The sequence below is a fragment of the Actinomycetospora soli genome (assembly GCF_021026295.1).
Lineage (GTDB): Bacteria > Actinomycetota > Actinomycetes > Mycobacteriales > Pseudonocardiaceae > Actinomycetospora > Actinomycetospora soli.
In genome coordinates this window covers 54880-282101 of sequence record NZ_JAJNDA010000002.1, presented here as the reverse complement: position 1 = coordinate 282101, position 227222 = coordinate 54880, and the positions used below count along the sequence as shown (strand labels likewise).

Genomic DNA, 227222 nt, shown 5'->3' with positions numbered 1-227222 from the left:
CGTCGCCGATCTTGTCGAACCACTCGTCGATGAGCGGCAGCTCCTCGCGCCACTCGTCGAGGTCGACGCGCAGCGACGCCTCGATGTCCTCGAGCGGCTCGGAGAGACCCTCGAGGTCGAGCTGGTCGGCCGTCGGCACGTGGCCGATCGCCGTCTCGGTGGCCGCCGCCGTGCCCTCGAGCCGCTGGATGATCCACTTCAGGACGCGGCTGTTCTCGCCGAACCCGGGCCACAGGAAGCGGTTGTCCTCGCCCCGGCGGAACCAGTTGACGTAGAAGATCTTCGGCAGCTTGGTGGCGTCGGCGCTCTTGCCCACGTTCACCCAGTGCTGGAAGTAGTCGCCGACGTTGTAGCCGAGGAACGGCAGCATGGCCATCGGGTCGCGGCGGACCTGGCCCTTGCCGCCCTTGGCCGCGGCGGTCATCTCGCTGGACATCGTGGCGCCCATGAAGGTGCCGTGCTGCCAGTCGAACGACTCGGTGACCAGCGGGATCGTCGTCTTGCGGCGCCCGCCGAACAGGATCGCCGAGATCGGCACGCCCTGCGGGTCGTCCCACTCCGAGGCGACGACGGGGCACTGCGAGATCGGCACGGTGTAGCGCGAGTTCGGGTGCGCGGCCGGCTTGGCCGAGCCCGGGGTCCAGTCGTCGCCGGTCCAGCCGGTGAGGTGCTGGGGGTCGCCCTCCAGGCCCTCCCACCAGACGTCGCCGTCGTCGGTCAGCGCGACGTTGGTGAACAGCGCGTTCCCGTGCTCGATGGTGCGCATCGCGTTCGGGTTGGTGTTCCAGTTCGTGCCCGGCGCGACGCCGAAGAAGCCGAACTCGGGGTTGACCGCGTAGAGGCGGCCGTCCTCGCCGAAGCGCATCCAGGCGATGTCGTCGCCGACGGTCTCGGCGCGCCACCCCGGGACGGTGGGCTGGAGCATCGCGAGGTTCGTCTTGCCGCAGGCCGAGGGGAACGCGGCCGCGACGTAGTAGGCCTTGTCCTCCGGGCTGATCAGCTTGAGGATCAGCATGTGCTCGGCGAGCCAGCCCTCGTCGCGCGCCATCACCGAGGCGATGCGCAGCGCGTAGCACTTCTTGCCCAGCAGGGCGTTGCCGCCGTAGCCGGAGCCGAAGCTCCAGATCTCCCGGGTGTCCGGGAAGTGGCTGATGTACTTGGTCTCGTTGCAGGGCCACTGCACGTCGGCCTGGCCCGGCTCGAGCGGCGCGCCGAGGGAGTGCAGCGCCGGCACCCACTCGGTGTCGCCCTCCTCGAGGCGCGCCTGCACCTCGGCGCCCATGCGCGTCATGATGTGCATGGAGACCACGACGTAGGGGCTGTCGGAGATCTCGACGCCCAGCTTCGGCTGCTCGGCGTTCGTCGGGCCCATGCAGAACGGGATGACGAACATCGTCCGACCACGCATGCACCCGCGGTACAGCTCGGTCATGGTGGCCTTCATCTCGGCCGGGTCCATCCAGTTGTTCGTGACCCCGGCGTCCTTGGGGTCGGCCGAACAGATGAAGGTGCGCTCCTCGACCCGCGCGACGTCATCGGGGTCGGACGCGGCGTGGAAGGAGTTCGGCTTCTTCTCCGGGTCGAGTCGGGTGAAGGTGCCCGCCTCCACGAGCTCGTCGGTGAGGCGCTTCCACTCCTCCGGCGAACCGTCGCACCACACCACCCGGTCGGGCGTGGTGAGCTCGGCGACCTCGGCCACCCACTCCAGCACCTCGCGGCGCTGCAGCGGCGGGTTGTCGAGCCCAGGGATGGTCGGTGCGGCCGTCATGCGTCGTGTCACTCCTCGTTCGCCGGTCACTGTCGAGCGACGACCAGAGGTCGTCACGCAACGGAGCCACGGCCTGAGTGCACCGGCGTGCGGGCAATCGAGCGGCCGGTACACATCGCCGTGTGGCCCCGTCGGAGTACAACGACGTTAACGACAGATGCTGCACACGGAACCGCCGAGGGGTGTTCGAGACACCACTTCCACGATCAAGCTGAACGATTCAGGCTCGCAGGGCCCTGACCAGCGCCGGAAGCGCCTCACCGAGAGGTGACACCAGTCGCACCGCCGCCAGATCGTCCGCGCGGCTCGGTCCGCCGGTGACGATCGCGACCGGCGTCCCCGCCCGGGTGGCGGCCCGGGCGAACCGCAGGCCCGACATCACGGCCAGTGACGAACCCAGGACCACCAGGGACCGCGCCCGCGCGACCTCCGCGAAGCAGCGCTCCACCCGCGGCCGCGGCACGGACTCGCCGAAGAACACCACGTCCGGCTTGAGCGGGCCCTCCCCGCACACCGGGCAGTCGATCATCGTGAAGGCGTCCACGAGCTCGTCGGGCAGCTCGACGTCGCCGTCCGGGTTGACCTGCGCGTCGCGCAGGCCGGACACGGCGACGTCGAACTCCCGGTTCACGACGGCGAGGCGGGCCTGGACGTCGGCCCGGTCCAGCTCCGCGCGGCACGCCAGGCAGACGACCCGTGCGAGCGCGCCGTGCAGTTCGACGACGTCCCGGGCGCCCCCGGCCTGGTGCAGGCCGTCGACGTTCTGGGTGATGACGCTCCCGACGAGCCCGCACCGCTGCAGCGCGGCCACCGCCTCGTGGGCCGGGTTGGGGCGGGCCCGCTCGATCTGCGGCCACCCGACGTGGCTGCGGGCCCAGTAGCGGTGGCGTGCGGCGGGGTCGTGGACGAACGCCTCGTAGGTCATGGGCGTGTGCCTGCGGGCCGCGCTCGAGGGGCCGCGGTAGTCCGGGATGCCCGAGTCGGTGGACATCCCGGCGCCGGAGAGCACGCAGACCCCGCCGGCGCCGACGAGCGCCGCGAGGTCGTTGAGGTCGCCGCGGAGCGGGACCTCGGCGTCCCACGTCTCCTGCAGCACCGATCCCGGATAGCGCATGACGACCTTGCCCACGGGATCCATGGTGCCCGCGCCGGGGCGCGCGCGTCGGGTCAGGCGAGCCCGGAGCGCGGGCGGGCGGCCACGCGCAGGACCGCCACGATCAGCGCGCCGATGACGAGCCAGGCGATCGCGGGGATGCCGTAGGAGAGCAGCACCTGCGCGGTCTCGTTCCCGACCACGAACAGGTTCGCGAGACCCAGGGTCAGCGAGTCGGCGGCCGACGCGATGAACTGCGTCAGCCCGTTGTCGGGGTTGGCGCCGAGGATCTCCAGCACGATGTGCACGACGAGGATCGCGGCGAAGAGCCCGGTGATCAGGCGGACGAGGCCACCCACGAGGCCCAGGACGCCACGGACCGCGCCCGTGACGGGGTTGCCGGAGCGGGGACGGCGGTCGAGGTCGGCCATACCGGGGGGTGCCCGTTCGACGGCCACGGTGTGCACCCGTCCCGTCACGACTCGGTCACGGCGAGGAGCCCGGAGGAGCCCGTGTGCACCGTCCGGGGCAGTGGCTACTCCGTCCTGTGCCCACGAACCCGGCCCTCCCCGCCCGCCACCGCTCCGTCTGGCTCGACCGCGAGCTGCCGTCCCACCCCCCGCTGCGCGGCGAGCTCCGCGTCGACGTCGCCGTGGTCGGCGGCGGCATCACCGGCCTGACGACGGCCGTGGCCCTGCACCGGGCGGGCTGCTCGGTGGCGGTGCTGGAGGCCCGGCACCTCGGCGCGGTGGCCAGCGGCAACACCACGGCCAAGGTGTCGGTGCTGCAGGGCACCCGCGCCTCGACGCTCGCGCAGCGCCACCCCCGGGACGTCGTCGACGCCTACGTCGCCGCGCACCGCGCCGGCCTCGACTGGCTGGCCGACCGCGCGGAGGGCGTCGACTGCGGCTTCGAGCGGGCCCCCGCGGTCACCTTCTCGACGGCGGGTCGGGACTCCGCCGGCGCCCGCGCCGTCCGCGCCGAGGCGGACGCCCTGCGCGCGGCCGGCCTGCCCGCCACCCTGGACGCCGACCTCGACCTGCCGTTCGGGGTCTCCGAGGCGGTCACCCTCGCCGACCAGGTCCAGTTCGACCCGGTGCCCTACCTGCACGACCTCGCCCGCGAGCTCGTCGACGCCGGGCACCCGGTCCACGAGGGCACCCGGGTCCGCTCGGTCTCGCTGGGCGCCTCGTTCCCGCTGGGTCCGGCTCCGCTGCGCTCCGTGTCCCGTGGGCCGACGCCGGAGCTCCGCACCGACCACGGTCGCGTCCTCGCCGACCGCGTCGTGCTCGCGACAGGCATCCCGGTGCTCGACCGCGGCCTCTACTTCGCCCGTGTCGAGCCCGCCCGCTCCTACGCGCAGGCGGCGCGCGTGCGCGACCCCGAGGGCCTGCCGTCCGGCATGTACCTGTCGGCCGACTCCCCGACGGTGTCGATCCGCACGGTCGTCGTCGACGGCGAGCGGCTCCTGCAGACCGGCGGCTTCGGTCACCGGGTGGGCACCGACACCCCGATGTCGCACCACGAGCGCGATCTCGCGGACTGGACCGCGCAGCACTGGCCCCTCGACGCGATCACCCACCGGTGGTCGGCGCAGGACTACGAGCCCGAGGACGGCCTGCCGTTCGTCGGCCCGATGCCGCTGCAGCCCCGGGTGCTCGTGGCCACCGGGTTCGCGAAGTGGGGCATGACCGGCGGCACCGCGGCCGGGCTGGCGCTCGCCGACCACCTCGTCGGCCGCGACAACCCCTGGGCGCCGACCTTCGCCGCGGACCGCGTCCCCCGGTTGCGCTCGGCGCCGCAGCTCGCGCGGGCCAACGGGCAGGTCGCCCGCTACCTGGCGACGGGCTGGGCGAAGCCCGACCTGCCGTCGCGGACGCCCCTCGCGGAGGGGGAGGGCCGGGTCGAGACCACCCGCCGCGGCAAGGTCGGCCGGTGCCGGGTCGGCGGCGTCGAGCACGAGGTCGGCGCCGTGTGTCCGCACCTCGGCGGCGTTCTCGCCTGGAACGACGCGGCCGCGAGCTGGGACTGCCCGCTGCACGGATCGCGCTTCGCCCCGGACGGCGCCGTGCTCGAGGGGCCGGTCACCGAGGGCCTCGGCGCCCCGCCCGGACTGACGCGGGTGATCGCGCCGCGGTCGTGATCAGGAGGCCTGCGACAGGCGGGCTCAGCCCGGGCTGCAGAAGCGGCCCTTGGCGTCACGCCACCGCCCGTTCTTGTCCTTCTTCACACACAGCCCTGCACCGCCGGACGACGAGGCGGCCGGTGCAGGCGCCGCCTTCGCCGGTGCCGGCTTGGACGCCGGCTTGGGCGCGGGCTTCGGTGCCGGCCTGGGCCTGGGCTTGGGCTTCGGGGTTCCGACGGCAGGTCGCGCTGCGGCTGCCGCAGCGGTCGTCGAGGGCGGCGGCGCGACCGGCGCCGCGGTGACCGGCGCCGGTGCTGCCACCAGCGGCGCGACCGGTGCCGGCGGGACGACGACCGGGACCGGGGGTGCTGCGGGCGCCGTGCTCGCGACCGGCGACGGAGCTGGCGCGGCATCGGTGCGGGGCGGCTGCGGACCGACCATCAGGCCGATGACGACGAGGAGGACGAAGAGCCCGGCGATGCTGCCGAGTCCGATCAGGACGCCACGCTTGATCCGCTTGCCGAGAGACCGGCGAGGCGGCTGCACGGGCAGTTCCACCGTCGGTGCGTCGCCCGGGTCGGCCCCCCACGCGTACGGCCCCGGCGTGCTCGTGTGCGTGTCCACTGGATGTCCCCCGACTCCCGATGCAGTTGCCGCAGGTGTCGTCGTCCGAGGCCGGATCGTTACCGGCCCTTGACCCACGGTCGGGGTCGGCGAGACCGCAGGGAGTCGGTCGTGATCAGGAGGCCTGCGACACCGAGGACATGTTGAAGTCCGGGATCCGCAGCGGCGGCATCGCGACGCGCGTGAACCAGTCCTTCCACTCGCGCGGCAGCGTCCGCTCGGTGGCCCCGGCCTCGGCGGTGCGCCGCACGAGGTCGAGCGGGGACTCGTTGAACCGGAAGTTGTTCACCTCGCCGACCACCTCGCCGTCCTCGACGAGGTACACGCCGTCGCGGGTCAGGCCGGTGAGCAGCATCGTCTCCGGGTCGACCTCGCGCATGTACCAGAGGCAGGTCAGCAGCAGGCCGCGCCGCGTGCCCGCCACCAGGTCGGTCAGCGACGCGTCCGACCCGCCGGTGAGCAGGAGGTTGTCCGACGGCGGGGCGAATCGGGTGCCGAACTCGGCGGCGGCCGCCCGCGGGTAGGCCAGCTCGCCCACCGTGCCGTTGCGCAGCCACTCCACGCGCCGCGTGCTCGCGCCGTTGTCGAACACCGACACCTCGTCGCCGGAGGCCGTGGTGGCGAGCACCGGCTCGTAGCGCAGCGTCGGGAAGCCCGGCGCGTCCGGGTCGCCGGCCAGGGTCAGCGGCAGGTCGGTCAGCTGCTCGCCGACCCGGGTGCCGCCGGCGCGCGACAGGGCGCTGCGTCCTTCCTGCGCGGGCCGCCCGCCCATCGACCACGCCAGGTAGATCATGAAGTCGCTGACCGCCGACGGCGGCAGGATCGTCTCGTAGCGTCCCGGCTCCAGCGCGACCCGACGGCGCCCCCACGCGAGCCGCCCGCGCAGGTCGCCGAGGATCGCGGGCAGGTCGACGTCGGTGAAGTCGCGCGTCGAGGTCCCGCCCCACACCGAGCTGCCCGCGTCCTTGAGGTTGACCTCGACGGCCCCGGACGGTTCGACCCACCGGCGCCGGACCCCGGCGGAGGTGGCGAGCCAGGTGGTGGTGACGTGGTGGTCGGCGAACCCCGCGCTGCGGTCGGTCGCGAAGGAGTCCCCGAGGGCGGCGGCGAGGTCGGAGAAGACGCCGATCGAGGTCTCGGCCGCCGGCTCGTCGAGGGCGTCGCCGGGTCCGGTCGGCGGGGGGAGCTCCGCGGCGTCGCGGGACGCCCCGGAGTCCTCCGCGGCCCGCACGGCGGCGCGCACCGCGTCGGTGAGCCGGGCGTCGGCCTCGGCGCCGCCCGCGAGCAGCGAGTCGGGCGCCGACACCCGCACCACGCCGGCGCCCGTGCCGCCGCCCGCGAGCGGGACGAGCAGCACCAGGCCGAGCGTGCGGTCGGTGGTGGCCCCGTTCGTCGTCATGGTGGAGTTCGCCCAGCGCAGCACCACCTCGCCGGTCTCGCGCAGGATCACCGCGACGCCCGCGTCGGGGCGGATGCGGGCCGCCGTCTCCAGGGCCCGGTCGACGAGGCTCATCGGCCACCCTCGCTCGCGGTGTTGAGGACGTTGACGCCACGGAAGAGCGCGGACGGGCAGCCGTGGCTCACCGGCGCGACCTGCCCGGGCTGGGCCTTGCCGCAGGTGAACGCACCGCCGAGCCGCCAGGTGGCGGGACCGCCGACGGCCTCCAGTGCGCCCCAGAAGTCCGTGGTGGTGGCCTGGTAGGCCACGTCGCGGACCTGTCCGGCCAGCTCGCCCGCCCGGATCCGGTAGAAGCGCTGCCCGGTGAACTGGAAGTTGTAGCGCTGCATGTCGATCGACCAGGACCGGTCGCCCACGACGTAGATCCCGTCCTCGACGCCCGCGATCAGGTCGGCGGTGCTCACCTCGGTCGCCGCCGGCGCGACCGACACGTTCGCCATCCGCTGCAGCGGCACGTGCTCGGCGGAGTCGGCGTACGCACAGCCGTTGGACCGCTCGAGCCCGAGGCGCGGCGCGAAGGAGCGGTCGACCTGGTAGCCGACGAGGACGCCGTCGCGGATCAGGTCGAACTCGCTCGTCGCGACCCCGTCGTCGTCCCAGCCGACCGACGCGAGACCGTGCGGCACCGTCCGGTCGCCCGTGACCTGGAGGACCTCGCTGCCGTAGCGCAGCGTGCCCAGCAGGTCGGGGGTGGCGAAGCTGGTCCCCGCGTAGTTGGCCTCGTAGCCGATGGCGCGGTCGTACTCCGTGGCGTGCCCGATCGACTCGTGGATCACGAGCCACAGGTTGGTGGGGTCGATGACGAGGTCGGTGGGACCCGCGACGACCCCGGGCGCGCGCAGCTTCTCCGCCAGCAGCTCCGGGAGCTCGGCCAGCTCCGCGTGCCAGTCCCAGCCCGTGCCGGTGAGGTACTCCCAGCCGCGCCCGACCGGCGGGGCGACCGTGCGCAGTGACTCGAAGCCGCCCGCGTCCCGGTCGACCGCGGTGACGCTCACGCCGGGGTCGACCCGCACCCGTTGCTGTGTGGTGACGGTGCCGGCGAGGTCGGCGTAGAAGGTCTGCTCCTTGACCTCCAGGCAGCTCGCCTCGACGTGGTCGACGCCCGGGGCGGCGAGCAGCGTCGACGAGCGCTGGGCGAGCAGCCCGATGCGCTCGGCCTCGTCGACCTCGAACGGATCGATCGCGTACTCCGACACCCACGTGACGTCGTGGTGCACCGGCTCCGGGGCCAGTTCCACGGACTCGCGCGCGACCGCGGCGAGCGTCGACGCGACCTCCAGGGCCCGCCGTGCCGTGGCGGCGGCGGTGGTCGGGGTGACGTCGACGTGGGCGGCGAACCCCCAGACCCCGCGACGCAGGACGCGGACGGCGAGGCCCACGCGGTCGGTGTCCGACGAGCTCACCACCCGGGCGTCGCGCAGCTCCAGGGCCCGGCTGCGCAGCCGGTGCACGCGGACGTCGGCGTGCTCGACCCCGGCGTCCCGCGCCACCTGCAGAGCGGCGTCCGCGACCCCGCGCAGCGGCAGGGCGAGGAAGTCCGGGTCGACGGGGCGGACACCGGTGCTCACGTCCGGGACGGTAGCGGCCCGGACCGACACCCTCCGTCCGTCCCCCGTCCTACCCGCGCACCCACGCCCCCGTCCGCGGGTCGATCGACGGCGGTGGCGGCGGCGGGGCGCCCCACGGGCGCTCCTCGACGTCGCCGTGCCGGGTGGTGACGACGCCCTCGGGCCCGACGCGCGTGACGACGTCGGCGTGCCCGTCGCGGTCGAGGTCGGTGGCGAGGACCAGCCCGTCCCCCCACGGGGCGACGGTGGTGTCGGCGACCCCGTCGGCGTCCGAGTCGACGGTGGGCGCGGCGAGCTCGGGGGCCCCGGCCAGCAGGTCCCCGGTGGTCAGGGACGGGGCGGGCGGCGGGTGCGGGAACACCGCCGGCCCGGGTGACGCGACCTCGTCCTCGGTCATGGCCCGTGACGGTAGGCGGCCGCCGCGGCCGGTGGGGGCGGTTCGGGAGAAGCCGGGTGGTCCGACCCCGTCCGGATCGCGGCCGCCAGGCGGTCGAGCACCGCCTCCGCCCGCGCCGTCGCCGCGGCGCGCGCCGCGTACCGGGGGTCGGTGGGCCCGGGTGCGAGCCGCTGCGCGCGCTCGTCGAGGGCCCGGTCGAGCGCCAGGGTGATCTCCCGGTCGGCGACGATGAGGGCCTCGGACAGCACCCGCTCGAGGTCGGTCCGCGCCTGACCGAGGGCCTCGGCCAGCCACGCACGGGCGTGCGCCCGGTCCGCCGCCCGGCGGCGCACCCGGGCCAGCCAGCCCGCCGCGCCGAGCCCGAGGCCGACCGACACCGGGACGAGCGCCGCCCCGACGACCGGCGCCACGGGCACCGCGAGCAGCGGCAGCAGCGCCAGCCGGGAGAGGCCGAGCCCGCCGCTGGCCCCGGCGACCACGAGCACCCGGTCGGCGGGTCGCGCCGGGGCCGCGGGCAGGTCCGCGCGCGGCACCGGGGCGGGGATGCGCAGCTCGGCGAGGTCCGCGGGCGGCAGCAGGTCGGCCAGGGTCGTGACGACGAGGTCGCGCAGCCGGTCCCCGAGGGCCGCGACGACCGCGGCCGCCTCGTCCTCGAGGTCGCGGGCCAGGTCGGTGGCCACGGCGGCCAGGTCCCGCCGCGAGGCGTGGTCGATCCGGTCCCGGTGGGCGGCCGCGAGGGCGCGCACCCGCCGACCGAGGTCGTCGACGACCGCCACCCGCGCTGCGGCGATCTCCGCGCGCCACCGGACGTGGTGCTCCCGCCGGGCCGCGCCGACGACGGCTCCCGGGCCGGGTCCGGGTCCGGGAGGCGCGTGGGCCGGTAGCGAGCGCGCGGCGGTCACGGCCGCCCGCAGCGCGTTCGCCTCGTCGAGCATCCGGCGCCGGCGCGCGACGAGGCCGTGCAGGTGCTGCTGGAGCGGGGCGACGCCGGACCGCCGTCGGAGGGGTTCGCCGGCGGTACCCGTCCCGCGCGCCGCGTCGGCGAGCACGGTCGAGACCGGGAACCACGGCGCGCCGGCCAGGCGCGGGACGTGCTCGGCGACGAGGTCCCGGTCGGCGTCGAGCACCGTGCGCCAGCCGCGGTGCGCCTCCGTCCCGACCACGGCGAACCCGACCGCCTCGACCGCGCCGGCCACGTCGGCGACGCGGTCGAGCTCGTGCCGGTCGAGCGGGGCCCCGGCGCCGAGGACGACCAGCAGCGCGGACGCGCCGCCGGTCGCCCACCCGCCGTCGGGACGGGGCGGGAGCAGGAGGTCGAGCTCCTCGAGCAGCGGCACGTCGAGGGTGTCCGGTCCGAGCCGGGTCACCTGCGCGTCGAGCGCGCCCGCCCCGAGGTCGACCAGCGCCGCGGCGAGGGCCCGCCGACCACGGCCGGGCGCGCCGACCAGGGCGACCGCCGGGCGCGTGTCCGGGCCGGTCGGACCCGTCGTCGGGACGCCGGTCCCCACGAGCAGCCGGTCCAGCTCGCGCCGCGCCGCGGCCACCTCCTCGGGCAGCGTCGCCCAGGGCCCGCTCATCGGGTGAGGTCGGCCCACAGCCGCGCCCAGCCGCGGTGCACCGCCTCGGCGACGTCGGCCCGGGCCGGCGGGGTGCCCCAGGTCGCGTACCCCCGCCAGGCGGCGGCCCGGCGGGCGGCGTGCCCGGCCAGCTCGCCCGGTGTGGTCCCGAGGTGGCGGGCGAGGTCGGGCGGCGGGTCGGCGAGCAGCGCGAGCTCCCCGGCGAGGTCGACGGGCAGCGGCAGGGCGCCGCCCGCGTGCCGGGCGGCCGCCTCGACGAGGGTGAGGTCGAGCTGGACGGGACGGGCCCGCAGGTCCTCCAGCAGGTCGGTGAGCAGCACGAGGTCCTGGTCCGCGGCCGACCGGACGGGAGCGGTGCCGCCGCGGCGGTCGGCGCGCACGGCGGCGCGTTCGGCGGCGGCGAGGGCCGCGACCCGGCGTTCGGCGGCGACCGAGGCGAGCAGGTCGGCCCGGCCGCGCACCTCGGTGCGCAGGCGCCCGACCACCCGGTCCAGCCCCGAGGCGGCGAGCAGGGCGGCGCAGACGTCCCCGACCCCCGCGTCGGGCCGGTCCCGCAGCAGCGCCAGGGCGAGCCCGACGCCGCGGCGGTCGAGGAGGTCGAGCAGGCGGGCGCGCGCCCCCGGGTCCACGGGGAGGGCGGCCGTGGTGAACAGCTCGGGGTCGGCCAGGGCGGCGTCGGTCGCGGGGTCGGCGGCGAGCGTGCGGAGGGCGGCCAGGTCGGCGGTGCGGAGAGCGCCGGTGACGGCCGTCTCGGCGAGCAGGCCCACGACGGGCGTCACGGGGCCGACCTGCGCGGCGAGTCGTCCGGACAGCGTCGCGGCCGTCGCCGCCGCGTCCGCCTCCGTCCCCACGGTGTCGGCGCGCCCCAGCACCGCGACCACCCCGGCCGGTCCGTGCCGCGCGGCGTCGGCGAGGCCCGCGATCTCGTCGGGGCGGGCGGCGGCCGGCAGTACGACCAGGGCGGCCTCGGCCGCGTCGGCGGCACCGCGGGCCGGCCCGCGCGGCCGCCGGGCGGACCCGGTGCCCGGGGTGTCGACGACCGTCAGCCCGTCGAGCGCCTCGCTCGTCAGCGACACCAGCAGGTGGTCGACGTCCGCGGGGTCGACCCCGAGCCGGTCCCCGACCGCGGCCGGCACCCGACCGCCCTCGGCGAGCGGCAGGGGGCGGCGCGTGCCATCGGCGAGCACCACGTCGAGGCGGTCGACCGGGCCGCGCACGTACCGGGCGGTCAGCCGGGTGCACTCGCCCGCGCCGGTCGGCGCCACCCGGCGTCCGACCAGGGCGTTGACCAGGGTGGACTTCCCCGAGGACACCGGCCCCGTGACCACGATCGCGGGCGTGGCGACGGCCCGGGCCGCCACCGAGTCCAGCGCGTCCGCGATCGGGAGCGCGGCCGCGGGCGAGACCGCGCGGCACCGCCGCGCCGTGTCCTGCGCCCACCGTCCCACGAGGCGCAGGGTAGGCAGGCCGGACCGACCGTGGGGGCGGATCCGGAGACCTCACCCGCCACATCCGTCCCGGTGTCCCACGCGCGTCGGGTTTCGCCCGCTCCCCGTTCAGGGGATGGTGTATCTCGACCGGGGCACCCCGGGCCATCGACACGGAAGGGCTGCGCCGTGGCCTCGAGCGCCGACACCGGCACCTACCTCCTCGTCGTGACCGTCGGCACGATCCTCGCCGTCGTCGTCGGCATGGTCCTGCAGCGATCGGGACTCGGATTCCTGCGCGAGGTGTTCGACGACCGGGACGCGGCCCAGTCCGTGAGTCGCCTGCTCACCGTCGCCTACTACCTCGTCGCCGTCGGCTTCATCGCCCTCATGTCGACCTGGGATCCCTTCGAGATCGAGGGGACCGTGCAGTACGTCGTGACGAAGATCGGGTCGATGCTGGTCTTCCTCGGCATCCTGCACGTGGTGACGCTCGCGATCCTGGCGCGCATCCGGAACAACAACCGGGTCCAGCAGATGGCCGCCAACCTGCGCGGCGGCAACCGGCGCCCGCGCGACAACCGGGGTCCGACGCAGGCCATCGAGTCCAACGGGTCCTGAGGGCGACCCCCGCGGGGTGCCACTGCGCCGTCCGTCCGTGCCCGATGTGAGGATCGACCCCGTGCCAGCAGGAGACGTCGCGGGACTCGACGCGCGACGCGGGATCGTCAGCTTCGCCGACCGCGGGGGCCGGGTCACACCCGGCCAGCAGCGGGCGTGGGACCGCGCGTGGCCGCTCTACGGGCGGGAGCTGTCCGCCCTCGGTGACGTCCTCGACGACGCCGGGCACCTCGACGCCGCACGCTGGTTCGGCCGGTCCGCTCCGCTGCGGCTCGAGATCGGGTCGGGGATGGGCGAGACGACGGCGGCCCTCGCGGCGGCCGAGCCCGACGCCGACCACGTCGCGGTGGAGGTCTACCCGCCCGGCCTGGCCCAGCTGCTGATGCGCATCGAGGCCGCGGAGCTGGAGAACCTCCGGCTGCTGCGCGGTGACGCGGTGGTCGTGCTGCGCGACCACGTCGCGCCCGACGCGCTGGACAACCTGCGCGTCTACTACCCCGACCCCTGGCCGAAGCGGCGCCACCACAAGCGCCGGCTGATCCAGCCGTCGACCGTCGCGCTGATGGCGTCCCGGCTGCGGCCGGGCGCCACCCTGCACCTCGCCACGGACGTCGCCGACTACGCGGAGTGGATGCTCGAGGTCACCGACGCCGAGCCGACGCTGGAGAACCCCCACGGCGGGTACGCCCCGCGGCCCGACTGGCGGCCCCGGACGAAGTTCGAGACCCGCGCCGAACGCGAGGGCCGGCCGAGCCGTGACCTGCTGCTCGTGCGCACGGGTGGTCCCGCGTGATCATCCGGTTCGACGACGACGGGAGACGCTCGCGCGAGGAGCGCAGCGACGGGGGAACGCGACGGACGCGTCGGCGGCGGGCCGTTAGAGTCGACAACGTGTCACCCTCCCCCGCGCCCTCCCCGGCCGACCTCGCGCACGCGACGGGCCCGGTGACGCTGGCGGGCGGGAGCCACCCGGACGCGGACGTCGACGCCGACGTGCCCCCGCCGCCGGCCCGGACGCTGCTCGTCTGGGACGCCCCGAACATGGACATGAGCCTCGGCTCGCTGCTCGGCGCCCGACCGACCTCGGCGTTCCGCCCGCGGTTCGACGCGGTCGGCCGGTGGCTGCTCGGCCTCGCGGGGCCCGAGGGCCTGGCCGAGGCGACGGTGTTCACCAACGTCGTGCCCGGGTCCACGGAGATCGTGCGGCCCTGGGTCGAGGCGCTGCGCAACGTCGGGTTCGCGGTCTTCGCCAAGCCGAAGACGGCCGAGGACTCCGACGTCGACGACGACATGCTCGCCCACATCCAGGCGCGTCACGCCGAGGGCGGTCTCGAGCACGTGGTGGTGGCCTCCGGGGACGGGCGGGCCTTCCGCGAGCCGCTCGAGGCCCTCGTCGAGCAGGGCATCCGGGTCACCGTGATCGGTTTCCGGGAGTACGCCGCGTTCGCGGTGGCGTCGGAGATCCTCGCGTTCCTCGACCTCGAGGAGATCGAGGGCGTCTTCCGGGAGCCCCTGCCGCGGGTCAGCCTCGACACGCTGCCCCCCGGTGGTGCCTGGCTGCAGCCGCTCCGGTCGCTGCGGTCGCTGCTCGACCGGTAGGCCCCACCTCCTGTGGCAGGAAAGCGTCGTTGCTGTCATCCAGTGGCAGGAACGCCGCATCGTCGACGCGGCCGGGGAGGGATCCGTGGACCTGCCCGAGCACTGGGGCACGACGCCTGACGAGCGGGCCCGCCGCACGCCGGCCGACGACCTCGTCGCCGCGCCCTCCGCCCGTTGGACCCGCGGCGCCACCAGCACCGCCGACCCGGCCACGCTCTGGCGGTGGCTCGGCCAGCTCACGGTCGCGCCCTACAGCTACGACCTGGTCGACAACCTGGGTCGCCGCAGCCCCCGCACGCTGACGCCGGGCGCCGACGACCTGCAGGTCGGTCAACGGCTGCTGATGATCTTCGTGATCGACTCGTTCGTCGCCGGCGAGCACCTGACGATCCGGCGCCGGTCGACGCGCGGCCCGGTGGGCGAGTTCGCGGTCACCTACGCCGTGCACCCCGACCCGGCCGGCTCCCGGCTGACCGCCACCGTCGTGCTCGACCGCACCGGAGCGGTCGTCGGGAAGGCGCTGGCGTGGGGGGACCTGGTGATGATGCGCCGCCAGCTGACCCTTCTGTGCGCGCTCGCGGCGGGCTGATCAGACTGGACGCATGACCGCGCGCCGTCTCGCCGCCCCGCTCGTCCTGACCTGTGACGGGCCGCCGGTGCCGCTGCGGGACGCGGTGGTGGACGTCGACGAGGCCGGGCGGATCGCCTTCGTCGGGCCGGCCGCGCAGGCCCCGGCGACCGACGCGCCGACGACGCACTGCACCGGTCTGCTCATGCCGGGTCTGGTCAACACGCACGCGCACACGCCGCTGGCGCTGCTGCGCGGGATGGGCGGGGACCTGCCGCTGATGCGCTGGCTCACCGAGGTGGTCTGGCCGGCCGAGGCGCGGCTGGACGCAGCGGACGTCCGCACCGGCATGCTCGCGGGCGGCGCGGAGATGCTGCGGGCCGGCGTCACCACCTCGACCGAGATGTACTTCTGGGCCGAGACGGTGGTCGAGGCCGTGCTCGAACTCGGCTCCCGCGTCGTCATGACGCCGGGGATCATCACCGCGCCCGGGATGGACCGGTTGGGCACGTGGGAGGAGATGCGCGACGGCGTCTCGCGCTGGATCGACGCCGACGGTCTGCGGTTCGGGCCGGGCGAGCGCGTCGAGCTCGGGTACGGCGCGCACTCGGCGTACACGCTGTCCACGGAGGCGGTCGCGACGACGGCCGCGGCGGCCCGCGAGCGCGGGGCGCTGCTGCACATCCACGTCGCGGAGGCGGTCGGGGAGGACGACGAGGTCCGCGCGGTCTACGGCTCCGTGCCGGCCATGCTCGAGACGACCGGCAGCCTGGGCGGTCGCGTGCTCGCGGCGCACTCGATCCAGATGTCCGACCAGGACCTGGAGATCTTCGCCCGGCACGACGTGGCCGTGGCCCACTGTCCGGGGTCGAACGCGAAGCTCGCCGCCGGGGTGGCGCGGGTCGGGGAGATGCTGACGGCGGGCCTGCGGGTCGGGCTCGGCACCGACTCACCGGCCTCGAACGACGACCTCGACCTGTGGGAGGAGCAGCGTCTCGCCTCCCTGTTCGCCCGCCAGCGGCACGCCGACGCGACCGCGCTGACCGCCGCCGACGTGCTGCTGCTCGCGACGGCGGGCGGTGCCGACGCGCTGGGCCGCGACGACCTCGGGCGGCTGCGCCCCGGAGCCTGGGGCGACGTGGTGCACGTCGACCTCGACGACCCGGCGTTCGTCGACCCCGACGACCCGGCGCAGCTCGTGTCGAACCTGGTCTGGTCGGCGGGGTCGCGCTCGGTGCGCGACGTGTGGGTCGCGGGCGACGCGGTGCTCGCCGACGGGACACCGGTCCGCGTCGACCCGGCGGAGATCCTCGGCGCAGCCCGGGCGGCCGGGCGGCGGATCAAGGGCTGAGGGGTTCCACCCACACCGTCCGGACGGTGCGCCAGGTCACCTCGCGTGGCAATCTCGCGCGCATGAGTGGCGAGTACCGCGAGGCCTACGACCGCAGCATGACCGACCCCGACGGCTTCTGGCGCGAGGCCGCGGCACTCATCGACTGGTACACCGAGCCCGAGACGATCATGGACGCCTCGGCGCTGCCGTTCTCGCGGTGGTTCGTCGGCGGCGAGCTGAACACCTGCCACAACGCGCTGGACCGGCACGTCGACGCGGGTCGCGGCGACCAGGTCGCGCTGATCCACGACTCGCCGGTGACCGACTCGCAGCAGCGGTTCACCTACACCGAGCTGCGCGACCTCGTCGCCCGGTTCGCGGGCGTGCTGCGCTCGGTGGGCGTCGGCAAGGGCGACCGGGTGATCATCTACATGCCGATGGTGCCCGAGGCCGCCGTCGCGATGCTCGCCTGCGCGCGGCTCGGCGCGGTGCACAGCGTGGTGTTCGGCGGGTTCGCCGCCCGCGAGCTCGCGGTCCGCATCGACGACGCGAAGCCCTCGGCGATCGTGTCGGCGTCCTGCGGCATCGAGGGCAAGCGCGTCGTCGAGTACAAGCCGCTGCTGGACAAGGCCATCGAGCTGGCCGAGCACGACCCCGGCCGCTCCGTCGTGCTCCAGCGCCCGCAGTACGAGGCCCCGATGACCGAGCGGGACCTCGACTGGGCCGAGGCGATGGCCGACGCCGAGCCCACGGAGTGCGTGCCGGTCGCGGCCACCGACCCGCTCTACGTGCTCTACACCTCCGGGACCACCGGCAAGCCCAAGGGCGTGCAGCGCGACAACGGCGGGCACGCGGTGGCGCTGCGCTGGTCGCTGCCGGCGATCTACGACGTCGGGCCGGGCGAGGTCATGTTCACCGCCTCCGACGTCGGGTGGGTCGTCGGGCACTCCTACATCGTCTACGCGCCGCTGCTGACCGGGGCGACGACGGTGCTCTACGAGGGCAAGCCGATCGGCACCCCGGACGCGGGCGCCTTCTGGCGGGTCATCCAGGACCACCAGGTCAAGGCCCTGTTCACCGCACCGACGGCGTTCCGCGGCATCAAGAAGGAGGACCCCGACGCGGTCCTCCTGCGCGACTACGACATCTCCTCGCTGCAGACCCTCTTCCTCGCAGGCGAGCGCCTCGACCCGGAGACGTGGACGTGGGCGTCGGAGACGCTCGGCGTCCCCGTCGTCGACCACTGGTGGCAGACCGAGACCGGCTGGCCGATCGCGGCGAACCTGCGGGGGCTCGAGCCGATGGAGCTCAAGGCCGGCTCGCCGTCGGTCCCGGTCCCCGGCTACCAGGTCGACGTGCTCGACGTCGACGGCACGGAGCTGCCGCGCGGGGAGGAGGGCGCCATCGTGATCAAGCTGCCGATGCCGCCGGGCTGCCTGCAGACGTTGTGGGAGGACGACGAGCGGTTCCGCGAGTCGTACATGTCGCGCTACGAGGGCTACTACCTCACCGGCGACGGCGGCTACGTGGACGCCGACGGCTACGTGTTCGTCATGGGCCGCACCGACGACGTCATCAACGTCGCCGGCCACCGCCTGTCGACCGGCTCGATGGAGGAGGTCCTCGCCGGGCACCCCGACGTCGCCGAGTGCGCCGTGATCGGCGTCCACGACGCGATGAAGGGCCAGGTCCCGCGCGGCTTCGTCGTGCTCAAGGCGGGCGTGACCCGCGGGGAGGACGAGATCGCGCCGGAGCTCGTGGCCCTGGTGCGCAGCGAGGTGGGTGCGGTCGCGTCGTTCAAGAACGTGGCCGTGGTGCCGGCGCTGCCGAAGACCCGGTCGGGGAAGGTGCTGCGCAAGACGATGCGCCAGATCGCCGACGGCCAGGACGCCATGGTGCCCTCGACCATCGACGACGCGTCCGTGCTCGACACCCTGCGTCCGGTGCTGCAGAAGGGTCCGCAGGCGGGCGGCTGAGGCGCCTTCTCCCGCGTGAGGGGAACCCTCATGCCACAAGAGCGCTCGAATATTCCCCTCACACCGTGCGGGCTGATCGTGAGGGGAGGATCCGGGCGCTCTATCGGTGCGAGGGTTCCCCTCACGCGGTGGGGGTGCGGGCGGCGGGCCGCTACTCGCCCTCGGGGAAGTCCGCGCCGCGGGCGACCTGCTCCCACGCGGCCGCCTCGTCGATGCGCTGTTGCCAGAGCCTCGGCGCGAGGTCGGCGGCGGCGTGGCCGAGCAGCAGGCGCAGCGGCGGCTCGTCGGACGCGACGACCTGCCGCATGGCCTCGGCCGCCCGGCGCGGGTCACCGGGCTGGGTGAAGGCGCCGCGGCCGTCCATGGCCTCCCGACGGGCGCGCAGGACGTCGTCGTACTCCGGCATCGGCTCGGCCCGCACCATCGACCCGCCGTTCCAGTCGGTGCGGAACGGGCCCGGCTCGATGATCGTGACGCGGACGCCGAAGCCCGCGACCTCCTGCGCCAGGGACTCGCTCATCCCCTCCAGGCCCCACTTCGTCGCGTGGTAGAGCCCGGTGTTGGGGAACGCGCCGACGCCGCCCATCGACGAGATCGGCAGGATGTGCCCCGACCCCTGGGCGCGCATGGTCGGCAGCACCGCCTGCATCGACCACAGGGCGCCGAACAGGTTCACCTCGACCTGGTCGCGCGCCTGCTCCTCCGACACCTCCTCGACGCCGCCGCCGAGCCCGTAGCCCGCGTTGGCGACCAGCACGTCGATCCGCCCGACCTGCTCGGCCGCCTCGCGCACCACGCGGACCGTGCCGTCCCGGTTGGTGACGTCGAGGTCCTTCGCCACGAGCCGGTCACCGTGGGCGCCGCGCAGGTCGTCCAGCGTGGACGCCTTCCGCGCGGTCGCGACCACGGTGTCGCCCGCCTCGAGACAGACCTCGACCAGGGCCCGGCCGAGGCCGCGGGAGGCGCCGGTCACGAGCCATACTCGTTCGCTCATGCAACCGGTCTACCCCCGCGGCCCTCAGCAACACCGCGACGAGGGGTTCGCCTCCTGCGCGTCGACCTTCGCCCGCCAGAACTCGCGCTCGCCCATCGGCGGGTGGGTGTGCCCGCGCCGGTGGTGCGACTCCAGGTAGCGCTCGTAGGCGTCGGCGCCGATCACGCCCCGCCACCAGCGCACGAGGGCCCGCATCAGTGGCCGCCCCGCGACGGCGGGCCGACCTCGGCGAGCCAGCGGGCCTCCAGCTCCTTCTCCGCGGGCTGCGGCACCAACCCGGACGGCGCGTAGAGCTTCGAGGGCACCGGCTCGTCCTCGAGGCTGGGCCGCCCACCCGCCCGCAGCGAGCCGACCGCCGCGATGGCCGCGGTCACGATCACCACCAGCGCCAGCACGAGGAACAGGATCGACAGCGAGCCCTGGATGAAGGTGTTCCGGACGACGGCCTCCATGGCCTCGGGCGTGCGCGCCGCGCCCATGCTCGTCCGCCCCGCCGCGAGGGCCTCCCGGTACGCGTTGTGCTGGGCCCAGTAACCGACGGCCGGTACCGACGAGAAGATCTTGTAGAGCGAGGCCGTGACCGTGATGACGGTGACCGCCACGAGCGGCACCAGCACGATCCACAGCGTCCCGATCGTCCCGCGCCGCGCGACGATCGCGAGACACACCGCGAGCGCGATCGCGGCGAGGAGCTGGTTCGCGATGCCGAACAGCGGGAAGAGCGTGTTGATCCCACCGAGCGGATCCGTGACACCCATGATCAGGATGCCGCCCCAGGCCCCGCACATGACGAGGGTGCCGATCCAGACCCCGGGCCGCCACGACATGTCCTTGAACTTCGGGACGAAGCTGCCCACCGCGTCCTGGAGCATGAAGCGCGCCACCCGCGTCCCGGCGTCCACCGCGGTGAGGATGAACAGCGCCTCGAACATGATCGCGAAGTGGTACCAGAAGCTCATCAACGCGGCGCCGCCGAACAGGCCCGACAGGATGTTGGCGAGGCCGAGCGCCAGGGTGGGCGCCCCGCCGGTCCGCGAGACGATCGTCTGCTCACCGACCGACTGCGCGGTGCCCGCGAGCAGTTCGGGGCTGACGTTCACGCCGGCGAGGCCGAGCGAGTTGACGAACATCGCGGCCGAGTCGACCGCGCCGCCCGTCATCGCCGCGGGGGAGTTCATCGCGAAGTAGATGCCGCGGTCGATCGACACCGCCGCGACCAGCGCCATGATCGCCACGAACGACTCCATCAGCATGCCGCCGTAGCCGATGAAGCGCGTCTGGCGCTCCTTCTCCAGCAGCTTCGGCGTGGTGCCCGAGGAGATCAGCGCGTGGAAGCCCGAGAGGGCGCCGCAGGCGATCGTCACGAAGAGGAAGGGGAACAGCGGACCCGGCACGACCGGACCCCCCGCCGGGTTCCCGGCGAACTCGCTGACCGCCGGGGCCATGACGTCCGGCCGGACCACGACGACCGCCACGGCGAGCAGCACGATCGTGCCGATCTTCATGAACGTCGAGAGGTAGTCGCGTGGCGCGAGCAGCATCCACACCGGCAGGATCGCGGCGATGACGCCGTAGACGACGACGCCCCAGGCGAGCGTGGTGCGGTCGAACGTGAAGAACTCCGCGGCACCGCTCTCCGAGATCCAGCCGCCCGCCACGATCGCGAGCAGCAGCAGCGCGACGCCGATGACCGAGACCTCGCCGACCTTGCCCGGCCGCAGGTAGCGCAGGTAGAAGCCCATGAACAGCGCGATCGGGATCGTCATCGCCACGGAGAACACGCCCCAGGGGCTCTCGCCGAGCGCCTGCACGACGACGAGCGCGAGCACCGCGATCAGGATGATCATGATCGCGAGCGTGGCCAGGACGGCCGCCGCCCCGCCCACCCGGCCGAGCTCGTCGCGCGCCATGCCGGCCAGCGACCGGCCGCCGCGCCGCATCGAGAAGAACAGCACCAGGTAGTCCTGCACGGCGCCCGCCAGGACGACCCCGACGATGATCCAGATCGTGCCGGGCAGGTAGCCCATCTGCGCCGCGAGGACGGGCCCGACCAGCGGCCCGGCGCCGGCGATGGCGGCGAAGTGGTGCCCGTAGAGGACCCGGCGGTCGGTCGGCAGGTAGTCCTGCCCGTTCTCCGAGTGCTCGGCCGGCGTGGCCCGCCGGTCGTCGGGCCGGAGCAGCGTCCGCTCGATGTAGCTCGAGTAGAAGCGGTAGGCGATGAGATAGGTGGCGACGGCCGCGAACACGAACCAGATCGCGTTGACGGTCTCCCCGCGGACGAGGGCGAGCATCACCCAGCCCAGGCCGCCCACCAGCGCGATCGCCGTCCACACCGCGATCCGCAGCGGCGTCCACCGACGGCGCTGCTCCTCGAGCACCTCGTCGTCCACCGCAGCGGGCGGATGCTCGGCGACGGAGCCCGCCGCCGAACCGCCCGAAGACACCGTCGTCATGTCGCCCTCCTCGGCCCGAACCGGACAGAGGGAACATACGGGGCGACACCGACAGTGTCAGCGACCTAACCGGCGCGACCGAGCCCGTCGTCGGGCAGCTTGGCCCCGCCGTAGCCGATGTAGTTGCCGGAGGAGTTGCGCAGCCCGCCCTCCGACACGGCGTCGAGGCCGTGGTTGGCGATCATCGTGCGGATGCCCGCGGTGATGTTGGCGACCGGGTCGTAGATGCCCTTGTCGGCCAGGGACGGCAGCACCGCGTTGCGGAAGGTCGTGTCGATGAGCTGCATCAGGCCCTTCGACGGGGTCCCCGCCGCAGCGTTCGAGTCCCAGTTGTTGATCGCGCGCGGGTTGCCCGTGGACTCCCGCATGATGATCTGCTTGACGCCCGGGGCGAGCTTCTGCGGCAGGCCCAGCAGCCCGAGGGCCTTCGCGATCTGACCGTTCAGGGTGTCGTCGTTGCCGGCGGAGTAGGGACGGCCGAACTCCACCGGGCCGTTCTCCCGGGCCACCGACATCGCCTTCTGCAGATCGTCGGGGCCGGTGTCGGCGGCCTTCGCGGCGGCGTCGAGGTCGGCGGTGGACATCGCCACGGTGGTGACGTCGCTGATCGCCGAGGTCGCGCTGGCGGCGGGCCGGGCCGTGGGTCCCTGCTGGGACGCCAGCGCCATCTGCGCCGCGGACAGCGAGGCCGTCCCGGGGTCGGCGTCGGCGGTGTGGGTGGTGTCGAACGTCTGCACGGCCGGGACGACCGCCCCGGCGGCCACCGCCGCCACGAGGATCTTCCCGGAGGTCGCACCGGACAGGGTCCGTGCGGGACGCGGCCGGGCGGGCGCCGGCGCGGGGGCCCAGACGGTCGCGCGTGCGGCCATCGGGCGCATCGGGGCGGGAGCGACGAAGGCGGGGGTGAGAGCGGGGGTGTGGCCGAGGCCGGGGCGGGTAGCCCGGTGGCCGGAGGCCGGTTGCCCGTGTCGCGCCACGTGTTCGCCCTTCGCCGCAGGGATCTCGCACGACGAGGCCGCCGGGGAGCGATGGCATCGGCGTGATGCCGTGACCTCGTCGTGATCTGGACCGCCGGAACATAGCGGGGTCCGGGCCGGCGTGGGCCGGGTGGGTGTCCTCCCCGGCGCGTCGGCGTCCTTCCCGACGGCGGGTGCGTCGACAAACGTGCCCACGTCGCGGTTCGCGTCCTCGATCGTGTCCACGACGCGGCGCCGACCGGCCGTCACCACCGGGTCGGACGGTCGGGGACGGCCGACGGCGAGCGGGCCACCGGACGAACGGTCGACGAGCGGCGGGCGGGCGACCTTCCGGCGAGTCGAGGGGGCGTCTCGGCGTGCCCCGGCGCGTCCGGGGGTGTCGCCCGCGCATCCGGCGCAGTCGGCTCAGGAACCCTTCAGGCCGAGGAGGTCGGCCAGCGCGTCGAGGGCGCGGTCGCCCTCCGCCTGCGCCGCGGCCGAGACCGAGCCCAGCCCGAAGAAGCCGTGCACCAGGCCGTCGCCCCGCAGCAGGCGGACCGGGACCCCGGCGGCGGCCATCGCCTCGGCGTGCGCGACGCCCTCGTCCCGGAGCGGGTCGAACTCCGCGACGGCGACGACGGCGGGTGCGAGGTCGCCGAGCTCGCCCAGCCGGGCCGCCTCGCCGAGGTTGACCGTGGGATCGGCGTGCGTCCCGGGATCGGGCAGGTAGCGGGCGTAGAACCACCGCATGTCGTCCGCCGTCAGGAACGGGCCGCCCGCATTCGCGGCGACGCTCGGGTGCGACATCGTCGGGTCGAGCCCCGGGTAGAGCAGCAGCTGACCGTCGAGGCGGGGTCCCCAGTCGCGGGCCAGCAGGGCGAGCCCCGCGGCGAGGCCGGCGCCGGCCGAGTCGCCGCCGACGACCAGGCGGCCGCCGACGTGGGTGGCCGCCCAGCGCAGCGCGGTGTGCGCGTCCTGCAGCGGCGCCGGGTGCGGGTGCTCCGGGGCGAGCCGGTAGTCGACCGACACCACGCGGGCGCCCAGGTGACGGCAGACGCGGCGGGCGGAGGCGTCGCCGGTGTCCAGGTCCCCGACCACCCAGCCCCCGCCGTGCAGCCACACGACGGTGACGCCGCTCGGCTGCTCGGGCTCGTAGACCCGGACGACGACGTCGGTGTCGGTCGTCGGGTCGGTGACGACGTCGTCGTGCACCCCCGCGACGGGCAGGTCGGCCGAGCCCCGCCGCAGCAGGGACAGCTCGCGGTAGTTCCGACGGGCCTCGTCGGGCGTCCCCCGCGTGATCGGCAGCCATCCGTCCGCCTCGAGCTTCGAGATGCCGGCCGCGAGTTCGGGGTCGAGGGCGCTCACGGCCCGACCCTGGCACGAACGACGACGGCCCGCCTCCGGATGACCGGACGACGGGCCGCTGACCTGCGATGATGCTCGTGGAGCGAGTGACGGGAATCGAACCCGCGTTCTCAGCTTGGGAAGCTGATGTTCTACCATTGAACTACACTCGCCTGCTGCGATCATCACGATACACCGGCTCCCGCCGCCGCCCGGCAGGCACCCTCCGGAGCCACGAACGGCTCGTGCGCACCGCAACCACACCGGTGTAACTCACTCGGATCACGCTGTGGTCTCGGTCCGGTTGCGGCCGAACCGGTGACGCAGCGTGGATCCGATTGCGCCCAAGCGGTAGTCCTGCAGCACTCGTCTGTCGTGCTGAGACGGTTTGGTGTGTGCTGTCCACGTGGTGGAGAGCGGAGGACCGTGGGGAGGTGCCCATGACGCTCGGTGATCACATGGACCTGGATCTCGCGTCGGAGCTACCCGAACTCCTGATCGTCGTCGCCTCGACGGACGACGCCCGGGCGCTGGCGCCGCTGGGCCGTCCGGGTGCCGACGAGGGTGACGAGCCCGTCCGGCCCGTCCTCGTCGCGACCGGCGTGGACCCCCTCGGGGTCGATGCCGTCCTCGACGAGCTGGACGCCCCCGCGGGCCGGCTGCTGCTGCTCGACGGTCCGTCCGACGGCTGGGCCGAGGAGGCGGCGCGCCTGATCGTGCGCCTGGACGCCCTCATCACCGGCGAGCCGCCGGCCGGTGTCGTGGTCCGCGGCGGCTCGGAGGCCGCACTGGCCGCGGCGCGCTGCGCCGTCGGCATCGGGGTGCCGCTCCTGCACCTGCCCGTCCCGCCCACCGACGCCCGGACGGCCGCGACCGCCGCCATGGTCGCCGAGCTCGCGGCCTGGCAGACCTCGCCCGACGGCGGGCAGCCGTACCCGACCGAGATCGACCTCCTGGTGCACCGCCGGCTCACGCCCGCGCCACCCCGCCCGCGCCACGCGAGCGACCCGAACGTCGTCCGGATGCCGGCGTCGCGCGGCCCGCGCAACTCCCTCTCCGCCTGACGGTTCCGCGGCGGACACTGCGCCGAACGGTGCAATATCCTGCTCTCTGAGCACGGATCCACTCGGCCTCGGCCCGCAAAGCTGTGACCGATACCCGGAACCGGCTAACGTCATGCCGCCGGTGGGGGATGTCCTCCAGAGAGCACGCTCGTCGGAGGCTCCCGACGGGACTCCCCGGGGGACATCGGGCCAGGAGGGTGTGCGGGTGAGACGAGCACCGAGGTTGACCACCGAGGTCCAGCGCCTCGGCGTCACGGTGTCGGTCGCCGCGCTGGTGATCGTGCTCCTGGTCGTGTTCCGGGTGCTCTACAGCGCCGCGGTCACCTCCCCGGCCGAGGACCGACTGCAGGCCGGACTCCTCGCCGTCGAGGACTCGCACCAGGCGATGCTGTCCATGGACTCCGCGCTGCGGGGCTACCTCGCGACGGGTGACCGCTTCTTCTCCGACGAGGCGACCAAGACGAGCCCCGACCTCGCGGCCGCCGACACGCAGATGGTGAACCTGCTCGAGGAGCCGGCGCTGCGCCAGAGCGTCCTGCAGCTCCTGCTCGCCCAGCAGCGCTGGCGCACCGAGTGGGCCGACCGGGCGCGGCAGGTGCCGCCGCCGGGCGGAGTCGAGGCCTTCCTGCTCCAGGGCAAGGCGATCTTCGACAACTACCAGGGCCGCAAGGACGACACCCGTGCGGCGACCCTGGTGGCCATCGAGGACAACCAGCGCATGTCCACGGTGATGCAGTGGTCGGTCGGCGTCCTGCTGGTCCTCGTCGGGCTCGGCACGCTCGTCGTCGCGCTGCGTGGCCGTCGTCGGCTGGAGCGACACGTCGTCGCCCCCGTCGACGGTCTCCTCGCCTCGGTCCGGGGGATCTCCGAGGGGCGCCTCCACCCGCCGGAACCCGTCGCCGGCTCCGCGGAACTGGTGGCCCTGCGTGACGGACTCGCGGACATGACCGTGGCCCTGCGCCACCAGCGCGAGGAGTCCTTGGCGCAGGCCGAGCGGCTGCAGGCCCAGACCGACCGCCTGCGCACCATCCTGATCATGACCCGCGAGATCGCGGGGTCGCTCAACACCCGCTACGTCGTCGACTCCACGGTGCAGGCCGCGGTCGCGGTCACCGAGGGTCGCGTGCTCCTGTGGCTGCTCGACGAGGACGGGTCCGGCCTGGAGCTCGCCTACGACTCCGAGCGCGGTGCGGTCCCCCCGCTCGAGCGCCAGTGCAGTCTCGGCGTGGGTGTGGTCGGCCGGTCCGCCCGCTACGGGCAGATCTCGCGCGGGGACCCCGACACCGACGACGAGGCCGCGGTCGCCGTGCCCCTGGTGGTCGGCGCGCGGGTGATCGGCGTCCTGGAGTGCTTCGACGGGAGCGAGGGCGAGGTCGACGGCCAGTCGCTCTCGGCGGTGGAGATGCTCGCGACCCTCGCCGGGTCGGCCATCGAGGCCAGCCGGCTGCACGCCGCCACCGAGCGGCTCTCCCAGTTCGACCCGCTCACCCAGCTCGCGAACCGCCGACGGCTCGGTGCCGACCTCGACACCGCCGTCGCCAACGCGAAGCGGCACGGGCAGGCGATGTCGGTGATCATGCTCGACCTCGACCACTTCAAGGAGCTCAACGACCGCTACGGCCACCAGCAGGGGGACGTCGTCCTCCAGGAGGTCGCGAGCACGCTGCGGGCGTCCATGCGCGAGGGCGAGACCGCCTACCGGTACGGGGGCGAGGAGTTCGCCATCCTCATCACCCACGGCGACACCGAGGACGCCGCCGCCCTCGCCGAGCGGCTGCGGGAGCGGGTGGAGGCCGACTTCAAGCGCGGCGGCCGCCAGCTCGTCACGGCCTCGTTCGGCATCGCGACGCTGCCCCACCACGCCGGCGACGGCGAGGGACTGGTCTCCGAGGCCGACCGGGCGCTGTACTCCGCCAAGAACTCCGGCCGGAACCGGGTGCACCGTGCGGGGCAGCTCGTCGGCTGAGTCCGGTCACGGATCGGACGTCGTCCGCGCCGCGGCCACGGAGGTCACGTCCAGGCAGGCTCCGGACCCGGCCGACCTGCCCGGTGCGCACCGCGCGGGAGCGTCCTACGACAGGCCCTTGCGGAAGTTGACGTAGGAGCGCGACGGCGTCGGCCCGCGCTGGTCCTGGTAGCGCGACCCGTAGATCGCCGAGCCGTACGGGTGCTCCGAGGGCGACGACAGGCGGAACAGGCAGAGCTGCCCGACCTTCATGCCCGGCCAGAGTCGGATCGGCAGGTTCGCGACGTTCGACAGCTCCAGCGTCACGTGCCCGGAGAAGCCGGGGTCGATGAAGCCGGCCGTGGAGTGGGTCAACAGGCCCAGGCGGCCGAGACTGCTCTTCCCCTCCAATCGCCCGGCCACGTCGTCGGGTAACGAGATGACCTCGTAGGTGGAGCCGAGCACGAACTCACCCGGGTGCAGGACGAACGCCTCGTCCTCCGGCGGCTCGACCATGCGCGTCAGGTCGTCCTGCTGCAGCGCCGGGTCGATGTGGGTGTAGGCGTGGTTGTTGAAGGTCCGGAAGTGTCGGTCCAACCGCAGGTCCACGCTCGAGGGCTGCAGCAGCGTCTCGTCGAACGGGTCGAGCGCGACGCGTCCCGCGGCGATCTCGGCGCGGATGTCGCGGTCGGAGAGCAGCACCGGTGCACTCTATCGGCGCAACCCGACACGCCGGGCCGGGCCACCCGTCGTCGGCCATGGCGAAGATCGCGACGAGCCGAGCGATGTGCTCGCTGAGCGAGCAGATCGCTCCGCAGAACAGGATCTTGCCCGTCGCCGCCGGAACGAACGAAGGGGCCCTCCGGTCGACCTGCTCGACCGGAGGGCCCCTTCGTTCGGGACCGGGGAGGGCTACTCCGCCGGGTTCTGCACGTTCGCCGAGGTGGCGGTGGTGGCCGGGTCGGACTCGCCCGGCTTGTCGCCGTCCGCCGGCTGCCCGCGCTTCACCGCGGCCAGGAGCATCTGCGAGACGTCCATGACCTCGGTGCCGACCGCCTTCGCCTCGCTCTGGCGCTCGGTGAGGCCGTCGGTGAGCATCACGCGGCAGAAGGGGCAGCCCGACGCGATGACGTCCGGCTCGACGGAGATGGCCTCGTCGACGCGCTCCATGTTGATGCGCTTGCCGATGTTCTCCTCCATCCACATGCGCGCACCACCGGCACCGCAGCACAGCGCCCGGTCGGCGTGGCGCGGCATCTCCTTGAGCACCGCGCCCGCGGCCTCCACCAGCTCACGCGGCGGGGTGTAGACCTCGTTGTGCCGACCCAGGTAGCAGGGGTCGTGGTAGGTCACCGTCTTCGGACCGTGCCCGTTCGAGGACCCGTTCGAGGACCCGTTCGTGGAGACGACCTCGGCGGCCGGGGCCGCCTGGTCCTCCGGGTGGCCGTTGACCGAGTGCCCGTTCGCGGTCACGAGCCCGCGCTCGGTGCCGTCGGCCTGCGGGCCCTTGTACTGCAGGTTGGTCGACGGGTTGATGTCGAGCTTGGCCTGCGGCACCGGCGAGGACTCCGGCGCGACCGGGATCAGCTTCTTCTCCCGCACCAGCTGGTTGAGCAGCTGGGTGTGGTGGACGACCTCGTAGTGGCCGTCGAGCTGCGGGTACTCGCGCCCGAGCGTGTTCATGCAGTGCGGGCAGGTCGTGACGATCTTGCGGGTGCCGGGCTCGCGACCCTCGAAGACCGTGTCGAGCATCTCCTTGGTCTGCATCGCCATCATCTGGAAGAGGAACTCGTTGCCCGAGCGCCGCGCCGGGTCACCGGTGCAGCTCTCCTCCTTGCCGAGCACGGTGTAGTTCACGCCCGCGATGTGCAGCAGCTCGGCGGTGGCCCGCACGGTCTTCTTCGCGTTGTCGTCGAAGGCGCCGGCGCAGCCGATGAAGAACAGGTACTCGGTCTCCGGGGACAGCTCGCCGTCGAACTCGGGCACCGCGAAGGGGAGGTCCTTCGCCCAGTCCATGCGGTTGGAGTTGTTCTGGCCCCAGGGGTTGCCCTTGTTCTCCAGGTTGCGGAACAGGACGCCGAGCTCACCGGGGAACTCGGACTCGATCATCACCTGGTTGCGGCGCATGTCGACGATGTGGTCGACGTGCTCGATGTCCACCGGGCACTGCTCGACGCAGGCGCCGCAGGTGGTGCAGGACCAGAGGACCTCGGGGTCGATGACGCCGAGCTGCTGGGCGGTGCCGACCAGCGGGCGCGCGGCCTGGATGTCGTCGGTCCCGGTGTGGCGCTCGTAGCCCGACTCCGGCACGCCGTGGCCGCCGTGCTCGTTCTTGGCGAGGCCCGCGTCCCAGTCGATGCCCCCGCCGTCGGGCATGTCCTTGCCGCCGATCATGTACGGCGCCTTCGCGAGCATGTGGTCGCGCAGGTCCATGATCAGCAGCTTCGGCGACAGCGGCTTGCCGGTGTTCCACGCGGGGCACTGCGACTGGCAGCGACCGCACTCGGTGCACGTCTCGAAGTCGAGCATGCCCTTCCACGTGAAGTCCTCGATCTTGCCGCGACCGAACGAGGCCTCTTCGGGCGGGTCCTCGAAGTCGATCGGCTTGCCGTCGTACTCGATCGGCTGCAGCGGGCCGAGGGCCTTCGGCAGCCGCTTGGCGGCGACGTTGATCGGGGCGATGAAGATGTGGAGGTGCTTGGAGTAGAGCACCTGCACGAGGAAGACCAGCGCCACGCCGATGTGCAGCAGCAGGAAGATCGTCTCGAGGACGAACAGCGTTGTCGGGGAGAGGCCGGTGAACAGCTGGCCCACCGCGATCGAGACCCAGGCACCCGACTCGTAGGGCAGGTTGCCGGCGGCCGAGGACGTCCCGCGGAAGGCGAACAGCGTCCAGATCACGTTGAAGATCAGGAAGAGCACGATCCACGCGCCGGACGTGTGCGAGCCGTAGAAACGCGAGGACCGCTGCTTGCGCTCCGGGTCCTGCTGCACGCGCATGATGCCGAAGGTGATGATCGAGAGCAGGACCATCACGGCGATGAAGTCCTGGAGGAAGCCCAGGATCGGCGAGCGCCCGATCAGCGGGATGTGGAAGTCCTCGACGAACAGCGCGCCGTAGGCCTCGATGTAGACCGTCAACAGGATGACGAAGCCCCACATCGTGAAGAGGTGGGCCAGGCCGGGGATCGACCAGCGCAGCAGTTTGCGCTGACCCGCGACCTCCACGATCTGGGTGCGCAGGCGGGCGCCGAGGCCCTCGGAGCGCTTGGCGTCGGGCTGCCCGGACTTGATGAGGGTGTAGAGCCACCACGCCCGGCGGGCGGCGATCACCCCCACGGCCAGGGTCAGGGCGAGACCCAGGATCAGACGGACGAGCACGGTGAGACCTCCCCGCGGACCGCTGCGTCTCGGCGCAGGATCCGTCACGTTCAGGCGGGCCTGCGGACGCGCTGCGTGGTGGTCGCGCCGCCTACCCGGATCAAGGGGGACTGTAACGGCTGGTGCCGACACCCGGCCCGACGAGCCGGGTGACGTTCTACTCACCGGTAACCGGACGGACCCGACGTCACTCTCCGGTGGGGTGACGCGACACGCGCGACGCCCGTGCGAGCGATCATCCCCCCGTTGTCCGCACGGGCACGCCACGATGGCCTACGACGTCGGAGGACGCCGGTGACACCCACGGCGCAGCGTGGTCGCGGTACGGCACCACCGGGGGTACCGACCCGTGCGCCCGCCGTGTTTACTCAACCGGTCGAGACCGGCCGACCCCGAACCAGCACGCCACCGTCCGGGAGGACCTCCGCATGACCCTCACGATCCTGGGTTCGCACCTCCTCGACACCCAGATCACGGCACAGGGTCTGGGCACCAACGGTCTGCAGGGGTGGATCCGCGACAACATCGTCCCGCTGCTGCTGCTCGGGATCGCCGTGATCATGCTCTGGATCGGCGGCCGCGGGGACAACGCGGGGGTGGCGCGGCGCGGCGTCGGCCTGCTCGTGGGCCTGGTGGCCCTCGGCATCGCGGTCTCCGGCAACGGCCCGGCGGTCGGGCAGTTCCTGGCCCAGCTGATCACGGGGTAACGGGTGCAGATCCGCACCGACGACGACGTGTACCGGGTCGACGCCGTCTGGCTCGGTCCCCCACGGGCGACCTTCCCCTGGCGCGCCCGCTACTCGAGCTACGGCGTCGGCCTGATCGTCATGATCGTCGTGATGTTCGTGCAGCGACGGCTCGGAATCCAGCTCGGCTTCTTCTCCGTGGCCTGGGCGCTGCTCATCACGGTCGTGGTGGTGCGGTTCGTCAGCAAGCGGATCAACGAGGACCGGCCGCTCCTGGAGTGGCTCACGCTCTTCTGGCACGAGGTGCGCGGGCCCCGACGCCGCACGCGCGGGGCGGGCAGCACCGTCAGCGCCGGGCACGTCGCGATCGAGCCCGTCCGGCCGCGCGCGGCGCTGCCGCCGGGACGGATCGACCCGCACGCGGCGATGGCCGTGCGCGAGGACGCCCCGCCGGCGCGTCCCGCCCGCCGTCCCGCCCGCCCGAAGAAGCGGACCAGACGGTCCTGGACCACCCGGGGCGGCGTCGCCGCCCCCACCCGGCGCCCCACGCCGGCGGGCACGGCGGCCGCCCCGGACACCGACCCGGACGGCGTCGTGCGGGTCCGGGCGCGCCGGGCGGACCGGCCGCGTCGCGACCCGTCGTCGGGAATGCCACGGCGGTACGGGCCGGCCGCGACCGGGAGCACGGACGGGGAGGGCGACGGTGCGCCGGGGAGGTCCTGACGGCGGGTGGGGCCGCCGCGCGCCCTGGCCCGAGGCCCGCGAGTCCGGTCCCGAACCCGCCCCCGACGCCGGGTGGGGCACGTTCCCGGGGGGCTTCCCGGCCACCCCGGCCGAGGTCGTGCCCGTCGACCGCGACGACCTCGCGCCGACCGACGACCGCCCGGACGACCGCCCGCTCGACCCCGACCGCATCGAGCGGCCCGAGCAGGACCGGGAGACGCCGGCGGAGGGCCTGCGCCGCCCCCGGCCCCGGACGACGACGGCCCGCCGCCGCGGCCGGTCCCTGGCGGGCGCCTCGGCCGCGCCCGGGTACCGCTCCGCGATCGCCCTGCGCTCGATCGACGGCAACATCGCGCGCACCGGCTCGACGGTCACCGCGTGGTACCGGCTGGCCGCGCAGCCCTGGAGCTTCCGCTCCGACCCGCAGCGCGAGTCGCTCATCCGCCGCATCGCCACGCAGCTCGGCGAGCTGCAGGGCCGCTGGGTGCACCTGCGGGTCACGAGCCGGCCGTTCCCCGTCGCGCGGTGGGCGGAGGCGTTCGACCGCAACTCGCCGGGCCGGCTGCCCGACGTGCCCGGGGCGCTGTCCTGGGAGGAGTTCGTCACCGGCGAGCAGCACCACCTGATGGGCCTGTCGATGGCCGACAAGGAGGTGTTCCTCGGCGTCGAGGTCTCGGGCCGCTCGGTGGTCGACCGGTGGCTGGAGACGGCGGCCCCGGTCCTGCACCGGGTGCTGCCGAGCGCGGCGAACGCCGAGCTCACGGCGCTGGAGACCGAGATCGCCCACGTCGACGCCCTGGTCGGCGGGCCGGGACTCGACGGCGTGCCGTGCACCGCGGAGGACATGGCCTGGCTGATGCACCGCTCGTGCGCGCTCGGGCTGCCGGCGCCGCAGCACGTCAGCGCGGAGCCCGGCACGGCCTGGGAGACCGAGGACCTCGCCGCGTTCACCGACGGCGTGTCCATGCACCAGGAGCCCTACGCCCCGACGGTGCAGGTCGAGGGGCGGCAGGGGCTGCACCCGGTGTCGCGGCACGTCGCCGTGCTCTCGGTCGGGCTGATGGACTCGCTGCGCATCCCCGAGGCCGACGACCCCTGGATGCAGCGCAGCGACCGGCTCCCGTTCCCGGTCGAGTGGTCGGCGCGGATCTACGTCCGCCGCCCCGAGGAGGTCTCGGGGGAGCTGCAGCGCCAGATGGGCAAGGTGCGCAGCCAGATCCGGCACTACACGCACGACCACGACCTGGACCCGCCGATGTCGCTGGAGCGCCAGGCCGACCGGGTGCTGCAGATCGAGGACGAGCTCTCCGGCGGGCTGACCCAGCTCAACACCCGGGTCTACGGCTGGTGGCGGGTCGCCGTGGCCGGTCGCGACGAGGCCGAGACCCTGACCCGCGCCCAGCAGCTGCTCGACCTCTACCGCCCGCGGGTCGCCCTCGAGCACCCCGAGGCCCAGTACGCCTACGCCCGGGAGTTCATCCCCGGCGAGCCGCTCGCGTCCACCGCCTACCGGCGGCGCGGCTCCGTCACCTGGGTCGCGGCGGGGGTCCCCGCCGCCTCGGCCAGCGTCGGCGACCGGCGCGGGGTGCTGCTCGGCGAGACCTGCACCGCGACCCGTCGTCCGGTGGCCTGGGACCCGTGGATGGCGCAGGAGGTCCGCCGCGCGTCCGGGCTCACCGCGGTGGTCGGCGGCCTGGGCTCCGGGAAGTCGTTCCTCACCGGGCTGATGGTCTACAAGACGCTGCGCGCCGGGGCGCGGTGGACGGTGCTCGACCCGTCGGGTCCGCTCGCGGCCCTGACCCGGGTGCCGGAGCTGGCGCCGTTCTCCCGCCACATCCACCTGCTCGGCGCCGATCCCGGCATCCTCAACCCGTACCGCGTCGTCGCCGAGCCCCGCCGCGAGCACTTCCTCGACGAGGACGACCCCGAGAAGGCGTGGCGCCGCGAGCGCTCGCTCGCCGCCGCCACCCGGCGTCGGCTGGTGCTCGACGTGCTCACCGGGCTGCTGCCCTACGACGTGGCGCGGCTCCCGCACACCCGGATCGTGCTGCTGCGCGCGGTCCGCGAGGTGGGCGGCGGGCAGCACCGGGACCCGGGCCAGGTCATCGCCACGCTGCGCCGCCACGCGCGGGAGGGCGAGGAGCACGCCGACGTCGTCGCCGACTTCCTCGAGGAGCGGCGCGAGCTGCCGCAGGCCGCGCTGCTGTTCCCGGAGCGCACGCTCGACCCGGAGGACCCGCGCGGTCCGGACGAGAGCCCCGTCGGCGACCCGGGGGTGCTCGACGAGGACTACCGCCTCACCGTCCTGACGATGCAGGGGATGTCGCTGCCCCGTCCCGGCAGCCCGCGGGAGGAGTGGACCGACGGGGAGTCGCTCGCGGTCGAGCTGCTCAACCTCGCGTCGTGGCTCACGCAGCGCACCGTCTACACCGCCGACCGCGACCTGCGGAAGGGCGTGGCCCTCGACGAGACGCACTTCCTGTCGCAGATCCCCACCGGCAAGGTGCTCATCGACCGCCTCGCCCGCGACTCGCGCAAGTTCAACGTCCGCGCGCTGTTCGCGTCGCAGCTCGCCGGCGACCTGCTCCGCGTGCCGGGGTTCGCCTCCCTCGTGGACGCCGTGTTCGTCGGCCGGACGGACGACGCCGAGGCCCAGGCGGAGGCGCTGCGGCTGCTCCGGGTGCCCACCGACGTCGGGTACGAGGAGATGCTCGGGACGCTCTCGCCGCGCCCGACGGCCGCCGCGCAGGACGACCGTCCGGACGACACCCCGCGCCAGTTCGTCTTCTCCGACGGCCACGGCGGGGTCGAGAAGATCCGCGTCGACCTCGAGGGCGAGCACCTCGGTCACCTGCGCACCGCGCTCGACACCAACCCGAACGCCCAGCGCGCCCACCTGCCGCCGGCGCCGGCCGCCGACGCCCCCCGCGCGCGGCTCCCCGTCGACGACGGCCCGCGCCCGGCGCCGCCGCCGGAGCCGGACCCCGACGCTCCCGACGACCCCGACGCTCCCGGGGCGGAGGACGGCGTGCCCGCGGCGCGCTCGTCCGGGTGGGGTGGCGACGGGTGAGCGGTGCCGTCCTCGTCCTCGGCATCATCGCCGTGGCCCTCGTCCTCGGCTGGCGGCGGGCCCGGGTGCCCGGCCGGGAGGACGTCACGACGCCGGGTCGTGCCCGGCGGGGGCGGCTGCGCTCGGTCCTCGTCGTGGGCGCGCTCGTCGCCGGGCTCGCGGTCGTCGGGGGGACGGCGTCGGCGCAGGCGTTCGACTGCAAGGCGCCGCCCGACCCGGACCGGCCCGGCACCGGCCTCGTCGGCTCGCTCGACCCGGCCCCGATCGGGGTCGGCGTGCCCGGGTCGGTGTACGACGAGGTCGGCTACGCGGGCCAGGTCTGGTGGACCTACGACCTCGGCTGCGGCCCCGGCGGCGCGCGCGACCCGGCGGCGGCGACCGACACGTGGCTGGGCAACCAGGTCTTCAACGTCGCGAAGCTCGTCGTCGGCGGCGTGAACTGGGCGCACTACCTCATCGCCCGCGGCTCGAGCCTGCTCACGCCGCTCGACCAGGTCATCCAGACCGGCACCCGCGCGATGTACGAGGCGGTCTTCACGACGTGGGTCGGGGTCGCGCTGGCGGCGCTCGCCGCGATCCTCCTGCTGCTCGCGATGCGCGGCGAGCTGTCCCAGCAGGCGCGCCGCGGCTTCGTGGCGGTGCTCGCGCTCGGGCTCGCGGCCGGGGCGTACGCGGCGCCGATCCAGTGGTCCCGCGCGCTCGACGGCGTGCTGCTCGACGGGGTCACGGCGATGCAGCAGGGCTTCCTGCGCCAGGTCGGCGTCGGCGACCAGAACACGCTGCCGACGGTGCTCTCCGACCAGATCGTGTACTCGAACTGGCTGCGCGGCGAGTTCGGGTCCGCCGACGTGCCGCAGGCCCGTGACCTCGGGCGACCGCTGCTGAACGCGCAGACCTTCTCCAAGGTGGAGGTCGCCACCGGCCAGGACGGGCAGGCCCAGGCGGACGCGAAGAAGCAGCAGTTCACCGACGTCGCGAACCGGGTCGGGGACCGCTACTCCTACTTCCAGGGCCGGTCCGGCTCGCGGGTCGGCGCCGGCGTGCTGGCGCTGGTCCAGGCCGCGTGCATCGGCCTGTTCCAGCTCATGAGCAAGGTCCTGATCCTCGTCTCGATGCTCATGATCCGGCTGCTGGTGATGGTCGCGCCGGCGTTGGCCGTGGTGGCCCTGCTGCGCCCGGAGGTGCTGCCCGCGATGCTGCGGGTGGGCGGGGCGGCCCTGGTCAACACGTTGCTCGTCGGCGCCCTGGCCGGGCTGCACTCGCTGATGGTCATCTCCCTCTTCCGGCCCGGCAGCGGGGTCGACACGTGGCTCGCCCTGCTGGTCACCGGCGTCGTCACGGTCATCCTCTGGGCGGTGTCGCGGCCCTTCCGGCGCCTGACGTCGATGGTGTCGCTGACCCGCGAACAGGTCGGCGGGTTCCTGCCGGCGACCGGGAGCGGCGCGATCGGGCGGGCCCTCGGCCGGCTCGGCGGGTCGGACGGGCGCGAGAACTCCTGGTGGGGCGAGCGGGCCGAGCGGCACGGGCAGGGGATGCGGATCCGCCCGGAGGAGACCGACCCGGTCACCGAGCGCGCGGCCCGGACCCGCACCGTGCACGTGGAGTCGGAGGTCGTGCGGCCCGACCCGGCGTCCGGGACGCCGCGCCGCGAGATCGACGCGGCCCGCCCGGCGCTGCCCGCGGGCGCGCCGCGGATCGTGGAGGTCGACGGCGCGCCGGCCCAGCGGATCTACCGGCCGTCCGCGCGCCGCCCGGGCGCGGGGGGCGGGAGCGGACCCGTCGTCGAGGGCCGGGTGCTGGAGAGCCGCGTCGAGGGCCGGGCGACCCCCGAGCCGCGGGGCGACGGGGGGTAGCGCGCCGTGCCGATCCGGACCCGGCGCGGCCGCTCGGGGGCCTACCGCGCCCTGTGGGAGTGGCCGCTGCACAGCCCGGCGCGGCTGGCGCTGGTGCTGGCCGTCGCCGCCGTGCTCGTCGTCGGTGTCACGGCGCTGTCGGGGTGGCTGTCCCCGCGTCCGTCGGGCTCCGGCACCGCACTCGGGCCCGTGCCCGAGGCGCCGACCGTGACCGTCGGGCCGCCCGCGTCCGCGCCGCCGGAGCTCACCCCGACCACGCTGCCGTTGTCCGCGGCGCCCCCGGCCGCGCTCGGCGTCGCGCAGCGGTGGGTGACCGCGTGGGCGGACCACCCGCCGGGGACCACGTCGGCGCAGTGGAGCGACCGGCTGCGGCCGTACACGACCGACGAGTACCTGCCGACGCTCGCCGAGGTCGACCCCGCCAACGTGCCCGGCACGCGGGTCACCGGCCCGCCCCGGGCGGTCGAGGTGCGACCGGACTCCCTGCGCGTCGAGGTGCCGACCGACGCCGTGACCCTGCAACTGCTCCTGGTGCGGACGGGGCCGGGCGACTGGCGGGTGTCCGGCTACGACCGGGCGGGCTGACGTGACGACGCTCCTCCGCCCACCCGACCAGGGCGGCCCGCCGCGGCTCCCGCGACTGCCGGTCCGCCTGCGCTTCCTGCGCCTGCTGATCCCGGTGGGCGTGCTCGCAGTGGGCCTCGTCGTCGTGCTGATGATGGGGCTGCTCGTCGTCGGGCAGTTCACCGGCGGCGGGGACCCGGAGGCGGCCGGCACCTGCGACGCCGGGGCGGGGCGGGCCGCCCGGGGCGTCCCGCGCACCGGGGCGGACCTCGACCAGATCCAGCGCGACACCGCGGGGACGATCATCGGGGTCGCCAAGGGGATGCAGGCGCCGCCGCGCGCCTGGGTGGTGGCGCTGGCGACCGCGATGCAGGAGTCGCAGATGGGGGTCGTCGGCATCGACGTCGCCGTCGACCACGACTCGCTCGGCGTGTTCCAGCAGCGCCCGAGCCAGGGCTGGGGCACCCCAGCGCAGGTCCGCGACCCGGTGTACGCCACCCGGACCTTCCTCACCCGCCTGCTCGCGGTGCCGGGCTGGGCCGACATGCCGGTGACGCGGGCCGCGCAGATCGTGCAGCGCTCGGCGTTCCCGAACGCCTACGCCAAGTGGGAGCCGCTGGCCGCGTCCCTGGTCAGCGACCTGGCCGGTGTGCAGGGTGCGATCCGGCCGTGCGCCGAGGGCCCGACGGCGGGGGTCGCGACGGCCCTCCCGCCGGGGGTGGCGCGGACCGCCATCGAGTTCGCGACCCGCGAGACCGGCAAGCCCTACGTCTGGGGCGCGACCGGCCCGTCGAGCTACGACTGCTCCGGGCTCATGCTCCGGGCGTTCCAGGCGGCCGGCATCGTGCTGCCGCGGGTCTCGCGGGACCAGTACGGGGCGGGTGCGCACGTGCCGGTGGCGCAGGCGCAGCCCGGTGACCTCCTGTTCTGGGCCTACGACACCTCGGACCCGGACTCCATCCACCACGTCGCCCTCTACCTCGGCGACGGGAAGATGATGGAGGCCCAGCAGACGGGCGTGCCGCTCGGCACCCGCTCGGTGAGCTGGTCGGAGAAGGGCCTGGTTCCGCTGGCCACGCGACCGGGTACGGCGCCACGGGCATGAGTTGAGCCGACCGGGAACAAGTCCCGTGACCGGTTCGTTGCCCCGGACGAGAGCAAGTTGAGCGCCGAGGACTCATCCCCGGGTCGCCGAGGGCGACGGGGGTCGGTAGACTTGAGCGCGACGGGCTCACGGACAGCAGACGAGCTCCTGGAAGGAGTCAACAGACATGGCGCGAGCGGTCGGCATCGACCTCGGCACCACCAACTCCGTGGTCGCGGTCCTCGAGGGTGGCGAGCCCACGGTCATCGCCAACTCCGAGGGCAGCCGGACCACCCCGTCGGTGGTCGCCTTCGCCCGCAACGGCGACGTCCTCGTCGGACAGTCGGCCAAGAACCAGGCCGTCACCAACGTCGACCGCACGATCCGGTCGGTCAAGCGGCACATGGGGACCGACTGGACCACCGAGATCGACGGCAAGAAGTACACCGCGCAGGAGATCAGCGCCCGCACGCTGATGAAGCTCAAGCGCGACGCCGAGTCCTACCTCGGCGAGGAGGTCACCGACGCGGTGATCACCGTCCCCGCCTACTTCGAGGACGCGCAGCGCCAGGCCACCAAGGAGGCCGGCCAGATCGCGGGCCTCAACGTGCTCCGCATCGTCAACGAGCCGACCGCGGCCGCCCTCGCCTACGGGCTGGAGAAGGGCTCGGACGAGCAGACGATCCTGGTCTTCGACCTCGGCGGCGGCACGTTCGACGTCTCGCTGCTCGACATCGGCGACGGTGTGGTCGAGGTGCGCGCCACGAACGGCGACAACAACCTCGGCGGCGACGACTGGGACGAGCGGATCATCAGCTGGCTCGTCGACAAGTTCAAGAGCTCGCAGGGCATCGACCTGTCCAAGGACAAGATGGCGATGCAGCGACTCCGCGAGGCCGCCGAGAAGGCGAAGATCGAGCTGTCCAGCTCGTCCTCGACCAGCATCAACCTGCCCTACATCACGGTCGACGCCGACAAGAACCCGCTGTTCCTCGACGAGACGCTCTCGCGCTCGGAGTTCCAGCGGATCACCTCCGACCTCCTGGACCGCTGCCGTCAGCCGTTCAACCAGGTCGTGAAGGACGCCGGCATCTCGATCGGGCAGATCAGCCACGTCGTCATGGTCGGTGGCTCGACCCGCATGCCCGCCGTCACCGAGCTCGTCAAGGAGCTCACCGGCGGCAAGGACCCCAACAAGGGCGTGAACCCGGACGAGGTCGTCGCCGTGGGCGCCACGCTGCAGGCGGGCGTGCTGCGCGGTGACGTCAAGGACGTCCTGCTGCTCGACGTCACGCCGCTGTCCCTCGGCATCGAGACCAAGGGCGGCGTCATGACCAAGCTGATCGAGAAGAACACCACCATCCCGACCAAGAAGTCGGAGGTGTTCACCACGGCCGAGAACAACCAGCCGTCGGTGCAGATCCAGGTGTTCCAGGGCGAGCGCGAGATCGCGGCCTACAACAAGAAGCTCGGCATGTTCGAGCTGACCGGGCTGCCCCCGGCCCCGCAGGGCGTGCCGCAGATCGAGGTCACCTTCGACATCGACGCCAACGGCATCGTCAACGTGTCCGCGGTCGACAAGGGCACCGGCAAGTCGCAGGCCATGACGATCACCGGCGGGTCGGCCCTCTCCAAGGACGAGATCGACCGCATGGTCTCCGACGCGGAGGCGCACGCCGACGAGGACCGCAAGCGTCGTGAGGCCGCCGAGACCCGCAACCAGGCGGAGTCGCTGGTCCACCAGACCGAGAAGGTCCTCGCCGAGAACGGCGACAAGGTCCCGGCCGAGACCAAGGACAAGGTCCAGGGCTCGCTCGACGACCTGAAGAAGGCCCTCGAGGGCGACGACACCGAGACCATCAAGTCTGCGGTGGAGAAGCTCGCCACCGACTCCCAGGAGCTCGGCCAGGCGATCTACGCCCAGTCGCAGTCCGAGGGCGGCGCCGCGGGCGCGGCCGGCGGTGCGGCGGGGGCCGGTGCCGCGGGCGGCTCGGCCGACGACGACGTCGTCGACGCCGAGATCGTCGACGACGACAAGAAGTAAGTCCGACAGACCGACGACGGGTACCGCGCCCGGCCCGCGTGGCCGGGCGCGGTGGACTCCAGGAGGAGGCCATCGTGCAGGACCCGACGGACGTCCGTGAGGACGTGTCGGTGGAGGACCACCAGGAGGAGTTCGGGGCGGGCTCGGACGGCCCCGGCGGCAACCCCGTGTCGCCGGCCGAGGGCGTCGAGATCCCGGACGCGGCCGTGGGCGGCACGCCCACCTCGGCCGACGGGGCCGCCGACGCCGCCGACGGCGTCGCGACCGACCCCGAGCTGAACCGGCTGCGCACCGACCTCGAGGAGCGCACCGAGGACCTCAAGCGGCTCTCGGCGGAGTACGCCAACTACCGCCGGCGTGTGGAGCGCGACCGCGAGGCCACCGTGAACGGCGCGAAGGCCCAGGTGGCCGGGGAGCTGCTGACGGTGCTCGACGACGTCGAGCGGGCACGGCAGCACGGCGACCTCACCGGGGCGTTCAAGGTCGTGGCCGACCGGCTGACCGAGACGCTCAACCGGAGCGGGCTCGCCGGCTTCGGCGAGGTCGGCGACGCGTTCGACCCCTCGGTGCACGAGGCCGTCGCCAGCGCGACGTCCGCCGAGGTCGACGGGCCGACCGTCACCACGGTGATGCGTCGGGGCTACCGCTTCGGGGAGAAGGTGCTGCGGCCCGCGATGGTCGAGGTCACCGACCACGACCCGGACGCGGTGCCGGCGGACAGCGGAACCGGTGGTTCCGGCTCCGCCTGACCATGCAGCAGAGTAGGCACGTCCCGGCCGACGCCGGGTTCACGGGAGGAGGGATGGACCGTTGAGCAATCGCGACTGGCTCGAGAAGGACTTCTACCGTGAGCTCGGCGTCGCGAAGGACGCCTCGGCCGACGAGATCAAGAAGGCCTACCGCAAGATCGCGCGGGAGAACCACCCCGACGCGAAGCCCGGGGACACCCGGGCCGAGGCGAAGTTCAAGGCGGCCGGCGAGGCCTACGGCGTCCTGTCCGACGCGACGAAGCGCAAGGAGTACGACGAGGCCCGCACGCTGTTCGCGGGCGGGCGCTTCGGCGGCTTCGGCGGCGGCGGCGGCCGGTCCGCGGGCGGCGGCCAGGGCGGTGGCTTCGAGGACCTCTTCGGCGGCGCCGGCCGTGGTGGCGGCGGGGGTGCCGGTGGGCTGGGCGACCTGCTCGGCGGCATCTTCGGCGGCATGGGCGGGATGGGTGGCGGCACCGCCACCGATCCCACCGGCGGCATGGGCGGCGGCAGGATGGGCGGCTTCGGCGGCGTGCCCCGCCAGCGTCGCGGCGCCGACGTGGAGACCGAGGTCCGCATCGACTTCGCCGAGGCCGTGAACGGCGCGACGCTGCCGCTGCGGCTCACCTCGCCGATGACCTGCGGGACCTGCGACGGGTCCGGCGCCAAGCCCGGCACCACGCCCCGCACCTGTACCCGCTGCGGCGGCGCCGGTCTGGTGTCGCGCAGCCAGGGCGCCTTCGCCTTCAGCGAGCCGTGCCCCGACTGCCGGGGCACCGGGCACCTCGTGGACGACCCGTGCCCCGAGTGCGGCGGCGACGGCGTCAGCTCCCGCCCGCGCACCCTGACGATCCGGGTGCCCGCCGGCGTCGAGGACGGCCAGCGCATCCGGCTCGCCGGCAAGGGGCAGCCCGGCCCGGCGGGCGGACCGTCCGGTGACCTCTACGTCATCGTGCACGTCAGTGCCGACGCCGTGTTCGGCCGTTCGGCCAAGAACCCCGACGACCTGACCCTCTCGCTGCCCGTGACCTATCCGGAGCTGGTCCGGGGCGCCACCGTCACCGTGCCGACCCTCGAGGGCCGGATCTCGCTGAAGGTGCCGCCGGGCAGCTCGGCCGGGCGCACGCTGCGCGTCCGCGGGCGTGGGGTCAAGCGCAAGGACCGCACCGGCGACCTGCTGGTCACCCTCGAGCTGGCGGTGCCCGCCCGGTTGTCGGGCGAGGCCAGCGAGGCCCTCGACGCGTACGCGCGCGCCACCGCCGACCACGATCCGCGCGCCCACCTCACCGAGCGGGCCGACCGCACCCACGCGGACAAGGAAGCGGCGTCATGACCGGCGGGGACACGGGCTCCGCGGGTGCCCGTCGTGCCCCGCGCGCCGACTCCGCGATCCCCGGACTCCCGCCGTGGGCCGACGAGGACACCCCGGTCTTCGTCATCTCGATCGCCGCCGAGTTCTCCGGCATGCACGCCCAGACGCTGCGGTCCTACGACCGGATCGGCCTGGTCAGCCCGGGCCGCGCCAGCGGGGGCGGGCGGCGCTACTCGGTCCGCGACATCGCGTTGCTGCGCGAGGTGCAGCGGCTCTCCCAGGAGGAGGGCGTCAACCTCGCCGGCATCAAGCGGATCATCGAGCTCGAGCGCGAGGTGGACCAGCTCACCGACCGGCTCGCCGAGGTCACCGACGAGCTCGCCCGCAGCCAGACCCGGCTGCAGGCCCTGGCCGAGCAGGCCGGGCGCTCGGGGGACCTCCTGCCGGTGCGCCGGACGCAGTCGGTCGTGGTGTGGCAGCCCGCCCAGCAGCGCCGCCGGCCGGCGCCGGACGACCCGGGCCAGGAGTGACGGCGGGCGCGCTCAGCCCTCGTCGTCGGTGAAGGGGTCGTAGTGGATGCGGTCGAGGGGCGTGCCGTCGACCAGCAGCGCGGCCGTGGTCGCCCGGATCATCGCCGGCGACCCGGCCACCACCACGTCGTGGTCCAGCCACGGACCCGACCGGCTCACCGCCTCGACGACGGTGCCCGGCGCCAGCTCGGTGTCGAGCGGGTCCGACTCGCACGCCCCGACGACCGCGAGCCACGGCTCGCCGACGGCGAGGTCGGCGAAGCGGTCCAGCGTGTGGAGGTCCTCCGGCGTCCGACCGCCGACCACGACGGTGGTGGGCCGGACGTCGACCCCGGCCGCGGCCTGACCGACGAGCTCCTCGCAGAGCGCCAGGGCCACCGAGGCGCCGGTGCCGCCCACGACGAGCAGGAGCTCCCGCTCCGCGCCGGGGTCGACGACGACGCCGCCCTCGGCGGGGCCGATGCGCCACCGCTCGCCCACGCGGCTGTGCGCCACGAGCGAGCGGCTGACCCACCCGCCGTCGACGGCCCGCACGTGGAACTCGAGGCGTCCGTCCGCCCGGGGCGCCCCGGCCGGCGTCAGGTGCCGCCACATCCGCGGCCGCTGCGGGACCTCGACCGTGACCGACTGCCCCGGCCGGAAGTCCACCCGCACGTCCGGCTCGACCTCGACCACGGCCAGGTCCCAGCTCAGGCGGCGGTGGGTGACCACCGTGGCGCCGACGACGCCCGGCAGGGCGGCGACCGCCACCCGGGCGGGACGGGCGGCCAGCGAGAAGGCGCGGACCCACGCGGCGTCCGCGTCGGGTGCCCAGGCGTCGCCGGCGAAGCGCCGGACCGCGCCCACCAGGGCGACACCGAGCGGCTCGTCGGCGCCGGCGTCGAGGCCGAGGGCGCGCAGCTCGCGTGCCAGCGGCGGGATCGCGGTGGCGAGCTCGGCGGGCCGGTCGACGGCGGACATCGCGGCGATGGTGGTGCGCAGCAGACGGCGGGCCGCGGGGTCGGCCTGGGCGGGGAAGTGGCCGCGCAGGGCGGGGGCCAGGCTGAAGAGCAGGGCGCCGAACCAGTGGGCGACCTCGGCCTCGGCGTCCGCGAGCCGCGCCCAGGCGGTGCGGACGGCCTCGGCGGCGCGGACGACGGTCAGGTCGGTGGTCGTCGTGGCGGTCCCGACGGCGGGTCCGGCGCCGGTCCCGACGGCGGGTGCGGCGGGCGGCGCGGCCGGGTGCGCGGCCGGGCTCGGCGAGCCGGGGGGTGGCACCGTGACGGGGGCGACCAGCGCCGTGGTGGCCGTGGAAGCCGTGGAAGCCGTGGTGGCCGTGGGCGCGATCGCGGGGATGACCGAGGTGGCCGCCGTCGCGGTGGCGGGGCGCGCGGCGGTCCGGACGAGGCGCAGCGTCCGGACGGGGCGGCGCGGGGCTTCGGGCGGGTGCGCGACGGCGGGCAGGGACCCGTCGTCGGGACCGCCACCGTGTCCCGCTGGGCCGATCGGCTCGGCCGGTTCCGCCGACATGCCGACTCCCTCCTCGCCCCCGGCGAGGTCCCGTCCCTCGCCCGAGTCGAGAGCATCATGACAGAGCGTGCCGAGACACGGCGAACTGGCGCCGTTTCGTCACTGTGGGCGACATCGGCGAGGACGAACACGACAGGAATCCGCAGAGTTGAGCGGAATAGACTCAAGTTCGCGTAGGTTGGAACCAGCGAGCGTCACCACGACCACCCTCAGCCCGAAAGGCCAGCCCCGATGGACTTCTCGCCGACGACCCGGACCCAGCAGGCGGTGTCCGCCGCGGTCCGCGCCGCCACCGCGTCCGGTCACCCCCAGGTGTCGCCGGCGCACCTCCTCGTCGCCCTGCTCGACCAGACCGACGGCATCACGCTGCCGCTGCTGCGCGCCGTCTCCGCCGACCCCGACGCCGTGCGTGCGGAGGCCGACCGACTGATCGCGTCGATGCCGAGCGCGACCGGGTCGAACGTCGCCGCCCCGCAGTTCGACGGTGACTCGGCCCGCGTGCTCGCCCACGCCCAGCAGCTCGCGGCCGACATCGGCGACGAGTACGTCTCCACCGAGCACCTGCTCGTCGGGCTGGCCGCGGCCGGTGGCCGCACCGCGCAGATCCTCACCCGCCACGGGGCCACGCCGGAGGCCCTGCAGGAGGCGTTCAGCAAGGTCCGCGGCTCCGCCCGGATCACCTCGCCCGACCCGGAGGGCACCTTCCAGGCCCTCGAGAAGTACGGGCAGGACCTCACCGAGCGCGCCCGCTCCGGCAGGCTCGACCCCGTCGTCGGCCGCGACGCCGAGATCCGCCGGGTCGTGCAGGTCCTCTCGCGTCGGACGAAGAACAACCCGGTGCTGATCGGCGAGCCGGGCGTGGGCAAGACCGCGATCGTCGAGGGCCTCGCCCAGCGGATCGTCGCCGGGGACGTGCCGGAGTCGCTGCGCGACAAGCGCGTCGTCGCGCTCGACCTCGGCTCGATGGTCGCGGGGGCCAAGTACCGCGGCGAGTTCGAGGAGCGGCTCAAGGCCGTGCTCGGCGAGATCACCGACTCGGCGGGCCAGGTCATCACCTTCATCGACGAGCTGCACACCATCGTCGGTGCCGGCGCCACGGGCGAGTCCGCCATGGACGCGGGCAACATGATCAAGCCGATGCTGGCCCGTGGTGAGCTCCGCATGGTCGGGGCGACCACGCTCGACGAGTACCGCAAGCACATCGAGTCCGACCCGGCGCTGGAGCGCCGCTTCCAGCAGGTCCTCGTCGGGGAGCCCTCCGTGGAGGACACGGTCGGCATCCTGCGCGGGCTCAAGGAGCGCTACGAGGTGCACCACGGCGTGCGGATCACCGATGCGGCCCTCGTCGCCGCCGCGGCGCTGTCCGACCGCTACATCACCGCGCGGTTCCTGCCCGACAAGGCCATCGACCTCGTCGACGAGGCCGCCTCGCACCTGCGGATGGAGATCGACTCCCGCCCGGTGGAGATCGACGAGGTGGAGCGCTCCGTGCGCCGCCTCGAGATCGAGGAGATGGCGCTGGCGAAGGAGTCCGACGCGGCGTCGGCCGAGCGGCTCACCGCCCTGCGCGCCGAGCTCGCCGAGAAGCGCGAGGAGCTGTCGGCGCTCACCGCCCGCTGGCAGGGCGAGAAGGAGTCGATCAACTCGGCGCGTGACCTCAAGGAGCAGCTCGAGGCGCTGCGGGGGGAGTCCGACCGCGCCGAGCGCGACGGGGACTACGCCCGGGTCGCCGAGCTGCGCTACGGCCGCATCCCGGAGCTGGAGCGCGAGCTCGCCGCCGCCGACGAGGCGTCCGCGGCCGCCGGTCCGGTCATGCTCAAGGAGGAGGTCGGCCCGGACGACGTGGCCGACGTCGTCTCCGCCTGGACCGGCATCCCCGCCGGGCGGCTGCTCGAGGGCGAGACCCAGAAGCTGCTGCGCATGGAGGACGAGCTCGGCCGCCGGGTGATCGGCCAGTCCGAAGCGGTGCGGGCCGTGTCCGACGCCGTGCGCCGCACCCGGGCGGGGATCTCCGACCCCGATAGCCCGACCGGTTCCTTCCTCTTCCTCGGCCCCACGGGCGTCGGCAAGACGGAGCTGGCGAAGGCGCTCGCCGCGTTCCTGTTCGACGACGAGCGGGCCATGATCCGCATCGACATGAGCGAGTACGGCGAGAAGCACTCGGTCGCCCGGCTCGTCGGGGCGCCCCCCGGCTACGTCGGCTACGACCAGGGCGGCCAGCTCACCGAGGCCGTGCGACGCCGGCCGTACGCGGTGGTGCTGCTCGACGAGGTGGAGAAGGCCCACCCGGACGTCTTCGACGTGCTGCTCCAGGTGCTCGACGACGGGCGGCTGACCGACGGCCAGGGCCGCACGGTCGACTTCCGCAACACGATCCTGGTGCTGACCTCCAACCTCGGGTCGGCCGCGCTCATGGACACCTCGCTCGACGACGCCGGTCGGCGCGACAAGGTCATGGACGTGGTGCGGCGCTCGTTCAAGCCGGAGTTCCTCAACCGGCTCGACGACGTCGTGGTCTTCCACGCCCTGTCGACCGAGGAACTCACCTCGATCGTCGACATCCAGATCGCGCGGCTCGCCTCGCGGCTGGCCGGACGCCGGCTCTCGCTGGAGGTGTCGGACGCCGCGAAGGAGTGGCTGGCGCTACAGGGCTTCGACCCGCTCTACGGGGCGCGGCCGCTGCGCCGGCTGGTGCAGTCCGCGATCGGCGACCAGCTCGCCCGCGAGCTGCTGGGCGGCGAGGTCCGGGAGGGCGACTCCGTGCGGGTCGACCTGGACAAGGACGCCGACCAGGGGCTCGGGGCGCTGACGGTGTCGCGCGGCTGATCCGCCGTCCGGCCCGCACCTGAGCGAAGGGTCCCCTCGGTCGGGTAGACGGGCGAGGGGCGCCCCCCGCCAACCCGACCCTCGTTGAACGAAGGGCCCCTCCGGTCGCATAGATCGACCGGAGGGGCCCTTCGTTCGTGTCGGGGCGGGGTCAGGCCGCGACCGGCTCGTCGTCCCGCACCGTCTCCCGCTCGGTCGAGGCGATCGGCGGCACGGCCCGCAGCACCCGGACCGCGACGACCGCGAGCACGGCGAAGACCGTCGCCCCCACCCCGGCGGTCGTCGCGAGCCCCGTCGTGAACGCGGTCTGCGCGGCCGCGAGGACCCCGGGGTCACCGGTCCGGGCCGCCCCCTCGATGCTCTGCCGGGCGGCGTCGGCCGTCGGGGTCGAGGTCGTGCCGGGCAGGGTCAGCGTCGAGCGGTAGACGACCGCGGCCAGGCTGCCGAGCGTCGCGACGCCCAGCGCGATCCCCATCTCCCCGCTGGTCTCCGACAGCGCGCCCGCCGATCCCGCCTTCTCCGGGGGCACCGACCCGACCACGAGGTCGGTGCCCAGCGCCGCCGGGGCGGCGACCCCCATCGAGGTGAGCAGGAACGCCCCGACCAGCAGCCACGGCGAGCTGTCGGCCGCGAGCCCGGTGAGCACCGTCAGGCCGAGGGCGCCGAGCAGGAGACCGCCCGCGATCACGTGGGCCGGGCGGAACCGGCCGGCGAAGCGCGGGGCGGCGAGCGTCGCGACGATCATCGCCAGCTGCAGCGGAGCCAGGACGAGTCCGGCCTCGAGCACCGACAGCCCGGCGACGAGCTGGAACCACTGCGTGGCGAGCAGGAACGTGCCCGCCATGACGACGCCGCCCGCGAGGTTCAGCCCGAGCGCGCCGGCGACCGCGCGGCGGCGGAACAGGCGCAGGTCGAGCAGGGGGTCGTCGAGGCGCAGCTGTCGGCGGACGAACACCACGCCGACGACGAGGCCGACCCCGAGGGCGACGAGCCCGGCGGCGTGCGGACCCGCCGTCGCGAACTCCTTGAGGGCGTAGACGACGGGCAGGACGGTGGCGAGGGAGAGGGCGACGCTGGCCAGGTCGAGGCGCCCGGCCACCTCGTCGCGGGCCTCGGGCAGCAGCAGCGGACCCGCGATCAGCAGCACGACCATCACCGGTACGCCGAGCAGGAACGCGGCACCCCACCAGAACGCCTCGAGGAGCAGGCCGCCCGCGAGCGGCCCGACGGTCATGCCGCCCATGAAGCAGCTCATCCAGATCGAGATCGCCGTGGCCCGGGCGCGGGGGTCGGGGAACATCGAGCTGATCAGGGCGAGCGTCGAGGGCATCAACGTCGCGCCGGCGACGCCGAGCACGGCGCGGGCCGCGATCAGGGTGGCGGCGGAGTCGGCGAACGCCGCCACGACCGACGCGACCGCGAACGCCGCGCCCCCGACGAGCAGCAGCCGACGACGACCGATGCGGTCGCCGAGGGTGCCCATCGTGACGAGGAACCCGGCGATCATGAAGCCGTAGACGTCCATGGCCCAGAGCTGCTCGGTGGGGCCGAGGTCGAGGTCCGCGCTCATCGCCGGCAGGGCGAGGTAGAGCACGCTCATGTCGAGCGACAGCAGCAGGGTCGGCAGGGCCAGGACGGCGAGGCCGGTCCACGCGCAGCGATCGGTCATGGTCCTGAAAACTAACAGATAAGTTGTGATTCAGGAATTAGGTCGATGAGAGGGCCCTCATCGCGGTCTCCCGGGCGCCTCACCGCCGGCTCCGAGAGTGGTTCACGACGGCGGGCGAGGTGCCCGCCACGACCACCCGGGAGACCATCGTGACCCGCACCCGACTGCTCGTCCTCGGCCTCGCCGCCTCCGGCGTCGTCCTGCTCTCCGGCTGCAGCGGCGGCGACGACCTGCCGCTCCCGGCGGGGGTCGCCGTGCCGGGGGTGACCGAGGCGTCCCAGAACCAGCCGATCGTCCCGCCCGCGCCGGCGCCGGTCGGTGACGACGACGCCGACGACCGCTGGGACGACGACCGCGACGACCTGGATGACCGCGACGACCTGGATGACCGCGACGACCTGGATGACCGCGACGACCTGGATGACCGCGACGACCTGGACGACCTGGACGACTGACCCCGGCCACCTTGTCGTGGTCCCCCGCCGGCCCATCCCTGCCTTGTCGCGGGGAATCACCACGACAAGGCGGCGGGCGCGGGCAGGGGGACCACGACAAGGCGGCGGGCGCGGGCAGGGAGACCACGACAGGGCGCCGGGAGGCAGGGCGCGGACGGCCGCCGCGCCCGGGCCACGTGTGGCGCTCGCCGACGATGTGGCGTTCCTGCCACTGGATGACAGCAACGACGCTTTCCTGCCACAGGGGCGGCGGGCCACAGGGGCGGCGGGCCACAGAGGTGGCGGGCCACAGGGGCGGCCGGGCCGCAGGGGCCGCCTCAGACCAGCCGGTACCCCATCCCGCGCACGGTGGCGATGCGCTCGACCCCGATCTTGCGGCGCAGGTAGCGGACGTAGACGTCGACGACGTTGGACCCCGGGTCGAAGTCGTAGCCCCACACCCGGGAGAGCAGCTGCTCGCGGGAGAGCACCTGCCCGGGGTGGCGCAGGAACGTCTCGGCCAGCACGTACTCGCGGGCCGAGAGGTCGACGACCACCCCGTCCACCGTCGCCTGCCGGGTCCGCACGTCGAGCGACAGCGACCCGTGCCGCAGCACGGTCACCTCCGGCGAGGTGTCGGCGAGCCGCCGGCGGACGCGGGCGAGCAGTTCCTCGAACCGGAACGGCTTGGCCATGTAGTCGTCCGCGCCGCCCTCGAGGCCCGCGACGGTGTCGGTGATCGAGTCGCGGGCCGTCAGCACGATCACCGGCAGCCGCGACCCCGACCCGCGCAGCTCCGCGAGCACCGCGAACCCGTCCATGCCGGGCAGCCCGATGTCGAGCACGAGGAGGTCGAAGTGCCCGGAGAGCGCCTGGTCGCGGGCGGACGGGCCGTCGCCGACGGTGGTGGTCGCGAACCCGGCGCCGCGCAGGCCCTTCTCGACGAACGACGCGATGCGCGGCTCGTCCTCGGCGATCAGGATGCTGCTCACGACGCCCGCCACGGGACGACGACGGTGAAGGTCGCGCCCGGCCCGCTCTCGCCGGGACGCCCGCCGCCGATCCCGTCCGACAGCTCCACCCGGCCGCTGTGCGCCGCGGCGATGGCGCCGACGACGGCGAGCCCGAGCCCGGCGCCGTCGGTGCGGCGCGTCCCGGACCCGCGGGCGAAGCGGCCGAAGATGCGGTCCCGGTCGGCCGGCGCGACCCCCGGGCCGGTGTCCGACACCCGCAGCCGCAGCACCCCGCCCTCCATCGACGCGCCCAGCACGATGCGGTCGGCGGGCACGGTGTGCGCCACCGCGTTGTCGGCGAGCGCGAGCAGGGCCTGCGTGATCCGCTGCGCGTCGAGGGCGGCGACCAGTCCGTCGACCGACGCCACGACGCCCCAGCTCCGGTCGCCGAGCCCGCGGGCCTTCGCGAGCGTCTCCTCGACCAGCACGCCGACGTCGGTCGGTGCCGGCCGAACGAACGTCGGCTGTTCGGCCTTTGCCAGCACGAGGAGGTCGGCGACGATGCGGTTCATCCGCTCCAGCTCGTCGTCGACCAGCGCGACCGCCTCGCGGACGTCGTCCGGGTCGGACGCGTCGAGGACCTCCAGGTGGCCCCGGACGATCGTGATCGGCGTGCGCAGCTCGTGCCCGGCGTCGTCGACGAAGCGCCGCTGCTCGGCGGCACCGGCCTCGAGCCGGTCGAGCATCGCGTTCACGGCACCCACCAGGTCCCCCATCTCGTCGCGGCCCGTCTCGATCCGGATGCGGGCGGACAGGTCGGTCTCGGTGATCGCCCGCGCGGTGCGGGCGACGGAGCGCACCGGCGCCAGGATGCGGCCGGCCACGAACCACGCCCCGCCCGCGGCGAGCAGGGCGGTGACCGCACCGACGCCCACCATGAGCAGCGCGGCGTCGTCGGCGGCCTCCCGTTCCTGGTCGGCGAAGTAGGCCGCCACGAGCACGCCGCGGCCCGGCGCGCCCGCCAGGCTCACCGGCACCGCGAGGTAGCGCACCTCGCCCGCCGCGCTCGCGTACTGCCCGGACGTCGGTGCGTCGACCGACCCGACGAGCCGGGTGAACGCGGGGTCGGCGGAGAGCAGCACCGGGCTCGCCTGGCGGCTCTGGAACCGGAACACGCCGTCGACGTAGCCCAGGAACTTCTCGTTCGGCCGGGCGAGGTTGTAGGTGATGGCGGTCTGCAGGACGGCGTCGACCGTGCCGAAGGGCGTTCCCGACGACGGGTCGCGGCCGGAGGCCGTCAGCCCCGTGAACTCGTCGATCTCGGTCCGCAGCGCCGCGTCCATCCGGGCGTCGGTCTCGCGCACCGACAGCCGCCAGGTCACCACCGTGACGACGGCGAGGCTCGCCAGCACCACGAGCAGCACCCAGGCGACGATCCGCAGCCGTGCGGAGAGCCGACCGCCCCGCGGCTCAGTTGTCGTCGTCGGGTCCGTCGTCCGGCCCGTCGTCGGGTCCGTCGTCATCCTGGTCCTGCCCGGCCGGCGGCGGGGCGACCGTGCCGTCGTCGTCGTCCCCGTCGTCCGCCGGTGCTCCCGGGACCGCGGAGGGCACCGACACCGGGGCGGGCAGGGTCGGGGCGCCCGCGGTGTCGCAGGCGGCGAGACCGGTCAGGGCCACGAGCAGGGCGGCGGCGGCGAGGCGGGATCGGGTCACGACGACGAGCCTCGGCGCCGTGGGTGAGGCCCCGATGACGCGCCGATGAGAGGACTCTCATCCGGCCTCGCGGACCTGCCCGCCCTCGACGTGCCAGCGCCGCGTGGTGCGCACCGTGTCGAGCATCCGACGGTCGTGGGTGACCAGCAGGACCGTGCCCGTGAACGAGTCGAGCGCGGACTCCAGCTGCTCGATCGCGGGCAGGTCGAGGTGGTTGGTCGGCTCGTCGAGGACCAGCAGGTTCACCCCGCGCGCCTGCAGCAGGGCCAGCGCCGCGCGGGTGCGCTCGCCGGGGGACAGGGAGTCGGCGGGCCGGTGCACGTGCTCGGCGCCGAGCCCGAACTTGGCGAGCAGCGTCCGGACCTCCGCGGTCGGCCACCGGTCGACCTCCGGCTCCCGCGAGAACGCGTCCAGCAGCGTCCGCTCGCCGGCGAACAGGCCGCGGGCCTGGTCCACCTCCCCGACCACCACCCCCGAGCCCAACTGCGCCGACCCGGCGTCGGGAAGGACCCTGCCGAGCAGCAGGCCGAGCAGCGTGGTCTTCCCGGCCCCGTTGGCGCCGGTGACGGCGACGCGGTCGGCGTAGTCGAGCTGCAGCGTCACGGGGCCGAGGGTGAAGCCGCCCCGGCGGACGACGGCGTCGTGCAGGGAGGCGACGACCGTGCCGGAGCGGGGCGCGGTGGCGATCGCCATGCGCAGCTCCCACTCCTTGCGCGGCTCCTCGACCACCTCCAGGCGCTCGATCCGCCGCTGCGACTGCGCGACCTTCGAGGCCTGCTTCTCCGTCGACTCCGCGCGGACCTTGCGCGCGTTCTTGTCGTTGTCGGACTTCCCGGCGCCCTTGCGGCGGGCGTTGCGGACGCCGTGCTCGAGCCAGTTGCGCTGGGTCTGCATGCGGCTCTCGAGGGCGGAGCGCTTGTCGGCGTACTCCTCGTAGGCCTCGCGGGCGTGCCGCCGGGCCACCGCACGCTCGGCGAGGTAGGCCTCGTAGCCGCCGCCGTAGAAGGCGACCTGCCGCTGGGCGAGGTCGAGCTCCAGCACGCCGGTGACGGTGCGGGCGAGGAACTCGCGGTCGTGGCTGACCACCACCGTCGGCGCGCGCAGGTCGCGGACGAACCGCTCCAGCCGGTCCAGGCCCGCGAGGTCGAGGTCGTTGGTGGGCTCGTCGAGCAGGAAGACGTCGAAGCGCGCGAGCAGCAGGGCCGCGAGGTTCACCCGGGCGGCCTGGCCGCCGGACAGCGCCGTCATCTCCGCGTCGAGCCCGAGACCCAGCCCCAGGTCGGCCGCCACCTCGGGGATGCGGTCGGTGAGGTCGGCGCCCCCGAGGTCGAGCCACCGCTCGAGGGCGACCGAGTAGCGCTCGCCGTCGTCGCCGCTCTCCAGCAGCGCGGTCGCCGCGTCCAGCTCGGCCTGCGCGTCGGCGACCCCGGTCCGGCGCGCGAGGAACCCCTCGATCGTCTCGCCCGGCCGCCGGGACGGCTCCTGCGGCAGGTGCCCGACGGTGGCCGTGGGCGGCGCGAGCTCGACGCCGCCGGTGTCCGGCTTCTCCAGTCCCGCGAGGATGCGCAGGAAGGTGGACTTGCCGGCGCCGTTCGCGCCGACGAGCCCGATCACGTCGCCCGGGGCGACGGTGAGGTCGGCCCCGGCGAACACCGTGCGGGCGCCGTGGACGGCGGAGACGTCGCGGGCGACGAGGGTGGCCTGCACGACCCGAGCGTAGTGCTCGAGCGGAAAAGCATGGTCACTCCGAGTGTCCTCCCCCATCGGGGTGGGGCGCGGGCCTACGCTCGGTGGGTGCCTGCCTGGATCTGGTTCGTCGTGGCGCTCGTCGCCGCAGCCGGCGGTGCGCTGCTGCTCTGGTACGACCGTGCGCGTCCGGACCGCCGGGGCAACGACCGGCGGGAGTGGGCGGCGTCGAAGGGCTGGGAGTTCACCGACGCGCTGTCCTCGCCGCCGCACGCCTGGCGCTACGGGACGCTGCGCGGTGACGGCCCCCGGCAGGCGTACGACGTGGCGACCGGTGCGGTCCCCGGCCCGGGTGGCCGCCGCCTCGGCTGCATCTTCGACCAGGAGCAGGACGGCCGGACGATCGGCACGATCGCCGCGGTGCGCGGCACCGTCGCGGTGCCGGTGGCCCTGGAGCTGCGGCTGCCCGAGTCGCCGCGGCCGGACGACGACGAGCTCGACAACCTCGGGCAGGTCGGCCGCCGCTACGCCTTCGTGTCGAACGCGCTCGAGGGACGGCGGCTGCTGACCCGCCAGGTCACCGACGCCGCCGACCGGGTCGGCGCCGACGTGCCGCTGGTGTGGGCCGAGGACACCTGGGTGCTCGCCTCGATCGACCCCGAGGCCGACCCGGACCGCGTCGAGGGGCTCATCGAGTCGCTCGTGGAGGTCTCGGCCGCGATCAAGGAGGCCGTCGAGGGCGGGCCCGGCGCCGGCGCGGAGCCGCGCGGCGACGACGCGCCCACGTCCGTCGTCGGGAAGCGGGAGCCGGAACGGGCGGTGCCGCCGGTCGGCAGCCCGGCCGACGAGTCCCGCACCGAGACCGTGGAGCGCGAGGACCGGGACGACCGGGACGACCGGGACGACCGGGACGACGACGCCCCGACCACGGTGGTCGACCGCCGCGACCGCGACCGCGACCGGCGCGACGAGGACGACGCACCGACGACGACCGTCGGCCGTCCGGCCGGTTCCGGAGCGGCGGCGAAGGCCCGGACCGACAGGCACGACCAGGACGACGACGACTTCGACGACGAGTTCGAGGCGTTCGCCTCCGGCGACGAGGACACGAGCCCGTACCGCGCCGCCGAGGGCGAACGCGGCCGTCCGACGCACCGTGACCGGCCCGCCGACATCCCCTACGACCTCGAGAGCGACGACCCCGAGCCCGACCCGCCGCGGTCGGACGGCCCGCGCTCGTCCCAGGGCAGCACCTGGCGCAGCGGGAAGTTCCGGGGCCGGTGACGCGGACCGCGCTGGTCACGGGGGCCAGCTCCGGACTGGGCACCGAGTTCGCCGTCCAGCTCTCCGCGGCCGGCTACGCGCTCGTGCTGGTCGCGCGGGACGATGTCCGGCTGCGCGCCCTGGCCGACCGGCTCGGGAACGCGGAGGTGCTGGTCGCCGACCTGGCCGACCCGGAGGCCCGCCGTGCCGTCGAGGCGCGGCTCGCCGACGAGGACCGTCCGGTGGACCTGCTCGTCAACAACGCGGGCTACGGGACGGCGGGCGAGTTCGTCGAGACCGACCTCGACGTGCTCGCGGCCAACCACGAGGTCAACGTGACCACCGTGCTGCGCCTGACCCGTGTCGCGCTGCCCGGCATGATCGCCCGGGGCCGCGGCGGGGTCCTGAACGTGTCCAGCGTCGCGGGCTTCCTGCCCGGTCGCGGCTCGGTCTACGGCGCGGGCAAGGCCTACGTGACGATGCTGTCGCAGAACCTCGCGGGCGTCCTCGCCGGCACCGGGGTGCACGTGATGGCGCTGTGCCCCGGGTTCGTGAAGACCGAGTTCCACCAGCGCTTCGGGCAGGCCCGCACCGGCCCGGCGTTCGCGTGGATGGACGCCGACGACGTCGTGTCGACCGCGCTGGCCGACTTCGAGCGCGGCCGTCCGGTGTCGGTGCCGCACCCGCTCTACAAGGCGATCGTGCTCGCCTCCCGGCTCGCGCCGCCACGCCTCGTGCACGCGCTGGCCCGTCGGAGTGCCTCGGGCCGCGGGTGAGGCCGGACGAAACGGACGATTACGACGCTCCGTCACCGGAGCGTTGACCGTGTGTCCGGCGGTGGTCACGATGGAGTCCATGAGCTGCGGGTCTCCACGGTGACGCCCCGGGTGTCGGTGGTGATCCCGCTCTACCAGAAGGAGCGGTACATCGGCCGCACGCTGGCGAGCGTGCTCGCCCAGACCTTCGAGGACTACGAGGTGGTCGTCCTCGACAACGCCTGCACCGACGGGTCGGCGGACGTCGTGCGGAGCGTCACCGACCCGCGGGTGCGGCTGGAGCGCAACCCCGAGACGATCCCCGCGCCGCAGAACTTCCGGCGGGCCGTGGAGCTCTCCCGGGCGCCGCTGGTGAAGGTGCTGAGCGCGGACGACCTGATCTACCCGACGGCGCTCGCGGAGCAGGTCCCGGTGCTCGACGACGACCCCGGTCTCCCGCTGGTCTCCTGCCGCCACGACCTGGTGGACGACGACGACCACGTGCTGTCCCGCGACCGGGCCCTGCGCAGCCGGGACCTGCTGGGCCGGCAGGACACCACCACGGTGATCCGCCGGATCGTGCGCCACCGCGGCAGTCCGCTCGGGGTGCCCGGCAACATGCTGTTCCGCCGCACGGCCTACGACGCGGCGGGCGGTTTCCCCGACAACCCGTACGCGCTGGACATCGGGCTCGCGGCCCGGCTCGTCGAGCACGGCGGGTTCTTCGGGATGCCCCGCACGCTCTCGGCGTTCCGGCTCGCGACGGGGTCGGTGACCTCGAGCGCGTTCCGCCGCAACATCGCCCTGCAGCACCAGTTCCTGCGCGAGCTGCGGGAGCGTCACCGCGACGTGGTCCGCCGCCGCGACGTCGTGGCCGGTCTGCTGCGGGAGCCGCTCACCACCGCCCGGCAACGTCTCATGGCCGCCGCCTCCACCGACCCGTCGAGCCGTCGGCACCGATGGCTGCGCGCGACGGTCGACCCGCGGGCGTCCGTCCGGTCCTGACCCGGGCCGTCGTCACAATGGGCCCATGCCCTCGCCGCACGCACCCCTGCCCGGAGCCCCCGCGGAACGCGCCGTCGCCGTCGTCGGCGGCGGCCCCGACGTGGACCGGGCGGCCCGCGACCGGCTCGCGGCCCTGGCCCGCGAGCTCGCCGTGGTGCACGGCCGCGTCACGCTGTCCTCCGGCCGCGAGGCGGACTACTACGTGGACATGCGGCGGATCAGCCTCCACCACGAGGCGGCGCCGCTGATCGGGCGGCTGCTGCGGGAGATGACCGCCGACTGGTCCTACGACGCCGCCGGCGGGCTGACCATGGGCGCCGACCCGGTCGGCGCGGCGATCATGCACGCCCCGGGTCGTCCGGTGGACGCGTTCGTGGTGCGCAAGGAGGCCAAGGGCCACGGCATGCAGCGACGGGTGGAGGGACCCGACGTCGCCGGGCGGCGGGTGCTCGTCGTGGAGGACACCTCCACCACGGGCGGCAGCCCGGTCACCGCGCTCGACGCGCTGCGCGAGGCGGGCGCCGAGGTGGTGGGGGTCGCGACGATCGTCGACCGCGCCACCGGCGCCGCCGAGGTCATCGAGGAGCGGGGGGTGCCCTACCGGGCGCTGCTCGGGCTCGACGACCTGGGCCTGGGGTGACCGGCGACCCCGACGACGGGCCCGGCCCCACCGAATGGACGACGGCGCCCGAGGTGGGGGTCGGCCCGTGGGACGGGCCCTGGCCGACCGACCCGCGCTACGACCCGGAGCTGCTCGCCGGGGGCGACCGGCGCAACGTCGTCGACCGGTACCGCTACTGGCGCCGGGAGGCGATCGTCGCCGACCTCGACACCCGGCGGCACCCGTTCCACGTCGCCATCGAGAACCTCCGCCACGACGCGAACATCGGGACGATCGTGCGCACGGCGAACGCGTTCCTGGCCGCGGAGGTGCACGTCGTGGGCCGGCGGCGCTGGAACCGCCGCGGCGCGATGGTCACCGACCGGTACCAGCACGTCCGGCACCACCCCGGCGTGGTCGAGCTCGTCGCGTGGGCGCGCGAGGTCGGCCTGGCCGTCGTCGCGGTGGACAACGGGCCGGGCGCCGCGCCCCTGGAGACCACGGTGCTGCCGCGGGCCTGCGTGCTGCTGTTCGGCCAGGAGGGCCCGGGCCTGACGCCGGAGGCGACGGCCGGTGCCGACCTCGTCGTGTCGATCGCCCAGTTCGGCTCGACCCGATCGATCAACGCGGGGGTCGCCGCCGGGATCGCCATGCACGCCTGGGTCCGGGAGCACGCGGCTCCCTGACCTCAGGCGTTCGGGCGCCGGATCTGCTGGGTGGGGGCGTCGGCCTCGTTGGCGCCGTCGAGGGTCTGCTCGGCGAGCCCGGACGCGCCGAGCTTCTTCTCCCGCCGCGCCTGGACGACCTCCACCAGGATCGGCAGGATCGAGACGACCACGACGAGGATCAGCATCAGCTCGATGTTGTTCTTGACGAACTCGAACTGGCCGAGCGCGGCGCCGAGCAGCGTCACGCCGGCGGCCCAGAGCACGGCGCCGATCGCCGAGAAGGTCATGAAGCGCTTCGCGTCCATCCGGCCCACGCCGGCCATGACCGTGATGAAGGTGCGCACGATCGGCACGAAGCGGCCGAGCACGATGGCCCGGTTGCCGTACTTGTCGAAGAACTTCTGCGTCCGCTCGACGTTCTCGCGCTTGAACAGCTTCGAGTCCGGCTTGTCGAAGATGGCCGGGCCGGCCTTGCGGCCGATCCCGTAGCCCACGACGTTGCCCGCGAAGGCCGCGACCACCAGGACGATGCACACGAGCCACAGCGGGGTCTCGATCAGCCCCGTGGTGGCCGCGAGGCCGGTGATGAACAGCAGCGAGTCACCCGGCAGGAAGAACCCGATCAGCAGTCCGCACTCCGCGAACAGGATCAGGGCCACGCCCAGCAGGGCCCACGGGCCCAGGCTGGAGATGATGTACTGCGGGTCCAGCCACTGCGGGCCCAGGGCCACGACCGTCGTCGCATCGGCGAGCGTCACGCCTCGTCACGGTACTGGCCGGGCGTGGGTGTCCGGTGTGTGCCTCCGTCGAAGCGCCCGTCGGTGTCCCGGGCGGTCACCCGGCGTCAGGCCGGCAGCAGCAGCGAGAGCACGCCGATCGCGGCGCCGACGGTGCCGCCGGCCAGCAGGGACACCAGCCCCCACCAGGCGACGGTCCCCTTCGTCCACGTCCCCGGACCCTCCACGGGGGCGACCGCCCGCGGGGGGTACGCCGGCCCCGCCGTGTACGGACCGTAGGCGGGGACGGGTCCCGACGGCGGGCCCTGCCGCGGCCCGCCGGGCGGGGGACCGGGGTGGGCGGCGAGCGGCCGGCCCGGCGGCGGTGCGGCGACCCCGCTCGTGCGGGGCGCGGGGACGTCGGCGCGCACCGTGCTCGGCCCGGTGCCGGACGCGGGGGCGTCGGGCCTGCGCCGGCCGAGCGGACGGAACCGCCGCGGCCGGGCCGGGGCGGCGCTCGCGGGCGCCGTGGCGGGCGGGTCGGACGGCGGGACCGCACGCGGGGTCGACACGCCGCCCGCCGCGTGGGCCCGCAGCGCCTCGGACAGCAGTCGCTCGTCATCCATCGCGGGCGATGGTAACCAGGTCGACCCGCGCTGCCCCAGGGGTCGGCCGGGCGTGGTCCGGACGGCCGGACGGGTGCGTGCGACGGGTGGCGGGCCGCCGGACGGGCCTACGGCGTGCCGCCCACGATCTTCGAGATGGCGTCGAGGCCGCGGCTGGCGGTCGACTTCACGGTGCCCCGGCTGATGCCCGTGGCCTCGGCGATCTCAGCCTCCGAGAGCCCGCCGTAGTAGCGCAGCACGAGCACCTCGCGCTGGCGGCGCGGGAGCTGGGAGAGCGCGGAGACCACGGCCTGGTGCTCGGCGGAGAGCATCGCCAGCGACTCGGCGGACCGGGCGTCGGCGGTGTGCGGAGGGGTGTACTCGCGGGCGGTGCGGCGACGGCGCAGGACCGACCGCGAGCCGTTGACCACGGCGGTGCGCAGGTAGCCCAGGGCGGCGTTCTCGTCGCGCAGCCGCGACCAGTGCCGGTGCAACCCGGTGAACGCCTCCTGCACCACGTCCTCCGCGGTGGCCGGGTCGTCCACGAGCAGGATCGCGAGCCGCACGAAGCGCATGCGGTGCTCGCGGTAGAGGTCCTCGAGGGTGCGCGGGCCGTCCGGCGAGGGCTGCGGGGGCCCCGCGGGCGGCGGCCCCGCCGGGAGACCACCGGGGGGCGCGGGCGGGCCGGCCGGGCCGGGCGCGGGGCGGCCGGCGCCGGGGTGCATCGGCGGCCGGTTCGGGGCCGGGTGGGGCGGCGCACCGTTCGTTCCGCGGGCAGGAGGTGCGGCCGGGTGCACCACCGAGGCCTCGGCCCCGGTCATGGCGTCGAGCGCGCGCAGGCTGCCCAGCGTGCGTTCGATCGCGCTCTCGACCGGCTCGACCACGGCTCCGACGATAGACCAGGCCCCCGACACCTCTCCGTCCTGCCGGGTGATGAAACGGGAGATCACGACCGCTTGTCGCCGGGCACCGCCGAACGGGGGAGATCGGTCACGTCGTCGCTCGTCGCGGGCCGCAGCGGACACCCACTCGGCACGGGCATACTGCGGCCGCCGGGGACGGCAGCGCAGCCAACACAGTCACGCAGGGAGCCACCTCATGCCGATCGCGACCCCCGAGGTCTACAACGAGATGCTCGACCGGGCGAAGGCGAACCGCTTCGCCTACCCGGCCATCAACTGCACCTCGTCGGAGACGATCAACGCCGCGCTGCGCGGGTTCGCCGAGGCCGAGAGCGACGGCATCATCCAGTTCTCCACCGGCGGCTCGGAGTTCGGCTCCGGGCAGGCCGTGAAGGACATGGTGGTCGGGTCGAGCGCGCTGGCCGAGTTCGCGCACGTCGTCGCCGAGAAGTACTCGATCAACGTCGCGCTGCACACCGACCACTGCCCGAAGGACAAGCTGGACGGCTTCGTCCGCCCGCTGATCGACATCTCCCAGGAGCGGGTGAACTCCGGGCGCGCCCCGCTGTTCCAGTCGCACATGTGGGACGGCTCCGCGGTGGAGCTGCACGAGAACCTCGAGATCGCCCAGGAACTGCTGGAGAAGGCCGCGAAGGCCCACATCATCCTGGAGATCGAGATCGGCGTGGTCGGCGGCGAGGAGGACGGCGTCGCCAACGACATCAACGACAAGCTCTACACCGCCCCCGGCGACTACGAGCACACCGTCGACGCCCTCGGCGCCGGCGAGAAGGGTCGCTACCTGCTCGCGGCGACCTTCGGCAACGTCCACGGCGTCTACAAGCCGGGCAACGTCAAGCTCCGCCCCGAGGTCCTCAAGGAGGGCCAGCAGGTCGCGGCCCGCAAGCTCGGCCTGCCCGAGGACTCGAAGCCGTTCGACCTCGTCTTCCACGGCGGCTCGGGCTCGCTGCTCGAGGAGATCCACGAGGCGCTGGACTACGGCGTGGTGAAGATGAACGTCGACACCGACACCCAGTACGCGTTCACCCGGCCCATCGCCGGCCACATGTTCTCGAACTACGAGGGCGTGCTGAAGGTCGACGGCGAGGTCGGCGACAAGAAGGTCTACGACCCCCGCTCGTACCTCAAGGCGGCCGAGGGCGGCATGGCCGCGCGCGTCGTCCAGGCGTGCGAGAACCTGCGCTCCACGGGGCAGTCGCTGGCGAAGTAGCGCCCCCTCCCTCGTGGCAGGAAAGCGTCGTCGCCCTCACCCAGTGGCAGGAACGCCGCTTCCTGACGGCGGGTCGGGGCCGGCCGGGCGGGACCGGGGAGAATCGGGGTCATGACGATCCCGACCGGTCCCTCCGCCGGGCACGGCCACAACCTGCTCGGGCCCCAGCCCACCTACCTGCCGGCCGACCCGGGGCCGAACGACCGCCTCGCCGCCGGCGAGGACCCGGCCGCCGTCGCCGCGGACCACCCGACGTCGAGCGCGGCGTGGGCGACGCTGGCCGAGCAGGCGCTGGACGGCGGGCGGACGATCGCGGCCTACGCCTACGCGCGCACCGGCTACCACCGCGGCCTCGACCAGCTGCGCCGCAACGGCTGGAAGGGCTTCGGCCCCGTGCCGTGGGACCACCAGCCGAACCAGGGCTTCCTGCGCGCCGTGGCCGTGCTCGCCAAGGCGTCCGCCACGATCGGCGAGGCCGACGAGGCCGCGCGCTGCCGGGACCTGCTCGACGACTGCGACCCCGGGGCCGCGCCGGCCCTCGGCGTGGTCTGAGGACCCGCTGGTCCGGACGAACGGGTCGTTCGTGCACCCCCACGCCACGAACGACCCGGTCGTCCGGTCCGGGACGACGTCATGAGCAGATTCGGCACGTTTCTCGACACACGGCGGCGACGGTTCCGCGAGTCGGCGTGGCCGGTGCTGCAGTGCGCGCTGGCGGCGGGCGCGGCGTTCGCGATCGCGCAGCAGGTGTTCGGCCACCCCGTGCCGTTCTTCGCGCCGATCGCGTGCGTGCTGGTCCTCGGGATCTCGCTGACCAACCGGCTCCGGCGCAGCATCGAGCTCGCGGTCGGCGTGAGCGTCGGCGTCGGGGTGGGCGACGCGATCGTGCTGGTCATCGGCTCGGGCTGGTGGCAGATCGCCGTCGTCGTCGCCCTGGCCCTGCTCGTGGCGCTGCTGTTCGACGTCGGCGCGCTCCTGCTCAACCAGGCCGCCGTGTCGGCCGTGCTGGTGGCCACGCTGCAGCCGCCCGGCACGTCGGCCGCGTTCTCGCGCTGGGTGGACACGCTCATCGGGGCGGCGCTCGGGCTCCTCGTCGCGGCTGTCCTGCCGTCGAACCCGCTCACCGCGGCGCGACGGACCGTGGACACGCTGCTCGCCGAGCTCTCCGAGGCCCTGCGCGGGGCGGCGGAGAGCCTCGACGCCTCCGACCCCGAGACCGGCACCCGCGTCCTGGAGCGGATCCGCGCGAGCCAGCGCGCCGTCGACGCGTTCGACAGCGCGGTCGACGCCGGCCTGGAGATCACCGCGATCGCCCCCGGCCGGCGTCGTCACCGGGGCGAGCTGTCGCGGCTGCGGGCCGCGACCGGGCCGCTCGACCTCGCGGTGCGCAACGCCCGCGTCCTCGTCCGCCGGGCGGTGTCGTCGGAGACCGACGACGAGACCGTCGGCCCGGACGTCGCGCCGGTCCTGCGCGAGCTGGCGGACGCGGTCGACCTGCTCCGCGTCGACCTGGCGGGCGGGCACCGGCTGGACGGGGCGGAGTCGGCGGTGCTCGACGTCGCGGCACGGCTGCCCCGGCGCGGTGGCGGGTTCTCCGCGGACGTCGTCGTGGCGCAGATGCGCTCGATCGTCACCGACCTGCTGTGCGCCGTGGGGATGGACCGCGACGCGGCCCGCTCGGCGGCGTCGGCGAGTCGCCGCTGAGCGTGTCGACCTGCTGACGTCGGGCGTCAGCGGTGGGCCACGGCTGACACCCGGCCCGTGCACACGTGCGCCGTGGCGACCTGCTGACGCCGGACGTCAGCGGTGGGCCACGGCTGACACCGGGGTGGGCTACGACGCCTTCGGCAGCGGCCGGTCGGTCACCTCGGCAGGCACGACGTCGACGACCAGCGGTTCCGGGACCGCCTGCAGGTGACGCTGAGCGACCGTCCGCGACGCGGGCGCCTCGAGGCGCAGCGGCGGGCGGACGGTGCGGCGGCGCGTCGGGACGTCGAGCACGCGGGACTCGAATCGCTCCATGAGCACGGTCGCGATCAACAGGACCAGGGGGATGAGGACCGCGACCAGCATGAACAGACCTTACCCGCGTCGCGCGGAGCCTGAACCTGATCGTTTCCAGGTCGGTCCGAACGTCGCATCGACCGTTACGGCAGGTGTGGTAGCGGTCACCTCCGCTGTCCGCCGATGACGACGGACGTTTCCCGGACGTTCACCCACGGTCACGAGCGCACGAGGTGCCAGTCCGCGGTGTGCCGGTACCAGGAGCGTCGTTCGAGGGGCTTCGGGTCGTCCACGCCGTCCCGGCTCGCGGCCGCGACGGTGCCCGGGCGGATGCCCACCGTGGCCGCCCGGCCGAACGTCGTGTGCTCACGTGCACGCAGGAAGCGGCGGCGCCCGCGGAGGGTCACGGCCACGCCCCCGCCGCCGGGCCCGAGCCCGCCGCGGGTGTCGGCCTGCGGGTCCGGGCGCACGACGAGCCCGTCCGCCTCGCCGCGGACGAGTTCGTGCTCGTCGCAGAACGACACCCCGGAGAACGGGCCCACCCGGTGGACGCCCGCGATCACGCTCCCGCGGTCGTCGCGGACGAGCGGGGCGGACGTCGCCGCCCCGTCGAGCGCGAGCGTCAGCGCGGCGTCCGGATCCGTCGGCAGGCCCCAGACGGCGGCCGCCTCCGACGACGGGTCGGTCGGGACGAACCCGACCGCGAGCTCCAGGCGCTCACGGCGCAGCAGGCGCACGACGACGGCGGCGAGCGCCGCGTCGGAGCCGGCGACGACGAGGCGGGTGGCGTCGTCGAGCAGCGGGTCCACCTCGGCGCGGGTGGGGATCGCGGAACAGGCGACCGCACCCGTCGTCGGGACGGCCCGGGCCGAGTCACCGCAGGTCAGCAGCACCGTTCCCGGCGGGGGTGCGTCTCGGGTGGACAACGACGACTACCCTTCCGGTGCACGGGGCGGACTCGTGCGCGAGAACAGCACGCGACCCGAGGGAGTCTCACATGCCCGCGATCGTCCTCATCGGTGCCCAGTGGGGTGACGAGGGCAAGGGCAAGGCGACGGACATCCTCGGCGGTGAGGTCGACTGGGTCGTCCGCTACCAGGGTGGCAACAACGCCGGCCACACCGTGGTGCTCCCCGACGGCCAGAAGTTCGCACTGCACCTCATCCCGAGCGGGATCCTGACGCCGGGCGTCACCAACGTCATCGGCAACGGCGTCGTCGTCGACCCGGCCGTGCTGCTCGAGGAGCTCGCCGGGCTCGAGGCCACGGGCGTCGACACCACGAACCTGCTGATCAGCGCGGATGCGCACCTGATCATGCCGTACCACGTGGCGATGGACAAAGTCACCGAGCGCTTCCTCGGCAAGTCCAAGATCGGGACGACAGGTCGCGGGATCGGCCCGGCCTACCAGGACAAGGTCGCCCGCGTCGGCGTGCGCGTGCAGGACCTGCTCGACGAGAAGATCCTCCGCCAGAAGGTCGAGGCGGCGCTGGACCTGAAGAACCAGGTCCTGGTCAAGGTCTACAACCGGCGCGCGCTCGACCCCGACGAGGTCGCCGACCAGGTGCTCGCCTGGTCCGAGGGCTTCGCGCACCGCATCGCCGACACCCGTCTCGCGCTGAACCAGGCGCTCGAGGCCGGCGAGACGGTGCTGCTGGAGGGCTCGCAGGGGACGCTGCTCGACGTCGACCACGGCACCTATCCGTACGTGACCTCGTCGAACCCGACGGCGGGCGGCGCGTCGGCCGGCTCCGGGATCGGCCCGACGCGCATCGACCGCGTCATCGGGATCCTCAAGGCGTACACGACCCGCGTCGGCTCGGGCCCGTTCCCGAGCGAGCTCTTCGACGCCGACGGCGAGTACCTGCGCAAGCAGGGCGGCGAGTTCGGCGTGACGACGGGTCGCTCCCGCCGCTGCGGCTGGTTCGACGCCGTGATCGCGCGGTACGCGACCCGGGTCAACGGCCTCACCGACATCTTCCTGACGAAGCTCGACGTCCTGTCGAGCCTGCCCGAGGTCCCGATCTGCGTCGCCTACGAGATCGACGGCAAGCGCGTCGAGGACATGCCGATGACGCAGTCCGACCTGCACCACGCGAAGCCGGTCTACGAGCGGATGCCGGGCTGGTTCGAGGACATCTCGGCGTGCCGCGACTTCGACGACCTGCCGCAGGCCGCGCGGGACTACGTGGAGCGGATCGAGGAGCTCTCGCTGGCGCCGGTGTCGGCGATCGGGGTCGGCCCCGGCCGCGACGAGACCATCACGCGACGGACGTCGGTGGTGTGACGAGCTCACGTAACCTGGACGGGTGGGCGCCTGTGAACACCTCATCGCTTCGAAGGACGTCGACGCGCCGGTGCCGCAGGTCGAACGGGGCACCCCCGGCCTGATCTGCCCCGACTGCCGCGAGGCGGGCTACGAGGTGTGGGCCCACCTGCGCATGTGCCTGACCTGCGGGCACGTCGGGTGCTGCGACTCGAGCCCCCACCGGCACGCCTCGAACCACTTCACCGACACCGGGCACGCGGTGATGGAGTCGTTCGAGCCGGGCGAGTCGTGGCGCTGGTGCTACCTGGACCGGCGGCTGCTGCCCTAGGTGGCCTGCGGCCCCGTGAGTAGTTGTGACGGCGATAGCCGTCAGAAGTACTCACGGGCGCGGAGCGCACCTATCGCCCGATCGGACTAGCCGCGTCCTGCCTACCCGTGGGTATACGGGCCCGCTCGGACCCGAGGGTGGTCCGGCGGAGGGGCACGGGGATGAGCGGCAGCGGGCTGTACGGCAGTGACCTGAGCGGGGGGAACACCCGGCGTGCGGCGACCGCCGAGCTCATCGGGACGTTCCTGCTGGTGTTCGCCGGGACCGCCGTCGCGGTGACCGCGGCGACCGGCCGGACGATCGCCGGACAGCCCGCGAACTCGCTCGCGGTGGCCCTCGCGTTCGGCCTCGTGCTGGTCGCCCTCGTGTCGGCGCTCGGCCACGTGAGCGGCGCCCACCTCAACCCGGCGGTGACGGTCGCCCTGGCCCTCACCCGCAAGTTCCCCTGGCGGACGGTCCCGGCCTACGTCGTCGCCCAGCTCGTCGGGGCCGTCCTGGCGGCGCTCGTCGTGTGGGCGGTGTTCGGCTCCGCGGCCCGGGACCAGGCCTCGCTCGGTGCGACCGTTCCCGCAGCGGGTGCGAGCGTCTGGCAGGTCCTGCTCGTCGAGGTCGCGATCACCTTCCTGCTCATGTTCGTGATCATCTCGGTGGCCACCGACGACCGCGTCGCGCCCGCCGCCGTCGGTCCGGCCGTCGGATTCGCCCTCGCCGCGGCCGTGCTCATCGGCGGCCCGGTGTCCGGTGGCGCCGTCAATCCCGCCCGCGCGCTCGGCCCGATGCTGGTCTCCGGCAGCCTCGACGCGTGGTGGGCCTACCTCGTCGGCCCGCTCGTCGGGGCGGCGGTCGCCGCGGTCGTCTACGACCGCTTCCTCGCCCGGGCCAGCGCGCCCGAGCCCGAGGCGACCGCCCACGTCGTCGGGAAGAGCTAGGCAGGTGGCCGGCGGCCCCGTGAGTACTTGTGACGGTGATACCCGTCAGAAGTACTCACGGGGCGAAGCCACCCCACGCCGCGATCGCCGTGTCGGGGTTGTCGCTGAAGAGCCCCTCGATCCCGAGCGCGCGGTACTGCGCGTACTCGCCGAAGGCGTCGCCGTAGGTCGACCGCTCGGGGTTCGGGCGCTGCAGCGGCGGCGGGAGGAACTCGTTCTCGTTGCGGAACGTGTAGGGCATCGTCCTCAGACCTGCGGCCCGGGCGTCGCCGGCGAGCGTCGTCGGCGCCCCGGTCGGCGGGATCACCCGTTCCTTGGACGGGCCGATCCACGTCGCGTAGGTGGCGACCTCCTGCAACCCGCGGGCGGTGACGAGGTCGTCGAAGGTGCGGGGGTCGCGGGCGGCGACGAAGTCGGCGGGGGCCTTGCCGGTCGAGTCGACCAGCTGCAGCAGCGGGCAGCCGATCTGGCCCTTGAGCGCCTTGAGGTTCGCGACCTCGAAGGACTGCACGATCACCTGCGGGTCCTGGGCCAGGTTCCGTCGCCGCAGGACGTCGACGAACACCGGCTCGATCGGCAGCCCGACCGACGCGTGCCAGGTCGAGTGCTTGATCTCCGGCAGCACGCCGACCCGCCGCCCGAGCTCCTGCGACAGCCCCGCGAGCAGGTCGAGCACCTCGTCGAGGGTGAGGATCGGGGCGCGGCCGTCGTACAGCGTGTTGTGCGGACGGGTCGCCGGGATGCGTTCGACGGCGCGGAGGGTCTTGAGCTCGGCGAGGGTGAAGTCGGTGGTGAACCAGCCGTCGTAGGACGTCCCGTCGATCACCACGGTCCGGCGCCGCGACGCGAACTCGGGGCGGCGGGCCACGTCGGTGGTGCCGCCGATCTCCGGCTCGTGGCGGGCGACGAGCTGCCGGTCGCGCGTCGAGCACAGGTCCACGTCCACCGCGTCGGCGCCCATCCGCGCGGCGAGCGAGTACGACGAGGCGGTGTGCTCCGGGCGGTACCCGGACGCCCCGCGGTGCCCGACGATCGTGACCTGCCCGCGGCCCGGCACGGGCTGTCCCGGTGCGGGCGAGGCGGCCGGGGCGGGACCCGTGGCGGCCGCCGGGGCGGCGGGGGCGGAGTCGGAGCACGCGGCGAGACCGGCGGTCGCGGCGAGGCCACCCGCGGCGGCGAGCGCGGCGCGTCGGGAGAGGGACATGCGCGGCATGCTGTCCCGACGGCGGGTCGCGGCGCCACCGGACGCGGGTGAACAGCGGGTGCGCGCGGGCACCCCGTAGGGTCCGGGCCGTGCGAGTCCTGGTCATCGGGTCCGGCGCCCGCGAACACGCCCTGCTGCTCGCCCTGGCGGCCGACCCCGCGGTGACCGCGCTCGCCGCCGCCCCCGGCAACGCCGGCACGGCAGCCGTGGCCGAGCACCCCGGCCTGGCCGACCCGTCGTCGGGAACGGCCGTGGTGGACCTGGCGCGGCGCTGGCGCGCCGACCTCGTCGTGATCGGTCCCGAGGCACCGTTGGTGGCCGGCGTCGGCGACGCGCTGCGCGAGGCGGGCATCCCGTGCTTCGGGCCGTCCGCGGCCGCGGCGCGGATCGAGGGGTCGAAGGCGTTCGCCAAGGACGTGATGACCGCGGCGCACGTGCCGACCGCGTCGTCCGAGGTCGTCGACACCCCGGCGCGGCTGGACGCGGCGCTGGCGCGCTTCGAGCCGCCGTGGGTGGTCAAGGACGACGGGCTCGCGGCGGGCAAGGGCGTGCTCGTCACCGTCGACTACGACGACGCCCGCGCGCACGCCATGACGGTGCTCGAGGCGGGCCACCCGGTGCTGCTGGAGTCCTACCTCGACGGTCCCGAGGTGTCGCTGTTCTGTTGCGTCGACGGCACCGACGTGGTGCCGCTCGTCCCGGCGCAGGACTCGAAGCGGCTCGGCGACGGCGACGTCGGGCCGAACACCGGCGGGATGGGCGCCTACGCCCCGCTGCCGTGGGCGCCGTCCGGGCTGGTGCGGGACGTGGTGACGACAATCGTGCGGCCCGTCGCGCAGGAGATGGCCCGCCGCGGGACACCGTTCTCCGGGCTGCTGTACGCGGGGCTGGCGCTGACCTCGTCGGGCCCGCAGGTGGTGGAGTTCAACTGCCGCTTCGGTGACCCGGAGACCCAGGCGGTGCTGGCGCTGCTGCGGTCGTCGCTGTCGTCGTTGCTGCTCGCGACGGCGACCGGTCGGCTGGGCGAGGAGCCCGCCCCGACCTGGGCGGACGGCTCGGCGGTGACGGTGGTGGTCGCGGCCGAGGGCTACCCGGGCGCGGTGCGCACGGGCGAGGTGATCACCGGCGCCGACGGCGACGGGGTGCTGCACGCCGGGACCCGCCGTCGGGACGACGGGGCCGTGGTGTCGTCGGGCGGGCGGGTCCTGTCCGTCGTGGGCACCGGGGAGTCGCTGGAGGACGCCCGCGCCGACGCCTACCGGCGGATCGACGGCATCAAGCTCCCGGGCGCGCACTGGCGGACCGACATCGGGCTCGCGGCCGTCGAGGGCCGGGTCGCGGCGCCCTGATCCCTCCCCCTCTGTGGCAGGAAAGCGTCGTTGCTGTCATCCAGTGGCAGGGACGCCGCATTGTCGGGACCGGGTCCTCCGGGATCCCCGGAACCGCCACCACGTGGTGCGGGGCGGACCTACGCTGCTGCGCATGCCCGACGTCGTCTACGGCACCGCCGCGATCGAGCAGGCACGCGCCGAGGTGGCCGCGCACGCCCGCCGCGTCCCCGCGCTCGCGGACCTGCTGGGGCCGGCGGGGCAGTCGGCCGGGGTCGTCGGGCTGGACTCCGCGGCGCTGCTGGCCGGGGCGCTGGCCGACTGCCGCGCGGCCCTCGAGACCGAGCTGACCGCGGGCGGCGCCCGGCTCGACGAGACCGACCGCGCCCTCGACGCGACGCTGCGCGCCATGCAGTCCGCCGACACCGGCACCGCCTCGTCGCTGGGCGCCCGCCCCTTCGCCTCGGGCGCACGGGGCTTCGCCTCGCTCGGGTAGGGCGCGGTGGCCGGCTGGGGATACGACGTGGTGGGGGCGCTGGACGCCACCCCCGGCACCGAGGAGCTCCGGGCGGTCGCGGCGCGCGTCGAGCGGGTCGACACCGGGGCGCTCGCCGACCTCGCCCGCCGCTACGCCTCGGTGGCCGACGGGATGGACACCTCGGCCCGCGCGGTCGCCGACCGCGGCGAGGGCGTCGGCCGCGCCTGGCAGGGGCCGGGCGCCGACGCCTTCGCCCGCTACGCCGCGGACTTCGCCCGCGCGGGGACGGGCACCGGGGACACCGCCCGTCGCATCCAGGGCGAGCTCGCCGGGCTCGGCCGCACCCTCGCCGCGCTGCGCGAGGAGGTCGCCGGGCACGTGTCCGACGCGCTCGACCTCGCCCGCGCCCGTCCCGAGCAGGTCCGCACCGCCGTCGCGACCCCGACGGCCCGCGCGCAGGCAGCCCTCGACCGCGCCGAGGAGGAGGTCGCCGACTGCGCCCGCCGCCTCCGCGACCTCGCCGACGGCTTCACCGGCTTCTCCCGCCTCCGCTCGCCCGACGGCGGCGTCATGTCCGCATCCGGTGCGACCTCCCGTTGGACCGACCGGCAGGGCGCCGTCATCGGCGCCGACGAGCCGGTCCGGGAGGCTCGCATTCCCGACGGCGGGTCGGGCGGGTCGGGTCGTGGGACCGGTGACGACGGCACCGGTTCTGCGGACAGCTCCGGCAGCGACGGCGGTAGCGACCGCGGCTCCCGCGCGGATGCGGCCGACCCCGGCAACGTGGGTCGGTACGACACCGGCGCCGACGCGAGCGACGCGGACGCCGGCAACGCCGACGACGGCAACACCGACGGCGACGGCGACGGCGTTGGGAGCAGCGGTGACGCGAACGGTGCAGACGTGAGCGACGACGATGCCGGCCGCGGCGAGGCGGACCAGGCCGACGACAAGGCAGACCCGGCCGAGGACAAGGCCGACCAGGCCGACGACCAGGCCGACGACCAGGCCGACGACCAGGCCGACGACGAGGCCGACGACGAGGCCGAGGACCAGGCCGACCAGGCCGACGACCAGGCCGACGACCAGGCCGACCCGGACGGCGCGACCGGCACCGACCCGTCGTCCGGGAAGGGCGGCGTGCAGGACTGGATCCGGCAGGCGACCGCGATCCTGGCCGAGAACGGGGCCGACCCGGACAAGATGAAGGCCGACGACATCGCGACGATCATCGAGCACGAGTCCGGCGGCGACCCGGACGCGGTGAACAACTGGGACTCGAACGCCGCGAAGGGCACCCCGTCGAAGGGCCTCATGCAGACGATCGGCCCGACCTTCGAGGCGAACAAGCTGCCGGGCCACGACGACATCACCGATCCGGTCGACAACATCATCGCCGCCGTCCGGTACGCCATCCGGCGCTACGGATCGGTCAGCGAGGTCCCGGGCGTGGAGGCGGTGGCCCGCGGCGACTCGTACGTCGGGTACTGATGATGCGTGACGACGATGCGCCGCCCCTCCACCCGGGCCCAGGTCCCGCCGTTCCACGTCATGGACGTCTGGGCGGCGGCCGCGATCCGGGCCCGCACCCACGGTGACCTGGTCAACCTCTCCGCCGGGCAGCCCTCGACGCCCGCGCCGGTCGACGTCCGCCAGGCCGCGACCGACGCGCTCGCCACCCAGGTGCTCGGCTACTCGGGCTCGTTGGGGGTCACCGAGCTGCGCGAGGCGATCGCCGCGCACCACCGGAACCGCTACGGCGACGAGCACGTCACCGCCGACGACGTCGTCGTCACCACCGGCGGCTCCGGCGGCTTCCTGCTCAGCTTCATGGCCGCGTTCGACGCCGGCGACACGGTCGTCCTCGCCCGCCCCGGCTACCCCTGCTACCGCAACATCCTCGCCAGCCTGGGCTGCGACGTCGTCGAACTGCCCGCCGGCCCCGAGACCCGCTTCCAACCCAGCGTCGCGATGCTCGAGGAGCTGCCCGAGCCCCCGGCCGGGCTGATCGTCGCCAGCCCCGCCAACCCCACCGGCTCGGTGATCGAGCCCGACGAGCTCGCCGCCCTCGCCCGCTGGTGCGACGAGCACGGCACCCAGCTGATCAGCGACGAGATCTACCACGGCATCGAGTACGAGACCGGCCCCGCGACGGCGTCGGCGTGGAGCACCAGCCACGAGGCGGTCGTCGTCACCAGCTTCTCGAAGTACTGGTCGATGACCGGCTGGCGCCTGGGCTGGCTGCTCGTGCCCGAGCGGCTGCGCCGCGCCGTCGACGTCATTTCCGGCAACTTCACCGTCTGCGCCCCGGTCCCCGCCCAGATGGCCGCCCTGCACGCCTTCACCGAGGCCGCCTACGCCGAGGCCGACGCCCACGTCGACCGCTACGCCATCAACCGCCAACTGCTGCTCGAGGGCCTGCCGCAGATCGGGATCACCCGCCTCGCCCCCGCCGACGGCGCCTTCTACGTCTATGCCGACATCGGGCACCTCACCGACGACACCCTCGCCTTCGGGCAGCGCATCCTCGCCGAGACCGGTGTCGCGGTGGCCCCGGGCGTCGACTTCGACCCCGTCGACGGACACACCTGGATCCGGTTCTCCTTCGCCGGCGCCACCGACGACGTCCGCGAGGCCCTCGACCGCCTCGGCCGCTGGATCCCCACGCTGTAGGGCCCGTTCCCGACGGCGGGTCGTTCCCCGGTCGGAGTCGTGGTCACGGCGGTCCCGCGCTGACTACGCTGCGCCGATGCCGGAGGAGTCCGACGAGCCGCGCGTCGAGGCCTGGGAGCGCCGTACCGACCTGCCCCTGACGGTGGTCGGGCTGACCTACCTCGCCGTCTACGCGGTGCAGGTCCTGGCGTTTCGCGGCCCCGACCCGGAGTGGTTCGCGCTCGACGTCGTGCTCTGGTTGATCTGGGGCCTGTTCGTCGTCGACTTCGGCGGCCGCCTCGTGCTCGCGCGGCGCAAGTGGCGGTTCGTCGCCCACCACCCGTTCGACCTGCTCGTCGTCGTGGCGCCGTTCTTCCGCTTCCTGCGCCTGCTGCGGCTGGTGACCGTGGTGACCTCGCTGGCCCGCGTGCTGCGCGACGACTTCCGTGGCCGGGTCGCGGCCTACCTGACGGTGTCGACGTCGCTCGTCGGGTTCGTGGCCGCCCTCGCGGTGTACGAGGCCGAGCGCGACGCCCCGGACGCCTCGATCACCGGCTTCGGCGAGGCCGCCTGGTGGGTGCTCACCACGATCACGACCGTCGGCTACGGCGACCGCTACCCCGTCACCACCGAGGGCCGCCTCGTCGCGGCCGGGCTCATGCTGGGCGGCATCGCGATCCTCGGCACGGTCACCGCAGCCATCGCGACCTGGTTCCTCGAGCAGATCGGGGCGCGGGACGTGGCCGAGGCCCTGCACCCGGACGAGCCCAGCGAGACGGAACTGCTGCTCGCCGAGATCCGGGCCCTCCGGTCCCGGTTGGACGCGCTCGAGGGCACCTCCGGTGCAAGCAAAGCGTCACTGCTGGCACTGGACGCCCGGAACGCCACACCCTCGGAGTGATCAGGCCGGGACCGGCAGCGCCGCGGTCCGTTCGAGCACCGTCGCGACGTCGTCGGCCGAGACGTCCCGGTGGGTCACGAACCGCACGCCGGGCCCGAACGGCACCGCCGCCACGCCCGCCTCCGCCAGCGTCCCGACGACGGGTCCGGGCTCGGCCGTCGTCACGAGGACGATGTTGGTGTCGGGTGTCGACACCGGCCAGCCCTGCTCGCGCAGGCCGTCCGCGAGGCGGGCGGCGTGCTCGTGGTCGGCGCGCAGCGCGTCCAGCTGGTCCAGCGCGACGAGCCCGGCCGCCCCGACCACACCGCCCTGCCGGATGCCGCCGCCGAGCATCTTGCGCAACCGCCAGGCCGCCGACACGAACTCCGCCGACCCGCCGACGACCGACCCCATGGGCGCGCCGAGGCCCTTCGACAGGCACACGCTGACCGTGTCGACGCCCTCGACCAGCGTCGACGGCGCCACGTCGAGCGCGACGGCCGCGTGCCAGAGCCGTGCCCCGTCGAGGTGGATCCGCAGTCCGACCGAGCGCGCGGCCTCCACGAGCGCGACGTGCTCCCCGACCGGGGTCACCGCCCCGCCCGCCGCGTTGTGGGTGTTCTCCAGGCACAGCAGCCGCGACCGCAGGCCGAAGTACGGACCCGCGTGACCCGCCGTCGTGACGACGTCCTCGGGGCTCGGCCGGCCGGGCCCGGACGACCAGGGCAGCGGCGACGGCAGCCCGCCGGCCAGCCAGGCCGAGGTGCCGAGCTCCGCCTCGAGGACGTGCGCGCCGACCGGCGCGAGGAAGCGGTCCCCGCGCTCGAGGTGCCACATCAGCGCGATGGTGTTCGCCATGCAGCCCGTGGGCGTCCACAGCGCCGCCTCGACACCCAGGGTCGACGCCACCCGGGACTGCAGCGCGGCGAGGGTGGGGTCGCCGTCGAGCACGTCGTCGCCGACGTCGGCGCCCGCCATCGCCTCCCGCATCGCGGGGGACGGCTTGGTCACGGTGTCGGAGCGCAGGTCGAGCACGTATCTATCCTCAATCATGTGTCATCCCCCGTCGCTTCGCTCGCCCCGAGTGCGATCCCGAACGTGCTCGCCGCCCGCTACGCCTCGCCCGCCCTGCGCGACCTGTGGTCGCCCGAGCGCAAGGTCGTCCTCGAGCGGGAGCTGTGGCTGGCGGTGCTGACCGCCCAGCGCGACCTCGGGATCGACGTGCCCGAGGGCGTGCTCGACGACTACCGCCGGGTCCTGGACTCGGTCGACCTCGACTCGATCGCCGCCCGCGAGCGTACGACCCGCCACGACGTGAAGGCCCGCATCGAGGAGTTCGACGACCTCGCCGGCCACCAGCACGTGCACAAGGGCATGACGAGCCGGGACCTCACGGAGAACGTCGAGCAGCTCCAGATCCGGGACTCGCTGCGGCTGGTGGCCGACAAGACGGTCGCGGTGCTCGCGCGGCTCGCCCGCCGGGCCACCGAGTACTCGGACACGGTCATGGCCGGGCGCAGCCACAACGTCGCCGCGCAGGCCACCACGCTGGGCAAGCGGTTCGCCTCGGCCGCCGACGAGACCCTCGTCGCGTACCGGCGGGTCACCGAGCTGATCGAGCGCTACCCGCTGCGCGGGATCAAGGGCCCGGTCGGCACCGCGCAGGACATGCTCGGGCTCCTCGACGGCGACGCCACGAAGCTGGCGGATCTCGAGCAGCGCGTCGCCCGCCACCTCGGGTTCTCCGAGGTCCTGACGAGCGTCGGCCAGGTCTACCCCCGCTCGCTCGACCACGACGTGCTCTCCGCGCTCGTCCAGCTCGCGGCCGGTCCGTCGTCGTTCGCGACGACGATCCGGCTGATGGCCGGGCAGGAGCTCGTCACCGAGGGCTTCCAGGCGGGCCAGGTGGGCTCGAGCGCGATGCCGCACAAGATGAACACCCGGTCCTGCGAGCGCATCAACGGCTTCGCGATCGTGCTGCGCGGCAACGCCTCGATGGTCGCCGAGCTCGCGGGCCACCAGTGGAACGAGGGTGACGTCTCCGACTCGGTGGTCCGCCGGGTCGCCCTGCCCGACGCCTTCTTCGCGATCGACGGCCTGCTGGAGACCTTCCTGACGGTGCTCGACGAGTTCGGCGCCTACCCGGCGGTCATCGCCCGCGAGCTGGACCGCTACCTGCCCTTCCTCGCGACGACGGCGGTGCTCATGGCGGCCGTCCGGGCCGGCGTCGGCCGCGAGACCGGGCACGAGATCGTCGGGGAGCACGCCCGTGCGGTCGCCCTGGACATGCGCGAGCGCGGCATCGAGGGCAACGACCTGCTGCCGCGGCTCGCGGCCGACTCCCGGCTCGGGGTGTCCCTCGCCGACCTCGAGACGGCCGTGGCCGACCCGTCCGCCTTCGTCGGCGCGGCCGGCGCCCAGGTCGCGGCGATCGCGGAGCAGGTCGGCGGCATCGTCGCGAAGTTCCCCGAGGCGGCGGCGTACGCGCCGGGCAGCATCCTCTAGCGTCTCCGGCCGTGGTGACCCTGGCGGACTACACGCACCTCGCGTCCGGGAAGGTGCGTGACCTCTACGCGGTCGACGACGAGACGTTGCTGCTCGTCGCGTCCGACCGGATCTCCGCCTACGACCACGTGCTGTCCACCCCGATCCCGGACAAGGGGCGCGTCCTCACGGCGCTCTCGGTGTTCTGGTTCGGCCTGCTCGGCGGGGCCGACGCCGCCGCCCCGCCGGTCGCCCACCACCTCGTCGCCGCCCGCGACGAGCGGATTCCCGACGAGGTCCGGGGCCGGGCGCTGCTCGTGCGTCGCCTCGAGATGGTGCCCGTGGAGTGCGTGGCCCGCGGCTACCTCGCGGGCTCCGGCACGGTCGACTACCGGGCCACCGGCGCGGTGTGCGGCGTGCCGCTGCCGGACGGGCTGACCGAGGCCTCGATGCTCCCGACGCCGATCTTCACCCCGGCGACGAAGGCCGAGGTGGGCGAGCACGACGAGAACGTCAGCTTCGAGTACGTGGCCGAGCAGGTCGGGGCCGACCTCGCGGGCGCGCTGCGGGACGCCACGCTCGCGGTCTACGCGCGCGGCTCGGCGTACGCGGCGAGCCGCGGGATCATCCTCGCCGACACGAAGCTGGAGTTCGGGCGCGACTCCTCCGGCGCCCTCGTCCTCGGCGACGAGGTGCTCACCCCCGACTCGTCGCGGTTCTGGCCGGCCGACGCCTACGAGCCCGGACACCCGCAGGCGTCGTTCGACAAGCAGTACGTGCGCGACTGGCTGACCTCGCCGGAGTCCGGCTGGGACCGCCACTCCGGCGAGGAGCCGCCGCCGCTGCCGGAGAAGGTCGTCGAGGCCACCCGCGACCGGTACGTCGAGGCGTACACCCGGATCACCGGCCAGCAGTGGCCCCCGGCTCTTTGAGCGACCGGCACACCGCGTTCACCTGCTCGGCACGTCGGTCGGGCTTGATGGTGGGGTGCAGCGACTCCTGGTCTCCGTCACCGGCCTCGCGCCCGGTGCCCCGCTCGCCGCGGCCGTCGCCCTCTGCGACGCCCTCGACGCCCGCCGGGTCCCGCTGACGCTGCTGGTCGGGCCCCGCCCGCACCCCGAGGTGGCCACGTTCGCCGCCGCGCGGCGCCGGGCCGGGGACGCCGTCCTGCTGCACGGCTTCCGCTCGGTGCACGACGACGCCCGCCCCTACCGTCGCCTGCCCGTCCTCGAGGCGCGGCTGCGCCTGGCCGGGGCCGCGCGGTCCGCCGAGGCGCTGGGTCTGCCGGTGGACGGCTTCGCCGCGCCGGGCTGGACCGTGTCGGCCGGGACCCGGGTGGCCCTCGCCGAGGCCGGCCTCGACCTGCTCGTGGACGACACCGGGGTCCACCGCCCGGGCCTCCCGACGGCAGGTCTCGCCGGTCCCGTCGTCGAGCCCGGCCGCCCCGCAGCGGCGGGGTGGCGGTCGCGGCTGGCCCGCACCCGGCGTCCGGCCGTGGCTGCGGAGCTGCTCCACCTCACCGTCGACGCCGGGGGCCGGACGGCGCAGCCGCTGCTCGACGCGGTCGACGCGGCCCTGGCCGACGGCGCCCTGCCCGTGTCGGCCGTCGACGCCGTCGGGCGTCGCCGGACCCGTCGTCCGGCGGACGGCTCGGTCGACCCCGAGCTGTGGTCGACGACCGCCTAGGTGGCTTCGCCGTGTGAGCACTTCCCGTGGCTCGCGCCACGGAAGGTGCTCACATGCGCCCCGCTCACCCGCTGTGGTCCACTTCACGGCGTGACGATCGAGATGGACCCCGAGGTGGCGGCCGCGATGGCCCCGATCGCAGCCGCGGCGGCCAACCAGACACCCCCGCCCGTCGGTGACTGGCAGACCCGCCGGGCCGCGGTCGACGAACTCCTCGGCGCCTACACCGGCGCGTGGGAGCCCCCGGAGGACGTCACCGTCACCGAGCTCGAGGCGCCCGCGGCCGACGGCACGCCCATCGGGATGCGGCTCTACCGCCGTGCGGGCGACCAGCCCGGCTCGCTCGCCGTGTACGTCCACGGCGGCGGCATGTTCCTGTGCTCGATCGACACGCACGACCCCGTCTGCCGCGCGTACACCCATCTCTCCGGGGTGCCGCTGCTCTCGGTCGACTTCCGCTTCGCGCCCGAGCACCCGTACCCGACCTCGGTCGAGGACGTGTACGCCGCGCTCGTCTGGGCGGCCCAGCACGCCGACGAGCTGGGCGTCGACCCGGCGCGGATCGCGATCATGGGCGACTCCGCCGGCGGCGGGATGGCGGCCGGCGTCGCTCTCATGGCCCGCGACCGCGGCGCGCCCGCCCTCGCGGCGCAGATCCTCGTCTACCCGATGCTCGACGACCGGACCACGACGCCCGACCCGGAGATCGAGCCGTACGCGATGTGGTCCACCGACGACAACATCACCGGGTGGGGCTGCCTGCTCGGCGCCGCCGCGGGCGGCCCGGACGTCCCGGCCTACGCGGCGCCCTCCCGCGCGACCGACCTCGGCGGCCTGCCGCCGGCGTTCATCGACGTCGGGCAGCTCGACATCTTCCGCAACGAGGACGTCGACTACGCCGCGCGTCTTGCCCGGGCGGGCGTCGGCGTGGAGCTGCAGCTCCACCCCGGCGTCCCGCACGCCTTCGAGGTGTTCGCCCCGCGGGCCGCCGTGTCGCAGCGGGCGATGGCGGCCCGGGTGCGCGCCCTGCGGTCGGTCTAGAAGCTCGCGGCCACCCCGCGGGCGAGGACGCGCACGTCGGTCGCCGACGGGGAGAGCTGGTCGAACAGGCCGTAGTGCAGGTCGGGGTTCGCGAGCACGGCCTCGTGGATGGGCACCGCGACCGGCGGGGCGACCGCGCGCAGGTAGTCCACGGCGTCCGCCACCTTGAGCCACGGCGCCCCGGTCGGCAGGAGCAGCACGTCCACGCCGTCCGGGGCGGGCACGTAGGCGTCGCCGGGGTGCAGCACCGTGCCGCCCTCGGCCCGCAGCACGTACCCGTTGTTCGGGATCACGGGGATGTCCGGGTGGATCACGGCGTGCTCGCCCCGCTCCGCCCCGACGACCTCGATCGACGTGCCCGCGACCGTGAAGGTCTCGCCGGGCTCGCGGCGGGTGTGGTCGATGCCGCGCTCGCGCAGCACGTCCGCGGTGCCGTTGTCGACGATCAGCTCGGCGTCCGGGTTCTGCGCGAGCAGCGCGGGGAGCTTCTCCACGTCGAGGTGATCGACGTGCTGATGGGTGACGAGGATCGCGTCGAGCCCCTCGAGCGTCTGCCAGCCCTCCGAGAAGACCCCGGGATCGAGCAGGACCCGCGCGGATCCGGTGTCGACGACGACGCAGGCGTGCCCGAGGTGGACGAGTTCGGTGGCGGTCACGACAGCGGACTTCCCCCGGGGCCGCCGCGAGCAACCCGCTACCCTGACGGGGTGGCACGAGTGATCGTCGACGTCCTGCCGAAAGCCGAGATCCTCGACCCCCAGGGCCAGGCCGTGGCCCGCGCGATGGGCCGCCTCGGGGTGTCGGGGGTCGCCGACGTCCGTCAGGGCAAGCACTTCGTGCTCGAGGTGGACGACTCGGTGGACGACGCCGAGCTGGAGCGCATCGCCGAGTCGCTGCTGGCGAACCCGGTGATGGAGGAGTGGGTCGTGCGACGGGAGAACACGCAGCCGTGAGTGCGCGCATCGGGGTCATCACCTTCCCCGGCACCCTCGACGACGTCGACGCCGCGCGGGCGGTGCGCTACGCGGGCGCCGAGGCGGTCGGGCTGTGGCACCGGGACACGGACCTGCAGTCGGTGGACGCGGTCGTCGTGCCCGGCGGCTTCTCCTACGGCGACTACCTGCGGGCCGGCGCCATCGCCGCGCAGTCACCCGTGATGGGCCCGGTGGTCGAGGCGGCCCGCCGCGGCATGCCGGTGCTGGGCATCTGCAACGGTTTCCAGATCCTCTGCGAGGCGGGTCTGCTCCCCGGCGCGCTCGTGCGCAACACGGGCCTGCGCTTCATCTGCCGCGAGATCCGCCTGCGGGTGGAGAACGCGGACACCGCCTGGACGGCCGGCTTCGAGCCGGGCGCGGCCATCACCGTGCCGCTCAAGTCGGGCGAGGGGCGGTTCGTCGCCGACGAGGCGACGCTCGACCGGCTGGAGGGGGAGGGCCGGGTCGTGTTCCGCTACGCGGAGCCCGCCCCGAACGGCGCGCTGCGCGACATCGCCGGCATCTGCTCCACCGACGGTCGCGTCGTGGGACTCATGCCCCACCCCGAGCACGCCATCGACCCGCTGACGGGCCCCGGCGTCGACGGGCTCGGCCTGTTCACCTCGGTCCTCGGCCGCCTCACGGCAGCAGCGTGACCCGGAGCTCCCACAGGTCGGCGTAGACCATCAGCATCCGGCCGCCGAGGTGCAGGACCAGGCCCCGCATCTCGTCCGGACGCTCGACGTGAGAGACCACGCGGTCGACGTCCTCGAGCGCGTCGCCGACGACCTCGTCGAACGGGGCGAGCCGGCCCACCGGCATCCCCTCGTCGGTGTCGAAGGGCGCGGGGAGGACGGGCACCACGGTGTCGCCCCGCGAGCCGGGCGCGACGGCCAGGACGGTGTGCTCGCCCTCGGCGCCCTCGAAGACGAACTCGAGCATGCCCTGCGACGGGTCGACGTACCGGGCGACCCCGGCGGGGACGCGTCCCTCCACGTCGAGCCGGTGCCGGCGGACCGCGACGAGTTCACGGTCCAGCACCAGCGACAGGGCGGAGAGCGGGTCGGTGCGCGGGGCGTCCGCCACCGCGGTGGCGGGTACGGGCGCGGCCGGTGCGAGGGTGTCCGTGGACACCGGCGCGACCCACTGCGCACGCACGGCGGCGGCCCGCTGTGCGGAAGCACTCACGGATGCTGCGGTCATGGGCACATCATGGACGGGGGGTCCGACAGTCACGGGAATTGCGCGACACGCCACGCGGCGAACTCGCCGAGACGTCGTAGTCGGGCCGTGAGCGGCCACCCGAACGACGGACACGCGGAGCGACCGAGATGTGCGGTCGGTGACGCACGACGAGTGACGGGTCGAACAGTCTTTGATCTTCCATCAGTCGTTCGGCGTGTTTCCTTCACCGGACCAGTGGGCACCGCCACGCTCGCGGCGGCGGGACACGCGCGTCAGTAGTGTTCTCCGTGTGACTGTGCAGGACCAGGCCACCGGTACTCCGCCCCTCGACACGGTCGCGAACGCCGCCGCGACCCCGGAGCACGAGCAGCCCTGGGCCGCGCTCGGGCTGCGCGACGAGGAGTACGCGCGGATCCGGGAGATCCTCGGCCGCCGCCCCACCGACGCCGAGCTCGCCATGTACTCGGTGATGTGGTCGGAGCACTGCTCCTACAAGTCCTCGAAGGTCCACCTGCGCCGCTTCGGCGAGACCACGACCGACGAGATGCGCCGCCACCTGCTCGCGGGCATCGGCGAGAACGCGGGCGTGATCGACGTCGGCGACGGCTGGGCGGTCACCTTCAAGATCGAGTCGCACAACCACCCGTCGTACGTCGAGCCCCACCAGGGCGCCGCGACCGGCGTCGGCGGCATCGTCCGCGACATCATGGCCATGGGCGCGCGCCCGGTCGCCGTCATGGACGGGCTGCGGGTCGGCCCGCTCGACGCGCCCGACACGGCCCGCGTGCTCCCCGGTGTCGTCTCCGGGGTCGGCTTCTACGGCAACTGCCTCGGCCTGCCCAACCTCGGCGGCGAGGTCGTCTTCGACCCCACCTACGCCGGGAACCCGCTGGTCAACGCGCTCTGCGTCGGCGTCCTGCGCACCGAGGACCTGCACCTGGCCTTCGCCTCCGGCGTCGGCAACAAGATCGTGCTCTTCGGCGCGCGGACCGGGCTCGACGGCATCGGCGGCGTCTCCGTCCTCGCCTCGGAGACCTTCGGCGAGGGAACGGGCCGCAAGAAGCTCCCGAGCGTCCAGGTCGGCGACCCCTTCGCCGAGAAGGTGCTCATCGAGTGCTGCCTCGAGCTCTACGCCGCGGGGCTCGTCGTCGGGATCCAGGACCTCGGGGGCGCCGGCCTGTCCTGCGCCACGAGCGAGCTGGCGAGCGCGGGCGACGGTGGGATGGAGATCGACCTCGACCAGGTGCACCTGCGGGCCGAGGGCATGACCCCCGCCGAGATCCTCTCCTCGGAGTCCCAGGAGCGGATGTGCGCGGTCGTCACGCCGGAGAACGTCGAGGCGTTCCTGGCCGTCTGCGAGCGCTGGGACGTCACCGCCCGGGTGATCGGCGAGGTCACCGACGGCGAGAACCTGCGCATCCACGCGGGCGGCGAGGTCGTCGTCGACGTCCCGCCGCGCACGGTCGCCCACGACGGCCCGGTCTACTCCCGTCCCTTCGCCCGCCCCGCCGCGCAGGACGAGCTCCAGGCGTCCACGACGGCGGGTCTGGCCCGTCCGGGCACGCCGGCCGAGCTCGCCGAGCAGGTCGTGCGGCTCGCGTCGTCCCCGCAGCTCGCCTCCCGCGCGTGGGTCACCGAGCAGTACGACCGCTACGTCCGCGGCAACACCGCCGCGGCGACCCCCGCGGACGCCGGGGTGCTGCGGATCGACGAGTCGAGCGACCGCGGGATCGCGCTCGCCATCGACTGCAACGCCCGCTTCTGCCTGCTCGACCCGCGGGAGGGTGCCCGCCTCGCGCTCGCCGAGTCGGTCCGCAACGTCGCGGCGTCCGGGGCCCGACCGGTCGCGGTCTCCGACTGCCTGAACTTCGGCTCGCCGGAGGACCCGGCCGTCATGTGGCAGTTCGCCGAGGCGGTCGACGGCCTCGCGCAGGCGTGCGCCGAGCTCGGCATCCCCGTCACCGGCGGCAACGTCAGCTTCTACAACCAGACCGCGACGACGGCCATCCTCCCGACCCCCGTCGTCGGCGTCCTCGGCCTCGTCGACGACGTCCACCGGGCCGTGCCGCACGGCTTCGGCGCCCCGGGCGACGCGGTGTGGCTGCTCGGCGAGACCGCCGACGAGCTCGACGGTTCCGCCTGGGCCGGCGTGGTGCACGAGCACCTCGGCGGCCGTCCCCCGCGCTGCGACCTCGCCGCCGAGGCGCGCCTGGCCGGGGTCATGGCCGACGGTGCCGCCCGGGGCCTGTTCTCCGGCGCCCACGACCTCTCCGACGGCGGGCTCGCCCACGCGCTCGTGGAGTGCGCGGTCGACTCCCGCGTCGGCGCCGCCGTGACCCTGCCGCCCGGCGAGCTCGACCCGGCCGCCGCCCTGTTCTCCGAGTCGGCCGCCCGCATGCTCGTCTCGGTCCCGGCCGCCGCCGAGGCCGACCTCGCCCGGCTCTGCGTCGAGGTCGGACAGCCCGCGGCCCGGCTCGGCGAGGTCGGTGGGGACGCGCTCGCCATCGACGGGGTCGACCCGCTCGACGTGGCCGAGCTGGTCATCGCGCACGCCTCGACGCTGCCGTCGGTGCTGGACGCCTGAGCCGGCCCCCCCACCCCGCTGCCGACGCATTGCTGGCACCCCGCAGGGACCAGGGACTACGACGACGGCAGCGCCGCCACCCACGCCGCGGCGTGCCGGGCGTAGCCGAGCCGGTTCGGGTGGGCGAGGTCCGGCCCGAACTGCCACGGCCACATCCGGTGCGTGGCGGCCTCGAGGGCGACGGGCCGCAGGTGCGGGTGTTCGGCCAGGACCTCGCGGGCCACGGCGGCGAGCCCGGTCCCGGCCCGGCGCACCGGCCCGCGCTGCAGATCCGGCACGTCGGCGACGAGCGACCCGGCCGGCAGGGCCGCGCACAGGGCGCCGAAGGTCTCCCGGTACCGCTCCGGCGACACCCCCTGCGCGGCGTCGTTGGTCCCGATGCCGAGCGCCACCAGGTCGGCGGGCGGCATCTCCGGCAGCTGGTCGCGCAGGACGTCCGCCGCGGTCGCGCCGACCACCCCGAGGACGACCACCCGCACCCGCCGTCCGGAACGCTCCTCCCACGCCGCCGCCAGCCGGCCCGCCCACGACGACGACGGGTCGACCGAGCCCATCCCCTGCGACAGCGAGTCCCCGAGCGCGACGAGCGTGAGCGTCCCGGGCGAGCGGCGGCGTCGACGCCAGTAGGCGGCGTGGTCGGCCTCCATCGTCTGCGCCGCGGCGAGGCCCCGTCCCCAGGCCGCGAGCACCGCGAGTCCCAGGACGCCGAGCCCCCGGCGGACGATCCGGACCCCGCTGCACCCCGTCCCCGGCCGCCTCACGTCGCCTAGATTCACACACACCATGCCGAGTCGCCGTCCGCCCGAGCCCGCCGAGGTCCGCGCCGCCCTGCTCGCCGTCGCCCCGTGGGTCGACGACGACGCCGACCTCCCGCCGCGACCGGACCGCGCGGCCGCCGTGCGGATGTCACTCGCTGCGCTCGAACAGGTGGCGCCGGGGCGCAGCGTGGAAGTGCGCGTACCGCCATTCGGAGCAGTACACTGCATCGATGGGCCCCGTCACACCCGTGGCACTCCCCCCAACGTGGTGGAGACCGATGCGCGGACGTGGTGTGCCCTCGCGCTCGGTCGGCTCGACTTCGACGCGGCCGTCGCCTCCGGTGCCGTGTCGGCCTCCGGGCACCGGGCCGGGCAGGTGGCCGCGTGGCTGCCGCTGGTCGCTCCGGGTTGATCCCACCGTCCGGGTGGCCGAGGCCGTCCGCGGGCGTGCCGGGGTCCGTATGCTCGCCTCGACGGAGGATGGTGACGCCGTGACGCGAGCGGACTGGGCCGACCCCGGCATCGCGCGCGTCCCGGACACGGCGGGGCGCCGTGACTGAGATCCGCGCCCACTCCGTCGACCCGCTCGTCGTCCACACCCTCGCGCGCGAGTGGGCGGTCGAGGTCGAGGGCACCAGCTACGTGCCGATGGGTTCCGACGAGCTCGTCGAGTACCTCACCGAGATCAGCGCCGACCTCGTCGCGGCGCTCCGCGCCCGCCCGGCCCGCACCGCCGCCGGGCACGAGGCGGGTCGCCGCCTGGTGCAGGCGCACTTCACCGGCCCCTCGACGGTCGAGCGCACCCTGATGCTGCTCGGCCGGCGGCTGCCCGAGCTGCTCGGGGAGGACCTGCGCGACGACGTCCTCGCCCTCGTCGGCGCGCTCGCCGCCGGGTACGCCACGACGCTGCGCGACCGCACGCTCGACGAGCAGGAGGCGATCCGCCGCGCGGTGATCGTCGCCCGGCACCAGACCGAGCAGGCGCTGCACGCGAGCGAGGCCCGGTTCCGGGCCATGTTCTACGAGGCCGCGATCGGCATCGGCCTGGGCGACATGCAGGGCCGGATCGTCGAGGTGAACCCGGCGCTGACGCAGATGTTCGGCTACACCGCGCAGGAGATGCGCCGCCGCACGGTCGGCGAGCTGGCCCACCCGGAGGACCTGCCGTCGGTCTGGGTGCTCTACGAGCGGCTGCTCGCGGGCGAGCTGGACAACTTCTGCATCGAGAAGCGGTTCTACCGCAAGGACGGCGAGGAGATCATCTGCAACCTGACGCTCTCGCTGGTCCGCGACGAGCGGGGACGGCCCTCGTACCAGGTCGCCATGCTCGAGGACGTCACCGAGCGGCACGCGTTGCAGTCCCACCTGGAGTACCAGGCCTTCCACGACACCCTCACCACGCTGCCCAACCGCGCCCTGTTCGCCGAGCGGGTCGAGCACATCTTCTCGACGACGGGCCCGGGCTCGGCCCGGCGCGTCGGGCTCTGCTTCCTCGACCTCGACGGGTTCAAGGCGGTCAACGACTCCCTCGGCCACGACGTCGGCGACCTCATGCTGCAGGAGGTCGCCCAGCGGCTCGCCGACCAGGCCACCGACGGCGAGCTCGTCGCCCGGATGGGCGGCGACGAGTTCGTGGTGCTCGTCGAGAACTCCCGCGGGGTCGACCAGCTGGTCGCCCTCGCCGAACGCATCCTCGCCGCGCTGGCCGAGCCGCTGGAACTGGCGGGCCAGGAGCTCGCCGTCTCCGCGAGCATCGGCATCGTCGAGCGCCCGGTGGTGGGCGGTGACCCCTCGGAGCTGATGCGGGCCGCCGACATCACCCTGTACTCCGCGAAGGCCGACGGCCGGGGCCGCTGGGCCCTGCACGACCCCAGCCGCGACGAGGCCGAGATCACCCGGTTCGCGCTCTCGGCGGCGATGCCCGCGGCGATCGAGCGCGAGGAGTTCTTCGTGCTCTACCAGCCGCTGGTCGCGATGGGCGACCACGGCATGCGCGGGGTCGAGGCGCTCGTGCGCTGGCACCACCCGCGGCTCGGGGTGCTCGGCCCCGGACGGTTCATCGGTCTCGCCGAGGAGACCGGCGCCATCGTGCCGCTCGGGCACTGGGTGCTCGCCCGCGCCTGCCGCGACGCGCGCCGCTGGTACGACGAGTTCGGCGAGGACGCGCCCTTCGTCTCGGTCAACGTCGCGCCGCGCCAGCTGCACGAGCCGTCGCTGCTCGCCGACGTCGAGCAGGTGCTCGCCGAGACCGGCCTCCCGCCCCGCCTGCTGCAGATCGAGCTCACCGAACGCGCCCTCACCACCGACGAGGGGGCGCCGCTCAAGGCGCTCGACGGTCTGCGCGAGCTCGGGGTGCGGATCGCGATCGACGACTTCGGCACCGGCTACTCCAACCTCTCCTACCTGCGCACGCTGCCCGTCGACGTGATCAAGCTCGACGGCTCGTTCGGCGAGCGGCTGCGCGACGAGGAGGTCACCGACACCGTCGACGAGCGGATCGTCGGGACGTTGGTCGACCTCGGGCACGCGCTCGGGATGACGGTGTGCGCCGAGGGCGTCGAGACCGGGGCGCAGGCCGACCGGCTGCGCCGCCTGGGGTGCGACGAGGGCCAGGGCTGGCACTTCGCCGCCGCGCTGCCGCGCGAGGACATCCGCGACGTGCTCCACCGGCCGGACGCCCGGTCGTGGCCCGGGCCCGGGGACCCGATCGGCGGACGGGTCACGTCGTCCCTTTCGTGAGGTTCGGGGGCCTCCGGGGCGCCCAGGTGTTGCCAGCGCGACTCCGCAGGGAGCCCTGACACACGTACCCTGGGCGCTGCGCCCCGCCCCCGTCTCGAGGAGCCCCTCGGTGGTCGAAGCCGATCCCGGTCCGTCGGCACCCACATCCCCCCAGGACGACGTCCCCCACGAGGAGTGCGGGGTCTTCGGTGTCTGGGCCCCGGGCGAGGAGGTCGCGAAGCTGACCTACTTCGGCCTGTTCGCCCTTCAGCACCGCGGCCAGGAGGCGGCCGGCATCGCCGTCTCCGACGGCCGCCAGATCGTCGTCTTCAAGGACCTGGGGCTGGTCAGCCAGGTCTTCGACGAGCAGACGCTCTCCTCGCTGCGCGGACACATGGCCGTGGGCCACACGCGCTACTCGACCACCGGCTCGTCGACCTGGGAGAACGCCCAGCCGACCTTCCGGACGACGAGCGCGGGCACCGGGATCGCGCTCGGCCACAACGGCAACCTGGTCAACACCGCGGAGCTCGTCGCGCGCCGCGCCGAGGCGTCGTCCTCGCGCAGCCGCGTCACCGCCACCACCGACTCCGACGTCGTGACCGGCCTGCTCGCCGAGTCCGCCACCGACCTCGGCGTCGAGGAGGCGGCCCTGCGCCTGCTGCCCGACCTGCGCGGCGCCTTCAGCCTCGCCTTCTGCGACGAGACGACGCTCTACGCCGCCCGCGACCGGCACGGCGTGCGCCCGCTGGTGCTCGGCCGCCTCGACCGCGGCTGGGTGGTCGCCTCCGAGACCGCCGCCCTGGACATCGTCGGCGCCTCGTTCGTGCGCGAGGTCGAGCCCGGTGAGCTGATCGCGATCGACGCCGACGGGCTGCGGTCCTCGCGCTTCGCGGCGCCCGAGCCCAAGGGCTGCATCTTCGAGTACGTCTACCTCGCCCGGCCCGACACCTCGATCGCCGGCCGCGGCGTGCACTCCACCCGCGTCGAGATCGGTCGCAAGCTGGCCAAGGAGCACCCGGCCGAGGCCGACCTCGTCATCCCGGTCCCGGAGTCCGGTACCCCGGCGGCGGTCGGCTACGCCGAGGCCTCGGGCATCCCCTACGGCATGGGCCTGGTCAAGAACGCCTACGTGGGCCGGACGTTCATCCAGCCCTCGCAGACGATCCGCCAGCTCGGCATCCGGCTGAAGCTGAACCCGCTGCGCGAGGTCATCCGGGGCAAGCGCCTCGTGGTGGTCGACGACTCGATCGTCCGCGGCAACACGCAGCGGTCCCTGGTGCGCATGCTCCGCGAGGCCGGTGCCGTCGAGGTGCACGTCCGGATCGCGTCGCCGCCCGTGCGCTGGCCCTGCTTCTACGGCATCGACTTCGCCTCGCGGGCCGAGCTGATCGCCAACGGCCTGGACAACGAGGGCATCCGGCGCTCCGTGGGCGCCGACAGCCTCGGCTACATCTCCTCGGAGGGCCTCATCGCGGCCACCGAGCAGCCCCGCTCCCGGCTGTGCACCGCGTGCTTCTCCGGCGAGTACCCGATCCCCCTGCCCGAGGAGGCCATGGTGGGCAAGCACCTGCTCGAGGACGTCGCGGGCACCGCCTGCGGCGACCCGGGCAACGTCGTCCACCAGAACGGCACCCGCGCGGGGGTCCCGGTACCGATCCCGGCGTCGCGCACCACCCCGGGCTACGGCGCCGAGGACGCCCTCTCGCGCCCGTGAGCGGGACCGTGAACGGTGGCGGGAGCAGCTACGCCGAGGCGGGCGTCGACGTCGCCGCCGGCGAGCGCGCCGTCGACCTGATCAAGCCGCTGGCCGCCGCCACCCGCCGGCCCGAGGTGCGGGGCGGGATCGGCGGCTTCGCCGGGCTGTTCGCGCTGAAGACCGGCAAGTACACCGAGCCGCTGCTGGCCGCGTCCACCGACGGCGTCGGCACGAAGATCGCGGTCGCGCAGGCCGCCGACAAGCACGACACCGTCGGTCTGGACCTCGTCGCGATGGTCGTGGACGACCTCGTGGTCTGCGGGGCCGAGCCGCTCTTCCTCCAGGACTACCTGGCGATCGGGAAGGTCGACCCCGCCAAGGTCGCGGCCATCGTCTCCGGCATCGCGGAGGGCTGCCGCATCGCCGGCTGCGCCCTGCTCGGCGGCGAGACCGCGGAGCACCCCGGCGTGATGGAGCCGCACCACTACGACCTGTCGGCCACCGGCGTCGGGGTCGTCGAGGCCGACCGCGTCCTCGGCCCGGAGCGGGTGCGCGCGGGGGACCAGGTCATCGCCATGGCCTCGTCCGGGCTGCACTCCAACGGCTACTCGCTCGCCCGCCGGGTGCTGCTCGACATCGGCCGGATGTCGCTCGACGGCCACGTCGAGGAGTTCGGCCACACGCTCGGCGAGGAACTCCTCGTGCCCACCCGCATCTACGCGCGGGACTGCCTGGCGCTCGCCGCGGAGACCGACGTGCGCACGTTCGCCCACATCACGGGCGGCGGGCTGACGGCCAACCTCGCGCGCGTCATCCCGAAGGGGCTGCACGCCGACCTCGACCGCACCACGTGGAACCCGGCACCGGTGTTCAAACTGATCGCCGGCCGGGGACGGGTGGAGCGCGCCGAGATGGAGGCGACGTTCAACATGGGCGTCGGGATGGTGGCGATCGTGCCGCCCGACGACGTCGACCGTGCCCTCGCCGTCCTCACCGCCAAGCACGTGCCGGCGTGGGTGCTGGGCGAGATCGTCCGGGGCGAGATCCCGGGCGCGACGCTCTACGGGGACCACCCGCGCTTCTGAGGGAACCCGTTGAGGGTCACGTCACGCAGCGTCCGGGTGACCCGGAGCTGACCGGTGTGGTCCTCGCGGTACGGCGTCCACGTGCAGACGACCGACACCGGTCCGGACGACGGGTCCGCACCGGACCCGTCGTCGGGACGGGGGTCAGTCGCTCTTCAGCTCGCTGTGGAGCTTGAGCACCCGCTGGCCGTCGTCCTGCTTCAGCACGTAGGCCGGGTTGTCCTCCGTGCCGTTGCGCGTCTGCTTCTTGCCGTCGATCTGACGCTCGACGCGCTCCGCGTGCACCTCGTCGACCTGGGCCTCACCTTCACCGTTGCCCCAGTTCCACTTCACCTGGTCGCCCTTGCTGAAGGCCTTCGTCATCGCACTCTCCCCTCCGCATCGGGACACACGGCATCGCGTCCCGTCGCCGTCCCACGACGGGGGCGGCTCGACGGGGCGGGATGCCCCCGAGGCGGAGCGGTGAAGCGCGGGGAGGAAGACCCGTCCGAGGTGTCAGCGCTCGTCGTAGCTGTACTCGGAGTAGCGGGAGTCCACTTGGTCGTCCTCGTCGACGGTGTGCCGCGAGAACGGGTCCCCGCTGGCCAACTCCCTCTGCAGGGCGTCGAAGTCGGTGCTGGGGGAGCTGTACTTGAGCTCGCGAGCGACCTTCGTCTGCTTCGCCTTGGCTCGTCCGCGTCCCATGGGCAATGACCCCCTCGAACAGGGCGGGGGGCGGCCGGTCAGACCGGCGGCCCCCCTCATCTCATAGCAATGCTCGTGGCACGAGCATACCGTGTGTCCGAACGCGCGTGCGACGTGACGTGGCACCATCGCGCCCGTGCCCGCCCCCTTCGCCTGCTACCTCCGCGTCTACGAGCCGTTGGGGGCGCTCCCGGGGCCGTTGGCCCAGCGTGTGAGGGCCGGACTCGCCCGGGGTGCGATCCCGGTCACCCGCGTGGGTGCCCGCGAACGCGACGTGTGTCTCAGGGCACAGCTCGGCGTCCCGGTGCGTCTGCTGCCCGGCGAGCGGGTCGACGGGACCGCCACGGAGGGCCCCGTGGACGTCCTGCTGGCCGACGGGGCCGACGCTCCCGCGGCCGAGGAGGGATCGCCCGCGCCGGCCCGCTTCGGGCCCACGACGATGGTCTGTCCCCTCGACACCCGGCCGCGCGCGGCGGCGGCCCTGGTGGGCTTCCTGTCCACCGAGTCGCCGGTGCTGCGGACGGCCGCGCTGAACCACGAGGAGTCGACGGTGCGCTCCCGCGCGGAGGCGGTGGTGGCGGAGCTCGGGGAGGGCGCCACGCACATCGTGTCGGCCACCTGGACGGTGCCGCTGCCGTGGTTCGTGCTCGTCGAGGCCGCCGACCGGGTGCTCGTCCTCGCGCACGACGACGCGGCCACCGCGGACGGCCCCGGGCTGCGCCGGCGCTGCTACTGGCGGGTGTCCATGGCCGACGCCCTGGCCCGCGCCGACTCGGCCGCCGAGCTGCTGAGCTCGACCCTGGGCGACGGCGGGCCCGCCGAGGTGCTGCGCGACACCGCCCGCTGGCTGCGGCACTTCGACGCCGGGTCCCTGGTCGAGCTGGACTACGGCGGGCTCGTGCAGCTGGTCGACGACGAGACGCTCGCCGGGGACACCTCGGCCGAGGACGTCGCCGCGGCGCTCGACGCGTTGCGCGAGGGCGACGCCGAGAAGGCCATGGAGAGCTACCGCCGGCTCCGGGACTTCTGGGCGAGCCGGGCGATCCGGGAGCGCGCGAACTAGGGGTGGCCTACGGCCCTGTGAGCACTTTCGGCGCCTATAGCCGCCGAAAGTGCTCACGAGCCGCTAGGCACCTTCGCGCTCCCGCCGCAGCAGCTCGTCGATGCTCGCCGACCCGGTGCGGTAGCGGCGGCCGATCTCGTCGTTGCAGGCGTCCATCACCTGCTGCACGCGGATGCGGTGGTCGGACACCGAGGCCTCCTCGGCGGCGTAGGCCTCGGCGGACTCGGCCAGCTCGGCGTCGGAGAGGGTCGCGACGTCGGAGAGCCCGGTGTCAGCGAGCAGCGCCTCGACGTGCCGCCGGTGGGACTCGGCGCGCGAGGGCTGCACCGTGTGGTGGCGGCCGCGACCGGCGGCCGGGCCGATCGCGTTGTCGGCGAGGATGCGGGGCAGGGCGTCGACCACCGAGGGCTCCTCGGCCGAGCCGGTCCCGGCGCGCCGGTGCTCCTCGAAGCGCACGATGTCGATCCGCGCGTGGAGCAGCCGCCGCAGGTACGACAGGTCGGTCTCCTCCTGGGCGGCGTCGTCGCGCATCGCCCGGAGTTCGTCGAGCGAGCGGTCACCGATCGCGGCGAGGAACGCGGGGTCGAGGACGCGGTCGAGGCGCCGCCGACCACCCTGCCGGAACTCGATCATGGCCCCCATGGTGACCGACCCACCCGTCCGATGTCACCCGTCGGAGCGGGGGCGGGCGTCGACCGGGCATCGGCGCGCGGGCGCCGGTCGTCCCACCCGCCGGATCCGGGCCGATCAGGCCGCGAGCACACGCGCGACCCACGCGGGGTCGACGTTGCGTCCGCTGACGACCGCCACGGTGCGGTCGCCCACCAGCGCGGGGTACGTGAGCGCCCCGGCGGTCGCCACCGCGCCGCTGGCCTCCGCCGGGACCCCGGCGGCGTGCAGCAGCCGCGCGGCGTCCTCGATGGCGTCCTCGCCCACGGTGACCACGTCGTCCACGAGCGCCGCCACGTGCTCCCACGGCAGCGCTCCGAGCCGCTGCGCGCGCAGGCCGTCGGCCGCGGTCCGCGCCACGTCGGCGGCCGGCCAGGCGATCAGCTCGCCCGCGCGCCTCGACGCCGCGGCGTCCCCGGCGAGCTCGGGCTCCACGCCCACCACCGACACCCCGCTGCCCGCGAGCGCGGCCGCGATCCCCGAGATCAGGCCACCGCCCCCGACGGGCACGAGGACCCGGTCGACGTCCTCGCCGAGCAGCTCCAGCCCCACGGTGCCCTGGCCCGCGATGACGTGCGGGTGGTCGAACGGGGGGACCAGCGCCCCGCCGGTCTCCGCCACGATCGCGTCCGCGCGGGCCGCGCGCTCCGCGGGCGGCACCGGGACCAGCGTCGCACCCAGCGCCGCCATCGCCTCGACCTTCACGGCCACGGCGTCGTCGGGCACCACGACCGTGCACGGCACGCCGAGACGGGACGCGGTCCACGCCAGCGCCCGACCGTGGTTGCCGCTGGAGTGCGTGACCAGGCCGCGCGCCCGGACCGCCGGGTCGAGCCGGGAGGCCGCGTGGAACGCGCCGCGCAGCTTGAACGCGCCGATCGGCTGCGTGTCCTCCCGCTTGAGTCGCAGCCCGGGCACGGCGTCGAGCGGCTCGAGCGCGGTGCGCACGGCCACCCCGTCGAGGACTGCCGCGGCGGCCTCGACGTCGCGACGGGTGACGAGGGCCGTCGTCGCGGTCGGGTTCCGCGGCCCTCCCGGGCTCATCCCTGCAGCCGGCGGACCGCGGTGCGCCCGGGCGGCTCGCCGGTGTCCGGGGGCACCGAGTCGGGGTCGACGGTGGCGGGGCCGGGCGTGCCCTCCTCGCGGTCGTCGGCGACCCAGAGCTCCGCGCCGCCCGCGACGGCGGAGCGCTTGACCAGCGCCAGGGCGATCGACCCCAGCTCGTGGTGCCGCACGGCGGTGCCGATGCGCCCGACCGCGCGGCCGCCCTCCGCGGTGAGGACGGGCGTCCCGGGCGGCGGGAGCGCGTCGTCGCCGGAGGCGAGGTGCAGCAGGACCATCTGCCGCGGCGGGCGGCCGAGGTTGGCGACGCGGGACACGGTCTCCTGGCCGCGGTAGCAGCCCTTCGACAGGTGCACGGCCGAGCCGATCCAGCCCACCTCGTGCGGGATGGTGCGGTCGTCGGTGTCGAGACCGAGCCGCGGGCGCAGCGAGGCGACGCGCAGGGCCTCGAAGGTGTCGAGTCCGGCGGGCGTCGCCCCGGCCCCGGTCAGGCGCCGCCACCAGTCCGCCAGGGCGGGCCGGGGGACCAGGAGGTCCACGGCGTGCTCCGGCCAGTCCTTCCGACGGACGACCCCGCCCCCGGAGAGGGGGCCGGCGTCGGCCGTGGGCAGCTCGACCCCACCCGCCGTCAGGACCTCGGCCACGTCCGGGCCGACGAGTGAGAGCAGCGCGAACTCCTCCGTCGCGTCCCGGACCTCCACCTTCGACCAGAAGGTCATGGAGGACAGGTAGGCCGCGAACGCCTCCGCGGTGCCGGGCTCGACGTCGAGCCAGATCGCCGGCTCCGTCTCCCCCGTCGCGCCGCTCGTCCCGGTGACGTGGCTGATCACCGCGTGGTGCTCCACCCGGCCCTGCACGTCGAGGACGAGACCCTCGGTGCCGGCTCCGTCCGGCAGGTCGGCGACCTGCTGGGAGACGAGCAGGTGCAGCCAGCTCAGCCGGTCGTCGCCGGTGACGACGACGAGCCCGCGGTGCGACCGGTCGACCACCACCGCCCGGCGGGTCGCGGCGCGCTGTTCGGCGAACGGGTCGCCGTAGTGCGAGGCGACACCGCCGTCGGGGCGGGCGTCGTCGCCGTCGGGGTGGCCGATGGCGCCGGGGGTGTCGAGCAGCGGGGAACGACTCATGCCTCTCCCTCCGAGTTCTCGGTGTCGGACGACTCGCACCGCGAGCAGAGCCCGGACAGCGCCACGTGCGTCGGGTCCAGGGCGAACCCGGCGCGTGCGGCGAGGACCTCGGCGAGGTCCTCGAGCAGTTCGGCGTCGACCTCGTCGACCGTGCCGCAGCGGTGGCACACGAGGTGGACGTGCTCGTGCTCCCCGGTGGCGTAGGTCGGCGCGCCGTGGCCGAGATGGGTGTGGCGCACGATCCCGAGCTGCTCGAGCAGGTCGAGCGTCCGGTACACCGTGGTGATGTTCACCGCGGGGGCGATCTCCTGCACCTTCGTGCAGATCTCCTCCGGGGTGGCGTGCCCCAGCTCGGACACGGCGTCGAGGACGAGCTGGCGTTGTGGGGTCATGCGCAGGCCGCGGCGGTGCAGCGTCTGCCGCAGTTCGGTGTCCACGCCCCCGATGGTAGGCCGACGCGACACGCCGGGGACGACGCTGCCGGGTCCCGTCGGCGGCCGTTCGGCGTCTCGCACCGGTCCGGATCGATCCTTACCATCGGTGGGGCCCGATCACGGACGGGATCGGGCTGGTGACGAGGTGATGTATGACGACGGGTGAGCGGGGGCGGACTCCCCCCGACGCCGAGCACTACCTGGACCTGCCGGACGCACCGGAGGAGGCCGACGGGCCGCACTTCGACGTGGTGCTCCGGGGGTACGACCGGGCCCAGGTGGACGAGCACGTGGCCGGCCTGCGCCGGATGGTGGCGCAGCTGCGGGCCCAGCTCGCGGTCCGCGAACGACGCCGGGTGCCCGAGCCGCCGCCGACCCCGCGCCGCGAGCTCGCGGCGACGCTGCAGGAGGGCTCGCCGAGCGCGCCCGCCGCGGCGGCGCCGTCGCAGGACCCGGACCAGGTCGGCGCCTTCAACGAGCGCCTGCGCGGCATCCTCCAGGCGGCCGAGCAGGAGGCGGCGCTGGTGCGCAGCAAGGCCGCCGAGTCGCTGCTGGCCGAGCACGCCGAGTCCCGCGCCGCCCTGGCCGACCTGCGCGCCCAGCGTGACGCGGTGTTCGACGAGCTCGTGAAGGTCAAGGGCCATCTCGACGACCTGGTGGCCAACTCCGGGCGGCCGTCGCGACCCTGGCCGGGCCCGCCGCAGCGGCGTCCGTTCGGGCCGCCGCCCTACCCGCCCCCGGGTCCGCCGCGCCCCGCGCCGCCGCAGGACATCGAGGACACCTCGGACCTCGCCGCCGAGAGCTGATCGCGGAGCGTGGCGGGCGAGTACGCTGCGTCGCCATGGGGGACTGGGCCGAGCGGTTGGCGTCGTGGTCGAGCGAGCCGCAGGCGTGGATCGTCGGGGCGGCGGTGCTGATCGGCATCGCCGTCGTCCTGCTGCTCCTCGCCGCGGTGCTCGCGTGGCGCGCCCGGCGTCGGGCGCGTCGCGCCGCCGCCCGTCCCGACGACGGGTCGCGGCGCCTGCTCGCGGCGCTGGTCGCCGACCCCGACGGGGCGCTCGCCGCGCTCGACCGGGACGACGAGCCGTGCGCGACCGCGATCGCCCTGCTCCGGGCCGGGGTGCCCGCGACCGGGGTCGCCCGGCTCACCGGGATCGACGTGGCCGAGCTGGGCGACGTGGTCGCCACGCGCCTCGGGGTGCTCGAGCCGCGCTGACCCGGCGCCGGCGCGGGGGTCGAACCTAACCGGCGATCCGCTGCAGCCGCGCCGAGACGTGCGGCTGCATCTCCTGGCCCATCATCGCGCGCTCCTCGACGTAGAAGAGGTCGCCCTCGACGATGCCGTAGAGCCGGTTGGCGGCCTGGACGTCCTTCGCGGTGGCGGTGCGCACCGTGGCGTCGGTGGAGAGCTCCCACGAGGTCTGGGTGCGCGCCGTGCCGTAGAAGATCTCGACGATGCCGGTGGCGTGCGCCAGCAGGAGCTCGATCGTGCCGTCGGGCTGGGGGCGCCAGAAGCCGGTCTCGCGGGCGGCCGGACGGACCACGGCGCCGCCGGGACCGTCGAGCAGCCAGGCGCGGGCCTCCCAGGACAGGAACGGCCGGCCGTCGTGGGCGACGGTGATCTGCTGGCCGAAGTGGAACGGGCCGTCGATCGTCGGGTAGACGACCTCGCCCTCCCCGCGCCACACGCCGACGAGCGGCAGGACCGGCAGCAGGGCGTCGTTGAGGTCCGGACCCTGCCGCAGGTTGGCGGTGTCGTCCGGGATCGGCAGGTCGGCCCACTGCGGGCGGTTGGCGTCGCGGGTGTGCTCGGCGCGCTCCTCGGCGGCGCGGATGGCCTCGTTGCCGGCGAGGCCCTCGGGCATCTCCTCGCTCACGACGCACCTCCGGAGAGGTCACGGGGAGCTTCGTCGCGGAAGAGCCGCCTCGTCAGGACGAGCGCGTAGGAGAGGATCCCGGCGCTGGTCGCGGCGAGGAGGACCGTGTAGACCCAGGCCACGCCGACCACCCTAACGACGAACACCCGCCCCGCCCGGCAGGGGCGGGACGGGTGTCCGACGACGTGGCTTACCTGGCACCGGGCGCATGCGGTGACGCACGGCCGGCACCGGAGGTGCTCAGCCCACCGGCACCTCGGTGGTGTAGAGCCCGGGGCCCTGCACCGCGACGTCGGCCTGGCCGTTGCCGGAGCGCGAGAGCGCCCGCACGGTCCAGCTGCCGGGCGCCGCGAAGAAGCGGTAGTCGCCGGTCGCCGAGGACACGACCTCGGCGGTGAACTCGCCGGTGCCGTCGAGCAGGCGCACGTAGGCACCGCCGACCGGCGAGCCGCCGTTGGTGACCTTGCCGACCAGCACCGACTCCTTGGTCAGGTCGACCCCGGCCGGGATCTCGGCCGTCTGCTCAGGAGCTCCGCACATCAGGACTTCCCATCCCCGAGCTCGACCGGCACGCCGATGAGCGAGCCGTACTCGGTCCACGAACCGTCGTAGTTCTTGACGTCCGACTCGCCCAGCAGCTCGTGCAGGGCGAACCAGGAGTGCGACGACCGCTCGCCGATGCGGCAGTAGGCGATCGTGGATCGCGACGAGTCGAGGCCCTCGGCCTCGTAGAGCTTGCGCAGCTCGTCGTCGGACTTGAAGGTGCCGTCCTCGTTCGCGGCCTTCGACCACGGCACGTTGAGCGCCCCGGGGATGTGGCCGCCGCGCTGCGCCTGCTCCTGCGGGAGGTGCGCCGGGGCGAGGAGCTTGCCCGAGAACTCGTCGGGCGAGCGGACGTCGACGAGGTTCTTCGACCCGATGGCGTCGACGACCTCGTCGCGGAAGGCGCGGATCGAGAGGTCCTGCTCCTGCGCGGTGTAGGTCGTCTGCGGACGCTCCGGGACGGCGGTGTCGAGCTTGCGGCCGTCGAGCTCCCACTTCTTGCGGCCGCCGTCGAGCAGCTTGACCGCGGTGTGGCCGTAGAGCTTGAAGTACCAGTAGGCGTAGGCGGCGAACCAGTTGTTGTTGCCGCCGTAGAGCACCACGGTGTCGTCGTTCGAGATGCCCTTCGACGAGAGCAGCTTCTCGAAGCCGGCCTTGTCGACGAAGTCGCGGCGGACCTGGTCCTGCAGCTCGGTCCTCCAGTCGATCTTGACGGCGCCGGGGATGTGCCCGCCGTCGTAGGCGCTGGTGTCCTCGTCGACCTCGACGAACACCACGCCGTTGGCGTCGAGGTTCTCCTCCGCCCAGTCGGCGGTGACCAGGGCGTCCTGGCGGCTCATGAATGACTCCTCGTGCGGGGATGGGAGCGACGCCCGCACGGCGCCGCTCTCGGTTGACTCGAATCGAGAGACGTCGCGCCGGTGCCCCGTGCCGACGGGGCGGGATGGACCTCAGGCGCGACGGGCGCCCGGACACAGGCTGCTGTCGACGCGGCACAGGTCCACTGCGCGTCGCCGTGTCAGGCCCTCGTCCACGGGCGCCACGCTACCCAAAGCGACCCGCACAGGTCACCCGTGACCGTTCGATCGGCCGAGGTGGGGCTGGATCGCCGTCACCAGCGCGGCCCGGCGGGGCACGCCGTCGACCCGGAGCAGCTCGTACCCCCGGCCGTCGACGAGCAGCGTGGTGGGCGTGCGGGCGACACCGAGCAGCCGTGCGAGCTCGGGGCGGTCGGCGAGGTCGACGTCGCGGTGGACCAGCCCCGGCAGCTCGGCGGCCACGTCGCCGAGGACGCTGCGGGTGTCACGGCAGTGGGTGCAGAACGCCGCGGAGATCTGGAGCAGGACCAGGCTCCCGTCACGGGCGGCGAGGTCGGCCGGCAGCCGCGGGGCGGGCACGGCGCCCTCCTGCGCGGCGGGCGGTTCGGGGGCGCGGTGGCGGCGGCGCAGCAGCAGCCCGACCACGAGGACGACCGCGCCGAGCGCGAGGATGACCACCAGGGTGACGACGGCCGCCGTCATGCGCTCCAGCCCCTCTCCGACCACGGTCGCGGACCCGCCCGTCCACGCCCGCTCCCACGGTAGGCAGTGGCCCTCCCGCCCGGCGCACGCGGGCTCCACGTGACATGCAACGCGCGCCGGGGTGACGGCGCGGTGAACGGCGCTAAGGTTCCGGCACCACTGTGGAGGGAGACTCGCGTGGAGCTGCTGCTGCTCACCGCCGACCCCGAACCGACGTCAGTGCTGCCGTCGTTGACCCTGCTACCCCACGGGCTGCGCACCGCCGCACCCGAAGTGGCCGCCCTGCTCGACGCCGGACCGCACGACGCCGTCCTCGTCGACGCCCGCCACGACCTCGCCGCCGCCCGGAGCCTGTGCCGTCTCCTGGGCTCCACCGGGCTCGACGTCCCGGTGATCGCCGTCCTCACCGAGGGCGGCCTCGTCGCCGTCTCGCTCGAGTGGGGCGTGGACGAGGTGCTGCTGCCCGGTGCCGGGCCGGCCGAGATCGACGCCCGGCTGCGCCTGCTGCGCGCCCGCCGCTCCTCCGACGCGGCCGGCGGCGACGGCGCGCTGGTCCTGGGCGAGCTGGTCATCGACGAGGGGACGTACACCGCCCGGCTGCGCGGCCGCCCGCTCGACCTCACCTACAAGGAGTTCGAGCTCCTCAAGTACCTCGCCCAGCACGCCGGCCGGGTGTTCACCCGGGCGCAGCTGCTGCAGGAGGTCTGGGGCTACGACTTCTTCGGCGGTACCCGGACGGTCGACGTCCACGTGCGGCGCCTGCGCGCCAAGCTGGGCGCCGAGCACGAGCAGCTGATCGGCACCGTGCGCAACGTCGGCTACAAGTTCGTCCGGCCGGTGCGCGGGGTGCTCGGCGGGGGCGACGGCGGACGGGGCGGGCTCGCGCTCGACGAGTCCGGTGACGACGAGGAGCCCTCCGGGGCCGGGTCGCACGACGACCGTGTGGTCCGTCCGGCGCTGTGGGCCGGACGCGTCTGACCAGCGCGTACCGTCTCGAGGTGTGATCACGCCGCAGTGGATCGAGCCGACGCCGGCCGAGCGGGAGGAGCTGGGGCGCCTCGGCGCGGACCTGGCGCGCGCCGACGGCGTGGCCGCGTTCTCCGAGGCCACCCTGCTCGACCTGGCCACGCCCACCGGGCACGGCCGCTACCTCGTCGCCCGGTCCGACGACGGGTCCCTCCTCGGGTGGGCGCACGTCGACGTGGCCGACCCCGAGGACGTCGTGGTCGAGCTCGGGGTGGCCCCAACCGCGCGTCGGCAGGGGGTCGGCCGGGCCCTCGCCCGGGCGCTCGCCGCCGACGACGTCGCGCGGCCCGGCCGCATCCGCGCCTGGGCGCACGGGGGCCGGCCCGGTGCGGCGGAGCTCGCCGAGAGCGAGGGGCTGGTGCGCGAGCGGGAGCTGTGGATGATGCGCCGGCCGTCCGGCGCCGGACCGTTGCCCGACCGGCGACCCGTCGACGGCGTGTCGATCGTGGCGTTCGAGCCCGGTCGCGACGAGGACGACGTCGTCGCGGTCAACGCCCGCGCGTTCGCCTGGCACCCGGAGCAGGGCGGCATGACGGCGGACGACGTGCGGCGCCGCGAGCAGGAGCCGTGGTTCGACGCGGCGGGCTTCCTGCTGGCGCGCGAGGACGCGACGGGCCGGCTGCTCGGCTTCCACTGGACCAAGCGCCACCCCGACGGCGCCCGGGCGGACGACGGGCCGGTCGGCGAGGTCTACGTGGTGGGCGTCGACCCCGACGCCCAGGGGCGAGGTCTCGGCGGCGCCCTGACCCTCGCGGGGCTGCACCACCTCGCGGGCCGCGGGCTCGACGAGGTGATCCTCTACGTCGAGGCCGACAACGCCCCCGCGGTCGCGACCTACCGGCACCTGGGGTTCGAGGTGGACGCGACGGACGTGTCCTACCGTCTGCCGTCGCGCTGATCGTCGCGCGACACCTCCCGGCCACCTGGCGGTCACCCGACGGCGACAGGTGAACGTTCAATCACGGTCCGCATACACCGACACGTGGTGTGACCAGCATCAACCCGTTCCGGTGGTCCCCGGCGACCCTGTTCACCTCGCGTTCACCTGCTCACCCGGAGTCGTCCATCCCGGCTGCCTAATGTCCGCGTCCGGCCGTCACGTATCCGTTCGGCGGCCGGAATGCCCGGATCGTCGACACGGCGGCCGGCACCGAGGACGAGACGGGAGATCTCTGTGAGGTTCCAGCGGCGCGCAGCGGCGGTCGGTCTGATCGCGGCCGGGGCGCTCCTGTTCAGCGCGTGCGGCAGTGACGACAACTCCGGCGGCTCCACCGAGCAGGCGTCCGGGGTCACCTGCGGCGGCAAGCAGGACCTGCGCGCGAGCGGCTCGACGGCCCAGGCGAACGCCCTGACCGGCTTCGTCAACACGTTCGAGCAGACCTGCAACGGCCAGACCGTGAACTACACCGCCAGCGGCTCCGGCGCGGGGCGCAACGAGTTCATCGGCGGCCAGACCGACTTCGCGGGTTCCGACTCCGCGCTGAAGGCCGACGAGGCCCAGCGCGCCCAGCAGCGCTGCGCCTCCCCGGCGCTGAACCTGCCGCTGGTCTTCGGCCCGATCGCCGTCGCCTACAACGTGCCCGGCGTGACCGACCTGGCCCTCGACGGCGCCACGGTCGCCGCGATCTTCAACGGCCAGATCACCACCTGGAACGACCCGCGGATCGCGGCCCTCAACCAGGGCAAGACCCTGCCGGCCGCGCCGATCGTCGTGAACTTCCGCTCCGACGAGTCGGGCACCACGCAGAACTTCCAGACCTACCTGAACGCCGCGTCGAACAACGCCTACGGCAAGCAGGCGACCCAGACGTTCAACGGCGGCGTCGGCGCGGGCGCCCGCGGCTCGCAGGGCGTCACCGACGCCACCAAGAACACCCCGAACTCGATCGGCTACGTCGAGGCGTCCTTCGCGCAGAAGGCCCAGCTCCCGGCCGCGCAGATCATCAACTCGGGCGGCGGCCAGCCGGTCGCGCTGTCCACCGACAACGTGGCGAAGGCGATCGACGCCGTGCAGGTCACCGGGCAGGGCAACGACCTGACCCTCGACCTGAACAGCCTCTACAAGACCACCACCCCGGGCGCCTACCCGATCGCGCTGGCGACCTACGAGATCGTCTGCACCAAGTACGCCGACCCGCAGACCGGGCAGGCCGTGAAGGCGTTCCTGCAGACCGCCCTGTCGCCCCAGGCCCAGGGCACGCTGACCGCCGGCGGCTACGTGCCGATCCCGGACGCGTTCAAGCAGCGCCTGACCACCTCCATCAACGCGATCTCCTGATCCCCGGGATCGACGGCAGATCGACAGACGCGTGACCCCCGACGGCGACGAGGCGGATGCGAACACCGTGAGCGAGCGCACCACAGAGCGGGCCCCGTCGGACGACCCCGAGACCCGGGGTCGTCCGACCGGATCGGCCACCATGTCCACCGTGACCGACACCCAGCCCACCGCCACGGACCCCGGCCGGACGACCTCCGGCGGTACCGGTGAGCGTGTGTTCCGCGGGCTCACCACCGGCTCCGGCCTCGTCGTCGTCGCGGCGATCGCCCTGATCGGCCTCTTCCTGGTCGTCCAGGCCGTCCCGTCGCTGCTGGCCAACAACGCGAACTTCCTGACGAGCCCCGAGTTCGTCACCACCGACGCGGCCAACCTGCGCTTCGGCATCCGTGACCTGCTCGTGGTCACGCTGCTGTCGTCGCTGATGGCCCTCGTCATCGCGATGCCGATCGGCATGGGCATCGCGCTGTTCCTGACGCAGTACACGCCACCGCGTCTCGCGCAGCCGTTCTCGTACGTGATCGGCCTGCTCGCGGCGGTGCCGTCGATCGTGTTCGGTCTCTGGGGCATCCTCGTGCTCGCCCCGGCGATCGAGCCGTTCGCCGCGTTCCTCCAGACCTACCTCGGCTGGTTCTTCCTGTTCGCGCCGGGCAACCTGCCGGTGCTCACGGGCACGATCTTCACGGGCGGGATCGTCCTCGCGATCATGATCCTGCCGATCATCACGGCGACCACCCGCGAGGTGTTCGCCCAGACCCCCCGCTTCCAGGTCGAGGCGGCCCAGGCGCTCGGCGCCACGCGCTGGGAGGTCATCCGGATGGCCGTGCTGCCCTACGGGCGCAGCGGGTTCATCGCGGCCTCGATGCTCGGTCTCGGCCGGGCGCTGGGCGAGACGATCGCGGTGCTGCTGGTGATCCGCGCGGCGACCTCGCCGTCGACCGGCAGCCTGTTCGACGGCGGGTACACGTTCGCCTCGCTGATCGCCTCCGCGGCCTCCGAGTTCAGCCAGCCGCTGCCCACCGGCGCCTACATCTCGGCGGGCCTGGTGCTGTTCGTCCTGACCTTCGTGGTCAACGCGATCGCCCGCGTGGTGGCGGGCGGGAAGGTGAACGGCTGATGAGCGCCGCACTCGACGCCCCGGAGCGTCCGGCCGCGCCGGCCACGTTCCGCAACGTCTCCACCGCCCGGAAGATCAAGGACCGTCTCGCGACCGTCCTGGTCTCGCTGGCCTTCCTGATCGCCGTGATCCCGCTGGTGTGGCTGCTGGTCAGCGTGCTGATCAAGGGCTTCCCGGCGATCGTCTCCGCCGACTGGTGGACCCGGTCGCTCTCCGGCGTCACGCCCGACGAGGTCCGCGGCGGCGTCTACCACGCCATCGTCGGCACCCTGGTCCAGGCCGTGATCTCCGGCGTGATCGCGGTGCCGGTCGGCATCCTCGCCGCGGTCTACCTCGTCGAGTACGGCCGCGGCCGGCTCGCGAAGACCACGAGCTTCATGGTCGACATCCTCTCGGGTGTCCCGTCGATCGTGGCGGCGCTGTTCATCTTCGCGCTCTTCGTCTCGATCGTCGGCCTGGAGCAGAGCGGCTTCCTCGTCGGCCTGGCCCTGGTGCTGCTGATGCTGCCGGTGGTCATCCGGAACACCGAGGAGATGCTGCGCCTCGTGCCCGACGAGCTGCGCGAGGCGTCGTACGCGCTGGGCATCCCGAAGTGGAAGACGATCCTGCGGATCGTGCTGCCGACCGCCCTCTCCGGCACGATCACCGGCGTCATGCTGGCGTTCGCCCGCGTGATGGGCGAGACCGCGCCGGTCCTGGTGCTCGTCGGCTACGCCCGGGCGATCAACTTCAACCCGTTCGAGGGCAACCAGGCCTCGCTGCCGCTGCTCATCTACACCGAGCTCTCGACGAACCCGTCGGCCGCCGGCCAGCTCCGCATCTGGGGCGGCGCGCTGACGCTGATCCTGATCGTGATGCTCTTCCAGCTCGCGGCCAGCCTCATCTCCCGCTACTCGGCGATCTCGAAGTAAGGACCATCGTGGCCAAGCGTCTCGACCTCAAGGACGTCGACATCTACTACGGCGACTTCCACGCCGTGCAGAACGTCAACCTCTCCGTCCCGCCGCGCAGCGTCACCTCGTTCATCGGGCCGTCGGGCTGCGGCAAGTCGACGGTGCTGCGGACCCTCAACCGCATGCACGAGGAGATCCCCGGCGCGCGCGTCGAGGGCCAGATCCAGCTCGACGGCGAGGACATCTACGCCCGCGGCTCCGACGCCGTGGCCGTGCGCCGCACCATCGGCATGGTCTTCCAGCGCCCGAACCCGTTCCCGACGATGTCCATCCGCGACAACGTCGTCGCCGGGCTGAAGCTGCAGGGCGTGCGGGACAAGAAGAAGCTCGACGAGGTCTGCGAGGCCTCGCTGCGCGGCGCGAACCTCTGGAAGGAGGTCTCCGGCCGGCTCGACAAGCCCGGCGGCGGCCTCTCCGGCGGTCAGCAGCAGCGGCTCTGCATCGCCCGCGCGATCGCCGTGCAGCCCGACGTGCTGCTCATGGACGAGCCCTGCTCGGCCCTGGACCCGATCTCGACGCTCGCGATCGAGGACCTGATCGGCGACCTCAAGAAGGACTACACGATCGTCATCGTCACCCACAACATGCAGCAGGCCGCGCGGGTGAGCGACCAGACGGCGTTCTTCAACCTCGAGGCCACCGGCAAGCCGGGGCACCTCGTGGAGATCGACGACACCGAGAAGATCTTCTCGAACCCGACCGAGCGCGAGACCGAGGACTACATCTCCGGCCGCTTCGGCTGAGCTGCCTGCACGACGACGGGCCCTGCCGCACCGGGTGCGGCAGGGCCCGTCGTCGTTCGTGGGCGCTCCGGGTGGCCCCTCGGTCGGACGCACGGGTCGTTTCGTGGCCCCGATGGGCACGAACGACCCGTGCGTCGGCGGAAGAGGATCAGGCCAGCGGCGGGTCCGGCATCTTGCCGGTGACCATGAAGACGACGCGGCGGGCGACCGCGACGGCGTGGTCGGCGAAGCGCTCGTAGAACCGGCCGAGCAGCGTCACGTCGACGGCCGGGGCGACGCCGTGCGGCCAGTCCTTGTTCATCATCACGGTGAACAGGTGACGGTGGAGGTCGTCCATGGCGTCGTCGTCGGACTCCATGGTGAACGCGAGCTCGATGTCGCGGTCGAGGATCACCCGGCGCGCGTCCTGCGCAAGGTCGAGCGCGACACGGCCCATCTCGGCGAAGTAGGGAGCGACCTCCTGCGGGAGCACGAGGTCGGGGTGGCGCCGGCGGGCGGCCTTCGCGACGTGCAGGGCCAGGTCGCCCATGCGCTCGAGGTCGCCGGCGGAGTGGATGGCCGCGATGACCGAGCGCAGGTCGCCCGCCACCGGGGCCTGCAGGGCCAGCAGCCCGAACGCCTGGTCCTCGGCGGAGGTCCGCAGCGCGTCGATCTCGTTGTCGGAGGAGATGACCTCCTCGGCCAGGTCGAGGTCACCGTCGAGCAGGGCGCTCGTGGCCTTCTTCATGGCCTCGCCGGCCAACAGGGACATCTGGGCGAGCTCGTCGTTCAGCGACGAGAGCTTCTCGTGGTAGGCCGCGCGCATGCGCGCAGACTAGGCGGAGGGCTGGTCGGCCACCCGTCGCCCGCATGAACCAGCGGTGAACGCCCCGGAATGTGAGCTGGTCAACGGCACGTGCTGTCCGCCGCGTTGACCAACGCGGGCAGCGGGGAGGCGGGCGCCGGGGCGGCCGGGTCGACGACCCGGCCGTCGAAGTCGTCGCCGAGCTCGAGGACGAGCGAGCCGGTGCCGTCGGTGCGTGGCGTCAGCACCGCGGTGGGCACGGCCTTCTGCAGGGTCGCCGCCGCGCCCGCCTGGTCGGGCGTGAAGCGGATCGTGGTGCGGCCGTCGGTCGCGGCGGCGGCGCTGGAGCCCCGGACGTCGCTGGTGACGGTGAACCCGTAGCCGCGCAGTGATCCGGCGACCGAGCCCGCGGACGGCCCCTGCTGGGTGCTCACGTCCCGCCGGAAGCCGGAGCCCTCGTCGTCGCCGGACCCGCCGTCGCCGTCGCCCCCGTCCGACCCGCCGTCCGATCCGCCGTCCGAGGGACGGTTCGTGGTGGTGGGGGAGCCGCCGGAGGCGCTGACCTCGGTGGCGGAGCCGCCGTAGCCACCGCCGTAGCCGCTGCCGTCGTCGTAGCCGGAGGTGGAGCGGGCGTCGACGAGCCGCAGCGCGACCCGCTCGGCGGGCACCGGCGGCGCCGGGGGCGGCCCGACGGGCGCCGCTCCGGGCTGTCCCGGCAGCGGCGCGTCGTCGATGATCGCGTCGAACAGCGCGCGGTCCTCGGCGACGCGGAGGACCTCGTTGCCGCGGGCGTTCGCGACGCCCGTGGTGGGCACCGTCGTGAAGGTGACCGCGCGTGCGTCGAGCCCGGAGAGCGACTGTCCGAGCGAGAGGAGCTGCGCGGCCTCGATGTTCTCGCCGTAGGTGGAGCGCCCGACCGCGTCGACCAGGGCGCGCAGCTTCCCGACGTCGAGCAGCGTCCCCGCCGACAGCGCCTGCCGCAGGAGCGCGGAGAGGAAGATCTGCTGGCGGTTGATGCGGCCGTAGTCGCTGGTCGGGTCACCGACGACGTGGCGGGCCCGGACGAAGTTCAGCGCCTGGTCGCCGGTGAGCACCGACGTGCCGGCGCGGGGGACGACGGTGCCGAGCACGGTGTCGCGCATCGGCTTCTCGAGGCAGACCGGGACGCCCTCGACGGCGTCGACCATGTCCTTGAACCCGGAGAAGTCGACACCGAGGAAGTGGTTGACGGCGAGCCCGGAGAGCTCCTGGACCACCTTCGTCACGCAGCGCGGCCCGCCGACCTGGTACGCCGAGTTCAGCTTGACCTTGGGCGCGCGGGGGATCGTCTGGCCGGTGTACGCGCCGGACACCGAGTCCCACCGCTCGCAGGCGGGGCGGTCGATCTCGAGGTCGCGCGGGAACGAGACCACGGTCATCCGGGCCCGGTTCGCGGGGACGTGGACGATCATGACGGTGTCGGAGCGCGCGCCCGGGACGTCGGTGGCGTCGCCGACGTCCTCGCTCGGCGGCGCGCCGACCCGCGTGTCGGAGCCGACCACGAGGAAGTTCTGGTCCCCGGCCTGGGCGGCCGGGTCGATGATCGCGGTCGACGTCGGGTCGAGGGCGCCGATCTTCCGGACGGCGGCCTCGAACCACGACGTCGCGCCCCACGCGACGCCGCACACCAGGACGATGACCGCCGACATCGCGACGGCCGTCAGCCGCAGCGTCCGCGCCCAGGTCCACGGGCCGACCCGGGTGCGCATCCGCGCCCCGACCCCGGCGAACACGGCCGACGTGGCGGCGAACCCGGACGCGTCGGCGTCGGCGGGCACGAGGACGGCGCGCGGGGCGGCGTCGCGAGGTGCACGTGAGGCAGGTTCCGGGGCGGCCGGGGCTGCCTGGTGTGCCTCTCGCGGTGGGGTCGGCGGGGCCGGCTTCCCGACGGCGGGTGGCGCGGCCGGTGAGGAGGTGGCCGCGGCGGGTGCGGGCGCCGGGGCGGTGTCGCGAGGTGTACGTGAGGCAGGTTCGGGGGCCGCCGGGCCTGCCTGGTGTCCCTCTCGCGGTGGAGCCGGCTTCGTGGGCGCCGGGGCGGTGTCGCGAGGTGCACGTGAGGCAGGTTCCGGGGCCGCCGGGCCTGCCTGGTGTGCCTCTCGCGGTGGGGTCGGCGGGGCGGGCTTCCCGACGGCGGGTGGCGCGGCCGGTGGCGCGGCGGGCGCGGGCGCCGGGGCGGTGTCGCGAGGTGCACGTGAGGCAGGTTCCGGGGCCGCCGGGCCTGCCTGGTGTGCCTCTCGCGGGGCCGCGGCCGGACCGGGGGCCGGGGCCGGCGTCCCGACGGCGGGCGCGGCAGTCCGGACGGTGGGAGCCTCGGACGGGCCCGCCGGACCCGCCGGAGCCGCCGGAGCCGACGCGGGCTCGTCCGCCGCAGCGGCGGCCGCGACGAGGTCGCGCATCGGCTCGGTCTCGGCGGTCGCGCCCGCGGGGCGCAGGCTGCGCCGACCCGGGCGCTTGCGGGCGAGCGGCACCATCGTCGGCGCGACCCCGCCGCGCCGGTCGGCCGCGGTGTCCCCGACGACGACCCGGGTGGGCACCGACGGCGGCCCGGTCCGCACCGTCTCCGGCGACCGGGCCGCGGGGACACCGGGACCGGCGCCGCGCTCACGGTCGTCGGTCACGGGACCCCCGAATGGTCAGGAACGCATCCGGAGACCGGCGGCCGTCCGGGGTGCACGGATCGTACTGAGCCGGTCACCGGGTCGCGCGCGCGGGCTTACTCTCGAGTCCCACCGGAGGCAAGCGACGTCACCCGATCGTGACGGACGCGTCCGTTCGGCCGCGTGCGTGCCCGCACTCAGGGCAGGGCGCGACCCGATCGGGCCGGGTTGGCCACCGCGCGGGCGATGGCGGCGACGCCCCGGCGTCCCGCGGCCGGCCCGGCGAGCCGCACCTGCCCCGTGTCGTCGCGGAAGGCCACGGCGTTGCGACCCGTGCGCTTCGCGACGTAGAGCAGCTCGTCGACGTGGTCGAGGAGGCCGTCGCAGGTGCCGCCCGCGTCCTCGGGGTCGAGGCACGCCAGCCCGAGGCTCGCCGTGACGCGCAGCTCCGGGGCGATCGCGGACCAGTCGTGGTGCTCGATGCGCGCGCGGATCGACTCGCACAGCGCCACCGCGTCCGCGTCGGCCGGCCGCGGCAGGACGAGTGCGAACTCCTCGCCGCCGTAGCGGGCGCAGAACCCGTCGGGCACGCGGGCGTCGATCTCCGTGCGCATCAGGCCGACGAGGGTGCGCAGGACGGCGTCGCCGATCGCGTGGCCGTAGGTGTCGTTGACCAGCTTGAAGTGGTCGACGTCGACGAGGGCCACGCAGACCGCGCCGTCCCCGCCGTCACGCAGGGTGGACAGGCGCTCGTCGAGATAGCGGCGGTTCCAGGTGGCCGTGAGGCTGTCGCGCCGGCTCTGCTCGCGCGCCTCGGCCCGTTCCCGCCGGAGACGGTCGACTTCGCGGCGTAACTGCTCGGGCACGTGGACCGGAGGCGTGTCGCCGAGGTGCACGAGGGCCATGGCCGCGCGCAGGTGCTGGTAGGCGCGCCGCCAGTCGCCGCGGTCGGCGAGCACCTCCGCGGCCGCCTCGTGGGCCCGCGCCTGGGCCGCGCGCGCGGCCCCCGCGTCGTCGGCCGCCGCGTCCAGCCGAAGGGCCTCGTCGATCCCGACGATCGGAGCGGTGTCGAACGTGCTGGCAGCGAGCTCCTGTCGGGTCGCGGAGGGCAGCTCGGAGGGGGGCGCGCCGACCGTCGCGGCGGGCGCACCCGTCGACACCCGGTCCGGCGAACCGCCGACCGTGGAGCCCCTCACGACCACCCGCCGCTCCTTCGATGCCTCGCGCCCGTGCTCCCTCCAGTGTGCCGCGCGAGCGTTCCTGTGCAACGTCCGCACCCCGCCCGCCAACCGAATCCACCGTCCGGTCGACGTGACTCTGCGTGGAGGATTCGGGCTGCTGCTCGTTCGGCCCCAGATTCGTGCCCGACCGGGTGCTCAAGCTCCGGCGACGTGACCGCTCGTACTGTCAGATCTCAGTCAGCGCACGGAGCGTAGCTGGTGACCCGCGTGTCCTGGATCACGAAGTGCTTCGATCCGACGTCCTCGCGGACCTCCGCGGCCCCGCGCCGGACCGTCACGGCGGCGGCGGCGACGTACACCGCGCCCGCGGGACGGCCCACGTCCGGCAGGGTCGCCGGGGGACGCCACTCCGGGTCGGGCCGCAGGGTGCGGGAGACGAGCCGGGTGTCGAGCGTGAGCTCGCCGAAGCAGCGCTCGGGCGGGAAGGGCGCCCCCTCGGCCTGGGTGCCGCGCAGGAAGTCCGCCTGCTCCCGGGCGCCGGCCGCGCCGGCCCGGTTCGAGGCGTCGACGTAGGCCGCGATGAGGGCGCGGTCGGCCGGCGGCACCGTCGCGGCCCGGGGCGTCCCGGGCACCGTCGCGCCGCAGCCCGCGAGACCCGCCGTCAGGACGACGATGACGGCCGCGGCGACGCGCACGGAGGTCAGCCGCCGGAGTGCATGACGTCCGCGCCCGCGGGCACGGTGGCGTCCTCGGGGTCGTCCAGCCAGCCCTCGGGCAGCGTGACGTGGCCCGGGGAGCCCTGGCGACCGCGGGGCCCGTCGGCGTCGGGCGGGAACGGCTGGTCGTGGTCGAGGCGCGCGAGGAGCTCGTCGAGACGCTCGAGCCCGTCGATCATGCCCAGCTCGCGGCGCACCTCCGACCCGACGGCGAAGCCGTGCAGGTACCAGGACATGTGCTTGCGCGAGTCGCGGACGCCCTTGCGCTCGCCGTGGTGGGCGATGAGCAGCTCGACGTGGCGGCGCATGACCCCGGCGACCTGGCCCAGCGTCGGCGGCGTGGGGCGCTCGCGGCCGGCGAACGCCGCCTCGAGCTCGCCGAACAGCCACGGGCGGCCGAGGCAGCCGCGGCCGACCACGACGCCGTCGCACCCGGTCTTCTCGACCATCGCGAGCGCGTCGTCGGCGGCGAAGATGTCGCCGTTGCCCAGGACCGGGACCTCGGCGGGCACCGCGTCGCGCAGCTCGGCGATGCGGCTCCAGTCGGCCTGGCCGGAGTAGCGCTGGGCCGCGGTGCGGGCGTGCAGGGCGACGGCGGCCGCGCCCTCGGCGGCGGCGGTGCGCCCGGCGTCGAGGAAGGTGACGTGGTCGTCGTCGATGCCGATCCGCATCTTCACGGTGAGCGGGAGCCCGCCCTTCGCGGCCGCCGCGACGGCCGTGCGGACGATCGCCTCGAACAGCCGCCGCTTGTAGGGCAGCGCCGCGCCGCCGCCGCGCCGGGTCACCTTGGGGACCGGGCAGCCGAAGTTCAGGTCGACGTGGTCGGCGAGGTCCTCGTCGACGATGCGCTCGACGGCGCGCCCGATGGTCACCGGGTCGACGCCGTAGAGCTGCATCGACCGGGGCTGCTCGTCGGCGTCGAACGCGATCATCTCGGCGGTGCCGGGGTGACGCTCCACGAGCGCCCGCGCGGTGATCATCTCGCAGACGTAGAGGCCCGCGCCCTGTTCCCGGCACAGGCGTCGGAACGGCGGGTTCGTCACGCCCGCCATCGGCGCGAGCACGACCGGGGCGGCCAGCTCGTGCGGACCGATGCGGAGTGGCTTCACGGTCTCCATTGTGCGCGCCGCACCGGCCCGCCCCGCGTGAGGGGAACCCTCGGGCCGCACGAGCGCACGAGGGTTCCCCTCACGCGGGGGTGGCGGCTCAGAGCTTCTCGGCCCGGATCTCGTGGCCGGCGCTCGTGAGGCAGCGGCCGGTGGCGAGGTTGAACTTCCAGTTGTGCAGCGTGCAGGTGAGCACGTCGCCGTCGACGGCGCCGAACTTCGACAGGTCGGCCGACAGGTGCGGGCAGCGCGCCTGGACCTTCCAGCCGTCGAGCTCGATGTCGCGGCCGTCGTCGTTCGCCGCGTCGTACCAGTTCTCCACGTAGTCCATCCGCTCCTCGGACAGACACTTGAAGAACGTGTAGAGGTACTCGTTGTACTGGCCGACGCGGGTCGCGGCGAACCGCACCGACAGGAACAGCGAGTTCGACCAGTCGACCTCGCCGGTGTCGATGTTCGTCTGCACCAGGGTGGCCGGGATGGTCCAGCGGTAGCGGGCCTGCTCGCCGTCCCAGGTGCGGATCTCGCGGCCGGCGAAGTCGAACGCCAGGGCGAGCGTCCCCTCCTCGTCGACGCCCGGGGCGCCCGCGGGCATACCGGTGAGGTCCATGCGGACCACGCCGCCGATCCCGTCGCACATGTGGTCGGCCCGCTTCATCAGCGGCTCGATCCACTCCTTGAGCTGGCGCAGGATGTCGGCCTGCGGCTCCGACCAGCGCGCCTTCTGCGCCGCGATCGCGGGGCGGGCGCGCTCGGCGAACTCCCGGAGGTAGTTCTCCTTGTCGACGAAGATGCGCTCGACCTCGTCGTCGGCCATCGGGTGCGTCAGGTCCCGGACGACGGGTCCCTCGATCTCCGCCGTCGTCCCCGGCAGCAGCAGGTGACCGCCGTCGTGGCCGAGTTCCCGCATGCGGGCGAGGAACTCCCACTGGTCGGTGAAGATCGACTCGCCCTCGACGCCCTCGTACCCCAGGCCGTTCCAGCGGAACAGCTCGTCGTCGAGGAAGCAGGGCGGACCCGCCGTCGGGAAGATGTTCGGGGCGCCGACCTCGCGGATGTAGCGCATCGCGCGGTCCTCCTGCCCGATGCGCTTGCGGCGGGCGAACTCGCGCTTCGCGGCCTTCGGCAGGTCGTAGACCATCGGCCACCAGATCGCGCCCGAGAACTGCGTGAAGTGCGCGTCGTAGGCACCGAACTCCAGCAGCTCCGGGATGTCGAGCGGGTGCGCGTCGTTCTGGTTGACGATCCGGGCGGTGCCGTCGTCGAGGGAGAGCGCGGAGTCACCGATGGGGCCGTCGCCCGGGCCCTTGAGCGAGGTGACCATGATCCGCAGGCCGCCGTCGAGCTCGACCGGCTCGCCCGAGCGGGTGCGCACGAAGTGGCGGAAGCCGAGCTCGCGCAGCTCGTTCTCGAGCTCGTCGGTGGGGAAGTCCGGTAGCAGCACCCGGGCGTCCTTCGACACGTGGCGCGCGAGGTTCTCGGCGTCGAAGTGGTCGCGGTGCAGGTGGGAGACGTAGAGGTAGTCGCACTGCCCGAGCGCGGCCCAGTCCAGCGCCGTGTTGTCCGGGAAGGGGACCCACGACGCGAAGAAGGTCGGGTTGGTCCACGGGTCGCACAGCACGCTGCCGCCCGTCGTCTCGAAGCGCATTCCCGCGTGTCCGGTTCCGGTGACCCGCACCAGCAGACCTCCTCCAGCTCGACAGCTCGTCCCCGATTGTCCGCGTCACCGCGTCACAGGAGCTGCCCGGGTGGGGTATCCCTGACCACGTGACCCGACTCCCCGTCGACGGAGACCCGATCGCCGCCCTGCGGGCCGTCGCCTTCTACTACGAGCGTGAACGGGCGGACACCTATCGGGTGAAGGCGTACCGGACGGCCGCCGACCGTCTGGCCGAACTGTCCGCCGACGAGGTCGCCTCGCGCGCCGCGGCCGGCACGCTGACCGACCTCAAGGGGGTGGGGAAGAAGACGGCGGGCGTGGTGGCCGAGGTGGTGGCGACGGGGACGTCGGCGGCGGTGGAGGAGCTGGCCGCGAAGCACTCCGAGCCGGTCGCCGGTGGGGTCGAGCTCCGCGCTGCTCTCCGCGGCGACTGCCACACGCACTCCACGTGGTCCGACGGCGGGTCGGACATCCTGGAGATGGCGCGCACCGCCCGCGACCTCGGGCACGCGTGGATGGTGCTGACCGACCACTCGCAGAACCTGACCGTCGCGAACGGGCTCAGCCCGGCCCGTCGTCGGGAACAGTTCGCGGTGATCGACGAGGTCAACGAGGAACTGGCGCCGTTCCGCCTGCTGCGCGGGATCGAGGTCGACATCCTCGAGGACGGCTCGATCGACGCGCCCGACGACCTGCTCGCCGAGCTGGACCTCGTGGTCGCCTCCGTGCACTCGAAGCTGCGCGCGCCGAGCGAGGAGATGACGGCGCGGATGGTGTGCGGCGTGTCGAACCCGTACGTCGACGTGCTCGGGCACTGCACCGGCCGACTCGTCACGGGCGGCCGGGGGACGCGCCCGCCGTCCACGTTCGACGCCGAGGCCGTGTTCGAGGCGTGCCTGGAGAACGGGGTCGCCGTCGAGATCAACTCACGCCCGGAACGGCTGGATCCGCCGCGGACACTGCTGCGCCAGGCGGTCGAGGCGGGGTGCGAGTTCGTGGTCGACACCGACGCCCACGCCCCCGGCCAGCTGGACTGGCAGCCCTACGGCTGCGAGCGGGCGAAGGAGTGCGAGGTGCCGGTCGACAAGATCGTCAACACCCGCTCCGTCGACGACCTCCTCGCCTGGCGAACCCGCCTCTGAGCTGGGCAAACCAAGTCGTTTGCGGATCAGCGGATCCAGGCTTAGCGTGGTGAGTACATGGGAGAGGAGGTGGTCCGACGTTGATGAACGACAGGACTCGTGAGGTGTCCGTCAGCTAGCCGACGTCAGGTCGTGGATTGACCGGCTCCGCCTTCGGGTGGACACGTCAGCTGGTGAATTCCCGACGGACACCGGACCCCCGGGGCGCTCGGAGTTTGTCCATCCGAGCCCCTCGAGCGCCGCTCGAGGGAAGTATGCCCCGGGGGTTTTCCTGTGCGCTGCGCGCTCGTGAGCACTATCGGTCGCTATAGCGACCTTTTCTGCTCACCTGTGCTCACAGTGCAGCGTGCCGGGCGTGCCCACCCGTCGTCGGGAAGGGGACGGCGTCCTCCTCGCGACGACGACGCCGGCCGCCGGTGCCCGCGATGCTCGGGGTGTCGCCCGTGGGCGGGAAGTCGAGCGAGTACGGCGCCTCGGCGCGCCAGCGCGAGCGCTCCGGGCGCTCCTGCCGTGCCGGGCGTGTCGTCCCCGGCACGAGCGGACCGTGCGGGCCGGTGCCGGGGAGATTGCCCCGGCCGACCCACTCCGCCTCCTGCGCGACCCGGTAGGTCTGGCACGGCCAGGAGGCCGTCCGCCCCGTCGTGTCGCGGCAGCCGCCGCAGCGGCCGGCGGGGTCGGGGACGTGCTCGGCCAGGACCCGGCGGACCAGGTCGGGCATCTCGGACATGACCAGGGCCATCGACATGCGTGGCCTCCAATCGGGTTACGGGAGGATCTGGACCTCGTCGTTGACCTGCAGGAAGTCGAAGAACGCCTTCGAGTCCTCGTCGCCGAGGTGCACGCACCCGGCCGAGGCGCGCTCCAGGCTGCCGCCGTGGAAGGCGTCGCCCGGCGCGAAGAAGACCGAGTTGGGCATCGGCGCCTGGTTGTACTCACGCGAGTGGTGGTACTGGTCCTTCCACATCACGTGGAAGACGCCGGTCGGGGTCTCGTGGCCGGGGCCGCCGGTCGTGATCGGGACCGGCCCGCGGACGAGCTTGCCCTGGCCGTCACCGATCCACGCCTTCTGCTGCGAGATGCTCACGCAGGCCTTCGCGGTGACCTCGCACGGCGGCGCACCCGGAGCCGCCGCCGGAGCGGCGAATGCGGGGACCGCGGCCTGGAGCACCCCGGCGCCGACGACTCCGGCGGTGAGCGCCGTCCGCGCGAGGCGGCGCTCGGAGTGCTTCTGGTGACGACCCAACTCGTGTCCTTCCCCGACGGTCGTGCGTGTGGTGCGGCGGCGACCATACGTCTCGCTCAGGTCACCGATCGCGTTCGGTGGGGTCACGCTCGGTGGTGTCGCTCGTGGGTCATCCGAGCGGGTATCGGCCGTCTGACCTGCGACGACGTCCGGAACTCGTGTCGTGGTGAGTCCGGTCTCCGCCGAGCGGTGGGCGCGTCGCGGCGCTCGGGTGGAGCAGCGGTGGGCGACTCGTCTGCGGTGTCCGGATCCCCCTTCCCGACGTCGGGTCGGTGCCGGCGCCGAGCGGAGGCGCGAGTGCGCCGGGCGGGCGAGCGGTGCCGTAGTGGACGACGGCAGACACCGCCCGTGCCGCGGCGGACGCTCGTGTCCTGGCGAGGAGGTCGTGATGCGACGAGTCGAGATCGGTGCGGTCGTCCTGCGGGTCCTGGGACTGGCCGACGCCCTGAGTGCCTGGCTGTTCCCGGCGCCGCCCGAGGCACCACCCGGGACGGATCCGGTGGGTCTGGGCGCTGGGCGCCCTGACCGTCGTGCTGCTCGCGGTGTGGTGGGCGCGGCGGACGCGGGGGCTGCTGATCGGCGCGGTGGTGCTCCGGGCCCTGTCGGCGCTCCTGGCGGTGCCGGCGCTGATCTTCGGGGTCGACGGGGCGCTGTGGGTGACCCTCGCGGTGCTGATCGTGATCACGGTGATCGGGATCGTGCTCGTGGCGCCGGCGATGTCCGGGAGGTCGTCGCGGGCGGTCGCGTGAGTGGACGGCCCCTCCGACGCGTCCCGTGCCACCGATCGGCCACGGCCGTCGGAGGGTCAGGGGTCCGCTCGAACCGTGTCGTGTGGACCCGGTCCGGGCCGGCTCGGCCGGGCTCGAGGTCCAGCAGGCCGGGACGGCCCGAGATGTCAGTGGCACGGAGCGCCCTCGGAGGCGCTCAGTGCTACTGAAGTCAGCGCGGGCGACGAGGCTCCGCTCGACCGACCCGTGCCGGGCTCCCGCCGCGCCGACTAGGCTCGGACGAGCGGGCCTCTAGCTCAATGGGCAGAGCATCGGACTTTTAATCCGCTGGTTGTGGGTTCGAGTCCCACGGGGCCCACCCTCTGCCCAGGTCAGCGACGGTGCGGGCTCTCCGGCCGGGGTCGGCATCCATGACTTACCCATGAGATTCGTCCTCCCTGTCGTGCCAGGCGTCGAGAGCGGACGCCGCGCCGGGGTTCGCGATGCGGCGGCCGAAGTAGAAGTTCTGGGTCATCGAGACCTGCGCGTGCCCGAGTTGGTCGGCGACCGCGCGGGGCGACTGGCCGGCGGCATCGAGCACCGTGGCGCAGGTCTTGCGGAACACGTGGCTGGTCACCCAGGCGAAGCCCTCGGAGCCGCGGGCGTCCCGAAGCGCGCGGCGGGTGTTCGACGGGTCCCGCCAGCCGCCGAGGGTGTCGGGGAAGAGCGGCCCCATCGCCTCGCCGTCGGGATCGCGCTCGCGCAGCATCTCGAGGGCGAAGCGGGGCAGGATCAGCCGCCGCTCACCGGCCTCCGTCTTCGTGGACTTCCGGACGAGGCCGACGCCCGTCAAACGGATGAGGGTCCGGGACACGCCGACGGTGCCCGCCTCGAGGTCGACGTCCGGCCAGGAGACGGCCAGCGCCTCCCCGATGCGGACACCGGTGGCAAGCATGAACCGGCACAGGTCCGGCAGGTCCTTCTCCCGCGCGGCCTCGTCGGCGTCGAGCTGGGCGAGCCAGGCCCGGCACTCGGCGAGGGTGAGCGCCCGCGTCGGCTTGCGACGACCGGCGTGGACAGGGCTGAGGTCGCGGACCGGGTTCGAGCGCACGGCCCCGTGGCGCACGGCCAGGCCCATGACGCCGGACAGCACGGAGCGGGCGAGCTTCGCGGCGGCCGGCCCTCGGTGGGCACGGACGGTCTGGACGAAGGAGTCGAGCACCGGGACGGTGGCCTCTCGGACGCGGAGTGACCCGACGCCTGGGACGACGACGGTCTCCATCTGCCGTCGGTAGAGCTCGGCCGTGCCGGGTGAGCGCTCCCCGGCCTCGACGGCCCGCTCGACCGAGGCGAACCACAGCGCGGCGACCTCCTCGAGGCGGGTCTCCCCAGAGATGCCGGTTCCCAGGCGGGCGCGGTCGCGGAGCGCGAGCTTCAGGGCCTCGGTGGCCTGCGCCTTAGTCGACCCACCGCGCTCGACCTGCCGCGTCTTGCCGTCGAGGTCCCGGAAGAGCGCGAGCGCCCGGTACTTGCCCTTGGTGCCCTGGACCCGGATACGGCCGTAGGTGCCGACGGGCATGGGCGGACGCGGCACGGGTCAGCCCGCCGCCGGCCGGTCGTCGAGGTCCGCGAACCAGGTCCGCACCTCAGCGGGGTCGTAGCGCAGCCAGCGACCGACGCGGCGACCACGTGGGCCGTAGCCGGTGCGACGCCACTCGTAGACGGTCCGCACGGGCACGTCGAGGAACGCAGCGACGTCCTCCACTCCCCAGCAGCGCTCCGGGCGGGTCGGTGTACGGGGCGCGGGGACCTGGACCTGGCCGACGGGGCGGACGATCTCGTAGGCGGCCATGGCTCAGTCCTCCGGGTGCAGCCGACCGAGGTGGCCGAGCTGGTTGTGGGCTTGCGTGAGGTGGGCGGCGAGCTCGGCGGCGTGGTGCCGGGCGTCGTCGAGATGGCCGTGGGCGAGGCCGAGCGCCTGGCCGGGGTCGGCGCCGCGGTCGTCGAAGTGCTCGGCGCCGTCGGCTTGGCGAAGCGACCGGACGAGGAAATCGAGGAGCTGCGGCAACCGGTGGACGAGGTCGTCGAGGTTGCCGACGACGTCGTAGGCCTCGGTGGGCGTGATGGCGCCCCGCACGGTGGCGTGGTTCGCGGCTCGGAGCTGGTCGGCAGTGGCGGCGACGGCCGCCGCGAGCCGGGTCATCGCTCGTCTCCGGTGTTGGCGGCGCGGTCGGTGGCCTGGCCGATCTGCTCGGCGAAGGCTCCAGCGCCGGAGGTGACGGCGGGTCCGAGGGCGGGGAACGCGGCGAAGAGCAGGCAGACGGTGACGACGCCCGAGACGACGGCGGGGCCGGCCTTGTGGCTCTTGGCCAGCAGGAGGGTCACGAGGAAGGCGATGAGGACGATCGCGACGAGGTTCATGCCGCGGCCTCGTCGTCGACCAAGCGAGCGCTGAGGCCGTGCCGGGCGATCCGGTCGCAGTACTCGCCGTAGCTGCCGAGGTACGGGACGCGGATGCGCTCGCAATCGCGGCCGGGCGCGGAGAGGTAGGCGATCCCGGGAGCGGCTCCGGCGTGCTCCTGGCCGAGAGGTCGGGCCTCGTCGCCGTGCAGCATGACGAGCGAGTCGGCCGGGACCCGGAACGACAGCCGGAGCGCGAACTGCTCGCGGGCGTAGCCGCCACCGACTGCTGTTGCCTCGAAGCGCTGGGCGAGGGTGAGTACGCGGAAGGCGGCCTTGCGTCCCTCGGAAAGGAGCCGTAGCTGGGCCAGGACGATGCGCTCCACGAGGCTCTTGCCGCTCTTCGGCTTCGGGTGGCTTGCCGCCGCGCGGAGAAGCCCGGGGAACTCCTCGAGCACGACGAGCACCGTGGGAGTGGTCCGCGTGGCGCTGACCTTGTCGGAGCGCGGCGGGATCGCGTCGAGCCGACGGTCCATCTCGGCCACCAGCGCTTCGAGCATGACCGCGTGCGCCTCGAGGTCCCGGGTGCCGACGGCCTGCCACTCGCGGTGGAGGGTGTCGTCCCAGGCGCGCCCGAGAAGGAGCCCGGTGATGTCGGAGCCGGCGATGAGCACGTCGTCTGCGGCTGCGAGCTGGGCGAGCAGCGCGTAGCAGAACGCGGACTTGCCGGAGCCGTTCTGACCCTGGACCGCGATGTGGGCCGCGTCGGCGATCCCGTGGCCGAGCGAGGTGCCATCCTCACCCCGTCCGAGCAGCAGCGATTCGCGCCCGCTCGCGACGACGACGTCGGGAAGCGGAAACGGGTCGCCGAGTGGATCGGCGTCAAGCAGGACCAGGCGCAGCCATCGAGCGGAGAGTCGCTCGATGCGGAGGCCGTGGCCGCCGAGGGTGTGGGCGATGCGCTGGCCGGGTGCGCGAAAGTCCTCGGGCTCCTGGCCTGGCATGAGCTCGACGGTCAGCGAGATCGGCGGGCCGAGCACGATGTTGCCCACGCGTGGAGTCCGCACGGTCAGCCCGGCGGCGGCGCTGATGTAGTGGCAGAGGCCGGTGAACTGGCAGGCCTCGCGGAAGACGCCCCGCAGCTGGGAGGTGAACTCCTCGACCCACGCCTGGTACTCCAGCTCGGACCGACGGGCCCGCAGCCAGGCCAGGAAGCCGGACGGGCGTGCGGTGCGGTGGTGGCGTCGGGGACGGACGAGCTCGGGCATGGTTACGCCCCCTTGCCGTGCAGCCGCTCGAGGCAGCCGGCGCAGAGTTGGCCGTCCACCGCAGGCATCGGGAACAGCAGCGAGCAGCCCGGGCACATGGGAGCGACGTCGATGTCGGGGTGCGGGACTCCTGCCCGTCGATGGCGGCGGATGCTGCGGAGCTGGCCGGGGGTGTGGCCGGCCCAGATGCCGTGGCGCTGGCCGGAGTCGACGGCGTACGTCAGGCACTCGCGGCGCACGGGGCAGTGGTGGCAGACCTTCGCGGCGGCGACGAGCTGAGCCGCGGTCTCGATCGCGGTGAAGTCGTCGGAGGCGGGGAAGAACAGCTCGGGGTCGGCGTCGCGGCACGCGGCCCGGGCCTGCCAGGCGGTCACGCCGCCTCACCCTCAGCGGCACGGCGCCCCCGAGCGGGAGCGGTGGCGGGGCGAATGGACTCGGCGGAGAAGGCGACGTCGACGCCCTTGCCGCCGTTGCGGGCCTGGCGGACCTTGGCGACCAGCCCGACGAGCTCCACCGGGGCGTAGGGGGCGAGCTCGGGGGCCTCGTGGCTGATGACGCGGACGCCGTGCAGCTCGTGGCGGCCGTCGCGGCCGGTGGGGAGCATGACGTCGTAGATGCGAACAGGGGCGCCGGTGGCCTCGTCGATGAGCGGCTGTCCGGAGGAGCGGCGACCGGCGGGGGTGTCCTCCCAGCGCTCCATAGTCTGCGCGTGACCGGTGGCGACGCCCTGCATGAGTCCGGTGTCGATCGGCGCGTTGAACTCGAACATCGGGGTTCTCTCCTGACCTCGAATTCGCGGAGTCGTTCTCTGCGATGGGTCCAGGAGAAGGCCCCAGGTATGTGCAGCGGCAGCTGTCAGGAGGTGACACGGGGGTGACACGGCACCTGTCACCCCTGGTGCGAGCAGGGCGGATGCCTCACACTGAAGATCTGATGTGGGAGGGGCATCGAGCATGAACAACTTGGCCGAAGTCCGCCGACTCCTCAACTGGTCGCAGCCCCGTGCAATTCGCGAGCTACGCCGTCACGCCGAATCGCGCGGCATCCGCCTCCCCAGCGACGCGTCCCTGAAGCGCAACTTCCCGCGCTGGGAGAGCGGGCTCGTGGAGCCGGGCGAGATGTACCAGGACCTCTTCTGCGCGGCCTATCGCCGTACAGCCACAGAGCTCGGGTTCACTCGTACTCGCACCGTGGTGACGGTCCAGGCCGAGCACCTCTTGGCGGGCCTCGACCTGTCGCGAGCTGCGGGCCCTTCGACTGGCAGTGAGTACGCGGCACGTCTCAACGCCGTCCGGGCTCTCGATCGGCAGCTCGGTGCGCCAGCCGCGCTCGAGGAGCTGCGGGCGCTCTCCGCGACCGTTGAGCAGCTGCTCAAGCATGCTGTCCTACCGTCGGCTCGTCAGCCGATGGCCGCCGTGCTGGCGGATGCAGCGGCGCTTGCAGGTTGGCAGGCGCTCGACACCGGTGACCTCGATCAGGCTTGGACGCTGCACCTAACCGCGCAGCATGCGGCTCGCGAGGCCGAAGACGTCCCAGCGCTCGCGCACGCGATGGCTCAGCAGGCGTACGTGCTCCTCGACGTGGGGCGCCAGGACGACGCGCTCGAGCTGGCGCGGGTTGCGCAGGGGCAGGCGTCCGGCGTGGTGCCGCCTGTGCTCGAAGCGTGGCTCTCCGCAGTTGTCGGCGAAATGGCAGCGGCCGTGGGCGACGAGCCCAGCGCACGGCGTGCGCTCGACGTGGCGGCAGAGGCCGTCCCAGGCCACGGCGCTGACCCCGACCCGCTGCCCTACGTCGCACTCGACAGCTCACACCTGGCTCGGTGGCGCGGAAATGTTCTGGCGCGTCTCGGCGACCATGAGGCCACCGAGGACCTGATGGCAGCGCTTGACGGGATGGACGCGAGCTTCACCAGGGCGGGCGCCAGCCTGCGGTGTGACCTCGCCGCGTCGATGCTCGCTCAGCATGACCACGCAGGGGCCCGGGAGCACGCGACCGCTGGCCGGACCTTGGCCCGGCGGGCCGGCTCGGTGCGCCAACGGCGACGTCTCGACGCCCTGCCGCTCTCCGCCTAACTCTTGCCCTGTCGCTCCATGAGCAGCGTAAGCAGGCCGACCAGAGGGCCAGAGCCTGCGATCTCCCCGCGCCTGACCATCTCCGGGATGTTCGCGAGCGGCACCCACTCGATGATGGCTGCCTCCTCAGCGTCAGACGGCTCTCCGACCTTCTTGGCGCCCTCGGCGGTCCACACCTCGTGCGGTGTGTCCACCATGCCGGGCATGGGCTGAAACGAGATGAGGTGTCGCATCGGTCCCGTTGGTCGCCAGCCTGTCTCCTCTTCGAACTCGCGCGCTGCAGTGGCCGCCGGCTCTTCACCAGGCTCAGTAATGCCCCCAGGCAGCTCCCAGCCCCAGCGGTCAACAGCGAACCTGTGACGCCACATCATCAGAACCTCGTCGACGTCGTTGACCACGGCAGCAGCGACTACTCGTGCGAGCCGCACCACGTGGTGCTCGAAGCGCTGGTGGTTGGGAGGCTCCACGTCTACGAGGGTGAGCCGCACCCATGGGCTGTCGTAGACGGTTCGTTCACCCCTCACGATGGTCCGCAAGGCCTCATGCTCGTGGCCGGAGCTCATGGGGGGAAGGTAGTCGTCGTCGGCCTCCGACCTCCTTTGACAGCGACCCAGCTGGATGAGAGGAACGATGCATCTTGTGGGCTAGGACACGTCCCTGCCCGCATACTGGACTCATGAGGGCGACAAAGCGGGTGCGGTCGATGAGGCGCACGCGGCTTGCTGTGACTGAGGTCGGTGACCTGCGGGCGCTCGCGGAGCGCGTCACCTACGTCGGCAGCAGCGAGCACAAGGTCGCACCGACCTTCGCTGGTCCTCCACGGCTTAGGTCCGACGCCTCGAAATGTGACCCAACGCTAACGGACCAAGAGCAGATCACGACTTGGCTCCGGCAGGCCATCGTGGAGGGTCGGCTGGGTGCGCCTCTCGAAGGCGACTTTCCGCGTTATGTCTGGGCCCGGATCGGTAAGACTCCCTACGAAGGAAGACTCGTCAACCGCGAGCAGGGCCATTACAAGGGTTACCCATTGTCTGAGCAAGAATGGCGTAGCGTGTCGATGTCAGCAAATGAAAACTCCGGTGCACGATGAACGTTGAAGAGCCTGGCCTTCGATTTAAGTGGGAGTGGCTGCCGGGCGACTCCATGAGGAGCCCGGAGCTAGCGGCGACGTTCGCCCGGTTAGAAGTGTACGTCGAGGATGAGTGCGTCACCCTGGTGCAGGATGAAGGTTCTGGCAGTTCCCGCCGCTCAATTCAGGTCTCGCTTTATCCACTAGCAGAGTGGATCGCCTTCAGTTGGTGGAACCTTCTAGCGAACTCGCGCCCCGCACGGTCGAGAACCCGTCTCAGCGATCGGCACTCGCTTAGGTCTAGCGGCGACGGATTCCTGTGGCCGGACCTCTCTATAGTGCCGGAAGGTAGCTCTACGAGGATTTCGTGGCGACCCGACAGGAAGCACGCGCCTGGAGCAGGAATACGATACCTGACGTTCGGTGATATCTCTATTCCATCAAGGGATGTTTCGACAAGCTTAAGCTCCTTCGTCTTGGCGGTAATCGACAGACTTGTGGAGCAAGACATCAGAAGCACCGCTCTACAGGAAGAATGGGCAGCTATTGAACAAGCCGACGCCGAAGAAATCGAATTCTGTGTAGCTGCTGCCCGACTAGGACTTGATCCCTACGCTGAGGCGCCTAAGTACGAGAAGGAGATACTTGCGGCGGCCGAGGCGCTTCCTGCATCCGTTCTGCCTACTTTCTACGACGCCGTCGACCCGGATCGGCTGGATGAGACGCTTAGCTGGGTGAGTACGGCGTTCAGCGAGATCAGCGCCGCGCCAGCAGACACAGAGCAATTAAGGCTGCTGAGAGGCGTCATGGCGACGGCGAAGTTTCCGACTTACGACCACGCCTGGATGACTGGCTGGCAGCAGGCGAAGACAGCTCGGCGAGCCATGGGTTACTCGGACACTGCGAGGTTCGAGCTAGACGCATTTCTAAGCGGCATGGTGCACGACGGTCCACAGCATCGTATCCGCGCCGCGGGTCAATCTGGCGCTGATCCTCGTAGGCTGGTCATCTTCTCACGCGCCGTCACAAAGAGGTCAGAACGCTTCACACTCGCCCGCTGTCTGTGGCATCAAGCCGCAAGCGACGATGCGAGATTCATAGTCACCGACTCGTACACGGACCGGGAGAAGGTTGAGCGAGCTTTCGCTGCCGAACTGCTAGCGCCAGCAGCGGGGATTAGGCAACTCCTCTCGATCGACGCTGAATACGCGCAAGGGGAGGACATCGATCTCGTCGCCGAGACCTTTGAGGTGTCAACCACTGTGGTAGAGCATCAAATCCAGAATCAGCTCGTGGGGCTCGGTTAGCCGCCGCCATACAGAAACGCGGAAACGGGGAACCCGTAGGTGTGCCGTCTGTGACTTAAGGTCCCGAATTAAGTGGCCCACCGACGATCCGAAGCAAGAGCAATCTGACTAGTGCTAATAGTCGAGCCACACGGCGTTCTCTGCCAAAGTTTTCTGAAGAGCCGAGTCGAGTTCTGGCCCCAACAGCAAGATGTACGCGAGCCGACGGGCAATATTGGTAAAGCTACGCGCTTCATCGATCGACAAGGGCCGGCCGAGGACTCGGTAATCGCGATATGAGAGCCACTTGCGCATGACTGTGTACCCCCCTATCGAGTAGTGCCAAGCCTTCTCAGGGATACCTCTGAAGTAGAACTTCTCATTCAGGTAGACGTCTACGACCTGTGTGCCGAACAGTTCATCGATCTCCGAGCCGTCGCAGCCCAAGACGCTGATATTGGCGCGCTCGTCGGCGTGTGGTGCGCGCTCTACTATCCTGCCGGACGCTGGCATAACGACATCACCTTGAACAAGCGCCCAGCCTTCGACATATAGAGCGGAGGTGTCGATCTTCTCGCCCCCGCTGGAGGAGAGCCTCGCGACACTCGACCAGAAATCCCATGCGACAGCCCCTGGATTGGTTACCCCAGGCATTGGCTCGTCGACGTCGAGGGCGGCGCGCACCTTCCGTCCCACAGCCGCGCTAGCCCTCAAGGTTTCTGCCATAGTCGGAATCGGTATACGATGGTAGGTGAATCGCCCAGCATCAGCGTTACTCTCTAAGTAGAAGGGGCAGTAGCCGACCCCTAGTACGTGCATCCAGACCAGGTCTGGTTCCTCGTCAGGATCGATCCCCATGTTCGAGAGCCAGCGTCGCGCGCGTGCCGACAGATTTGCCTGTGAGGCGTTCGACGTATTCGCAGGGGACGCTTCGAAGCCGAAAAGTTCGTACTGTTCGTCTCCAGATTCGACCTGCTTCGCCTTCGCCACAGTGGCGGCGGGCACCTTGAGTGGAACGTAGTATGCGTCCTTATGTAGAGCGTGGTCGTCGCCGAGTCCACGCGCGTAGGCGAAGGCGGCTCCGTCATGTGCACGGGGAGTACGCCGTCGCACTAGAACGAAGTCCGTTCCGGTTGCGGACATCTCGACGAGCTGCGGTCGGGCTTCGTTCCACAGCGAGGTCTTGGTCTCTACGTAGGCCCACTGCACGTCAAAAGGACGGGAGAGATAGCGAGTCACCCTCTCCTCGTTGTAACCAGAATCTTGAAGGAGAGCTTTACGAACTCGGGCAGGGTCGAATCTAGCGGCCGGCTCCCGAACCCCGCGCAGCTCGTCGCCGAGACTCTCGAGGCTCGTCCCTGGATCAAAGTACTCCTTGATGCGACTTGTGAGCTCTTCTCGATTTTCGTCGATCAGGGCGCCTCGACGTTTCTCAAGGAGGCCTGCCATAGGTGCGACTGCAGCAAGCTCTGCGACTGTCGGCCAAGACGAGTATCTCTCGTGCAGGCTGAGCGGACGAAACGAGTATGCGCTGTCCTCGACAGTAGTGATCGTGGAGTATGTCGGCGATTCTATTGCGGCGAGCAGATCGCTCTTTTTCGAATCGCCCCAGAAGTTCCGGTATTTCACGGACCCGAAGAGAAGTGAATCGGCCGAGGTCGAGTTCGATCCTCCATCTGATGTGCGAAGGAGTGTCATGATTGCTGTGCCTGTTTGGATGCCGGGGTTGCTACCCTGCTTAAAAATACTGGGATCGCGAGCCCCAGACGGAGTGCGTTTCCCAGTCTCGCGGCTATCACCGTTGAGGTTGTCTATCCAGATGTCGTCGAATTGCGCGAGCAAGTGCTGACGCATCGCGACCATCGTAGGATCGGCCAGGTATCCATAATTTGTGATGAGCGAGACGATGCCCTGACCAGTTCCTTCGGAGATCCTGCGCTCCGCAACCCGAATGAATCGCACATAGAGATCTCCGAGGTTGTTCCTAGTTCCAAATCCCCAGTCAGACAGGCCGTGCTTGTACGGCTCTACAAGGTCGCCTTCCTCGGCTGGCACCGCTCCCGCAAACGCGTTGTAGGGCGGGTTGCCAAGGATCACGAGTATTGGGGCCTGTTGCTTAATCTGTGCGGCTGCATCGCGCTCTTCGGCCAGAGCTGGCATCAGCGTGGTCTTACCGACAGGTGCCGTCGCCCAGCCCGTTAGGGCATTTGTAAGATAAATCTTCGCGCGCTCACCTTTAGCTTTGTCCAGACGCGCACCAAGTCGTTCGAGGTAGAGGTTGACTTGCATGTGAGCGATAACGAATGGCGCAGGCAGAATTTCGAAGCCGATGATCCTGTTTAGGGCAGCGGCCTTGACGTCCTCTCCCACGAAGTCGTCCCCGCTGGCCTCGATATTGCGATGAGTAATAAGACGCAGTGCTTCCATAAGGAACGAGCCCGTGCCGGTGCAAGGATCGAGTACGACTACTCTGTCATCGCCGAGTCCCAGCGGCAGCGCGAATTCGTCCTTCAGTCTCCTGTCGATGGACTCAACCATGTATTTCACCACCTCAGGTGGCGTATACCAGACACCAAGTTCTCGCCGCAGTCGCGGATCGAACTCGGATAGGAACGGTTCGTAGAAGTATTGAACCGGCGCCCCAGTGTCAAAGTTGCTAAAGAAGAAGCCGCGGTCAACGCGATTCAGGGCCTGACCGGCCCAGTCCAGAACCTCGTCCAATTTCAAGGGCTTAAGCGTGGCAGCCTTCGCTATGTGCTCGAACAGCGACGAAATCACAGGAATGTTCGAGAACCAGGCGGCGGTCCGCCACTCGAACGCGTCCGCGTCTGACGTGTGATCCTCAGCCCACAGAACCCACGCGGAGAAGGTCCCGTAGAAAAGGGTTTGCACCAACGTGCTCCTGAAAAACCTCGACTCAGTCTCGCCTGCGAAGGTGATGCCTAGAGTCTCGTCAAAGACTTTACGCAGTGGATCGAGAACTTCTAGGTTGCTGTGTTCAATCCTACTGAGGGCCTGACGAGCATACGATGCTAAGTGGAAAGCCAAATCCTGCGGTCGACGTATAGGGGCATTGAGCGCCAAAGCGTGCCTTAATGAGTCCCAAATCTCCTGTACGTCCAGAGCTGCGGCTCCGTGCTTGCTCTGTAGGAGCTGGTCAAACTCTTTAGCAGTCTCCGCGAGACTCGCTACCTCGTCGACCTTTGCCTTGCCGTCAGGGCCTCGGGTGACAATGACAAATTGTCGGAAGTTGGTCACAATCACCTTGCCGAACCTCGCGAGATACCGGCGCACTTGTGCTGATCGCGCAACCTTGGCGGCATCTTCCTCGATAGCTTTCGCCTCCAGGACGCCATGGGTGGCAGGTTGCTCGCTGAACGCGATCTTTGCGCCACCACTACGGACGAGCTGCGTGGAGTCGAATAGGCCGCCATCAGGCAGGCCGGCCGAGGTACCCTTCGGGTGCATCACGACCGTTACTTTGGGAACGGTGGCCGAGCCGGCGGCGCTCAGAAGCCGCTGGAGGGGGCCGTACAGGGAGGTCTCGGGGACCCCCACCGCCCTCGCCTTTCGAATCTCAGCGAGGTACTCCTCCAGCGCGGAACGCGGGTCAGCGACGGTCACAGGTTGATAATGCCAAGTAGCGAGAAGCTCATCACGTCGACACCCGCTCCGTCGGCTCGACCGGTCTCTCAGGTGCGCCGGATGGAACCTCCTGGACGGACTGACGTACTCGCCCTGAGGCACTGGGTCGGGACGCGGAGGACGCCGACCAACCAGACTTTGGCCGCGTCAAGCCCTCGAACCTCGGCCAGACCCAGGAGGAAACTTGACCTCCCCGTAGCTTCAAGCCTGCTCCAGGCTTCAGCAGGTATCGCGATACGGGTGTCGGCCTCCTGCTCCTGCGCAGCGACGTCCTCGTCGGTCTCCTCGTGCCCGAGATCGGCGAGAGCGCGTAGGTCCCGCTGACCAGTCGACCAGGTCAATTGCCGTCGGCCATCCGATGCCGACTCCCACTCCCACCATCGAGCCATCGCTATCTCCGTGTAGGTCTCCACAGCGTCGGCAAGAAGCTGCATTGGAGTCCGTCCGCCCCGGGCTCGGCCCTCCTTCCGATGCCCGCCAGTGACCTCATGCGCCATCTTGGTGAAGTAGTCGGCCAGGTCGCCGTCGCCGAGCTGGGCGCGGCGCAGGTCCCACCCGTGCTCCTGCGACGCCGAGAACCCCTTGCGCGCCAGGGCGCGGGACCAGCGGCCGAACAGCCGGGGTCCGAGGGCGGCGCGGGCGAGGTCAGCGGAGACCTGCTCGCGGAAGCAGAGCAGGACGTGTAGGTGGACGTGCCAGCCGTTGTCGCCGTCGGTGACCTCGACCGCGCGGGCCCAGCCGAGCAGGCCGCCGAAGCATTCGGAGTCTTCCTGCCAGGATGACCCGGAGGTGACGCGCTGCCAGGCGTAGGACAGGACGTCCCAGCAGCCCTCCCGCGCTCTGATCGAGTCCAGCTCGATGGCGTCCGCCTCGGCCTGGTGCTCGTCGACGTCCCAGCCGTTGGCCTCGGCCACGTGGACGTCGGCGAGGCGTTCTTCGAGCCGGGTTCGGCGGGCACGGTCGTCGCGGGACAGGCCGAGGCGGTCGCCGCGGTCGTGGTGCATCGTCAGGGTCAGCAGGAACGCCGAGCCGCCCAGGTCGTCGACGGTACGCATCACGGTGGCAAGGTCGTCAGCGCGACGGGTCGCGATCTTCGCCGCGCACACCGGGCAGCACCACACCGATCCGCAGGTCTTGAGCCCGCCGTACGCCGCCGAGCGGGTGCCGTCTTTGTTCTCGATTACTCCGAGGGTCACAGCGCCGTCGGGGCTTATGGTGTGCCCGCAGTACCGGACCCGCTTGAGCCGCGAGATGTGGCGAAGCTGGGCCCGGCGCTTCCAGCGGTTCGCCCGCCGCTTCTGAGCGCCAGCCACCTGCTCGGCCGACCTTGGCTGAGCGTGCTCACGACGGCGACGCTTCCTGAGCCGGGTGGCCGATCGAAGAGTTGTTGCCCCTTTACCGAGAGCGGGCCGGGTCATCGGGCACCGCCAGCCGTGAGCGGGGCCGGGGCTGGCGCGCCGGAGGTGCCCGGCCCCTGCGGGCCGGGCACGCTTCCCCTCCTGTCTTCGACCCGGGGCGCGCGCCCAGCCCGGGGGCCCGGCACCCAGGCGACGGCAGCACCAGGTGCCACCACGACGGCGAGCACCAGGACGACGAGCCCAGCTCGAGGCGTGCGGACAGCACTCGTCCGGCCGTGACGCGGCGAGGGGCGGCTCAGGGCCGCGCGGCCAAGAACCCCGAGGAACCGGCTGCGCCGGGCTGCCGTGTCGGCGGCGGCCGAGTTTGACCGGCCGTCCCTCACCAGCAAGGGCCGCAAACCATCTTGACCGGCGACCGGCGAGGACCAGCTCTGCGGCGTCGAGGGCCGCTCAAGATCGTTCGCTTCCTCCCTTGCTGGCGAGCCTCCAACGGCCGAACGGGCCGCAGGCGCGGTGGAGCCGAGGACGGCCCCACCCACAGCGCCCGCCGCCGACACGGCACACCACCGGAGGCCCCCATGACCAACCTCGCCACGCTCCTCGACACCTGGCAGCAGTGGAACGCCCACCACGTGATGACCCAGGTCCACGGGCACGAGGCAGAAGGGGAGCCGGCCGTCAGCGCCTTGGACGCGCTCCGCGACAGCCACGAGCTCGTCGAGCTGCTCACCGGCTGGCAATGGCAGACCGTCCACGCCGCGCGGCGCGACGGAACGAGTTGGAAACAGATCGCCGCCACGTTGGGCATGACCGTCGAGCAGGCCCGGGCCGAGTACGCCGCCGTGCTCGACCGCCAGGAGCAGGTCCTCGGACGCGACGTCACCGCCTACCGTGAGGTGCTCTGACCGGCGGCCGGGCGACCAAGATCGCGCCATGACGTACCCATGAGAAACGGCCCGGCAGCTGCCGTCACGAGTACGGAGCCGCCGGGCCGCGCCGGGGGTGTTGCTGCAGGTCAGCTGTGCCGGGTCGTCACTAGCCGGTGAGGCCCGCCAACGGGGGACGACAATCCGCTGGTTGTGGGTTCGAGTCCCACGGGGCCCACCGGAGACTGGTCCTGCACCGGGTGCCCCCACTAACCTCCCTCGCTCCCGACGCAATCCGGAGCAAACGGAGAAATCGCCCATGAAATACACGGTCTCGACGGAGATCGCCGTGCCCCGGGAGACCGTGGTCGGGCTGCTCGCCGACCCCGCGCACCTGCCGAAGTGGCTGCGGGGGCTCGTGCTGCACGAGCCCGTGCACGGGGAGCACGGGCAGGTCGGCACCGAGTCCCGGGTCGTGCTGCGGACGGGACAGCAGGAGATGGAGGCCCGCGAAACCGTCACGCGCCTCGAGCCGGCCGACCTGAGCGACCTCCCGCCCGACACCGTCGTCCACTACGAGCGCGAGATCGTCGCCGACGGCATGTGGAACGGGGCGCGCGAGCGGCTGACCGAGGTCCGGCCGGGGACGACGCTCTGGGAGAGCGAGAACGAGTACCGGTTCGACGGCCTGCCGATGCGGCTGATGGCGCCGCTCATGCGCGGGATGTTCCGCAAGCAGTCCCGGCAGCACATGGCGGACTTCAAAGCCTTCGCCGAGCACGGCACGGACGTCCGCGAGGCCGGCTGACCTCAGCGCGGCGCGTACATGATGATCGCGACGCCGACGAGGCAGACGAACGCCCCGAGCAGGTCGAACCGGTCGGGGCGGTAGCCGTCGAGCACCATGCCCCACACCAGCGAGCCGGCCACGAACACGCCGCCGTACGCGGCGAGGATGCGGCCGAACTGCGCGTCGGGCTGGAACGCGGCGACGAAGCCGTACAGGCCCAGCGCGAGCACGCCCAGGCCCGCCCACCACCAGGCGCGGCCCTCCCGCACGGCCTGCCAGACCAGCCACGCCCCGCCGATCTCGAGGAGCGCCGCGAGGACGAACAGGGCGACCGAGCGCAGCGTCATGCGTCGGGGACCCGGGACTCGGACACGGCCACGACGGTAGACACCCTTCCCGCACGTCCGATCACGCGGCAGAGTCCCCGTCACCCCCGACGATGGAGGATCCCGTGCCGATCGAGCGCCAGACCGTCTCCGTGCCTCACCTCGGCGGGTCCACCGTCGCGTTCGCGTTCGCCCGCGACTACGACCCCGGCAAGCCGACGCTGGTCCTCGTCAACTCCTTCAGCACCTCGGTCGAGCTCTACCGCCCGCAGTTCGCCGACGAGGCCCTGACCGGCGCCGCGAACCTGCTCGCCATCGAGCTCTACGGCCACGGCGACACCCGCGCGACGTGGCGGCAGTTCACCTACTGGGACAGCGCCGTCGCGAACCTGCAGGTCCTCGACGCTCTCGGCATCCGCCGGGCGTTCGTGCTCGGCACCTCGCAGGGCGGCTGGGTGGCGGCCCGCATGGCGATGCTCGCACCCGACGTCGTGGCGGGCATCCTCCCGCTCGGCACCTCGATGGACGACGAGAGCGAGCGCAGCCGCCGGCTCGGCTGCTGGGACGGCGTCGCGTTCTGCACGCCCGCGATCGACGACCTCGCCACGCCCGTCGGCGACGACTGGGTGGTGCCCACCGAGTTCGTCGACGCGGTGCTCGGCGCCGGCTTCGGGGCCGACACGAGCGACGACGAGCGCGCCTTCTGGCACGCCGAGCACCAGCGCAACTACCGCGGCGACGACGGGCGTCACCGGCTGCGCGTCGCGTCGATCAACCTGCGCGACCGCGACGGCCTGCACGCCCGGCTCGACGACGTCCGCTGCCCCGTCCGCTGGCTGCAGGGCACCGCCGACGAGGTCTACTCCGTCGCCAACGCCAAGGAGGAGATCCGGCTGTTCGTGAATTCCCCGCAGGCCGAGCTGCAGGTCGTCGAGGGCGGGCAGCACTTCCTCAGCTCCACACACGCGAAGGACGTGAACGCGGCGTCCGTCGAGTTCCTCGAGCGCTGGGCGTGACGTCGATGGACCGCGGCTCCCGCTCGACGGGTGCAGCGGTCCATCGTCACACTGCGCCCGTGTGGATCGCCCGCGCCGAACGCCCGGAGGACCGGTCCGCCGTCCGCGCGGTGAACCTCGCTGCCTTCCCGACGGCGGGTGAGGCCGACCTCGTCGACGCCCTCCGCGCCGACGCGGAGGGCTGGGTCGACCTGTCGTTCGTCGCCCTCGACGACGGCGCGGTCGTCGGGCACGCCCTGCTCACCCGCTGCCACGTCGACGGCGCGCCGGCGCTCGCCCTCGCCCCGTGCGCGGTCCTGCCGTCACACCAGGGACGGGGTGCGGGCGCCGCCGCGATCCGCGCTGCACTGGAGGCGGCGCGGGAGGCCGGGGAGAACCTCGTCGTCGTCCTGGGGCACGCCGACTACTACCCGCGGTTCGGGTTCGCCCCGGCGTCCGCGCGAGGCGTCCGCGCCCCGTTCGATGTGCCCGACGAGGCCTTCATGGCGCTCGCCCTCGACGCCGCCCGCCCGACCCCGACCGGCACGGTCACCTACCCGCGGGCCTTCGGCGTCTGATCAGGAGCTCGGCAGCAGGTCCCATGCCGTCGGCCACGGCACGGCGGCGTCCGGGTCGGTCACCGGCTCCTCGTGCCCGGCGACCCGCACGCCGCCCGCCGTGATGACGCCGCGCGCCCGCTCCTCACCGATCCCCGCGCCGGTCAGTCGCTCGAGCAGGGTGGCGGGACGGGGTTCGGGGCGCGGGTACTCGAGCACGTCCGCACGGTAGGTCGGCCGACGACGATCGACCGGCACCGACGGCGCTGACGCTGCTCACATCACCGGACCGGGTCAGAAGGTGATCAGCGGCTTGATGATCCCGTCGCGCTTGTGGGTCATCATGTCGAAGGCGTCCTCGACCTGGTCGATGCCCATCCGGTGGGTGGTCATCGGCGTCGGGTCGATCTTGCCGTTGGCCATGAGGCGCATGAGGCGCTCCATGCGCAGCCGGCCGCCGGGGCAGAGGTCGGTGACGATCTTCTTGCCGGCCATGCCGAGGCCCCAGGCGTCCAGCGGCATGGTGACCGTGGGGCCCGACTCGCCGTGGTACCCGACGTTCGACAGCGTCCCGCCCGGCGCGGTGGCGTAGAGCGCCGCCTCGAACGTGACCTGGTTGCCCAGCGCCTCCACGGTCGAGTTCGCGCCCCCGCCGGTGAGGTCGAGGATCTGCTCCGCCACGTTGCCCGACGACGGGTCGATCACCACGTCCGCGCCGAAGCGGCGGGACATCTCCTGGCGGTTCGGGATGCCCTCGACGGTGATGACGAGCCCGGCCCCGCGCAGCTTCGCGCCGATCGTCGCCGACAGCCCCACCGCGCCCTGCGCGAAGATCGCGACCGTCCCACCGACCGGGATGTTCGCGTTCTCGGCGCCGATGATGCCGGTGGAGAGCATGTCGCAGGCGTAGACCGCGGCCTCGTCGGAGAGGCCCTCCGGGATCGGCGCGAGGTTGTAGTCGGCGTCGTTGACGTGGAAGTACTCGGCCATGTTGCCGTCCTTCTGGACGGTGAACCGGTAGCCGCCGAGCGCGCCGCGGCACTGCGAGGTGTAGCCGGCCTGGCAGTTGTCGCAGGTGCCGTCGGGGGTCACGGCGTTGACCGCCACCCGGTCCCCGACCTGCACCGACGTCACCCCCGCGCCGATCTCGTGCACGATGCCGACGCTCTCGTGCCCGAGCAGCCGCCCGTCGGGCACCGGCAGCAGGCCCGCGACGGTGTGCACGTCGGAGGTGCAGATCAGGGCGGCGGTGGTCTTCACGACCGCCTCGCCGGGACCCGCCGTCGGGATCTCCCGTTCGACCAGTCCGACCTTGCCCTGCCCGAGGATGGCGAGTGCCTTCATGGTGTCGGCCACCGGTGGCCTCCGATCTCGACTCTGAAATCTGCCATGTCGACATTCGCATGTGTTCCAGGTCACCGACCGTCTCAGCATGGAACAACTCGGCAACGGTCCCCGGCGGGCAGGCTCGTCCGCATGCTGACGACGAGGTTCACCGCGCGGCTCGGCGTCGAGCACCCGGTCGCGCTGGCGCCGATGGGCGGCGCGGCGGGCGGGGCGCTGGCGGCGGCGGTCTCGAACGGTGGCGGGCTGGGGCTGCTCGGGGTGGGCTCGGCGAAGGACCCGGCGTGGGTGGAACGGGAGCTCGACCTCGTCGCGCAAGGCACCGACCGGCCGTGGGGCGCGGGGTTCCAGTGCTGGGCGGCGCCGGTGCGCGTGCTCGAGCAGGTGCTGGAGCGGGGACCCGCCGCGATCATGCTCGCGTTCGGGGACCCGAGGCCCTACCTCGACGCGGTGCGTCGCAGCGACGCCGCGCTGATCGTGATGGTGACCGACCTGGCGGAGGCGCACACCGCGGTCGAGGTCGGCGCGGATGTGATCGTCGCGCAGGGCACCGACGCGGGTGGGCACGGCGGGTCGCGCGGGACGATCGGGTTCGTGCCCGTGGTCGCCGACCTCGCGGGCGACGTCCCGGTGCTCGCCGCGGGCGGGATCGCCGACGGGCGCGGGGTCGCGGCGGCGCTCGCGCTCGGTGCCGACGGGGCCCTGCTCGGGACCCGCTTCCTCGCCACCCCGGAGGCGCTCGGCGGTCCCGTGCAGGAGAAGGCCGTGCTCGAGGGCGGCAGCGAGGACACCGACCGGTCGAGCGTCGTCGACATCGCGCACGAGTCCGGGTGGCCGGCGCGCTGGACCGGCCGCGCGCTCCGGACCCCGTTCTCCGACCGGTGGCGCCTCCACGAGGACGCGCTGCGGTCCGACCCGGCGGCGCGGGCGGAGTTCCGCGCCGCCGAGGAGCGCGGGGACCCCGACGCGACCGTGGTGTGGGCCGGCGAGTCGCTCGACCTCGTCACCGACCTGGTCCCCGCCGCCGACCTCGTCGGGGTCATCGCCGGGGAGACGGAGGCGGCCGTCCGCCGCTCGGCCGGAGCGGTGCGCTGACCGCCCCGCCCGGGCGCGACCGTCACATCTCGCGCTCGAGGTGGGCACGCACCGCCGTGCCGTCCTCGCTCATCCAGCCCTTGTCCTGCGCGTAGGAGAGCATCCCCGCGAACTTGTGGTCCCAGCCCTCGTCGACCTGGCCGGCGGCGAGCCGGCGCAGGGTCTCCACCGGCACCATCACGTGGTTGCCGTCGGGCAGGAGCTCACCGCCCGCGTGCTCGACCATCACCTCGTGCAGTCGCGCCGGGGTGAGGCGCTGCCTGTACGAGGCGTAGAAGTCGTTCACCCGCTCCGGATCGTGGAGGGTGACACCGTCGTCCGCGATGGTGAGGTACACGTCGCCCACCCTGCCCGACGGAGGGTGTTCCGGGCACCCGTCGTCCCCTTCTCGATGATCAACAGCCCCCTGGCGGGCTCGGGACAGCTTTTCCGGCCCACCATGGGACTGTTGATCTTCACCGAGCGCCGCGCCTTGGGGGCGCTACGCCTGCGCGACCGCCGACGTCGGCGACGGGAAGCCGCCGACCGCCTGCTCGTAGGCGTGCGCGGCGCGCAGCACGGTCGCGTCGTCGAACTGCCGCCCGACCAGCGACATCCCCACCGGCAGGCCGTCCGCGAGCGGCGCGGGCACCGAACAGACGGGGTGGCCGGTGACGTCGAACGGGCAGGTGTTGGCGAGCATCTCCAGCGCGCGACCGAGCAGTTCCGGCGGCCGGGCGTCGCGGCCGGGGCGGACGGTGGCGCGCATCGGCAGGGTCGGCAGCACCAGCAGGTCGACCTCGGCGAACGCCGCGTCGTAGGCGGCCGCGAGCGTCGGCGCGAGGTTCTGCGCCATGGCGTAGTGCCTGCCGTGGGTGGTGTTCAGCCCGTACTTCCCGGCGAGCAGGACGAGGTTGACCGTGGCGGGGAAGCGGGCGCCGTCCTCGGTCCAGCGGCGGCCGTAGTGCTCCATGACCTCCGGGTCGTAGCGGCCCTTCCAGTTCAGCCCGTAGCCGGAGTTCTCGATCATCTGGGACGCGGCGCCCTCGGTCGCGATGACGTCCCAGATCCGCGGTCCGTGCAGGTGCCAGGGCACCGAGACCTCGGAGACGGTCATCCCGGCGTCGGCGAGCGCGGTGATCGCCTCGCGGACGGCGGCGTCGACCTCGGGCTCGGACCCGGCGAGCCCGAACCCCTCCCGCAGCACCCCGACCCGCAGGCCGGTCGCGCCGCCGGACAGGGCGCCGACGTAGTCGTCGGCGGCGACGTCGGTGGGCTGGCGCGGGTCCTGCCCGTCCGACCCGGCGATCACCGAGAGCATCAGGGCGGCGTCGGCGACGGTCCGCGTGATCGGCCCGACGTGGTCGATGGTCGACTCGATCGGGAAGGCGCCGGTGTACGGGACGAGGCCCCAGGTCGGCTTGTGCCCGACGACGCCGCAGTCCGCGGCGGGGATGCGGATCGACCCGCCCTGGTCGCCGCCGGTGGCCAGGTCGACGACCCCGCCCGCGACGAGCGCGGCGCTGCCGCCCGACGAGCCGCCCGCGTGCCGGCTCGGGTCCCAGGGGTTCTCGACGTCGCCGGTGTTCGCCGTGATCCCGGCCCCCGAGAAGCAGAGGTTCTCGCAGACCGCCTTGCCGGCGATCGTGGCGCCCGCGTCGAGCAGGCGGCGCACGATCGTCGCGTCGGTGCTCGGGACGAAGCCCGCGATGGTGTCCGAGCCGTTGGTCATCGGGACGCCCGCGACGGCGGTGTTGTCCTTGACCGCCACGGTCCGCCCCGCCAGCGGCCCGTCGGACACCCCGGAGATCGACGTCGTCACGTACCAGGCGTTGTACGGGTTCTCCGACGCCTCCGGTCGCTGCCAGGCCCGCTCCGGCGGCGTCGGCGCCTCGGCCTCGTACAGCTCGGCCACCGCGTCCCAGGACCCGAGCAGACCCGCCACGACGGGCGCGTACTCGTCGACCTCGGCGTCGGACAGGCCGAGGCCGTACCCGGCGGCGACCGCGGCCAGGGCGTCGTGGTCCGGCGGGGGCAGAGGCGGCATGAGGGTCTCCCCGGGGTGCGGCGGCGTGGTCCGGGTCACCGTAGGAAGTCGTCCGGGGTCGGCTCAACCACTGCGTGGAGCAACATCTGTCGACATGCTCAGATGACGTGGTTACGGTCCGAGCGGCCCATCCGCCGTCGTGAAGGAGCGCTCCGGTTGACGACGATCGCCGCCCCGCCGTCCACGAGCTGGTCGCGCGGCCGGCGCCTCCGGCTCTCCGGCATCGTCGCCGTGATCGCCCTGCTCCACGTCGCGGGCTGGTCGCTCTACCTCTTCCTGACGGCGGGTCCGCTCGGCGCCGGCGCGTTCGCCGGGGCCGGCGTGCTGGCGTACGTGCTGGGCATCCGCCACGCGTTCGACGCCGACCACATCGCCGCGATCGACGACACCACGCGGCTGATGGTGCAGCGGGGCCGCCGGCCCGTCGGGGTCGGCTTCTTCTTCGCGATGGGCCACTCGTCGGTGGTCGTGGCGCTGTCCCTGGTCATCGCGCTCGCCGCCGGGGCGGCGACGGCGACCCAGGTCGCGGCGTTCCGCGAGATCGGCGGCACGATCTCGACGGTCGTCGCGATGGTGTTCCTCGCCCTGGTCGCGGTGCTGAACGCGATGGTGCTGCGCGGGATCGTGAAGCTCTGGGCGGACCTGCGGGCCGGGCGGCTCGACGAGCCCGAGCTCGAGCGGCAGCTCCTCGATCGCGGCCTGGTCAACCGCATCCTCGGCGGCCGCGCGCGGGCCTGGATCCGCCACTCCTGGCACATGTACCCGCTGGGCTTCCTGTTCGGCCTCGGCCTCGAGACCGCCTCCGAGGTCACCCTGCTGACGCTCTCCGCCACGACGGCGTCGAGCGCCGGGGGCGGCGCCTCGTGGCCGGCCGCGCTCACCCTGCCGCTGCTCTTCGCGGCCGGGATGAGCGCGTTCGACACCGCCGACGGCCTGCTCATGTCCGTCGCCTACTCGTGGTCGAACCGCAACCCCGCGCGGCGGCTCTTCTACAACATCGCGACGACGGCGGCGACGGTCTCGGTCGCCGGCTTCATCGCGAGCGTGTACCTCGCGGGGGTCCTCGCCGACGACCTCGGTGTCACCGCGCTCGAGGGCTACGCGGGCCTCGCCGACGACTTCGAGCTCCTCGGCTACCTCATCGTCGGCTTCTTCGTGCTCGTCTGGGGTGGGGCCGCCCTGCTCTGGCGGTTCGGCCGCTTCGAGGAGCGGCACGCCGGGGTCACTCCACGAGCTTGAGCCCGACCACGCACACCACGATCCCGCCGAGCAGCAGCGCCTTGACCGCGGTGAACGGCTCGTCGCCGGTGAGCATCGCGTAGGCGACGGTGCCCACCGCGCCGATGCCGACCCACACCGCGTACGCGGTCCCCGTCGGCAGGTCCCGCATGGCGTAGCCGAGGCCGATCATGCTCGCGACGACGGCCACGGCGAAGACGACGACCGGGGTGAGCTTCGACAGCCCCTGCGTGCGACCCAGGGCGGTCGCCCAGACCGCCTCGAGCAGCCCGGACACGACCAGCACGACCCACGCCATGACGACACCTCGCTCACGTCGAGCGCCGTCTTGTCGAGGTCCGGGTACGGCGTCACTCTCGTCCGGAGAGGCCGTCGTCGGACGGCTCGGGCGCGAGTCTCGCACCCGGCGCGACGGGCGATCTACGGCTTGCGACCCACGGCACCCGCCAGGCACTTCTGCGCCGGGAGCAGGTCCTGCATGCGCGGGCCGTCGGGCCACCAGTCGACGAGCAGCGAGAAGCCCGGCTCGACGAGCTCCAGGCCCGGCAGCATCCCGAGGATCTCGTCGCGCGTGCGGAACACCCCGCTGCCCAGCGGGCTGTGCACGAAGATCTCCTCCATGCGGCGCGCGAGCTCCGAGTTCTCGTCCTGCGGGTCGTAGAAGTGCGAGAGCGCGACGTAGCTGCCGGAGGGCAGGGCGTCGACGTAGGTCTGCATGATGTCGGCCGGGGAGCGCTCGCCGACGTAGTGGTGCAGCGTGCCGAGCTGGAGCAGCGCGAGCGGCTGCGAGAAGTCGATGAGCTCGCGGACGATCGGGTCGGCGAGCACCTCCTCGGGCTGCGTCAGGTCCGCCGGCGAGAAGCGCGTGAGCTCGTTCTCCTCGAGCAGGGCGCGGCCGTGCGCGACGACCGAGGGGTCGTTGTCGACGTAGACCACCCGCGCGTCGGGGGCGATGCGCTGCGCGGCCTGGTGGGTGTTCTCGGCGGTGGGCAGCCCGGAGCCGAGGTCGAGGAACTGCCGGATGCCGGTCTGGCCCGCGATGAACCGGGTGACGCGGATGAGGAACTGCCGGTGGTCGACGGTGAACTGCTCGATCTCGGGCGCGACCGTCTTCAGCTTCTCGACGACCTCGCGGTCGACCTCGAAGTTGTCCTTGCCGCCCAGCGCGCAGTCGTAGACCCGGGCGATGCTCGCGCGCGTCCGGTCGATCGTCGCCGCGGCCCTCGGAGAGGCCGGTCGCTCGATGCTCATGGTGCTCCCGCCGACGTCGACATCGTCGCCGGTCAGTGTGTCACTTTCAACTTCCCGCGTGACGGGGTCCTCGGGTCAGACTGCCCGGGTGCGTGATGCGGTCGGCGGGCTGTTGCTCCGCGTGGGTGACGCCGTCGGCGGTCACGCCCGGCGCGGGCTCACCGGCGACGAACGGTCCGTGCTCGACACCGTCTTCGCGGGCGGGCTGGACCTCGACACGATCGTCGTCGTCCCCGACCGGGCCGGGCTGCTCGGGCTGAGCCGGCGCCCGGTCACGCTCGGCACGGCGATCCACCTCAAGGGCCGCACGGATCCGGGACTGCTCGTCCACGAGGCGGTGCACGTCTGGCAGTACCACCGGCTGGGGGCCCGCTACGTGGTGGACGCGATCGCCGCCCAGTGCTCGCGCACCGGCTACGACTGGCGGGCGGTGCGCACCGACCGGTTCGCGGCCCTGAACGTCGAGGCCCAGGCGCAGTTCCTGCAGGATTTGGTGACCGCACCCGCCGTCGGGAACGCCTACCCGGCCCTCACGGCCGACGCCCTCGCGAGCGTGCGCACCCCGAGGACCCCGAGCACCAGGTAGCCGGGCCACAGGGCGAGGCGCTCGAGGAGCCCGCCGGCCTCGGGGACCACCCCGAGCAGGAAGATCGCGCTCGCGACGGTGCTCAGGACCCCGAGACCCGCGGCGACCCGGCTGCGGGCGGCGAGCCCGGTCAGCAGCAGGGCCACCGGCTGGGCGAGGAAGACCGGGGCCGACACGACGAGGTGGGTCACCGGGGCGGTGTCGAGCGGGGCGAGGCCGGTCGCGATCGAGGAGAGCCCCGCGATCACCCAGAGGACGGTGGCCGTCCGCCCGAGGCGCGACAGCACCGCGCCGAGGGCCAACGTCGCCCCGAACAGCACGAACGCCCCGTTGATCACCGCGTGCCCGGGCGAGACGGCGGCGACCCCGAGCTCGCTGATCGTGCTGCGCACCAGGGAGTACGGCCCGGGGACGAACGCCGCGACGAGGAGCTCGACGACGACGTACAGCGGCTGCGTCGCGCGCAGGAGGGCGCCGACCCGGGACGCGTTCACGCCGCACACGCTAGGGCCGACCCGCGCGCCCCGGCGTCCGTCGGAGGTCGCGCCGGCCGGCTGCTTCTCGTCGAGCACGGCGGCGCGAGGTGTCGCGCTCGGCGTGATCAACTGCCTGGCGGAGCTGCTCGTCGATGCCCTCGACGCCGTCGCCGGCCGTGTCCACGACGAGGTGCGGCACCGGCGGCGGCACGTCCGGGCGCATGCGGGCGACGAACGCGTCCCACGCCGCGAGCTTCCCGGCGTCCTGAGGTCGACCGCGCACCTCGATCCGTCGCCGCAACGTCGCCGGGTCGATCCGCACCCACACCAGCTGCACGCGCGGCCCGCCCAGCTCCCCGACCCACGCCGACCACCGTGCCGGGTCCCGGACCGGCCCGGTGAAGGGAGCTACGAGCAGCACCGGACACCCGTGCGCGCGGATCTCCCGGGCGGCGGCGGTGAGGCCGCCGTACTCGTGCACCTTGACGTGCTCGTCGTACCAGGGGCCCTCGCGCTCGCCGTCGGGCCGACCGGCAGCGGCGAGGGTCGCGCCCACGAAGCCGCCGTAGACCGTGTCCTTGTCGAGCAGCGCCGGGTGCGGGTCGAGACGGCGGGCCAGGCGGGCGGCCACGGTCGACTTCCCCGCACCCGGCGCCCCGGCCACGACCCACACGTCGGCGCCCACCCCGTCGTCGATCACCGACCGGCTCAGGCGGGCCGCAGCCGCACCCGCGACGGGTCGAGGTCGTCCATCCGCTCCACGCCCATGAGCGCGAGGGTGCGCGTCATCTCGGCGCGCACGATGTCGAGCATCCGCGTCACGCCCGCCTCGCCGCCGGCCATCAGGCCGTACATGTAGGCGCGGCCGAGGACCACGGCCTGCGCGCCGAACGCCTTGGCGGCGACGACGTCGGCGCCGGTCAGCACGCCGGTGTCGAGGAAGACGCTCGTGCGGTCGCCGACGGCGGCGACGACGTCGGGGAGGATCTCCAGCGGGACCGGGGCCCGGTCGAGCTGGCGGCCGCCGTGGTTGGACACGACGATCCCGTCGGCGCCGAGGTCCACGACGGCCTTCGCGTCGTCGACGTGCTGGATGCCCTTGACGACGAGGTGCCCGGGCCACTGCTCGCGCAGCCACGTGACGTCCTTCGCGACGGCGGTCGGGTCGAACATGTGCGTGACGATGTCCGCGACGGTGCCGTTCCAGGAGTTCAGCGAGGCGAACGTCAGGGGCTCGCTGGTCAGTAGGTTCGCCCACCACGCGGGGTGCCGCGCCATGTCGACCAGGGTCCTCGCGGTGAGCGACGGCGGGATCGTCAGGCCGTTGTGGTTGTCGCGGAGCCGCGCGCCGGGCACCGGGGTGTCGACGGTGAGGACCAGCGTGTCGAACCCGGCCTTGCGGGCCCGCTCGACGAGCTCGCCCGACGCGTCGCGGTCGCGCCACAGGTAGAGCTGGAACCAGTGCCGGGCGAGCGGCGCCTCGTCGCGGAACTCCTCGATCGACGTGGTGCCCATGGTGGAGAGCGCGTAGGGCACGCCGGCGGACTCCGCGGCGCGGACCACCGCCCGCTCGCCGTCGTGGTGGGCCATGCGCGTGAAGCCGGTCGGGCCCAGGATCACGGGCATCGACGCGGACGCGCCGAGGATCGTCGTCGAGGTGTCGATGGACCCGACGTCGCGCAGCACCCGCGGCGAGAACTCGACCCGGGAGAACGCGTCCCGTGCGCGGCGCAGCCCGATCTCCTGCTCGGCGGCCCCGTCGACGTAGTCGAACACCGCGCGCGGCGCCCGCTTGCGGGCCGCCTCGCGCAGATCCGCGACGGTGAACGAGGACTCCAGCCGGCGCCGGGTCGGGTCCAGCCGCGGGGGTCGGACCCGCAGCAGCGGCTTGAGGTCGCGGTAGCGGGGGAGCTGGCGTCGCACGGGCACGCGGGACTCCTTCGTCGGCGGGGCCCCCGACCACAGCACGCCCCGCGGCCACGGGGCAAGGCGCGCTCCGGTTGCGCGCGGCCGGTCGTTGTCCGGTGTGGCCCAGGTCACTTACGGTGGGTCCTCGCGGACCGGCAGGGGGCGACCATGGACGACGCGACCCGGGCACTGCTCGAGCTCTGGGACACCACCGAGGACACCGTCGACGGCCTGGGCCCGGCGGACTGGGACCGCCCGCTGGCCCGCACGGACCGGGCCCGCGCCTGCGCCGCGCTCGACTCCGGGGGCACCGACGTGGCGGACCTCGTGGTCCATCTCGGCGGCGTGCACTACCTCGGCCCGGACCGGCTGCGCGAGGCGCTCGCGACGGCGCACGCGCGCGCCGGCCACCAGCTCACCCACGCCGCGCCGCACGGCGAGGAGCTCGCCGCGCAGTGCCTCGACATGTGCCTGCACACCCACGACCTGCTCGCCGCGCTCGACCGCGAGCTCGACGCCGACGAGGCGGGCCCCGCCGCGGTGCAGGCGTGCCGGCTCGTCGTCGGGCGGATCCCCTGGCTGCTCGCGCGGACCCCGGAGCCGCGGGCCGCGGCGCTGCGGGTGGTGGTGCGGTCGGGTCCGGCCGGGCCGACGGTCATCGACCGCTCGTTCCCGACGACGGGTCGCCGGCCGTCCGAGGTCCTCGAGGCGGACGCCGTGGCGCTGCTGCTCGCCCTGTCCGCCCGGCGCAGCGTCGGCGAGCTCCGCGGACGGGTCGTCTGCGACGGTCCGACCGCGGAACGCGTCCTCGCGGCCGCGTGAACGCTCAGGTCATCCGCACGCGCAGCAGGGCGGCGAAGGCGATCGCAGCCAGGACAGCCACGACCACGGAGAAGATGACACCCGCCGTCACGAGCCCGATGGCCGCCGAGAGGATGCCCTCGCCGATCACCGGCAGGGAGATCGCGACGTAGAGCACGAGGAAGAAGCTCGACGCCACCTCGCTGCGCCGCTCGGGCGGGCTGCCCGCGTTGACCGCGCCGAGGCCCGCGCGGAACGACATGCCCTGGCCGACGCCGGCGACCGCCGCGCCCAGGAGCAGCACCCCCAGCGACGCCACCGCGATCGACAGGCCCACGACGAGGATTCCGACGACGAGGCCGACGCAGCCGGTCAGCAGCGCCGGGCGCAGCGCGAGCCGGGACGAGGCGATCTGGCCGAGCGTGGAGAAGCCGAGCAGCGTGAACACCACGAGGCCGCTGACGAAGTGGTTCTCGATGCGGAGGACCTGCGTGAGGAACGCCGGCGAGACCGCGGTGAACAGGCCCAGGACGGCGAACCCGGCGAACCCCGCGATCGCGGCGCCGACGAAGACGCCGCGCACCTCCGCGGGCACGCCGAGCTTCTGGGGCGCGAACGAGACCGTCCGCCCGGTCGTGTCCAGCGGTTCCGCGACGAGGTAGGCGCCGATCGCGACGAGCAGCACCAGCACGATGTGCACGGCGTAGGGCAGGAACAGCGGAAGCGGCGCGTACTGGGCGAGCGCCCCGGCGAGCACCGGACCGAGCCCGAGGCCGAGCATGTTCACGCAGGCGGCCACGAGGCTGTAGCGGGCCTGCCGTCCCTCGGGGGCGAGGTCGACCAGGGTGGCGGTGGCCGTCGCGGTGAAGATGCCGGCGGACAGGCCGGACAGGACGCGGCCGACGAACAGCGCGGTGAGGCTGTCCGGGATGAGGAAGACCGCGCTCGACACGGCGGCGAGCGCGAGGCCGGGCAGGAGCACCGCCCGGCGTCCGAGCTGGTCGGAGAGGCGGCCGAAGAAGACCAGCGCGGCCGCGACGCCCACGGCGTAGACGGCGAAGATCAGCGTCACCACGACCTGGCCGAACCCGAGCTCGCGTTCGTAGAGCGGGTAGAGCGGGGTCGGCAGCGTCGCGCCGAGCATGGTGACGAGGAAGGCGAGGGCGACGACGACGGCGGCGGCCGGGCCCCGCAGGCCGCGGCTCGTGCCGGTCTCGGACGTCGTGCTGATGATGGACCTCCGTCGGGTCGGACGGAGGTGGTTGTTCCCGCTACCGATCAGCGCTACGCGCTGGCCGCGCTCTCCTGCTCGCGGACCGTGTCGACGACCGACAGCAGCACGGCGGCGCCGACGGCCTCGCGCCAGCGCGGGCGGGGGCGCTCGCCCTCCGTGGGGACGGCGGCGAGGGCGCGCTGCGTGACCGGCCGGGTCTGTCCCGCGTGCCGCTCGTCCATGTCGACCACCCCGCTCCCGCTCGACGCGACCTTCGCGCCGTTCGTCGCACGTGTATCCGCGGGGTGGTCATGATTCGTTACCTCGAAACCCGGGGGTCCCCGGATCGGGTGAGCGCCCGGCGGGCCGCCCGCGCGAGGATGACGGCGTGCCGGCTCCCACGTACGACGTCGACGCCCTGCGCGCCCGGTTCCCGGCCCTCGGCGCGGGCTACGCGCACTTCGACGGGCCGGGCGGCTCGCAGGTGCCGGTCGAGGTGGCGCGGGCGGTCGCGGACACGTTGACCGCCCCGATCGCGAACCGGGGCACGGGCTACGCCGCGGCCCGGAACGCCGAGCTCGTCGTCCTGACCGCGCGGCAGGCGATGGCCGACCTCCTCGCCGCGGACCCGGGCGGCATCGTCTTCGGTCGCTCGATGACCGAGCTGACCATGTCGCTGGCCCGCACCCTGGCCGTCGGCTGGGGCCCGGGCGACGAGGTCGTGGTGACCCGCCTCGACCACGACGCGAACGTCCGACCGTGGGTGATCGCGGCCGGGCGGGCCGGAGCGACGGTGCGGTGGCTGGACCTCGACCCGGCCACCTGCGAGCTCGACGACGTGGCCACGGTCCTGTCCGACCGGACACGCCTCGTCGCCGTCACCGGCGCGTCGAACCTCGTCGGCACCCGCCCGGACCTCCCGGCGATCGCCGCGCGGGTGCATGCGGCGGGCGCACTGTTCGTGGTGGACGGCGTGCACCTGACCGCCCACGCGTCGATCGACGTCGCGGAGATCGGCGCCGACGTCTTCCTGTGCTCGCCCTACAAGTTCCTCGGCCCGCACTGCGGGGTGCTGGCGGCCGACCCGGCGTTCCTCGAGACGCTGCGCCCGGACAAGCTGCTGCCGTCCACCGACGCCGTGCCGGAGCGCCTCGAGCTCGGGACGCTGCCCTACGAGCTGCTCGCCGGCACCACGGCCGCGGTCGACGTGCTGGCCTCCCTCGGGGGTGGGGCGGGCACCCGCCGGGACCGCCTCGTCGTCGGGATGGCGGCGGTGGACGCGCACGAGGACCGGCTGCGGCGGCGGATCGAGGAGGGCCTCGCGGGGTTGCCCGTCGAGGTGCTCAGCCGGGCGCGGCACCGCACGCCGACGCTGCTCGTCCGCGTCCCGGGCGGCGACCGGCAGGCGTCGGCGCTGCTCGCCGACCGGGGCGTGTTCGCGCCGAGCGGGTCGTTTTACGCGCTCGAACCGGCCCGGCGGCTCGGCCTCGGCGACGCGGGCGGGCTGCGGATCGGGCTCGCGCCCTACTCCTCCGACGACGACGTCGACCGACTCCTCGAGGGACTGGGGGCCGCGTGCCGGACCGCGTCAAGCTGAGCCGCGCCAAGGGCTGGCGCAAGCCGGACGACGTCATCACGGTCGCGCGCCCGTCGGCGTGGGGGAACCCGTTCAAGCTCGGCGAGACCGTCGAGGTGGGCGGCGAGCGGGTCACGCTCGACCGCGACCTGATGATCGCGCTCTACCGGCGCTGGCTCACCGAGCACCCGGAGCTCGTCGAGCAGGCCCGCGCGGAGCTGGCGGGCCACGACCTGGCCTGCTGGTGCGGCCTCGACGAGGCGTGCCACGCCGACGTGCTGCTGCGCGTCGCGGCCGGCGAGGATCCGTAGGTCCGCCTCGGGAGGCCCCGGGCCTTGCGGCCCCGCCCTCCGGCCGTGTACGCGGGACTCGGACATTTCGCCCGTGCCGCTCGACACGCAGGAGGTCGCCCGATGACCGCGCTGGACGAACCGCAGACCACCGTCACGCATCCGCTCGAGCCGCTGACCGCCGACGAGGTGTCCGCGGCCTCGGCGATCCTCAAGGACGCCCGGGGGCTCGAGCCCACCGCGCGGTTCGTGTTCGTGCACCTGCACGAGCCGTCGAAGGCCGACCTCGCCTCCTGGGAGAGGGAGCGCGGCGGAGCTCGACCCGGACTGCCCCGCGAGGCCGAGATCGTGCTCTACGAGCGCGCGGAGAAGATGCTCTACGAGGCCGTCGTCTCGCTGAGCGACCGCACGGTCGTCGACTGGCGCGCGCGGCCCGGCGTGCAGGCCCCGGTGATGGCCGAGGAGTTCTTCGCGACCGAGGAGATCGTGCGCGCCGACCCCCGCTGGCAGGAGGCGATGCGGCGGCGCGGGATCGAGCGGTTCGACCTCGCGATGATCGACCCGTGGGCGTCGTCGTGGTCCGGCCCCGAGGACGACCCGACGGCCCGCCGCATCGTCCGGCCGCTGACCTGGATGCGCTCCGCACCCGGCGAGCACGGCTACGCGCGGCCGGTCGACGGGCTGGTCGTCACGGTGGACCTGGACCTCCGCGAGGTCGTCGAGGTGGAGGACCACGGGATCGTCGACCTGCCCCCGCAGCCCGCCAACTACGAGCAGCCCTGGATCCACGACCCCGCGAACGTGCCGCGGGTCGAGACGATCCGCGACGACGTGCGGCCCATCGAGATCACGCAGCCCGAGGGCCCGAGCTTCACCGTCGACGGGCACGCCGTGTCCTGGCAGAAGTGGCACCTGCGGATCGGCTTCACCCCGCGCGAGGGCCTCGTCCTGCACGACGTCTCCTACGACGACCGCGGCACCCGGCGTCCGATCCTGCACCGCGCCTCGCTCGCCGAGATGTACGTGCCCTACGGCGACCCGGCCCCGACGCACCGCTTCAAGAACGTGTTCGACCAGGGCGAGTACGGCGTCGGCTGGCTCGCCAACCCGCTCACGCTGGGCTGCGACTGCGTCGGCCACATCCGGTACTTCGACGGCATCGTCAACGACCAGGACGGCGGCGCCGTCGTCATCCCGAACGCGGTCTGCATGCACGAGGAGGACACCGGGATCGCGTGGAAGCACACCGACTTCCGCACCGAGGAGGTCGAGGTCCGCCGCCGGCGTCGACTCGTCATCTCCTCGATCGTCACCGTCGGGAACTACGAGTACGGCTACTTCTGGTACCTCTACAACGACGGGATGATCGAGTACGAGGTCAAGCTGACCGGCGTGATCTCCACCGGGGCGATCCCGGTCGGCTCGGTGCCCGAGCACGGGACGCTCGTCGCCCCCGGCCTCTACGGCCCGCACCACCAGCACTTCTTCTGCGTGCGCCTCGACATGACCGTCGACGGTCCGGCCAACACCGTCACCGAGATCGACTCGATGCCCTCCCCGCCCGGACCGGCCAACCCGCACGGGAACGCCTGGGTGACGACGCGGACCCCGATCACCTCCGAGGCCGAGGGCGCCCGCGACACGGCGCCCGGGCGCGCGCGGTTCTGGAAGATCGAGAGCGCCACGGAGACCGGGCCGACCGGCGCGCCGACCGCGTACGCCCTGATGCCCGGCTCGACGGTGCCGCCGATGTACTCGCCGGAGGCGCTGTTCGCCCCGCGGTCGGGCTTCACCGAGCACACGGTCTGGGTCACCGCGCACGACCCGGCGCAGCGCTTCGCCGCGGGCGACTACCCGCTGCAGGCGCCGGTCGGGACGGGCCTGCCGCACTACCTCGACGGCGACCGTCCGCTCGAGGGCTCCGACGTCGTCGTCTGGTACACGTTCGGCGCCCACCACGTGGTGCGTCCGGAGGACTGGCCGGTGATGCCGGTGTCGACGATCGGCTTCATGCTCCGGCCGTCCGGCTTCTTCGACGGCAACCCGGCGCTGGACCTGCCCCCCTCCGAGGCGAAGGCCTGCCACTGACGCGACCGCCGAGCGGTCCCGCAGCGCGGTCGGAGCCCCCTCCGCGCAGCGCCGGGGGACCGCTCGGCGAGCGTCGGCGGGCCTGCCGCCGATCGCTCGATCGGGCTACGGTGCCGCGGCATGGGGGTCGGGGAGGGGCAGGCTCGTCGTGTGACGGGTGTGGCAGGTGTGGTCCTGGTGGGGGTGCTGCTGGCCGGGTGCGGGTCCGTTCCCGACGCCGGGTCGGGGCCGGTGCCGTCGTCGGCGCCGGCGTCCGCGGCGTCTCCGACCAGCGTCGATGCGGCCCAGGCCGGGTTGCCCGAGACCGTGCGGCGCATCCTCCCGACGGCGTACGAACGCCTCGCCGCGAGCGCCGACCGGCTCGATCCCGCGCAGGGCTATCCGCGGTCCGTGGCGGGCGGCGCCACGACCTGGACCACGAAACCGGTCGACGACTGGACCTCCGGCTTCTTCCCCGGCGAGCTGTGGCTCGCGCACACGCTGACGCAGGACCCGGCCTGGGTCGCCCGCGCGCAGCGCTGGACCGCGCCGATCGCCGGCCAGGTCACGCGCACCGACACCCACGACCTCGGCTTCGTCGTGGAGGACAGCTTCGGTGCACAGCTCGACCGGACGGGGCAGGGGGCCGAGCAGGTCGTCACCGCCGCCCGCTCGCTGGCCACCCGCTACTCGCCCACGGTGAAGGCCATCAAGAGCTGGGACACCGACGGGGACGACGACAAGCGCGGCTCGTGGCGCTTCCCGGTCATCGTCGACACCCTGATGAACCTGCCGCTGCTCGACCGGGCGGCGGCCCTGCCGGGCGGCGACCCGCGGTGGTCCGACCTCGCCACGCAGCACGCGATCACCGCGTCCACCACGAACATGCGGCCCGACGGGAGCATCGCGCACGTGGCGGTGTTCGACCCGTCGTCGGGCGCGCTGGTCGGGCGCGACACCTGGCAGGGCGCGGACGCGGACTCGACGTGGAGCCGCGGGCAGGGCTGGGCGATCCACGGATTCGCTGCGCAGGCCCGCGCGGCCGGGAACCCGGAGCTGCTCGCCGCCGCGCGCCGGGCGGCCGACTGGTGGCTCGCGCACACCGCGCCCGGTGCCCGCGTGCCACCGTGGGACTTCTCGCGCCCGGGCGAGGAGCGGGACACCAGCGCGGCGGCGGTCGCCGCCTCCGGGCTGCTCGACCTCGCGGCGCAGACCGGCGACGCGCGCTACCGGCAGGCCGCGCTCGAGACGCTCGACGAGCTCGCGACGCAGGACGTCGCGCCCGCCGGTCCCGCGCTGCTCGCGCACGCCGTGGGCGGGAAGCCGCAGGACAGCGAGGTCGACGTCGGCATGGTCTACGCCGACTACTACCTGCTCGAGGCGGTGACCCGCGCGTCGTAGGCGGCCCGCGCCGCCTCGACGTCGGGCATGTGGGCCTCGGCCCACCGCTCGAGCTGACGGGTCAACCCGACGAGGTCGTGCCCCAGCTCGGTGAGTGCGTACTCGACCCGCGGCGGCACCTCGGCGTACACGGTGCGCGCCACGAGACCGTCGCGCTCCAGCGCGCGCAGCGTCTGCGTGAGCATCTTCGGCGTGATCCCGCCGATCCGGGCGGCGATCTCGCCGTGGCGCAGCGTGCCGGCCGCGAGCGTGAGGACCACCAGCACGCTCCAGCGGTCGCCGATCCGGTCCAGGACCTGGCGGCTGGGGCAGTTCGGGTCGAACACGTCGGCGTCCACCTCGACACTATCTGCCGGGTACCTACAGCACTTCAAGGTGCTGACTCTCCGACGGGAAGTAACGGACGGCGGGTCGGGTTGGCCGGGGCGGTGACCCCACCGTTCGAAGGAGAAGCCGTGTACGTGATCACCGGAGCCACCGGGGCCCTGGGTCGTCTCGCCGTCGAGTCCCTGCTGGAGACGGTCCCCGCCGACCGGGTCCGCGCGACCGGCCGCCGCGTCGAGGCGCTCGACGACCTCGCCGCGCGCGGCGTGGACGTGCGCCGCGCCGACTACACCGACCCGGCGTCGCTCGCCGTGGCGTTCGAGGGTGCGACGCGGGTGCTGTTCGTGTCCGGCAGCGAGGTCGGGCAGCGCATCCCGCAGCACCGGGCCGTCGTGGACGCCCTCGCCGCCGTACCCGGGCTGGAGCTCGTCGCCTACACGAGCATCCTGCACGCGCAGGACTCGGACATGATCCTGGCCGGCGAGCACGCCGAGACCGAGCGGCTGCTCGCCGCGGCCGGGCTGCCGACCGTGCTGCTGCGCAACGGCTGGTACCTCGAGAACTTCCTCGCCTCGCTGCCGGACACCGTCGAGCACGGGATGGTCGGCGCGTCCGGCGACGGCCGGTTCGACGCCGCGACCCGCGCCGACCTCGCCGCCGCCGCGGCGGCCGCCCTGACCGGTGGCGCGACGGCAGGTGCGGTGCTGGAGCTCGGCGGACCCGGCTTCACGCGCGCGGAGCTCGCTGCCGGGATCGGGCGGGCCGCGGGGCGCGACGTGAGCTACACCGACCTCTCCGTCGCCGACCTCACCGCGGCCCTCGTCGGCGCCGGCGTGCCCGAGGGCTTCGCCGCGGTGCTCGCCGACAGCGACCGGGGTGCGGCGGCGGGGCTGCTCGCCGCGCCCGGCGACGACCTCGCCCGGCTGCTGGGCCGTCCGGCGCAGCCGTGGGCGCAGGTGGTCGACCAGGCGGTCCGCAACGAGCTCGTCACCCCCTGACCAGGGCATCGGTCCGGCCGTGCGCCGGGTCGCGGCGGTACTGTCCGCTTCGTGTCCGCCGCGCCCGGTCCGGTCCCCGACGCCCCGCCGTTCCGCAGCGTGCTGCTGGTCTACAACCCGAACAGCACCGGCGGCGGCGAGGGCAAGGCGCACACGCTCGCCCGCGAGCTGCGGGAGCTGACGCCGGGGCTGCAGGTCGACCTCGTCCCGACCGAGTACGCGGGCCACGCCCGCACGATCGCCGAGAGCGCGGCCCGCACCCACAAGCCGCTGGTCGTGTCGGTGTCCGGCGACGGCGGCTACAACGAGGTCGTCGACGGTGCCATGGCCGGCGGGGACGGTGAGCGCACCGGGACGATCGTCGCCGTCACCTCCGCGGGCAACGCGAACGACCACCGCCGCGTCACCCGCAAGCGCCCGCTCGCGGAGGCGATCGCCGAGGGCACGGTGGAGAACCTCGACGTGCTGCGGCTGACCGTCGGGTCGGGCCGACCCCGCTACGCGCACTCCTACATCGGGCTCGGCATCACGCCCGTGGTCGCCCTCGCCCTCGAGCGGGGTGGGAAGGGGTCGCTGCGCGAGCTCGTGACGACGTTCCGGGAGTTCCTGCGCTTCAGCCCCTTCGAGATCGAGCTGGAGGCGTTCGAGGGCGAGTCCCGCGACGGGGTGGGGGTCGGGGAGTACCTCGGGCTGCACCGCTACGACAGCCTGATCGTCGCGAACCTGTCCGAGATGGCGAAGTACGCGCGGCTCTCCGAGGGCGACCCGGCCGACGGCCGCTTCGAGATCGTGTCGATCCCGCACCGTGGCCGCGTCCGCCTGCTGTTCACCGGCATCCGCGCCGCCTGGAAGGGGCTGGGCTGGCAGCCGAGCGCCCGGCACCTGCGCTTCCGCACGATCGGCGAGCTCCCGCTCCAGCTCGACGGCGAGGTGATCACGCTGCCCGCGGACACGTCGGTGGCGATCACGCTCGTCCCCGGGGCGTTGGCGACCGTCCGGTGAGCGCCGCGGACGACCTCGGCCTCGCACGGGACGAGACCCGGGCCCGCATCGCGGCGCTCGAGGCGCAGATCGCGAGCATCGTCGAGACCGCGTCGTCGAGCTCGGGCGACGACGAGCACGACCCCGAGGGCCAGACGATCGCCTACGACCGCGCCCAGGCGCAGGCGCTGCTCGCCCGCGCCCGCACCGACCTGGCCGAGATCGACGCGGCGTTCGCCCGGCTCGACGCGGGGACCTACGGCATCTGCGAGGTCTGCGGCCGCGACATCCCCGGCGAGCGCCTGGAGGCCCGGCCGGCCGCACGGCGGTGTGTGCGGCACGCCTGATCCTCTCGTGGCAGGAAAGCGTCGTTGCTGTCGTCCAGTGGCAGGTTCGGCGCATCGTCGGAGGCCGTCCCCGTGACAGCAATGCGTCACTGCATGCGTTGAGTGCCAGCAGCGCCACACCGTCAGGGGCGGCGGAACACCTCGCCGGCGGGCCGGACCGGCTTCGCGCCCGGTGCGGCGACGAACCGCTCCTCGGCGCGGGCGGCGGTGTCCGACGCCATCCCGGTCTCCCCGAGCGCGGCCGCCACCGGCCCGAGCAGGTCCGCCGACCCGTCGTCGGGAAGGGCCGTGAGCAGCAGCCGCTCGCGCATCCAGGCCGAGAGCCGCTCCTCGTCGGCCTTCGGCAGCACGACGTCGGCGGCCCAGGTGGGGGCGAGCGACAGGTCGTCGAGCAGCAGCCCGGCGAGCACGCGGCGGAGGCGGGACACGCCGGTGCGGTAGAGGTCCTGACGGCGGATGCGGTTGCGCAGCATGCGGGCCGCGCCGACGTCGAGCAGCACGCGGCCGTCGTGCACCGCCCCGCCGAGGCCCAGCGGCTCGACCGTCCACCAGGCGTACAGCCCCGGTGCACCCGGCAGGTCCGCGACCGTCGCGTCGAGATCGCCGGGGACGGCGGTGAGCACGGCGGCGGCCTCGTCGGGGGTCACGGGTCGAGTCTGCCGTGGCCGGTCCCGGACGCCGCGACGGTGCGGCGCTGCTGGCACTCACTGCCAGCAGTGACGCATTGCCGGCACCGGGACGGTACCCCGCCACCAGCGACGATGCGGCGAACCTGCCACTGAATGACAGCAACGACGCTTTCCTGCCACCAGGAGAGACCGGGAAGAGGCGATCACGTCCCCCGCGGCCGCAACGACCGCGCCAGCACCGCCGCGCCCACCGCGGCGACCGGCACGAGCAGCAGCCCCGTCCCCACCGACGAGGCGTCGGCGATCGCGCCGATCACGGGCGGGGTCACGAGGAAGCCGAGCCGGGCGAGGAAGCCGACGACCGCGATCCCGTCGCCGGGTCGCACCCCGGGGACGGTGCCGGCCGCGGCGAAGGCGAGGGGGAACAGGGTGGCCACCCCGAGCCCCGCGACCGCCCACCCGACGACCGCCGCGACCGGGTGCGCCACCAGCAGCGCGACGCCGAGCGCGACCGACGCGGCGAGCGCCCCGAGGCGTGCGACCCGCACCGCCCCGAACCGGTCGACCACCCGGTCGCCGCCGATGCGACCCGCCGTCATGAACACCTGGAACGCGACGAAGGGCAGGCCGGCGACGAAGGCGCCCGCCCCGAGGTCGTCGCGCAGGTAGACCGCGCCCCAGGAGGCCGACGAGTCCTCGACCGCGCCGGAGCACACCATCAGCCCGGCGATCGCGAGCAGGCCGAGCACGGCCGGCCGGGAGCGGAGCACCGAGCGCACACCCACGCCGTCGTGGGCCTCCGACGGCCCCGAGTCCGGCACGGTGAACATCCACGCGACCGCCGAGGTCACGACGAGCACCGCCGCGACCGCCGTGAGGTGCCACCCGATCGGCACGCCGAGCCCCGCGGCGCCCGCGCCGAGGAGCCCGGCGCCGACCGCGGCGACGCTCCACGTCGCGTGCAGTCCGTTGATGATCGACCGGCCGTAGCGTTCCTGGACGACGAGGCCCTGCGCGTTCATCGCCGCGTCGGTCCAGGCGTCGGTCACCCCGAGCACGAACAGGGCAGCCGCGAGGGCCCACCAGCCTGGCGCGACCGCCACGAGCGGCAGCAGCAGCGCGCCGACCAGCGAGACCGACGCCGCGACCCGCCCGCTGCCGAAGCGCGCGATCAGGGGACCCGCGAGCACCCCGACCAGCAGCGCCGCACCCGGGAACGCCGCGATCGCGGCCCCGAGCTCGGCGTTGGAGAGGCCCAGCCCGTCGCGCAGCGCCGGGAAGCGCGGCACGAGCGAGTTGTAGGTCGCGCCGTTGACCGCGAACAGCGCCATGACGGCGCCGCGGGCGCGGCGGTCGACCACCACGTCAGAAGGCATACCGGACCGTCAGCCAGGGGGCGTGCACGGCGATCAGCTCCTGCATCCGGGCCACGGCCCGCCGCTTCACGTCGACGCGGTAGCGCACGTTCTCCTGCCCGTTCTGCGACGTCTTCGCCTCCTGGGCCTCGGGGCGCCAGAGGACGTCCTCGGCCTTCGGGTGCCAGCCGAGGTTGACCTCGTGCAGCCCCGCGTTGTGCGTCAGCAGGATGACCTCGCAGGCGGCCTGCGCGCGGGCCGCGGGCGAGAGGCGGTCGGAGAGCTCGTCGAGCAGGGTCGCCCAGCGCCGCTGCCAGCCCTCCCGCAGGACGACGGGGGAGAAGTTGAGGTGGACCTCGTACCCCGCGCCCAGGAAGTCGTCGACCGCGCCGATGCGCTCCTCGATCGACGAGGTCCGCAGGTCGAGCAGCCGCGCGTCCTCGGGCGGCATGAGGGAGAACCGCACGCGGGTCGAGCCGCGGGGGTCGAGGTCGAGCAGACCCCGGTTGACGAACTTCGTCGCGAACGAGGCCTTGGCGCCGTCGAGGGTGCGGAAGTGCGCGATCGCGTCGGCGACGGCGTCGCTGACCAGCGCATCCACCGAGCAGTCGGAGTTCTCGCCGAGGTCGTAGACCCAGTCGACCGGGTCGCACTGGTTCGGCTCGGTCTTGCGGCCGGTCCGGGCGAGGTGGCGGCTGACGGCGCGCAGGATCGCGTCGACGTTGGTGAAGACCGTGATCGGGTTCGCGTAGCCCTTGCGCCGCGGCACGTAGCAGTAGGCGCACGCCATCGCGCAGCCGTTGGCCGACGACGGGGCGATGAAGTCCGCCGAGCGCCCGTTGGGCCGCACGGTGAGCGTCTTCTTCTCGCCGAGCACGAGGTTCTCCGCTTTCACCCGCACCCACCGCGACACCTGGCCGGCGTTGCCGTGCAGGTCGGGGATCGCCCAGTGCGAGTCGACCTCGCGGACCTCGGCGTCCGGGAACCGCGCGAGCACCTCCTGGCCGCGCATGGACGCGAGGGCGGCCGGTTCGGCCCAGACGGTGCGGATGTCGAGGAGGTCGGTGAGCTCGGGGGTCACGACGTCCATGTGTCCGACCGGCGGGCCACCGCGAACGTCTCCTCGACCGCGGCCGCCGTGAGCCGGTCGCCGCGGCTGCGCAGCGCCCGTCCGAGGTCGCCGGCGCGGGTGATGATGACCCCGCGGGGGCGGCTGTGGTTGACGATCGTCGCGCCGACGACCACGACCACGGGGAGCACCGGTGGCGGGTTCAGCACCTCCTGGAAGCCCGCGGCGAGCGCGATCCCCTCGGCGAGCCGGTCGGCGACCTCCTCGGCGAGGGTGCGGATGCGGGCGAGGTCGACGTGCTGCCCGTCGACCTCGAGCCCGTCGGCGGAGGCGTGCACCTTGCTGCCGGGCTGCGGGCGGTCCTCGAGCACGAACACGCCGCCCGGGCAGATCACGAGGTGGTCGAGGACGACGGTCTCGTGGCCGACGACCAGGTCGATCCCGTGCAGCATCCGCCACCGCACCGTGCGTCCGAGCCGCGTCGACACGGGCGCGGCCAGCTCGCGGCTCAGCGCCTGCGCCACCTCCAGGCGGGCGTCCGCCCGCTGCCGCAGCGCGGTGTCCTCCTCCCGGCGACCCTGCCGACGGGCCTCCGCGGCCCGGCGGGCCAGGCCGTGGTCGGGGGTGAACCGGGCGAGATCGACCCAGTCGTCGCCGAGCCGTTCCCGGGTGCGCTCGTGGCCGGCCGCGCGGGGCCCGCCGTCGTCGAACGCCTCGTAGCGGTACCCGTCGGCGGAGTCCGCCGACCAGCCACCGGCGGGCGTCGGGACGCCCGCCTCCAGGGCCGCGGGTTCCCGACGGCGGGTCGGCTCGGGGTCGCGTGCGGGCTCCGGCTCCCCGACGTCGCGCGGGCGCTGGAAGCTCAACGTGTCGCGCATCCGCCGTCGTCGGCTCGGCGGCCGGACCGTCGCACCGTTCTCCCCGAAGCCCGGGAAGGGGTCGAGCCCGTGGGCGGCGAGCCACTCGTCGAGCTCGGCGACGAACGTGGCACGGAAGGCGGGCGGCACGTCGCTGACCTCGCCGGTCTCCAGGTCGTAGGTGCCGAGCCGGCTGCCGTAGGGCGAGATGACGACGACCTTGTCCCCGCGGCCGAGACGGTTGCGCCGGGCCGGCATCAGACGTCCTTCCCGTCGAGCCAGCGGGTGATGTTGTCGTGCTCGACCCGCGTCAGCTGCCGCACCCCGTCGACCACCGCGCCCTCGATGAGCGCGCCCGCGAACGGGATCGTCACCGTGACGTCGACGTCCACGTCGAGCACGCACCCGCCGGCCCCCGCGCCGTCCACCGACATCGTCCCCTCCGCCCGGACCGGCGCCCGGGGCACGCTCACCTCGACCGTGCCCTCGCACCGGTCGTCGGACAACCGCCACCGCTCCGTGCGGCGCAGCACCAGCCCACCCGTCAGCAGCCGTCCGATGGCGGGCGGCACCTGCCCCGTCGGGACGGGCTGGCGGACCACCACCTCCAGGCGCGAGCCGTGCACCTCGTGGCGCTCCACCTCGCCCCCGCCGCCCGCGTCGAGCCGGGCCCGGTGGAAGTCCGGGTCGGCGAGGGCGCGGGCGAAGGCGGCGACGGGGTGGGGGTACTCCCGGCCGGCCTGCAGGCGGGTCGTCACATCAGGACATTGTGCCCCGCCGGGGCACACTGGACCTCGTGTCGGACGCGCGCGTCGGGAGCGGGGGGTCGTCCTCCGCCGCGACGATCCTGCACGCCGACCTCGACGCCTTCTACGCCTCGGTGGAGCAGCGCGACGACCCCGACCTGCGCGGACGCCCCGTCCTCGTCGGCGGCGGCGTGGTCCTGGCCTGCAGCTACGAGGCGAAGCGGGCCGGGGTGCGGACCGCGATGAACGGGCGGCAGGCGCGGGCGCTGTGTCCGGAGGCCGTCGTCGTCCCGCCGCGGATGGAGGCGTACTCGGCGGCGTCGAAGGACGTGTTCGCGATCTTCCGCGACACGACGCCGCTCGTGGAGGGCATCTCCGTCGACGAGGCGTTCCTCGAGGTCGGCGGGCTGGCCCGGCTGGTCGGCACCCCGCGGGACATCGCCGCCCGCCTGCGCGGCCGGGTGCTCGCCGAGGTCGGTCTGCCGATCACGGTCGGGGTGGCGCGGACGAAGTTCCTGGCCAAGGTCGCGAGCGGGGTGGCCAAGCCCGACGGGCTGCTCGTCGTCGAGCCCGACGCCGAGCGCGAGTTCCTGCACCCGCTGCGGGTCGAGCGGCTCTGGGGCGTCGGGCGGGTGACCGCGACGAAGCTGCACGGGATGGGCATCCACACGGTCGCCGACGTGGCCGACCTCGGCGAGCCCGCCCTGGTGTCGCTGCTCGGGCCCGCCGCGGGGCACCACCTGCACGCCCTCGCGACGTTCTCCGACCCGCGGCGGGTCACCCCCGGGGTCTCGCGCCGCTCGATCGGCTCCCAGCGTGCGCTCGGCAACCGCCGTCGCAGCCCGGAGGAGCTGGACACCATCCTCGCCGGGATCGTCGACCGGCTCGCCCGCCGCCTCCGCGAGGGTGACCGGACCTGCCGGACCGTGGTGCTCCGGCTGCGTTTCGGCGACTTCACCCGCGCGACCCGCTCCCACACGCTGCGCACCGCGACCGACCGCACCGCCCCGCTCGACGCCGCCGCCCGCGAGCTGCTGGCCGAGTCGATGTCGATGATCCTGCAGCGCGGCATCACCCTGATCGGGCTCTCCCTGGCCAACCTCGACCGTGACGGCCGCGAGCAGCTCGAGCTGCCCCTCGACGAGCGCGACGACCCCCACGCCGCACTGGCCGGCGGAGCACCCGAGCGCGACGCGGCCGCCCTGGACTCCGCGCTCGACGCCGTCCGGGCCCGGTTCGGCTCCGCCGCGGTCGGCCGCGCCACCCAGCTCGGGAAGGACCCCGGTATCTCGGTCCCGGTGCTCCCGGAGCACGAGTAGGTCCTGATCCCGCCCGGGTGCGGGCCGGGAGGTCGTCCCGACGGCGGGTGGGCCCGGGTCGGGTGCGCGGCTCCCGCCGGGCCGGCCCGCGACGGTGACGTGAGGCAGGGCCGACGGGCCCCGGACCTGTCTGGTGTGCACTTCGGGACGGGGTGCCGGGCGGGCTCGGATCGACTCCGCCGAGCGGTGCAGGAACCGAGTGGATCTCGCTCCCACAGTGTCTCCGTCTGAGACAGCAAACGCTAGGAGTACCCACTCGTCCGCCCGCTACACCACGCTGACCAGCGACGAACGGTCGTTCGGGAGGGTTCGACGGCGATGTGCAGCATCTGCACATCCAAACGGTGATGTTGACCACACGGGTCCGCGGCGCGTTCAGTGACCCACGTCTCGCCGAGGAGCACCGCTCCGGCGAGGCCACCACGGGCCCCACCACCACCGGGCCCGCCCTCCGGGTCGCTCGGGTCCGGGGGTCGCTCGAGCCGTCGACGGAGAGGAGGGGCGATGTCGGACCAGGCCAAGGCCGGTGGGCGGTCCCTCAAGACCGCCGCCGAGGCGCTCGCCTCGCTGCACTACCTCGCCGCGGCCCGCGACGGCGTGACCGCCGAGGGCCTCGCCCTCGAGATCGGCAAGAGCTCCGCGACCGCGCGGTACCTGCTCAACACCCTCTGCCAGGAGGGCTACGCCCGCCGCGACGGCCACACCGGGGTCTACCGCCTCACCGACGTCCCGCCGTGGGGTGGCCCCTGGGGCGTCACCGACGACGCCGACGATGCCGCCGCCGACGAGGCGGCACCGACCGCCGTCGCCACGCCGGCCGAGGGGCTCCGCCCGCTGCGCCGCGAGGACGACCCGGTGAGCCGCTACGAGCTGCCCGAGAGCCTGGCCGACGCGGTCACCGAGCTCTACTGGCGCACGCGGCAGCGCTCCTACCTCGCCCGGTGGGACGGCGACGCCACCGTGATCGTCGACGCCCGCGGCCACCAGGGCCTGGCGCGCATCCCGGACCTGCGCGAGCGCATCCCGGTCGCGCAGGCCCACGCCCTCGCGGTGACGAAGGCGCTGGTCGCGACGTCCGCGGAGATCGAGGAGCTGCTGCTCGCGCAGCCGCACCGCACGGCGTTCACCGCGACCACGATCACGACGACGCCCGGGCTCGAGCGCGAGTTCGCCCGGGTGCGCCGCGACGGCGTCGCCGTCGACCGCGAGGAGTTCGCCGAGGGCTTCTGCTGCGTCGGCGCCCCGATCGTCGCCCCCGACGGACGGGTCGCCGCGAGCATCGCGGTCTCGAGCCCCGCCCGGCGGTTCGCCCAGGACGGCGACGCCCTGACCACCGCGGTCCGGGAGGTGGCCGCCACCGCGATGCGCGAGTGGCGGGCCCGGGTCGCGGCCGACCGCTCCGACGACGAGGAGGTGAGGCCGGCGTAGTCACCGGGGCCGCACCGCGGTCCACCCGCACGACCGACAGCACACTCATCAGGCACTTTCCGAGGAGGAAAGCATGAGCCGTCAGAGCTTGGCGAAGGCTCACCAGAAAATCCAGGAACTCTCCTGGGAGCCGCAGTACCACGAGCCGTACATGAAATACGGCACGGACTACACCTTCCGCAAGGCCGCGAAGAAGGACCCGCTGAAGCAGGTCCTCCGGTCCTACTTCCCCATGCAGGAGGAGAAGGACAACCGCGTCTACGGCGCGTCCGACGGCGCGATCCGCGGCAACATGTTCCGCCAGGTGCAGGAGCGCTGGCTGGAGTGGCAGAAGCTCTTCCTGTCGATCATCCCGCTGCCCGAGATCTCGGCGGCGCGCTCGATGCCGATGCTGTTCCAGGCGGTCCCGAACCCGGAGCTGCACAACGGCCAGGCGATCCAGATGATCGACGAGGTCAGGCACTCGACGATCCAGCAGAACCTCAAGCGCCTGTACATGAACAACTACATCGACCCGGCGGGCTTCAACAACACCCTCCGGAACTTCCACTCGGACTACTGCGGCACCATCGGCCGCCAGTTCGCCGAGGGCTTCATCACCGGTGACGCGATCACCGCGGCCAGCATCTACCTGACGATCGTCGCCGAGACGGCGTTCACGAACACCCTGTTCGTGGCGATGCCCGGTGAGGCGGCGGCCAACGGTGACTACCTGCTGCCGACGGTGTTCCACTCGGTCCAGTCCGACGAGTCGCGCCACATCTCGAACGGCTACGCCACGCTGCTCATGGCGCTGTCGGACGAGGACAACCGCCAGCTGCTCGAGCGCGACCTGCGCTACGCGTGGTGGAACAACCACCGCGTCGTGGACGCCGCGATCGGCACGTTCATCGAGTACGGCACGAAGGACCGCCGCAAGGACCGCGAGTCCTACGCGGAGATGTGGCGTCGGTGGATCTACGACGACTACTACCGTGCCTACCTGCTGCCGCTCGAGAAGTACGGCCTGGTGATCCCCCACGACCTCATCGAGGAGTCGTGGAACCAGATCTGGAACAAGGGCTACGTCCACGAGGTCGCGCAGTTCTTCGCCACCGGTTGGGTCGCCAACTACTGGCGCATCGACAGCATGACCGACGAGGACTTCGAGTGGTTCGAGTACAAGTACCCGGGCTGGTACGACCGGTACGGCAAGTGGTGGGAGAACTACAACCGGCTCTCGCGGCCGAACGGCCACCACGCGATCGTCGCCGAGGACGTCGACTACGTGTACCCGCACCGCTGCTGGACCTGCATGGTCCCGTGCCTGGTGCGTGAGGACATGGTCGTCGACAAGGTGGACGGCCAGTGGCGGACCTACTGCCACGAGGCCTGCCGCTGGACCGACGCCGTGGCGTTCCGGCCCACCTACGAGGGCCGCGACACGCCCAACATGGGCAAGCTCGTCGGTCACCGCGAGTGGGAGACGCTCTACCACGGCTGGAACTGGGCCGACGTCATCCAGGACATGGGCTTCGTGCGTGACGACGGCAAGACGCTCACGGCGCAGCCGCACCTGGACCTCGACCCGAAGAAGATGTGGACCCTCGACCACATGCGGCGCATGCCGCACGTGGCCAGCCCGAACGTCATCCTCAACGAGATGAGCGACTCGGAGCGCGAGGCGTTCGTGGCGGACTACAACGCCCAGGGCCCGGCCGGCCGTCCGGCCGGCTCGACGTCCTGATCGTCCCGGACGTGCAGTGACCCGCGGGGGCCGGTGATCCCGGCCCCCGCGGCCTCCGCCGGACCGTGTGTCGCTCCGATCCGGCAGTTTCTTCTTTCTCCCGCAATTGTTCCCCGGGCCGTGCTGTGTCCGAAAACCCTTCTCCAACGGGAGTTCATTCGATGGGTGACAAGCACCTCGTCCGATTCGAACCGGTGGGCATCGAGATCGAGGTCGACGAGGACCAGACGATCCTGCGCGCCGCGTTCGAACAGGGTGTCCAGCTCATGCACGGGTGCAAGGAGGGCCAGTGCGCCGCGTGCAAGTCCTTCGTCCTCGAGGGCGACATGGACGAGATCGAGCTCGACCGCTACTCGACCTTCGCCCTGCCCGACATGGAGCGCGAGGAGGGGCAGACACTCCTCTGCCGCGCCCACGCGTACGCCGACCTGACCATCGAGCTCCTCAACTACGACGAGGAGGTCCTGCGGTCCGGCCTGCCGGTGCGCAAGGGCACGGTCGAGGTCATCTCGAACGAGCCCGTCACGCACGACATGCGGCACCTGGTCGTCCAGCAGGTCGCCGGCGAGGACATCAAGTTCTTCCCCGGCCAGTACATGGACTTCATCCTCCCGGACTCCGGTGAGAGCCGGTCCTTCTCGATGGCGAACACCCCGAACCGCGAAGGCCGGTTCGAGTTCGTCATCAAGATCTACCCCGACGGTTTGTTCTCGCAGTTCCTGAAGAACGACGTGCAGGCGGGCGACAAGCTCGAGGTGGAGGCGCCGTTCGGCACCTGCACCCTGCGCGAGAACCGCACCTCGGACATCGTCTTCGTCGGTGGCGGCGCCGGCATGGCGCCCCTGCTCGGCCTGCTGCGCTCGCTCGCGGAGAAGGACACCGGGCGGAAGGCGACGCTCTACTACGGCGCGCGCACGAAGGACGACCTCTGCTTCACCGACGAACTGCGCGAGCTCGAGACCCGGCTCCCGGGCTTCCGGTACATCCCGGTCCTCTCCGATCACGAGGGCGACGGGTGGGACGGCCTGACCGGCCTCGTCACCGAGGCCGTCCGGGCGCAGGAATCCGATCTGAAGGGGAGGGATGCCTATGTGTGCGGGCCGCCGCCGATGGTGGACGCGGCGATCGCACTGCTGAACCAACGCGGGGTCGACGAACGCAACATCTTCTTTGACAAGTTCACCACGACCGGAGAGCCGGAGGAGTAGGGCGACACATGACCACCACCGAGAACAGCGCGAGAAGCGTTCCGAAGCCGACATTCACCGATGCGGAGGCCGGGGCGAAAGAGTTCCCCGACTCCGGACCCTCGGCGCGGCGCTACAACTACTACAAGCCCGCGAAGCGCAAGCAGACCCACTACGAGGACGTGACCGTCGAGGTCCAGCCCGACCCGCGGCACTACCTCACCCAGGGCTGGATCTACGGCTTCGCGGACGGTTCGCGCGGCTACCCGCTCGACTGGACGAAGCTCAAGGCGTGGGGCGTCGACAACCCCGAGCCCGAACGTGGCCCCGGCTCCGGCGGCAAGCCGGTGCAGGACTGGCCCGCCCACGGCTGGCACGAGTTCCGGGATCCCAATGAGGAATGGGAACTCACGATGTTCCGCTACAACGCGAACGTCGAGCGCCAGATCGGTCAGAACGTCGAGAACGCCCGCAACGCGAAGGCCTTCGACCAGTGGACCCAGAACTGGGTGCGCTTCGTCGAGCGGCACGTCGGTGCGTGGATGCACATCGAGCACATCTTCGGGCTCTACATCTTCGCGGCCTGCAACCGTTCCGGGCCGACGAACATGCACAACACCGCGATGGCGGTGAACAGCGAGCACAAGATCCGCTTCGCGCAGGACCTCGCGCTCTACAACCTCACCCTCACCGAGGAGATCGAGGGCTTCGACGGCGCCGCGCACCTCGACGCGTGGAACAACGACGCCGAGTGGCAGGGCGTGCGCAAGGTCGCCGAGGCGCTCACCGCGGTCGACGACGACTGGGGCGAGATGATCTTCGGCACGAACATCGTGTTCGAGCCGCTGCTCGGTGAGCTCTTCCGCTCGAACCTCGTGCAGCAGGCGGCCCCGGGCAACGGCGACTACGTCACCCCGACCGTCATGGGCGCCGGCGAGTACGACTTCGCCCAGCGCGACCTCCGCTGGACGCAGGCCTGCATGGGCCTGCTGACCCAGGACAAGGAGTTCGCCGACCACAACAAGCAGATCATGCAGGGCTGGCTCTCGCACTGGGTGCCGCAGTGCCTCGACGCGGCGCGCCAGCTCCAGCCGCTGTGGTCGCAGCCCGACGCCAAGCCGCCCCGCTTCGAGGACTCCCTCGACCGTGCGAAGAACCGTTTCGCCGGGATTCTCTCCGATCTCGGCCTCGACGCCCCGAAGGAGCTCTCCCAGTGACCCAGTTCAAAGCCGCCGAGAGTCCGTTCAAGGCGGACAAGACCGAGTCCGGCATGGCCGGCGTGACCCTGATGAACAACCAGATCGGGGTGGTCGTCGCCGAGGTGATGGACCGTCAGGAGAACGTCACCGTCACCCACCTCCCCGCGATGATCCGCGTGGACTGCGTGGGCCGGATGGACTTCGTGTACGACGAGATTTCCGAGGCGCTCGGTGAGGAGGAAGGCTTCTACGACGCCGCGGAATTCGAGGAGAACATGTCGACGCACTACGGGAAGATGATCCACATGGACGATCGGACCGTGATGTTCGGCAACATGGAGGAAGCGGCCGAGTTCATCGGCGACATGCTCCCGCCCGTGGTGAACAAGTCCTGACCGGACGCACCCGATAGACGTCGGACCGCCGCCCGTCGACATTCGTCGCGGGAGTCACCGGGCGGCGGTCCCGACATTCTCTTCCCCCCTCTCGCCCCCGCCGACGGCACACAAGGAGAAGACAGGCCATGGCCAAGGAACTGCGATTCGGAGCCGACGCTCGTCAGGCCCTGCAGGCGGGAGTGGACCAGCTCGCCGAAGCCGTCAAGTCGACGCTGGGACCGAAGGGCCGCAACGTCATCCTGGAGAAGATCACCGGCACGCCCGAGGTGACCAACGACGGCGTCACGATCGCCCGCGAGATCTTCCTGCGCGACCAGTTCGAGAACATGGGCGCCCAGGTGCTCAAGGAAGCCGCGGTCAAGACCAACGACGTGGTCGGCGACGGCACCACCACCGCGACCGTGATCGCCCAGGCGATCGTCCGCGAGGGCCTGAAGGCCATCGGCCAGGGCGGCAACCCGGTGCTGGTCAAGCGCGGTGTCGACATCGCGGTGCAGAAGATCGTCGACCACCTGGCGACGGTGGCCCACCCGGTGGACGACGTCGAGTCGCTCTCCCGGGTCGCCTCGATCTCCGCCAACGACGACGAGTCGATCGGCCGCGTCGTGGCCCAGACCCTGCACACCGTCGGCGACGACGGCGTCATCACCGTCGACGACGGCCCGGTGCACGGCCTGCGGGTCGACTTCGTCGAGGACTTCGAGTTCGAGAACGGCTACGTCTCGCCCTACCTCGTCACCGACCCCGGCTCCATGCTCGCGGTCCTCGACGACCCGTACCTGCTCTTCAGCGCGGAGAAGATCTCCGACGTCCGGTCGATCATGCCGGTGCTGGAGCGCATCATGCGCGACCCGCGGCCGCTGGTGATCATCGCCGAGAAGGTCGAGGGCTCCGCCCTCCAGATGCTCGTGCACAACCACGTCAACGGGCACCTCAAGGTCACCTGCATCCAGGCGCCCGGCTTCGGCGAGAAGCGCATCCACCTGCTCGAGGACATGGCCTCGCTGTGCGGGGGCAAGGTGCACTCGAAGGCGTCGGCGTTCGCGCTGGAGCAGATGGGCGTCGAGCACCTCGGCCGCGCCACGCAGGTCCGCGCCACGAGCGACCAGACCGCCATCATCGGCGGGAAGGGCGACCAGGCCGCCCGCGAGCTCCGCGTCTCGCAGCTCACCCACGAGCGCGACCGGAGCACGATCGGCACCGACGAGGACTTCTTCAACGAGCGCATCGCGCGGCTCTCGGGCAAGGCGGCGATCCTGCAGGTCGGAGCCCCGACCAACGCCGAGCTCAAGGAGATCCGCCACCGCGTCGACGACTCCCTGCAGGCCACCCGGGCCGCGATGGCCGAGGGCATCGTGGCCGGCGGCGGCGCCGCACTGCTGCACGCCGAGGGCGTGCTCGACGGCGTCGAGGTCAACGGCGACTATCGGACGGGCCGGGACATCGTCCGGGCCGCGCTGTCCGAGCCCGCGTACCTCATCGCGACGAACGCCGGCTACGACGGCCACGACGTCGTCAAGCAGGTGCGCGACATGGGCGTCGACGAGGGTTTCGACGCCCTCGAGGGCCGCTTCGGGAACATGGTCGAGCTCGGCGTCATCGACCCGTTGCGGGTGGTGCGCTCCGCGCTGCAGAACGGCGCGTCCGTCGCCGGTCTCATCCTCACCACGAACTCGCTCGTGGCCGAGGAGCAGACGCCCTGGAACAAGGCGCTCATGACCGAGTACGGACCCCTCGACGAAGGCATCCCGCAGCCCTCGCCGGACTCCAGCACGCCCCAGTCGCTGGGCCTCGGCCCCTCGGTGGGCTGAGCAGAGAACACGACGAGTCGAAGGAGCAGCACCCGTGAAGGCCGTCCGCGTCCACCAGTACCAGCAGGACCCGTCGATCGACGACATCGCCGAGCCCAAGCTCCAGGGCCCGCTCGACGTCATCGTCAAGATCGGCGGTGCCGGGGTCTGCCGTACCGACCTGCACATCGTCAACGGGGACTGGAAGGACATCCAGAACCCCGACCTGCCCTACGTGATCGGCCACGAGAACGCCGGGTGGGTGCACGAGATCGGGGACGCGGTCACCAACGTCAAGGTCGGCGACACCGTCATCCTGCACCCGCAGCCCTCGTGCGGGCTGTGCCTCGCGTGCCGGGCCGGCCGGGACATGCAGTGCACCGGGGACGCCTTCTTCCCCGGGCTGTCGAACAACGACGGCGGGATGGCGGAGTACCTGCGGACCACCGCGCGGGCCTGCGTGAAGCTGAACCCGGACACCAACCCGGCCGACGTGGCGGCGCTGGCCGACGCCGGCATCACGGCCTACCACGCGGTGCGCAAGTCGGTGCCCTTCCTGTACCCGGGCACCACCGCGGTGGTGCAGGGCGTCGGCGGCCTCGGGCACATCGCGGTGCAGGCCCTGGCCGCCCTGACCGCCACGAAGATCATCGCGGTGGACCGCAACCCCGCGGCGCTCGAGCTGGCGAAGAAGATCGGCGCCGAGGAGACCGTCGTCGCGGACGGCGACCATGTCGCCGCGGTGCAGGACCTGACCGGTGGCGGGGCCACCGTGGTCTTCGACTTCGTCGCCGAGCAGGGCGCCGAGATCGACGCCTGGGCCATGACCGGGCCGGCCGGCTACTGCTTCGTCCTGGGCTACGGCGGCCAGTTCACCGCCCCCACCCTCGACTTCGTCGCCGGCGAGAAGAACGTCATCGGCAACATCGTCGGGACCTACAACGACCTCGCGGAACTGATGGTCCTCGCGCAGGCCGGGAAGGTCACCCTCCACACCGTCCAGTACCGCCTCGACCAGGCGCTGGACGCCCTGCACGACCTCGACGCGGGCAAGGTCCGCGGCCGGGCGATCCTCGTGCCCTGAACAGCCGCAACAACAACCACCACGAACTGCGGAGAGGGATTCCATGTACGAGAAGAATGGCGAGAAGTACTTCGTCGTCGACTCCCACATGCACTACTGGGACGCGTCACCCGAGAACTGGGTGGAGGGTGCGGAGCAGTACGCCAAGGGCTGGATCGAGTGCTTCCACGCCTACCAGGGCCTCGGCCCGGCCGAGACGCACCAGCCGATCGAGGAGTTCCAGCGGGTCTCCGAGGACCAGCTGATGCGCGAGGTGTTCGACGAGGGCCACGTCGACAAGGCGATCTTCCAGTCGACGTACCTGCGCGAGTGGTACAAGGACGGCTTCAACACGACCGAGCGCAACGGGTCGCTGTTCGAGAAGCACCCGGACAAGTTCATCGTCAACACCCGCTTCGACCCGCGCGACGGCGACAAGGGCATGCGGGAGTTCGAGGAGAACACGAAGCGGTTCGGCGCGATCGGCGCGAAGCTCTACACCGCGGAGTGGAACGGCGACTCGCGCGGCTTCAAGCTGACCGACCCCGAGGCCTACCGTTTCCTCGAGCGGGCCCAGGAACTCGGCGTCAAGAACATCCACGTCCACAAGGGCCCGACGATCTGGCCGCTGGACAAGGACGCCTTCGACGTCTCGGACGTCGACCACGCGGCGACGGACTTCCAGGGTCTGAACTTCATCGTCGAGCACGTGGGCCTGCCGCGCATCGAGGACTTCTGCTTCATGGCGACGCAGGAGCCCAACGTCTACGCCGGCCTCTCGGTGGTCATCGGCGGCCTCATGCACGCCCGCCCGCGCTTCTTCGCCAAGGTCATGGGCGAGCTGCTGTTCTGGGTCGGCGAGGACAAGATGACCTTCGGCTCGGACTACAACATCTGGACGCCGAAGTGGCAGGTCGAGGGCTTCGTCGACTGGAACTACCCGGACTCCGAGGACTTCGCCGACTACCCGCGCCTCGGCACGGACGGCAAGAAGAAGATCCTCGGCCTGAACGCCGCCAAGCTCTACGGCATCGAGGTGCCGGCCGAGCTGCAGCTGTCCGCGGGCGAGGGCGCCCAGCTCGTCGACGAGCGCGAGGTGGCCCAGGCATGAGCATCTCCTTCCTCACCCGCCCGACGTCCGGTCGCGGTGCCGACGACGCCGCGCTCGTCGGGCGGGTGTGGGAGGCGCTGCGCACCGTGCGCGACCCGGAGCTCGACGCCGACGTCGTCTCGCTGGACTTCGTGGGGTCGGTCGAGATCACCGGGGCCGGGAACGGCCCGGTCGCCCACGTGACGCTCCGCCTGCCCACCTACTTCTGCGCGCCGAACTTCGCCTTCCTCATGGTCGCCGACGCCTGGGACGCGGTGTCCACCGTCGACGGGCTGGTCGACGTCGAGGTCGTGCTCATCGACCACTTCGCCGCCGACGCCATCAACGCCGGGGTCGCCGCCCGGGCCGGCTTCGTGCACTCCATGGCGGGCAGCGAGGTCGGCGAGGCCGTGGCCGAGCTCCACGAGCTGCGTCGGACCTTCACCGAGCGGGCCCTCATGGCCGGCACCGACCTCGTCGTCCGCCCCCTCATGCGGGACGGCGCGACCCCGGAGCAGGTCGCCGCGATGACCCTCGCCGACGCGCCGGCCTCGCCGGATCTCGAGCGCCTCCGCGCCCGCCGTCGGGAACTCGGCATCCCGGCCGGCGACGGCGACCCGCTGGTGGTCGACCCGTCGGGCGCGACCGTCGGCGTCGAGGCGCTGCCGCTGCACCTGCGCAAGGCGCGCAGCTACCAGGTCGGCGTGGACGCCAACACCAGCATCTGCCGCGGCCAGCTCGCCGTGCGCTACGGGCTGTGACGCCTCCGGTCCTCCTCCACCACCACTGACGTCAAGGAGGGATCGCGTCGTGACCGACGTGGCACCACGCACCGTCCGCCGGATCGGGTCGCCGGCGGCGGCCGCCCTGGCCGACCTCGCCGCCATCTTCGACGACCTGCAGACCGTCCTGCTCTGCTGCGAGCGCCTCGTGACCGAGCTCCGGCCCGGTCTGGCCAAGCAGCTCGACGAGACGGTCGTCGAGGCCCTGTGGACCACTGCCCTGATCTCCTACTCCCGCTGCTTCGCGGGCGGGGAGCGGGGCATGGGGCTCACCGAGGACGACGTCGAGGGGCTCGAGCTCAAGGGCGAGAAGCTCGCCTGGCACCGCATGCTCCGGCGGTTGAAGAAGCACTATGCCGACCCGGCCGCGAACCCGCGCGAGGTCTTCACCGTCGGCGTCGCGGTCGCCGACGGCGTCCCCGCCGGGGTGGCCATCACGTCGGCTCGCCAGGACCTCGTCGACGAGCAGACCGTCCGGCAGACGGGTGCGCTCGCCTTCGCGCTGTCGAAGCTCGTCGACGCCCGGATCGCCGAGCACCAGGCCACCGTCCTCGAGGGGGCCCAGGCCCTCTCGGCGAAGGAGCTGGAGACCCTCGACGAGATCGAGGTGACCGGCGACGGCGCCCCGCCGCCGCGGCCCGAGGACGAGGAGGGGGGTCGGGCGTGAGCAGCGCGGACGCGGTCGAGAAGTTCAACCCGTGGTCGGTGGTGCACCTCGTCTTCGACCACCTCGCGGCGCAGGGCCTGCACCCGGTGCTGGGGGAGGTGGGGGATCCCTCCGAACCGGCCGCGGAGCTGCTGCGGGCGATGGGGATCACCCCCGGCGACCCGTCGTGGGCCCGCGGCCAGGACGCGGAGCAGATCCAGGACCAGCTGGCCGAGATCCGGGCGCTGTTCGACCCGGTCGGGCCGGGCGACGCCGGCGACGGGGCGTCCCGGACCGGCGAGCGCTGAGCCGTGGAGGAGCTCCACCTCGTCACGATGGTGGTCCACCGGGTGACCCGGGAACCGCTGGCCGTGCTCGCGGACGCGGACGAGGACCGCTGCCTGGTGGTGGCGGTCCGTCGTCCGCAGGCCGAGGTGATGGCCGCGGGGCCGCACCCGGCGCGGGACGACGACAGCCGGCTCACCCAGGACGTGGTCGTCGACGTCGCGGCGGCCCTCGGCCGCTTCCTCACCGGCGCGGTGATCACCGACCTGGTCGACGACCGGTTCCGGGCCGAGCTCCGGCTCGACGACGGCACGTCGGTGCCGGTGCGCCCCAGCGACGCGCTGGCGGTGGCCATCCGTGATGCACTACCCATCACGGTCGCCGACCACGTGATGGCGGAGGCCGGCCAGTCCTGGCGCGAGCTGCAGGGCGACCAACCGCATCCCCAGAGCGTGGAGGTGGACGAGATGCGAGCGTTCCTCGACCAGGTGACGCCCGACGACTTCCGCTCCGACGACGGCGGTGGCGACCGCTGATGTTCCGTCGCCCCCCGGTCGCCCTGGCGGGCCCGGCGTTCATCGCCTCGGTCGCCTACGTCGACCCCGGCAACGTCGCGACCAACTCGGTCGCCGGCGCGACGTCGGGCTACGCGCTCGCGTGGGTGGTCGTCGGGGCCGGGCTGATGGCGATGCCCGTGCAGTACGTCGCCGCGAAGGTCGGGATCGCCTCGGGGCGCAGCGTGCCGCGCGCCGCGAAGGAGACGATGAGCCGCCCCGTGCGGATCCTCATGTGGCTCCAGGCGGAGATCGTCGCGATGGCCACCGACGTCGCCGAGTTCCTGGGCGCCGCGGTCGGCCTGCAGCTGCTGTTCGGGCTCGGGCTGCTCGAGTCCGGGATCATCACCGCGGTCATCTCGTTCGCGGTCCTCGCCCTCCAACGACGCGGCCACCGCCCGTTCGAGGTGGGGATCATCGCCTTCCTGGCGTTCATCGTCGTCGGGGTCGCGTTCCAGCTGTTCTCGGTCGGGGTGGACCCCGGCGGGCTCGCGGCCGGCATGGTGCCGGGCTTCGCCGACTCCACCCAGCTGGTGCTCGCCGTCGGGATCGTCGGCGCCACCGTGATGCCGCACGCGATCTACGCCCACTCCGCGCTCACCGCCGGCCGGGTGCGCGGGACCGGTCGGGCGGGGCGGGCGCGGCTGCTCGGGTTCCAGCGCACCGAGGTGATCGCGGCCCTGTCGGTGGCGAGCCTGGTGAACCTGTCGATGCTGCTCATCGCCGCCGGCGTCTTCAGCGGGACGCCCGCGGCCCCCGGCGTCGACGGCCTCGAGGCCGCGCACGCCGGGCTCGGTCAGCTCGCGGGCGGCGCCGTCGCGCTCGCGTTCGCGGCCACCCTGCTGGCCAGCGGGCTCTCGTCCGCGGCCGTCGGCACCTACTCCGGCCAGGTCGTCATGGAGGGCTTCGTCGACGTCCGGCTGCCGCTGGTGGTGCGCCGGTTCGTGACGATGCTGCCCGCGCTCGTCCTGCTCGCGGTCGGGGTCAGCCCGACGGCGGCCCTGGTCGGCAGCCAGGTCGTGCTCTGCTTCGGGATCCCGTTCGCGCTGTACGCGTTGCTGCGGGTGGCCCGCGACCGGCGGCTGCTCGGCGACGAGGCGATCGGCCGGGGGATGCAGGCGGTGCTCGGCGCCATCAGCGCCGTGGTGATCACGCTCAACGTCGTGCTGATCGTGGACACCTTCGCCGGGTGAACGGCGGGTGTCTCGGATCGAGACGCCGGGATTGTTCACCGTGGGCCGGATCACCTCTAGCATCGCCGGTTGCGCATCCAACGTCGGCGGCCGGGCGCCGGCGCCCGGCAGCGCGGTGGCGAGGTGGCCCATGAGCGAGCACGGTGGTGCCCACCTGGACCGTGCCCGCGAGCGGTTCCTGGGCGGGGACGGCGCCCTCGACACGGGGGTCCGGCCGGAGATCGTCCGGTCCTGGGAGCGGTCCCTGCGGGCCGGGGTCGACGCCGAGGAGCTGTCGCTGCCCTTCGAGCCCGACCTGGACTTCGACGGCAGCCTCGTCCACTGCGCCCGCCCCGTCCTCGACGACCTCGCCGAGCGGCTCTCCGGGATGTCGGTCGCCGTGGTGCTCTCCGACGCGGACGGGCACGTGCTCGACCGCCGCGTCGGCGAGGGCGAACTGCAGCGCCGTCTCGACGCGATCTCGCTCGCCCCGGGCTTCAGCTACGCCGAGGAGTTCGCGGGCACCAACGGCGTCGGCACCGCGCTCGAGGGCAACAGCCCGGCCATGGTGATCGGCGCGGAGCACTTCACCGACCGGTTGCGGGCCTTCGCCTGCGCGGGCGCGCCCGTGCACCGCCCCGGCGGCGGGCTCGCGGGCATCCTCGACGTCACCTGCCTGGCCGCCGAGGCGAACGACCTCATGCGCTTCCTCGCCCAGCAGGCGGCGCGGGACATCGAGGAGGTCCTGCGCGAGCGCGGTGGCGCCGGGTCGCGCGCGGTGATGGCGGCCTTCCGCGCGGCCTGCGCCCGCGTCCGCGGCCCGGTCATCGCGCTCGCGGACGACTTCGTCCTCGCCAACCGGGCCGCCGACGACACGCTCACCGCGGCCGACCGGGACCTCATCGCCCGGTTCGCCGCGGAGTACCGCCGGGCCGGGCCGAGCGAGGAGCGGGCCCTGCTCGACGACGGCCCCGTCCGTCTGCTGCTCACCCCCGCGCCGGCCGAGCGGCCCGCGGGCGTGGTGGTCGAGGTGGTGCGCAGCCGGAGCACGCTGCGCCTCGCGACCGCGGGCGCGGGGACCCTCCCGCGCACGGCGACCACCTCCACCCTGCCGGGACCGGTCGGGCACCGTGAACGTCCGCTCGCCGGGCTCGCCGGCACGACCCGGTCCTGGCGCTCGACCAGCGCCGCGCTGCGGACCGCCGCGATCGCGCTGCGCAGCACGCTCGTCCTCGGCGAGACCGGGGTGGGGAAGCTCGCCGCGGTGCGGGCCGCCCACCGTGAGATCCGGCCGGCGGCGCGGCTCGTCGTCGTCGAGGGCGACGGCGTCGACGCGGCCGAGGACCTCGCGGCCGTCACCGACGACCTCGGCGAACCCGCGACCGTGGTGGTCCGGCGCACGCAGAGCCTCGACGAGAACGGGGCGGACGCCCTGGCCGAGCTCCTCGCCGAGGCCCCGTCCGAGGTGTGGGTGGTCGGCCTGGTGACCGGCGACGCCGTGCCCACCGGGCGGCCGGTGCACGCCGTGCTCGGCGCCTTCGAGGGGTCGGTGGTCGTCGAGCCGCTGCGGCGGCGCCCGGAGGACGTCGCGCCGCTGGTGGACTCCCTGCTGGCGCGGCTCGCCCCCGGTCGGCGCGTGCGCTGCACCCCCGAGGCGCTCGCGCTGCTCGGCGGGGCGCGGTGGCCGGGCAACGTCGCGCAGCTCTCCGACGTGCTGCGCCGGGCCCTCGCGGTGCGGCCCGCGGGCGACATCGAGGCGGGCGACCTCCCGGCGGAGGTCGCCGTGCACGGCACCCGGCGCCGCCTGACCCCGCTCGAGACCGCCGAGCGGGACCTCATCGTGGCCGCGCTGATCGAGGCGCGCGGCAACCGCGTGCAGGCGGCCGCGGCCCTCGGGATGGGCCGCGCCACCCTCTACCGTCGGCTGCGGGCCTTCGGCATCATCGACGTCGGGCGCTGAGCCCGCGGCCCGCCCGACGACGGACCGTCCGGGCCCGACGGCGGGCGTGGCTCGGTCCGGGACCCGGTTCCGGCTCGTCGTCGCGCTCGGTGCCCGCGGCCCACTGGCGCGCCGCGTCCCGCGCGACCGTGACGACGTCCGCCAGCAGCTCCTCGGCGTGGGCCGCGAGCCGGCGCGAGGAGCAGGACAGCCCGAGTGCCACCGTGGAGGTCCCCGACGGCGAGGTGATCGGCGCCGCGAGCGTACCGAACCCGCGCGCGTACTCCTCCTCGTCGCGGGCCCAGCCCTGCCGCGCCACGACCTCGAGCTCCGCGCCCAGGCGGACCGGGCAGGTGACGGTGGCCGGGGTGAGCGCGGCGAGCGGCTCGGCGGTGACGGCGTCGCGGTAGGTGGGCGAGGCGGCGAGGAGCACCTTGGTGAAGGCGAGCCCGTGCGCCCGCTCCGGCGGCACGTGGGTGTCGAGCCCGGGCAGCCGTGCGAGGCCCTGGTGCCCGCGGACGTCGGACACGCTGGCCACGAGGGTGCCGGTCCGGCGGACGAGGTAGGCGCGCTGGCGCGTGCGGCGGTAGAGCTCGGTGACCGCCTCGGCGAGCACGGCACCGGGGGCGGGGTCGCCCGGGCCGAGGTCCCCGGGGCCGGCGGGGCCGCCGTCGGCCCCGGCCCCCGCGGCGGCGTCGCCCGCGCCCCACGGACCCCAGGGCGGTGCCGTCCCCAGGACGCAGCGGCCCGCCTCGTCGCGGCGGGCGAAGCCGGCCTCGCACAGCGTGTTCACCATGTAGCGCGCGGTGGCAGGACTCTTCCCGAGCCGCTCCCCGATCTCGGCCGCGGAGAGTCCCCCGGGATGGTCCCCGAGCAGGCGCAGCGCCCGCAGGACCATCGCCGCCGTCTTCAACGACCGCGCACCCGACGTGTCCTCGCTCACAGGACCCGACCCTAGGGAGGACGCGGTGACCCGCCTGTCTCAGTTCGGGACAGGACGTGTCTCAGGGGTGACCCCGAGCGATCCCGGGGTCGGGCACCCAGGCGGTGTCCCGCACGTTGGACGAGCGTGGGGTCCGAACCCGACACCGAGCGAGAGGAACCACCATGGCCGTCATGACCCGTCCCCGCGAGGGCGCCTGGATCGGCGGGGTGTGCGCCGGCCTCGCGGCCCGCTTCGGCGTCTCCGCGAACCTCGTCCGCCTGCTGTTCGTGCTGTCCTGCCTGCTCCCGGGGCCGCAGGTCCTCATCTACATCGCGCTGTGGGTGATCATGCCGCGGCGCTGATCCTCGGGGCCGCGGCCGCGATTCTCAGGCGATTGTCAGGCTGTGACCAGCCTGTATGTCGGTTTCGTCCGGATCGTGGGTGGTGTCGCCGTCCGACCCCGGGGAGGTTCCCGTGAGCGCCGCAGCACCCACGCCCGAGCCGACGGGCCTGTCCGAGTCCCAGCAGCGGGTCCTCGACGAGCTCGCGGCCCACGAGAACGCCGCCGACCCGGGCTACGTGCTCCGCATGAACGCGCCGGTCCGGTCCGCGCCCGCGGAGGGGACCGCCGAGGAGTCCCGGGCCGGCGCGGTCGACGCGACGGTGGCCCGGGGCCGGCGGCGGGACGTCGTCGTGCAGCTCGCGGTGGTCGGCGTGATCGTGGCCCTGGTGCTCCCGCTCGCGTGGACGGTGGCCCTGCTGCTCACCGTCGCGCTCGTGGTCGGCCCCACGTACCTCGTCGTGAAGGCCCTGCGCGACGGCGGCCTGGAGCCGCCGGCGCCGCGGCCCGACCCCGACCGCCCGTAGCGGCACCGGCGCGAGACTTCGCCGTCGGGTGTCCACCGGCGGCTCGAGGAGAGGAGACGTCCATGGAACTCCTGGTCGTCCTGTTGGTGGTGGTGGCACTGGTCGTGCTGACGACCGGTGGCGCCGCCGTGCACTCCGTGCAGCAGTACCAGCGCGGCGTGGTGCTGCGCTTCGGGCGTCTGCTGCCCACAGTCCGCGAGCCCGGGCTGCGGGTGATCGTCCCGTTCGTCGACCGGATGACGAAGGTGCCGGTGCAGACCACCGTGCTCGACGTGCCGTCCCAGAACGCGATCACCCGCGACAACGTGACCATCGGGGTCGACGCGGTCGTCTACTTCAAGGTGACCGACCCGGTGCGCGCCGTGGTCAACGTCGACGACTACCTGCGGGCCACCTCGCAGGTCGCCCAGACCTCGATGCGGTCGGTGATCGGCCGGGCCGACCTCGACACGCTGCTCGCCGACCGCGAGCAGATCAACGCCGAGCTCCGCGCCGTGATCGACGCGCCCACCGAGGACTGGGGCGTGAGCATCGACCGGGTCGAGATCAAGGACATCGCCCTGCCCGAGGGGATGCGCCGGTCGATGTCCCGGCAGGCGGAGGCCGAGCGTGACCGTCGTGCCCGCGTGATCAGCGCCGAGGGTGAGCTGGAGGCTTCGGAGAAGCTCACGCAGGCCTCGGAGCGGATGAGCTCGGCACCGGGGGCGCTCCAGCTGCGGCTCCTGCAGACGGTGACCGACGTGGCGTCGGACAAGAACTCGACGCTGGTCATGCCCCTGCCGGTGGAGCTGCTGCGGTTCCTGGAGCGCGGTGCGGGCGGGTCGGCGGGGACCACGCCGGCGCCGGCCGCGAGCCACACCGACGAGGAGCTGGCGGAGATCACCCGGGCGGCGCTGACGCCCCCGGAGGTCACTCACCAGAGGTGACCGGGGAGGTCCCTCGTCAGCTCGGTGAGCTCACCACGGGTCGTCGCGGCGTACGCCGCGGCGACCCGTTCGTCGTACTCGGCGAGGCTGAGCCGCCCGTTCTCCATCGCCCGGTCCAGCCGTTCCACGGTCAGGTTCCGTTCGGCGTCGGACGCGCGCACCCCGTCGGCCATGAGGTCATTCTGCCGCGCGGTCACGCGAGGGGGTCGAGGCGCGAGGCGCGGTCGAGCAGGTAGGCCCGCTCCGGGCCGGAGGCCGTGCGCCGGGCCGCCTCCCGGTACGCCGCCACCGCCTCCCGCGGACGGCCCGCCGCCTCCGCGAGGTGCGCCCGGACCGCGGGCACCCGGTGGTGGCCGCGCAGCTCCGTGAGGTCGAGCGCGTCGAGCTCCGTCAACGCCGCCACCGGTCCGTGCACCTCGCCGAGGGCCACCAGCCGGCCGAGCCGCGCCATCGGGTCCGGCCACAGCCCGACCAGGGTGTCGTAGAGCGCGAGCACCTGCGGCCAGTCGGTGTCCTCCGCGCGCCCGGCCTCGGCGTGCACGGCGGCGATCGCCGCCTGGACGGTGTACGGCCCCGGGACCCCCTCGCGCAGCACTGCGGTGACCAGCGCGGTGCCCTCGGCGATCGCGGTGGCGTCCCAGCGGGTGCGGTCCTGGTCGGCGAGCGGGACGAGCCCGCCGTCGGCCCGGGTCCGGGCGGCCCGTCGCGCGTCGGTGAGCAGCATCAGGGCCAGCAGCCCGGCCGCCTCCCCGCGCTCCGGGACGCCGTCGAGCGCGGTGACCAGCCCCCGGGTCAGGCGGATCGCCTCGTCGGCCAGGTCCGTGCGGTGCAGCGCCTCGCCCGCGCTGGCGGTGTGGCCCTCGGTGAAGACGAGGGACAGGACGGCGAGCACTGCGGGCAGCCGTTCGCGGCGCTGCGCGGCGTCGGGGGCGGCGAAGGTCCGCCCGACCTCGGTCAGCTTCGCCTTGGCGCGGCTGATCCGCTGCGCGACCGTCGGTTCGGGCAGCAGCAGCCCCCGTGCGATCTCCGCGGTCGTCAGGCCGCCGACCGCCCGCAGCGTCAGCGCGACCTGGCTCGGCACGCGCAGCGCGGGATGGCAGCACAGCAGCAGGAGGGTCAGCGTGTCGTCGGCCGGGTCCACCGGGTCGGGCGGATCGGTCGGGTCCGGCCCGCGCCGGGCGTCGTGCTCCTCCCGGCGACGCCGCGCCGCGTCCCGCCGGTGGGCCTCCACCAGCCGCCGGGTGGCGGTGGTGACCAGCCAGCCCGTCGGGTTGTCGGGCAGCCCCTCCTCCGCCCAGGTGCGGGAGGCGGCGAGCAGCGCCTCCTGCAGGGCGTCCTCGCAGGCGTCGAAGTCGCGGTGCCGACGCACCAGCACGCCCAGCGCGACCGGGGCGGACTCGCGCAGGACGTCGATCACAGGTCCCCGCCGGACATGTCCAGCACGGGCCGGACCTCCACCAGCCCCCACACGGCGTCCGGCACCCGCGCCGCGATCTCCTCGGCGCGCGCGGCGTCCGCCACGTCCACCAGGTAGAAGCCGGCGAGGTGCTCCTTCGTCTCCGCGAACGGGGCGTCGGCGACCACCGCCCGACCCTCGGCCGTCGACACCCACCGGGCGAGCGCCGGGTCGGCGAGTCCCTCGGAGGCGACGAGCTCGCCCGAGTCGGCGAGGTCGCGCGCGAGCGCCAGGTGGTCGACCCCGAAGCGGGCGCGCTGCTCGGGCGTCAGCGACTCCCAGCGCTGCGCGAAGTGCGGGTTCGAGTGCAGCAGGATCATGAACTTCACGACGACGGGTCCTCCCGGCTCGGGCTGTCTTCCGCCGGACTGTCGAGACGGGGCCCGCGGTCTCGACAGCCGGACATGAGCACCCACGAGATTCTCGCCGCCCTGTCCGAGGCCCACGACGCGATCGCCGCCGGCGACGCCGGACGGGCCCTCGCCCACACCGCGTCCGACGACGTCGTGTACGACCTCGCCCCGCCGCTCGTCGCGCACACCGGCGTCGCCGAGCTGGCCGCGTGGATCGCCTCCTTCGCCGCCCCGCCCGTCCTCGCCCACCACGACCCGGTGGTCCACGCGGACGGCGACGTCGCCTTCGTCCACGCCCTGACGTCGATGACCGGCGACAAGGGCGGGGAGTTCACGCTGTGGTTCCGGTCGACGATCGGGCTGCGGCGCGTCGGAGGCCGCTGGCTGGTGGTGCACCGGCACGAGTCGGTGCCGTTCCACATGGACGGATCGTTCCGCGCGGCGGTGGAGCTCGCGCCCGTTGTGTGACGGCCGTCGGGCGGGCACAGTGTGACGATCAGTGGACAACGACGTCCCGGAGCGCGACATGCACACCCCGTCCGACCCCGCGCCGCTCACCGGTGAGGAACAGGCCGTCCTCGCCTCGATCTCCGACCACGAGCACCGCACCGACGCCCGCTTCGCCGAGTCGCTCGCCGGTGGCGTCCCCCGGGAGAACCGCCGGCCGCGGCGGGCGCGGACGCTGGCGCTCGTCGGGGTCACGGCCGTCGCCGCCGCCCCGCTCGTGCTCCCGTCGGCCTACGTCCTCGCCGTCGCGGCGGTGGCGCTGCTCGTCGTCGTGCCGACCGGGCTCGTGGTCTGGGCGATGCGGCAGGGTCGGGTCGACCCGGACGCCGACCGCCCCTGACCCGTCGGCCTCACGTCAGGGCCGCCATCGCCTTCGCGATGCGCTGCTCGGAGACCGAGCCGGCCGTCCCGACCTCCTGGGCGAACTTGCTGACCCGGAGCTCCTGGAGCATGACGCCGACCGCGTCCCACCCGTCGCGGTCGAACGTGCGGGGCTCCTGCGCGGCGGCCCGACGACGGGTGCGGTAGGTCGTCTCGACCGCGTGCACCTCGGCCATCAGCTCGGCGTCGCGACGCGGGGCCTCGGCGAGCTTGTCGAGGCGCTTCGCCGCAGCGCGCAGCCACCGGGCCACGTCGGGCAGTCGGACCACGCCCCAGCGCGTGACGAAGCGTCCCCCGACCAGCGTCGACAGCTGGTCGCGGACGTCCTCGAGGGCCGGGTCGAGCAGCCCGCTGCCGGGGCGTGACCGCAGCCGGTCGAGCGCGCCGCGCACCGCGCCGGCCTCGGCGAGGACGGTCTCGGCGCGGGTGAGCACCTCGGCGGCGCCCGCCGGGAGCCGGGCCGCCACGTCGCCGCGGAGCTTCTCGAACGCGTCGGCGGTCCACACCGGGCCCTTGAGGGCGACGACGAGCCCGTCGACGGCGGCCGCGACGCAGTCGTCGGCGAGGTCGGCCACGTCGCGGTACTCGGACTCGGCCATCGCGCTCTTCAGCCGGAGCGTGGCGCGGTTGTCCAGCGAGCGGACCAGCGACCGCGCCGGGGACGGGACCGAACGCAGCAGCAGCCGCCGGGTGCCCGCCCGCATCGCGTCCCGGGCCTCGAGCGCCGAGTCGAACACGCCGACACCCACGGTCGAGCCCTCGTCGACCAGCGCGAGGTGCGCGGTCACGGTGCCGCCGGCGCGGGACTGCTCGCGGGTCCGCGGCAGGTCCCCGATCTCGGCGAACGACGTCAGCCCGCGCCGTTCCAGGCCGTCGGCCACCTTCGCGACGGCGGCCTTCGTCTCCTGCGCGTAGCGGCGCCGCAGGGCCCCGAGGTCGCCGCCCGAGGCGACCTCGGACCCGTCGTCGCGCACGACCCGGAAGGTGAGGCGCAGGTGCGACGGCAGGCCGGACACGTTCCACGCGTCGGTCGGGACGTCGACGCCGGAGAGCCGTCTGACGGCCTCGGTCAGCGCGCGCAGCAGCGACTCGCCCTCCGCGGGCCGCCGATCGGCGGCCAGGCGCGCGAGCAGGGCGCGGGCGGTGTCGGGCGCGGGGACCAGGGAGCGCCGCAGCGGCTTCGGCAGCGTGCGGATCAGGGACGTCAGCATCTCCTCGCGCAGGCCCGGCACCTGCCAGGCGAGATCCTCCGCGCGCACCTGCCCGAGCACGGCCAGCGGCACGGTGACCGTGACGCCGTCGCTGTCGGTGCCCGGCTCGAAGGCGTAGGACAGCGGGAGCGTGAGCCCACCGGCCTGCCAGGCGTCGGGGAACGACCCGGCGTCGGGGGCCTCGTGGGCGAGCAGTGCGGCGGGGTCGAGGTCGAGCAGCCGCGGGTTCCGGCGCGACTCCTTCTGCCACCAGCGGTCGAAGTGCCGCACCGAGACCACGGAGGCCGGCACGCGCTCGTCGTAGAAGCGGTGGATCGTCTCCTCGTCGACGAGCAGCTCGCGGCGGGCGCGACGCTCCATCTCCGCGACCCGCTCCAGCTCGGCGGCGTTGCGGCGCACGAACTCGTGGCGGGTGGTCCAGTCGCCCTCGACGAGGGCGTGGCGGATGAAGAGCTCGCGGGAGAGCTCGGGGTCGATGCGGCCGAGGTCGACGCTGCGGTCCATCGCGAGGGGGACACCGAACAGCGTGACGCGCTCGGTGGCGACGGCGGAGCCGCGCCGCTTGGACCAGCGCGGCTCGGAGTAGGAGCGGGTGACGAGGTCGCCCGCGGCCTCCTCGGCCCACCGCGGGTCGATGCCCGCGACGGTGCGGGCCCAGAGCCGGGAGGTCTCGACGAGCTCGGCGGCCATGACGAACGTCGGCGGCCGCTTGGCGAGCGACGATCCGGGCCAGAGCGCGAACCGGGCGCCCCGGCTGCCCTCGAACTCCGTGATCGGACGGCGCTTGGGCCGCGGCTGCCCCTGCTTGGGCTTCGGCGGCTCGAGGGCGAGCCCGAGCTGGGAGAGCAGGCCGGTGAGCAGGGCCTGGTGGACGCGGTCGGCCAGGTCCTTCGTGATCTCCTCGGCCGGCTGGTTGCGGGTGAGCCCGAGCTCGTCGCCGAGCTGGCGCAGCTGCGCCGCGAGGTCCTGCCACTCGCGGATGCGCAGGAAGTTCAGGTACTCCGCCGCGCACTGCTTGCGGAACCGGTTGCCGGTGAGCTCCCGGCGCTGCGTGCGGACGTGCTCCCACAGGTGCAGCCAGGACAGGAAGTCCGAGCGCGGGTCGGCGAAGCGGGCGTGCGCGGCGTCGGCCTCGGCGGTCTTCTCGGTCGGCCGTTCCCGCGGGTCCTGGGCGGAGAGCCCGGCGGCGATGACGGTGACCTCGTGCAGGCAGCCGAGCTGGTCGGCGGCCAGGATCATCCGTGCGATCCGGGGGTCGACCGGGAGGCGGGCGAGCGAGCGCCCGACGTCGGTCAGCCGCGTCGCGTCGCCGTCGACGATCGCGCCGAGCTCGGTGAGCAGCCGGACGCCGTCGCGGACCGCGCGGGTCTCCGGCGGATCGACGAACGGGAACTCCTCGACGGGCCCGAGCTTGGCACCCGCCATCTGCAGGATGACCGAGGCCAGGTTGGTGCGCTGGATCTCGGGGTCGGTGAACTCCGGCCGCGCGTCGAAGTCGTCCTCGGCGTAGAGCCGGATGCAGATGCCGTCGGCGACGCGGCCGCAGCGTCCGGCCCGCTGGGTCGCCGACGCCTGCGAGATCTTCTCGATCGGCAGTCGCTGCACCTTCGTGCGCTGGCTGTAGCGAGAGATGCGGGCGTAGCCCGGGTCGATGACATAGCGGATGCCGGGCACCGTCAGCGACGTCTCGGCGACGTTGGTGGCGAGCACGATGCGGCGCTTCCCGCCGCGGCTCGGCTCGAAGACCCGGTGCTGCTCGGCGGCCGAGAGCCGGGCGTAGAGCGGCAGGACGTCGAGCGGGTCGGTCGGGGAGTCCGGCAGCGCGTTCAGCGCGTCCGCGGTGTCGCGGATCTCCCGCTCCCCGGCGAGGAAGACGAGGACGTCGCCCGGGCCCTCGCGGCGCAGCTCGGTGACCGCGTCGAGGATGCCGTCGAGCTGGTCGCGCTCCTCGGCGCCGGGCTCGTCGGGGTCGACCAGCGGCTCGTAGCGGATCTCGACCGGGAACGTGCGCCCGGAGACCTCGATGATCGGGGCGTCGCCGAAGTGCGCGGAGAACCGCTCCGGGTCGATCGTCGCCGAGGTGATGATGACCTTGAGGTCGGGGCGGCGCGGCAGCAGCTGGGCGAGGTAGCCGAGCAGGAAGTCGATGTTGAGGCTGCGCTCGTGCGCCTCGTCGATGATGAGCGTGTCGTAGCGGCGCAGCAGCCGGTCCTGCTGGATCTCGGCGAGCAGGATGCCGTCGGTCATCAGCTTGACCAGCGTGTCCTCGCTCGCCCGGCTGGTGAAGCGCACCTGGTAGCCGACGACGTCGGAGTCGGTGGTGCCCAGCTCCTCCGCGACCCGCTCGGACACCGTCCGCGCCGCGATCCGCCGCGGCTGCGTGTGGCCGATCGTGCCGGTGACCCCGCGGCCGAGCTCGAGCGCGATCTTCGGCAGCTGCGTCGTCTTGCCCGACCCGGTCTCGCCCGCCACCACGACGACCTGGTGGTGCTCCAGGGCCTCCCTGATGTCGTCGACCCGCGCCGAGATCGGCAGCTGCTCGGGGTAGGAGACGACCGGGACCGAGGCCCGCCGTCGTTCCAGGCGCTGCTCGGCGCGCTCGACGTCGGTCGCGATCTTCCCGATCGTGCCGGCGCGCTTGTCCTCGTCGTCGATCCGCCGCGCGCCGTCGAGCCGACGGGAGAGCCGGTGGGCGTCGGCGCCGCCGAGCGCGCGGACACGGCGCTGCAGCTCGGAGGTCTCGGCGTCGGCGGTGGTCGCTGTGGTCACTCCGGTCCCGGGGTCGATCGGTTCTGCCGACTCTCCATCATCCTCCGCCGCGCGAGTGCTTTCCCGACGACGGGTGTCACAACGCCCGCTTGAACCCCACGTGGCTCGCCGTGAAGCCGAGCCGCTCGTAGAACCGGTGCGCGTCGGTGCGCTCGACGGCGCTCGTGAGCTGCACGAGCTCGCAGCCGCGTCGGCGGGACTCGTCCACGGCCCAGCCGATCATCCAGGCGCCGACGCCGCGGCCCCGCTGCGAGGCCGCCACGTGCACCGCCTCGATCTGCCCGCGCCACGCGCCGCGGCGGGCGAGGCCCGGCAGGGCGGAGAGCTGCAGGGTGCCGACGACCGGCCCGCCGTCGCCCTCGGTCGCGACGACCAGCAGGTGCCGGGGGTCGGCGTCGACCGCCTCGAACGCCTGCTCGTAGTCGGTGAGGTCGCCCTCGCCGGAGTCGCCGCGCGCCGCGGACACCGGGTCCGCACCGAACAGGGCCGCGAGGGCCGGGACGTCGTCGGCCACGGCGCGGCGGAGGACGATCCCGCTCTCACCGAACTCATACCGTCCGAGCACGTCGCGTCCCATATTGTCCTTTCAAGTGTTCGCGTCCGTGATCCCCGGGTACGCGATCCCATCGATCACGAGGGGGACCACCATGGCCCACACCACGGGCACCCTGCCCGCGCAGCGCACGTCCGACCCGATCCTCACGACGTTCCGGGTCTTCGCCGTCCTCACCGTCGTGAGCCTCCTCTGGCAGTTCGTCACGGCGGGTGAGCTGGTGACGCGGGGCAGCACGGTGGCCGAGTCGTTCGAGGGCCTGCACTCCGCGGGCGCGATCGTCCTGCACGTCCTCTCCGGGATCGCGATGATCGCCGCCTTCGCCCTCTGGCGGCTGCGCGGTGCGGCGCTGTGGCCGGCCGTCACGGCCCTCGTGGTGTTCGTGCTGACCTTCGTGCAGGCGTACTTCGGCGGCGGGCGCACCCTCTACATCCACGTGCCCGGCGCGATGGTCCTCACCATCGGTGCCGTGGCCGTCGCGGTGTGGGCGTTCCTGCCCGCGGCGCGCACCCGCGCCCACTAGGACGTCGACGCGGGTGCGGCGGAGTGCGCCACCGGTGACGCACTCCGCCGCTCCCGCGGCTAGCGCCGCTTCGCGCTGATGACGCCGGTGTTGAACCCGGCGAGGTGCAGGCCGCCGTGGAAGCGGGCGTGCTCGACCTTGAGGCAGCGGTCCATCACCACGGTGAGCCCGGCCTCCTCGCCGCGGTGGGCGAGCGCCTCGTCGTAGAGTCCGAACTGCAGCCAGAAGGTCCTCGCGCCGGCCGCGATCGTCTCGTCGAGCACCCCGCCGAGGTCCTCGGGGCGACGGAACACGTCGACGAGATCGGGGACGACGGGCAGCTCGGCCAGGGACGGGTACACGGGTTTCCCCAGGATCTCGCTGGCGTTCGGGTTGACGAAGTAGACGTCGAAGCCGGTGCTGGAGAGCAGGTAGGTCGCGACGAAGTTCGACGCGCGGGCCGGGTTCGCCGAGGCGCCGACCATCGCGACCGTCCTCGTGTCGCGCAGGATCTGCTGCCGGTCGAGTGCGGTGGGGCCGTCCCAGCTCACGATGCCTCCTCGGTGGCTGCGGTGAGGGCCTGGTCGAGGTCCCAGAGGATGTCGTCGACGTCCTCGATGCCGACGCTGATGCGGATCAGGTCGGGCCGCACGCCGCCCTCGCGCAGCTGGTCCTCGGAGAGCTGCTGGTGGGTGGTGGACGCGGGGTGGAGCACCAGCGTGCGGGCGTCACCGATGTTGGCGAGGTGGCTGCACAGCTGCACCGACTCGATGAACCGCCGACCGGCCTCGCGGCCGCCCCGCACGCCGAACGCGAACACCGCGCCCGGGCCCTGCGGCAGGTAGTGGCGGGCGCGCTCGTAGTGGGGGTGGCTGGGCAGGCCGGAGTAGCGGACCCAGTCGACCCGGTCGTCCGCCTCGAGCCACTCCGCGACGCGCCGGGCGTTGGCGACGTGCGCGGCCATGCGCTGCGGCAGCGTCTCCACGCCCTGCAGGAGCAGGAACGCGGAGTGCGGGGACAGCGAGGCGCCGATGTCGCGCAGCTGCTCGGACCGCAGCTTCGTCAGGAACCCGTACTCCTGGAAGTTGCCCCACCAGGAGAGCCCGCCGTAGGACGGGATCGACTCGGTCATCTGCGGGAAGTTGCCGTTGCCCCAGTCGAACCGGCCCGACTCGCAGACGACGCCGCCGAGGGTGGTGCCGTGCCCGCCGAGGAACTTCGTCGCGGAGTGGATGACGATGTCCGCGCCGTGCTCCATCGGCCGGCACAGGTAGGGGGTGGCCGTGGTGGCGTCGATGATCAGCGGGATCCTCGCCTCGTGCGCGATGGCGGCGAGCGCCTCGACGTCGGTGACCTCGCCGGAGGGGTTGGTGACCATCTCGGCGAACACGAACCGCGTCTCCGGGCGGATCGCGGCGCGGAAGGCCTCCGGGTCGTCGCCCGGGACGAAGGTGGTGTCCACCCCGAAGCGGCGCAGCGTGACGTCGAGCTGGGTCACGGTCCCGCCGTAGAGGCTGGCGGCGCTGACCACGTGGTCGCCCGCGCCGGCCAGACACGCGAAGGTGAGGAACTCGGCGGCCTGCCCGGACGCCGTGGCGACGGCCCCGAGGGCGCCCTCGAGGCTCGCGATCCGCTCCTCGAACGCCGCGACCGTCGGGTTCGCGATGCGGCTGTAGATGTTGCCGTACTTCTGCAGCGCGAAGAGGTTCGCCGCGTCCGCGGTGTCCTCGAAGACGAAGCTCGTCGACTGGTAGATCGGGACCGCCCGGGCGCCGACGGCCGAGTCGGGCACCGCGCCGGCGTGGACCGCGCGCGTCGCGAAGCCCCAGGGTCGTTCCGCGTTCTCCACGACCGCCGTTCTACACGCCCACCCCGACACCGTCAGCGCGGATCGATCTCCGTCACCGTCGGGCCGCGAAGTACTCGCTCGACGGCCGCCGGAACAGGAACACGAGGTAGGCGATCAGGACGAGGCCGGAGACGACCTGCAGGACCGTCCCGAAGCCCCCGGCCGCCGCGGGCACGGGGCTGACCAGGGCGGTGCCCCCGGTGGCGAGCGCGCCGAGGGCGCCGAGCGCGGCGAGGATGGCGGTGGCGGTGCGGGCCCGGTGGGCCCCGGCGCGGACCTTGAGCCCGACCCAGGCGAAGAGCGCCACGACGACCACGGTGACGGCGAGCCCGACCACCGAGGCCGTTCCGGACGCGTCCTCGACGGTGGCGAGGAACTGCGGGTCGGCGGGGAGGTCGAGGCTGCGGAAATAGGCGGCGTAGTCCTCGGCGGTGGGTGGGAGGAGCACCGCCAGGACCTGCCCCACCAGGTAGAGCGCGAGCGCGACGGTCCAGAGCAGGACGGCGGTCCGGATCGTCGAGGGGACGGCGGGCGCGACGGGTCCGGTCGGTGCGTTCACCCGCCGGAAACTAGGTCATTCGGCGGCTTCCTGGGCGCGCTTGTCGTCGGAGTCGGACAGGTCGTCGAGGATCTCCTCGCGAGCCTGGGCGATCAGGCTGCGGACGGTGTCGTCCTGTGGCTCGGTCATGGGCCTGGGCATACCCGTTCGCGCGCCCCTCGCACATCGATCACCCGTACCGACCCTCGTCGTCGTCTACATCCCGTGCATGGTCGCGATCACCCGCAGCATCACCTCGTCGGCGCCGCCTCCGATGGAGGTGATCCGCATGTCCCGGAGGAAGCGGGCGGTCCACGTCTCCTCCATGTAACCGATCCCGCCGTGGTACTGCAGGCAGGTGCGCGCGACGTCCTCGCAGAGCCGCCCGACGGCGAGCTTGGCGATCGTCGCGAACCGGGAGGTGTCCTCGCCCCGCTCGTAGGCCTCGGCGCAGGCGTAGTTGTAGTGCCGGCACAGGTCGACGCGCGCGTAGAGCTCGGCGAGCTGGTAGGCGAGGTACTGGTTGTCCATCAGCGTGCCGCCGAAGGCGCGGCGCTGCTTCAGGTAGTCGCGCGTGCGGTCCAGGGCGCGCTCGCACGCCCCGACCCGTCCGTAGCAGGCGACCATCCGCTCGTTCTGGAACTGGGCCATCTGCTGCTGGAAGCCGCGACCGATCGTGCCGATCGTGTTCGCCACCGGCACCCGCACGCCGTCGAAGGCGAGCTCGGCGGTGTCCGAGCAGCGGTTGCCGAGCTTGTCGAGCTTCCGCGAGACCCGCAGGCCCGGCGTGTCGGTCGGCACCACGATCTGGCTCATCCCGCGCGCCCCGCCCTCGTCGGAGGTGCGGGCGAGCAGGCACAGCCAGTCGGCCTGGACGCCGTTGGTGATGTAGAGCTTGGCGCCGTCGATCACCCAGTCGTCGCCGTCGCGGATCGCGCGGGTGCGCAGCCCGGCGACGTCCGACCCGGCGTCGGGCTCGGTCACCGCGATCGCCGTGACCATCTCGCCGCGGATCGCGGGGGCGAGGTAGCGCTGTTTCAGCTCCTCGGAGCCGAAGCGGTGCAGCGACGGCGTCGCCATGTCGGTCTGCACCGCGATCGCCATGCCGACCCCGGCCGCGTCGCACCGTCCGATCTCCTCGGCGAACACGACGGCGAACCGGTGGTCGGCGCCCTGGCCGCCGTAGGCCTCGTCGTACTCGAGGCCCAGCCAGCCGAGCGCGCCGAGCTTGCCGAACAGCTCGTGGGTGGGCATCTGCCCGTCGCGTTCCCAGCCGTCCACGTACGGGTCGATCTCCCGCTCCACGAACGCCCGCACGGACTTCCGGAAGGCGGTGTGCTCCTCGGTGAACGCGACCATCAGGGGATCCACTCCTCGGGGACGTCGACGTGCCGGGCCCGGACGAACTCGCCGAGCCCCTTGGCCTGGGCGTCGAGGGACAGGTTGTCGGCGACACCGCGACCCAGGAACCCGACGACCGTCACGCCCACCGCGCGCACGTTCGGCAGGGACCATCGACGCAGCTCGCAGCCCTCGGCGTCGGGTCCGAGGAGGTCGGCGACGAACGGGTCGGTCCAGACGTCGGCCAACCAGGCGTGGACCTCGTCGGTCCGGGCCCAGAGGCCGAGCGTGGCGTTGCCGCCCTTGTCGCCGGAGCGGGCCCCGACGACGCGCCCGAGGGGGACGCGGCGGGAGGGGCCGGCGAACCGAGCGACGGGGCCCGTCGCCCGATCCGTGCGATCGAGGGTGCCCTCCGCTCGGATCGGGGAGGGAGCCGGCACCTCCCAGGCGGCCCCGTCGAGCGTCACCCGCTGCGGCACCTCGGCGGCGGGCAGGAACACCGGCCGGAACACCGAGGCGGCCGACCCGGGCCCGGGCGGGCTCGTGGCGAAGAAGCCGGGGTAACTCGCGAGCGCGGTCTCGACGGCGGCGCGCGAGAGCCGGGCCACGGCCCGTCGGTCCCCGGCCACGGCGATCCGCAGGAACGAGACGGCCTCGGCGAGGCGCTTCGGGTCCTCCCGGTCCCCGCGCACCAGCGTCGTCGCGACCCGGTCGAACGCGTCGCGGGGGACGGCCGCCCAGAGCGCGTCCAGCGCGAGCTGGGCCTTCGCCTCGACGTCGAGCCCGGTGATCACGAGCGTGATCTCGTTGTGCCAGCCAGCCGGAACGACCGCGCCGACCTTCACGGTGTCCGGGGGCGGTTCCCCGACCGCACCCGAGATCCGTACCCGGTCCGGTCCGTCGTCGTGCAGGGCGAGGGTGTCGAAGCGGGCCGTGACGTCCGGGGTGGGATAGCGGGGGCCGTCGATCTCGTAGAGCAGCTGGGCGGTGACGGTCTCGACGGTGACCGCCCCTCCGGTCCCGGCGGGCTTCGTGATCACCGCCGACCCGTCCGCCGCGATCTCGGCGATCGGGAAGCCGGCGCGGCGCAGGTCGGCGATCTCCCGGGCGAACGAGAAGTTGCCGCCCGTGGCTTGGGCGCCGCACTCGATGACGTGTCCGGCGGCGGTGGCGCCGGCGAGCGCGTCGAGGTCGTCGACGCCCCAACCGTGGTGGTGGGCCGCGGGCCCGAGCACGACGGCGGCGTCGGTGACCCGCCCGGTGATCACCACGTCCGCGCCCGCCGCGAGCGCGGCCACGATCCCGCGGCACCCCAGGTAGGCGTTCGCGACGACGGGTGTCTCGTCCAGCTCCGCGGCGGCGCGGTCGGTGACGTCGTCGCCGTCGACCACCGCGATCCGCGCGCCCGTGCCGAGCGCCTCGACCGCCGCGGCGCAGCCGTGCGGGTTCAGCCCGCCGGCGTTCGCGACGACCGTGATCCCGGCGGCGAGGCAGTCGGCGAGCACGTCGGTCATCTGCGCGACGAACGTCGCGGCGTACCCCCGGGCCGGGTCCCGCTCGCGCTGCGTGGCGAGCAGGCCCATCGTGAGTTCGGCGAGCCAGTCGCCGGTGAGCACGTCCACGTGCGCGCGGCCCTCGCGGTGGGCGTCGACGATCTCGCGGGCGGCGGAGAGCCGGTCGCCGAGGAAGCCGGAGCAGTTCGCGATCGCGATCATCCGGCCGCCCCGAGGGTCACCAGCGTCGCGTGCGCCTCGACGTACTGCCCGACCTCGACGTGCACGGTCTCGACGACCCCGTCCGCCGCGGCGAGCGCCGGGTGCTCCATCTTCATGGCCTCGAGGACGACGAGCTTCTGCCCGGCCCGGACCTCGTCACCCGGCGCCACGAGCACCTCGACGACCGTGCCCGGCACCTCCGAGACCGGGCCGCCCGCCGTGAGTGCGGCGTCGACGGCGGGCAGGCGCGGCGCGAGGCGCCACGTGCTGCTGCGGGCACCGTCGTCGACGTGGACGTCGTCGCCGTACCGGGCGACCCGGCAGGCCCGCTCGACCCCGCCGTCGTCGACCCGCACCGCGTGCGGGCGCAGGTCGCGCAGCCGGAGCGGCTCGCCGTCGAGCTCGATCGTGGTGTCGCCCGCGGCGGCGCCGAGGCGGTGGGTGACGACGCGCCCGTCGTCGAGCTCGGCCCGGGCCGGCGGCGTCCGACGCAGGAGCCGGAAGCCGGGCGGGGCGAGCGGGTCGTGCGCGCGGTGGGCCGCGGCGGTGCACGCGAGGGCGGCCGCGAGGTGCGCGCGCGGCGGCTCGAGCGGGATTCGCAGCTCGGCGTGGCGCTCGAGGAAGTCGGTGCGGGTGGCGCCGGCGAGGAAGTCGGGCTCGGCGAGGATCCGGACGAGCAGGTCGCGGTTGGTGCGCACGCCGTGGATCTCCGCCTCGGCGAGCCCCGTGGCCAGACGGCGGGCCGCGGCGGCCCGGGTCGGGGCGTGGGCGATCACCTTGGCGATCATCGGGTCGGAGAACGCGCTGACCGTGCCGCTCGGGCCGACCGCGTCCTCCCACCGCAGGTCGTCGCCGTGCGCGTAGCGGTGCAGCGGGCCGGGGGACGGCCGGTCGTCGTGCGCGGGGTCCTCGGCGTAGAGCCGTACCTCGATCGCGTGCCCGCGCGGCGCCAGGTCGGCCTGGGTGAACGGCAGCGGCTCACCCTCCGCGATCGCCAGCTGCAGCGCGACCAGGTCGACGCCCCACACCTCCTCGGTGACCGGGTGCTCGACCTGCAGGCGGGTGTTCATCTCGAGGAAGAAGAACGGTGCACCTGCCGGTGCAAGCCATGCGTCACTGCGTGCACCGGACGCCAGGGAATCCACATCGTCGAGCAGGAACTCGACCGTCCCGGCTCCGACATAGCCGAGCTGCTGCGCCAGCGCGACCGCCGTCGCCCCCATCCGCTCCCGCAGCTCCTTCCCGACGACGGGTGACGGCGCCTCCTCGACGACCTTCTGGTGCCGGCGCTGGATCGAGCACTCCCGCTCGCCGAGGTGCACGACGTGGCCGTGGGCGTCCGCGAGCACCTGGATCTCGACGTGCCGGGGCGCGAGGAGGAGCCGCTCGAGGAACACCGTGTCGTCGCCGAAGGAGCGCTGCGCCTCGGCGCGGGCGGAGCGGACGGCCTCGGCGAGGTCGGCGGCCCGGTCGACGCGGCGCATCCCCGTGCCGCCGCCCCCGGCCGAGGCCTTCACGAGCAGCGGGAAGCCGACGGTGTCGCCGGCCGCGGCGAGGTCGGTCTCCGCGGTCACGAGGGCGTCGGGCAGCGTCGGGACGTCGGCCGCCCGGGCGATGTCCTTCGCCGTGTGCTTGACGCCCATCGCCTCGATCGCCCCGGGCGGCGGCCCGACCCAGGTGAGGCCGGCCGTGGTGACCGCGCGGGCGAACGCGGCGTTCTCCGAGAGGAAGCCGTAGCCGGGGTGCACGGCGTCGGCGCCGGCGCGGCGGGCGGCGTCGAGGACCTGCTGCTGGTCGAGGTAGGTCTCGGCCGACGTCGACCCGCGCAGGGCGACGGCCGCGTCGGCGTCGGTCACGTGCGGGTCGTGCGCGTCGGGCTCGGAGTACACCGCGACCGTGCGGATGCCCTGGGCGCGCGCCGCACGGATCACGCGGCGGGCGATCTCACCGCGGTTCGCGACGAGCAGGGTGCGGATCACGGGCGCTCCTCGGGCCGGATCGATCTCGACGATGTGGCTTCTCTGGCACTGGGTGCACGCAGTGACGCATTGCTGGCAGTCGGCCCTACATCCGGAACGGCGCGAAGTGCGTCGCGCCGACGACCGGGGCCGAGTGCACCGCCCGCAGCGCCAACGACAGGACCGTGCGCGTGTCGGCCGGGTCGATCACCCCGTCGTCCCAGACCCGGCCGGACGCGTAGATCGCGTTCGACTGCGCCTCGACGCCGTCCTCGATCGCCTTCCGCGTCGCGGCGTCGGCGGCCTCGTCGTACGGACGGCCGGCCCGCTCGGCGGAACGCCGCTGGACCATCGACATGACGCCCGCGAGCTGCGTGCCGCCCATGACGGCGATGCGGTGGTTGGGCCAGGTGAACACGAACCGCGGGTCGTACGCGCGACCCGACATCCCGTAGTTCCCGGCGCCGTAGGAGGCGCCGACCATGAGCGTCAGGTGCGGCACCGTCGAGTTCGACACGGCGTTGATCAGCTTCGCGCCGTCCTTGATGATCCCGCCGCGCTCGTAGGCGGAGCCGACCATGAACCCGGTGATGTTCTGGACGAACAGCAGCGGGATCGACCGGGCGTTCGCGAGCTGGATGAAGTGCGCGCCCTTCTGCGACTCCTCGGAGAACAGGATGCCGTTGTTCGCCAGCACGCCGACCGGGAAGCCACCGAGGGTGCCGAAGCCGCACACCAGCGTCGTCCCGTAGAGCGGCTTGAACTCGTCGAAGCGCGAGCCGTCGAGCACCCGGGCGAGGACGTCGCGCACCTCGACCGAGCGCTTCGGGTCGCTCGCCGCGCAGCCCCGCAGCTCCTCGGCCGGGTACACCGGCGCCTCGGCCGCCCGCGCGGGCACGGGTGGCAGCCCCAGCGACGCCACGATCCGGCGCCCGATGCGCAGCGCGTCGTACTCGTCGGCGGCGAGGTGGTCGGCCAGACCCGATTCCCGGGCGTGCATCTCCGCCCCGCCGAGCGTCTCGTCGTCGACGTCCTCGTTGATCGCCATCTTCACCAGCGGCGGGCCGCCGAGGTACACCGTCGCCTGCCCGCGGACGAAGACCGTGTACTCGCTCATCCCCGGCATGTACGCGCCGCCGGCGGTGGACGAGCCGAACACGAGCGCGATCGTCGGGATGCCCGCCGCCGACAGGCGCGTGAGCTCCCGGAAGGTCCGCCCGCCCGGCACGAACAGGTCCGCCTGCCGCGGCAGGTCGGCCCCGCCCGACTCCACGAGCGCGATCACCGGGAGCCGGTTGCGCTCCGCGATCTCCAGGGCGCGCAGCTGCTTGGCCACCCCGATCGGCGTGAGCGACCCGCCCTTCACCGTCGGCTCGTTCGCGATGACCAGGCAGTCGACGCCGCTCACGGGCCCCACCCCGCAGACGAGACCCGCACCCGGCGTCGTGAGCTCGGGTTCGTGGGCGCCGGCGAGGGCGGCGATCTCGAGGAACGGCGCGTCGGGGTCGAGCAGCAGGTCGATCCGCTCGCGCGCGGTGAGCTTCCCGCGCTCGTGGTGGCGGTCGACGTACCTCGGGCCACCCGCCGCGAGCACGGTGTCGACCACGGCGTCGACGTCGGCCAACGCCGACAGCATCGCCTCGCGGTCCGCGGCGAAGGTTCCCGACGACGGGTCGAGCCGGCTGGCGAGTACGGGTGCGGCCTCGACGACGGGGCTCACTCGTCCAGCCCCAGCCGGGACGCGATGACCTCGTCCATGATCTCGTTCGTCCCGCCCCCGATGCCGAGGATCCGGGCGTCCCGGTAGTGCCGCTCTACCTCGACGCCGTGCAGGTAGCCGGCGCCGCCGTGCAGCTGGACGGCCTGGTCGACCACCCAGTCGCACGCCTCCACGGCCTGGTTCTTCGCCATCGCCAGCTCGGTGACGACGTCCTCCCCGGCCTCCCAGCGCTCGAACACGTCCCGGACGTACACCCGCGCGACGGTCGCCCGGCGGGCCATCTGCGCGATCCGGTGCCGGACGACCTGCCGGCTCGTCAGCGGGGCGCCGAACGTCTCGCGCTGTCGTGCCCACGCGATCGTCAGCTCCACGCAGCGCTGGGCCGTCGCGTAGGCCTGCACGGCGAGGGAGAGCCGTTCCGACCCGAAGCGCTCCATGATCTGGCGGAAGCCGCTGCCCTCCGGTCCGACCAGGTTCGACGCCGGCACCCGCACCTCGTCGAGCGAGATCGTCGCGGTGTCCGAGCAGTGCCAGCCCATCTTGCGCAGCGCGGTGCGGTGCACCCCGGGCCGGTCGGTCTCGATCACCAGCAGCGAGACCCCGCGGTGGCCCGGGCCGCCGGTGCGCACGGCCGTCGTCACGAAATCGGCCCGCGTACCGGAGGTGATGAACGTCTTCCCGCCCGTCACCACGTAGTCGTCCCCGTCGCGCACCGCCCGCGTGGTGATGCCCGCGACGTCGGACCCGGTCCCGGGTTCGGTGATGCCGAGCGAGCCGATCAGCTCGCCGCGCAGGGTCGGGCGCACGAAGCGGTCGACGAGCTCGGGCGAGCCGTGCAGCGCGATGTGCGGGGCGGCGATGCCGTGGGTGAACAGGCCCGCGACCACCCCGCTCGTCCCGCCCGCGAGGATCAGCTCCTCGGTGGCGATCGCGGAGTCGACGTGCCCGCCCTCGCCGCCGACGGCCTCCGGGAACCCGAGGGCCAGCAGTCCCAGCTCGCCCGCCCGCCGGTGCAGCGCGCGCGGCATGGCGCCCGCGTCCTCCCACTCCGGCAGCGACGGCACGATCTCCCGCTCGGTGAACCGCCGCACCAGGGCCCGCAGCTCGCGCCGCTCCTCGGTGTCCCAGGGCGAGCGCGCCGGGCGCGCCACCGTCGCGGTCACCGGGACACCGCCGTGGACGACCCGGTGAACTGCTCGCGCAGCACCCGCTTGAGCAGCTTGCCGGTGGCGTTGCGCGGCAGGTCCGCGACGAACTCGACCCGTCGCGGCGCCTTGAAGTGCGCGATCCGCTCGCGGGCGAAGCCGATCAGCTCGTCCGCGGTCACCTCCTCGGCGGCCACCACCACGGCGACCACCGACTCGCCCCACTGCGGGTCGCCCACCCCGATCACCGCCACGTCGGAGACGGCGGGATGGCGGTGCAGCGCCTGCTCGACCTCGACCGGGTACACGTTCTCCCCACCGGTGATGATCATGTCCTTCTTGCGGTCGACGAGGGTGACGAAGCCGTCCTGGTCGGCGATCCCGAGGTCCCCGGAGTGGAACCAGCCCCCGCGCATCGCCTCCGCGGTCTCCTCGGGGCGGTTCCAGTAGCCGGCGAACACCGTCGGGCCGCGCAGGACCAGCTCGCCGACCTCGCCCGGGTCGACGAGCTCGTCGTCGGGACCGACCAGCCGCGCGTCGACGTGCAGGAACGGTCGCCCGACCGACCCCGCGTGCGTCACGACGTCGGCCGCGTCGAGGAACAGCGCGGCCGGCGACAGCTCGGTCATCCCGAAGCCCTCGGTGAACGTCCAGCCCAGCTCGAGGAAGCGCTCGATCACGACGACGGGGCACGGCGCGCCGCCCGAGATCGCCCAGCGCAGGGCGGGGAAGGCGCGCTCGCCGAGGTCGGGCACGCGGGTGAGGGCCGCCCACATCGCGGGGACGAGGAACTGGGTCGTCACGCCCTCGCGGGCCATGAGGTCGAGGAAGCCGGCCGGGTCGAACGCGGGCACCACCACGACCGTCCCGCCCGCGTAGAGCAGCGGCAGCGCCGAGAGCCCGAGCGCGCCGATGTGGAAGAGCGGCGCGGCCGCGATCGTCACGTCGGTCGAGGCGATCCCCGGCCCCGCGACGCACATGTTCACGGCGTTCCAGAGCATGTTGTCGTGCGTCAGCACCGCGCCCTTGGGGCGGCCGGTGGTGCCCGAGGTGTACATGATCACGCAGGGCTCGTCGCCCCGGCCGGGCGCCGGTTCCCCTTCCCGACGACGGGTCGGGCCGGGATCGGTGGTCAGGTCCACGAGGTCGGGCGGCGCCGCCAGTTCGGCGATCGCCGCGTCGCCGAGCGGGGTGAACGCCGCCGAGCGGACCAGCAGCACGGCGCCGGAGTCGGCGAGCACGTAGGCGACCTCGGCCGGCGCGAGCCGCATGTTCACCGGCACGGTGATCGCGCCGAGCCGGGCGACGGCGAAGAGCCACTCCAGGTAGGCGCACGAGTTCTCGCCGAGCAGCGCCACCCGGTCGCCGGGCCCGACGCCCAGCGCCGCGAGATCGGCCGCGCGGGCGGCGACGCGGTCGTCGAGCTCGGCGTAGGAGATGCGGTGTCCGGTCGGTCCGTCGACCAGCGCCACCGCGTCCGGCGACCGCTCCGCCCGCCGGGCCACCCAGGCCCCGATGCTCTCGTCCATCCGACTCCCTCGCCCTGCGCGCTGAGACCTGGCACACTTTGCCCGTACGTGCGGTCAGTTCACAAGGGGGCCTCGATGACCGGCCATGCCCGCGGCGGTCGGCGCCCGGAGATCCTCGAGACCTTCACCCGCCACGTCGCGCAGCACGGGTACGACCGGGCCAACTTCGGCGACGTGGCCGCCGAGCTGGGCATGAGCAAGGGGACGATCGTCCACCACTTCGGCACCAAGGACCGGATGCTCGCCGAGGTCCAGGAGTCGTACATGCGCCGCCGGCTCGCCGAGGCGCACGCGATGTTCGCCCGCCTGCCCGGCGCCGGGGAGCGCATCGCCGCGCTCGTCCACGCGGGTGTGCGCTACTCCGCCGACGAGCCCGCCACCACGGTGGCCTTCCAGCGCGAGGTGGTCCGCCTCGTCGACCGACCCGGCATGGAGTCGGCGCGTGGGCTGCGGGACGAGTACCGCGACCTCGTCGTCGGCGTCCTGGCCGACGGCGAGGCGGACGGGACGTTCCTGCCCGGGGACGCCCGGCTCCGGTCGCTGCAGATGTTCGGGTCGCTGCACTGGATGTGGACCTGGTTCGACCCGGCCGGACGCCTCGCCCCCGCCGAGGTCGCGGCGGAGTTCGCGGTCACGCTCCTGCGCGGCCTCGGGATGGACGAGCCCGCCGCCCGGGCCGCGGCCGACCCGGCCGGGGAGGTGGCCGCCGTCGTCGGGGACGTCCTCGCCGGCGTGGTGGCCGTGTCCCGTTCCTGACGTCAGGTGTCAGCGGTGGGCCACGGCTGACCCGGTGCGACTACTCCGGCCCGCCGATGTCCTCGAGCCAGGTGTCCGGCTGCTCCTGCGCGAACCGGCTCATGAGGTCCGCGCACGCCGGGTCGTCGAGGACCGTGACCTCCACGCCGTGCTCCGCGAGCCACGCGTGCTGCCCGCCGAAGGTGCGGGCCTCGCCGACGACCAGGCGCGGGATGCGGAACTGCCGGATCAGTCCGGCGCAGAAGAAGCAGGGCGAGAGCGTGGTGACCATCGTGGTGCCGGCGTAGTCGGGGCGGCGACCCGCGGCGCGGAAGGCGGCGGTCTCACCGTGGGTGGCGGGGTCGCCGTCCTGGACGCGCCGGTTGTGCCCCGCACCGAGCAGCTCGCCGTCGGGGCCGAAGAGGGCCGCCCCGACCGGGACGCCGCCGGTCTCGTGGCCCTGCCGGGCCTCGCGCAGGGCGACGGCGAGCATGTCGGTCGGGGAGGGCGCCATGCGGTGCATCCTGCCCGGCGACGTCGACGGCGACCTGCTCCCACTCGGTGCGGGCCGGTCGCCGTCGTCGGGCTCGGGGCACCGGCCGGCGCGTGAGCAGCGGGAACGGGGGTATCACCGGGGAGTGCCCGAGCTGCCCGAGGTGGAGAGCGCCCGCCAGGTCCTGGAGAAGGCGCTCGACCGCACCATCACCGACGTCGACGACACCGACGAGTACGTCTGTCGTCCCCACAAGCCCGGCGAGATCGCGAAGGCGCTGGTCGGCGGGAGGCTGACGGCGGCCCACCGCCTCGGGAAGACGATGTGGTGCGAGACGGTGACGGCCGACGGCGAGCCGGGGCCCAACCTCGGGGTGCACCTCGGGATGGGCGGCCGCATCCGCATCACCGGGCCCGACGGTGCCCGCGACTCCGAGTACGCGGGCGGGCTGCCGAGGAAGTCCACCGAGGAGAAGCAGAAGCCGGAGTGGGACCGGGTGACGTTCTTCTTCGACGACGGCGGCACCTTCAGACTCTTCGACAAGCGGCGCCTGGGGCGGGTCCGTCTCGAACCCGATCTCGACGTGCTCGGCCCGGACGCCTACGAGATCACCCGCGACGAGTTCCGCGAGCGGATCGGGAAGGGCACCGCCCCGATCAAGGCGAGGCTGCTCGACCAGCACGCGATCGCCGGCGTCGGGAACCTCCTCGCCGACGAGACGCTGTGGGAGGCGAAGCTCGACCCGCACACGCCGTCGGGGGAGCTGTCGACCTCCCAGCTCGACGAGCTGCGCCGGGTCCTGCGCCGCGCCACCCGCGAGGCGATCGAGCACGGCGGGGTCCACACCGGGGAGGTCATCCCGCACCGGAAGAAGGACGAGACGTGTCCGCGGTGTGGGGCACCCATGGAGAAGGGCACCGTGGGGAGCCGGACGACGTGGTGGTGCAGCGCCGAACAAGGCTGAACCACCTACGCTCGCGGTCGGCGACCATCCAGCGGGGAGGACCACCGTGACCACCGGACCGTTCAGGTCGAACACCCCGCCGCCCGCGGCGTTCACGTTCGCCGAGCTGACGCCCACCGCGTTCCTCGAGCGCTCCGAGCACGCCTTCGCGGGCCGGACGGCGATCGTCGACGGCGAGCTCCGGTTCACCTACTCGCAGTTCGCCGAGCGTTCCCGACGGCTGGCGGGGGCGCTCGGGGCGCTCGGCGTCCGGCCCGGGGACCGGGTCGCCGCCCTCGCGACCAACAGCCACGTCATGCTCGAGGCCCACCACGGCGTCCCCTTCGCCGGCGGCGTGCTGGTGCCGCTGAACACCCGGCTCTCCGCCGACGAGCTGACCCACATCGTCACCCACTCCGGCTCGCGCGTGCTCCTCGCGACCACCGAGCTCGCGGACATGGCGCGCACCGTCGCCGAGCGCACCGGGGCGACGCTGCTGCTCGAGGGCGACGAGTACGAGGAGCGGCTGGGGCGGGCGGCGCCGAGCGTGGTGCCGGTGGCCGACGAGCGCGGCCTGCTCGCGATCAACTACACGTCGGGCACCACGGGTCTGCCCAAGGGCGTGATGTACCACCACCGCGGCGCCTACCTGCAGGCGCTGGCGATGGCGTTCCACCTGCGCCTCGACCCCGGGTCGCGCTACCTGTGGACGCTCCCGATGTTCCACTGCGACGGGTGGTGCTTCCCCTGGGGCGTCACGGCCGCCGGCGGGACGCACGTGTGCCTGCGGGCCATCGACCCGGACGAGATCTGGCGCCTGCTGCGCGACGAGGGCGTGACGCACTTCTGCGCGGCCCCGACGGTCCTGACGATGATCGCGGGCGGTGAGACCGCGGCGCCGCTGGAGCAGCGGGTGACCGTCGCGACCGGCGGCGCCCCGCCCTCGCCGACCCTGCTCGCGCGCATGACCGGGCTCGGTATGGACATCACCCACCTGTACGGGCTCACCGAGACCTACGGACCCGCCGTCGTGAACGACTGGCACCCGGAGTGGAACGACCTCGACGACGACGAGCGTGCGCGGCTGCAGGCGCGGCAGGGCGTCGGCAACGTCGTGGCGGCCCGGCTGCGGGTGATCGCCGAGTCCGGCGCGGACGTGCCCGCCGACGGCGAGACCCTGGGCGAGCTGGTGGTCCGCGGCAACGACGTGATGCTGGGCTACTACCGGGACGTCGCCGCCACCGCCGCCGTCGACGCGGCGGGCTGGTTCCGCACCGGCGACCTCGGCGTGGTGCACCCCGACGGCTACGTCGAGATCCGCGACCGCTCGAAGGACGTGATCATCTCGGGCGGCGAGAACATCGCGTCGGTCGAGGTCGAGCGGGTGCTCGACAGCCACCCCGCGGTGATCGAGTCGGCCGTGGTCGGCGTCCCCGACGAGCAGTGGGGCGAGATCCCGGTGGCGTACGTGACCGCCCGCGAGGAGGTCGACCCGGACGAGCTCGTCGAGCACGTCCGCACGCACCTCGCGCGGTACAAGGCCCCGAAGCGGATCGTGTTCGGCGAGCTGCCGAAGACCTCGACCGGGAAGATCCAGAAGAACGTGCTGCGGGAGCGGGAGGTGGCTGCGCCTCGTGAGTAGTTGTGACGGCCATGACCGTCACAAGTACTCACACGACCGGAGGTCACCCGGTCGGCGTCAACGGCAGGACGGTGTCGATTGCCAACCCATGCCTGTCGGCCGAGTACGCCTGGGCCTCGCGCACCGCGAACGGTGCCGACCTGTCCGTGAACACCGGCAACCCGGGCGCGATGTGATCGCTCAGCGAGCAGATCGCGCGGCGCGCCGAGATCTCGGGCGGCTACGTGCGCTGGGCGGCGGCCCGCGGTCGTGGGCCTGCCCGGTGTGCACCTGCGCCGGCCCACGCACCCGCCGTCGGCAAGATCCGGACGAGCCGCGCGATGTGATCGCTCAGCGATCAGATCGCACGGCGCGATGAGATCTTCGGCAGCTACGCCCCCTGGTCGGCGACGTACTTCCGCCCGGCATCCGTGACGGCGACGTGGACGAAGCGGCGCCCGAGCTCCTCGGGGCTCACGTCCTCGATCAGCCCGGCCGCCTCGAGCTGGGCCAGGAACGCGTCGAACTGGGCCTGCTGCTCCTCCGCGACCCCGCCCGCCAGGGCCGACTCCGGAATGACCCGGTCGCCGGCGCCGTCCACGGCCTGCAGGAACTCCGCGATCAGGTCCGCCATGGGCGGCCACGGTGCCCGCTCGACGACCTACCAGTGGGGCCAGATCACCGGTGGCTACACCGCCTCGACCGCGGCGCCCGCGCCCGCTGAGGTGGCTTCGCCCCGTGAGTACTTGTGACGGTCATGACCGTCACAAGTACTCACGGGACCGAAGGTCACCTGACGGCGTCCTGCAGGCGCCGGGCGCCCTCGTCGGCCTTGTGCGCCCCGACGCCGGTAGCAGAGCCGACCAGGCGGAGCCCGGTCACCGTGACCACGTTGACGAGCCGGCCCGTGATGCGCACCGGGTTGAGCACGGCCGCCAGCCAGTCGAGCGGGGCGGCGGCGGCCTCGGTGTAGGCGTGGATCGTCTGGCCGGCGCGGTCGGCCGCGTCGGTCAGCTCCTCGTCGAGCTTCTCGCCCTGCTGGGCGGCGCGACGGGTGGTGTTGCGGAGCTCGTCGCTCGCGTCGGCCGCCGTGGCCTCGACGGTCGCGGCGGTGCGCCGTCCGGCCGCCCGTGCCTCGCCCGCGACCTCGCGGACCGTGCCGCGGACCTCGTCGGCGGCCTCCCGGCCGGTCTCGCGCGCGACGTCGGCGGCGTCCTTCGCAGCGGACTCGACCGACTGGCTCGCGGCGGAGGCGTCGTCGGCGATCTGCCCGGCGCCCTGCGACACGGTGCGGCCGACCCGCTCGGCGGAGCCCTCGGCGTGGCCACGGATCTTCTTGGCGGTGGTCGCGAGGTCGCCACCGACCTCGTCGGCGGTCTCCGACGCCTCGTCGCCGACGGTGCGCGCCGAGTCGGCGGCCTGGTCGGCGACCGTCCCGGCCCGCTCGGCGGCGGTGTCGGCGACGGCGCGCGGGCCGGTGCCCGTGCTGCGGCTGCCGGAGCCGTTGCTGTCGGCGGAGGCCTTCGCGGTCTTCCGAGCGGCGTCGCGCTCGGCGGCGCTGCTCTGGCCGGAGGCCTCGATGCGCTCCTGGTCGAGGTCGGCGACCTCCACCCCGGCCTGGGCGGCCTCGGCGGCGGCGCGGCGGGAGGTGTCCTCGCCGGTCTGCTTCGCCTCCGCGGCGGCCGCGGCGGAGAGCTCGGTGGCGATGCGCTCCGAGTCCTGGGTGTGGGCGGGGACGTCGGTGGCCTCGACGAGCTCACCCGCGAGGTCGTGCACCATCACGGCGCCGCCGCCGTCGTTGCGGACGATCTCGACGGCGCGGGCGATGGCCTCGCCCTGGGTGGGGGCGTGGGCACTGGGACGGGTGGCGGCGGGCTTGACGACGATCCATCCGTCGTCGGACGGGCGGACGTGGCGGTCGGCCATGAGGTAGCTCTCCGGGAGGTGCGTGACGGTGCGATCGGGATCGATGGCCCGAGGTGCCCGACCTCGGCGATCGACTACACGCCCTCCTCGGTGACCGCGGCCACGAGATCGGCCACCAGCACGTCCGGCGCCTGCAACGACGCGAAGTGGCCGCCCGTGTCGTAGCGCCGCCAGCGCACGATCCGGTGCGAGCGCTCGGCGATCCCGCGGACGGCGTGGTCGCCGGTGAAGCAGGCGACGGCGGTCGGCACCCCCGACGGTGCGTGCTGCTCGAAGGCCCCGTGGCACTCCCGGTAGATGCGTCCCGACGACGCGGCCGTGCCGGTGAGCCAGGTGGTGGTGACGTCGGTGAGGACCGCGATCGGGTCGACCGGGATCTGCCGGGTCGTCGTCGGGTCGTAGTCGACGAACCACTCCAGCTGCCACGCGAGCAGGCCGACCGGCGAGTCCGCGAGCGCGTACCCGAGGGTCTGCGGCCGCGTGCCCATGATCGTGGCGTAGCCCGAGCGCTCCTCCCACAGGGCGCCGAGCGCGGACACCTGGGCCGCGTCCTCCTCGGACAACCCGGCCGTCGGGTCGCCGGCCGACCAGTCGGCCGGCGTCGCCAACGCGTTGAGGTGCACGAGGGAGACCCGCTCGGGGGCGAGCCGCGCGATGTGCGGCCCGATCAGCGCGCCCCAGTCCCCGCCCTGGACGACGAACCGCTCGTAGCCGGCTCGCGTCATGAGGTCGAGCAGCGTCCGGGCGTGGCGGTCGAGGTCCCAGCCGACCTCGGTCGTCGGTCCCGTGAACCCGAACCCGGGCAACGACGGCGCCACCACGTGGAACCGCTCGACCAGGGCCGGGAGCACCGGCAGGAAGTCCGCCGGCGTCGACGGCCACCCGTGCAGGAGCAGCAGCGGGGTCGCGTCCGGCTGGGTCGCCCGGGCGTGGACGGCGTGCACCGGCTGGCCGTCGATCGACGTCGTCACCTGGGCCAGGCGTTGAGCCGCTGCTCGACGGCGCGCCAGTCGAACTCCTCGCGCCACAGCCGGACGAGCTCGGCGAGATGGTCCCGCTCGACGCCGTGGGACCAGCCGATCCCGTACGGGGCGTCGGGCAGCCGGGCGGCGGCGAGTCGTCGCTGCAGCTCGTCCAGGTCGGACGGCGGGACGTCGACGGTGAACGGCGTCAGCTCGGTCATGACGACGAGGGTCGCGGCCGAGGCGGTCAGGAACGGTCCGCCTCGGCCGGTGACCGCACATAACTCCCGTGAGGGACTTTTCGTCGCGGTGGCCGGGGAGGAGGCTGGACCTCCGGACGACGGAAGGACGGTGCGCCATGACGAGACCGGACGCGATGGTGCCCGAGCAGATCATCGGTTCGCGCGACGAGGCCGAGCACGCACGCCTCGAGGAGGCCCGGGCGCAGTACCGCCGACTCAACGGCGAGTTCACGATCCTGGAGAACTTCGAGCGTCGCCTCACCCGCCAAATCCACGAGAAGCAGGAGCAGGGGCGCGACGACTACGTGCGCGAGCTCGTGCAGCGCCGCATCTCGGTGCGGTCCCGGCTCGAGGAGATGCGCATGCGCCGGGCGCGCGCGGCGGAGGCGGCGGGCCTCTGAACCCGCGCTCGTCGGCGACGGTCCGTCCCTGACGTCGGGTCCGCGCCACCCGCACGGCGCGGCGGGCCGTCTCACGCCGCGACGGCGGCCCGCACCATCGTCGCGAGCACCGGCCCCGCCACCTCGGGCGAGGTGTGCGAGGCGCTGCGCGGGGTCGAGTTCATCAGGCCGAACGCCGCGTGGGCGGCCGTGCGGACCTCGTCGGTGCTGCGCGCCGGGCCCACCCGCGCGATGACGTCCTCCCACACCTCGACGTAGGCGCGCTGCAGCGCGCGCACCCGCCGTCGGGAATCGTCCGGCAGCGAGGCGAGGTCGCGGTCCTGCACCGTGATCAGCTCGGGGCGGTGGAGGGCGAAGTCGACCTGGAAGTCGATGAGCGCGCCCAGCCGCCCCGGGGCGTCGGGGTGGGCCGCGACGATCGCCTGCGCGCCCTCGAGCAGGTGCTCGCTGATCCCGACGAGCATCTCGGCGAGCAGGCCCTCCTTCGACGGGAAGTGCCGGTAGATGGCCGGCCCGCTGACGCCCGCGGCGGCACCGATCCCGTCGATCGAGGTCCCGTGGAAGCCGTGCCGGGCGAACAGCCGCGCGGCCTCGACCAGGATCTGGTCCCGACGGCGGGTCGGTGCGGTTCGTGCCATCAGCTCCACCCGAGGCACAGTACGACTCTTGCGCCGCGATGTGAACGCTCGCTAACGTCTCGTGTTAGTCATCGTTCACGTCGAGGGAGGTTGCCGGTGACCGCCACGGTCGGATCCGGGCACGCCGAACTGGTCGACGACCTGCGGGCGAAGCTCGCCGCGGTGCGGCTGGGCGGGCCGGAGCGCAGTCGGCAGCGCCACGTCGAGCGGGGGAAGCTCCTGCCGCGCGACCGGGTGGACGCGCTGCTCGACCCGTCGTCGCCGTTCCTGGAGCTCTCACCGCTGGCCGCGCACGGGATGTACGACGACGCCGCGCCGGGCGCGGGGATCATCACCGGCGTCGGGCGCATCTCCGGGCGCACCTGCGTGGTCGTCGCGAACGACGCCACCGTCAAGGGCGGCACCTACTACCCGATGACGGTGAAGAAGCACCTGCGCGCCCAGGAGGTGGCGCTGCAGAACCGGCTGCCGTGCGTCTACCTGGTCGACTCCGGCGGGGCGTTCCTGCCCGAGCAGGACAACGTGTTCCCCGACCGTGAGCACTTCGGGCGCATCTTCTACAACCAGGCCACGATGTCCGGGCTCGGCATCCCGCAGATCGCCGCGGTCCTCGGTTCGTGCACGGCGGGCGGGGCCTACGTCCCGGCGATGAGCGACGAGGCGGTGATCGTCCGCAACCAGGGGACGATCTTCCTCGGCGGCCCGCCGCTGGTGAAGGCCGCGACCGGCGAGGAGGTCACCGCCGAGGAGCTCGGCGGCGGCGACCTGCACGCCCGGACCTCCGGGGTGGTCGACCACCTCGCCGACGACGACGCGCACGCCCTGTCGATCGTCCGCGACATCGTCGACACCCTGCCCGCCGACCCGGCGCCGCCGTGGGAGAAGCGGGCCTCGGTGCCGCCGGCGAAGGACCCGGCCGAGCTCTACGACGTGGTCCCGGTCGACGGGCGCAGCGCCTACGACGTGCGCGAGGTGATCGCGCGGGTCGTCGACGGGTCGAGGTTCACCGAGTTCAAGGCCGAGTACGGCACCACGCTGGTCACCGGCTTCGCCCGCATCCACGGGCACCCGGTGGGCATCGTCGCGAACAACGGCGTGCTCTTCCGCGAGTCCGCGCTCAAGGGCGCGCACTTCGTGGAGCTGTGCGACCAGCGCGGCATCCCGCTGGTGTTCCTGCAGAACATCACCGGGTTCATGGTCGGCCGCGAGTACGAGGCCGGCGGGATCGCCAAGGACGGCGCGAAGATGGTCACCGCGGTGGCCACCACGCGGGTGCCGAAGCTGACCGTGGTGATCGGCGGCTCCTATGGCGCCGGGAACTACGCCATGAGCGGGCGGGCCTACTCGCCGCGGTTCCTGTTCATGTGGCCGAACGCCCGCATCTCGGTGATGGGTGCCGAGCAGGCCGCGACGGTGCTGGGCACCGTGGGGTCGTCGAGCGCCGACTCGGTCCGCGAGCAGTACGAGCGTCAGGGTCACCCCTACTACTCCACCGCCCGGCTCTGGGACGACGGCGTGATCGACCCGCTCGACACCCGCACCGTGCTCGGCCTGGCCCTGTCCGCCTGCGCCCACGCGCCGCTGGACGACCCGCGGTTCGGTGTGTTCCGGATGTAGCGCCTCCCCGGGTGCAAGCAATGCGTCACTGCTTGCACTGGGTGCAAGCAGTGACGCATTGCTGTCATCAGGGGAGAGGACACCGTGTTCGCCAGCGTGCTGATCGCCAACCGCGGCGAGATCGCCGTCCGCATCGCCGCCACCGTGCGCGCCCGCGGGCTGCGCAGCGTCGCCGTCTACACCGACGCCGACGCGTCGTCGCCGCACGTCGCGGCGGCCGACGTGGCCGTGCGGGTGGGGAACTACCTCGACGGCGCCGCGATCGTCGAGGCGGGCGCCCGGGTCGGTGCCCAGGCCGTCCACCCGGGCTACGGCTTCCTCGCCGAGAACGCCGCGTTCGCCCGGCAGGTCGCCGAGGCCGGCATGACGTGGATCGGCCCGCCGCCCGCTGCGATCGAGACGATGGGCGACAAGATCTCGGCGAAGGCCGCCGTCGAGCCGGCCGGGGTGCCCCTCGTGCCCGGCAGCTCCGAGCAGGGACTGAGCGACGCCGAACTCGCCGACGTCGCCCGCCGCACCGGCTTCCCCGTCCTGCTCAAGCCCAGCGCCGGCGGCGGCGGCAAGGGCATGCACGTCGTCGAGCGCGAGGAGGAGCTCGCCGACGCCATCGCCGCCGCCCGCCGCGAGGCCCGCGGCTCCTTCGGCGACGACACGCTGCTGCTCGAGCGGTACGTGACCGACCCCCGCCACGTCGAGATCCAGGTCCTCGCCGACACGCACGGCACCGTCGTCCACCTCGGCGAACGCGAGTGCTCCCTGCAGCGCCGCCACCAGAAGGTCGTCGAGGAGGCCCCCTCGGCGGTGCTCGACGAGAAGCAGCGCGACGCCATGGGCCGCGCCGCCGTCGACGCCGCGACGGCCTGCGGGTACGTCGGCGCCGGGACCGTCGAGTTCGTGACGAACGCCGACGCGAGCGAGTTCTTCTTCCTCGAGATGAACACGCGGCTGCAGGTCGAGCACCCGGTCACCGAGGAGGTCGTGCGCGTGCGCGGCGGGCGCCTCGACCTCGTCGCCGAGCAGCTCCGGGTCGCCGCCGGCGAGCCGCTGGGCTACGAGCAGGACGACGTGACGCTGGAGGGCCACGCCGTCGAGGTCCGCCTCTACGCCGAGGACCCCGCGCGCGGCTTCCTCCCCACCGGCGGCCGCATCCTGGGCCTCGACTGGCCGGCGGGAGACGCAGCGGAGCGGAGCTCGACCCAGGTCGTGGGAGCCAGGGTCGACGCGGGCGTGCAGGTCGGTCAGGAGGTCGGCAGCGCCTACGACCCGATGCTCGCCAAGATCATCGCTCGGGGCGCCGACCGCGCCGAGGCCCTCGACCGGCTCGACGAGGCGCTCGCCCGGACCACCGTCCTCGGCGTCACCACCAACCTCGCCTGGCTGCGGACCCTGATCACGCACGACGACGTCCGCGCGGGCCGTCTCGACACCGGCCTCATCGCCCGGCTCGGGGTGCCCGAGCAGCAGGTTCCCGACGACGTGGTGGTCGCGGCCGCCCTCGCCGGCCTCCTGCGCCTGCCCGAGTCCGACGACCCGTTCAACACGCTCGGCGGCTGGCGCATCGGCGGCGAGCCCGCGCCCGCGCGGTGGACGCTCGTGCCGCTGGGGGAGAAGGACACGTCCTTCGACGTCGCCCTGCGCGGACGGGCCGACGCCGCGACGGTGACGCTCGGGGAGGACCCGCCCCGACCCGTCGTCGGGACGGCCACCGCGGACGGGCTGGTGACGACGCTCGACGGCGTCACCCGCCGGTACCGGACCGCCCTCGCCGACGGCGTCCTGTGGATCTCGCGCGACGGCGGCACCTGGGCCCTGCGCGAGCAGGAGCGCCTGCAGGCCGCACGGACCGCCGGGGGCGCGTCGGACGGCGCCGTCACCAGCCCGATGCCGGGCACCGTCACCGTCGTCGAGGTCGAGCCGGGCCAAGAGGTCGAGGCCGGGCAGCGGCTCGTCGTCGTCGAGGCCATGAAGATGGAGCACGTGCTGACCGCGCCGATCGCCGGCACGGTCACCGAGCTCCCCGCGAGAGCCGGGGCGACCGTCGCGCTCGACGCACCCCTCGTCACCGTCACCCCCCAGAGCACCGAGAGCACGGAGTAGTCATGCAGCTGTCCGAGGAGCACGAGGCCCTGCGCGCCACCGTCGAGGAGTTCGCGCAGAAGGAGGTCGCACCGGTCATCGCGGACTACTACATCCGCGAGGAGTTCCCGTACGACCTGGTCGCGACCATGGGCGAGATGGGCCTGTTCGGCCTGCCGGTGCCCGAGGAGTACGGCGGCATGGGCGGCGACTACGTCGCGCTGTGCGTCGCGCTCGAGGAGCTCGGCCGCGTCGACCAGTCGGTCGCGATCACCCTCGAGGCCGGGGTGTCGCTGGGCATCATGCCGCTGGTGCGGTTCGGCTCCGACGAGCAGAAGGAGCGCTGGCTGCCCGACCTCGCGGCCGGGAAGGCCCTCGGGGGGTTCGGCCTGACCGAGGCCGGCGGCGGCTCCGACGCCGGTGCCACGAAGACGACCGCGAAGCAGGACGACGGCGACTGGGTCATCAACGGCTCGAAGGCCTTCATCACCAACTCCGGCACCCGGATCACCTCGCACGTCACGGTCACCGCGGTCACCGGGCAGACCGAGGGCAAGCGCGAGATCTCGGCGATCCTCGTGCCGAGCGGCACCGAGGGCTTCACGGTGGCGCCGAGCTACTCGAAGGTCGGCTGGAACGCCTCGGACACCCACGAGCTCGCGTTCTCCGACTGCCGCGTGCCCGAGGAGAACCTCGTCGGGCAGCGCGGCAAGGGCTTCTCGCAGTTCCTGTCGATCCTCGACGAGGGCCGGGTCGCGATCGCCGCCCTGGCCACCGGCGCGGCCCAGGGCTGCGTGGACGAGTCGGTCCGCTACGCCCGCGAGCGGCAGGCGTTCGGCGCCGCGATCGGCACCTACCAGGCGATCCAGTTCAAGATCGCCGAGATGGAGACCCGCGCCCACACGGCCCGCCTCGCCTGGCAGCACGCCGCCGAGAAGATGGCCGCCGGCGTGCCGTTCACCAAGGAGGCGGCGATCGCCAAGCTCGTCTCCGGTGAGGCGGCGATGGACAACGCCCGCGACGCGACGCAGATCTTCGGCGGCTACGGGTTCATGAACGAGTACCCCGTCGCCCGGCACTACCGGGACTCGAAGATCCTGGAGATCGGCGAGGGCACGTCCGAGGTCCAGAAGATGCTGATCGCGAAGCGTCTGGGGCTCTAGTCGTCCCGCCTCAGGGCGTCTCGACCGGCGGGTGGTCGTCGGTCCGCGCGCCGATCCGCGTCGCCGAGGTGCTTCCCGACGACAGGTCCACCGCGCGGCTCGCGGCGAGGAGACCGATCTCCGGCATCGCGCCGTAGATCGTCTCCCACTGTCCGGCGGACACGCGGTAGGTCTCGTGGAAGATGCCGACGGAGTCCGGCGACGTGCGGGCGGCCCGGTTGAACGCCCGCCACGCCGGGAGGTGCTCGGCCTGCGCGTTCCGCGCGTACGCCTCCAGGTGCTCGTAGGAGCGCCAGTACTGCACGACGGCGGGTCCGCCGAACATCCAGCCCGCGTGCGCCTTCAGCAGCCCCATCTCCGGGTGCCGCTCCAGCTCGCGCAGCATCCGCGGCATCGCGTGGAACACCGGGAGCCAGGCGCGGACGTCGGTCCAGCGGTTGACGTGGGTGCCGATGAGGAAGACGACGAAGTCGCCCTCGATGTCGGCGCTGCGGCGGACGTAGGAACTCATGCGGGGACCTCCTTCGGGGTGCGCGCGCGGTCGCGCAGGAACAGGAAGAGCGGGAACACGAACGCGACGGCGATCGCCGCGCTCCCGACGACGAGCAGGACCAGCGACCAGGTCGGCCACCCGAGGCGCCGGCCCTCGAGGACCATGAACACGCAGGCCGCGAGGCCGGCGACGAGGATGTCGACCGCCGCCGAGGACGAGGCGGCGTTCGCGAACCAGCCGGCGAGATAGTCCTCCCCGGCCGCGAACGAGGCCAGGTTGAACCACCAGGTCCCGACGAGCCCGACCAGCGCGAGCACCAGGTAGCCGTACCTCATGCCGGCACCGCCTCGCGGGTCATCGGGCGCGGGGCCCGGGCGAGCACCGTCCCGACGGCGAGGGCGGTCCCGACGACGAGGCCTCCCGCGGCCAGGAGCGTCCACGCGTCCGGGGCGAGCAGCGGCTGGGCGCGCAGGGCCTGCCACGTCAGCAGCAGGGTGAGGCCGGTCCAGGCCGCCGCGGCGATCAGCACGAGCCGGACCCGGACGAGCTCCGACCGCACCGCCGGGACCCGCCCCACGAGCAGCAGCAGGCCGAGCGCCACGAGCGGGACGACCTGCAGGCCGTGCAGCCCGACGAAGTGCCCGATGCGCAGGTCGCCGCCCGTCGTCGACCACCCGAGCAGGGCGAGGCCCGGCCCGCCGTCGGGAACCCCGACCGCGTGGGCGCCGACCGTCGGCATCCCGTCCCCGGCCTGCGCGGCCGCGATCTGGGCGCCGCTCGGACCGGTCATGAGGAACGCCACGGCCATCCCGAGCAGCGAGACCAGCAGCCCGAGGCGCACGCCCCACGCGACCGACGGGGTGAGCGAGCGCTCCCGCAGCAGCACGATCGCGATGACGAGGTTCGCCACCCACAGCACCGCGATCGAGGCGCCCATGACCGCCCAGACCGCCGCGTCGAACGGCGTCGCGACGTCGAAGTGGCTGGCCCGCCCGCGCAGCACCTGCCCGACGATCGCGATCATCTCGATCGTCGAGGCCACGGCGACGACGGTGGCCGCGGCGGAGGCGACCCGGTGCGCCCGGTCGGCGCGGACCAGCGACACCATCCACGCCAGCGTCGGAGCGTAGAGGGCGAAGCTGATCGAGAACTTCAACGGCTTCGCCCAGATCGGGGCGCCGCCGAGCACGCGGGGATCGAGCAGCAGGCCCGCCGCGCAGACCGGGACGAGCAGGGTCATGGCGCCCGTGAGGACGAGGAGAGGGCGGTTCCAGGCTCGCATCGGGTCCCCCGTGATTGGATAGCGGCACTGTCCGAACGAGAATGGACAGTAGAACTATCCGTAGAAGTTGTCCAGGTGGGAGGAGTCGGATGAGGGTCGGCGAGCTGAGCCGGCGCAGCGGCGTGAGCGTCGCGTCGATCAAGTACTACCTGCGGGAGGGGCTGCTGCCCGCGGGCGAGCGGACCAGCCCGAACCAGGCCTCGTACGACGACGCGCACCTGCGGCGGCTGCGCATGATCCGGGCGCTCATCGACGTCGGGGGCCTGTCGGTCGTCGCGACCCGCGACGTGCTCGCCGCCGTGGACGACCCCGGACTCCCGCTCTTCCAGGCCCTCGGACGGGCCTCGGGGACGACGACCGCCCCGGCGCCCGAGGAGGAGCCCGACGAGGCGTGGGAGCAGGCCGAGCAGATGCTCGCCGACCACGTCGCGGAACGCGGCTGGCAGGTCACGGCGGAGAACCCGGCCTGGCACGGCGCCGTCGGCGTCCTCGCCACCTACCTCCGGCTCGGCGACGCCGACCTGGCCCGGCAGCTCGGGCTCTACATGCGCACGATGGAGGAGGTCGCCGAGCACGAGGTGGCGGCGGTGGTGGACCGGGGCGACCGGGCCCGGACGGTCGAGGGCGTCGTCGTCGGGACCGTCCTCGGAGACACCCTGCTCGCCGCGGTCCGCCGACTCGCGCAACAGCACTGTTCCCTGCGGCTGCTCGGCGAGACGCCGACCCGTCGGCAGGGTTAGCGTCGCGATCATGGCTCAGGCACGCATCGACTTCCCGTCCCGCGTCGGCGTCTGGTGGACCAGCGACTCCTGGCGCATCGCCGACGCCGCCGAGGTCGCCCGCGACCTGGAGGGCATGGGCTACGGCTCGCTCTGGTACGGCGAGGCCTACGGCAAGGAGACCTTCACGCAGGCCGGCGCGTACCTGAACGCGACCGAGCGTCTCGTCGTCGGGACCGGGATCGCCAACATCCACGCGCGGGACCCGATCGCCGCCGAGTCCGGCGCCCGGACGCTGACCGCCCTGCACCCGGGGCGCTTCGTGCTCGGGCTCGGGGTGTCGCACGCGCCGCTCGTCGAGCGGGGCCGCGGCGGGACCTACTCCAAGCCGCTCGCGACGATGCGCGACTACCTCCAGCGGATGGACGCCGTCCCGGCCGAGGTGGAGCCGGACGCGCGTCCGACCCGCGTGATCGCCGCCCTCGGGCCGAAGATGATCGAGCTGTCCGGGACGAACGCGGACGGGGCCCACCCGTACCTGGTGCTGCCGGAGCAGAGCCGGACCACGCGGGAGGCGCTCGGCCCGGACAAGTGGGTCATCTCCGAGCAGGCCGTGGCCCTCGGCGACGAGGAGACCGCGCTGCGCCGGGCGCACGCCCACCTCGAGATCTACTCGGGCCTGCCGAACTACCGGAACTCGTGGCTGCGGCAGGGCTTCGACGAGTCCGACCTGGTCCGCGGTGGCTCCGAGCGCCTCAAGCGCGCGCTCGTGGGCATGGGCTCGGCCGAGCAGGCCGCCGCGTCGATCACCGCGCACCTCGACGCGGGGGCCGACCACGTGCTGGTCCAGCCCCTCGGCGACTCACCGTTCGACGACCCGCGCGAGACGCTGCGGGAGCTCGCGGGTGCCCTCGGCCTGTGAGCACCTCCCGTGGCTCCGGCCACGGGAAGTGCTCACCTGCGCGTCAGCGCACGTCCCGCCGGATCGGATGGTCCGGCGGGATCTCGACGAGCACGATCGCGCGGCCGTCGGGGTCGGCGATCCAGCACTCCCGTAGCCCCCACGGCTCGGTGCGGGTCTCCCGGGTGACGACGACGCCGGCGGTCCGGAGCTCCGCCTCCGCGGCCGCGATGTCGCGGACCTGCAGCCAGAGGGCGTCCGGGCCCGACCCGGCGTCGGGAACGCCGCGCCCGGACACCTCGAGATAGCCGGTCCCGAGGAAGTAGACGACGCCGCCGGGGAACTCCCGGGCGATCGCGAGCCCCAGCGTGCCGCCGTAGAACGCCCACGCGACCTCGGGATCCCGGGGTCGGATCAGGATGCGGCTGGACAGCACCTCCACGTGAGGTCCCACCTTTCGTGGTTCGGTCGGCCGGGCGGGGGCATCCTGGCCGTCGTGAGCTCTCCCGGCCAGGCAGCACCCGATCCCCGCCGCTGGCGCGCCCTCGTGGTGTGCCTGGTGGCCGGGTTCATGACGCTGCTCGACGTCAGCATCGTCAACGTCGCCCTGCCCTCCATGCAGCGCGGGCTCGGCGCGTCGGCGGCGGAACTGTCGTGGGTGGTCTCCGGGTACGCGCTGACGTTCGGGCTCGTGCTCGTGTCCTCGGGGCGCCTCGGCGACGACCGCGGGCGCAAGAAGATGTTCCTCATCTCCCTCGCGCTCTTCACGATCACGAGCGCGGTCGCCGGGTTCTCGGTCGACCCGACGATGCTCGTCGTCGCCCGCCTCCTGCAGGGCGCGGCCGGCGGCATGCTGAACCCGCAGATCATCGGCGTCATCCAGCAGCTCTTCTCGGGACGCGAGCGCGGCCGGGCGTTCGGCCTGTTCGGGGCCGTGATCGGGGTGTCGACGGCGGTCGGGCCGCTGCTTGGGGGCCTGCTGCTCGAGTGGACCGGCGAGGCCGAGGGCTGGCGCTGGGTCTTCTACGTCAACGTCCCCGTCGGGATCGTGGCCCTGCTCCTCGGCCTCTGGTGGCTGCCCACCGACGAGACCGCCACCGCCGAACGGCGCCCGCTCGACGTCGTCGGGGCGATCCTGCTCGGCGGCGCGGTCGTCGCGCTGATGCTCCCGCTGGTGCTCTCCGAGCAGGACTTCGCCGGGGCGCCGTGGTGGCTCGTCGGCGTCGCCGTCCTGCTGGGGCTCCTCTTCGTCGCCTGGGAACGCCGCGCCAAGCGCACCCACGGCCACCCGCTGGTGAACTTCGGGCTCCTGCGCACCCGCAGCTACGCGATGGGCACCGCGCTCGGCCTGCTCTACTTCGCGGGCTTCACCTCGATCTTCTTCGTCCTCACCCTCTTCCTGCAGCAGGGCCGGCAGTTCACGCCGCTCGAGGCGGGGCTCGCGCTCACGCCGTTCGCCGTCGGGTCCGCGGTCTCCTCCGCGGTCGGCGGGCGCCTGATCTCCCGGCTCGGCAAGCCGCTGATCGTGGGCGGGCTCGTGACCGTGGTGGTCGGACTCGTCGCCACCGACGTCGTCCTGCGTCTCGACCCGGCGAGCGTCGGGTGGGCCATCGCGCTGCCGCTGCTCGTCGCAGGCATCGGCGGCGGCCTCGTCATCGCGCCCAACCAGACCCTCGCCCTCGAGGAGGTCCCCGCCCGCGAGGGCGGTACCGCGGCCGGCGTGCTGCAGACCGGTCAGCGGATCGGGTCCGCGATCGGCATCTCCGCGGTCGGCGCGGTGTTCTTCTCCACGCTCGCGTCCAGCCGGGGCGACTGGGCGAGCTCGATCAGCCGCGGGCTCGTCATCACGGTCGGGCTGGTCGTCCTCGCCCTGCTGGTCGGCATCGCGGACCTCGTCGCCGGTCGCTTCTCCCGCCGCACGCCCGTTCCCGACGACGGGTCGGGTCCCGACGCCGGGTCGGGTCCCGACCCGACGGACGACGCCCGGGAGGACGACCCGGTCGAGGAGTCGGGGCCGGCGGTCGTCGGGAAGGTCGTGCGCGCCGAGGACGGCGAGCCGGTGCCCGGAGCGGTGCTGACGCTCGTCGACGAGACCGGCCACCAGGCCGCGCGCGCCGAGGGCGACCCGCAGGGGGCGTTCCGCCTGGCCCCGCCGCACGCCGGGTCCTACCAGCTCGTGGCGCGGGCGCAGGGGCGCGCGCCGGACGTCGGCCGGGTCGCCGTCAGCGAGCACGCGAGCGCGTACGACGTGGTGCTCGGCCCCGCCGCCGAGGACCACGTGGTGCGGACGGTGCGCTGACGGGCCCCCACCCCGCCGTGGCAGGAAAGCGTCGTTGCTGTCGGCCAGTGGCAGCAACGACGCTTTCCTGCCACCGGGGGGAGGGGACCCTCAGGCCCGCTTGAGCGGCGGCCGCGCCACCCCGTCGTCGCCGGCCAGGGACGCCTGAGCGGGGGAGCGGGCGAGGACCACGACACCGCCGAGGGCCAGCAGCAGCCCGAGCACGAACCACGGGCCCCACCCCTCGCGGATGCCGTCGCCGAGCAGGGCCAGGCCGAGCAGGCCGGGCGCGAGCGTCTCGGTCACGGCGAGCACCGCGACGACCGGCCCGACCGAGCCGCGCGCGAGCGCGACGGTGTAGAGCGCGAGCCCGAGGACGGCGAAGCCCACGAGCGCCCACGCGACGGGATCGGTCAGCACCGTGCGGGCGATCTCGCCGACCGGGCCGTCGAGGTCGAGCAGGCGCACGGCCACCGCGGTGCCGCCGAAGGCGAGGCCGGCGACGAAGGCGGTCGGGACCGCCCGGCGGCTGCGGACCGCGAGCGTGATCCCACCGACCGCCAGCACGAGCAGCACCACCAGCAGCGCGATCGTGCCGGCGAGCCCGGTGTGCGGCAGCTCCCCGGTGCTCGCGCTGCCCACCAGCAGGGCGAGCCCGAGCACGTTCGCGGCCGCCGCGTACAGGTCCACCCGTCGCAGCGGCGTGTCGAAGACCCAGTGCGAGGCGATCACCGTGATCACCACCTGGCCCGCGACGATCGCCTGGACGGCGACGATCGGCATGTAGCGCAGCGCGAGCACGGTGAGGATCCAGCCGACGATGTCGAGCAGGAGACCGGCCAGGTAGACGGGACTGGTGACCACGCCGGCCGCCCGGGTGGCCCGCCGCGTCGCGAGCGCCTCGAGCATGGCCGCGCCCGCGTTCGCGCCCGCGGCGACGAGGGCGGCGACGAGCCCGACGACCAGCACCGCCACCTCCCGCCCGTCGACCCGCCCCGCAGCGAGTCTGCCTGCAGCGCGGCCGTGGGACGTGCTCATCGACGCGCGCGTCGTGCCCCGGAACGGGGTACAGGTCCTTCCGGACGGTGGGTCGGCAGACCCGGGAGCGGCGGGGAGTCGACGACGGTGACGGTGGCGGTCGGCCTGGCGGTGGCAGCGGTGGTGCTCCTGGTCGGGGCGGGACGGGCCCGGCGGCGCGCCCCGCGTCCGGTGCCGGTCTGCCTCGTCGTGGCGGGGGTGCTCGTCGGTCTGTCCGCCGCGGTGTTCGCGCTGGTGGCGCGCGACGAGACCCTCGCGGACACCGACGCGCCCGTCCTGGCGTGGATGGTGGCCCACCGCACGACGGGTCGTACCGACCTCGCGGAGGCGGCCTCGCTGTTCGGCGGGACGTTCTTCACCGGGGGCCTCGCCGTCCTCGTCGCGCTCGTCCTCGCGGTGCGCGGGCGGCGCTCGCGGGCCGCGGTGTGGGTGGGCGCGGTGGCTGTGGGATCTCTCACCATTCGGATTCTCAAGACCGCGGTGGAGCGGGCGCGTCCGCCGCTGGACACCCGGCTCGCCGTCGAGACCTCCGCCTCCCTGCCGTCCGGCCACGCCCTGATGTCCGCACTCGGCGTCGGGCTGACGGTGGTCGCGATCCTCCTGCTGTTCCGTGACGCCGGACGTGACGGACCGGTTGTGCGCGGCACGATCGTGCTGGTCGGAGCCGTGATCGTCCTGCTCATCGGGGCGAGCCGCACCTACCTCGGCGTCCACTGGACCACCGACGTGCTCGCCGGCTGGATGCTCGGCGGCGCCCTCGTCGCACTGGCCGTGGCGCTCGCCGCGGTACTCGAGGCCCGGCCCGCCAAGATCCATCCCTCGAAAGGATCAGTTGACGCGTCGGTAGCCTGACGCACGGATACTCCCCACTCGAACGGGGGATGCATGGCGTCACTCGAATGCCCCGAATAATCTACTGGGGACATACCGGCGATGCTGTCCGTGGCTGAGACGAATCGGGGGTCCCACCGTGGAGCAGGTCCCGCTCCTGGTCCTCGGGACCGGGATCGACGGGCTGGCTACGGCGCTCTGCCTCGCCCACCAGGGTTTCCCGGTGCAGGTGCTCGACCGCGGGCCGGACCCCGCCGTCGAGGACGACCCGGCCCTGCACGGGTCGACGCTCCTGCGGCCGGCGGCCACCCGGGTGCTGCACGGACTCGGGCTGCTCGACCCCCTGCAGGGTCGCACCCTCGAGCTGCAGCGCCTCACGCACGCGGACGCGGCGACCGGTCAGCCGCTGCGCAAGGTCGAACTGGGGGAGCACGTCCGGGCCCGCTTCGGCTACCCGGTGCTCATCGTCGCGCGCCAGGACCTGCGCCGGACCCTCGCCGAGGCGTGCGCCCGGGACGAGATGATCTCCGTGCGCTACGACAGCCGCCTCACCGGCGTCGAGGACATCGGGGACGCCGCACTCGTCACGCTGGAGGGCGGCGAGGAGTGGCGGGCCGAGGCGCTCGTCGGCGCGGACGGGGCGTCCAGCCGGGTGCGGGCGCTGCTCGACGGCGGCGCCGGAGCGCTCTCCCCGACGTTCGTGGTGCGGCGCGGCACGGTGGCGGCGGTCGCCGGCGAGCCCGCCCACCCGGAGCTGCGCGTGTGGTCGGCGCCCGCCCTGCAGGTCACGCGGATGCCGTCCCCGCGCGGCGGCGCGGAGGTCATGTTCGTGACGCGTGCCGACCTGCCGCCGGCCGAGCGGGAGTGGCTGGTCTCGCGCCTCGACCCGGACGTGCGTCGCACGGTCTCCGGCGTCGCCGCCCGCGAGCCGGACCAGGTCGTCGCCCACCAGCGCCCGCTGCCGCGCTGGACCCGGCACCGGCTCACCGTGGTCGGCGCGGCCGCGCAGCCGCTGCTGCCGCACGCCGGCGAGGAGGAGAACCAGGCGCTGCTCGACGCCCACGCACTCGGCGCCGCCTTCGACCGCTCCGACGGCCGCATCCTGCCGGGCCTGGAGGGTTACGAGGCGCTCCGCGCCACCGCGCGCGCCGCCTGCGCGGCCAAGGTGGCGGAGTTCGCGGCGCTCGCCCACGCCGAGGGCCTCACCCGCCGCCTCCGGGATCGGCTCTGGGCCCGCGAGGCCGTGGACGAGGTCGCCGAGATCGTGGGCGAGCGATAGTCCGCGGGCGCAGGATGGCGGGGTGAGCACCGCAGCGAACACCGCCCCCGGTCGCACCCTCGCCGTCGAGGCCGACCCGGCCGCCCTCGGCTTCGACCCCGCCCGCCTCGCCCGGGTCGACCAGCACTTCCGGCGCTACGTCGACGACGGTCGCCTCGCCGGCTGGCAGGCGGTCGTGGCCCGGCGCGGGCAGGTGGTGCACGCGTCGGAGTACGGCATGGCCGACGAGGAGGCCGGGCTGCCGGTCGAGGCCGACACCCGCTGGCGCATCTACTCGATGACCAAGCCGATCACCTCGGTGGCGGCGCTCATGCTCTGGGAGCGCGGCGAGCTCGAGCTGACCGACCCGATCAGCCGGTGGCTGCCCGCCTTCGCCGAGCCGCGCGTCTACGTGAAGGGGAGCTCGACGGCGCCCCTGACGATGCCGAGCCCGGAGCCGATCCGCGTCTGGCACCTGCTCACGCACACCGCAGGGCTGACCTACGGGTTCCACCACGCCCACCCGGTCGACGAGCTCTACCGGGCGCGCGGGTTCGAGTGGGGCGTCCCGGACGGGATGGACCTGGCCGCCTGCGTCGACGCCTGGGCCGCGATGCCGCTGGTGCACACGCCGGGCACGGAGTGGAACTACAGCCACGCCACCGACGTCCTCGGCCGCCTCGTCGAGGTCGTCTCCGGGCAGCCCCTCGACGCCTTCCTGCAGGCGGAGATCCTCGACCCGCTCGGCATGACCTCCACCGGCTTCGCCTCGGACGACCCGTCGCGCACCGCCGCGCTCTACGCCCTCGGGCCGGGCCGACGCCGGGTGCGCGCCGACGGCATGGGCGAGCCGTTCCTCCGCCCGCCGACGTGGCTCTCGGGCGGCGGCGGCCTCGTCTCCACCGCGGCCGACTACCACCGCTTCACGCAGATGCTCGCGCGCGGCGGGGAGCTCGACGGGGTCCGGCTGCTGGGGTCGCGCACCGTGGCCTACATGGGCCGCAACCACCTGCCCGGGGGACAGGACCTCGAGCAGGTCGGGCGCCCGCTCTTCGCCGAGATGCCCTTCCACGGGGTCGGGTTCGGCCTCGGGGTGTCGGTGGTGCTCGACCCGGCGTCGTACCGCACCCTCTCCTCGGCGGGCGAGATGGCCTGGGGCGGTGCGGCGAGCACCGCGTTCTGGGTCGACCCGGTCGAGGAGGTCACCGCCCTGTTCCTCACCCAGCTCCTGCCGTCGAGCGCCTACCCGATCCGCAGCCAGATGCGTTCGCTCGTCTACCAGGCGCTCGTGGACTGACGCTCCACGTGACCAACGGCGCCACGCTGCGTGAGGAACCTGAGGAGTCCCCGGGTCACCCTGAGAGAGGGCTGCACGGGGCCCTCCTGCTCTGTAGCGTCCAGCCCTGCCTCGCGGTGGACGAGGGAACGGGTGCTCAGGAGACGGATGAACGTGACGCCGGGTCCACGACGACGGCCAGCCGGACCGCATCCGGAGGCCACGGCCACGGCGGTCCCCGCGCCACGCGGCTCCGAACCGGGAGCCCTGGCCGGGGTGCCGGCGCAGCGGACCGCCGCGGACGTCTACCGGGTCAGCGAGGAGCAGGTGCACCGCGCCCGGATGGCGGTCGCCCGCAACGCGCTCGACTCGGACGACTGCCGTGACCTGCTCGACATGCTCGGGCTCATCGGCGAACCCGGCGAACCGCCGCCCGTCCGCCGCTGAGCCGAGGGACACCGGCCGGGCGCGTCGTGCCCGGCGCGTCGGCCGCGCGGGGGCGGCCCGAACCCGATTAGCGTGGTGCCGCCATGGTCGACGTGCCCGCCCCACCCGCCCGCTCCGGTGACCACCGGGGCGCCCCGCGGCAGGCACGCGCGCTCGCGACCCGCGAGACGATCCTCGACGCCGCCGCGCACGAGTTCGCCGCCGAGGGCTACCAGGCCGCGTCGCTGTCGAAGATCCTGGAGCGGAGCGGCGTCACGAAGGGCGCGCTCTACTTCCACTTCGCCTCGAAGGAGGCGATGGCCGACGCGGTCGCCTCGGTGATGGAGACGCGGTTCCCCGAGATCACCGAGGCCTTCGTGGGGCTCGGGCACGACCCGTTGACGACCGCCGTCCACCTGGCCATCGGGCTCGCCGACATCTACGAGGCGGACGAGTACTGCATCGGCGGGCTCCGGGTGGTCGCCGACGGCGCCCTCGGGCCCGAGCGGATCCCGTGGCCCCACCGCTACTGGGAGGACGTCTTCATCGACCTGCTCGGTCGTGCCGCGGATCAGGGCCTGCTCCGCCCGTCCGTGGGGTCGCGCGATCTCGGCCGCACCGTCGTCGCCCTCGGGCACGGCCACCGGGTGGTCTCCATGGCCGTCAGCGGGTCCGCCGACCTGCGGGAACGCGCCATCGCGTCGTGGGAGCTGCTGCTCGGGTGCGTGGCCGAGCCGGCCTGGCTGGAGCGCTGGGAGGCCGCCGGCGGGATGGCGTCGTTGCCCCTCGGACACCCGTTGCCGGGGGTGCCTGAGAGTGGGCCCGACCCCGTCCCGTAAGCTTTCCCTCGCACCCAACGGAGCGGACCGGTCACCACCGGAGGGGGTAAGGTCCACCAACCGAGCCCCCATCGTTCAGTGGCCTAGGACTCCGCCCTTTCAAGGCGGCAACGCGGGTTCGAATCCCGTTGGGGGTACGCAGTACAGTTTCATCAGCAAGGCCCAGTGGCGCAGTTGGTTAGCGCGTCGCCCTGTCACGGCGAAGGTCGCGGGTTCGAGTCCCGTCTGGGTCGCACGGTCGTGCTGGCGTCGCTCGTGGACCTGGCCGACGAGGCCAGGTAGCTCAGTTGGTACGAGCGATCGCCTGAAAAGCGATAGGTCGGCGGTTCGACCCCGCCCCTGGCCACCTCAGCCCACCCGGCGGTCCCGCCCGGTGGGCTCTCGTGCGTCCGGGCCCGGATCCCCCATCCCCGAGGGTGACGTCAGGCAGGGCCCGGGGCGGGCCGGGATGCCTGACGTCCTCCTCGCGGCAGGACGGCGGGACGGATCAGCGCGTGAACACGTACGTCTGCCCGTTCGAGGCGTAGTACACGATCGTCCCCTTGGCGAAGTCGGAGCGTCGGCCGCCGGAGACGGCGTACTCGTCCGTCGTCGGGAAGCCGATCGCGCTCGACGGCCCCCCGATCGCCTTGTACCGGGTCAGGATCGCCCCGCGCACCGCGTGCGCCCCCGTCGCGGACGACCAGTAGATCGACCCGCCCGCGTAGTCCTGCGCCCGGCCGCCGGCCACGGAGTACACCGCGTTCCTCGGTGCCCCGAGGTACGACGACGAGCCGCCCAGCTTCTGGTAGTACGCCGTCACCGGGTCGGTGGCGGGCGCGGTCGTGCTCGTCGGCGGCTTCGTCGTCGTGGTGGTCGGGGGCGCCGTCGTGACCGGGGGCGCCGTCGTGGTCGTCGGAGCCGGGGTCGTGGTGGTCGGCGTGGTCCCGAGGTCGATCCCCGTGGCGCCCGCGTACCGGCGCAGGGCCTCGATGAAGTAGTAGTCGCCGAACATGATGCCGGTGTCGTAGCTGCCCGACGGCTTGTTCTGCGTGCCGTGCAGCAGCACCGCCTGGTTGGTCGTGCCGTCCGCGAGGTAGGCCGCGGTGGAGAGCGACGCGATGATGTCGCGGGCGCCGGCCAGGTAGGTCTGCTTGCGGGTGGCGTCGGGCTCGAGGGTGGAGAGCTCGACGAGCCCGGAGGCGGCGATCGCGGCCGCCGACGAGTCCCGGGGCTGGCCGGTCGTCGAGGGCAGGTTGAAGTCCCAGTACGGGACCTTGTCCGCGGGCAGCCGCGAGAGGAAGTAGTCGGCGGCCCTGCGGGCCGTCGTCAGGAACTGCGCGTCCTGGGTGAACCGGTAGGCCATGGTGAAGCCGTGGACGGCCCACGCCTCACCGCGCGACCAGGTGGAGTCGTTGCTGTAGCCCTGGTGGGTGTACTTGCTGATGACGGCGCCGGTGCTCTGGTTGTAGTTCACGACGTGCCAGCTGCCGCCGTCGGTGCGGAAGAAGTCCCGGGCCGTGGTCTTCGCGTGGTTCGTCGCCATCGTCGCCCAGGAGGCGTCGCCCCCGTTCCGGGCCGCCCACCAGAGCAGCTCCAGGTTCATCATGTTGTCCATGATCACCTGGTACTTCGTGGTGTCGGTCCGGGCGTCCCAGGAGCGGATCGCGCCGACCTTCGCGTTGTAGCGGGAGGCGAGCGTGCGCGCCGCGGTCAGGACGACGGCCTTCGCGTTCGGGTCGCCGGTGAGCACCGCGTCCTGGCCGAACGTGTTGAAGATCTGGAAGCCGACGTCGTGGCTGGTGTCGTCGGTCTTGTTGGACTCGACGCCGGCCTGCCAGGCCTCGGCCCGCTGCTGCCACACCGGGTCCTTCGTGTGTGCGTAGGCCTGCCAGAGCGCGCCGGGGTAGAAGCCGCTGGTCCAGTCACCCGCGCCGACGTTCACCCAGGCGCCGTTCGTGCCGGTCCGCACCGGGTAGGCGTTGGTCGCTGTCCGCGCGGCGGTCGCCGCCAGGCGGGCCTCCGCGAACGCGAGGTCGCGGCGCACGGTGTCCGCGGTGAGGTCGGCCGCACGGGCCGGTGGCGCGGTGAGCACCTGCGTCCCCGCCATCACCATCGCGACCACGGCGAGCGCCGCGACCGCCGTCCACCGTCGCAGGCGTCCTCGCCCGACCGTCCCCATCGTCGTTCTCCCCCCGGTGATCACCGATCGTCACCACGGAGTCGTGTCGATCAGCCGTCCGCGTTACGCCGAGCGGCCCATCCGTTTCGACCGTCGCCAGATGTGAGCTGACGAACGCACAGGGTTCGAGTCGTTCAATCGTGGACAACCGAACTTCGAACGATGGCCGGACCCGCATGGGTCCGTCCCCGGACACCCGAAGGAAGGTCCTCAGACCGTGCCGACCACCGTCTCCGCCCTGGTCACCGAAGGCGCCTCGAAGCCGCTCGAGCGCTCGACCATCGAGCGCCGGGACCCGAAGCCGCACGACGTCGTCATCGACATCGCCTACGCCGGCATCTGCCACTCCGACATCCACCAGGCCCGCGACGAGTGGGGCGGCGCGGAGTTCCCGATGGTGCCGGGCCACGAGATCGCGGGCACCGTCGCCGCCGTCGGTGACCAGGTCACCAAGTTCTCCGTCGGCGACCGCGTGGGCGTGGGCTGCTTCGTCGACTCCTGCCGCGAGTGCGCCAACTGCAAGGCCGGCGAGGAACAGTTCTGCACCCGGGGCGAGGTGCAGACCTACAACAGCCGCGAGTACACCGGCGAGCAGACCTTCGGTGGCTACTCGCAGTCGGTCGTCGTGGACGAGAACTACGTGCTCTCCATCCCCGAGGGTGTCGAGCTCGACGTCGCCGCGCCGCTGCTGTGCGCCGGCATCACGCTGTACACGCCGCTGACCCACTGGGGCGCCGGCCCGGGCAAGAAGGTCGCCATCATCGGCATGGGCGGCCTCGGGCACGTCGGCGTCAAGATCGCCCACGCGCTCGGCGCCGAGGTCACGGTCCTCTCCCAGTCGCTGTCGAAGCAGGAGGACGGCAAGCGACTCGGCGCGGACCACTACTACGCCACCTCGGACGAGTCGACCTTCGAGACGCTCGACAGCACCTTCGACCTCATCGTCAACACGGTGTCGGCCGACCTCGACCTCGAGAAGTACGTGGCCCTGCTCGCGCTCGACGGATCGATGGTCAACGTCGGCATCCCGTCGAACCCGGGCTCGATCCACGCGTTCTCACTGGCCAACGGTCGTCGCAGCCTCTCCGGCTCCAAGATCGGCGGCATCCGCGACACCCAGGAGATGCTCGACTTCTGCGCCGAGCACCACATCGGCGCCGAGATCGAGACGATCACGGTGGACGACGTCAACAAGGCCTACGACCGCGTCGTCGACTCCGACGTCCGCTACCGGTTCGTCATCGACGTCGCGTCGTTCTAGGGGTGGCTTCGCCACGTGAGCACTTTCCCTGGCTCCAGCCACGGAAAGTGCTCACGTGCTAGAGCACGCCGAGCGTCCGGAACGGACCACCGGCGGCGAGGGCGAGGTCGCCCGGGGCGCCGTGGGCCTTCGCGTAGGCCAGCATCCGCGCGAGGTCGCCGACCCCGTTGGAGCCGGGCACGGGCAGCGCGTTCAGCGTCGAGAGCACGCCCACGGCCGTCCCGTCGGGCGAGAGGAACCCGCTCCCCGAGTCGCCGGGCACCCCGGGGGTGAGGGTGAGCACCGGGTGGCTCCAGCCGTTGCCGGTGTCGCCGAGCGCGGCCCCGACCTTCGGCGAGAGGGCGGCGACGCCCCCGCGCAGCTCGGAGTTGCCGTAGCTCGCGACCCGCTCACCGGGCGCGAGGCCGTCGGTGTCGATGCCCGTCGGTCCGCCGAAGAACGGGACGGCCGGGGACACGGCGGGGACGTCGGCCGGGTCGATCTCGACGAGCGCGAGGTCGTTGTACGCGCAGGCGTCCGGGTCGGTCTCCTTCGCGCCCTGCATCGCGAGCCAGGAGTTGTAGGCGAGCTTCCCCGGCTTCGAGGCGCCGCTGATCTCGACCGGGGTGCCCAGCGGCAGGGACTGCGAGGTGCAGCCGTCGGTCTCGGTGGCCGCGCCCGTGCCCGAGCAGTGCGCGGCCTGACCGATGTAGATCTTCCCGCCGCCGACGAAGACGAAGTTCGCGGTGCACTGGGCGCCGTTGGTGCGCAGCTGCACCCCGGGGTGGATCGAGCCGCCGAGCGCGGCGGCCATGTCGGGCAGGGCCACCGGGGCGGGCAGCGGCACGGCGGGACCGGGCACCGTGACCGCACTCGGCGCCGGCGGGGCGGGCGGCGGCGTCGGGTCGGCCCAGGCGGCACCGGTCGCGGCACCGAGCAGCAGCGCCGCACCGGCGAGCACCGTCGTGATTCGTCGTCCCTGCCGCACCCCGGCCACCTCACCCGTCCGGTCGATCCCTTTGTGCGACACAACGGGTCGCACGCCCGGAGGTGACGGTCGCCGCACGTGCGAGGACACGGCGGCACCGATGCCACCGGCACCGGAGCCACGAGCGCGGCTCAGTGGCTCAGCGGGTCTGCAGGGCGGCCCAGGTGGTGGCCGCGGCGACACCGCCGTCGGCGGCGAGCGTCTGCCCGTTGATCCACCGGCTCTCGTTCGACATGAGGAAGGCGACGACGGCCGCGATCTCGTCGGCCTCGGCGTCCCGGCCGGCGGCCGTGCGCTGGCGGGCGAGCCGCCGCGGATCCATCGACCGCTCGACCTCGGGGAGCTGCGGGGTGCGCACCGGGCCGGGTGCCACACCGTTCATCCGCACGCCGTCGGGCCAGGTCAGCGTGGACGAGGCGGTCGTGTACGCGAGCACGGCCTCCTTGGACAGCTCGTAGACCGGCCGGTCGGGGCGGCGCTCCCGGCACCAGCGCAGACCGTCCTCGAACGACGTCGTCGCGAGCAGCGGACGCAGCTCGGCGAGGTGGGCGACCCAGTGCCGACCCTCGGCGGAGGACACGTTGACCACCGACCCGCCCCGCTGGATGCGCGGCAGCAGGCGCTCGGTGAGGTGGCGCATGCCGAGGAAGTTCACGGCGAGCACCGTCTCGGCGGGCGAGGTCCCCGGTACCCCGGCGACGTTCGCGAGGGCGTCGACCCGGTCGTCGAGCCGCTCCACGGCCGCGTCGATCGACCGCGGGTCGGTGAGGTCGCAGCGCACGTGCGCGATCTCGCGGTCCGGCGGCTCCCGCCGGTCGAGGCCGATCACGGTGACCCCGTGGCGGGAGAGGAACTGCGCGAGCGCGCGACCCACTCCCGAGGAGGTCCCGGTGACGACGAAGACGGTGCTCATGGCACCGGTCAGAGTAGACGGCTCCTCCGACGTCACCGACAGGTGATCGCGCCGCCTCCCCCCGGGTGACGACGGGCTCCGACTCGCTTCACCGGGGCCCCAGCGCCCGTCGTGGACCATGGAGGGACGACGACGGGAGTCCCCATGCTGCTCTTCGGCATCGTCCTCATCGCCCTCGCCGCCGCGGCCGTGGTGGCGGCCAACCGCCGGGTCGACCTGCGCCACGCGATGATCGGCGCGTCCACGTCGCCGGTCGAGGACCTCGCGGTCGAGCGGGAGGCCCTGGTCGACCTCGGCACAGTGGGCGGGTTCTCGCGGATCGCCGCGGTCATCGGGCACGCGCACCCGGCCGAGGACGGCCCGCTGCGCTCCCCGCAGACCGGTACCGAGTGCGTGTGGTGGCGCCGGGTGGTCCGGACGCCCTACGGCCACGACGGCGGCTCGCGGACGCTCGAGGAGGAGGCCTCCGACCGCGCGTTCGTGCTGGTCGAGGAGACCGGCAACATCGGCGTGGATCCCCGCGGCACGGTGGCCGTGCAGCCGGAGAAGGTGGCGGAGGAGCAGGGGTGGGGCCCGGAGGGCCCCGTCGTGTGCGAGGAGTGGGTGCTGCGCCCCGGCACGGAGCTCTACGTCCACGGCGAGGTGCACGACCGCGACGGCGCGCTGGTGATCGCGGCGCCCGCGACCGAGGCGTTCATCGTCTCCACCCGGGCGCCCACGGCGCTGCGCGAGGACTCGCTGCTGCTCCAGCGGCGGTGGGCGTGGGGCGGAGCGGTCTCGGGGGTCGCCGGGCTGGCCCTGGTCGTCGCGGGCCTCGTCACCTGACCCAGCCTCGAACGGCCCAACGTTCTTGCCCTGAGTGACCGAAATCAGGCACGCTGCGTGACATGAGCAGCGTGCACGACGATCTCGGGCTGGAGTCGTCACCCTCCGTGCCCGGTGGTGGTCCGGCGTCCCGGCGGCGGCCGCAGCGCATCACGAGCCGCTTCTTCTGGATCTGGGCGCTGCTGCTGGTCACGTCCCTCGGCGTGCTCGGCGCGGTGATCACGGCCTGGGTCCGGCACGGCATCACCGACACCGGCATCGTGCTGTTCGTCCTCCTGGTGGTCGTGCTGCCCCTGCTGCTCGCCGCCGTGTACGCGGCGATCGGTGCGGCGACGGACTCCCGCGTGGACGACGACATGCGCACCTACGGCGTCGGCATCGGGTCGGTGCTGCACACCAGCGAGTACGCCGACTCCCCGTTCTCCTTCGACGCGCGGCTCGACGGGTCCGTGTCGCGCCTCGGGAAGCGGCCCGGGCGGACCCGCAAGGATCGCCGCGAGGGGCGCAGCGTCGTCGTCGGGACCGAGGAGCGGTGGCTCGAGCGGCGCGGGAACGCGTTCGAGCTGTTCGACGGGCGGGACCCGGTCGCGACGGCGCGGCCCGCGAAGCGCGGCCCGTGGCGGGACTGGGAGATCGACGTCGACGGCCGCCTGCTGCGGATGCGCACCCACGTGCGGCGGCACCCGCCGCGCCGGACGCTGCTCGACGACCTCGGGCGGGCCTGGCGCGTGAGCGTGCGGAAGCACGAGGTCGCCGCCCGGCTCCCCGACGAGCTCTCGCCGGTCGGCGCCGCGTTCGTGCTGAGCGTCGTCGCGGGGATCCGTGACACCGTCGTGCCCGAGCCCGGCGGGACCTCGGGCGGGAGCGGGACCGACCTCGCCGACACCAGCTGGGGCTGGGACTGATGCCCGGACCCCGTCCCG

At 73.4% G+C, this 227222-nt stretch carries 222 protein-coding genes, 5 tRNA genes, 2 pseudogenes and 1 riboswitch (1 of these 230 running past the window's edge); of the genes and pseudogenes, 119 read left to right on the top strand and 110 right to left on the bottom strand.

The window, feature by feature from the left end:
- From LN037_RS03935 to LN037_RS03925, 3 genes are all read right to left on the bottom strand, one after another.
- Window positions 1-1768, bottom strand: partial view of a phosphoenolpyruvate carboxykinase (GTP) gene (locus tag LN037_RS03935; protein ID WP_230750011.1) — the 5' portion only. It extends 59 nt beyond the left edge of the window; 1768 of the gene's 1827 nt are visible here — the first part of the coding sequence; it begins with the start codon at window positions 1766-1768; its stop codon lies off the left edge, out of view.
- Between the two features lie 220 nt (window positions 1769-1988).
- Window positions 1989-2906: a Sir2 family NAD-dependent protein deacetylase gene (locus tag LN037_RS03930; RefSeq protein WP_230750010.1), complete on the bottom strand. Its 918-nt coding sequence runs from the start codon at window positions 2904-2906 to the stop codon at window positions 1989-1991.
- A 29-nt stretch (window positions 2907-2935) separates the two neighbouring features.
- Entirely contained in the window at window positions 2936-3319 is a 384-nt protein-coding gene (locus LN037_RS03925; protein ID WP_230750008.1) for a hypothetical protein, read from the bottom strand.
- Window positions 3320-3408: 89 nt separating this feature from the next.
- On the opposite strand from LN037_RS03925, the gene LN037_RS03920 reads away from it, so the two are divergent.
- Window positions 3409-5004, top strand: coding sequence for an FAD-dependent oxidoreductase (locus LN037_RS03920; protein ID WP_230750007.1), 1596 nt, complete (start codon window positions 3409-3411; stop codon window positions 5002-5004).
- A gap of 24 nt (window positions 5005-5028) precedes the next feature.
- On the opposite strand, the gene LN037_RS03915 is transcribed toward LN037_RS03920, so the two are convergent.
- The 6 genes from LN037_RS03915 to LN037_RS33125 all read right to left on the bottom strand — a co-directional run bounded on the left by LN037_RS03915 (window position 5029) and on the right by LN037_RS33125 (window position 12059).
- Window positions 5029-5544, bottom strand: coding sequence for a hypothetical protein (locus LN037_RS03915; RefSeq protein ID WP_230750005.1), 516 nt, complete (start codon window positions 5542-5544; stop codon window positions 5029-5031).
- Between the two features lie 181 nt (window positions 5545-5725).
- Window positions 5726-7123 carry a metallopeptidase TldD-related protein gene (locus tag LN037_RS03910; RefSeq protein WP_230750004.1) on the bottom strand — a complete coding sequence of 466 codons (1398 nt, stop codon included), beginning with the start codon at window positions 7121-7123 and terminating at the stop codon, window positions 5726-5728.
- Window positions 7120-8637 (bottom strand): TldD/PmbA family protein, encoded by a 1518-nt coding sequence (locus LN037_RS03905; RefSeq protein ID WP_230750003.1) that lies wholly within the window; start codon window positions 8635-8637, stop codon window positions 7120-7122. Before LN037_RS03905 ends, LN037_RS03910 begins: the two co-directional genes overlap by 4 nt.
- A 49-nt stretch (window positions 8638-8686) precedes the next feature.
- Window positions 8687-9034: a DUF6802 family protein gene (locus LN037_RS03900; RefSeq protein WP_230750001.1), complete on the bottom strand. Its 348-nt coding sequence runs from the start codon at window positions 9032-9034 to the stop codon at window positions 8687-8689.
- Window positions 9031-10611, bottom strand: coding sequence for a hypothetical protein (locus LN037_RS03895; protein ID WP_230750000.1), 1581 nt, complete (start codon window positions 10609-10611; stop codon window positions 9031-9033). The genes LN037_RS03900 and LN037_RS03895 overlap by 4 nt, the downstream gene beginning before the upstream one ends.
- Window positions 10608-12059 (bottom strand): dynamin family protein, encoded by a 1452-nt coding sequence (locus LN037_RS33125; protein WP_308286099.1) that lies wholly within the window; start codon window positions 12057-12059, stop codon window positions 10608-10610. Before LN037_RS33125 ends, LN037_RS03895 begins: the two co-directional genes overlap by 4 nt.
- Before the next feature lie 168 nt (window positions 12060-12227).
- On the opposite strand from LN037_RS33125, the gene LN037_RS03885 reads away from it, so the two are divergent.
- The 6 genes from LN037_RS03885 to LN037_RS03860 all read left to right on the top strand — a co-directional run bounded on the left by LN037_RS03885 (window position 12228) and on the right by LN037_RS03860 (window position 18135).
- Window positions 12228-12659 carry a hypothetical protein gene (locus LN037_RS03885; RefSeq protein WP_230749998.1) on the top strand — a complete coding sequence of 144 codons (432 nt, stop codon included), beginning with the start codon at window positions 12228-12230 and terminating at the stop codon, window positions 12657-12659.
- Window positions 12660-12720: 61 nt separating this feature from the next.
- The gene (trmB, locus tag LN037_RS03880; RefSeq protein ID WP_230749996.1) at window positions 12721-13452 is read left to right on the top strand and encodes a tRNA (guanosine(46)-N7)-methyltransferase TrmB; all 732 of its coding nucleotides are present in this window, start codon (window positions 12721-12723) and stop codon (window positions 13450-13452) included.
- 98 nt (window positions 13453-13550) lie between these two features.
- Window positions 13551-14258 (top strand): NYN domain-containing protein, encoded by a 708-nt coding sequence (locus LN037_RS03875; RefSeq protein WP_230749994.1) that lies wholly within the window; start codon window positions 13551-13553, stop codon window positions 14256-14258.
- An 85-nt stretch (window positions 14259-14343) separates the two neighbouring features.
- A complete protein-coding gene (locus tag LN037_RS03870; RefSeq protein ID WP_230749992.1) occupies window positions 14344-14847 on the top strand; it encodes a hypothetical protein in 504 nt (167 codons plus the stop codon).
- A 13-nt stretch (window positions 14848-14860) separates the two neighbouring features.
- On the top strand, window positions 14861-16177 hold the full coding sequence (locus LN037_RS03865) for an amidohydrolase family protein (RefSeq protein WP_230749990.1): 1317 nt from the start codon (window positions 14861-14863) through the stop codon (window positions 16175-16177).
- A 62-nt stretch (window positions 16178-16239) separates the two neighbouring features.
- Window positions 16240-18135 (top strand): propionyl-CoA synthetase, encoded by a 1896-nt coding sequence (locus tag LN037_RS03860; protein ID WP_230749988.1) that lies wholly within the window; start codon window positions 16240-16242, stop codon window positions 18133-18135.
- A 151-nt stretch (window positions 18136-18286) separates the two neighbouring features.
- Here the strand turns inward: LN037_RS03860 and LN037_RS03855 are convergent, their stop codons facing one another.
- The 6 genes from LN037_RS03855 to LN037_RS03830 all read right to left on the bottom strand — a co-directional run bounded on the left by LN037_RS03855 (window position 18287) and on the right by LN037_RS03830 (window position 24058).
- Complete coding sequence (locus tag LN037_RS03855; RefSeq protein ID WP_230749986.1) at window positions 18287-19129, bottom strand: oxidoreductase; 843 nt, start codon at window positions 19127-19129, stop codon at window positions 18287-18289.
- A gap of 24 nt (window positions 19130-19153) precedes the next feature.
- Window positions 19154-19324 carry a YbdD/YjiX family protein gene (locus tag LN037_RS03850; RefSeq protein ID WP_230749984.1) on the bottom strand — a complete coding sequence of 57 codons (171 nt, stop codon included), beginning with the start codon at window positions 19322-19324 and terminating at the stop codon, window positions 19154-19156.
- Window positions 19324-21582 carry a carbon starvation CstA family protein gene (locus LN037_RS03845; protein ID WP_230749982.1) on the bottom strand — a complete coding sequence of 753 codons (2259 nt, stop codon included), beginning with the start codon at window positions 21580-21582 and terminating at the stop codon, window positions 19324-19326. The genes LN037_RS03850 and LN037_RS03845 overlap by 1 nt, the downstream gene beginning before the upstream one ends.
- 65 nt (window positions 21583-21647) lie before the next feature.
- Entirely contained in the window at window positions 21648-22451 is an 804-nt protein-coding gene (locus tag LN037_RS03840; RefSeq protein ID WP_230749981.1) for a transglycosylase SLT domain-containing protein, read from the bottom strand.
- A 513-nt stretch (window positions 22452-22964) separates the two neighbouring features.
- A complete protein-coding gene (locus tag LN037_RS03835; protein ID WP_230749979.1) occupies window positions 22965-23906 on the bottom strand; it encodes an alpha/beta hydrolase in 942 nt (313 codons plus the stop codon).
- Window positions 23907-23984: 78 nt separating this feature from the next.
- A tRNA-Gly gene (locus tag LN037_RS03830) sits at window positions 23985-24058 on the bottom strand.
- A gap of 267 nt (window positions 24059-24325) precedes the next feature.
- On the opposite strand from LN037_RS03830, the gene LN037_RS03825 reads away from it, so the two are divergent.
- Window positions 24326-24949, top strand: a complete 624-nt coding sequence (locus tag LN037_RS03825; protein ID WP_230749977.1) for a hypothetical protein — start codon at window positions 24326-24328, stop codon at window positions 24947-24949.
- A 223-nt stretch (window positions 24950-25172) separates the two neighbouring features.
- Entirely contained in the window at window positions 25173-26915 is a 1743-nt protein-coding gene (locus tag LN037_RS03820) for a GGDEF domain-containing protein (protein ID WP_230749975.1), read from the top strand.
- A gap of 105 nt (window positions 26916-27020) precedes the next feature.
- Here LN037_RS03820 and dcd read toward each other — a convergent pair whose 3' ends face one another.
- Entirely contained in the window at window positions 27021-27596 is a 576-nt protein-coding gene (gene dcd / locus LN037_RS03815) for a dCTP deaminase (RefSeq protein WP_230749973.1), read from the bottom strand.
- A 210-nt stretch (window positions 27597-27806) separates the two neighbouring features.
- Complete coding sequence (locus LN037_RS03810; protein ID WP_230749971.1) at window positions 27807-30275, bottom strand: (Fe-S)-binding protein; 2469 nt, start codon at window positions 30273-30275, stop codon at window positions 27807-27809.
- Between the two features lie 428 nt (window positions 30276-30703).
- On the opposite strand from LN037_RS03810, the gene LN037_RS03805 reads away from it, so the two are divergent.
- From LN037_RS03805 to LN037_RS03760, 10 genes are all read left to right on the top strand, one after another.
- Complete coding sequence (locus LN037_RS03805) at window positions 30704-30982, top strand: hypothetical protein (protein WP_230749969.1); 279 nt, start codon at window positions 30704-30706, stop codon at window positions 30980-30982.
- 3 nt (window positions 30983-30985) lie between these two features.
- The gene (locus LN037_RS03800; RefSeq protein ID WP_230749967.1) at window positions 30986-31684 is read left to right on the top strand and encodes a hypothetical protein; all 699 of its coding nucleotides are present in this window, start codon (window positions 30986-30988) and stop codon (window positions 31682-31684) included.
- Between the two features lie 232 nt (window positions 31685-31916).
- Window positions 31917-34754: an ATP-binding protein gene (locus LN037_RS03795; RefSeq protein ID WP_230750398.1), complete on the top strand. Its 2838-nt coding sequence runs from the start codon at window positions 31917-31919 to the stop codon at window positions 34752-34754.
- The gene (locus LN037_RS03790) at window positions 34751-36607 is read left to right on the top strand and encodes a hypothetical protein (RefSeq protein ID WP_230749966.1); all 1857 of its coding nucleotides are present in this window, start codon (window positions 34751-34753) and stop codon (window positions 36605-36607) included. Before LN037_RS03795 ends, LN037_RS03790 begins: the two co-directional genes overlap by 4 nt.
- Before the next feature lie 6 nt (window positions 36608-36613).
- Window positions 36614-37192, top strand: coding sequence for a hypothetical protein (locus LN037_RS03785; protein WP_230749964.1), 579 nt, complete (start codon window positions 36614-36616; stop codon window positions 37190-37192).
- A gap of 130 nt (window positions 37193-37322) precedes the next feature.
- Entirely contained in the window at window positions 37323-38276 is a 954-nt protein-coding gene (locus LN037_RS03780) for a C40 family peptidase (RefSeq protein ID WP_443611893.1), read from the top strand.
- Between the two features lie 166 nt (window positions 38277-38442).
- Window positions 38443-40299: a molecular chaperone DnaK gene (gene dnaK / locus LN037_RS03775; protein WP_230749960.1), complete on the top strand. Its 1857-nt coding sequence runs from the start codon at window positions 38443-38445 to the stop codon at window positions 40297-40299.
- Window positions 40300-40373: 74 nt separating this feature from the next.
- Window positions 40374-41048, top strand: coding sequence for a nucleotide exchange factor GrpE (grpE, locus tag LN037_RS03770; RefSeq protein WP_230749957.1), 675 nt, complete (start codon window positions 40374-40376; stop codon window positions 41046-41048).
- A 61-nt stretch (window positions 41049-41109) separates the two neighbouring features.
- Window positions 41110-42378 (top strand): DnaJ C-terminal domain-containing protein, encoded by a 1269-nt coding sequence (locus LN037_RS03765; protein ID WP_230749955.1) that lies wholly within the window; start codon window positions 41110-41112, stop codon window positions 42376-42378.
- Window positions 42375-42887: a heat shock protein transcriptional repressor HspR gene (locus LN037_RS03760; RefSeq protein WP_230749953.1), complete on the top strand. Its 513-nt coding sequence runs from the start codon at window positions 42375-42377 to the stop codon at window positions 42885-42887. The genes LN037_RS03765 and LN037_RS03760 overlap by 4 nt, the downstream gene beginning before the upstream one ends.
- 12 nt (window positions 42888-42899) lie before the next feature.
- Here LN037_RS03760 and LN037_RS03755 read toward each other — a convergent pair whose 3' ends face one another.
- The gene (locus LN037_RS03755; RefSeq protein ID WP_230749952.1) at window positions 42900-44396 is read right to left on the bottom strand and encodes an FAD-binding oxidoreductase; all 1497 of its coding nucleotides are present in this window, start codon (window positions 44394-44396) and stop codon (window positions 42900-42902) included.
- Between the two features lie 231 nt (window positions 44397-44627).
- Here LN037_RS03755 and clpB point away from each other — a divergent pair, with 231 nt between their 5' ends.
- Window positions 44628-47222: an ATP-dependent chaperone ClpB gene (gene clpB / locus LN037_RS03750; protein WP_230749950.1), complete on the top strand. Its 2595-nt coding sequence runs from the start codon at window positions 44628-44630 to the stop codon at window positions 47220-47222.
- Between the two features lie 151 nt (window positions 47223-47373).
- Here clpB and LN037_RS03745 read toward each other — a convergent pair whose 3' ends face one another.
- Window positions 47374-48891: an MFS transporter gene (locus LN037_RS03745; RefSeq protein WP_230749948.1), complete on the bottom strand. Its 1518-nt coding sequence runs from the start codon at window positions 48889-48891 to the stop codon at window positions 47374-47376.
- 149 nt (window positions 48892-49040) lie between these two features.
- Here LN037_RS03745 and LN037_RS03740 point away from each other — a divergent pair, with 149 nt between their 5' ends.
- The gene (locus LN037_RS03740; RefSeq protein WP_230749946.1) at window positions 49041-49346 is read left to right on the top strand and encodes a hypothetical protein; all 306 of its coding nucleotides are present in this window, start codon (window positions 49041-49043) and stop codon (window positions 49344-49346) included.
- A gap of 317 nt (window positions 49347-49663) precedes the next feature.
- On the opposite strand, the gene LN037_RS03735 is transcribed toward LN037_RS03740, so the two are convergent.
- From LN037_RS03735 to LN037_RS03720, 4 genes are read right to left on the bottom strand one after another with little or no spacing between them, the layout of a single operon-like run.
- Window positions 49664-50317 carry a response regulator transcription factor gene (locus LN037_RS03735; protein ID WP_230749943.1) on the bottom strand — a complete coding sequence of 218 codons (654 nt, stop codon included), beginning with the start codon at window positions 50315-50317 and terminating at the stop codon, window positions 49664-49666.
- Window positions 50314-51801 (bottom strand): sensor histidine kinase, encoded by a 1488-nt coding sequence (locus LN037_RS03730; protein WP_230749942.1) that lies wholly within the window; start codon window positions 51799-51801, stop codon window positions 50314-50316. Before LN037_RS03730 ends, LN037_RS03735 begins: the two co-directional genes overlap by 4 nt.
- Window positions 51749-51991 carry a hypothetical protein gene (locus tag LN037_RS03725; protein WP_230749940.1) on the bottom strand — a complete coding sequence of 81 codons (243 nt, stop codon included), beginning with the start codon at window positions 51989-51991 and terminating at the stop codon, window positions 51749-51751. Before LN037_RS03725 ends, LN037_RS03730 begins: the two co-directional genes overlap by 53 nt.
- 57 nt (window positions 51992-52048) lie before the next feature.
- On the bottom strand, window positions 52049-53698 hold the full coding sequence (locus LN037_RS03720; protein ID WP_230749938.1) for an ABC-F family ATP-binding cassette domain-containing protein: 1650 nt from the start codon (window positions 53696-53698) through the stop codon (window positions 52049-52051).
- A gap of 87 nt (window positions 53699-53785) precedes the next feature.
- On the opposite strand from LN037_RS03720, the gene LN037_RS03715 reads away from it, so the two are divergent.
- The 5 genes from LN037_RS03715 (at window position 53786) to LN037_RS03695 (ending at window position 57987) form a co-directional block, all read left to right on the top strand.
- Window positions 53786-54961 carry a TtfA family protein gene (locus LN037_RS03715; protein ID WP_230749937.1) on the top strand — a complete coding sequence of 392 codons (1176 nt, stop codon included), beginning with the start codon at window positions 53786-53788 and terminating at the stop codon, window positions 54959-54961.
- Entirely contained in the window at window positions 54958-55716 is a 759-nt protein-coding gene (locus tag LN037_RS03710) for an SDR family NAD(P)-dependent oxidoreductase (protein ID WP_230749935.1), read from the top strand. The genes LN037_RS03715 and LN037_RS03710 overlap by 4 nt, the downstream gene beginning before the upstream one ends.
- A gap of 99 nt (window positions 55717-55815) precedes the next feature.
- Window positions 55816-56700 (top strand): glycosyltransferase family 2 protein, encoded by an 885-nt coding sequence (locus LN037_RS03705; RefSeq protein WP_230749933.1) that lies wholly within the window; start codon window positions 55816-55818, stop codon window positions 56698-56700.
- Window positions 56701-56725: 25 nt separating this feature from the next.
- Window positions 56726-57340 (top strand): orotate phosphoribosyltransferase, encoded by a 615-nt coding sequence (gene pyrE / locus LN037_RS03700; protein WP_230749931.1) that lies wholly within the window; start codon window positions 56726-56728, stop codon window positions 57338-57340.
- On the top strand, window positions 57337-57987 hold the full coding sequence (locus LN037_RS03695) for a TrmH family RNA methyltransferase (protein WP_230749929.1): 651 nt from the start codon (window positions 57337-57339) through the stop codon (window positions 57985-57987). The genes pyrE and LN037_RS03695 overlap by 4 nt, the downstream gene beginning before the upstream one ends.
- A 2-nt stretch (window positions 57988-57989) precedes the next feature.
- On the opposite strand, the gene LN037_RS03690 is transcribed toward LN037_RS03695, so the two are convergent.
- The 3 genes from LN037_RS03690 to LN037_RS03680 all read right to left on the bottom strand — a co-directional run bounded on the left by LN037_RS03690 (window position 57990) and on the right by LN037_RS03680 (window position 60087).
- The gene (locus LN037_RS03690; RefSeq protein ID WP_230749927.1) at window positions 57990-58727 is read right to left on the bottom strand and encodes a DedA family protein; all 738 of its coding nucleotides are present in this window, start codon (window positions 58725-58727) and stop codon (window positions 57990-57992) included.
- 86 nt (window positions 58728-58813) lie between these two features.
- The gene (locus LN037_RS03685) at window positions 58814-59311 is read right to left on the bottom strand and encodes a hypothetical protein (protein WP_230749925.1); all 498 of its coding nucleotides are present in this window, start codon (window positions 59309-59311) and stop codon (window positions 58814-58816) included.
- A gap of 107 nt (window positions 59312-59418) precedes the next feature.
- On the bottom strand, window positions 59419-60087 hold the full coding sequence (locus LN037_RS03680; RefSeq protein ID WP_372460380.1) for a SigE family RNA polymerase sigma factor: 669 nt from the start codon (window positions 60085-60087) through the stop codon (window positions 59419-59421).
- Between the two features lie 301 nt (window positions 60088-60388).
- Between LN037_RS03680 and fbaA the strand changes: the two genes are divergently transcribed.
- From fbaA to LN037_RS03665, 3 genes are all read left to right on the top strand, one after another.
- Window positions 60389-61423 (top strand): class II fructose-bisphosphate aldolase, encoded by a 1035-nt coding sequence (gene fbaA, locus LN037_RS03675; protein WP_230749921.1) that lies wholly within the window; start codon window positions 60389-60391, stop codon window positions 61421-61423.
- A 111-nt stretch (window positions 61424-61534) separates the two neighbouring features.
- Entirely contained in the window at window positions 61535-61975 is a 441-nt protein-coding gene (locus LN037_RS03670) for a DUF3151 domain-containing protein (RefSeq protein ID WP_230749919.1), read from the top strand.
- 81 nt (window positions 61976-62056) lie between these two features.
- Window positions 62057-63127 carry an FUSC family protein gene (locus LN037_RS03665; RefSeq protein WP_230749917.1) on the top strand — a complete coding sequence of 357 codons (1071 nt, stop codon included), beginning with the start codon at window positions 62057-62059 and terminating at the stop codon, window positions 63125-63127.
- Window positions 63128-63256: 129 nt separating this feature from the next.
- Here LN037_RS03665 and LN037_RS03660 read toward each other — a convergent pair whose 3' ends face one another.
- Window positions 63257-63496: a hypothetical protein gene (locus LN037_RS03660; RefSeq protein ID WP_230749915.1), complete on the bottom strand. Its 240-nt coding sequence runs from the start codon at window positions 63494-63496 to the stop codon at window positions 63257-63259.
- A gap of 149 nt (window positions 63497-63645) precedes the next feature.
- Window positions 63646-64353: a hypothetical protein gene (locus tag LN037_RS03655; RefSeq protein WP_230749913.1), complete on the bottom strand. Its 708-nt coding sequence runs from the start codon at window positions 64351-64353 to the stop codon at window positions 63646-63648.
- Between the two features lie 71 nt (window positions 64354-64424).
- Here LN037_RS03655 and LN037_RS03650 point away from each other — a divergent pair, with 71 nt between their 5' ends.
- The 3 genes from LN037_RS03650 to LN037_RS03640 all read left to right on the top strand — a co-directional run bounded on the left by LN037_RS03650 (window position 64425) and on the right by LN037_RS03640 (window position 66953).
- Window positions 64425-65714 (top strand): adenylosuccinate synthase, encoded by a 1290-nt coding sequence (locus tag LN037_RS03650; protein WP_230749911.1) that lies wholly within the window; start codon window positions 64425-64427, stop codon window positions 65712-65714.
- Between the two features lie 22 nt (window positions 65715-65736).
- Window positions 65737-66024, top strand: coding sequence for a UBP-type zinc finger domain-containing protein (locus tag LN037_RS03645; RefSeq protein ID WP_230749909.1), 288 nt, complete (start codon window positions 65737-65739; stop codon window positions 66022-66024).
- A gap of 161 nt (window positions 66025-66185) precedes the next feature.
- Window positions 66186-66953 carry an MIP/aquaporin family protein gene (locus tag LN037_RS03640; RefSeq protein ID WP_230749907.1) on the top strand — a complete coding sequence of 256 codons (768 nt, stop codon included), beginning with the start codon at window positions 66186-66188 and terminating at the stop codon, window positions 66951-66953.
- A 55-nt stretch (window positions 66954-67008) separates the two neighbouring features.
- Here LN037_RS03640 and LN037_RS03635 read toward each other — a convergent pair whose 3' ends face one another.
- The gene (locus LN037_RS03635; RefSeq protein WP_230749905.1) at window positions 67009-68157 is read right to left on the bottom strand and encodes a glycerophosphodiester phosphodiesterase family protein; all 1149 of its coding nucleotides are present in this window, start codon (window positions 68155-68157) and stop codon (window positions 67009-67011) included.
- Window positions 68158-68246: 89 nt separating this feature from the next.
- Between LN037_RS03635 and purD the strand changes: the two genes are divergently transcribed.
- From purD to LN037_RS03610, 5 genes are all read left to right on the top strand, one after another.
- Window positions 68247-69506, top strand: a complete 1260-nt coding sequence (gene purD / locus LN037_RS03630; protein WP_230749904.1) for a phosphoribosylamine--glycine ligase — start codon at window positions 68247-68249, stop codon at window positions 69504-69506.
- 133 nt (window positions 69507-69639) lie between these two features.
- Window positions 69640-69981 carry a hypothetical protein gene (locus tag LN037_RS03625; protein ID WP_230749902.1) on the top strand — a complete coding sequence of 114 codons (342 nt, stop codon included), beginning with the start codon at window positions 69640-69642 and terminating at the stop codon, window positions 69979-69981.
- A 6-nt stretch (window positions 69982-69987) separates the two neighbouring features.
- The gene (locus LN037_RS03620) at window positions 69988-71454 is read left to right on the top strand and encodes a transglycosylase SLT domain-containing protein (RefSeq protein WP_230749900.1); all 1467 of its coding nucleotides are present in this window, start codon (window positions 69988-69990) and stop codon (window positions 71452-71454) included.
- Between the two features lie 15 nt (window positions 71455-71469).
- On the top strand, window positions 71470-72636 hold the full coding sequence (locus LN037_RS03615) for a pyridoxal phosphate-dependent aminotransferase (protein WP_230750396.1): 1167 nt from the start codon (window positions 71470-71472) through the stop codon (window positions 72634-72636).
- Window positions 72637-72712: 76 nt separating this feature from the next.
- The gene (locus LN037_RS03610; RefSeq protein WP_230749899.1) at window positions 72713-73516 is read left to right on the top strand and encodes a potassium channel family protein; all 804 of its coding nucleotides are present in this window, start codon (window positions 72713-72715) and stop codon (window positions 73514-73516) included.
- On the opposite strand, the gene LN037_RS03605 is transcribed toward LN037_RS03610, so the two are convergent.
- Window positions 73517-74548: a threonine aldolase family protein gene (locus tag LN037_RS03605; protein ID WP_230749897.1), complete on the bottom strand. Its 1032-nt coding sequence runs from the start codon at window positions 74546-74548 to the stop codon at window positions 73517-73519.
- Between LN037_RS03605 and purB the strand changes: the two genes are divergently transcribed.
- The 4 genes from purB to LN037_RS03585 all read left to right on the top strand — a co-directional run bounded on the left by purB (window position 74549) and on the right by LN037_RS03585 (window position 78706).
- The gene (gene purB / locus LN037_RS03600; RefSeq protein WP_230749895.1) at window positions 74549-76000 is read left to right on the top strand and encodes an adenylosuccinate lyase; all 1452 of its coding nucleotides are present in this window, start codon (window positions 74549-74551) and stop codon (window positions 75998-76000) included.
- Between the two features lie 11 nt (window positions 76001-76011).
- Window positions 76012-76911 (top strand): phosphoribosylaminoimidazolesuccinocarboxamide synthase, encoded by a 900-nt coding sequence (locus LN037_RS03595; protein WP_230749893.1) that lies wholly within the window; start codon window positions 76012-76014, stop codon window positions 76909-76911.
- Window positions 76912-76966: 55 nt separating this feature from the next.
- Window positions 76967-77665 (top strand): DUF2334 domain-containing protein, encoded by a 699-nt coding sequence (locus LN037_RS03590; RefSeq protein WP_230749891.1) that lies wholly within the window; start codon window positions 76967-76969, stop codon window positions 77663-77665.
- A 90-nt stretch (window positions 77666-77755) separates the two neighbouring features.
- A complete protein-coding gene (locus tag LN037_RS03585) occupies window positions 77756-78706 on the top strand; it encodes an alpha/beta hydrolase (protein WP_230749889.1) in 951 nt (316 codons plus the stop codon).
- Here LN037_RS03585 and LN037_RS03580 read toward each other — a convergent pair.
- A complete protein-coding gene (locus LN037_RS03580; protein WP_230749887.1) occupies window positions 78703-79362 on the bottom strand; it encodes an MBL fold metallo-hydrolase in 660 nt (219 codons plus the stop codon). The genes LN037_RS03585 and LN037_RS03580 overlap by 4 nt on opposite strands.
- Window positions 79363-79413: 51 nt before the next feature.
- Here LN037_RS03580 and purS point away from each other — a divergent pair, with 51 nt between their 5' ends.
- The gene (gene purS / locus LN037_RS03575) at window positions 79414-79659 is read left to right on the top strand and encodes a phosphoribosylformylglycinamidine synthase subunit PurS (RefSeq protein ID WP_230749885.1); all 246 of its coding nucleotides are present in this window, start codon (window positions 79414-79416) and stop codon (window positions 79657-79659) included.
- On the top strand, window positions 79656-80336 hold the full coding sequence (purQ, locus tag LN037_RS03570; protein ID WP_230749883.1) for a phosphoribosylformylglycinamidine synthase subunit PurQ: 681 nt from the start codon (window positions 79656-79658) through the stop codon (window positions 80334-80336). The genes purS and purQ overlap by 4 nt, the downstream gene beginning before the upstream one ends.
- Here purQ and LN037_RS03565 read toward each other — a convergent pair.
- Window positions 80320-80883: a hypothetical protein gene (locus LN037_RS03565; protein WP_230749881.1), complete on the bottom strand. Its 564-nt coding sequence runs from the start codon at window positions 80881-80883 to the stop codon at window positions 80320-80322. The two genes, purQ and LN037_RS03565, sit on opposite strands and share 17 nt — an antisense overlap.
- A 271-nt stretch (window positions 80884-81154) precedes the next feature.
- Here LN037_RS03565 and purL point away from each other — a divergent pair, with 271 nt between their 5' ends.
- The gene (purL, locus tag LN037_RS03560) at window positions 81155-83449 is read left to right on the top strand and encodes a phosphoribosylformylglycinamidine synthase subunit PurL (RefSeq protein WP_372460366.1); all 2295 of its coding nucleotides are present in this window, start codon (window positions 81155-81157) and stop codon (window positions 83447-83449) included.
- A 56-nt stretch (window positions 83450-83505) separates the two neighbouring features.
- On the opposite strand, the gene LN037_RS03555 is transcribed toward purL, so the two are convergent.
- A complete protein-coding gene (locus LN037_RS03555) occupies window positions 83506-84210 on the bottom strand; it encodes an SGNH/GDSL hydrolase family protein (protein WP_230749878.1) in 705 nt (234 codons plus the stop codon).
- 22 nt (window positions 84211-84232) lie between these two features.
- On the opposite strand from LN037_RS03555, the gene LN037_RS03550 reads away from it, so the two are divergent.
- The 4 genes from LN037_RS03550 (at window position 84233) to purM (ending at window position 89709) form a co-directional block, all read left to right on the top strand.
- The gene (locus tag LN037_RS03550) at window positions 84233-84619 is read left to right on the top strand and encodes a sterol carrier family protein (protein WP_230749876.1); all 387 of its coding nucleotides are present in this window, start codon (window positions 84233-84235) and stop codon (window positions 84617-84619) included.
- A 140-nt stretch (window positions 84620-84759) separates the two neighbouring features.
- Window positions 84760-86946 carry a putative bifunctional diguanylate cyclase/phosphodiesterase gene (locus LN037_RS03545; protein ID WP_230749874.1) on the top strand — a complete coding sequence of 729 codons (2187 nt, stop codon included), beginning with the start codon at window positions 84760-84762 and terminating at the stop codon, window positions 86944-86946.
- A 109-nt stretch (window positions 86947-87055) separates the two neighbouring features.
- Complete coding sequence (gene purF, locus LN037_RS03540; protein ID WP_230749873.1) at window positions 87056-88642, top strand: amidophosphoribosyltransferase; 1587 nt, start codon at window positions 87056-87058, stop codon at window positions 88640-88642.
- Window positions 88639-89709 carry a phosphoribosylformylglycinamidine cyclo-ligase gene (purM, locus tag LN037_RS03535; protein WP_230749871.1) on the top strand — a complete coding sequence of 357 codons (1071 nt, stop codon included), beginning with the start codon at window positions 88639-88641 and terminating at the stop codon, window positions 89707-89709. The genes purF and purM overlap by 4 nt, the downstream gene beginning before the upstream one ends.
- 144 nt (window positions 89710-89853) lie before the next feature.
- Here the strand turns inward: purM and LN037_RS03530 are convergent, their stop codons facing one another.
- On the bottom strand, window positions 89854-90072 hold the full coding sequence (locus LN037_RS03530; protein WP_230749870.1) for a hypervirulence associated TUDOR domain-containing protein: 219 nt from the start codon (window positions 90070-90072) through the stop codon (window positions 89854-89856).
- A 132-nt stretch (window positions 90073-90204) separates the two neighbouring features.
- The gene (locus LN037_RS03525; RefSeq protein WP_230749868.1) at window positions 90205-90393 is read right to left on the bottom strand and encodes a DUF3073 domain-containing protein; all 189 of its coding nucleotides are present in this window, start codon (window positions 90391-90393) and stop codon (window positions 90205-90207) included.
- 136 nt (window positions 90394-90529) lie between these two features.
- On the opposite strand from LN037_RS03525, the gene LN037_RS03520 reads away from it, so the two are divergent.
- Window positions 90530-91456: a DUF8083 family protein gene (locus LN037_RS03520; protein ID WP_230749867.1), complete on the top strand. Its 927-nt coding sequence runs from the start codon at window positions 90530-90532 to the stop codon at window positions 91454-91456.
- Between the two features lie 63 nt (window positions 91457-91519).
- Here LN037_RS03520 and LN037_RS03515 read toward each other — a convergent pair whose 3' ends face one another.
- The 4 genes from LN037_RS03515 to LN037_RS03500 all read right to left on the bottom strand — a co-directional run bounded on the left by LN037_RS03515 (window position 91520) and on the right by LN037_RS03500 (window position 94751).
- Entirely contained in the window at window positions 91520-92089 is a 570-nt protein-coding gene (locus LN037_RS03515) for an RsiG family protein (RefSeq protein ID WP_230749865.1), read from the bottom strand.
- Window positions 92090-92203: 114 nt separating this feature from the next.
- The gene (locus LN037_RS03510; RefSeq protein WP_230749864.1) at window positions 92204-93169 is read right to left on the bottom strand and encodes a threonine ammonia-lyase; all 966 of its coding nucleotides are present in this window, start codon (window positions 93167-93169) and stop codon (window positions 92204-92206) included.
- Complete coding sequence (gene ygfZ, locus LN037_RS03505; protein WP_230749862.1) at window positions 93166-94314, bottom strand: CAF17-like 4Fe-4S cluster assembly/insertion protein YgfZ; 1149 nt, start codon at window positions 94312-94314, stop codon at window positions 93166-93168. Before ygfZ ends, LN037_RS03510 begins: the two co-directional genes overlap by 4 nt.
- On the bottom strand, window positions 94311-94751 hold the full coding sequence (locus LN037_RS03500) for a Fur family transcriptional regulator (RefSeq protein WP_308286098.1): 441 nt from the start codon (window positions 94749-94751) through the stop codon (window positions 94311-94313). Before LN037_RS03500 ends, ygfZ begins: the two co-directional genes overlap by 4 nt.
- Window positions 94752-94900: 149 nt before the next feature.
- On the opposite strand from LN037_RS03500, the gene LN037_RS03495 reads away from it, so the two are divergent.
- Together LN037_RS03495 and LN037_RS03490 are read left to right on the top strand one after the other, a co-directional pair.
- Window positions 94901-95554 (top strand): hypothetical protein, encoded by a 654-nt coding sequence (locus tag LN037_RS03495; protein ID WP_230749861.1) that lies wholly within the window; start codon window positions 94901-94903, stop codon window positions 95552-95554.
- Window positions 95555-95589: 35 nt separating this feature from the next.
- The gene (locus tag LN037_RS03490) at window positions 95590-95964 is read left to right on the top strand and encodes a hypothetical protein (RefSeq protein WP_230749859.1); all 375 of its coding nucleotides are present in this window, start codon (window positions 95590-95592) and stop codon (window positions 95962-95964) included.
- Window positions 95965-95989: 25 nt separating this feature from the next.
- Here LN037_RS03490 and LN037_RS03485 read toward each other — a convergent pair whose 3' ends face one another.
- The 6 genes from LN037_RS03485 to LN037_RS03470 form a co-directional block, all read right to left on the bottom strand.
- On the bottom strand, window positions 95990-96613 hold the full coding sequence (locus LN037_RS03485; RefSeq protein WP_230750391.1) for a heme-binding beta-barrel domain-containing protein: 624 nt from the start codon (window positions 96611-96613) through the stop codon (window positions 95990-95992).
- 8 nt (window positions 96614-96621) lie between these two features.
- Window positions 96622-96747, bottom strand: a complete 126-nt coding sequence (locus LN037_RS32195) for a hypothetical protein (protein ID WP_018330590.1) — start codon at window positions 96745-96747, stop codon at window positions 96622-96624.
- A 118-nt stretch (window positions 96748-96865) separates the two neighbouring features.
- On the bottom strand, window positions 96866-97165 hold the full coding sequence (locus tag LN037_RS03480; protein ID WP_018330591.1) for a DUF1416 domain-containing protein: 300 nt from the start codon (window positions 97163-97165) through the stop codon (window positions 96866-96868).
- A complete protein-coding gene (locus tag LN037_RS03475; RefSeq protein WP_230749858.1) occupies window positions 97165-98007 on the bottom strand; it encodes a sulfurtransferase in 843 nt (280 codons plus the stop codon). Before LN037_RS03475 ends, LN037_RS03480 begins: the two co-directional genes overlap by 1 nt.
- A 111-nt stretch (window positions 98008-98118) precedes the next feature.
- Window positions 98119-98202 (bottom strand): putative leader peptide, encoded by an 84-nt coding sequence (locus LN037_RS34005; protein WP_372460379.1) that lies wholly within the window; start codon window positions 98200-98202, stop codon window positions 98119-98121.
- Window positions 98203-98235: 33 nt separating this feature from the next.
- Window positions 98236-98712 (bottom strand): TlpA family protein disulfide reductase, encoded by a 477-nt coding sequence (locus LN037_RS03470; RefSeq protein WP_230749856.1) that lies wholly within the window; start codon window positions 98710-98712, stop codon window positions 98236-98238.
- 153 nt (window positions 98713-98865) lie between these two features.
- Between LN037_RS03470 and LN037_RS03465 the strand changes: the two genes are divergently transcribed.
- The 6 genes from LN037_RS03465 to pstB all read left to right on the top strand — a co-directional run bounded on the left by LN037_RS03465 (window position 98866) and on the right by pstB (window position 104805).
- Window positions 98866-99666, top strand: coding sequence for a winged helix-turn-helix transcriptional regulator (locus tag LN037_RS03465; RefSeq protein ID WP_230749854.1), 801 nt, complete (start codon window positions 98866-98868; stop codon window positions 99664-99666).
- A 40-nt stretch (window positions 99667-99706) separates the two neighbouring features.
- Entirely contained in the window at window positions 99707-100612 is a 906-nt protein-coding gene (mshD, locus tag LN037_RS03460; protein WP_372460377.1) for a mycothiol synthase, read from the top strand.
- Between the two features lie 276 nt (window positions 100613-100888).
- Window positions 100889-101992 carry a phosphate ABC transporter substrate-binding protein PstS gene (pstS, locus tag LN037_RS03455; RefSeq protein WP_230749851.1) on the top strand — a complete coding sequence of 368 codons (1104 nt, stop codon included), beginning with the start codon at window positions 100889-100891 and terminating at the stop codon, window positions 101990-101992.
- A gap of 142 nt (window positions 101993-102134) precedes the next feature.
- Entirely contained in the window at window positions 102135-103109 is a 975-nt protein-coding gene (pstC, locus tag LN037_RS03450; protein WP_255693019.1) for a phosphate ABC transporter permease subunit PstC, read from the top strand.
- Window positions 103109-104020: a phosphate ABC transporter permease PstA gene (gene pstA, locus LN037_RS03445; RefSeq protein WP_230749848.1), complete on the top strand. Its 912-nt coding sequence runs from the start codon at window positions 103109-103111 to the stop codon at window positions 104018-104020. Before pstC ends, pstA begins: the two co-directional genes overlap by 1 nt.
- An 8-nt stretch (window positions 104021-104028) precedes the next feature.
- Window positions 104029-104805 (top strand): phosphate ABC transporter ATP-binding protein PstB, encoded by a 777-nt coding sequence (gene pstB, locus LN037_RS03440; protein WP_230749847.1) that lies wholly within the window; start codon window positions 104029-104031, stop codon window positions 104803-104805.
- 148 nt (window positions 104806-104953) lie between these two features.
- Here pstB and phoU read toward each other — a convergent pair whose 3' ends face one another.
- From phoU to LN037_RS03410, 6 genes are all read right to left on the bottom strand, one after another.
- On the bottom strand, window positions 104954-105610 hold the full coding sequence (gene phoU, locus LN037_RS03435; RefSeq protein ID WP_230749845.1) for a phosphate signaling complex protein PhoU: 657 nt from the start codon (window positions 105608-105610) through the stop codon (window positions 104954-104956).
- Between the two features lie 80 nt (window positions 105611-105690).
- Window positions 105691-107406 carry an LCP family protein gene (locus LN037_RS03430; protein WP_230749844.1) on the bottom strand — a complete coding sequence of 572 codons (1716 nt, stop codon included), beginning with the start codon at window positions 107404-107406 and terminating at the stop codon, window positions 105691-105693.
- Window positions 107407-108422: 1016 nt separating this feature from the next.
- Entirely contained in the window at window positions 108423-109421 is a 999-nt protein-coding gene (locus LN037_RS03425) for a GGDEF domain-containing protein (protein ID WP_308286097.1), read from the bottom strand.
- A 218-nt stretch (window positions 109422-109639) separates the two neighbouring features.
- On the bottom strand, window positions 109640-110101 hold the full coding sequence (locus LN037_RS03420; protein WP_230749842.1) for a hypothetical protein: 462 nt from the start codon (window positions 110099-110101) through the stop codon (window positions 109640-109642).
- 5 nt (window positions 110102-110106) lie between these two features.
- Window positions 110107-111240 carry a tRNA dihydrouridine synthase DusB gene (dusB, locus tag LN037_RS03415; protein ID WP_230749840.1) on the bottom strand — a complete coding sequence of 378 codons (1134 nt, stop codon included), beginning with the start codon at window positions 111238-111240 and terminating at the stop codon, window positions 110107-110109.
- Between the two features lie 88 nt (window positions 111241-111328).
- Window positions 111329-112906 carry a Rieske 2Fe-2S domain-containing protein gene (locus LN037_RS03410; protein WP_230749838.1) on the bottom strand — a complete coding sequence of 526 codons (1578 nt, stop codon included), beginning with the start codon at window positions 112904-112906 and terminating at the stop codon, window positions 111329-111331.
- Window positions 112907-112995: 89 nt separating this feature from the next.
- On the opposite strand from LN037_RS03410, the gene LN037_RS03405 reads away from it, so the two are divergent.
- On the top strand, window positions 112996-114030 hold the full coding sequence (locus LN037_RS03405; RefSeq protein ID WP_230749836.1) for a PHP domain-containing protein: 1035 nt from the start codon (window positions 112996-112998) through the stop codon (window positions 114028-114030).
- A 334-nt stretch (window positions 114031-114364) separates the two neighbouring features.
- Here the strand turns inward: LN037_RS03405 and LN037_RS03400 are convergent, their stop codons facing one another.
- Both LN037_RS03400 and LN037_RS03395 read right to left on the bottom strand, forming a co-directional pair.
- A complete protein-coding gene (locus LN037_RS03400; RefSeq protein WP_230749834.1) occupies window positions 114365-114775 on the bottom strand; it encodes a hypothetical protein in 411 nt (136 codons plus the stop codon).
- Window positions 114776-114793: 18 nt separating this feature from the next.
- Window positions 114794-115273 carry a L,D-transpeptidase gene (locus LN037_RS03395; RefSeq protein ID WP_230749832.1) on the bottom strand — a complete coding sequence of 160 codons (480 nt, stop codon included), beginning with the start codon at window positions 115271-115273 and terminating at the stop codon, window positions 114794-114796.
- Window positions 115274-115803: 530 nt separating this feature from the next.
- On the opposite strand from LN037_RS03395, the gene LN037_RS03390 reads away from it, so the two are divergent.
- Complete coding sequence (locus LN037_RS03390; RefSeq protein WP_230749830.1) at window positions 115804-116022, top strand: hypothetical protein; 219 nt, start codon at window positions 115804-115806, stop codon at window positions 116020-116022.
- A gap of 264 nt (window positions 116023-116286) precedes the next feature.
- Window positions 116287-116359 (top strand) — tRNA-Lys (locus tag LN037_RS03385).
- A 57-nt stretch (window positions 116360-116416) separates the two neighbouring features.
- Here the strand turns inward: LN037_RS03385 and LN037_RS03380 are convergent.
- From LN037_RS03380 to LN037_RS03350, 7 genes are read right to left on the bottom strand one after another with little or no spacing between them, the layout of a single operon-like run.
- Window positions 116417-117559: a tyrosine-type recombinase/integrase gene (locus LN037_RS03380; RefSeq protein ID WP_230749828.1), complete on the bottom strand. Its 1143-nt coding sequence runs from the start codon at window positions 117557-117559 to the stop codon at window positions 116417-116419.
- An 18-nt stretch (window positions 117560-117577) separates the two neighbouring features.
- A complete protein-coding gene (locus LN037_RS03375; RefSeq protein ID WP_308286096.1) occupies window positions 117578-117832 on the bottom strand; it encodes a helix-turn-helix domain-containing protein in 255 nt (84 codons plus the stop codon).
- 3 nt (window positions 117833-117835) lie between these two features.
- Window positions 117836-118183 carry a hypothetical protein gene (locus LN037_RS03370; protein WP_230749826.1) on the bottom strand — a complete coding sequence of 116 codons (348 nt, stop codon included), beginning with the start codon at window positions 118181-118183 and terminating at the stop codon, window positions 117836-117838.
- A complete protein-coding gene (locus tag LN037_RS03365; protein ID WP_230749824.1) occupies window positions 118180-118401 on the bottom strand; it encodes a hypothetical protein in 222 nt (73 codons plus the stop codon). The genes LN037_RS03370 and LN037_RS03365 overlap by 4 nt, the downstream gene beginning before the upstream one ends.
- A complete protein-coding gene (locus LN037_RS03360; protein WP_230749822.1) occupies window positions 118398-119648 on the bottom strand; it encodes an FtsK/SpoIIIE domain-containing protein in 1251 nt (416 codons plus the stop codon). The genes LN037_RS03365 and LN037_RS03360 overlap by 4 nt, the downstream gene beginning before the upstream one ends.
- Window positions 119649-119650: 2 nt before the next feature.
- Window positions 119651-120022, bottom strand: a complete 372-nt coding sequence (locus LN037_RS03355; RefSeq protein WP_230749820.1) for a WhiB family transcriptional regulator — start codon at window positions 120020-120022, stop codon at window positions 119651-119653.
- Complete coding sequence (locus LN037_RS03350) at window positions 120019-120417, bottom strand: hypothetical protein (RefSeq protein WP_230749817.1); 399 nt, start codon at window positions 120415-120417, stop codon at window positions 120019-120021. Before LN037_RS03350 ends, LN037_RS03355 begins: the two co-directional genes overlap by 4 nt.
- Before the next feature lie 184 nt (window positions 120418-120601).
- On the opposite strand from LN037_RS03350, the gene LN037_RS03345 reads away from it, so the two are divergent.
- Window positions 120602-121720 (top strand): NsdA family TPR-like regulatory protein, encoded by a 1119-nt coding sequence (locus LN037_RS03345; protein ID WP_230749815.1) that lies wholly within the window; start codon window positions 120602-120604, stop codon window positions 121718-121720.
- Here the strand turns inward: LN037_RS03345 and LN037_RS03340 are convergent.
- Complete coding sequence (locus tag LN037_RS03340; RefSeq protein ID WP_230749813.1) at window positions 121717-122283, bottom strand: NUDIX hydrolase; 567 nt, start codon at window positions 122281-122283, stop codon at window positions 121717-121719. The genes LN037_RS03345 and LN037_RS03340 overlap by 4 nt on opposite strands.
- Window positions 122284-122806: 523 nt before the next feature.
- Here LN037_RS03340 and LN037_RS03335 point away from each other — a divergent pair.
- Entirely contained in the window at window positions 122807-124096 is a 1290-nt protein-coding gene (locus LN037_RS03335) for a M78 family metallopeptidase domain-containing protein (RefSeq protein WP_230749811.1), read from the top strand.
- Window positions 124097-124210: 114 nt separating this feature from the next.
- Here the strand turns inward: LN037_RS03335 and LN037_RS03330 are convergent, their stop codons facing one another.
- Window positions 124211-127699 (bottom strand): type ISP restriction/modification enzyme, encoded by a 3489-nt coding sequence (locus LN037_RS03330; RefSeq protein WP_230749809.1) that lies wholly within the window; start codon window positions 127697-127699, stop codon window positions 124211-124213.
- A 68-nt stretch (window positions 127700-127767) separates the two neighbouring features.
- Window positions 127768-129033 (bottom strand): protein rep, encoded by a 1266-nt coding sequence (locus LN037_RS03325; RefSeq protein ID WP_230749807.1) that lies wholly within the window; start codon window positions 129031-129033, stop codon window positions 127768-127770.
- Window positions 129034-129656: 623 nt separating this feature from the next.
- Here LN037_RS03325 and LN037_RS03320 point away from each other — a divergent pair.
- Both LN037_RS03320 and LN037_RS03315 read left to right on the top strand, forming a co-directional pair.
- Window positions 129657-129983 (top strand): hypothetical protein, encoded by a 327-nt coding sequence (locus LN037_RS03320; protein WP_230749805.1) that lies wholly within the window; start codon window positions 129657-129659, stop codon window positions 129981-129983.
- A gap of 280 nt (window positions 129984-130263) precedes the next feature.
- Window positions 130264-130752, top strand: coding sequence for an SRPBCC family protein (locus tag LN037_RS03315; protein WP_230749803.1), 489 nt, complete (start codon window positions 130264-130266; stop codon window positions 130750-130752).
- Between the two features lie 2 nt (window positions 130753-130754).
- Here LN037_RS03315 and LN037_RS03310 read toward each other — a convergent pair whose 3' ends face one another.
- The gene (locus tag LN037_RS03310; RefSeq protein WP_230749801.1) at window positions 130755-131081 is read right to left on the bottom strand and encodes a YnfA family protein; all 327 of its coding nucleotides are present in this window, start codon (window positions 131079-131081) and stop codon (window positions 130755-130757) included.
- 104 nt (window positions 131082-131185) lie between these two features.
- Here LN037_RS03310 and LN037_RS03305 point away from each other — a divergent pair, with 104 nt between their 5' ends.
- Together LN037_RS03305 and LN037_RS03300 are read left to right on the top strand one after the other, a co-directional pair.
- The gene (locus LN037_RS03305) at window positions 131186-132076 is read left to right on the top strand and encodes an alpha/beta fold hydrolase (RefSeq protein ID WP_230749799.1); all 891 of its coding nucleotides are present in this window, start codon (window positions 131186-131188) and stop codon (window positions 132074-132076) included.
- Between the two features lie 59 nt (window positions 132077-132135).
- Window positions 132136-132633 (top strand): GNAT family N-acetyltransferase, encoded by a 498-nt coding sequence (locus LN037_RS03300; protein WP_230749797.1) that lies wholly within the window; start codon window positions 132136-132138, stop codon window positions 132631-132633.
- Here LN037_RS03300 and LN037_RS03295 read toward each other — a convergent pair whose 3' ends face one another.
- The gene (locus LN037_RS03295; RefSeq protein ID WP_230749795.1) at window positions 132634-132831 is read right to left on the bottom strand and encodes a hypothetical protein; all 198 of its coding nucleotides are present in this window, start codon (window positions 132829-132831) and stop codon (window positions 132634-132636) included. It lies immediately after the preceding gene.
- 75 nt (window positions 132832-132906) lie between these two features.
- Window positions 132907-133968, bottom strand: coding sequence for an alcohol dehydrogenase catalytic domain-containing protein (locus LN037_RS03290; RefSeq protein WP_230749793.1), 1062 nt, complete (start codon window positions 133966-133968; stop codon window positions 132907-132909).
- A 120-nt stretch (window positions 133969-134088) separates the two neighbouring features.
- Between LN037_RS03290 and LN037_RS03285 the strand changes: the two genes are divergently transcribed.
- Complete coding sequence (locus LN037_RS03285) at window positions 134089-135051, top strand: NAD(P)H-dependent flavin oxidoreductase (RefSeq protein WP_230749791.1); 963 nt, start codon at window positions 134089-134091, stop codon at window positions 135049-135051.
- A 22-nt stretch (window positions 135052-135073) separates the two neighbouring features.
- Here LN037_RS03285 and LN037_RS03280 read toward each other — a convergent pair whose 3' ends face one another.
- Both LN037_RS03280 and LN037_RS03275 read right to left on the bottom strand, forming a co-directional pair.
- A complete protein-coding gene (locus tag LN037_RS03280; protein WP_230749789.1) occupies window positions 135074-135388 on the bottom strand; it encodes a hypothetical protein in 315 nt (104 codons plus the stop codon).
- 144 nt (window positions 135389-135532) lie between these two features.
- Window positions 135533-137077 (bottom strand): amidase, encoded by a 1545-nt coding sequence (locus LN037_RS03275; protein ID WP_230749787.1) that lies wholly within the window; start codon window positions 137075-137077, stop codon window positions 135533-135535.
- A 156-nt stretch (window positions 137078-137233) separates the two neighbouring features.
- On the opposite strand from LN037_RS03275, the gene LN037_RS03270 reads away from it, so the two are divergent.
- Window positions 137234-138316: a HoxN/HupN/NixA family nickel/cobalt transporter gene (locus LN037_RS03270; protein ID WP_230749785.1), complete on the top strand. Its 1083-nt coding sequence runs from the start codon at window positions 137234-137236 to the stop codon at window positions 138314-138316.
- On the opposite strand, the gene LN037_RS03265 is transcribed toward LN037_RS03270, so the two are convergent.
- Both LN037_RS03265 and LN037_RS03260 read right to left on the bottom strand, forming a co-directional pair.
- Complete coding sequence (locus LN037_RS03265; RefSeq protein WP_230749784.1) at window positions 138300-138614, bottom strand: DMT family transporter; 315 nt, start codon at window positions 138612-138614, stop codon at window positions 138300-138302. The two genes, LN037_RS03270 and LN037_RS03265, sit on opposite strands and share 17 nt — an antisense overlap.
- 19 nt (window positions 138615-138633) lie before the next feature.
- Window positions 138634-138705, bottom strand: a riboswitch (guanidine-III (ykkC-III) riboswitch).
- A 31-nt stretch (window positions 138706-138736) separates the two neighbouring features.
- Window positions 138737-139567 carry an SAM-dependent methyltransferase gene (locus LN037_RS03260; RefSeq protein ID WP_230749782.1) on the bottom strand — a complete coding sequence of 277 codons (831 nt, stop codon included), beginning with the start codon at window positions 139565-139567 and terminating at the stop codon, window positions 138737-138739.
- Window positions 139568-139655: 88 nt separating this feature from the next.
- Between LN037_RS03260 and LN037_RS03255 the strand changes: the two genes are divergently transcribed.
- On the top strand, window positions 139656-140153 hold the full coding sequence (locus tag LN037_RS03255; protein ID WP_230749780.1) for a hypothetical protein: 498 nt from the start codon (window positions 139656-139658) through the stop codon (window positions 140151-140153).
- Here the strand turns inward: LN037_RS03255 and LN037_RS03250 are convergent.
- The 3 genes from LN037_RS03250 to LN037_RS03240 are packed head-to-tail and all read right to left on the bottom strand — an operon-like array spanning window position 140087 to window position 142558.
- The gene (locus LN037_RS03250) at window positions 140087-140647 is read right to left on the bottom strand and encodes a DUF998 domain-containing protein (protein ID WP_230749778.1); all 561 of its coding nucleotides are present in this window, start codon (window positions 140645-140647) and stop codon (window positions 140087-140089) included. The two genes, LN037_RS03255 and LN037_RS03250, sit on opposite strands and share 67 nt — an antisense overlap.
- Before the next feature lie 10 nt (window positions 140648-140657).
- Window positions 140658-141329: a P-loop nucleotide/nucleoside kinase family protein gene (locus LN037_RS03245; protein ID WP_230749776.1), complete on the bottom strand. Its 672-nt coding sequence runs from the start codon at window positions 141327-141329 to the stop codon at window positions 140658-140660.
- An 8-nt stretch (window positions 141330-141337) separates the two neighbouring features.
- Window positions 141338-142558 (bottom strand): alpha-hydroxy acid oxidase, encoded by a 1221-nt coding sequence (locus LN037_RS03240; protein ID WP_230749774.1) that lies wholly within the window; start codon window positions 142556-142558, stop codon window positions 141338-141340.
- Window positions 142559-142705: 147 nt separating this feature from the next.
- Between LN037_RS03240 and LN037_RS03235 the strand changes: the two genes are divergently transcribed.
- On the top strand, window positions 142706-143359 hold the full coding sequence (locus tag LN037_RS03235) for a hypothetical protein (RefSeq protein ID WP_230749773.1): 654 nt from the start codon (window positions 142706-142708) through the stop codon (window positions 143357-143359).
- 4 nt (window positions 143360-143363) lie between these two features.
- On the opposite strand, the gene LN037_RS03230 is transcribed toward LN037_RS03235, so the two are convergent.
- Both LN037_RS03230 and LN037_RS03225 read right to left on the bottom strand, forming a co-directional pair.
- A complete protein-coding gene (locus LN037_RS03230; protein WP_255693128.1) occupies window positions 143364-144533 on the bottom strand; it encodes an MFS transporter in 1170 nt (389 codons plus the stop codon).
- A gap of 89 nt (window positions 144534-144622) precedes the next feature.
- The gene (locus LN037_RS03225) at window positions 144623-144793 is read right to left on the bottom strand and encodes a hypothetical protein (protein WP_230749769.1); all 171 of its coding nucleotides are present in this window, start codon (window positions 144791-144793) and stop codon (window positions 144623-144625) included.
- A gap of 146 nt (window positions 144794-144939) precedes the next feature.
- Here LN037_RS03225 and LN037_RS03220 point away from each other — a divergent pair, with 146 nt between their 5' ends.
- The 4 genes from LN037_RS03220 (at window position 144940) to LN037_RS03205 (ending at window position 149885) form a co-directional block, all read left to right on the top strand.
- The gene (locus LN037_RS03220) at window positions 144940-146148 is read left to right on the top strand and encodes a cysteine desulfurase-like protein (protein WP_230749768.1); all 1209 of its coding nucleotides are present in this window, start codon (window positions 144940-144942) and stop codon (window positions 146146-146148) included.
- Complete coding sequence (locus tag LN037_RS03215) at window positions 146127-146438, top strand: DUF4326 domain-containing protein (protein ID WP_230749766.1); 312 nt, start codon at window positions 146127-146129, stop codon at window positions 146436-146438. The genes LN037_RS03220 and LN037_RS03215 overlap by 22 nt, the downstream gene beginning before the upstream one ends.
- Window positions 146439-146540: 102 nt before the next feature.
- On the top strand, window positions 146541-148505 hold the full coding sequence (locus tag LN037_RS03210) for a primary-amine oxidase (RefSeq protein WP_230749764.1): 1965 nt from the start codon (window positions 146541-146543) through the stop codon (window positions 148503-148505).
- A 150-nt stretch (window positions 148506-148655) separates the two neighbouring features.
- Window positions 148656-149885 carry a glycoside hydrolase family 88 protein gene (locus LN037_RS03205; protein WP_230749762.1) on the top strand — a complete coding sequence of 410 codons (1230 nt, stop codon included), beginning with the start codon at window positions 148656-148658 and terminating at the stop codon, window positions 149883-149885.
- Here LN037_RS03205 and LN037_RS03200 read toward each other — a convergent pair.
- A complete protein-coding gene (locus tag LN037_RS03200; RefSeq protein ID WP_230749760.1) occupies window positions 149852-150223 on the bottom strand; it encodes a winged helix-turn-helix transcriptional regulator in 372 nt (123 codons plus the stop codon). The genes LN037_RS03205 and LN037_RS03200 overlap by 34 nt on opposite strands.
- A 117-nt stretch (window positions 150224-150340) precedes the next feature.
- Here LN037_RS03200 and LN037_RS03195 point away from each other — a divergent pair, with 117 nt between their 5' ends.
- From LN037_RS03195 to LN037_RS33325, 3 genes are read left to right on the top strand one after another with little or no spacing between them, the layout of a single operon-like run.
- On the top strand, window positions 150341-151207 hold the full coding sequence (locus tag LN037_RS03195; RefSeq protein WP_230749758.1) for an NmrA family NAD(P)-binding protein: 867 nt from the start codon (window positions 150341-150343) through the stop codon (window positions 151205-151207).
- A 51-nt stretch (window positions 151208-151258) separates the two neighbouring features.
- A complete protein-coding gene (locus tag LN037_RS03190; protein ID WP_230749754.1) occupies window positions 151259-152209 on the top strand; it encodes a diacylglycerol/lipid kinase family protein in 951 nt (316 codons plus the stop codon).
- Entirely contained in the window at window positions 152206-152535 is a 330-nt protein-coding gene (locus tag LN037_RS33325; RefSeq protein ID WP_230749753.1) for a TraR/DksA family transcriptional regulator, read from the top strand. The genes LN037_RS03190 and LN037_RS33325 overlap by 4 nt, the downstream gene beginning before the upstream one ends.
- A gap of 122 nt (window positions 152536-152657) precedes the next feature.
- Here the strand turns inward: LN037_RS33325 and LN037_RS03180 are convergent, their stop codons facing one another.
- The 5 genes from LN037_RS03180 to LN037_RS03160 form a co-directional block, all read right to left on the bottom strand.
- Window positions 152658-153182 carry a hypothetical protein gene (locus tag LN037_RS03180; RefSeq protein WP_230749751.1) on the bottom strand — a complete coding sequence of 175 codons (525 nt, stop codon included), beginning with the start codon at window positions 153180-153182 and terminating at the stop codon, window positions 152658-152660.
- A 185-nt stretch (window positions 153183-153367) separates the two neighbouring features.
- A complete protein-coding gene (locus LN037_RS03175; RefSeq protein WP_230749750.1) occupies window positions 153368-154540 on the bottom strand; it encodes an MFS transporter in 1173 nt (390 codons plus the stop codon).
- The gene (locus tag LN037_RS03170; RefSeq protein ID WP_230749748.1) at window positions 154530-155609 is read right to left on the bottom strand and encodes a spore photoproduct lyase family protein; all 1080 of its coding nucleotides are present in this window, start codon (window positions 155607-155609) and stop codon (window positions 154530-154532) included. The genes LN037_RS03175 and LN037_RS03170 overlap by 11 nt, the downstream gene beginning before the upstream one ends.
- A complete protein-coding gene (locus LN037_RS03165) occupies window positions 155597-156703 on the bottom strand; it encodes a nuclease-related domain-containing protein (RefSeq protein ID WP_230749746.1) in 1107 nt (368 codons plus the stop codon). The genes LN037_RS03170 and LN037_RS03165 overlap by 13 nt, the downstream gene beginning before the upstream one ends.
- Window positions 156703-157203, bottom strand: a complete 501-nt coding sequence (locus LN037_RS03160) for a DUF2505 domain-containing protein (RefSeq protein ID WP_230749745.1) — start codon at window positions 157201-157203, stop codon at window positions 156703-156705. The genes LN037_RS03165 and LN037_RS03160 overlap by 1 nt, the downstream gene beginning before the upstream one ends.
- Before the next feature lie 38 nt (window positions 157204-157241).
- Between LN037_RS03160 and dinB the strand changes: the two genes are divergently transcribed.
- From dinB to LN037_RS03085, 15 genes are all read left to right on the top strand, one after another.
- Window positions 157242-158510 (top strand): DNA polymerase IV, encoded by a 1269-nt coding sequence (gene dinB, locus LN037_RS03155; RefSeq protein ID WP_230749743.1) that lies wholly within the window; start codon window positions 157242-157244, stop codon window positions 158508-158510.
- A gap of 504 nt (window positions 158511-159014) precedes the next feature.
- A complete protein-coding gene (locus tag LN037_RS03150) occupies window positions 159015-159938 on the top strand; it encodes an IclR family transcriptional regulator (protein WP_230749740.1) in 924 nt (307 codons plus the stop codon).
- A gap of 73 nt (window positions 159939-160011) precedes the next feature.
- Entirely contained in the window at window positions 160012-161664 is a 1653-nt protein-coding gene (locus LN037_RS03145; protein ID WP_230749738.1) for a ferritin family protein, read from the top strand.
- A 161-nt stretch (window positions 161665-161825) separates the two neighbouring features.
- The gene (locus tag LN037_RS03140; RefSeq protein WP_230749736.1) at window positions 161826-162872 is read left to right on the top strand and encodes an NADH:ubiquinone reductase (Na(+)-transporting) subunit F; all 1047 of its coding nucleotides are present in this window, start codon (window positions 161826-161828) and stop codon (window positions 162870-162872) included.
- A gap of 8 nt (window positions 162873-162880) precedes the next feature.
- Window positions 162881-164068, top strand: a complete 1188-nt coding sequence (locus tag LN037_RS03135) for a ferritin family protein (RefSeq protein ID WP_230749734.1) — start codon at window positions 162881-162883, stop codon at window positions 164066-164068.
- Complete coding sequence (gene mimD, locus LN037_RS03130) at window positions 164065-164445, top strand: propane 2-monooxygenase effector subunit MimD (RefSeq protein WP_230749732.1); 381 nt, start codon at window positions 164065-164067, stop codon at window positions 164443-164445. The genes LN037_RS03135 and mimD overlap by 4 nt, the downstream gene beginning before the upstream one ends.
- A 128-nt stretch (window positions 164446-164573) precedes the next feature.
- Complete coding sequence (groL, locus tag LN037_RS03125; protein WP_230749730.1) at window positions 164574-166259, top strand: chaperonin GroEL; 1686 nt, start codon at window positions 164574-164576, stop codon at window positions 166257-166259.
- Between the two features lie 34 nt (window positions 166260-166293).
- Entirely contained in the window at window positions 166294-167322 is a 1029-nt protein-coding gene (locus LN037_RS03120) for an NAD(P)-dependent alcohol dehydrogenase (RefSeq protein ID WP_230749728.1), read from the top strand.
- Between the two features lie 43 nt (window positions 167323-167365).
- On the top strand, window positions 167366-168412 hold the full coding sequence (locus tag LN037_RS03115) for an amidohydrolase family protein (protein ID WP_230749726.1): 1047 nt from the start codon (window positions 167366-167368) through the stop codon (window positions 168410-168412).
- On the top strand, window positions 168409-169152 hold the full coding sequence (locus LN037_RS03110; RefSeq protein WP_230749724.1) for a metal-sulfur cluster assembly factor: 744 nt from the start codon (window positions 168409-168411) through the stop codon (window positions 169150-169152). The genes LN037_RS03115 and LN037_RS03110 overlap by 4 nt, the downstream gene beginning before the upstream one ends.
- Before the next feature lie 49 nt (window positions 169153-169201).
- Complete coding sequence (locus LN037_RS03105; protein WP_230749722.1) at window positions 169202-169840, top strand: hypothetical protein; 639 nt, start codon at window positions 169202-169204, stop codon at window positions 169838-169840.
- Window positions 169837-170127 carry a hypothetical protein gene (locus tag LN037_RS03100; protein ID WP_230749720.1) on the top strand — a complete coding sequence of 97 codons (291 nt, stop codon included), beginning with the start codon at window positions 169837-169839 and terminating at the stop codon, window positions 170125-170127. The genes LN037_RS03105 and LN037_RS03100 overlap by 4 nt, the downstream gene beginning before the upstream one ends.
- 3 nt (window positions 170128-170130) lie before the next feature.
- Window positions 170131-170640 (top strand): bifunctional nuclease family protein, encoded by a 510-nt coding sequence (locus LN037_RS03095; protein WP_230749718.1) that lies wholly within the window; start codon window positions 170131-170133, stop codon window positions 170638-170640.
- Complete coding sequence (locus LN037_RS03090; protein ID WP_230749716.1) at window positions 170640-171851, top strand: Nramp family divalent metal transporter; 1212 nt, start codon at window positions 170640-170642, stop codon at window positions 171849-171851. Before LN037_RS03095 ends, LN037_RS03090 begins: the two co-directional genes overlap by 1 nt.
- 130 nt (window positions 171852-171981) lie before the next feature.
- Window positions 171982-173790 carry a sigma-54-dependent Fis family transcriptional regulator gene (locus tag LN037_RS03085; RefSeq protein ID WP_230749714.1) on the top strand — a complete coding sequence of 603 codons (1809 nt, stop codon included), beginning with the start codon at window positions 171982-171984 and terminating at the stop codon, window positions 173788-173790.
- Here LN037_RS03085 and LN037_RS03080 read toward each other — a convergent pair.
- Entirely contained in the window at window positions 173771-174712 is a 942-nt protein-coding gene (locus tag LN037_RS03080; RefSeq protein WP_230749712.1) for an IclR family transcriptional regulator domain-containing protein, read from the bottom strand. The genes LN037_RS03085 and LN037_RS03080 overlap by 20 nt on opposite strands.
- Before the next feature lie 164 nt (window positions 174713-174876).
- On the opposite strand from LN037_RS03080, the gene LN037_RS03075 reads away from it, so the two are divergent.
- The 3 genes from LN037_RS03075 to LN037_RS03065 all read left to right on the top strand — a co-directional run bounded on the left by LN037_RS03075 (window position 174877) and on the right by LN037_RS03065 (window position 176487).
- Window positions 174877-175056, top strand: coding sequence for a PspC domain-containing protein (locus tag LN037_RS03075; protein ID WP_230749710.1), 180 nt, complete (start codon window positions 174877-174879; stop codon window positions 175054-175056).
- A gap of 112 nt (window positions 175057-175168) precedes the next feature.
- Complete coding sequence (locus LN037_RS03070; protein ID WP_230749708.1) at window positions 175169-175561, top strand: hypothetical protein; 393 nt, start codon at window positions 175169-175171, stop codon at window positions 175559-175561.
- 62 nt (window positions 175562-175623) lie between these two features.
- On the top strand, window positions 175624-176487 hold the full coding sequence (locus LN037_RS03065) for a slipin family protein (RefSeq protein ID WP_230749707.1): 864 nt from the start codon (window positions 175624-175626) through the stop codon (window positions 176485-176487).
- Here the strand turns inward: LN037_RS03065 and LN037_RS03060 are convergent.
- Genes LN037_RS03060 through LN037_RS03050 form a run of 3 tightly spaced genes read right to left on the bottom strand, consistent with a single transcriptional unit; the run spans window position 176475 to window position 178263 of the window.
- On the bottom strand, window positions 176475-176660 hold the full coding sequence (locus LN037_RS03060) for a DUF1707 SHOCT-like domain-containing protein (protein WP_230749705.1): 186 nt from the start codon (window positions 176658-176660) through the stop codon (window positions 176475-176477). The genes LN037_RS03065 and LN037_RS03060 overlap by 13 nt on opposite strands.
- A gap of 20 nt (window positions 176661-176680) precedes the next feature.
- Window positions 176681-177904, bottom strand: a complete 1224-nt coding sequence (locus LN037_RS03055) for an RNA polymerase sigma factor (RefSeq protein ID WP_230749703.1) — start codon at window positions 177902-177904, stop codon at window positions 176681-176683.
- A complete protein-coding gene (locus LN037_RS03050; protein WP_230750384.1) occupies window positions 177901-178263 on the bottom strand; it encodes a YciI family protein in 363 nt (120 codons plus the stop codon). The genes LN037_RS03055 and LN037_RS03050 overlap by 4 nt, the downstream gene beginning before the upstream one ends.
- Window positions 178264-178347: 84 nt before the next feature.
- Here LN037_RS03050 and LN037_RS03045 point away from each other — a divergent pair, with 84 nt between their 5' ends.
- Both LN037_RS03045 and LN037_RS03040 read left to right on the top strand, forming a co-directional pair.
- Window positions 178348-178764, top strand: a complete 417-nt coding sequence (locus tag LN037_RS03045; protein ID WP_230749701.1) for a YybH family protein — start codon at window positions 178348-178350, stop codon at window positions 178762-178764.
- A 31-nt stretch (window positions 178765-178795) separates the two neighbouring features.
- Complete coding sequence (locus tag LN037_RS03040; RefSeq protein WP_230749699.1) at window positions 178796-179143, top strand: DUF3040 domain-containing protein; 348 nt, start codon at window positions 178796-178798, stop codon at window positions 179141-179143.
- A 10-nt stretch (window positions 179144-179153) separates the two neighbouring features.
- Here the strand turns inward: LN037_RS03040 and hrpA are convergent, their stop codons facing one another.
- Both hrpA and LN037_RS03030 read right to left on the bottom strand, forming a co-directional pair.
- Entirely contained in the window at window positions 179154-183164 is a 4011-nt protein-coding gene (hrpA, locus tag LN037_RS03035) for an ATP-dependent RNA helicase HrpA (RefSeq protein WP_230749697.1), read from the bottom strand.
- A gap of 76 nt (window positions 183165-183240) precedes the next feature.
- Window positions 183241-183696, bottom strand: coding sequence for a GNAT family N-acetyltransferase (locus LN037_RS03030; RefSeq protein ID WP_230750382.1), 456 nt, complete (start codon window positions 183694-183696; stop codon window positions 183241-183243).
- A gap of 115 nt (window positions 183697-183811) precedes the next feature.
- Here LN037_RS03030 and LN037_RS03025 point away from each other — a divergent pair, with 115 nt between their 5' ends.
- On the top strand, window positions 183812-184240 hold the full coding sequence (locus tag LN037_RS03025; RefSeq protein ID WP_230749695.1) for a hypothetical protein: 429 nt from the start codon (window positions 183812-183814) through the stop codon (window positions 184238-184240).
- 59 nt (window positions 184241-184299) lie between these two features.
- On the opposite strand, the gene LN037_RS03020 is transcribed toward LN037_RS03025, so the two are convergent.
- From LN037_RS03020 to LN037_RS02980, 9 genes are all read right to left on the bottom strand, one after another.
- Complete coding sequence (locus LN037_RS03020) at window positions 184300-184770, bottom strand: CoA-binding protein (RefSeq protein ID WP_230749693.1); 471 nt, start codon at window positions 184768-184770, stop codon at window positions 184300-184302.
- Complete coding sequence (locus LN037_RS03015; RefSeq protein WP_230749691.1) at window positions 184767-186068, bottom strand: O-acetylhomoserine aminocarboxypropyltransferase/cysteine synthase family protein; 1302 nt, start codon at window positions 186066-186068, stop codon at window positions 184767-184769. The genes LN037_RS03020 and LN037_RS03015 overlap by 4 nt, the downstream gene beginning before the upstream one ends.
- A gap of 52 nt (window positions 186069-186120) precedes the next feature.
- The gene (locus LN037_RS03010) at window positions 186121-186627 is read right to left on the bottom strand and encodes a hypothetical protein (RefSeq protein WP_230749689.1); all 507 of its coding nucleotides are present in this window, start codon (window positions 186625-186627) and stop codon (window positions 186121-186123) included.
- 195 nt (window positions 186628-186822) lie between these two features.
- A complete protein-coding gene (locus LN037_RS03005; protein ID WP_230749687.1) occupies window positions 186823-187965 on the bottom strand; it encodes an acyl-CoA dehydrogenase family protein in 1143 nt (380 codons plus the stop codon).
- A complete protein-coding gene (locus LN037_RS03000) occupies window positions 187965-189662 on the bottom strand; it encodes an acyclic terpene utilization AtuA family protein (protein ID WP_230749686.1) in 1698 nt (565 codons plus the stop codon). The genes LN037_RS03005 and LN037_RS03000 overlap by 1 nt, the downstream gene beginning before the upstream one ends.
- A complete protein-coding gene (locus LN037_RS02995) occupies window positions 189659-191641 on the bottom strand; it encodes an ATP-binding protein (protein ID WP_230749684.1) in 1983 nt (660 codons plus the stop codon). Before LN037_RS02995 ends, LN037_RS03000 begins: the two co-directional genes overlap by 4 nt.
- Window positions 191642-191726: 85 nt before the next feature.
- A complete protein-coding gene (locus LN037_RS02990; RefSeq protein WP_230750380.1) occupies window positions 191727-193256 on the bottom strand; it encodes an acyl-CoA carboxylase subunit beta in 1530 nt (509 codons plus the stop codon).
- Window positions 193257-193336: 80 nt separating this feature from the next.
- Window positions 193337-194503, bottom strand: a complete 1167-nt coding sequence (locus tag LN037_RS02985) for an acyl-CoA dehydrogenase family protein (protein WP_230749682.1) — start codon at window positions 194501-194503, stop codon at window positions 193337-193339.
- Complete coding sequence (locus LN037_RS02980; protein WP_230749680.1) at window positions 194500-196014, bottom strand: acyl-CoA synthetase; 1515 nt, start codon at window positions 196012-196014, stop codon at window positions 194500-194502. Before LN037_RS02980 ends, LN037_RS02985 begins: the two co-directional genes overlap by 4 nt.
- 75 nt (window positions 196015-196089) lie before the next feature.
- Between LN037_RS02980 and LN037_RS02975 the strand changes: the two genes are divergently transcribed.
- Window positions 196090-196770 (top strand): TetR/AcrR family transcriptional regulator, encoded by a 681-nt coding sequence (locus tag LN037_RS02975; protein WP_230749678.1) that lies wholly within the window; start codon window positions 196090-196092, stop codon window positions 196768-196770.
- A gap of 40 nt (window positions 196771-196810) precedes the next feature.
- On the opposite strand, the gene LN037_RS02970 is transcribed toward LN037_RS02975, so the two are convergent.
- Window positions 196811-197263 carry a nucleoside deaminase gene (locus LN037_RS02970; RefSeq protein ID WP_372460362.1) on the bottom strand — a complete coding sequence of 151 codons (453 nt, stop codon included), beginning with the start codon at window positions 197261-197263 and terminating at the stop codon, window positions 196811-196813.
- Here LN037_RS02970 and LN037_RS02965 point away from each other — a divergent pair.
- Entirely contained in the window at window positions 197262-198206 is a 945-nt protein-coding gene (locus LN037_RS02965) for an Fpg/Nei family DNA glycosylase (RefSeq protein ID WP_230749675.1), read from the top strand. The two genes, LN037_RS02970 and LN037_RS02965, sit on opposite strands and share 2 nt — an antisense overlap.
- Window positions 198207-198252: 46 nt before the next feature.
- Window positions 198253-199827 (top strand): acyl--CoA ligase family protein, encoded by a 1575-nt coding sequence (locus tag LN037_RS02960; RefSeq protein WP_230749673.1) that lies wholly within the window; start codon window positions 198253-198255, stop codon window positions 199825-199827.
- A gap of 370 nt (window positions 199828-200197) precedes the next feature.
- Here LN037_RS02960 and LN037_RS02955 read toward each other — a convergent pair whose 3' ends face one another.
- From LN037_RS02955 to LN037_RS02940, 4 genes and pseudogenes are all read right to left on the bottom strand, one after another.
- Window positions 200198-200440 (bottom strand): helix-turn-helix domain-containing protein, encoded by a 243-nt coding sequence (locus LN037_RS02955; protein ID WP_230749671.1) that lies wholly within the window; start codon window positions 200438-200440, stop codon window positions 200198-200200.
- Window positions 200441-200595: 155 nt separating this feature from the next.
- Window positions 200596-201732 carry a DUF2188 domain-containing protein gene (locus LN037_RS02950; protein WP_230749669.1) on the bottom strand — a complete coding sequence of 379 codons (1137 nt, stop codon included), beginning with the start codon at window positions 201730-201732 and terminating at the stop codon, window positions 200596-200598.
- 74 nt (window positions 201733-201806) lie between these two features.
- Window positions 201807-202583 (bottom strand): alpha/beta hydrolase, encoded by a 777-nt coding sequence (locus LN037_RS02945; protein WP_230750377.1) that lies wholly within the window; start codon window positions 202581-202583, stop codon window positions 201807-201809.
- A 69-nt stretch (window positions 202584-202652) separates the two neighbouring features.
- Window positions 202653-202915: pseudogene (locus LN037_RS02940) on the bottom strand (epoxide hydrolase N-terminal domain-containing protein); the annotation flags it as partial.
- A gap of 137 nt (window positions 202916-203052) precedes the next feature.
- On the opposite strand from LN037_RS02940, the gene LN037_RS02935 reads away from it, so the two are divergent.
- Window positions 203053-203337 (top strand): hypothetical protein, encoded by a 285-nt coding sequence (locus LN037_RS02935; RefSeq protein WP_230749667.1) that lies wholly within the window; start codon window positions 203053-203055, stop codon window positions 203335-203337.
- Window positions 203338-203408: 71 nt separating this feature from the next.
- Here LN037_RS02935 and LN037_RS02930 read toward each other — a convergent pair whose 3' ends face one another.
- A complete protein-coding gene (locus LN037_RS02930) occupies window positions 203409-203975 on the bottom strand; it encodes a TetR/AcrR family transcriptional regulator (protein ID WP_230749665.1) in 567 nt (188 codons plus the stop codon).
- Window positions 203976-204089: 114 nt separating this feature from the next.
- On the opposite strand from LN037_RS02930, the pseudogene LN037_RS02925 reads away from it, so the two are divergent.
- The 3 genes and pseudogenes from LN037_RS02925 to LN037_RS02915 all read left to right on the top strand — a co-directional run.
- Window positions 204090-205592 (top strand): annotated as a pseudogene (locus LN037_RS02925) (carboxyl transferase domain-containing protein); the annotation flags it as partial.
- A gap of 84 nt (window positions 205593-205676) precedes the next feature.
- The gene (locus tag LN037_RS02920; protein ID WP_230749661.1) at window positions 205677-207689 is read left to right on the top strand and encodes an ATP-binding protein; all 2013 of its coding nucleotides are present in this window, start codon (window positions 205677-205679) and stop codon (window positions 207687-207689) included.
- Window positions 207690-207691: 2 nt separating this feature from the next.
- Window positions 207692-208831 carry an acyl-CoA dehydrogenase family protein gene (locus LN037_RS02915; RefSeq protein WP_230749659.1) on the top strand — a complete coding sequence of 380 codons (1140 nt, stop codon included), beginning with the start codon at window positions 207692-207694 and terminating at the stop codon, window positions 208829-208831.
- 10 nt (window positions 208832-208841) lie between these two features.
- Here LN037_RS02915 and LN037_RS02910 read toward each other — a convergent pair whose 3' ends face one another.
- From LN037_RS02910 to LN037_RS02900, 3 genes are read right to left on the bottom strand one after another with little or no spacing between them, the layout of a single operon-like run.
- Window positions 208842-209342 (bottom strand): DUF4188 domain-containing protein, encoded by a 501-nt coding sequence (locus LN037_RS02910; protein WP_230749658.1) that lies wholly within the window; start codon window positions 209340-209342, stop codon window positions 208842-208844.
- On the bottom strand, window positions 209339-209659 hold the full coding sequence (locus LN037_RS02905) for a DUF2834 domain-containing protein (protein ID WP_230749656.1): 321 nt from the start codon (window positions 209657-209659) through the stop codon (window positions 209339-209341). Before LN037_RS02905 ends, LN037_RS02910 begins: the two co-directional genes overlap by 4 nt.
- Complete coding sequence (locus tag LN037_RS02900; RefSeq protein ID WP_230749654.1) at window positions 209656-210564, bottom strand: hypothetical protein; 909 nt, start codon at window positions 210562-210564, stop codon at window positions 209656-209658. The genes LN037_RS02905 and LN037_RS02900 overlap by 4 nt, the downstream gene beginning before the upstream one ends.
- A 131-nt stretch (window positions 210565-210695) precedes the next feature.
- On the opposite strand from LN037_RS02900, the gene LN037_RS02895 reads away from it, so the two are divergent.
- On the top strand, window positions 210696-211346 hold the full coding sequence (locus LN037_RS02895; protein WP_230749652.1) for a MerR family transcriptional regulator: 651 nt from the start codon (window positions 210696-210698) through the stop codon (window positions 211344-211346).
- Between the two features lie 10 nt (window positions 211347-211356).
- Window positions 211357-212247, top strand: a complete 891-nt coding sequence (locus LN037_RS02890; protein WP_230749650.1) for an LLM class F420-dependent oxidoreductase — start codon at window positions 211357-211359, stop codon at window positions 212245-212247.
- A gap of 43 nt (window positions 212248-212290) precedes the next feature.
- On the opposite strand, the gene LN037_RS02885 is transcribed toward LN037_RS02890, so the two are convergent.
- Window positions 212291-212668 carry a VOC family protein gene (locus LN037_RS02885; RefSeq protein ID WP_230749649.1) on the bottom strand — a complete coding sequence of 126 codons (378 nt, stop codon included), beginning with the start codon at window positions 212666-212668 and terminating at the stop codon, window positions 212291-212293.
- Between the two features lie 54 nt (window positions 212669-212722).
- Between LN037_RS02885 and LN037_RS02880 the strand changes: the two genes are divergently transcribed.
- Window positions 212723-214525 carry an MFS transporter gene (locus tag LN037_RS02880; protein WP_230749647.1) on the top strand — a complete coding sequence of 601 codons (1803 nt, stop codon included), beginning with the start codon at window positions 212723-212725 and terminating at the stop codon, window positions 214523-214525.
- Window positions 214526-214615: 90 nt separating this feature from the next.
- Here LN037_RS02880 and LN037_RS02875 read toward each other — a convergent pair whose 3' ends face one another.
- The gene (locus LN037_RS02875; RefSeq protein WP_230749645.1) at window positions 214616-215542 is read right to left on the bottom strand and encodes a hypothetical protein; all 927 of its coding nucleotides are present in this window, start codon (window positions 215540-215542) and stop codon (window positions 214616-214618) included.
- Between the two features lie 87 nt (window positions 215543-215629).
- On the opposite strand from LN037_RS02875, the gene LN037_RS02870 reads away from it, so the two are divergent.
- The 8 genes from LN037_RS02870 to LN037_RS02835 all read left to right on the top strand — a co-directional run bounded on the left by LN037_RS02870 (window position 215630) and on the right by LN037_RS02835 (window position 220518).
- Entirely contained in the window at window positions 215630-216394 is a 765-nt protein-coding gene (locus tag LN037_RS02870; RefSeq protein WP_230749643.1) for a phosphatase PAP2 family protein, read from the top strand.
- A gap of 118 nt (window positions 216395-216512) precedes the next feature.
- Entirely contained in the window at window positions 216513-217652 is a 1140-nt protein-coding gene (locus LN037_RS02865; RefSeq protein WP_230749642.1) for an FAD-dependent monooxygenase, read from the top strand.
- A gap of 22 nt (window positions 217653-217674) precedes the next feature.
- Window positions 217675-218928: a serine hydrolase domain-containing protein gene (locus LN037_RS02860; protein WP_230749640.1), complete on the top strand. Its 1254-nt coding sequence runs from the start codon at window positions 217675-217677 to the stop codon at window positions 218926-218928.
- A gap of 255 nt (window positions 218929-219183) precedes the next feature.
- The gene (locus tag LN037_RS02855; RefSeq protein WP_308286094.1) at window positions 219184-219354 is read left to right on the top strand and encodes a hypothetical protein; all 171 of its coding nucleotides are present in this window, start codon (window positions 219184-219186) and stop codon (window positions 219352-219354) included.
- Between the two features lie 83 nt (window positions 219355-219437).
- Window positions 219438-220172, top strand: coding sequence for a ScbR family autoregulator-binding transcription factor (locus LN037_RS02850; RefSeq protein ID WP_230749638.1), 735 nt, complete (start codon window positions 219438-219440; stop codon window positions 220170-220172).
- Window positions 220173-220236: 64 nt separating this feature from the next.
- Window positions 220237-220309, top strand: a tRNA-Glu gene (locus tag LN037_RS02845).
- Between the two features lie 22 nt (window positions 220310-220331).
- A tRNA-Asp gene (locus LN037_RS02840) sits at window positions 220332-220405 on the top strand.
- Window positions 220406-220444: 39 nt separating this feature from the next.
- Window positions 220445-220518 (top strand) — tRNA-Phe (locus LN037_RS02835).
- Between the two features lie 141 nt (window positions 220519-220659).
- On the opposite strand, the gene LN037_RS02830 is transcribed toward LN037_RS02835, so the two are convergent.
- Entirely contained in the window at window positions 220660-222333 is a 1674-nt protein-coding gene (locus LN037_RS02830) for an LGFP repeat-containing protein (protein WP_230749636.1), read from the bottom strand.
- 217 nt (window positions 222334-222550) lie between these two features.
- Between LN037_RS02830 and LN037_RS02825 the strand changes: the two genes are divergently transcribed.
- Window positions 222551-223594, top strand: a complete 1044-nt coding sequence (locus tag LN037_RS02825) for an NAD(P)-dependent alcohol dehydrogenase (RefSeq protein WP_230749634.1) — start codon at window positions 222551-222553, stop codon at window positions 223592-223594.
- 58 nt (window positions 223595-223652) lie between these two features.
- On the opposite strand, the gene LN037_RS02820 is transcribed toward LN037_RS02825, so the two are convergent.
- Together LN037_RS02820 and LN037_RS02815 are read right to left on the bottom strand one after the other, a co-directional pair.
- Window positions 223653-224561, bottom strand: a complete 909-nt coding sequence (locus LN037_RS02820; protein WP_230749632.1) for a serine protease — start codon at window positions 224559-224561, stop codon at window positions 223653-223655.
- 139 nt (window positions 224562-224700) lie between these two features.
- A complete protein-coding gene (locus tag LN037_RS02815) occupies window positions 224701-225474 on the bottom strand; it encodes a coniferyl-alcohol dehydrogenase (protein WP_230749630.1) in 774 nt (257 codons plus the stop codon).
- A 144-nt stretch (window positions 225475-225618) separates the two neighbouring features.
- On the opposite strand from LN037_RS02815, the gene LN037_RS02810 reads away from it, so the two are divergent.
- Window positions 225619-226299 carry a GIDE domain-containing protein gene (locus tag LN037_RS02810; RefSeq protein WP_230749628.1) on the top strand — a complete coding sequence of 227 codons (681 nt, stop codon included), beginning with the start codon at window positions 225619-225621 and terminating at the stop codon, window positions 226297-226299.
- Between the two features lie 62 nt (window positions 226300-226361).
- A complete protein-coding gene (locus LN037_RS02805; RefSeq protein ID WP_230749626.1) occupies window positions 226362-227204 on the top strand; it encodes a hypothetical protein in 843 nt (280 codons plus the stop codon).
- Window positions 227205-227222 lie beyond the last annotated feature (18 nt).

Excerpts from the sequence above, each read along its gene's own strand:
- LN037_RS03930 (WP_230750010.1), bottom strand. The coding sequence starts at position 2,906 with ATGGATCCCGTGGGCAAGGTCGTCATGCGCTATCCGGGATCGGTGCTG.
- LN037_RS03910 (WP_230750004.1), bottom strand. The coding sequence starts at position 7,123 with ATGAGCCTCGTCGACCGGGCCCTGGAGACGGCGGCCCGCATCCGCCCC.
- LN037_RS03900 (WP_230750001.1), bottom strand. The coding sequence starts at position 9,034 with ATGACCGAGGACGAGGTCGCGTCACCCGGGCCGGCGGTGTTCCCGCAC.
- LN037_RS03895 (WP_230750000.1), bottom strand. The coding sequence starts at position 10,611 with ATGAGCGGGCCCTGGGCGACGCTGCCCGAGGAGGTGGCCGCGGCGCGG.
- LN037_RS03865 (WP_230749990.1), top strand. The coding sequence starts at position 14,861 with ATGACCGCGCGCCGTCTCGCCGCCCCGCTCGTCCTGACCTGTGACGGG.
- LN037_RS03860 (WP_230749988.1), top strand. The coding sequence starts at position 16,240 with ATGAGTGGCGAGTACCGCGAGGCCTACGACCGCAGCATGACCGACCCC.
- LN037_RS03855 (WP_230749986.1), bottom strand. The coding sequence starts at position 19,129 with ATGAGCGAACGAGTATGGCTCGTGACCGGCGCCTCCCGCGGCCTCGGC.
- LN037_RS03850 (WP_230749984.1), bottom strand. The coding sequence starts at position 19,324 with ATGCGGGCCCTCGTGCGCTGGTGGCGGGGCGTGATCGGCGCCGACGCC.
- LN037_RS03845 (WP_230749982.1), bottom strand. The coding sequence starts at position 21,582 with ATGACGACGGTGTCTTCGGGCGGTTCGGCGGCGGGCTCCGTCGCCGAG.
- LN037_RS03840 (WP_230749981.1), bottom strand. The coding sequence starts at position 22,451 with ATGGCCGCACGCGCGACCGTCTGGGCCCCCGCGCCGGCGCCCGCCCGG.
- LN037_RS03825 (WP_230749977.1), top strand. The coding sequence starts at position 24,326 with ATGACGCTCGGTGATCACATGGACCTGGATCTCGCGTCGGAGCTACCC.
- LN037_RS03805 (WP_230749969.1), top strand. The coding sequence starts at position 30,704 with ATGACCCTCACGATCCTGGGTTCGCACCTCCTCGACACCCAGATCACG.
- LN037_RS03780 (WP_443611893.1), top strand. The coding sequence starts at position 37,323 with ATGATGGGGCTGCTCGTCGTCGGGCAGTTCACCGGCGGCGGGGACCCG.
- dnaK (WP_230749960.1), top strand. The coding sequence starts at position 38,443 with ATGGCGCGAGCGGTCGGCATCGACCTCGGCACCACCAACTCCGTGGTC.
- LN037_RS03760 (WP_230749953.1), top strand. The coding sequence starts at position 42,375 with ATGACCGGCGGGGACACGGGCTCCGCGGGTGCCCGTCGTGCCCCGCGC.
- LN037_RS03755 (WP_230749952.1), bottom strand. The coding sequence starts at position 44,396 with ATGTCGGCGGAACCGGCCGAGCCGATCGGCCCAGCGGGACACGGTGGC.
- clpB (WP_230749950.1), top strand. The coding sequence starts at position 44,628 with ATGGACTTCTCGCCGACGACCCGGACCCAGCAGGCGGTGTCCGCCGCG.
- LN037_RS03745 (WP_230749948.1), bottom strand. The coding sequence starts at position 48,891 with ATGACCGATCGCTGCGCGTGGACCGGCCTCGCCGTCCTGGCCCTGCCG.
- LN037_RS03730 (WP_230749942.1), bottom strand. The coding sequence starts at position 51,801 with ATGACGACGGACCCGACGACGGGCCGGACGACGGACCCGACGACGACA.
- pyrE (WP_230749931.1), top strand. The coding sequence starts at position 56,726 with ATGCCCTCGCCGCACGCACCCCTGCCCGGAGCCCCCGCGGAACGCGCC.
- LN037_RS03685 (WP_230749925.1), bottom strand. The coding sequence starts at position 59,311 with ATGGATGACGAGCGACTGCTGTCCGAGGCGCTGCGGGCCCACGCGGCG.
- fbaA (WP_230749921.1), top strand. The coding sequence starts at position 60,389 with ATGCCGATCGCGACCCCCGAGGTCTACAACGAGATGCTCGACCGGGCG.
- LN037_RS03670 (WP_230749919.1), top strand. The coding sequence starts at position 61,535 with ATGACGATCCCGACCGGTCCCTCCGCCGGGCACGGCCACAACCTGCTC.
- LN037_RS03665 (WP_230749917.1), top strand. The coding sequence starts at position 62,057 with ATGAGCAGATTCGGCACGTTTCTCGACACACGGCGGCGACGGTTCCGC.
- LN037_RS03660 (WP_230749915.1), bottom strand. The coding sequence starts at position 63,496 with ATGCTGGTCGCGGTCCTCATCCCCCTGGTCCTGTTGATCGCGACCGTG.
- LN037_RS03650 (WP_230749911.1), top strand. The coding sequence starts at position 64,425 with ATGCCCGCGATCGTCCTCATCGGTGCCCAGTGGGGTGACGAGGGCAAG.
- LN037_RS03640 (WP_230749907.1), top strand. The coding sequence starts at position 66,186 with ATGAGCGGCAGCGGGCTGTACGGCAGTGACCTGAGCGGGGGGAACACC.
- LN037_RS03635 (WP_230749905.1), bottom strand. The coding sequence starts at position 68,157 with ATGTCCCTCTCCCGACGCGCCGCGCTCGCCGCCGCGGGTGGCCTCGCC.
- LN037_RS03625 (WP_230749902.1), top strand. The coding sequence starts at position 69,640 with ATGCCCGACGTCGTCTACGGCACCGCCGCGATCGAGCAGGCACGCGCC.
- LN037_RS03615 (WP_230750396.1), top strand. The coding sequence starts at position 71,470 with ATGCGCCGCCCCTCCACCCGGGCCCAGGTCCCGCCGTTCCACGTCATG.
- LN037_RS03610 (WP_230749899.1), top strand. The coding sequence starts at position 72,713 with ATGCCGGAGGAGTCCGACGAGCCGCGCGTCGAGGCCTGGGAGCGCCGT.
- LN037_RS03605 (WP_230749897.1), bottom strand. The coding sequence starts at position 74,548 with ATGATTGAGGATAGATACGTGCTCGACCTGCGCTCCGACACCGTGACC.
- LN037_RS03565 (WP_230749881.1), bottom strand. The coding sequence starts at position 80,883 with ATGACCGCAGCATCCGTGAGTGCTTCCGCACAGCGGGCCGCCGCCGTG.
- LN037_RS03550 (WP_230749876.1), top strand. The coding sequence starts at position 84,233 with ATGCCGAGTCGCCGTCCGCCCGAGCCCGCCGAGGTCCGCGCCGCCCTG.
- LN037_RS03530 (WP_230749870.1), bottom strand. The coding sequence starts at position 90,072 with ATGACGAAGGCCTTCAGCAAGGGCGACCAGGTGAAGTGGAACTGGGGC.
- LN037_RS03525 (WP_230749868.1), bottom strand. The coding sequence starts at position 90,393 with ATGGGACGCGGACGAGCCAAGGCGAAGCAGACGAAGGTCGCTCGCGAG.
- LN037_RS03515 (WP_230749865.1), bottom strand. The coding sequence starts at position 92,089 with ATGATCGAGTTCCGGCAGGGTGGTCGGCGGCGCCTCGACCGCGTCCTC.
- LN037_RS03510 (WP_230749864.1), bottom strand. The coding sequence starts at position 93,169 with ATGAGCCCGGGAGGGCCGCGGAACCCGACCGCGACGACGGCCCTCGTC.
- ygfZ (WP_230749862.1), bottom strand. The coding sequence starts at position 94,314 with ATGAGTCGTTCCCCGCTGCTCGACACCCCCGGCGCCATCGGCCACCCC.
- LN037_RS03495 (WP_230749861.1), top strand. The coding sequence starts at position 94,901 with ATGACGACGGGTGAGCGGGGGCGGACTCCCCCCGACGCCGAGCACTAC.
- LN037_RS03490 (WP_230749859.1), top strand. The coding sequence starts at position 95,590 with ATGGGGGACTGGGCCGAGCGGTTGGCGTCGTGGTCGAGCGAGCCGCAG.
- LN037_RS03485 (WP_230750391.1), bottom strand. The coding sequence starts at position 96,613 with ATGCCCGAGGGCCTCGCCGGCAACGAGGCCATCCGCGCCGCCGAGGAG.
- LN037_RS03480 (WP_018330591.1), bottom strand. The coding sequence starts at position 97,165 with ATGTGCGGAGCTCCTGAGCAGACGGCCGAGATCCCGGCCGGGGTCGAC.
- LN037_RS03475 (WP_230749858.1), bottom strand. The coding sequence starts at position 98,007 with ATGAGCCGCCAGGACGCCCTGGTCACCGCCGACTGGGCGGAGGAGAAC.
- pstC (WP_255693019.1), top strand. The coding sequence starts at position 102,135 with ATGTCCACCGTGACCGACACCCAGCCCACCGCCACGGACCCCGGCCGG.
- pstA (WP_230749848.1), top strand. The coding sequence starts at position 103,109 with ATGAGCGCCGCACTCGACGCCCCGGAGCGTCCGGCCGCGCCGGCCACG.
- phoU (WP_230749845.1), bottom strand. The coding sequence starts at position 105,610 with ATGCGCGCGGCCTACCACGAGAAGCTCTCGTCGCTGAACGACGAGCTC.
- dusB (WP_230749840.1), bottom strand. The coding sequence starts at position 111,240 with ATGGAGACCGTGAAGCCACTCCGCATCGGTCCGCACGAGCTGGCCGCC.
- LN037_RS03400 (WP_230749834.1), bottom strand. The coding sequence starts at position 114,775 with ATGTCGATGGCCCTGGTCATGTCCGAGATGCCCGACCTGGTCCGCCGG.
- LN037_RS03380 (WP_230749828.1), bottom strand. The coding sequence starts at position 117,559 with ATGCCCGTCGGCACCTACGGCCGTATCCGGGTCCAGGGCACCAAGGGC.
- LN037_RS03375 (WP_308286096.1), bottom strand. The coding sequence starts at position 117,832 with ATGGCCGCCTACGAGATCGTCCGCCCCGTCGGCCAGGTCCAGGTCCCC.
- LN037_RS03370 (WP_230749826.1), bottom strand. The coding sequence starts at position 118,183 with ATGACCCGGCTCGCGGCGGCCGTCGCCGCCACTGCCGACCAGCTCCGA.
- LN037_RS03365 (WP_230749824.1), bottom strand. The coding sequence starts at position 118,401 with ATGAACCTCGTCGCGATCGTCCTCATCGCCTTCCTCGTGACCCTCCTG.
- LN037_RS03360 (WP_230749822.1), bottom strand. The coding sequence starts at position 119,648 with ATGCCCGAGCTCGTCCGTCCCCGACGCCACCACCGCACCGCACGCCCG.
- LN037_RS03350 (WP_230749817.1), bottom strand. The coding sequence starts at position 120,417 with ATGTTCGAGTTCAACGCGCCGATCGACACCGGACTCATGCAGGGCGTC.
- LN037_RS03345 (WP_230749815.1), top strand. The coding sequence starts at position 120,602 with ATGAACAACTTGGCCGAAGTCCGCCGACTCCTCAACTGGTCGCAGCCC.
- LN037_RS03340 (WP_230749813.1), bottom strand. The coding sequence starts at position 122,283 with ATGAGCTCCGGCCACGAGCATGAGGCCTTGCGGACCATCGTGAGGGGT.
- LN037_RS03335 (WP_230749811.1), top strand. The coding sequence starts at position 122,807 with ATGAACGTTGAAGAGCCTGGCCTTCGATTTAAGTGGGAGTGGCTGCCG.
- LN037_RS03320 (WP_230749805.1), top strand. The coding sequence starts at position 129,657 with ATGACCAACCTCGCCACGCTCCTCGACACCTGGCAGCAGTGGAACGCC.
- LN037_RS03315 (WP_230749803.1), top strand. The coding sequence starts at position 130,264 with ATGAAATACACGGTCTCGACGGAGATCGCCGTGCCCCGGGAGACCGTG.
- LN037_RS03310 (WP_230749801.1), bottom strand. The coding sequence starts at position 131,081 with ATGACGCTGCGCTCGGTCGCCCTGTTCGTCCTCGCGGCGCTCCTCGAG.
- LN037_RS03285 (WP_230749791.1), top strand. The coding sequence starts at position 134,089 with ATGCTGACGACGAGGTTCACCGCGCGGCTCGGCGTCGAGCACCCGGTC.
- LN037_RS03275 (WP_230749787.1), bottom strand. The coding sequence starts at position 137,077 with ATGCCGCCTCTGCCCCCGCCGGACCACGACGCCCTGGCCGCGGTCGCC.
- LN037_RS03265 (WP_230749784.1), bottom strand. The coding sequence starts at position 138,614 with ATGGCGTGGGTCGTGCTGGTCGTGTCCGGGCTGCTCGAGGCGGTCTGG.
- LN037_RS03260 (WP_230749782.1), bottom strand. The coding sequence starts at position 139,567 with ATGAGCATCGAGCGACCGGCCTCTCCGAGGGCCGCGGCGACGATCGAC.
- LN037_RS03235 (WP_230749773.1), top strand. The coding sequence starts at position 142,706 with ATGGACGACGCGACCCGGGCACTGCTCGAGCTCTGGGACACCACCGAG.
- LN037_RS03225 (WP_230749769.1), bottom strand. The coding sequence starts at position 144,793 with ATGGACGAGCGGCACGCGGGACAGACCCGGCCGGTCACGCAGCGCGCC.
- LN037_RS03210 (WP_230749764.1), top strand. The coding sequence starts at position 146,541 with ATGACCGCGCTGGACGAACCGCAGACCACCGTCACGCATCCGCTCGAG.
- LN037_RS03175 (WP_230749750.1), bottom strand. The coding sequence starts at position 154,540 with ATGCCTTCTGACGTGGTGGTCGACCGCCGCGCCCGCGGCGCCGTCATG.
- LN037_RS03170 (WP_230749748.1), bottom strand. The coding sequence starts at position 155,609 with ATGGACGTCGTGACCCCCGAGCTCACCGACCTCCTCGACATCCGCACC.
- LN037_RS03165 (WP_230749746.1), bottom strand. The coding sequence starts at position 156,703 with ATGCCGGCCCGGCGCAACCGTCTCGGCCGCGGGGACAAGGTCGTCGTC.
- LN037_RS03150 (WP_230749740.1), top strand. The coding sequence starts at position 159,015 with ATGTCGGACCAGGCCAAGGCCGGTGGGCGGTCCCTCAAGACCGCCGCC.
- LN037_RS03145 (WP_230749738.1), top strand. The coding sequence starts at position 160,012 with ATGAGCCGTCAGAGCTTGGCGAAGGCTCACCAGAAAATCCAGGAACTC.
- LN037_RS03140 (WP_230749736.1), top strand. The coding sequence starts at position 161,826 with ATGGGTGACAAGCACCTCGTCCGATTCGAACCGGTGGGCATCGAGATC.
- LN037_RS03135 (WP_230749734.1), top strand. The coding sequence starts at position 162,881 with ATGACCACCACCGAGAACAGCGCGAGAAGCGTTCCGAAGCCGACATTC.
- groL (WP_230749730.1), top strand. The coding sequence starts at position 164,574 with ATGGCCAAGGAACTGCGATTCGGAGCCGACGCTCGTCAGGCCCTGCAG.
- LN037_RS03115 (WP_230749726.1), top strand. The coding sequence starts at position 167,366 with ATGTACGAGAAGAATGGCGAGAAGTACTTCGTCGTCGACTCCCACATG.
- LN037_RS03110 (WP_230749724.1), top strand. The coding sequence starts at position 168,409 with ATGAGCATCTCCTTCCTCACCCGCCCGACGTCCGGTCGCGGTGCCGAC.
- LN037_RS03090 (WP_230749716.1), top strand. The coding sequence starts at position 170,640 with ATGTTCCGTCGCCCCCCGGTCGCCCTGGCGGGCCCGGCGTTCATCGCC.
- LN037_RS03085 (WP_230749714.1), top strand. The coding sequence starts at position 171,982 with ATGAGCGAGCACGGTGGTGCCCACCTGGACCGTGCCCGCGAGCGGTTC.
- LN037_RS03075 (WP_230749710.1), top strand. The coding sequence starts at position 174,877 with ATGGCCGTCATGACCCGTCCCCGCGAGGGCGCCTGGATCGGCGGGGTG.
- LN037_RS03065 (WP_230749707.1), top strand. The coding sequence starts at position 175,624 with ATGGAACTCCTGGTCGTCCTGTTGGTGGTGGTGGCACTGGTCGTGCTG.
- LN037_RS03060 (WP_230749705.1), bottom strand. The coding sequence starts at position 176,660 with ATGGCCGACGGGGTGCGCGCGTCCGACGCCGAACGGAACCTGACCGTG.
- LN037_RS03050 (WP_230750384.1), bottom strand. The coding sequence starts at position 178,263 with ATGATCCTGCTGCACTCGAACCCGCACTTCGCGCAGCGCTGGGAGTCG.
- LN037_RS03045 (WP_230749701.1), top strand. The coding sequence starts at position 178,348 with ATGAGCACCCACGAGATTCTCGCCGCCCTGTCCGAGGCCCACGACGCG.
- LN037_RS03025 (WP_230749695.1), top strand. The coding sequence starts at position 183,812 with ATGGCCCACACCACGGGCACCCTGCCCGCGCAGCGCACGTCCGACCCG.
- LN037_RS03005 (WP_230749687.1), bottom strand. The coding sequence starts at position 187,965 with ATGGTCGCGTTCACCGAGGAGCACACCGCCTTCCGGAAGTCCGTGCGG.
- LN037_RS03000 (WP_230749686.1), bottom strand. The coding sequence starts at position 189,662 with ATGATCGCGATCGCGAACTGCTCCGGCTTCCTCGGCGACCGGCTCTCC.
- LN037_RS02990 (WP_230750380.1), bottom strand. The coding sequence starts at position 193,256 with ATGCTGTCGGCGTTGGCCGACGTCGACGCCGTGGTCGACACCGTGCTC.
- LN037_RS02980 (WP_230749680.1), bottom strand. The coding sequence starts at position 196,014 with ATGGACGAGAGCATCGGGGCCTGGGTGGCCCGGCGGGCGGAGCGGTCG.
- LN037_RS02975 (WP_230749678.1), top strand. The coding sequence starts at position 196,090 with ATGACCGGCCATGCCCGCGGCGGTCGGCGCCCGGAGATCCTCGAGACC.
- LN037_RS02965 (WP_230749675.1), top strand. The coding sequence starts at position 197,262 with ATGCGGTGCATCCTGCCCGGCGACGTCGACGGCGACCTGCTCCCACTC.
- LN037_RS02970 (WP_372460362.1), bottom strand. The coding sequence starts at position 197,263 with ATGGCGCCCTCCCCGACCGACATGCTCGCCGTCGCCCTGCGCGAGGCC.
- LN037_RS02955 (WP_230749671.1), bottom strand. The coding sequence starts at position 200,440 with ATGGCGGACCTGATCGCGGAGTTCCTGCAGGCCGTGGACGGCGCCGGC.
- LN037_RS02950 (WP_230749669.1), bottom strand. The coding sequence starts at position 201,732 with ATGGCCGACCGCCACGTCCGCCCGTCCGACGACGGATGGATCGTCGTC.
- LN037_RS02935 (WP_230749667.1), top strand. The coding sequence starts at position 203,053 with ATGACGAGACCGGACGCGATGGTGCCCGAGCAGATCATCGGTTCGCGC.
- LN037_RS02930 (WP_230749665.1), bottom strand. The coding sequence starts at position 203,975 with ATGGCACGAACCGCACCGACCCGCCGTCGGGACCAGATCCTGGTCGAG.
- LN037_RS02915 (WP_230749659.1), top strand. The coding sequence starts at position 207,692 with ATGCAGCTGTCCGAGGAGCACGAGGCCCTGCGCGCCACCGTCGAGGAG.
- LN037_RS02910 (WP_230749658.1), bottom strand. The coding sequence starts at position 209,342 with ATGAGTTCCTACGTCCGCCGCAGCGCCGACATCGAGGGCGACTTCGTC.
- LN037_RS02905 (WP_230749656.1), bottom strand. The coding sequence starts at position 209,659 with ATGAGGTACGGCTACCTGGTGCTCGCGCTGGTCGGGCTCGTCGGGACC.
- LN037_RS02900 (WP_230749654.1), bottom strand. The coding sequence starts at position 210,564 with ATGACCCTGCTCGTCCCGGTCTGCGCGGCGGGCCTGCTGCTCGATCCC.
- LN037_RS02895 (WP_230749652.1), top strand. The coding sequence starts at position 210,696 with ATGAGGGTCGGCGAGCTGAGCCGGCGCAGCGGCGTGAGCGTCGCGTCG.
- LN037_RS02890 (WP_230749650.1), top strand. The coding sequence starts at position 211,357 with ATGGCTCAGGCACGCATCGACTTCCCGTCCCGCGTCGGCGTCTGGTGG.
- LN037_RS02875 (WP_230749645.1), bottom strand. The coding sequence starts at position 215,542 with ATGAGCACGTCCCACGGCCGCGCTGCAGGCAGACTCGCTGCGGGGCGG.
- LN037_RS02850 (WP_230749638.1), top strand. The coding sequence starts at position 219,438 with ATGGTCGACGTGCCCGCCCCACCCGCCCGCTCCGGTGACCACCGGGGC.
- LN037_RS02830 (WP_230749636.1), bottom strand. The coding sequence starts at position 222,333 with ATGGGGACGGTCGGGCGAGGACGCCTGCGACGGTGGACGGCGGTCGCG.
- LN037_RS02815 (WP_230749630.1), bottom strand. The coding sequence starts at position 225,474 with ATGAGCACCGTCTTCGTCGTCACCGGGACCTCCTCGGGAGTGGGTCGC.
- LN037_RS02810 (WP_230749628.1), top strand. The coding sequence starts at position 225,619 with ATGCTGCTCTTCGGCATCGTCCTCATCGCCCTCGCCGCCGCGGCCGTG.
- LN037_RS02805 (WP_230749626.1), top strand. The coding sequence starts at position 226,362 with ATGAGCAGCGTGCACGACGATCTCGGGCTGGAGTCGTCACCCTCCGTG.